Origin of the sequence: Dyella sp. SG609 (genome assembly GCF_012275375.1) — a bacterium.
GTDB lineage: Bacteria > Pseudomonadota > Gammaproteobacteria > Xanthomonadales > Rhodanobacteraceae > Dyella_D > Dyella_D marensis.
In genome coordinates, this window is sequence record NZ_JAAZQJ010000011.1 from 1 (window position 1) to 170,928 (window position 170,928).

The 170,928-nt window shown below is 68.0% G+C and carries 150 protein-coding genes and 1 riboswitch; of the genes, 60 read left to right on the forward strand and 90 right to left on the reverse strand.

From position 1 onward, the window contains the following. Positions 1-1,032: 1,032 nt before the first annotated feature. From FHW85_RS17505 to FHW85_RS17575, 15 genes are all read right to left on the reverse strand, one after another. Positions 1,033-4,200 carry a host specificity protein J gene (locus tag FHW85_RS17505; protein WP_168649108.1) on the reverse strand — a complete coding sequence of 1,056 codons (3,168 nt, stop codon included), beginning with the start codon at positions 4,198-4,200 and terminating at the stop codon, positions 1,033-1,035. A 2-nt stretch (positions 4,201-4,202) separates the two neighbouring features. Next, positions 4,203-4,874 carry a tail assembly protein gene (locus FHW85_RS17510; protein WP_210427853.1) on the reverse strand — a complete coding sequence of 224 codons (672 nt, stop codon included), beginning with the start codon at positions 4,872-4,874 and terminating at the stop codon, positions 4,203-4,205. Positions 4,875-4,941: 67 nt separating this feature from the next. After that, positions 4,942-5,364, reverse strand: a complete 423-nt coding sequence (locus FHW85_RS17515; RefSeq protein ID WP_168649109.1) for a hypothetical protein — start codon at positions 5,362-5,364, stop codon at positions 4,942-4,944. 65 nt (positions 5,365-5,429) lie between these two features. After that, complete coding sequence (locus FHW85_RS17520; RefSeq protein WP_168649110.1) at positions 5,430-6,170, reverse strand: C40 family peptidase; 741 nt, start codon at positions 6,168-6,170, stop codon at positions 5,430-5,432. Beyond that, entirely contained in the window at positions 6,167-6,877 is a 711-nt protein-coding gene (locus tag FHW85_RS17525) for a phage minor tail protein L (RefSeq protein WP_167255115.1), read from the reverse strand. The genes FHW85_RS17520 and FHW85_RS17525 overlap by 4 nt, the downstream gene beginning before the upstream one ends. Beyond that, positions 6,874-7,209 carry a phage tail protein gene (locus FHW85_RS17530; protein ID WP_168649111.1) on the reverse strand — a complete coding sequence of 112 codons (336 nt, stop codon included), beginning with the start codon at positions 7,207-7,209 and terminating at the stop codon, positions 6,874-6,876. Before FHW85_RS17530 ends, FHW85_RS17525 begins: the two co-directional genes overlap by 4 nt. Next, the gene (locus FHW85_RS17535; RefSeq protein ID WP_168649112.1) at positions 7,202-8,467 is read right to left on the reverse strand and encodes a phage tail tape measure protein; all 1,266 of its coding nucleotides are present in this window, start codon (positions 8,465-8,467) and stop codon (positions 7,202-7,204) included. The genes FHW85_RS17530 and FHW85_RS17535 overlap by 8 nt, the downstream gene beginning before the upstream one ends. Beyond that, entirely contained in the window at positions 8,460-8,672 is a 213-nt protein-coding gene (locus tag FHW85_RS17540; protein WP_167255121.1) for a hypothetical protein, read from the reverse strand. Before FHW85_RS17540 ends, FHW85_RS17535 begins: the two co-directional genes overlap by 8 nt. Before the next feature lie 68 nt (positions 8,673-8,740). After that, a complete protein-coding gene (locus FHW85_RS17545; RefSeq protein ID WP_168649113.1) occupies positions 8,741-9,133 on the reverse strand; it encodes a hypothetical protein in 393 nt (130 codons plus the stop codon). Continuing rightward, the gene (locus FHW85_RS17550) at positions 9,130-10,038 is read right to left on the reverse strand and encodes a phage tail tube protein (protein ID WP_168649114.1); all 909 of its coding nucleotides are present in this window, start codon (positions 10,036-10,038) and stop codon (positions 9,130-9,132) included. The genes FHW85_RS17545 and FHW85_RS17550 overlap by 4 nt, the downstream gene beginning before the upstream one ends. Before the next feature lie 92 nt (positions 10,039-10,130). Then, positions 10,131-10,541 carry a phage tail terminator-like protein gene (locus FHW85_RS17555; protein ID WP_167255127.1) on the reverse strand — a complete coding sequence of 137 codons (411 nt, stop codon included), beginning with the start codon at positions 10,539-10,541 and terminating at the stop codon, positions 10,131-10,133. A gap of 118 nt (positions 10,542-10,659) precedes the next feature. Next, the gene (locus FHW85_RS17560) at positions 10,660-11,133 is read right to left on the reverse strand and encodes a lysozyme (RefSeq protein WP_243868059.1); all 474 of its coding nucleotides are present in this window, start codon (positions 11,131-11,133) and stop codon (positions 10,660-10,662) included. Further along, positions 11,130-11,411, reverse strand: coding sequence for a phage holin family protein (locus FHW85_RS17565; RefSeq protein ID WP_167255129.1), 282 nt, complete (start codon positions 11,409-11,411; stop codon positions 11,130-11,132). The genes FHW85_RS17560 and FHW85_RS17565 overlap by 4 nt, the downstream gene beginning before the upstream one ends. Next, positions 11,404-11,754 carry a putative holin gene (locus FHW85_RS17570; protein ID WP_167255131.1) on the reverse strand — a complete coding sequence of 117 codons (351 nt, stop codon included), beginning with the start codon at positions 11,752-11,754 and terminating at the stop codon, positions 11,404-11,406. The genes FHW85_RS17565 and FHW85_RS17570 overlap by 8 nt, the downstream gene beginning before the upstream one ends. A 297-nt stretch (positions 11,755-12,051) precedes the next feature. Further along, positions 12,052-12,738, reverse strand: coding sequence for a zinc finger-like domain-containing protein (locus FHW85_RS17575; protein ID WP_168649115.1), 687 nt, complete (start codon positions 12,736-12,738; stop codon positions 12,052-12,054). Positions 12,739-12,874: 136 nt separating this feature from the next. Here FHW85_RS17575 and FHW85_RS17580 point away from each other — a divergent pair, with 136 nt between their 5' ends. Next, positions 12,875-13,567 (forward strand): XRE family transcriptional regulator, encoded by a 693-nt coding sequence (locus tag FHW85_RS17580; RefSeq protein ID WP_168649116.1) that lies wholly within the window; start codon positions 12,875-12,877, stop codon positions 13,565-13,567. Between the two features lie 235 nt (positions 13,568-13,802). Here the strand turns inward: FHW85_RS17580 and FHW85_RS17585 are convergent, their stop codons facing one another. The 3 genes from FHW85_RS17585 to FHW85_RS17595 form a co-directional block, all read right to left on the reverse strand. After that, positions 13,803-15,785 carry a UvrD-helicase domain-containing protein gene (locus tag FHW85_RS17585; protein ID WP_167255137.1) on the reverse strand — a complete coding sequence of 661 codons (1,983 nt, stop codon included), beginning with the start codon at positions 15,783-15,785 and terminating at the stop codon, positions 13,803-13,805. 65 nt (positions 15,786-15,850) lie between these two features. Beyond that, positions 15,851-16,576, reverse strand: coding sequence for a phosphatase PAP2 family protein (locus tag FHW85_RS17590; RefSeq protein WP_168649117.1), 726 nt, complete (start codon positions 16,574-16,576; stop codon positions 15,851-15,853). Between the two features lie 14 nt (positions 16,577-16,590). Further along, the gene (locus tag FHW85_RS17595; protein ID WP_168649118.1) at positions 16,591-18,876 is read right to left on the reverse strand and encodes a TonB-dependent receptor; all 2,286 of its coding nucleotides are present in this window, start codon (positions 18,874-18,876) and stop codon (positions 16,591-16,593) included. 396 nt (positions 18,877-19,272) lie between these two features. Here FHW85_RS17595 and gltB point away from each other — a divergent pair, with 396 nt between their 5' ends. The 5 genes from gltB to FHW85_RS17620 all read left to right on the forward strand — a co-directional run bounded on the left by gltB (position 19,273) and on the right by FHW85_RS17620 (position 30,264). Then, positions 19,273-23,718 (forward strand): glutamate synthase large subunit, encoded by a 4,446-nt coding sequence (gltB, locus tag FHW85_RS17600; protein ID WP_168649119.1) that lies wholly within the window; start codon positions 19,273-19,275, stop codon positions 23,716-23,718. 169 nt (positions 23,719-23,887) lie between these two features. Next, the gene (locus tag FHW85_RS17605) at positions 23,888-25,300 is read left to right on the forward strand and encodes an FAD-dependent oxidoreductase (RefSeq protein WP_167255146.1); all 1,413 of its coding nucleotides are present in this window, start codon (positions 23,888-23,890) and stop codon (positions 25,298-25,300) included. 383 nt (positions 25,301-25,683) lie between these two features. Further along, positions 25,684-28,464 carry a TonB-dependent receptor gene (locus FHW85_RS17610; RefSeq protein WP_167255148.1) on the forward strand — a complete coding sequence of 927 codons (2,781 nt, stop codon included), beginning with the start codon at positions 25,684-25,686 and terminating at the stop codon, positions 28,462-28,464. Between the two features lie 140 nt (positions 28,465-28,604). Further along, on the forward strand, positions 28,605-29,486 hold the full coding sequence (locus tag FHW85_RS17615; RefSeq protein WP_168649120.1) for a methylglyoxal synthase: 882 nt from the start codon (positions 28,605-28,607) through the stop codon (positions 29,484-29,486). Between the two features lie 4 nt (positions 29,487-29,490). Continuing rightward, positions 29,491-30,264: an NRDE family protein gene (locus FHW85_RS17620; RefSeq protein ID WP_168649121.1), complete on the forward strand. Its 774-nt coding sequence runs from the start codon at positions 29,491-29,493 to the stop codon at positions 30,262-30,264. 80 nt (positions 30,265-30,344) lie between these two features. Here the strand turns inward: FHW85_RS17620 and FHW85_RS17625 are convergent, their stop codons facing one another. The 12 genes from FHW85_RS17625 to FHW85_RS17680 form a co-directional block, all read right to left on the reverse strand. After that, on the reverse strand, positions 30,345-30,779 hold the full coding sequence (locus tag FHW85_RS17625; RefSeq protein WP_210427845.1) for a YchJ family metal-binding protein: 435 nt from the start codon (positions 30,777-30,779) through the stop codon (positions 30,345-30,347). A 46-nt stretch (positions 30,780-30,825) separates the two neighbouring features. After that, positions 30,826-31,416, reverse strand: coding sequence for a DUF938 domain-containing protein (locus FHW85_RS17630; RefSeq protein ID WP_168649122.1), 591 nt, complete (start codon positions 31,414-31,416; stop codon positions 30,826-30,828). A gap of 4 nt (positions 31,417-31,420) precedes the next feature. Further along, positions 31,421-31,618 (reverse strand): hypothetical protein, encoded by a 198-nt coding sequence (locus FHW85_RS17635; protein WP_167255156.1) that lies wholly within the window; start codon positions 31,616-31,618, stop codon positions 31,421-31,423. A gap of 304 nt (positions 31,619-31,922) precedes the next feature. Next, on the reverse strand, positions 31,923-32,501 hold the full coding sequence (locus FHW85_RS17640) for an NnrU family protein (RefSeq protein ID WP_168649123.1): 579 nt from the start codon (positions 32,499-32,501) through the stop codon (positions 31,923-31,925). A 39-nt stretch (positions 32,502-32,540) separates the two neighbouring features. Beyond that, a complete protein-coding gene (locus FHW85_RS17645; protein ID WP_343203713.1) occupies positions 32,541-33,098 on the reverse strand; it encodes a HutD family protein in 558 nt (185 codons plus the stop codon). Further along, positions 33,095-35,197, reverse strand: coding sequence for an ATP-dependent DNA helicase DinG (gene dinG / locus FHW85_RS17650; RefSeq protein ID WP_167255160.1), 2,103 nt, complete (start codon positions 35,195-35,197; stop codon positions 33,095-33,097). Before dinG ends, FHW85_RS17645 begins: the two co-directional genes overlap by 4 nt. Before the next feature lie 958 nt (positions 35,198-36,155). Beyond that, positions 36,156-36,803: a DsbA family oxidoreductase gene (locus FHW85_RS17655; RefSeq protein ID WP_167255162.1), complete on the reverse strand. Its 648-nt coding sequence runs from the start codon at positions 36,801-36,803 to the stop codon at positions 36,156-36,158. Between the two features lie 94 nt (positions 36,804-36,897). Then, positions 36,898-37,404: a DUF1993 domain-containing protein gene (locus FHW85_RS17660; RefSeq protein WP_167255164.1), complete on the reverse strand. Its 507-nt coding sequence runs from the start codon at positions 37,402-37,404 to the stop codon at positions 36,898-36,900. Continuing rightward, positions 37,401-38,765 carry a TCR/Tet family MFS transporter gene (locus tag FHW85_RS17665; protein ID WP_167255166.1) on the reverse strand — a complete coding sequence of 455 codons (1,365 nt, stop codon included), beginning with the start codon at positions 38,763-38,765 and terminating at the stop codon, positions 37,401-37,403. Before FHW85_RS17665 ends, FHW85_RS17660 begins: the two co-directional genes overlap by 4 nt. A gap of 101 nt (positions 38,766-38,866) precedes the next feature. Beyond that, a complete protein-coding gene (locus FHW85_RS17670; RefSeq protein WP_167255168.1) occupies positions 38,867-39,202 on the reverse strand; it encodes an EF-hand domain-containing protein in 336 nt (111 codons plus the stop codon). Next, positions 39,202-39,801: a GTP cyclohydrolase I FolE gene (folE, locus tag FHW85_RS17675; RefSeq protein ID WP_167255170.1), complete on the reverse strand. Its 600-nt coding sequence runs from the start codon at positions 39,799-39,801 to the stop codon at positions 39,202-39,204. Before folE ends, FHW85_RS17670 begins: the two co-directional genes overlap by 1 nt. Positions 39,802-39,860: 59 nt before the next feature. Then, positions 39,861-40,637, reverse strand: coding sequence for a hypothetical protein (locus FHW85_RS17680; RefSeq protein ID WP_168649124.1), 777 nt, complete (start codon positions 40,635-40,637; stop codon positions 39,861-39,863). A gap of 156 nt (positions 40,638-40,793) precedes the next feature. Here FHW85_RS17680 and FHW85_RS17685 point away from each other — a divergent pair, with 156 nt between their 5' ends. Beyond that, positions 40,794-41,609: a shikimate 5-dehydrogenase gene (locus tag FHW85_RS17685; protein ID WP_168649125.1), complete on the forward strand. Its 816-nt coding sequence runs from the start codon at positions 40,794-40,796 to the stop codon at positions 41,607-41,609. 202 nt (positions 41,610-41,811) lie between these two features. Here the strand turns inward: FHW85_RS17685 and rmuC are convergent, their stop codons facing one another. The 6 genes from rmuC to FHW85_RS17715 form a co-directional block, all read right to left on the reverse strand. Next, positions 41,812-43,266, reverse strand: a complete 1,455-nt coding sequence (rmuC, locus tag FHW85_RS17690) for a DNA recombination protein RmuC (protein WP_168649126.1) — start codon at positions 43,264-43,266, stop codon at positions 41,812-41,814. 60 nt (positions 43,267-43,326) lie between these two features. Then, entirely contained in the window at positions 43,327-44,235 is a 909-nt protein-coding gene (locus FHW85_RS17695; RefSeq protein WP_168649127.1) for a hypothetical protein, read from the reverse strand. 47 nt (positions 44,236-44,282) lie between these two features. Then, positions 44,283-45,461, reverse strand: a complete 1,179-nt coding sequence (locus FHW85_RS17700; RefSeq protein ID WP_168649128.1) for a class I SAM-dependent rRNA methyltransferase — start codon at positions 45,459-45,461, stop codon at positions 44,283-44,285. Between the two features lie 106 nt (positions 45,462-45,567). Next, complete coding sequence (locus FHW85_RS17705; RefSeq protein ID WP_167255182.1) at positions 45,568-46,005, reverse strand: hypothetical protein; 438 nt, start codon at positions 46,003-46,005, stop codon at positions 45,568-45,570. A gap of 142 nt (positions 46,006-46,147) precedes the next feature. Next, positions 46,148-47,326 carry a glutathionylspermidine synthase family protein gene (locus tag FHW85_RS17710; RefSeq protein ID WP_168649129.1) on the reverse strand — a complete coding sequence of 393 codons (1,179 nt, stop codon included), beginning with the start codon at positions 47,324-47,326 and terminating at the stop codon, positions 46,148-46,150. After that, positions 47,326-47,886 (reverse strand): DUF1190 domain-containing protein, encoded by a 561-nt coding sequence (locus tag FHW85_RS17715; protein ID WP_168649130.1) that lies wholly within the window; start codon positions 47,884-47,886, stop codon positions 47,326-47,328. The genes FHW85_RS17710 and FHW85_RS17715 overlap by 1 nt, the downstream gene beginning before the upstream one ends. Before the next feature lie 242 nt (positions 47,887-48,128). On the opposite strand from FHW85_RS17715, the gene FHW85_RS17720 reads away from it, so the two are divergent. Continuing rightward, positions 48,129-51,086, forward strand: a complete 2,958-nt coding sequence (locus tag FHW85_RS17720; RefSeq protein WP_168649131.1) for a LysM peptidoglycan-binding domain-containing protein — start codon at positions 48,129-48,131, stop codon at positions 51,084-51,086. Positions 51,087-51,110: 24 nt separating this feature from the next. On the opposite strand, the gene FHW85_RS17725 is transcribed toward FHW85_RS17720, so the two are convergent. Both FHW85_RS17725 and FHW85_RS17730 read right to left on the reverse strand, forming a co-directional pair. Then, on the reverse strand, positions 51,111-52,061 hold the full coding sequence (locus tag FHW85_RS17725; RefSeq protein ID WP_168649132.1) for a serine/threonine protein kinase: 951 nt from the start codon (positions 52,059-52,061) through the stop codon (positions 51,111-51,113). A 64-nt stretch (positions 52,062-52,125) separates the two neighbouring features. After that, positions 52,126-52,569, reverse strand: coding sequence for a hotdog fold thioesterase (locus FHW85_RS17730; RefSeq protein WP_168649133.1), 444 nt, complete (start codon positions 52,567-52,569; stop codon positions 52,126-52,128). 63 nt (positions 52,570-52,632) lie between these two features. Between FHW85_RS17730 and FHW85_RS17735 the strand changes: the two genes are divergently transcribed. After that, entirely contained in the window at positions 52,633-53,691 is a 1,059-nt protein-coding gene (locus FHW85_RS17735; RefSeq protein ID WP_168649134.1) for a 2Fe-2S iron-sulfur cluster-binding protein, read from the forward strand. A gap of 62 nt (positions 53,692-53,753) precedes the next feature. Here the strand turns inward: FHW85_RS17735 and FHW85_RS17740 are convergent, their stop codons facing one another. From FHW85_RS17740 to FHW85_RS17750, 3 genes are all read right to left on the reverse strand, one after another. Next, entirely contained in the window at positions 53,754-54,197 is a 444-nt protein-coding gene (locus tag FHW85_RS17740; RefSeq protein WP_167255196.1) for a rhodanese-like domain-containing protein, read from the reverse strand. Positions 54,198-54,417: 220 nt separating this feature from the next. Continuing rightward, positions 54,418-54,834 carry a hypothetical protein gene (locus tag FHW85_RS17745; protein WP_168649135.1) on the reverse strand — a complete coding sequence of 139 codons (417 nt, stop codon included), beginning with the start codon at positions 54,832-54,834 and terminating at the stop codon, positions 54,418-54,420. 60 nt (positions 54,835-54,894) lie between these two features. Beyond that, entirely contained in the window at positions 54,895-55,362 is a 468-nt protein-coding gene (locus tag FHW85_RS17750; protein ID WP_168649136.1) for a YiiD C-terminal domain-containing protein, read from the reverse strand. A gap of 158 nt (positions 55,363-55,520) precedes the next feature. On the opposite strand from FHW85_RS17750, the gene FHW85_RS17755 reads away from it, so the two are divergent. The 3 genes from FHW85_RS17755 (at position 55,521) to FHW85_RS17765 (ending at position 58,708) form a co-directional block, all read left to right on the forward strand. Beyond that, entirely contained in the window at positions 55,521-56,285 is a 765-nt protein-coding gene (locus FHW85_RS17755; protein WP_168649137.1) for a uroporphyrinogen-III synthase, read from the forward strand. Between the two features lie 75 nt (positions 56,286-56,360). Next, positions 56,361-57,452 carry a uroporphyrinogen-III C-methyltransferase gene (locus FHW85_RS17760; RefSeq protein WP_246866808.1) on the forward strand — a complete coding sequence of 364 codons (1,092 nt, stop codon included), beginning with the start codon at positions 56,361-56,363 and terminating at the stop codon, positions 57,450-57,452. Beyond that, positions 57,449-58,708: a heme biosynthesis HemY N-terminal domain-containing protein gene (locus tag FHW85_RS17765; RefSeq protein WP_168649139.1), complete on the forward strand. Its 1,260-nt coding sequence runs from the start codon at positions 57,449-57,451 to the stop codon at positions 58,706-58,708. The genes FHW85_RS17760 and FHW85_RS17765 overlap by 4 nt, the downstream gene beginning before the upstream one ends. Before the next feature lie 23 nt (positions 58,709-58,731). Here the strand turns inward: FHW85_RS17765 and FHW85_RS17770 are convergent, their stop codons facing one another. After that, the gene (locus FHW85_RS17770) at positions 58,732-59,067 is read right to left on the reverse strand and encodes a hypothetical protein (RefSeq protein WP_026634959.1); all 336 of its coding nucleotides are present in this window, start codon (positions 59,065-59,067) and stop codon (positions 58,732-58,734) included. A 282-nt stretch (positions 59,068-59,349) separates the two neighbouring features. Here FHW85_RS17770 and FHW85_RS17775 point away from each other — a divergent pair, with 282 nt between their 5' ends. Further along, entirely contained in the window at positions 59,350-61,626 is a 2,277-nt protein-coding gene (locus tag FHW85_RS17775) for a 3'-5' exonuclease (RefSeq protein ID WP_168649140.1), read from the forward strand. Positions 61,627-61,736: 110 nt separating this feature from the next. Here FHW85_RS17775 and FHW85_RS17780 read toward each other — a convergent pair whose 3' ends face one another. Next, on the reverse strand, positions 61,737-61,955 hold the full coding sequence (locus FHW85_RS17780) for a hypothetical protein (RefSeq protein ID WP_167255210.1): 219 nt from the start codon (positions 61,953-61,955) through the stop codon (positions 61,737-61,739). A gap of 68 nt (positions 61,956-62,023) precedes the next feature. Then, entirely contained in the window at positions 62,024-63,634 is a 1,611-nt protein-coding gene (locus tag FHW85_RS17785; protein ID WP_167255212.1) for an alpha-glucosidase family protein, read from the reverse strand. A 448-nt stretch (positions 63,635-64,082) separates the two neighbouring features. Here FHW85_RS17785 and FHW85_RS17790 point away from each other — a divergent pair, with 448 nt between their 5' ends. The 6 genes from FHW85_RS17790 to FHW85_RS17815 all read left to right on the forward strand — a co-directional run bounded on the left by FHW85_RS17790 (position 64,083) and on the right by FHW85_RS17815 (position 76,986). Continuing rightward, on the forward strand, positions 64,083-66,977 hold the full coding sequence (locus FHW85_RS17790; RefSeq protein WP_168649141.1) for a TonB-dependent receptor: 2,895 nt from the start codon (positions 64,083-64,085) through the stop codon (positions 66,975-66,977). A gap of 220 nt (positions 66,978-67,197) precedes the next feature. Next, entirely contained in the window at positions 67,198-68,772 is a 1,575-nt protein-coding gene (locus FHW85_RS17795; protein WP_168649142.1) for an alpha-amylase family glycosyl hydrolase, read from the forward strand. Between the two features lie 47 nt (positions 68,773-68,819). Further along, a complete protein-coding gene (locus FHW85_RS17800; protein ID WP_168649143.1) occupies positions 68,820-71,099 on the forward strand; it encodes a TIM-barrel domain-containing protein in 2,280 nt (759 codons plus the stop codon). Positions 71,100-71,248: 149 nt separating this feature from the next. Further along, the gene (locus FHW85_RS17805) at positions 71,249-73,261 is read left to right on the forward strand and encodes a glycoside hydrolase family 13 protein (protein WP_246866809.1); all 2,013 of its coding nucleotides are present in this window, start codon (positions 71,249-71,251) and stop codon (positions 73,259-73,261) included. Between the two features lie 42 nt (positions 73,262-73,303). Further along, the gene (locus FHW85_RS17810) at positions 73,304-75,496 is read left to right on the forward strand and encodes a Six-hairpin glycosidase-like protein (protein WP_168649144.1); all 2,193 of its coding nucleotides are present in this window, start codon (positions 73,304-73,306) and stop codon (positions 75,494-75,496) included. Then, a complete protein-coding gene (locus FHW85_RS17815) occupies positions 75,493-76,986 on the forward strand; it encodes an MFS transporter (protein WP_168649145.1) in 1,494 nt (497 codons plus the stop codon). Before FHW85_RS17810 ends, FHW85_RS17815 begins: the two co-directional genes overlap by 4 nt. A gap of 99 nt (positions 76,987-77,085) precedes the next feature. On the opposite strand, the gene FHW85_RS17820 is transcribed toward FHW85_RS17815, so the two are convergent. Both FHW85_RS17820 and polA read right to left on the reverse strand, forming a co-directional pair. Further along, positions 77,086-78,120, reverse strand: a complete 1,035-nt coding sequence (locus FHW85_RS17820; protein WP_168649146.1) for a LacI family DNA-binding transcriptional regulator — start codon at positions 78,118-78,120, stop codon at positions 77,086-77,088. A 377-nt stretch (positions 78,121-78,497) separates the two neighbouring features. After that, entirely contained in the window at positions 78,498-81,227 is a 2,730-nt protein-coding gene (polA, locus tag FHW85_RS17825) for a DNA polymerase I (protein ID WP_168649147.1), read from the reverse strand. A gap of 163 nt (positions 81,228-81,390) precedes the next feature. Between polA and FHW85_RS17830 the strand changes: the two genes are divergently transcribed. Next, a complete protein-coding gene (locus FHW85_RS17830) occupies positions 81,391-81,849 on the forward strand; it encodes a DUF2782 domain-containing protein (RefSeq protein ID WP_168649148.1) in 459 nt (152 codons plus the stop codon). 7 nt (positions 81,850-81,856) lie between these two features. Next, entirely contained in the window at positions 81,857-82,288 is a 432-nt protein-coding gene (locus FHW85_RS17835) for an EamA family transporter (protein ID WP_167255230.1), read from the forward strand. Positions 82,289-82,477: 189 nt separating this feature from the next. On the opposite strand, the gene FHW85_RS17840 is transcribed toward FHW85_RS17835, so the two are convergent. Continuing rightward, the gene (locus tag FHW85_RS17840) at positions 82,478-83,182 is read right to left on the reverse strand and encodes a glutathione S-transferase (protein WP_168649149.1); all 705 of its coding nucleotides are present in this window, start codon (positions 83,180-83,182) and stop codon (positions 82,478-82,480) included. A gap of 43 nt (positions 83,183-83,225) precedes the next feature. Next, on the reverse strand, positions 83,226-84,140 hold the full coding sequence (locus FHW85_RS17845; protein WP_168649150.1) for a LysR family transcriptional regulator: 915 nt from the start codon (positions 84,138-84,140) through the stop codon (positions 83,226-83,228). 95 nt (positions 84,141-84,235) lie between these two features. Between FHW85_RS17845 and FHW85_RS17850 the strand changes: the two genes are divergently transcribed. Continuing rightward, the gene (locus FHW85_RS17850; protein ID WP_168649151.1) at positions 84,236-85,234 is read left to right on the forward strand and encodes a bile acid:sodium symporter family protein; all 999 of its coding nucleotides are present in this window, start codon (positions 84,236-84,238) and stop codon (positions 85,232-85,234) included. Between the two features lie 107 nt (positions 85,235-85,341). Here FHW85_RS17850 and purH read toward each other — a convergent pair whose 3' ends face one another. From purH to FHW85_RS17910, 12 genes are all read right to left on the reverse strand, one after another. Further along, the gene (gene purH / locus FHW85_RS17855) at positions 85,342-86,952 is read right to left on the reverse strand and encodes a bifunctional phosphoribosylaminoimidazolecarboxamide formyltransferase/IMP cyclohydrolase (protein WP_167255238.1); all 1,611 of its coding nucleotides are present in this window, start codon (positions 86,950-86,952) and stop codon (positions 85,342-85,344) included. A 60-nt stretch (positions 86,953-87,012) separates the two neighbouring features. Continuing rightward, on the reverse strand, positions 87,013-87,459 hold the full coding sequence (locus tag FHW85_RS17860; protein ID WP_167255240.1) for a GNAT family N-acetyltransferase: 447 nt from the start codon (positions 87,457-87,459) through the stop codon (positions 87,013-87,015). Positions 87,460-87,498: 39 nt separating this feature from the next. Further along, positions 87,499-87,786: a helix-turn-helix domain-containing protein gene (locus FHW85_RS17865; RefSeq protein WP_051548587.1), complete on the reverse strand. Its 288-nt coding sequence runs from the start codon at positions 87,784-87,786 to the stop codon at positions 87,499-87,501. A 166-nt stretch (positions 87,787-87,952) separates the two neighbouring features. Beyond that, on the reverse strand, positions 87,953-88,747 hold the full coding sequence (locus FHW85_RS17870) for a zinc-ribbon and DUF3426 domain-containing protein (protein ID WP_168649152.1): 795 nt from the start codon (positions 88,745-88,747) through the stop codon (positions 87,953-87,955). Between the two features lie 93 nt (positions 88,748-88,840). Continuing rightward, positions 88,841-89,794 carry a 50S ribosomal protein L11 methyltransferase gene (gene prmA, locus FHW85_RS17875; RefSeq protein ID WP_167255243.1) on the reverse strand — a complete coding sequence of 318 codons (954 nt, stop codon included), beginning with the start codon at positions 89,792-89,794 and terminating at the stop codon, positions 88,841-88,843. A gap of 211 nt (positions 89,795-90,005) precedes the next feature. Beyond that, positions 90,006-91,364, reverse strand: a complete 1,359-nt coding sequence (gene accC / locus FHW85_RS17880; protein ID WP_168649153.1) for an acetyl-CoA carboxylase biotin carboxylase subunit — start codon at positions 91,362-91,364, stop codon at positions 90,006-90,008. Positions 91,365-91,383: 19 nt separating this feature from the next. After that, on the reverse strand, positions 91,384-91,842 hold the full coding sequence (gene accB, locus FHW85_RS17885; protein WP_168649154.1) for an acetyl-CoA carboxylase biotin carboxyl carrier protein: 459 nt from the start codon (positions 91,840-91,842) through the stop codon (positions 91,384-91,386). A gap of 65 nt (positions 91,843-91,907) precedes the next feature. Continuing rightward, positions 91,908-92,357 carry a type II 3-dehydroquinate dehydratase gene (gene aroQ / locus FHW85_RS17890; RefSeq protein ID WP_168649155.1) on the reverse strand — a complete coding sequence of 150 codons (450 nt, stop codon included), beginning with the start codon at positions 92,355-92,357 and terminating at the stop codon, positions 91,908-91,910. Positions 92,358-92,508: 151 nt separating this feature from the next. After that, a complete protein-coding gene (locus tag FHW85_RS17895; RefSeq protein ID WP_168649156.1) occupies positions 92,509-93,054 on the reverse strand; it encodes a TlpA disulfide reductase family protein in 546 nt (181 codons plus the stop codon). Further along, entirely contained in the window at positions 93,054-95,258 is a 2,205-nt protein-coding gene (locus tag FHW85_RS17900; RefSeq protein ID WP_168649157.1) for a protein-disulfide reductase DsbD, read from the reverse strand. The genes FHW85_RS17895 and FHW85_RS17900 overlap by 1 nt, the downstream gene beginning before the upstream one ends. 103 nt (positions 95,259-95,361) lie before the next feature. Beyond that, entirely contained in the window at positions 95,362-96,261 is a 900-nt protein-coding gene (locus FHW85_RS17905; protein WP_168649158.1) for a DMT family transporter, read from the reverse strand. Between the two features lie 182 nt (positions 96,262-96,443). Further along, complete coding sequence (locus FHW85_RS17910; RefSeq protein ID WP_168649159.1) at positions 96,444-97,145, reverse strand: glutathione S-transferase N-terminal domain-containing protein; 702 nt, start codon at positions 97,143-97,145, stop codon at positions 96,444-96,446. 109 nt (positions 97,146-97,254) lie between these two features. On the opposite strand from FHW85_RS17910, the gene FHW85_RS17915 reads away from it, so the two are divergent. The 3 genes from FHW85_RS17915 (at position 97,255) to FHW85_RS17925 (ending at position 100,256) form a co-directional block, all read left to right on the forward strand. Then, positions 97,255-98,697, forward strand: coding sequence for a PLP-dependent aminotransferase family protein (locus FHW85_RS17915; protein WP_168649160.1), 1,443 nt, complete (start codon positions 97,255-97,257; stop codon positions 98,695-98,697). A gap of 63 nt (positions 98,698-98,760) precedes the next feature. Further along, positions 98,761-99,807: a TlpA disulfide reductase family protein gene (locus FHW85_RS17920; RefSeq protein WP_246866810.1), complete on the forward strand. Its 1,047-nt coding sequence runs from the start codon at positions 98,761-98,763 to the stop codon at positions 99,805-99,807. 11 nt (positions 99,808-99,818) lie between these two features. Continuing rightward, positions 99,819-100,256 (forward strand): cupin domain-containing protein, encoded by a 438-nt coding sequence (locus tag FHW85_RS17925; protein WP_168649161.1) that lies wholly within the window; start codon positions 99,819-99,821, stop codon positions 100,254-100,256. On the opposite strand, the gene cutA is transcribed toward FHW85_RS17925, so the two are convergent. Continuing rightward, entirely contained in the window at positions 100,220-100,543 is a 324-nt protein-coding gene (cutA, locus tag FHW85_RS17930; protein ID WP_168649162.1) for a divalent-cation tolerance protein CutA, read from the reverse strand. The two genes, FHW85_RS17925 and cutA, sit on opposite strands and share 37 nt — an antisense overlap. Positions 100,544-100,771: 228 nt before the next feature. Here cutA and groES point away from each other — a divergent pair, with 228 nt between their 5' ends. The 3 genes from groES to FHW85_RS17945 all read left to right on the forward strand — a co-directional run bounded on the left by groES (position 100,772) and on the right by FHW85_RS17945 (position 104,208). Continuing rightward, positions 100,772-101,065: a co-chaperone GroES gene (groES, locus tag FHW85_RS17935; protein WP_026634928.1), complete on the forward strand. Its 294-nt coding sequence runs from the start codon at positions 100,772-100,774 to the stop codon at positions 101,063-101,065. 59 nt (positions 101,066-101,124) lie between these two features. Next, positions 101,125-102,768 carry a chaperonin GroEL gene (groL, locus tag FHW85_RS17940; RefSeq protein ID WP_167255267.1) on the forward strand — a complete coding sequence of 548 codons (1,644 nt, stop codon included), beginning with the start codon at positions 101,125-101,127 and terminating at the stop codon, positions 102,766-102,768. 360 nt (positions 102,769-103,128) lie between these two features. Continuing rightward, positions 103,129-104,208 (forward strand): Fic family protein, encoded by a 1,080-nt coding sequence (locus FHW85_RS17945; protein WP_210427846.1) that lies wholly within the window; start codon positions 103,129-103,131, stop codon positions 104,206-104,208. Between the two features lie 135 nt (positions 104,209-104,343). Here FHW85_RS17945 and FHW85_RS17950 read toward each other — a convergent pair whose 3' ends face one another. Then, entirely contained in the window at positions 104,344-104,769 is a 426-nt protein-coding gene (locus FHW85_RS17950; protein ID WP_168649164.1) for a hypothetical protein, read from the reverse strand. 217 nt (positions 104,770-104,986) lie between these two features. Continuing rightward, entirely contained in the window at positions 104,987-106,879 is a 1,893-nt protein-coding gene (locus FHW85_RS17955; protein WP_168649165.1) for an LTA synthase family protein, read from the reverse strand. A gap of 238 nt (positions 106,880-107,117) precedes the next feature. On the opposite strand from FHW85_RS17955, the gene glnE reads away from it, so the two are divergent. Next, positions 107,118-109,979 carry a bifunctional [glutamate--ammonia ligase]-adenylyl-L-tyrosine phosphorylase/[glutamate--ammonia-ligase] adenylyltransferase gene (glnE, locus tag FHW85_RS17960; RefSeq protein ID WP_167255277.1) on the forward strand — a complete coding sequence of 954 codons (2,862 nt, stop codon included), beginning with the start codon at positions 107,118-107,120 and terminating at the stop codon, positions 109,977-109,979. Here glnE and FHW85_RS17965 read toward each other — a convergent pair. Further along, complete coding sequence (locus FHW85_RS17965) at positions 109,976-110,959, reverse strand: mitochondrial fission ELM1 family protein (RefSeq protein ID WP_168649166.1); 984 nt, start codon at positions 110,957-110,959, stop codon at positions 109,976-109,978. The genes glnE and FHW85_RS17965 overlap by 4 nt on opposite strands. A 132-nt stretch (positions 110,960-111,091) precedes the next feature. On the opposite strand from FHW85_RS17965, the gene FHW85_RS17970 reads away from it, so the two are divergent. Both FHW85_RS17970 and FHW85_RS17975 read left to right on the forward strand, forming a co-directional pair. Next, on the forward strand, positions 111,092-111,688 hold the full coding sequence (locus FHW85_RS17970) for a malonic semialdehyde reductase (protein WP_167255281.1): 597 nt from the start codon (positions 111,092-111,094) through the stop codon (positions 111,686-111,688). 52 nt (positions 111,689-111,740) lie between these two features. Next, positions 111,741-112,325: a YceI family protein gene (locus FHW85_RS17975; protein ID WP_167255283.1), complete on the forward strand. Its 585-nt coding sequence runs from the start codon at positions 111,741-111,743 to the stop codon at positions 112,323-112,325. A gap of 86 nt (positions 112,326-112,411) precedes the next feature. Here FHW85_RS17975 and FHW85_RS17980 read toward each other — a convergent pair whose 3' ends face one another. Then, positions 112,412-113,662 (reverse strand): Yip1 family protein, encoded by a 1,251-nt coding sequence (locus FHW85_RS17980; protein WP_168649167.1) that lies wholly within the window; start codon positions 113,660-113,662, stop codon positions 112,412-112,414. 186 nt (positions 113,663-113,848) lie between these two features. Here FHW85_RS17980 and FHW85_RS17985 point away from each other — a divergent pair, with 186 nt between their 5' ends. The 4 genes from FHW85_RS17985 to FHW85_RS18000 all read left to right on the forward strand — a co-directional run bounded on the left by FHW85_RS17985 (position 113,849) and on the right by FHW85_RS18000 (position 117,418). Further along, on the forward strand, positions 113,849-114,058 hold the full coding sequence (locus tag FHW85_RS17985) for a zinc-finger domain-containing protein (protein ID WP_167255417.1): 210 nt from the start codon (positions 113,849-113,851) through the stop codon (positions 114,056-114,058). Positions 114,059-114,156: 98 nt separating this feature from the next. Continuing rightward, positions 114,157-115,284 carry a glycosyltransferase gene (locus tag FHW85_RS17990; protein WP_168649168.1) on the forward strand — a complete coding sequence of 376 codons (1,128 nt, stop codon included), beginning with the start codon at positions 114,157-114,159 and terminating at the stop codon, positions 115,282-115,284. Between the two features lie 87 nt (positions 115,285-115,371). Then, the gene (locus tag FHW85_RS17995) at positions 115,372-116,637 is read left to right on the forward strand and encodes an O-antigen ligase family protein (protein ID WP_168649169.1); all 1,266 of its coding nucleotides are present in this window, start codon (positions 115,372-115,374) and stop codon (positions 116,635-116,637) included. Beyond that, positions 116,627-117,418 carry a glycosyltransferase family 2 protein gene (locus FHW85_RS18000; protein WP_167255291.1) on the forward strand — a complete coding sequence of 264 codons (792 nt, stop codon included), beginning with the start codon at positions 116,627-116,629 and terminating at the stop codon, positions 117,416-117,418. The genes FHW85_RS17995 and FHW85_RS18000 overlap by 11 nt, the downstream gene beginning before the upstream one ends. A gap of 12 nt (positions 117,419-117,430) precedes the next feature. On the opposite strand, the gene FHW85_RS18005 is transcribed toward FHW85_RS18000, so the two are convergent. Then, positions 117,431-118,345: a DUF535 family protein gene (locus FHW85_RS18005; protein ID WP_167255293.1), complete on the reverse strand. Its 915-nt coding sequence runs from the start codon at positions 118,343-118,345 to the stop codon at positions 117,431-117,433. A 67-nt stretch (positions 118,346-118,412) separates the two neighbouring features. After that, positions 118,413-119,339 carry an LpxL/LpxP family Kdo(2)-lipid IV(A) lauroyl/palmitoleoyl acyltransferase gene (gene lpxL, locus FHW85_RS18010; protein WP_168649170.1) on the reverse strand — a complete coding sequence of 309 codons (927 nt, stop codon included), beginning with the start codon at positions 119,337-119,339 and terminating at the stop codon, positions 118,413-118,415. A 104-nt stretch (positions 119,340-119,443) separates the two neighbouring features. Between lpxL and waaA the strand changes: the two genes are divergently transcribed. Then, entirely contained in the window at positions 119,444-120,709 is a 1,266-nt protein-coding gene (waaA, locus tag FHW85_RS18015) for a lipid IV(A) 3-deoxy-D-manno-octulosonic acid transferase (protein ID WP_167255297.1), read from the forward strand. Between the two features lie 70 nt (positions 120,710-120,779). On the opposite strand, the gene FHW85_RS18020 is transcribed toward waaA, so the two are convergent. From FHW85_RS18020 to FHW85_RS18030, 3 genes are all read right to left on the reverse strand, one after another. Then, a complete protein-coding gene (locus tag FHW85_RS18020; RefSeq protein WP_168649171.1) occupies positions 120,780-122,096 on the reverse strand; it encodes a TolC family outer membrane protein in 1,317 nt (438 codons plus the stop codon). 35 nt (positions 122,097-122,131) lie between these two features. Further along, positions 122,132-122,791, reverse strand: a complete 660-nt coding sequence (locus FHW85_RS18025) for a protein-L-isoaspartate O-methyltransferase (RefSeq protein ID WP_168649172.1) — start codon at positions 122,789-122,791, stop codon at positions 122,132-122,134. 168 nt (positions 122,792-122,959) lie between these two features. Continuing rightward, positions 122,960-123,295, reverse strand: coding sequence for a hypothetical protein (locus FHW85_RS18030; RefSeq protein ID WP_168649173.1), 336 nt, complete (start codon positions 123,293-123,295; stop codon positions 122,960-122,962). 89 nt (positions 123,296-123,384) lie between these two features. Between FHW85_RS18030 and FHW85_RS18035 the strand changes: the two genes are divergently transcribed. From FHW85_RS18035 to FHW85_RS18045, 3 genes are all read left to right on the forward strand, one after another. Continuing rightward, positions 123,385-124,035 carry a TetR/AcrR family transcriptional regulator gene (locus tag FHW85_RS18035; RefSeq protein ID WP_167255305.1) on the forward strand — a complete coding sequence of 217 codons (651 nt, stop codon included), beginning with the start codon at positions 123,385-123,387 and terminating at the stop codon, positions 124,033-124,035. Positions 124,036-124,095: 60 nt separating this feature from the next. After that, positions 124,096-124,190: riboswitch (TPP riboswitch) on the forward strand. A gap of 80 nt (positions 124,191-124,270) precedes the next feature. Further along, positions 124,271-126,151, forward strand: a complete 1,881-nt coding sequence (gene thiC, locus FHW85_RS18040) for a phosphomethylpyrimidine synthase ThiC (RefSeq protein WP_167255307.1) — start codon at positions 124,271-124,273, stop codon at positions 126,149-126,151. A gap of 141 nt (positions 126,152-126,292) precedes the next feature. Further along, positions 126,293-127,315: a DUF2333 family protein gene (locus FHW85_RS18045; protein WP_167255309.1), complete on the forward strand. Its 1,023-nt coding sequence runs from the start codon at positions 126,293-126,295 to the stop codon at positions 127,313-127,315. A gap of 83 nt (positions 127,316-127,398) precedes the next feature. Here the strand turns inward: FHW85_RS18045 and FHW85_RS18050 are convergent, their stop codons facing one another. Next, the gene (locus FHW85_RS18050; RefSeq protein ID WP_167255311.1) at positions 127,399-128,289 is read right to left on the reverse strand and encodes a LysR family transcriptional regulator; all 891 of its coding nucleotides are present in this window, start codon (positions 128,287-128,289) and stop codon (positions 127,399-127,401) included. Between the two features lie 101 nt (positions 128,290-128,390). On the opposite strand from FHW85_RS18050, the gene FHW85_RS18055 reads away from it, so the two are divergent. Both FHW85_RS18055 and dkgB read left to right on the forward strand, forming a co-directional pair. Beyond that, entirely contained in the window at positions 128,391-129,602 is a 1,212-nt protein-coding gene (locus FHW85_RS18055) for an MFS transporter (protein WP_167255312.1), read from the forward strand. Between the two features lie 28 nt (positions 129,603-129,630). Next, positions 129,631-130,434, forward strand: a complete 804-nt coding sequence (dkgB, locus tag FHW85_RS18060) for a 2,5-didehydrogluconate reductase DkgB (protein ID WP_168649174.1) — start codon at positions 129,631-129,633, stop codon at positions 130,432-130,434. A 156-nt stretch (positions 130,435-130,590) separates the two neighbouring features. On the opposite strand, the gene FHW85_RS18065 is transcribed toward dkgB, so the two are convergent. Together FHW85_RS18065 and FHW85_RS18070 are read right to left on the reverse strand one after the other, a co-directional pair. Next, positions 130,591-131,493, reverse strand: coding sequence for an SDR family oxidoreductase (locus FHW85_RS18065; protein WP_168649175.1), 903 nt, complete (start codon positions 131,491-131,493; stop codon positions 130,591-130,593). Between the two features lie 32 nt (positions 131,494-131,525). After that, positions 131,526-132,263: an SDR family oxidoreductase gene (locus tag FHW85_RS18070; RefSeq protein ID WP_168649176.1), complete on the reverse strand. Its 738-nt coding sequence runs from the start codon at positions 132,261-132,263 to the stop codon at positions 131,526-131,528. 137 nt (positions 132,264-132,400) lie between these two features. On the opposite strand from FHW85_RS18070, the gene FHW85_RS18075 reads away from it, so the two are divergent. The 3 genes from FHW85_RS18075 (at position 132,401) to FHW85_RS18085 (ending at position 135,291) form a co-directional block, all read left to right on the forward strand. Then, entirely contained in the window at positions 132,401-133,309 is a 909-nt protein-coding gene (locus FHW85_RS18075) for a LysR family transcriptional regulator (RefSeq protein WP_168649177.1), read from the forward strand. After that, a complete protein-coding gene (locus FHW85_RS18080; protein WP_168649178.1) occupies positions 133,309-134,133 on the forward strand; it encodes a hypothetical protein in 825 nt (274 codons plus the stop codon). The genes FHW85_RS18075 and FHW85_RS18080 overlap by 1 nt, the downstream gene beginning before the upstream one ends. 261 nt (positions 134,134-134,394) lie before the next feature. After that, positions 134,395-135,291, forward strand: coding sequence for a PD40 domain-containing protein (locus tag FHW85_RS18085; protein WP_167255325.1), 897 nt, complete (start codon positions 134,395-134,397; stop codon positions 135,289-135,291). 3 nt (positions 135,292-135,294) lie between these two features. Here FHW85_RS18085 and FHW85_RS18090 read toward each other — a convergent pair whose 3' ends face one another. After that, positions 135,295-137,061 carry a chloride channel protein gene (locus tag FHW85_RS18090; protein WP_167255419.1) on the reverse strand — a complete coding sequence of 589 codons (1,767 nt, stop codon included), beginning with the start codon at positions 137,059-137,061 and terminating at the stop codon, positions 135,295-135,297. 361 nt (positions 137,062-137,422) lie between these two features. Here FHW85_RS18090 and FHW85_RS18095 point away from each other — a divergent pair, with 361 nt between their 5' ends. Together FHW85_RS18095 and FHW85_RS18100 are read left to right on the forward strand one after the other, a co-directional pair. Further along, positions 137,423-138,193 (forward strand): hypothetical protein, encoded by a 771-nt coding sequence (locus FHW85_RS18095; RefSeq protein ID WP_167255327.1) that lies wholly within the window; start codon positions 137,423-137,425, stop codon positions 138,191-138,193. Between the two features lie 40 nt (positions 138,194-138,233). After that, positions 138,234-138,596, forward strand: coding sequence for a glyoxalase superfamily protein (locus FHW85_RS18100; protein ID WP_167255329.1), 363 nt, complete (start codon positions 138,234-138,236; stop codon positions 138,594-138,596). Positions 138,597-138,600: 4 nt separating this feature from the next. On the opposite strand, the gene FHW85_RS18105 is transcribed toward FHW85_RS18100, so the two are convergent. The 3 genes from FHW85_RS18105 to FHW85_RS18115 all read right to left on the reverse strand — a co-directional run bounded on the left by FHW85_RS18105 (position 138,601) and on the right by FHW85_RS18115 (position 140,849). Then, positions 138,601-139,326, reverse strand: coding sequence for a hypothetical protein (locus FHW85_RS18105; protein ID WP_167255331.1), 726 nt, complete (start codon positions 139,324-139,326; stop codon positions 138,601-138,603). 96 nt (positions 139,327-139,422) lie between these two features. After that, entirely contained in the window at positions 139,423-140,532 is a 1,110-nt protein-coding gene (locus tag FHW85_RS18110) for an S-(hydroxymethyl)glutathione dehydrogenase/class III alcohol dehydrogenase (RefSeq protein WP_167255333.1), read from the reverse strand. Between the two features lie 41 nt (positions 140,533-140,573). After that, positions 140,574-140,849 carry a metal/formaldehyde-sensitive transcriptional repressor gene (locus FHW85_RS18115; protein WP_167255335.1) on the reverse strand — a complete coding sequence of 92 codons (276 nt, stop codon included), beginning with the start codon at positions 140,847-140,849 and terminating at the stop codon, positions 140,574-140,576. Between the two features lie 192 nt (positions 140,850-141,041). On the opposite strand from FHW85_RS18115, the gene FHW85_RS18120 reads away from it, so the two are divergent. Together FHW85_RS18120 and FHW85_RS18125 are read left to right on the forward strand one after the other, a co-directional pair. Beyond that, a complete protein-coding gene (locus FHW85_RS18120) occupies positions 141,042-141,590 on the forward strand; it encodes an ester cyclase (RefSeq protein ID WP_168649179.1) in 549 nt (182 codons plus the stop codon). A 96-nt stretch (positions 141,591-141,686) separates the two neighbouring features. Beyond that, entirely contained in the window at positions 141,687-142,478 is a 792-nt protein-coding gene (locus FHW85_RS18125) for an SDR family oxidoreductase (RefSeq protein ID WP_168649180.1), read from the forward strand. 70 nt (positions 142,479-142,548) lie between these two features. On the opposite strand, the gene ppa is transcribed toward FHW85_RS18125, so the two are convergent. The 6 genes from ppa to FHW85_RS18155 all read right to left on the reverse strand — a co-directional run bounded on the left by ppa (position 142,549) and on the right by FHW85_RS18155 (position 152,693). Continuing rightward, positions 142,549-143,088 (reverse strand): inorganic diphosphatase, encoded by a 540-nt coding sequence (gene ppa, locus FHW85_RS18130; RefSeq protein ID WP_168649181.1) that lies wholly within the window; start codon positions 143,086-143,088, stop codon positions 142,549-142,551. A 115-nt stretch (positions 143,089-143,203) separates the two neighbouring features. Beyond that, positions 143,204-144,040, reverse strand: a complete 837-nt coding sequence (locus tag FHW85_RS18135; RefSeq protein ID WP_168649182.1) for a 2OG-Fe(II) oxygenase — start codon at positions 144,038-144,040, stop codon at positions 143,204-143,206. A gap of 104 nt (positions 144,041-144,144) precedes the next feature. After that, positions 144,145-146,250, reverse strand: a complete 2,106-nt coding sequence (locus FHW85_RS18140; protein ID WP_168649183.1) for a prolyl oligopeptidase family serine peptidase — start codon at positions 146,248-146,250, stop codon at positions 144,145-144,147. 173 nt (positions 146,251-146,423) lie between these two features. Next, a complete protein-coding gene (locus FHW85_RS18145; protein ID WP_210427848.1) occupies positions 146,424-149,549 on the reverse strand; it encodes a TonB-dependent receptor in 3,126 nt (1,041 codons plus the stop codon). Positions 149,550-149,982: 433 nt separating this feature from the next. Then, positions 149,983-152,034 carry a sodium-translocating pyrophosphatase gene (locus FHW85_RS18150; RefSeq protein ID WP_168649184.1) on the reverse strand — a complete coding sequence of 684 codons (2,052 nt, stop codon included), beginning with the start codon at positions 152,032-152,034 and terminating at the stop codon, positions 149,983-149,985. A 188-nt stretch (positions 152,035-152,222) separates the two neighbouring features. After that, the gene (locus FHW85_RS18155; RefSeq protein ID WP_167255349.1) at positions 152,223-152,693 is read right to left on the reverse strand and encodes an RcnB family protein; all 471 of its coding nucleotides are present in this window, start codon (positions 152,691-152,693) and stop codon (positions 152,223-152,225) included. Positions 152,694-153,044: 351 nt separating this feature from the next. Here FHW85_RS18155 and FHW85_RS18160 point away from each other — a divergent pair, with 351 nt between their 5' ends. The 3 genes from FHW85_RS18160 (at position 153,045) to FHW85_RS18170 (ending at position 154,638) form a co-directional block, all read left to right on the forward strand. Continuing rightward, positions 153,045-153,278, forward strand: coding sequence for a hypothetical protein (locus FHW85_RS18160; protein WP_168649185.1), 234 nt, complete (start codon positions 153,045-153,047; stop codon positions 153,276-153,278). A gap of 79 nt (positions 153,279-153,357) precedes the next feature. After that, positions 153,358-153,870, forward strand: a complete 513-nt coding sequence (locus tag FHW85_RS18165; RefSeq protein WP_168649186.1) for a hypothetical protein — start codon at positions 153,358-153,360, stop codon at positions 153,868-153,870. After that, positions 153,871-154,638 (forward strand): alpha/beta hydrolase, encoded by a 768-nt coding sequence (locus tag FHW85_RS18170; RefSeq protein WP_343203714.1) that lies wholly within the window; start codon positions 153,871-153,873, stop codon positions 154,636-154,638. Positions 154,639-154,744: 106 nt separating this feature from the next. Here FHW85_RS18170 and gcvA read toward each other — a convergent pair whose 3' ends face one another. Next, positions 154,745-155,644, reverse strand: a complete 900-nt coding sequence (gene gcvA, locus FHW85_RS18175) for a transcriptional regulator GcvA (protein WP_168649187.1) — start codon at positions 155,642-155,644, stop codon at positions 154,745-154,747. Positions 155,645-155,739: 95 nt separating this feature from the next. On the opposite strand from gcvA, the gene FHW85_RS18180 reads away from it, so the two are divergent. Then, positions 155,740-156,447 (forward strand): NAD(P)H-dependent oxidoreductase, encoded by a 708-nt coding sequence (locus FHW85_RS18180; protein ID WP_168649188.1) that lies wholly within the window; start codon positions 155,740-155,742, stop codon positions 156,445-156,447. Here FHW85_RS18180 and FHW85_RS18185 read toward each other — a convergent pair. Then, positions 156,437-157,708 carry a 6-phosphofructokinase gene (locus FHW85_RS18185; protein WP_168649189.1) on the reverse strand — a complete coding sequence of 424 codons (1,272 nt, stop codon included), beginning with the start codon at positions 157,706-157,708 and terminating at the stop codon, positions 156,437-156,439. The genes FHW85_RS18180 and FHW85_RS18185 overlap by 11 nt on opposite strands. A gap of 196 nt (positions 157,709-157,904) precedes the next feature. Here FHW85_RS18185 and FHW85_RS18190 point away from each other — a divergent pair, with 196 nt between their 5' ends. After that, positions 157,905-158,489 carry an adenylate kinase gene (locus tag FHW85_RS18190; protein ID WP_168649190.1) on the forward strand — a complete coding sequence of 195 codons (585 nt, stop codon included), beginning with the start codon at positions 157,905-157,907 and terminating at the stop codon, positions 158,487-158,489. Between the two features lie 95 nt (positions 158,490-158,584). Then, complete coding sequence (mpl, locus tag FHW85_RS18195) at positions 158,585-159,946, forward strand: UDP-N-acetylmuramate:L-alanyl-gamma-D-glutamyl-meso-diaminopimelate ligase (protein ID WP_168649191.1); 1,362 nt, start codon at positions 158,585-158,587, stop codon at positions 159,944-159,946. Between the two features lie 19 nt (positions 159,947-159,965). On the opposite strand, the gene FHW85_RS18200 is transcribed toward mpl, so the two are convergent. Both FHW85_RS18200 and FHW85_RS18205 read right to left on the reverse strand, forming a co-directional pair. Beyond that, the gene (locus tag FHW85_RS18200; protein WP_167255364.1) at positions 159,966-161,378 is read right to left on the reverse strand and encodes a hypothetical protein; all 1,413 of its coding nucleotides are present in this window, start codon (positions 161,376-161,378) and stop codon (positions 159,966-159,968) included. Continuing rightward, a complete protein-coding gene (locus FHW85_RS18205) occupies positions 161,375-162,298 on the reverse strand; it encodes an ABC transporter ATP-binding protein (RefSeq protein ID WP_168649192.1) in 924 nt (307 codons plus the stop codon). Before FHW85_RS18205 ends, FHW85_RS18200 begins: the two co-directional genes overlap by 4 nt. A gap of 108 nt (positions 162,299-162,406) precedes the next feature. Between FHW85_RS18205 and FHW85_RS18210 the strand changes: the two genes are divergently transcribed. The 5 genes from FHW85_RS18210 (at position 162,407) to FHW85_RS18230 (ending at position 167,748) form a co-directional block, all read left to right on the forward strand. Further along, positions 162,407-163,000: an LON peptidase substrate-binding domain-containing protein gene (locus FHW85_RS18210; RefSeq protein WP_168649202.1), complete on the forward strand. Its 594-nt coding sequence runs from the start codon at positions 162,407-162,409 to the stop codon at positions 162,998-163,000. Positions 163,001-163,103: 103 nt separating this feature from the next. Further along, positions 163,104-163,922, forward strand: a complete 819-nt coding sequence (locus FHW85_RS18215; RefSeq protein ID WP_168649193.1) for an NAD(P)-dependent oxidoreductase — start codon at positions 163,104-163,106, stop codon at positions 163,920-163,922. 12 nt (positions 163,923-163,934) lie between these two features. Continuing rightward, positions 163,935-164,357 carry a VOC family protein gene (locus FHW85_RS18220; RefSeq protein WP_167255370.1) on the forward strand — a complete coding sequence of 141 codons (423 nt, stop codon included), beginning with the start codon at positions 163,935-163,937 and terminating at the stop codon, positions 164,355-164,357. A gap of 213 nt (positions 164,358-164,570) precedes the next feature. After that, entirely contained in the window at positions 164,571-165,908 is a 1,338-nt protein-coding gene (locus FHW85_RS18225; RefSeq protein WP_167255372.1) for a sigma-54 dependent transcriptional regulator, read from the forward strand. Positions 165,909-166,512: 604 nt separating this feature from the next. Continuing rightward, on the forward strand, positions 166,513-167,748 hold the full coding sequence (locus FHW85_RS18230; RefSeq protein ID WP_168649194.1) for an acetylornithine transaminase: 1,236 nt from the start codon (positions 166,513-166,515) through the stop codon (positions 167,746-167,748). 22 nt (positions 167,749-167,770) lie between these two features. Here FHW85_RS18230 and hemL read toward each other — a convergent pair whose 3' ends face one another. Both hemL and thiE read right to left on the reverse strand, forming a co-directional pair. After that, the gene (hemL, locus tag FHW85_RS18235; RefSeq protein WP_168649195.1) at positions 167,771-169,051 is read right to left on the reverse strand and encodes a glutamate-1-semialdehyde 2,1-aminomutase; all 1,281 of its coding nucleotides are present in this window, start codon (positions 169,049-169,051) and stop codon (positions 167,771-167,773) included. Beyond that, the gene (gene thiE / locus FHW85_RS18240; RefSeq protein ID WP_167255377.1) at positions 169,048-169,686 is read right to left on the reverse strand and encodes a thiamine phosphate synthase; all 639 of its coding nucleotides are present in this window, start codon (positions 169,684-169,686) and stop codon (positions 169,048-169,050) included. The genes hemL and thiE overlap by 4 nt, the downstream gene beginning before the upstream one ends. A 95-nt stretch (positions 169,687-169,781) precedes the next feature. Here thiE and FHW85_RS18245 point away from each other — a divergent pair, with 95 nt between their 5' ends. After that, positions 169,782-169,967: a rubredoxin gene (locus FHW85_RS18245; protein ID WP_167255379.1), complete on the forward strand. Its 186-nt coding sequence runs from the start codon at positions 169,782-169,784 to the stop codon at positions 169,965-169,967. Positions 169,968-170,200: 233 nt separating this feature from the next. Here FHW85_RS18245 and FHW85_RS18250 read toward each other — a convergent pair whose 3' ends face one another. Then, complete coding sequence (locus tag FHW85_RS18250) at positions 170,201-170,650, reverse strand: DUF192 domain-containing protein (RefSeq protein ID WP_168649196.1); 450 nt, start codon at positions 170,648-170,650, stop codon at positions 170,201-170,203. Between the last annotated feature and the right edge of the window lie 278 nt (positions 170,651-170,928).

Genomic DNA, 170,928 nt, shown 5'->3' on the forward strand with positions numbered 1-170,928 from the left:
TCAGCCTTGAACTCGTCGGTGAAACGTTTGCTGGTCATAGATCCTCCGATCCTCAATAGACACTATCAGGTGTCTACGGAATCGGGGGCGTACCAAACTCCCGATCCGGGGTTAGCGTTTGTGATGCTCTGACAGGCTGCAATCTCTACGTTTCCCCCATTGATGCGCATGCAAACTGTGGCAGGCGCACGCCAGATAGGCGATCCGACTGGGGTGCCCGTGAGATACTGTCCGTACATGCCAGGGTCCGAGAAGGCGATGGCTGCGGACCCGGGGTTGGCGAGAGCGAATGGGTAAATAGATCCAACGCCTCCCGAGTCGGGCCAGCCGATGCCTTGTCCCGCAGTTATTACTTGCCTGATCCTGAGAGGTCGCTGTGTAGCATCGTAGGTAATCACCCCTTGCGAATCGAAGAGCTGAAGACCTATGTTCCCCAGCGGCTGTATCACAGGAACAAACGCGTAGTAACTGCATGAGGTGACTCCATTCGCGAGGTACCAGCTGAAGCCGTCGTAGGTGCAATTTATGACAGCCGCAAAACCATTCCCCCGTAGGAAAACGATGGATTGTCCCTGCCTTGGGTTGTTCCAGGATGTGCTTCCCCACATGCCGGCCGGCGACGTGTTCGAAGCGACGGAGATCGTTCCTTTCTGGACTAGAACCATGCTTGGCCATTCTGAATCGACGAGTAGCGCACCGTTGTCGGCTATTGCTTGGAATCTCGCGTCCATTAGTAATTTCCATACCAGATGATGGCTGATTGGTTTGGCATGTATTGGCCTTCAAATCGCCAGGAAAGAGTCTTTCCTGCAATGCTCCATGAAATGCTCGTTGCGTAAGGTCCGTAGGGTGTACTTCCTACTGGAGGGATCGTGGGTACGATTATGAAAGGCGTTCCCATGTCCAGAAATGGAAGGTCTACCGAGCCCAGAGATCGATTGAGTGTTGCAGTGCCAAGAAGCCTAGGGGAGGTATAGGACAAATCGAGCATCGTGGCGCCGGCTGCATCAAAGACTTGGAGGCCGTTCGCCATCACCAGATCCCCAGTCGTACTCGCAACGTTCCGGCTGCATCAAATACCTGGATGAGCTGATTGGTTATCTGCAGGCGGCCACCGCCACTACCATTCATCTCAAAGCTATTGCCACTCTTGCTGATCTTCCAGCCCCGCTGATTCGCGACGTAATCCGTCGACTGGATGTAATCCCCAATCATCGCGTTGTTGATCCACCCATCCCCAATCAACGCCTGCCGGATATACGTCTGCCCATTCTGGATAACGAACGGCGCAGTAACGTTATTGTTGGCGGTATTGATCACCGCAAACCGATCCGCCTGAAACAGCGCCTGCGACTGATACGATCCATCCGGCTGCTGCTCCACACCCAGGCCCATGCCCGCACCATAGATGCGCCCATCGGAACTGACCTGGCACTTCACCGTCCACGTGGCACTGACCTTCCCGTTGAGATCGACTACCGCCTGCGACGTCTGCTGTACGGCGGCGCTGGTGTTGTCCACCGTGGCCTGCACCAGATCCACCCGCTTGGCCATCGACCGGTCGCCGTCCTGCACGGCATCCAGCAGCGTCCAGGTGCCGGCGAAATGCCCGCTGTCGCCAGCCCATTCCCCCGCGTCGCCAGCCATGTCCGACGTAGCGAGATCGACGCCCTCGAGAATCTGCTGCCCCAGCTCCGTCTGTCCGATCAGTCCGGCGATCACCGGCTCATAATCGGCCTGGCTGCTGCTCGACTGGGCCGGCAAGCCGGCGCCGTTGGGATAGAACGCACCGATGTTGCCGGTCTTGTCCACCAGCCGCACCCAGAAGTAGAACGACACGCCGGCGGCAAGGCCATCGATGTCGAGCGAGTTCTGCGGATAGGCCAGATCGGCCATCTTGGTGGCGTCCTGCAGATTCGGCGTATTCGAGCGCCATACCTCGGTACGCTGGGTGTCGTCGGTGCCGGCGGGGAAGCTCCATTCCAGATGGATGCCCCACACTTTCGACGTGGCTTTCAGCGTGGCGACCACCGGCGGCGCACCGGTCTTGCCCAGCACGTCGGTGGCTTCCGACAAGGCCGGCAACGACACCACGCCACCCGGGCTGACTGCACGGACGCGCGCGATGTAAGTGCCGGTGTAGATTCCTTCCACATCGACGGACAAGCCGGACGTGCGCCCCGCGCTCACCCACTCGCCATCGTTGCGCCGCCACTCCACCTGGTAGCTGGTGGCGCCGGCCGCCGTATCCCATGCAATCGTCACGACGTTCGTGGCGATGCCCTGCGTGATCACCACATGACCATTGAGCTGCACGTTGGCCGGCGGCGCCTGCGTCGAGGCGGGCAGCGCGCTGATCGGCGGGATCTGGATGATCGCGCCGTTGTCGATCGCCGCGAATTTGCCCGGCACGTGCTGCAAAGCGGTGATGGTGTAGCTGATATCGCTGGAGGACTTGTCCTCGATCACCGACAGCACGCGGTAGGTTTGCGCGGCGAGCGTGTCGCTCTCCACCACCCATACGGCTTCCGCTTCCGGTTGCACCGAGAAGCCCGGAGCCGCCACGGTGAGCTGCACACCATCGATCGCCGTAATGGCCTGCGTCTCCGATACGCCGGTGGACAACATCACCGTCAGCCGATCGCCAACCGTCACCTGCTCCGGCGCCTGGTCCACCGTCACCACGGTCCGCGTGGCCTGATGGATACGCCCGCCCTGGCGCTTGCCGGCACGGGCGGGGTCCGTGATACGGACGATCTGCCCCGGCGCCGCGATGGTGCCATCCAGGCCGACCTTGAACGTCACCGTATCGGTTTCCAACCGCGAGGTAAGCAGCACCCACTGGCCCGCGCGCTGAGCCTGCGCCTGCGACGTGCAGCCGAACGCGGTGAGCGTGGTCTGCTGGATGCCATAGCGTGCCAGGCCCGTGCGGTCTTCCACGTACTCGACCTTGGCGCGATAGAAATCGCTGGGGTCGTTCCAGGTCACTAGCGCGGTTGTGTAGCGCGTCTTGCGCGTGCTCGCCGCATAGGTGAACTGGCCGCCGATCACGTTGGCCGCGCTGTACGCATACACCGGGTCCGCCGGCATATCGGCGGAAGCCGTGATGGCGCCGCCCGTCCAGAACGAGATGCCGCGGAAAACGCTGGCCAGGTCGCTCAGCAGCTTGTACGCATCGCTGGCGGTCTGCAGGAACACGTTGCAGGTAAAGCGCGGCTCGGTGCCGCCCTTGCCGTCGCTCACCGGCTGGTCGCAATACTGCGCGATGCGGTACAGCTCCCACTTGTTCACCTGGGCCGCGGTGATCAGATGGCCCAGGCCGTAGCGCGGGTGCGTCGACAGGTCGTAGTAGATCCACGCCGGATTGTCCGTCCACGCCGGCTTGAAGCTGCCGTCCCATACACCGCTGTAAGTGCGCGCCAGCGGATCGTAGTTGCTCGGCACCTGGATAATGCGGCCCCACAGGTCGTACGCACGGCTGGGGATATTGCTGAACTGCGCGGCGTCGCCGGAAATGCCCAGCAGAGCGCTGTTGGGATAGCGCAGCTTGGCGTCGATCACCTCGGTATAGCTGTCGATGGTGGTGATGTCGGCGATCGACGAGCTGTTGGCATTGGCGGTCATGCGCGTGACGCGCACGTTCCACCCGCTCTGCGCCGCCGGCAGGTCGATGCGGTGGCTGCGCTGGTACTTGCTGGTGGTCTTGCCGGTGATCGCGCCGGTATAGGCCAGCTGCCACGCGCCACTGTCGGTCTGCACCTCGATCTTGTACTGCACCGAGTAGCCGTTGATATCGCCATTGGACGTATTGGCCTTGGACAGGCCCGGCACGCCGATGGTCACGCGCACCGCCGACAGCGAGGTATTGCTCAGCGAACGGACCCACGGCGTGCTCTGCTTGAGCTCCACGCCGACATTGATCTCGTTCTCCACCGCCGGATAGCCAGGCACCTCCTCCTGGTCCTGCGTGCCGGTGCGCGTTTCCACGTGCACGTTCTGGAAGTTGAGCGAGCCGTCCGCGTTGGCCAGCGGCGTCTCGTCCAGGTAGATCGATTGCAGCCCGTTGACCAGGCCGCCGATCTCGCCCTCGCTGACCAGGTCCAGGATGCGGAAGTAGGCGATCGAGCGCAGGCTGTCCGGCGACTCGACGGGCGTGCGCTGGCTGCCGCCGCCCTTGGCGCCTTGAATGGTGGAAGTCATGTCTACCTCTCGTAGAAGTTCTTGAGCACGCGGCCGTTGAGATTTACGCCGCCGCCAACGCCTGCAGTGGCCGGTGCGTAGTCCTCGGCATGGATGCCGGCAGAGACGACGGCGGAGCCGACGACCATGCGGCCATAGAGCACGGGGACAGGGTTGCCTTGGGCCTGCGTGTTGACGGCGCCGTTGAAGACGTAGCTGGGCTGGTTGTCGGGGCGATCTCCGGCTTTCAATCCCCTGGGCTGGGGCGAAAGCATCTGCACGACGCCGCCGAGCATCATTCCGAGGCCGGCCTCCATCATGTAGCCGCCGATACCGGCACCCGCGCCCATGGTCCATCCGGAGATAAAGCCGCCGACCACGAACAGCACCGCGCCTGCGATGATGTTGAACAGGCCGCCGCTCTTACTGCCGAGCAGGATCGGCGCGATGCGGATGTCATCTGTGCCGGACGGCGCGGACAGCTCGTCCTCCTTGAGGTTGCGCTTGCCCACAAACACGGCGAAACCCGTGCCGCGATCCTTCGCCGACGCCAGGTAGGCGCGGAATCCGCGGATCTGCGAACACAGCGCGGCGATTGCCTCGGCCGGGGTGTCGGAATCGAGATGGAGCTGGAATTGACGCCCGAACAGAGCGCCGAGGCGTCCGTACAGGCGAACGGTTCTTGGTTGTTTCATAGATGGAAACCCAGGCATAAAAAAACCCCGCCGTAGCGGGGTTCGGGTGGATGACGATGGATGCGGCTCACTCGATGGTGGTCGGTGCGAGCGAGGGGCCTGCGTTGGGGTCGATAATGATGCGGAACCGGCGCGTTTCGCCTGTCTTCAACGTGACGGCGGTTTCCCGGCGGTCCTTGCCTTCGCGGTAGCCGCACAGGCCTGAGCCGGTGTTCCATGTGCCGAGCACGTGGTAGCCCGACGGGATATGCAGCGTGATGCGTTCACCGGTGGCGACCTTGGCCACCACCTTGCCGTCGACGAAGACGGCGCCGTAGCAGCCGCTGCCCTGGAAACCCACGTCGCGGGTAACGATCACCGTGGCATCGCCGTCGGACGGATCCTGAAATGCCAGCAACCGGTCCGGTGTCGGCGTTCGAAGCTGATCGGGCCTGGGCGGCTTGGTCACGCAACCGGCGAGCGCCATGACCATGGGAACGACCAAATACATCCTGCGCATCCTGCTCTCCTCCTCTAGGTGGCGAGAGGGTAGCGCAAGAAACTTCGGCAGGGGTATCAGCGTTCCGTATGGCGAGCGATCAGCCGAGTGTTTTCTATCCAATAGCCGCCATACACATCGCGGCTGGAAAGCCGTCCGTGCATGTGATGCAGCAACAAGCCATCTCCTAGATATATGCCCGCATGGTTCGGCACCAGGTTACGGCTCCTGATCTGCATCAGCACCAGATCGCCGCGCTCAATGTCCTTGGCATCGACCGGTACGAAACCCGCGGCGGCGAGGTTGTCGGTATAAAGATCGGAGCAACCATCGTCCCACCAGTTGTCATGTCGCACCGGGTCGGGCAGCACCAGCCCCATTTCCCGCGCATACCAATCGCGGCACAAGCTCCAGCAATCCAGCACGCCGTGATGGAACGGCCTTCCGACCAGCGGCGCTTCATAACCGCTGGGTTCGATGCACGAAAGCTCACCCGCTTGCGGATTGCCATCGGCACCGACGACAACCGCCACGATCCACCACGGCAACCCGGACGCCTCGCACGCCACCCGATCACCCTCCGACGCACGCGCCGGCGCATCGGGATGCGAATGCATGACGGCCACGATCTCGCCCAGCTCCTCGGCCGCCGCATAGTCCTCCGCGGCCAGCACGAAATGCTCGCTCGGCGTGGTGGCGAGGTTTCGGCAGGCGATATAGCGCTCGCGCCCCTTGGCCACCACCACCAGCCCGCAGGCTTCGCGCGGATAGTCGGCCGTCGCGTGGGCGCGGAAGGCATCCAGGGTGGCCGGGTTCATGTGCGCAGCAACCCGGCGGCTGGATAGCTGCCGAACGGAATCGGGTTGTTCTGGCCGAAGCGCAGCTTGCACGACGACAGCCGCCCACCGCACACATCCTGTGCCGGATCGCTGGTCGGCGTGTCGTCCGCCTTCGCCACCGGCCCGCCGGTGTAGCCGCAATACGGCCCGCGATAACCGCCACGCTGCAGCCAGCTGCAGCTGTTGGCGATGATCGTGCGCCCGGGCAGCTGCTGCTGGCCGAAGTCCAGCGCGCTGGCGAGTTCGAACTGCACCAGCGTGCTGGTCTCGCTGGCCTTGCGCTCCAGGAACCACTTGTCCGGCGGAAACTCCTGCGTGGCATCGGCGCTGGCATTGCCGTCGGCGAAGTTGCGCGCATCGAGATAGCGGCCGAAGGTGCGATGGCGCACCAGCAGCGCGCCGACCAGGTCCTGGTAGGCCAGGCACAGCGCGGTGATGCGGCCGTCGACATTGCCCACGCTGAGCATCGGCATCGGCGGCTTGTCGGGATTGAGCTCGAAGCCTTCGGCCTGGATCGGCCAGGGCGCGTATTCCAGCCCCTGCCACCAGATCGAACCGACCTGCGTATAGCCGTGGAAACGCAGCACGTCGCCCGTGCCGCCGCCGGTGATCGAGCGCGCATCCAGCTCGAACAGCTCGATCTCCGCGCCGGGTTCCAGCTTCTGGATATCGGCGTAGACGCTCATGGCGCGAACACCTGCTGGAAGGTGGCCGACAACGTGTAGTTGCCGGCCGCGCGCGGCACCAGGGTGTAGCCGGCGCAGCGGAACAGCGACGGCGCGCCCAGCGGCGGGGTCCACTGGAACGAGGCGGCGCCGGCGTGGCGATCGAGGAAGTCCTTGATCGGCGCCATGTAGCTGCCGTCGCCGTCGAACGCGAGCGGCCAGCTGTCCACGCGGTTGTTGATGCCGTCGGTGACGGTCTGGGTGTAGCCGTCGCCGAACTGCGCGCTGCGCACGCGGAAGGTGGTCTGGCCCTGCGGCTCCACCTGCGGAACCCAACTGAATACTTCAGGCATGCTGCATCCTCCACAAAATGCCGCCCTGGCGCTGCTCGCGCGCCATGACTTCCTTGACCTTGCCTTCCACCATCGATGCGAGCTGGCGGCCGGCGTCGTCGCTCTGCGCCTGCGTATCGCTCTGCGCGTTGCCGTTGGCGCCGACGTTGACGGTGATGCTGATGTTGTTATTGACGCCGCTGCCGCCATCGCGGCTGCTGCGCACGCCGAGGCGGCCATCGGCGCCGCGGGTAAGCGGCATGATCGCTTCCGGGCCGGCTTCGCCCATCAGGCCGGTGCCGGTGGCCATGGGGAACAGCGTGGGGCTGTTGACGATGCCGCCGCGGGCGAAGGCGCGCAGCTGCGTGCCGCTTTGCAGGGCCATGCCGTTCGCGGCTACTGGAAAGTCGCCGAAGATCGACGCCGAGTAGCCGCCGGTGCTGCCGCCGAACATGGTGCTGTACTGCGGAAGCATCGAGCTGCCGCCGCCGAACATACCGCCGATCGCGTTACCCACCCAGCCCAGCGCAGCTCCCGCGAGTTTGGATATCTGGGACGCTGCTGCGTCGGCCAGCATCTGCCGCAGCATGTCGCGGAAGCTCTTGCCGACCTTCTTGAAGTTGCCGTCGAGCACGTTGAACAGCATGTCGCCGAGCGAGCCGCGGATCTTCTCGCCGGCTTGGGATGCCAGGTCGACAAGGAAGTCCGTGCTCTTGGCGGCATCTGCCTGCTTGGTCGCCGTAGCGGTGCCGGCCGACGCGTCGGCTTTTGCTCCGGCGCCGGCGGTTGCGTTACCGGCGGCGCCCACTGCTGCCGCGGCGGCAGTTGGTTCCTTGACGAAGCCGCCTACAAAGGCGCCGAGATAGGCGTTCGGCCATAGGCGATCCGTATTGGCGGCGCCCGCGGCTTTGACCAGCTCGTTGGTCGTGGTGTCGGCGAGGCCGCGCTTGAGGTTGTTGTATAGGTCGTCACGCGTCTTCACGCGTGCCTTGGTCGCGTCCTTGCCGTCGGCATTCAATGCGGCGAGTACGTCCTTGGAGAAGTCGTCCTTGATCTTCTTGGTTGCGTCTTCGATCACCTTGGCGGTGGGGGCGACTGCCTTGGTGCTGGTCTTGGCCGCATCCTGCGTGGTCTTGGCGGCTCCATCCGCCGCCTTGCCGGCGCTCTGCGTCGACTTCGTCGCCGCATCCATCGCCTTCTGCATGTCGCCCAGCGACTTGCTTGCCTTGTTCAAGGCGGTTACGAAATTATTGAGGCTGTTGCTGTCGATATCAGCCATCGCTGCGTATCCTGTCGAGCATCACCAGTGCTTCCACCTCCCAGCGATCGAGTCGCCGGGCGGTGAGCTGCGTCCAATGATGGAGTTCCGTATGGGTGAGCGGCGTGGGCAACTGCGCCAGCCACTCGGCCAGATAGGCCAGTTCCGCCGGGCATGCCGGGCGGTCGGCCAGCTCCGCCGGCATGCGGCCGAGCTGGCGTTGCACCGCTTCGAGATGCCGCTGCAGCGGCTGGCCGCCCGCGCCGGTGGGGCGGGCCAGCTGCTGCTGCGCCTTCAGCCAGTCGGCGAGCTGGCGAAGGCGTTGCCGAAAAAAGCCGGATCGTCGGCGCCGGCGCGGTCCACCAGCTCGGCGATCTGCGGCGCTTCGCGCAGGAAGGCCTGCACGTTCGCCGCCACGCAGGGCTCGTCGAAGCTCCACGCCGAGACCAGCGCGGCACGCACCGCCAGCGTGCTCTGCTCCAGCGCCGCTTCCAGCTCCGCCTCGCCGGCCTGCGCCACGCGAGCCACCTGCTGCATCGCTTCGTCGCGCGCCTGGCGGAACGCATCCGACCAGCGGCTGCGGATCTGCAGCCAGTGGTCGGTGGGTGAACCGTCGGGCAGGCTCAGCGCGATCCGGCGGCCGTCGTTGGCGCGCTGGCGGATGCTGAAGTCGTCCATGCCGCTCATGCGCCGCTCCGGGTGATGCGCAGCTGGGTGCCGGTCGCGCTGTCGTACAGGGCCTGGATCGGCAGCGACAGGGTCACCGGGCCATCGTTGGCCACGTCGGCCTGGCCGCCGGTGTACTTGATGCGCGGCAGGTACAGCACATAGCTGTTGGTGCCGTCGGACAGGGTCAGCTCCAGCGAGCTCTCGGTCTCGCCGATGAACTTCGACAGCAGCGAACCGTCCAGGAAATACGCGGTGAGCGTGCCGGTGAGGTTGCTGCGGCCGATGCTCGGCTGCAGGGTCTTGGCGCTGCCGATCACGAAGCGCGGCTCGATGCCGTTGGCCAGGTCCAGCTTCAGCTCCGTCACCACGCCCAGCACCGTGCCGCCTTCCTTGATCGCGCCGCTGAGCGCATCCATCGGGCGGTTGGCCGCGGCGTTGACGTAGGTGGCGCCGGCCACGGCGCTGGCGTCCACGGCTTCGCCCTGGCCGATCACGTCGAAGGTGACGTTGGCGATCGCGCCCGGCTGCACGTCGAAATGCAGGCCGTTGATCTCGCAGCCGGTGTAGCGCAGGTACTGGCCGATGTCGGCGAAGTGGCGCTCGAGGGTGAAGCTGGTGCGCGCGGTGCCGGCGTTGAGCACGTTGGCGTTCCAGCTGCCGCCGAGCGCGGCGGCGAACAGGTCGTCGTAGGCGCCGTAGCTCAGCTCGCCCTGCATGTCGCCGCCCACCTGGACGGTGCCGTGGCGGAGGTCGGCGATCTGGCGGTCGCCGCGCAGTTCTTCGGACTGCAAGGTGTTCTTGGTGAGGGCGAGCGTGGTGCTCTTGTGGCGCAGCTGGCGGAACGCCGGCGTGGCGGGCGTGGCGCCGTAGGTGGCCTCGGCGATGTAGGCGAGGCTGTGGCGGCTGCCGGTGGCGATGGTCATGCGGATGCTCCTTGATGGAAAGAAACGCGCGGCAGGCGGCCGCACGGGTTGGGCTGAGAAGGCCCGGGTCGAACAAGCGGAGAGGTCACGGCTCAGCCGTGGTCGGTCCAGGCGGACCAGGCGACGATCACCGACATGCGCAGCCAGCCGTCCTTGCTGGTGACCACGCTGCGGCTGGTGCTGTTGACCAGCACCGGCAGGCCGTTGCCGTCGAGCTGGCGGCCGGCCTTGAAATAGCCGCGCAGGGTGTCGGCCAGCGACAGCAGGCGGGCGATGCCGCCGCCCGGCGCGTCGTTGAGGTCGATCTGGAAGGTGCCGGTGTGGCGGTCGTTGCCGGCCGCGCCCAGGCTGCCGCCGACAACCGGCAGCGGCAGCACGGATAAGGCGGCCCAGGGCTGGCCGGTGGTCGGCGCGAAGTCGGTGCCTTCGTAGGCGGTGGGCAGGTTGAGCGCGGCGGCCTGGTAGCCGGCGACGAGCGCGGCATTGATGTTGGTGAAACTCATGGCGGGTTCCCGTGGCGGAAAAAGAAAAACCCGCCTTGATGGGCGGGTTCGGATGCGTGGCGCTGCGTTGGATGCGATGTCGCGTTGTAGCCAGATTAGGGGTGAAAGCGCGGAAGCGTCACTTCCGCAGCGCGACGCCGGCCGGATGCGGCGACAGGAACAGCGTGCGCTCGGCGATGCGCCGGCGCAGCAGCCCCGGCAGCACGCGGCCGCCGGCGTAGCGCCAGCGTTCGAACTCGGCGGCGGCGCCTTCCATGTCGCCCTCGTTGAGCTTGCGCAGCAGGGTGGAACCGGCGAACGCGGTGGCGCCGACGTTGAACACGAAGCTCACCAGCGCATCGAACGAAGGCTGGGCGAGCGGCTGCGTGACCCAGGCGCGCACGGCTTCTTCCGCCGTGCCCAGGTCCTTGCGCAGCAGCGCATCCGCCTGCGCGGCATCGATGCGAAAACCGGAGCGCACGTCATCGCCGGTGTGGCCGTAGCCGATGGTCCAGATGCCCGCGGCATCGAGATAAGCGCAGGTGCGCAAGCCTTCGAACTGCTTGATCAGCGCCACGCCGAGCGCGCTGGTGTGCATGCCCATGGCGTTCATGCGTCCAGCCTCAGCACGCGCGCCAGATTGCCGCGCGCCACGTGCAGCAGCGCGGCCAGCACCAGCAGGATGCCGAGCTGCCACGGCGTGGTCTCGCCCGGCGCCGCGTGGCCCAGCGCGATATGGATGGCCTGGCCGCCGCTGCACACGATCAGCAGCCAGGCGCAGGCCGAGACCCAGGGGCGGTAGCGTGCATCCGGCGCGCGCCGGTAGGTGATCAGCCGCAGGCAGATCGAGCTGCAGGCGAACAGGGTGAGCAGTTCGACGGGGTCACGCATGCGGGCCTCCCCGGCTGCGCAGCCAGGCGTCGAGGTCGAAGGTGCGGCCGCGCTCGAGCAGGCCCAGCGTGACGGTGACGCCGAGCGCCGCACCGAGAAACGCAGCGACACCCGACGCCTGCAACGGCAGCCAGCGCATCACCTCCGGCGCGGCCAGGTAACCCAGCGCGATCGACACGCCGAGATAGGCAAGGCGCCGCCAGATCGGCAGCTCCTTAGACGAGACGACAAACAGCGTGGCGCCGGCGAACGCGCCGATCAGCGCGTTGCCGTCCACGCCAGGCAGCGCTGCGGCGAGGCCCAGGCTGGCGGCCGCCGCCATCGCCATGGCGGGTTCGGTCATGAGTGATCTCCATAAAAGCAAAAGGCCGCGCATGGCGGCCTGGGGAGGGGAGGGCGTTGCGTGTCTACGCGTGAGGGGCGCGGCGTGTGCGCCGTTCGCTCGATGGCCCATGCTGCGTATTTTCGTCGGAAAGTGCGGAAGCGTCGATTCCGCAGCGGCGAACCATGAAAAGAAAAAGGCCGCTCGGTGAGCGGCCTTGATGCAAAGATCCGATGCGATGCGTCGTTCGCCGAAACATCCCACGCTATGCATTTTCCTTGGGAAGTGCGGAAGCGTCGATTCCGCATCTGCACGCGATCATGCAGGTGCCAGTGCATGTTCCAGCGCACGAGCGCCGCGTGTTTCCGCGCCTGCGCACAAAGCCAGCGTCCACTCGTACACCGGACGCCACACGCGACGATAACCCGCTTCGTCGCGCTCGATCATCGCCGCGCGCTTGCGGTCGCTCACCGGCGTGCGGCCGTGCCCTTCGCACTGCGGGCAGGCCACCAGCCGGTCCTGCGCGAACACTTCGCCGCGTCCCTCGCAATGCGTGCACAGTTGCGGCGTGGCCAGTTCGGTCAGCACCGCGTTGCGCACGGCGCGGTAGATCGGACCGACCGCGGGCCACTGGCGCGCCTTCACTTCGTCCAGGGTTTCGGTGGCGCGCTGCAAGGCGGCGCGCTGAGCGTTGCGGGTGCCGTGGGTGCCGTCGATATCGTCCTCGGCCACGTGCAGCGCGAGCTTCGCGGCTTCCAGCTCGCGGCGCAGGCGCATCCATTCGCGCAGCTGCGCCTCGCGCACGATGCGGTCCAGCTCGGCGCGCTGCAGCTGGGCGCCATCGGGCCACCACACGGTGCACAGCACTTCGCGGGCGAGGCGGTCCTCGATCATGCCCAAGGCGCCGGCGATGTCCTGGGGAGTGAGTTCGGACTGGCCGCCGTGGTGCACTTCGAAGCGTGCGATCGAAGGATTGAGGCGGGCCAGGAGCTTGCGTACGTTCATCGAATTCCTCCCTGTTCGGCGATGGATGGAGCGTCGGGCGAGGCGTCCGGAGCGGACGATTCCCGTAGGACAATGATAAGTTTACTTGGCACATTTTGTCAATTACACTTAGCAGAACGCCAAGTAGACTTAACGCATGAGTAACTTCGCCGAACGCTTCAAAGCCGCCCGCGAGCACGCGGGCATCTCCCAGCGCGCGCTGGGCCGCCGCATCGGGTATTCCGGGTCGGCCATCAGCCAGTGGGAGGCGGGTGTGATCGAAGCAGACAACATCCGCGTCGCGGCGCTTGAGATGGCCGCCGGCATCATGGGTGTCTCGGTGCGCTACCTGCGCACCGGCAAGGAAGACGACAGCCGCGGCGAGGTGCCCAGCGGCCTGCGCGCCGCCCAGCCGGACGTGCGCCAGCTGCCGGTGATCTCGATGGTGCAGGCCGGCCACGGCCGCGAGGCAGCCGATCCCTATCCGCGCGGCTACGCCGAGCAGAGCGTGAGCGTGGACGCGGAGCTGGCGCAGGACCTGGGCCGGCTGGCCTTTGCGCTGGAAATCACCGGCGAGTCGATGCTGGAGGAATTCCACCCCGGCGACATCGTCATCATCGACCCGGCGGTAAAGCCCCTGCCGGGCGACTTCGTGGTGGCGCGCATCGAAAGCGACGGCAGCGCCACCTTCAAGAAGTACCGCAGCCGCGGCCGCGATGCGGAAGGGCACGAGATCTTCGAACTGGTGCCGCTCAATGCGGACTACCCGACCGTGGTGGTCAATGCGGCGAATCCCGGCAGCATCATCGGCACCATGATGGAACACCGCCGGCGTCGCCGGCGGCATTGAGCGATGGGGCGTCGCAAGAGTGGCCCCTCATCTGCCTGCCGGCATCTTCCTCGCTCCTCAAAGCAGCGCACATCCCTGTGCGCTCCCCGCGTGCTCCCCGGAGGGGAGAAGAGTTCCAACTTGGAGGCTACGCATCCCGATCACCTCATCGTGCCCCCTCTCCCCTCCGGGGAGAGGGCTGGGGTGAGGGGCCGGCCGGAGCGAGAAGCCGAGCGTCGCCTCACCCGCCCGCTCTTCAATTCCCCGCCAGCATCGCCTTGATCTTCGCCATATGCGACTCGGCAGTCTCGCGCACCACTTCCTTGTCCGCCTCCGGATCCTTCCCCTGCCAATGCAGATCGTCCTGCGGCAGCTCATGCAGGAACCGGCTCGGCTGGTTGCTGTGCACCTCGCCGTAGCGCTTGGTCTTGGACGACCACGACAAGGTCAGCATTTCCTTGGCACGCGTGATACCCACGTACATCAGGCGGCGCTCTTCATCGACACGCCCCTCGTCCATCGCACCGTCATGCGGCAGCGTGCCCTCCTCGCAGCCGACGATAAACACGAAGCGAAATTCCAATCCCTTCGCCGCATGCAGCGTCATCATGCGCAGCGCATTGCCGGGTTCGTCGCGATCGGCATGGCTCAGCAATGCCAACTGCGCCGCCAGGTCGCCCGTGGTGCTGTCATTGCGCTGCATCGCGCGGAACCAGTCCGCCAGCTCGCGCAGATTGCCCAGCCGGCGTTCGCGCAAGGCGGTGTCGGTGGTGCTGGCGGCGATCTCGCTGGCATAGCCGGTGCGTTTGAGCACCGTTTCCACCAGATCCGCCGCGCTCGAATGCACCGAGGCGCTGCGCAATTCGTCCATCAGCTGGGTGAAGCCGGCCAGCGCGGCGGCAGGGCGCGGCGAAAGCTGGCGCAGCACGCCATCGCTGCGCGCCGCGTCGAGCAGCGAGGCGTTGCGCGTCTGCGCGATCTGGCCGAGCTTCTCCAGCGTGGTGGCGCCGATCTCGCGCTTGGGCACGTTCACCACGCGCAGGAAAGCCGCGTCGTCGCTGGGGTTGGTCAGCAGGCGCAGATAGCACAGCAGGTCCTTCACCTCGGCGCGGTCGAGGAAGCTCAGCGCGCCGGTCAGGTGATACGGCACGCGCGCCAGGCGCAGCGCTTTTTCCAGCGGACGGGCCTGGAAATTGCCGCGGTAGAGAATGGCCATCTCATGCCAGCGCGCCTTGTGCTTCTCCGCCAGCGTCACGGCCATGGCGGCGATGCGCTCGGCCTCGTGCTCGTTGTCCTTGCACTCCAGCACGCGGATCTGCGCGCCTTCCGGATGCTCGCTCCACAGCTTCTTTTCGTGCAGATGCGGATTGTTGGCGATCAGCTTGTTGGCCGCGCGCAGGATGCGGCGGCCGCAGCGGTAGTTCTGTTCCAGCTTGATCACGCGCAGGGACGGCCAGTCCTTGCTGAGCTGGTCGATGTTTTCAGGATTGGCGCCGCGCCAGGCATAGATGGACTGGTCGTCGTCGCCCACGCAGGTAAAGCCGCCGCGCTCGCCGGCCAGGGCCTTGAGCAGGCGGTACTGCGCGTCGTTGGTGTCCTGGTATTCGTCCACCAGCAGGTAGCGCAGGCGCTCGCGCCAGGCGTTGCGGCACTCCTCGTCGCTTTCCAGGATGCGCAGCGGCAGGCGGATCAGGTCGTCGAAGTCCACTGCGTTGAACGCGGCCAGGCGCGACTGGTAGAGCGTATAGATCATCGCCGCGTCCAGCTCGCGCGGGCTGCGCGCGGCGGCGGTGGCTTCTTCCGGCGACAGGCCGGCGTTCTTGGCGCGGCTGACCAGGTTGCGGATGCCGAACAGCACGTCCGGCTTGGCGCCCTTGGGTGCCAGTTCCTTGATGATCACTTCGCTGTCGTCGGCGTCCAGCACCGAGAAGCCTTTGCGCAAACCGGCGCGCGCATGCTCGATCTGCAGGAACTTCAGGCCCAGCGCGTGAAAGGTGCACACGGTGAGCGCGGCGGCGTCCTCGCTGCTGATCAGCTTGGCCACGCGCTCGCGCATTTCCTTCGCCGCCTTGTTGGTGAAGGTGATCGCGGCGATCTTCGACGGCGCCAGCCGGCGGCGCTGGATCAGGTAGGCAATCTTCTGCGTGATCACGCTGGTCTTGCCGGAACCGGCGCCGGCCAGCACGAGCAGGGGGCTGTCGCAGTGCTCGACTGCGGCCAATTGTTGCGGGTTGAGCATGGACGGGCGGCAGGCGGAAGGCGGTCCGGGATAGTACCAAACCGGACCGCCCTCCCGCCCCCGTCTCAGGGAGCAGTGAATCCTGCCGCAGCCAGTTCCTTCGCAGCGGCGTCCAGGTCGTGCCGTAGCGCCGGATTGGCCAGAAATGCCGCCGCCAGCGCCTGCCCGAACACCCGCCCCGCATAAATGTCCTGCGGCGTATGCACGCCGCGCACCACCCGGCGCCAGCCCACGTCGCGCGCATAGCCGGCGACCGCATCGGCGCGGCCCGGCAGCGCCTGGGCCAGCAGGATGGCAAACACCGTGGCGCGCGTGCTGTGGCCGCTGGGATAGCCATAGCTCTTCTTCTTCAGATCCTTTTCGTCGCCTTCCGGATCCTTGCGGCAGCTGTCCAGCGGACACGGGCGCTCGCGCTCCCAATGGTTCTTGGCCTCCTTCACCGCCTTGCCGGTTTCCTTCTGCACTTCGGCGAACAGCGCCGCGGTGCGCGGCAGCCTGGCGGCATCGAAGCCAGGACCGAGCACGCGGGCGAAGGCGAACACGTCGAAGCTTTCTTCCTGGTGCGAGAGTGCGTTATCGGCATCGCTGCGATGAGCGTAGGCCTGGTCGGTGACGGCGCGGTCGGCCTGGTCTTCCGGCGAACCCGGCACCGAAGGCGGCGCGAGCACCGACTGCAGCTGGTGCAGCCGTGCGTCGTCGAGGTAGCGCGTGGCGCCGTCGGCGTGAGCGGCGCCGGCAAGCAGCAGCAAGCCGCACAGCAGCGCGCGGTGAACGGAGTGGGCGAGGATCATCGATATCTCCCGGATCACAGGGCAAGCGACACGGAGGCGAACCAGCTGCGGCCCGGCAGCACCAGGTAGTAAGGCGTGGTGCCCTTGATCGCGTCGATCACCTGCTTGTGCTGGTCGAACAAGTTGTCCACCTGCAGGCGGATCTTGTAGCTCTTGATCACCGAGCCGGCGAGGTTCTGGCCGTAGCCGAGGCTGAGCGCCGTGGTCCACCAGCCGCTGCTGTGGCCGCTGGCGGTGGCGGAGGCGGCGACGTCGGGATTGAGGTCGCTGTTGTACACGCGCTGCCCGCCGACGAACTTGCCGGTGAGCGAACCGGTGAAGCCGCCGTTGTCGTACAGGAAACCCAGCGCCGCGGTGCCGGACGGCACGGTGGGCATGCGCAGGTTGGAGCGCTTGAACGTCGGGTCGATCACCGAGCCGTTGGCATAGAGGCTGATGCCTTCGCCGACGTAATACGTCGCTTCCGCTTCCGCGCCTTTCATGGTGGCGCCCTTGGCCAGCGCGTAGATCGGGTCGTGGGTGACCGGGTCGGTGCCGATCAGCGGGAAGTTCTGGTAGTCGATATAGAACACGTCCGCATCGGCGTTGAAGCGGTCGGTCTTGTACACCGTGCCGGCCTGGTAGTTCATCGTTTCCTGCGGCCTGGTGCGGCTTTCGCGCGGGTTCGGCACGTAGAACTGGTTGAGGTTGGGCGACAGGAAGCCCTGCGCCGCCTGCGCGTACACGCTCCACTCGCTGCTCAGCAGGTAATTGGCGGTGAGCGAGCCCAGCGTCTTGTCCCAGGTCTGCTGGTAGTTCAGCGGCAGCTTGGTGGTCTGGTTGATCGGCGCGTCGATATAGCGCGTGGCGCGGTCGTACTTCACGCCGGGCGTGAGGGTGAAGGCGTCGGTCACGCGCCATGCGTATTCGGCATACAGCTGGGTGGTGCGCAGGCGATCGACCATCGTGTACTTGTAGGCGCTGCTGTCCGGCTTGCCCTTCTTGACGTCGTGGATGCCGCCCAGGCCGTAGTCCAGCGCCACGCTGTAGCGGGTGTTGTCGATGTATTCGTACCAGCCGCCCAGCTTGAGCTGGCCGTGGTCGTCAGTGTGCGTGGCCTCGAGCGTGTTGCCCCAGGCGCGGTAGTTGTTGATCTTGTTGTAGCCGCCCATGTTGGTCTTCGACGCCGCCGTGCCGACGTACGGGCTTTCGTGGCTGTTGTTGTCGTAGGCGTAGGTGTAGAGCTTGTCGTCCAGGCGCCAGGTGTCGTTGAGCGCGCTGCTCAGGCCCAGGTATTCCAGGTCGGTCTGCTTGGTCTGGTAGTTGTAGCAATAGCAGTCGGTGCTGGCGCGGTTGGTGTTGAGGCCGAAGTCGCGGCCCAGCGTGTCGATCTGCTGCTGGGTGAGGTCGGTCTTGTCCGGGTTGTTGAAGCGGATGTAGTTGTAGTTGCTGAGGAAGGTCAGCTCGGTCGCCTCGCCCAGCGGCTGCACGTATTTGATGTAGCCGGTCTTGCGGCTCATCGGCGAGTGGGTGCGGGCGGTGTCGGTGTCGTTGTACTGCGCGCTGGCGATCAGCTTGGCGCCGCCCAGGCTGTCCAGGCGGCCGCTGTTGAGTTCCAGGTGGGTGAGCGTGGTGTCGTAGCTGCCGTAGCTCAGGGTGGGGATGAACGAGAACTCGTCGCGCGCATCCTTCGAGCGCAGCGCCACCGTGCCGCCGAAGGTGGCCTGGCCGATCTGGCTGGCGCCGCCGGGGCCGCGGTCGACGGTGACCTGGCCGATCATCTTGGCGGGGAAATAGCTGCTGGTGTGGTGGCTGAAGTCGTTGGTGTCGCCGAACGGGATGCCGTCGTAGGTGACGTTGTACTGGTTGTCGTTGAAGCCGCGGATGGTCATCTGCTTGGCTTCGCCCAGCCCCGGGCCGCTGACGCCGATGGTGGACACGCCCGGCGCGATCGCCGCGATGGTGGCGTAGTCGGCGGTGGGCGCCACGTGGTTGGCGATGTAGTCCAGCCCGATCACCGACTGCGGCTGGGTGATGTCGAGCTCGGCCTGGGTCGGCGCCTGCACCAGGGCCGAGCTGGCGGTATTGGCGCGGACTTCCACCTCTTCCAGCTGCCTGGCCGCCGGCTGGGCGGCCGGGCGCGCGAGGTTCTCGGTCGGCGTATCCGTCGCCGCGGCCGTGCCGGCCACGCAGAAACCGGCCGCCAGCAGCCACCACGGCGCCGGCAGCACATGCCGGCGGATACCGGCCACCAGGGCGCTCAGCGCGGGGAGGTCCGCGCGGGCAGCGCGGACGAAGAACTTGCGGTTCGGAATGGGCATGCGAGGCGCCGCTGTGTTGGGAAGGAGTTAAAGCGGCGCATCGTGGGCGGGATATTTGACGATTCCGTTGCGCTGGTGTGACTTGCACAAAGAAACTGGTATGGCCGTTTGGACGCCTAAACGAAGCTCGCCGCGACGCGCGCGCGATGCCAGATCAGCCTTAGCTGGAGCTTAGATGGCGGGGGTTTTTCGCGGCCGGGTCCAGGTCGGTTCGCCAGGACTGGTATGGTCAGATCTAAAACATATCCGAAAGTTGCCCGTCATTTGGCCGTCCGAATCGCTTTGACGCGGCGCACCAACTATGCTTTAGTCGATTCAACACCCACGCGCGGGCAGTGGTGCGTCACGCACCGCTGAGAGTGTGTGTCCCTCACATCCGTCGGCCGGGGAGGCAAGATGGTCCAGGCAGGTGCACCGGCGCTGTACGACGCCGCGTTCGAACACGACAGCTGCGGTTTCGGTCTGGTCGCCCAGATCGACGGCCGCGCCAGCGCATGGGTGGTCGATACCGCCTTCGACGCGCTGGCCAAACTTTCGCACCGCGGCGGCGTCAACGCCGACGGTATCAGCGGCGACGGCTGCGGCGTGCTGGTGCACAAACCGCAGGCCTGGCTGGCGGCGCTGGCGAAAGAAGCGGGCTTGTCGGTGGGCGAGCGTTTCGCGGCGGGGCTGGTGTTTCTTGATCCGGCCGGCGAGGGCGACGAAGCCTGCGCCACCCTGGAAGCCTTCGTGCGCGAGGAAAACCTGCGCGTGGCCGGCTGGCGCGAGGTGGCGGTCAATCCCGACGCCTGCGGCCCGCTTGCCGCCGCCGCGCGGCCGCGCGTGCGGCAGATCTTCGTGGAGGCGCAGGGCCAGGACGACGACGCCTTCGAGCGCGCCCTGTTCCGCGCCCGCCGCCGCGCCGAAACCGCGCTGGCGCAGGATGCGCATTTCTATGTGGTGAGCCTGTCCGCCCAGGTCATCGGCTACAAGGCGATGGCCGCGCCGGGGCGCCTGCGCGAGGTCTATCCGGACCTGGGCCACGCCGCCCTGGTCTCCGACGCGGTGGTGTTCCACCAGCGCTTTTCCACCAACACCACGCCGCAGTGGAGGTTGGCCCAGCCGTTCCGCCTGCTGGCGCACAACGGCGAGATCAACACCATCCGCGCCAACCGGCGCTGGATGCAGGCGCGCGAATCGATCCTGCGCTCGCCGCTGGTGGAGCTGGGCGACCTCGGGCCGCTGGTGCGCCAGACCGGTTCCGATTCCGAAAGCCTCGACAACGCGCTGGAAGTGCTCACCACCGGCGGCCTGGAGCTGATCGCCGCGATGCGCGTGCTGGTGCCGCCGGCTTTTGCCGCGCGCGAAGGCATCGACGAGGACCTCGCCGCCTTCTACGAGTACTACGCCCTGCACAGCGAACCCTGGGACGGCCCCGCCGGCCTGGTGATGTGCGACGGCCACTACGCCGCCTGCACGCTGGACCGCAACGGCCTGCGCCCGGCGCGCTGGGCATTGTCGGACGACAACCACCTGATCGTCGCCTCCGAAGCCGGCCTGTGGGACGTGCCCTCCGCGCGCGTGGTCGCCAAGGGCCGCCTCGCCCCCGGCGAGATGATCGCCGTCGACTTCGCCAACCGGCGCCTGCTGCGCAACGCCGACATCGACGACATCAACCGCCGCCGCGCGCCGTACCGCGACTGGCTGCGCGCGGGCGTCAGCTATCTCGAATCCGACCTGATCGACCCCTCGCTGGCCGCCGAACCGCTGCCGGCCGAGCAGCTGCGCTGCTACCAGAAGCTCTACGGGCTGTCGCGCGAAGAGCGCGAGTCGGTGCTCAAGGCGCTGGCCGAGCTGGAAATGGAAGCCACCGGCTCGATGGGCGACGACACCCCGATCGCGGCGATGTCGCGCCAGGTGCGCCCGCTGTTCGACCGCTTCCGGCAGGCGTTCGCGCAGGTGACCAATCCGCCGATCGATCCATTGCGCGAAAAGCTGGTGATGTCGCTGGTGACGCAGATCGGTCCGGAGGGCAATCCGTTCGAGCTGCAGCCGGAGAACGCGAAGCAGATCCTGATCAACTCGCCGATCCTCTCCCAGCGCAAGCTGCGCCAGCTGCTGGCCCTGCCGCAGTTCGGCGGCACGCCGCGCTTCGACCTGATGTACGCGCCGGAAGAAGGCCTGGAGAACGCGCTGCGCCGGCTCTGCCGCGAAGTGGCGCAGACGGTGCGCGCGGGCGGCGCGCTGGTCTTCCTCAGCGACCGCTACCCGGAGCGCGGCCTGCTGCCGATCCACTCCCTGCTGGCCACCGGCGCGGTGCATGCGCACCTGATCGACGAAGGCCTGCGATGTCAATGCAACATCATCGTGGAGACCGCCGCGCCGCGCGATCCGCACCAGTTCGCCTGCCTGATCGGCTACGGCGCCACTGCCATCTATCCGTGGCTGGCCTACCAGAGCCTGTTCGAGCTGGGCCGCGAAGGGCATATCGCCAGCGACCGCATGGAAGTGGGCCGCAGCTATCGCCGCGGCATCCGCAAGGGCCTGCTCAAGATCCTCTCCAAGATGGGCATCTCCACCGTCGCCGGCTATCGCGGCGCGCAGCTGTTCGAGATCGTCGGCCTGGCGCCGGAAGTGGTGGCGCTGTGCTTCCCCGGCACGCCTTCGCGTATCGGCGGCGCCGGTTTCGCCGAGCTTGAGCAGGACCAGCGCCTGCTCGCCGCCGAAGCCTGGAACGAAGCGCAGTCGCTGCGCGCCGGCGGCTTGTACAAGTACGTGCATGGCGGCGAATACCACATGTACAACCCGGACGTGATCGCCAGCCTGCAGAAGGCGGTGCGCTCCGGCGATGCGTCCGACTACCGCGCCTATGCGGATTTCGTCGACCGCCGCCCGCCGTCGGCGCTGCGCGACCTGCTCAGCCCGCAGCCGCTGGGCGAGGCGGTGCCGCTGGACGAAGTGGAATCGGTGCAGAGCATCCTGTCGCGCTTCGACTCGGCCGGCATGTCGCTGGGCGCGCTGTCGCCGGAAGCGCACGAGGCGCTGGCGATCGGCATGAACCGGCTCGGCGCGCGCAGCAACTCCGGTGAGGGCGGCGAAGATCCGGCGCGCTACGGCACCGAGAAGATGTCCAAGATCAAGCAGGTCGCCTCGGGGCGCTTCGGCGTCACGCCGGCCTACCTGGTCAACGCCGAAGTGCTGCAGATCAAGATCGCCCAGGGCGCCAAGCCGGGCGAGGGCGGCCAGCTGCCGGGCCACAAGGTGGACGCCACCATCGCGCGGCTGCGCTACGCCAAGCCGGGCATCGGCCTGATCTCGCCGCCGCCGCATCACGACATCTATTCGATCGAAGACCTGGCCGAACTGATCCACGACCTCAAGGAGGTCAATCCCGGCGCCCTGGTCTCGGTGAAGCTGGTCAGCCATGCCGGTGTCGGCACCGTCGCCGCGGGCGTGGTGAAGGCCGGCGCGGACCTGATCACCGTCAGCGGCCACGACGGCGGCACCGGCGCCAGCCCGCTCACCTCGATCAAGTACGCCGGCACGCCGTGGGAGCTGGGCCTGGCCGAGACGCAGCAGACCCTGCGCCGCAACGACCTGCGCGGCCGCGTGCGGCTGCAGACCGACGGCGGCCTGAAGACCGGCCTGGACGTGGTGAAGGCCGCGCTGCTGGGCGCGGAAAGCTTCGGCTTCGGCACCGGCCCGATGGTGGCGCTGGGCTGCAAGTACCTGCGCATCTGCCATCTGAACAACTGCGCCACCGGCGTCGCCACCCAGCACGCGGTGCTGCGCAAGGAACACTTCATCGGCCTGCCGGAAATGGTCATGCACTACTTCCGCTTCGTGGCCGAAGACGTGCGCGAACATCTGGCGCGGCTGGGCGCGCGCAGCCTGTCCGAGATCATCGGCCGCAGCGACCTGCTGCAGCAGCTGGAAGGCGCCACGCCGGTGCAGCACAAGCTGGACCTGCGCCCGCTGATCCAGGGCGAGACGCTGGGCGCGGACGTCGACTTCGCCTGCACCCTGCCGCGTAATCCGATGCGCGACGACGCGGCGCTGGCCACGCGCATCGGGCACGACACGCGCGAAGCGGTGGCCAATGGCAGCGGCGGCGAATTCCGCTATGCCATCGCCAACACCGACCGCGCCATCGGCGCGCGGCTGTCCGGCGAGGTGGCGCGCCGCTGGGGCGACCACGGCATGGACCACCAGCCGATCGTGCTGCGCCTGGAAGGCGCGGCCGGGCAAAGTCTTGGCGCGTGGAATGCCGGCGGCGTGCATATCGACCTGGTCGGCGAAGCGAACGACGGCGTGGGCAAGGGCATGGCCGGCGGCCGCATCGTGGTACGTCCGCCGCTGGACTCGCCGTTCGCCAGCCAGGACGCCGCGATCATCGGCAACACCTGCCTGTACGGCGCTACCGACGGCGAGCTGTATGCCGCCGGGCGCGCGGGCGAGCGCTTCGCCGTGCGCAACTCCGGCGCGTTGGCGGTGGTGGAGGGCGCCGGCGACCACTGCTGCGAATACATGACCGGCGGCGTGGTGGCGGTGCTGGGCAAGGTGGGCCTGAACTTCGGCGCGGGCATGACCGGCGGCTTCGCCTACGTGCTCGACCTGGAGCGCGACTTCGTGGATTGCTACAACCACGAGCTGGTCGACATCCTGCGCATCTCGCCGGAAGGCATGGAGCACTACATGCAGCACCTGCGCGGCCTGGTGTCGCGCCATGTGGAGCTGACCGGCAGCGACTGGGGCCGGCAGATCCTGCGCGACTTCCGCGGCCTGCAGTACAAGTTCTGGCTGGTGAAGCCGAAGGCCGCGAGCCTGGATGCGCTGGCGGAAGAATTGAGGAGTGCGGCGTGATGGGGCTGCCGTCAGCGCAAGGGAACAGGGAATGGGGAACAGGGAATAGGCATGAGGTCGCGGTAGCCATGGGCGCCTCGCTTCGTCCCATCGAGCGAAAACCGCCGAATCCCCTCACGCTTTCCTAGTGCACCTATTCCCTATTCTCTATTCCCGACTCCCAGCTCCCATGCCAGATAAGTCATTCCAATTCCTCCACGTCGAACGCCAGACGCCGCGCACCGTGCCGGTCGCCATCCGCGTGCTCGGCTACGGCGAGATCGCCGGCGACTTCGCGGCGCCGCAGGCGGCCGGCCAGGCCGAGCGCTGCATCGACTGCGGTAATCCGTACTGCGAACACGCCTGCCCGGTGCACAACTACATTCCGAACTGGCTGAAGCTGGTGCAGGACGGCCGCATCCTCGAAGCGGCCACGCTGATGCACGAAACCAATCCGCTGCCGGAAATCTGCGGCCGCGTCTGCCCGCAGGACCGCCTGTGCGAAGGCTCCTGCACGCTGGAGCAGACCGATTTCGGCGCGGTCACCATCGGCAGCATCGAGCGCTGGGTCACCGACGAGGCGCTGCGCCAGGGCTGGCGGCCGGATCTCTCGCGCGTGCGCGAAACCGGCAAGCGCGTGGCCATCGTCGGCGCCGGCCCGGCCGGCCTGGCCTGCGCCGACCGCCTGCGCCGCGCCGGCATCGCCGCCGACGTGTACGACAGCCAGAACGAGATCGGCGGCCTGCTCACCTTCGGCATCCCGCCGTTCAAGCTGGACAAGGGCGTGGTGCGCACGCGCCGCGACGTGCTCGAAGGCATGGGCGTGCGTTTCCTGCTTGGCCGCGAAGTGGGCCGCGACGTGGAATTCGGCCAGCTGCTGGACGATTACGACGCCGTCTTCGTCGGCACCGGCGCCTACACCTACGTGGATGCGGAACTGCCGGGCCGCGAACTGCACGGCGTGCACGACGCGCTGCCGTTCCTGATCGCCAACACCGAGCGCCTGCTGCGCGACGAACCGGCGCCGCACGCCTTCGACTTCCGCGGCAAGCACGTGGTGGTACTGGGCGGCGGCGACACCGGCATGGACTGCAACCGCACCGCGATCCGGCTGGGCGCCGCTTCGGTCACCTGCGTCTACCGCCGCGACGAAGCGAACATGCCCGGCTCCGCGCGCGAGGTGAAGTACAGCCGCGAGGAAGGCGTGGAATTCCTGTTCCAGCGCCAGCCGCTGCAGATCCTGGGCGACGCCGAGGGCAAGGTGCGCGCGGTACGCGTGATCGACACCACCCTGGTCAAGGACGGCCACGGCCGCGCACGTCCGCAGAACGTGCCCGGCACCGAGGCCGAGCTTCGCGCCGACGTGGTGATCCAGTCCTTCGGCTTCCTGCCCAGCCCGCCGGACTGGCTGCGCTCGCACGGCGTGGCGCTGGACCGCTCCGGCCGCATCGTCACCGGCGCCGCCGGCCAGCTGCCGCACCAGACCAGCCATCCGCGCATCTTCGCCGGCGGCGACAACGTGCGCGGCGCGGACCTGGTGGTGCGCGCGGTGTATGACGGACGCGAAGCGGGCGGGTCGATCGCGCAGGCTTTGCTGGCCTGAGCCGGTCCCGGCATCGGAAAAAACCTGCGCCGCCCGGAAGGGCGGCGTTTTTTTTTCTTGCCGAATGATTATTCGGGAATTTCCGGATTACCCGACCGGCTTGGAACGTTCCAAATAAGCGGATTAATGGATAAATCCGCTTCCGCCCAATATGTCCTGATTATGTCGGGCTCTTTCAGGCACGCCTTATGCAAACTACATTGCACGCAAAATATTGCGCCATCAAATACTTAGTTTGCGTTGTAATGGACTTGTGAAGCCAACCTTAAAGTGCTTGACTCTCTTTCGAGCCCATTAAGCATGCGCCCGACGCGGCGCGTTCCCCCACCCGGCTGATGGGCTCTCTGGCGCAATGCCTTAACAAACAAAGAGAGGCCATCCCCATGAAGCGCAACCAGCTTGCACTGACCCTGGCCGGTTTATTGTTTGCTCCGGTCGGGGCTGCGTTTGCCCAAGACGCAGCCACTCCAGCTCCACCGCCGCCGCCTCCGCAGGAGCAGGCGAAGCAACTGCAGACCATCACCGTGACCGGTTCGGCCGTGCCGCGCATCGACGTGGAAACGCCGTCGCCGGTCACCGTGCTCACCGCCCAGCAGATCCAGCGCAGCGGCATGACCACGGTCTCGGATGTGGTCCGCTCGATCTCCGCCGACAACAGCGGCTCGATTCCCAATGCCTTCGCCAACGGCTTCGCCGCCGGTTCCTCCGGCGTCGCGCTGCGCGGCCTGACGGTGAACTCCACCCTGGTGCTGGTCGACGGCCATCGCGCCGCCAGCTATCCGGTGGCGGACGACGGCCAGCGTTCCTTCGTCGACCTCAACACCATTCCGCTGGCCGCGGTGGACCGCATCGAAGTGCTGAAGGACGGCGCTTCCTCGCTGTACGGCGCCGATGCCATCGCTGGCGTGGTCAACATCATCCTCAAGCCCAACTACAAGGGCGTGGAGGGCACCGTCGACGTCGGCACCTCGCAGCACGGCGGCGGCTTTACCCGCAAGGCCACCCTGCTGGCCGGCGCGGGGGACCTGGAGAAGGACGGCCACAACGGCTACATCGCCATCCAGTACCAGAAGGACAACCCGATCTGGCTGCGCCAGCGCGGTTTCCCGTTCAACACGCAGGACCTGCGCTCGATCGGCGGCCCCGACCTCAACATCGGCCAGCCTGGGCAGCGCACCGGCTCGGTGTACGGCTCGGTGACGCCCGGCTCGCTGACCCGCCCCGGCGATCTCACCAGCGGCACGCCCAACGCCGGCGCGCTGGCGCAGCCGCTGCGTCCCTGCGGCAGCAATTCGATCGGCGTCACCGACGACACCGGCAGCTACTGCGAGCAGAACTTCCAGTCGCTGTACGGCCAGGTGCAGCCGGCGATGGAGCAGGGCGGCATCTATGGCCGCTTCACCATGAAGATCAACGACACCACGCGGGCCTATCTGTCGGCCAGCTACTTCGAGGCCAAGACCTGGGTGCCGGGCCTGCCGCGGCAGCTGCAGTCCAGCACGCCGCACAACACCAACAGCATCGCCTTGCCGCCGGGCAATCCGAGCAATCCGTTCCCGAACGACTATGCGCTGATCAACTACGCGTTCGGCGACATGGCCAACGGCTTCAATTACGACAACCACAACGCGCGCATCGTCGGCGGCGTGTCCGGCGCGTTCGGCGAGTGGAACTACGACGTCACCGCGGTGATCAACCACGACTGGCTGGACACCAAGCAGTACGGCTATATCAACTACGCCGCGCTGCTCGACGCCGTCACCAACGGCACCTACAACTTCGCCAACCCCGCGGCGAACAGCCCGCGGGTGCGCGCGGCGCTGGCGCCGGGCTACGACAAGACCTCCACCTCGGACCTGGACTCGCTGGACCTGGCCGCCAACCGCTCGCTGTGGGACATGGCCGGCGGTCCGCTCGGCTTCGCCCTCGGCGCGCAGTTCCGCCACGAGTCGATCGACGACCCCACGCTCAATCCGAACTTCGAGTTCCAGGGCCTGGGCAATGCGCAGACCAAGGGCAGCCGCAATGTGTCTGCCGGCTATGTGGAGTTCAACGCGCCACTGCTCGAATCGCTGGAACTGGACGTGTCCGGGCGCCTGGACCATTACTCCGACGTGGGCACGCACTTCACGCCCAAGGTCGGCATCAAGTGGAAGCCGTTCGACTGGATCGCGCTGCGCGGCACCTATTCCAAGGGTTTCCGCGCGCCCAGCTTCTCCGAGAACGGCTCCAGCTCGTCGCAGGGCTTCATCAACCACACGCCGCCGGCGGATTTCATCGCCGCGCACGGCGGCAGCGGCAACGGCTACGTCAATCAGTACGCGCTGTCGCTGGCCACGCTGGCCAACAAGGACATCAAGCCGGAGAAGGCGCGCAACTACACCCTGGGCGTGCTGGTGCAGCCGACGAGTTGGCTGAACGTGTCGGTCGACTACTTCAACATCAAGAAGGAGAACGTGATCGGACCGGCCGACGCCTCCGCCGCGCTGGCCAACTACTACGCGGGCCTGCCGCAGGCGCCGGGCGTGATCGTGATCCCGGATACGCCCGACCCCCTGCATCCGAACGCGCTGCCGCGGCCGGCGGAGATCGACAGCCTGTACATCAATGCCACCTCGCTGAAGACCACCGGCATCGACGTGGACCTGCAGGCCCATTTCGATTTCAACCACGACATGCACTACATCAGCCAGTTCAGCGGCACGCAGATCTTCAACTGGACGCTGACCCTGCCGGACGGCACCAAGCAGCAGTTCGTGGGCACGCACGGGCCGTACCAGCTCTCCTCCGGCGCCGGCACGCCGCGGCGGCGCATGTCCTGGGCCAACACCTTCGAGTGGGGTCCGGCCACGATCACCGGCACGCTGTACCACGTCAGCGGCATGGCCAATTACGCGCTCGATGCCGGCACCGATCCGAGCAACTGCCTGACCGTGATCCCGGTCAGCTGCCGCATCGGCTCGTTCACCTACATGGACCTGACCGGCAGCTACCAGATCAACGACCACATCGCGATCACCGGCTCGGTGATGAACCTGTTCGACCGCAAGGCACCGTTCGATCCGTCCAACTACGCCGGCGGCGGCGCCAACTACAACCCGACCTACGCGCAGGCGGGCCTGGTCGGCCGCTTCTACAACCTGGGCGTGAAACTGAAGCTCTGAACGGGAGGGGAATCCAGGCGGCGCGCCGGTAGCCGGCGCGCCGCTTTTTTTGTGCCGAGGAAGCCGGCGTTTGTCCCCGCCATGCAGCCGCGCGCGGTACGCTCTGCGTTCGATCCATCCACCCGCAGGGGAAACCGCAGATGCGCATCGGCCTGGCCGCCAATCAAGCCCACCACAGCCATGCGGAATCCGCGCTGTTCCATTGGCTGCGCGCCAGCCGGCAAGGCGTCCGCGAACTGGGCATCCGCCTGCATGCGGTGGGCCGCACTTACGATGCGATCGTGCGCGACGGCGTGCTGGGCGACTACGACGGCCTGGTGCGCTATCCCTACGGCCGCGACGGTGGCCTGATGAAGCTGGTGGCGGAGATCGTCGGCCTGCCCGAATCCGGGCGCGTGCTCGATGGCGCGGTGTACCTGATGCATCCGGTCGACCCTTCGTCGATCTTCCCCGAAGCGATTGCGCTGAAGCGCCAGTGCGTGATCCACCAGAAGCCGTTTATCTCCACCGTGGCCTCGGCGCGCGACTGGGTGGAGCAGGAGCGCATCCTGGCCGGCTTCGCGCCGGACCCGGGCGCCGACGCGCTGCACGCGCTGGAGCGCCAGACGCTGGCGCTGATCGCGCACGATGCCATGAAGCCGCAGATGGTGGCCTATGCCGCCGAGCATTTCGACGTGCTGTCGCGTTTCGCGCAACGCATCGCCACCGGCACCACCGGCCAGCGCCTCAACGAACTGGCCTGGAGCCGCGGCTGGCCGCAGGAGCAGGACTGGGTGCAGCGCTACCAGAGCGGCCCGATGGGCGGCGATGCGCAGATCGCCGACCTGGTGCTGGAGCGGCGCTGCCAGCGCGCGCTGTTCTTCGAAGACCCGCACGTGGCGCGCCAGCACGAGGCCGATATCCAGCTGCTGGAGCGCGCCGTCACCACCGTCACCGACGACGCGGTGTGCATGACTTCCCCCGCCGTCGCGCGCCGCTGGGCCGAGGCGGTGCGCCGCCGCGCCGGGCAGCGGCCGTGCTGACGCCATGTGCCTGATCGCGTTCGCCTGGCAGGCCCACCCGCGCTGGCGCCTGCTGCTGGCCGGCAACCGCGACGAGTTCCATGCGCGTCCGAGCGCGCCGCTGGCGCGCTGGAGCGACGGCGTGACGATCGGCGGCCGCGACCTGGAAGCGGGCGGCACCTGGCTGGGCGTGACCGATACCGGCCGCTGCTGCGTGGTGACCAATGTGCGCGACCCGCGCGATCCGCAGCTCGGCGCGTCGCGTGGATTGCTGGCGACGGACTACCTCACCGGCGCGGCCGACGCCGCGTCGCATGCGCAGGCCTTGCAGGCCGCGGCGTCGGGCTACCGGCCGTTCAACCTGCTCACCTTCGATACGGCGGCGGCGTTCTACCTCGGCAACCGTCCCGTGCCGAAGGCGCAGGCGGTGGTGGCGGGCGTGCATGGCCTGTCCAATGCGGACTTCAATACGCCGTGGCCGAAGACGCGCGTCTTGATGGGGCATCTGGAAAGCTGGCTGGCCACGCATGGCGAGGGCGACGACTTCGCGCCGCTGTTCGCCGCGCTGGCCGACGAGCATCGCGCACCGGACGAACAACTACCCGACACCGGCGTGGGCCTGGAACGCGAGCGTTGGCTGTCTTCGGCTTTCATCCGCGGCGAGTTGTACGGCACGCGTGCCAGCACAGTGGTGGCGCTGGGGCACGATGGGCGCGGCGTGATCGTGGAGCGGCGCTTCGGGCCGAATGGGCGCGACGAGGGTGAGACGGCGATGAGCTTCGGCGGTAGGTTGGGGTGAGCCGCAGGCGAACCCCAACGTTCGCCACCTTGGTACCTTGCGCATCGTTGGGGTTCGCCTGTGGCTCACCCCAACCTACGTCACGCGTCAGGGAAGCTGCCGTCGACGTAGTACCAGCGCCCATCCTCGCGCACGAAGCTGCTGATCTCATGCATCCGCTGCGCCTTGCCGCCGCCGTAGCGCAGCCGTGCGATGAATTCGACGATGGCGCGGTCGCCTTCGCTCTCATGCCGCTTCACGGTCAGTCCCAGCCAGGTCGGCGCCGGCTGCTGCGCGCCGAGCTTGAGCGTGGCCGGCCGTGTGCTGGCGTGCCAGGTGGCGAGCAGGTAATCCTCGCGCTTTAGCACGTAGGCGCTGTAGCGCGAACGCATCAGCGCTTCGGCCGTGGCCGCCGCCGCGCCTTCGTGCAGCGGCCCGCAGCAGCGCAGATAGCCGGCGGGATTGCCGCAAGGGCAGGGCGTGAGCGTGTCGATGGCTTGCACGGATAGATGAGCCGGCGCGTGGCGATAGGCCATGATGCCACCCGTGGCGGTGCTTGGCACGGCGAGCCGGCCAAATGGACTAGCCGCGACGCCAGACCAGGCAGCGGTTGTTGGCCGGCATGGCGATATCGGCCACCGCACGGAAGCCCGCACGCGCGGCCAGTGCATTCACCGCCTCGGCATCGCGGATGGCCATATGCGCACCGCGCGCCTTCAGCCACTGATCGAAGACTGCATTGCTGTCACTGCTGTAGTGGCCGCCGTAGTTGAAGGGGCCGTAGATCGCCAGCACCGCATCATCCGTGGTCGCATCGGTCAAGCGCGCGAACAAGGTCTCGACTTCGGGCCAGCTCATGATGTGCAGCGTGTTGGCGCTGAACACCGCGTCGTAGCGGTGCGCCGGCCAGGCGCCGCCGACGTCGAGCTGCAATGGCGCGGGCGTATTGGGCAGCCCGGCTTCGTCCAGCCACAGCTGCATGCCGGGCAGGTTTTCCACGCGGTCCGAGCATTGCCAGCTCAGCCAGGGCATCGCCGCGGCGAAGTACACCGCGTGCTGTCCGGTGCCGCTGCCGATCTCCAGCGCATCGCGCCGGCCGGCGAAGTGTTCGCGCAGCACCGCGAGGATAGGCTCGCGGTTGCGGTCGCAGGAGGGGGCGTTCGGTTTCTCCACCCGCTCAGGCGGGACGGCCGCGCAGGATGCGCGCCGGCAGCATCAGCAAGGCGCCGAGGAAGGAGAACACTGCGTTGACCGTGATGCCCACCAGGCGCAGCGGCAGGGTCAGCAGCCACACGATGGGATACAGCACCAGCGCCAGCAGGGCGATCGGCCAGCAGAACACCAGCAGCAACAGCCAGAGCAGGAAAGCGGCCATGGAGGGTTCCTTACGGGAACGGATAAAAGGTGCGAGCACTCTAGCGCGCTGCGTTGCGATGGGGGAGATGACTCCCTACACCCCTCGACCTACTTTTCAAATCCGACGTAGGTTGGGGTGAGCCGCAGGCGACTGCGAAGGCAGGATGCCGTAGCGAACATCCGCGTAGCGGATGGCCCAAAGGGCTGGCTGCCGATGCAGCCAGTAACCCCAACATCGTCACATTGAGGCGTATCGCATGGTTGGGGTTTGCCTGCAGCTCACCCCAACCTACGCTGAGCCATGGGCGCAAGAACGTGCGGGTTCAGTGCATCGGGTTGACGCCGATCCAGCGCAGATGCAGGTAGAACGCGAAGAAAGCCCAGGCGGCGACGCCGACGGCGATCGTCACCAGGGTTCCGCGCAGCGTACCGGCCGGGTAGACCGTGCCGGCCGCGCGGTCGCGCCGCCGCGAGATCATGAAATCGGTGATCGCCCACAGCAGGAAGGCGCCGAACAGCAGCACGTCGTGCAGCATGCCGGTGGCCAGCAGATGGCCGAACGCCCACACCTTCACGCCGGCCAGCATGGGATGGCCGAGCCGGGCCTTGAAGTGATTGCGCGGCACGTAGGCGGCGACGAACAGCACGAAGGCCACCAGGGTGAACAGCGCATTGAGATGGCGCAGCGCCAGCGGCGGCACGTACAGCAGCACCGGTGCGAGGCGGGCGTCGCGGAAGCCGATCATCAGCACGATCAGGCCGACGATGGAGGCCAGCGAGTACAGGCCTTTCCAGCCCATGTCGCCGAAGCGCGCGATCTGCCGCGTGCGCCAGCCGGGAGTGAGCATGCTGATGGAATGCACGCCCAGGAATAGCAGCAGACCCAGGATCAGCAGTGTCATCGGGAACCCCTTCCGGATGGATGGGGCGAGTATAGAGCGCTAAACGGCGCGCCGATGAAGGCGTACGGCGAGCGCGATGGATTCGCCGTCCAGCGTCAGCGTGCCTTGGGTGCCATCCGGCACATGCCACACGTCGCCGGCCTGCAGGCGGCCTTCCGGCGTGACGATTTCCGCGCGGGTGGCATAGACGAGAACCACGCCAGCCAGTGCATGCGTGCCCGCGCGCCAGGTTTCGATGCGGCCGTCCGCCACGCCACGCCGCAGCATCAGGTTGAAATCGCGCGTGGCGCCTTCGATCAGCGTGACGTCCACCGACGCCTCGCCGGCAAAGGCGAACGGCACGCAGGGTTCATCGAGCCGATGCTCGCTGCCGTCCGCGAAGCGCATGGCGAAACCCGCGCCTTCCAGCAGCGCGATCTGCCGATCCACGCCGGGAAACGCGGAGAACGGCGCCGCGCTGTCCACCTCGGCCACGCTCACGCGCCAATCGAAATCGCTCAGGGCCGCACCCGCCGGATGGACGGCCAATTCGCGCGTGCGCCCCATGCCGTTCTTCCACGGCGTCACCGCGATATCGGCACCGCGCACGATGCTCACGCCGCGCGCTCGATCGCGCGCGCGAACGGCGGCAGCGCATTGAGCATGCGCTCGCCGTAGCGCTTGGTCACCACGCGGCGGTCCAGCAGCACGATGCGGCCGTGGTCGGTCTCTGTGCGGATCAGGCGGCCGCAGTACTGCGTGAGCAGGCGCGTGGCATCGGGCACGGTCACTTCGATGAACGGATTGCGCCCGCGCGATTCCAGCCATTCGGCATAGGTGGCACCAACCGGATCGGTGGGCACGGCGAACGGCAGCTGGGTGATCACCACCGTCTCGCACAGCTTGCCGGGCAGGTCCAGGCCTTCGCCGAACGAGGCCAGGCCGAACAGCGTGCTGCCCTTGCCGGCTTCGACATCCGCAATATGCTCGGCGACCAGTTGCGCCTTGCCCAGCGAGCCCTGCGCGCGCACCTTGCGCACGCATTCGATCGGCAGCTTCTGCAGTACGCGGTCGAGCTTGGCGCGCGAAGTGAACAGCACCAGGTTGCCGGCGGCCCAGTCCAGATTCGCGGCGAGCCAGTCGCTGATCTCCTGCGCGTGTTCCTCGCGCGCATCCGGCATGGCGCGCAGCGCCGGCACTTCCAGCCGCGCCTGCGCGGCGAGATTGAACGGCGAGGGCAGGCTGAGCGTGACCGCGCTGTCGGGCAGGCCCACCGCGTCGGCAAAGGTGCGGAAATTGCCGCCGGCGCTGAGCGTGGCCGAGGTCATCACCACGGCGCTCGCGTTCTCCCACAGCACGCTGCGCAGCAGGCCGCCGGCGGATACCGACGACGCATGGCAGACCAGCTGCTGGTCGCCGGACAGCGTGACCCAGCGCGCCAGCGGCGGGCCGCCTTCGCGGTCCTCGCTGGACCAGGCGCGCCAGGTGCGCAGCTGGCGGTCGATGCGTTCCAGCGCCATGCCCAGCTCGCGCGACAGCGCTTCGTTGGTGGGGCCGCTCTCGGTCATCTCCAGCACAGCGCGGCGCACGGCGCCGACCCAGCGCTCGATCTCGCCGGTGAACACGTACAGCACGCGCGCATGCTCCACCCAGGATTCCGGCAGCTGGCCGAGCGAGCCGCGGTACATCGGCTCGTCGTCGTTGGGCGAGGGCAGCCAGTGCAGGCGGATGTCTTTTTCCAGTTCTTCCAGCGCGTCGCTCAGTTCCTGCAGCTTTTCGTCGCCGGCATCCAGCGCGAGCTTGCCGATCACTTCCTTGTCGGTGAGCGAGTACGCCGCGTGGATCTGCCGGCCCAGCCGGCTGAGCTGGCGCACGGTGGCGCTCATATGCACTTCGGCGGCGCCGCGGTCGATGGCCTTCGAGGGTACGTGGTGGCCTTCGTCGAAGATGTACAGCACTTCGTCGGGCTTGGGCAGGATCACGCCGCCGAAGCCGTCTTCCTCGCGCGGCATGGTGAGGTCGGCCAGCACCAGGTCCTGGTTGGCGACGATGATGTCCGCATCGCCCACCGCGCGGCGCGCGGCGAAGAACGGGCAGGCCATGAACTGCGCGCATTTGCGTCCGGTGCAGCCGCCCGCGCTGGTGGTGATCATGGCGCGCAGCAGGTCGCCGGGGGTTTCCGGCGCGTTGTCCATGTCGCCGTCCCATTCGTGGCGGTCGAATGCGCCGACGAGTTTGTTCAGCACCTGCTTGTCGCGTTCGGCTGGGGGTTTGGACCACAGGGCGAGGTCCGCCTCGAAGCCGAGACCCATCTGCGCGGTGTCCTGCAGGCTGTTGGCGGCCATGGCGAGGTTGCGCGGGCATACGTAGCGGCCGCGGCCTTTGGCGAGGGCGACTTTGGCTTCGCGGCCGTTGAGCTTGAGGTAGAGCGGGATGTCGCGCTGGACGAGCTGTTCCTGCAGGGCGATGGTGGCCGTGGCGATCAGCAGTTTCTTTTTCTGCGCGCGCGCGACTTCGACGCCGGCGATGAGGTAGGCCATCGATTTGCCGGTGCCGGTGGGGGCTTCGATGATGGCGGCGCCACCTTCTACCGACAGGGCTTTGGCGACCTCGGCGATCATCTTTCCTTGTGACGCGCGGGCGCGGAAGCCGGGGAGGCCTTCCTTCAGGCGCGTGTACGCGGTGCGGATGGATTCCTTGGTTTCGTCGGTGAGCATGGGGGGGGGCGGCGGGGCCGCGCCGGGGGGCGGCTTTTTTGGGTGGTTGTTGATTGTAGGGGGTGGGGAGGGGGTTGGGGGGCTTGCCCCTACTCGTCTTCCCGGCGTAGGCCGGGATCCAGTAGCGACTAGGTGGGGTTGTCGCGACTTGGCCGCTTATGCAGCGGGCATTTCGGACGCCTGCCGGCGCCCGAGTCACTTTCTCTTTGCTGGCTCAAAGAGAAAGTAACCAAAGAGAAATAGCCTCAAGTCAAAGGCTCGCGACGCGACTAGAAGGAGCGGTGGGCGGCTGCGGTAACTTGATTAACCTGGGTCTACACGAAACGGCAGTGCGTTTGCGTAGCGGGTGCTTCAACGTGCCGTGGCGAAGAGGATGTTCAATGACCGAGGCCAGCTTTTGGGCTCAGCCCTGTTCGTCGCGTAAGCGCACGGCGTAGGTTGGGGTGAGCCATAGGCGAACCCCAACATGGCGAGGCGCGTGAAGGTGCCGGTGTTGGGGTTCGCCTGCGGCTCACCCCAACCTACGTCACGGAAAGATTTAACGTTACGCTCCGCCCGGCCCCTCACCCTGCCCTCTCCCCGGAGGGGAGAGGGGTGAAGTGGTGAGCAGGCAGGAACGAAGAACAGAAGCTGGCCTCGGTCACTGAACATCCTCTCGGCCACGGCACGTTGAAAAGGCCGTTACGTAAACGCACTGATGTTTCGTGTAGACCCAGGTTAATCCGTTTACCGCAGCCGCCCACTGCTCCTTCTAGTCGCGTCGCGAGCCTTTGACTTGAGGCTATTTCTCTTTGGTTACTTTCTCTTTGAGCCAGCAAAGAGAAAGTGACTCGGGCGCCGGCAGGCGTCCGAAATGCCCGCTGCATAAGCGGCCAAGTCGCGACAACCGCACCTAGTCGCTACTGGATCCCAGCCTACGCCGGGATGACGAGCAAAGAGCCGACGCGCAAGCGCCCAATCACCCCTCAGCAGCGATGCGCCGCAAGCTATCCTCAAACACCTCCGGCGGCTGCCCACCCTGAATCAAATACCGATCATTGACGATCACCGACGGCACCGCCCGCACCCCCTGCGACTGATAGAACGCCTCCTGCGCCCGCACCTCATCCGCATAGCGACCCTCGTCGAGCACCTTGCGCGCCTCGGCCGCATCCAGGCCGACCTTGCTGGCGGCATCCACCAACACCTCGCGGTCGCTCACATTGCGCCCATCGGTGAAATACGCACCCAGCAGCGCGCGCTTGAGCTCACCCTGGCGCCCCAGCGTTTCCGCCCAATGCAGCAAGCGGTGCGCATCGAACGTGTTGTAGATGCGGCTGCGCTTATCCAGGTTGAACGTGAAACCCACATCGGCCCCGCGCTGGCGGATCGCCTCCTGGTTCTGCTTCATCTGCTCCGGCGTGCTGCCGTACTTGCGCGCCAGATGCTCGCCCACGTCCTCGCCCTCCGGCGCCAGCTGCGGATTGAGCTCGAACGGTTGGAAATGGATCTCCACCTCCACCTCACCCTCGAGCCGGCGCAACGCCTCGTCCAGCGAACCCAGGCCCACCGCGCACCAGGGGCAGACCACGTCGGAAACGAAATCGATCTTGAGCTTGTTGGCCATGGCGGGTATCCGATAGGGGAACGGATGGGAGATGCGGCCTGGGCGGGTGCAATCAAGTCAGCGCCGCCCATGCGGACGGCGCTGCAGAGGGGATTTACATCTTCCCCATGAAATCCGACTTCCCCAACTCCGCCCCCGCCGCACGCAAGATCGCGTACGCCGTCGTGCAATGGAAGAACAGATTCGGCAGCACGAAGTGCAGCAGATAGGCCTGGCCTTCGAACTGCTGTTCGCCGGTACGGGTCTTGATGGTGACGGTCCGGCCTTCGCTGCCGTCGAGCTGTTCGGTCTTGAAGCCCTTGATGTATTCCACCGCGCGCTCGATGCGCGCATGCAGCTGCTCGAAGCTGGTTTCGGTGTCTTCGAACTTCAGCGGCTCCACGCCGGCCAGGCGGGCGGTGCCGTTCTTGGCCATGTCGGTGGCGATCTGCACCTGGCGCACCAGCGGGTGCATGTCGGGGATCAGGCGGGTCTGCAGCAGCACGTCGGAAGTGATGCCCTTGGCGTGCGCGTGGGCTTCGCCCTTCTTCAGCACGTGCTGCAGGTTGGCCAGCGCGCGCAGGAATACGGGCACCGAGGCCTGGTACATGGAAAGCGTCATGAGGATGGCTCCGAGGAGTGGACGGGGTCGGCATCGGCCGGCTGCGTGGCGGCAACCGGCGAAAGGTCATGGGGTACGGCGGCGGCGCAGGGCGTGGGTTCCTCGTGGCGGGTCAGCGAGGGATCGGTCACGCGCCGCGCGGTGCGCGCGGCGATCAGCGTGCCGATCACCAGCAGGGCGGCCGCCACCACGAAGGCCAGGCCGGGCAGGTGCAGCGGGGTGCCGGGCATGATCGAGAAGGAGAAGATCTGCGCGAACAAGGTGGGGCCGAAGATGCCGGCAAAGCTGCCCAGGCTGGTGATCGCGCCCTGCAGGCGGCCCTGTTCGCTGGGGTCGACCTGCTGCGTCATGATCGCCTGCACCGGCGGGCCGGACAGGCCCCACAGCGCCAGCAGCGGAATGCCGAGCAGGAACACCCAGCCCACATTGGCCAGGCCCATCAGCAGGAAGGCGCCGATGCCGCACAGCATGCCGGCCACCAGCACGCGCCGCTCGCCCCAGCGCGGGGTGAGCTTGCCGGTGAGGAAGGCCTGCACCGAGCCGTCGCAGGCGCCCACCAGCATCAGCACCAGGCCGACGGCGCGGGTGCCCCAGCCGTAGCGGTAGTCGGCATACAGCACGAAGGTGGTCTGCAGCACGTAGTGCGCCAGATAGACCAGGAACATCACCGTGCCCAGCCCAAGCAGCACCGGGTCGCGGCGCAGCAGCTTCAGCGAGCCCAGCGGATGCGCGCTGTGCAGTTCGAAGCGCGCGGTGCGGTGCTCCTTCGGCAGCGACTCGGGCAGCACGAACAGGCCGTAGAGGAAATTGCACAGCGCCAGGCCCGCGGCCACCCAGAACGGCAGGCGCAGCGAGATCTCGCCCAGCACGCCGCCCACGCCCGGGCCCATGATGAAGCCCAGGCCGAAGGCGCCGCCGAGCATGCCGAACGCGGCGGCGCGTTTTTCCTTCGGCGTGATGTCGGCGATATAGGCATTGGCGGTGGTGAAGCTGGCCGCGGTCATGCCCAGCAGGATGCGTCCCAGCAGCAACAGCCACAGCGTGGGCGCCAGCGCCAGCACGATGAAATCCACGGCCAGGCCGAGGTTGGAGATCAGGATCACCGGGCGCCGGCCGAAGCGGTCCGACAGCGCGCCCTGGATCGGCGCGAAGATGAACTGCACCACGGCGAAGACGGTGCTGAAGATGCCCACCCACGAGGCCGCCGTGGCGATGCCGCCGCCGGCGAGCTGTTCGAGCAGATGCGGCAGCGTGGGGATCACGATGCCGAAGGCCAGCATGTCCAGCAGGACGGTGACGAAGATAAACGCTACCGCCGCGCGGCGCCGCGGCTCGGTGACGGTGGTGACTGGCTGGTCCATGGTCGGCCGGCGGGATGAAAGCGCGAACGATAGCGCAAGGTGCGTGACGCGCGTTGTAGCGCCGCATCATCCTCCGTTCGCGCCCGTCCGGGGTAAAACCCTCAGGCCGGCGGCGCCGCGAGTTCCTTCGCGTCCAGGTAGCCGTCGTGGTTGCGGTCCAGCTTGTGGAACTGGCGGCGCAGATTGTCCTGGTGGCTGCGCAGGGTGATCGGCTTGCCATGGCCGCCGGGCAGTTCCTCCGGCTCCAGCACGCCGTCGCCGTTGGCGTCCATGCGGCGGAAGCCGGCGCTCAGGTAATCCACGTACTCCTGCTCGCTGACCCGGCCGTCGCCGTCGGTATCCATCAGCCTGAGGTATTCGGCCGGCGTGCGCGGATAGCCCTGCGCGGCGGCCAGGCACGGCAGCGCCAGCAGGGCCGCCGCCAGCACGGCGCGCATCAGCGCACGCCGCCGCGGATGCCGATGAACTGCAGGAATTCGGCGCGGGTGCGCGCGTCGTCGCGGAACGAGCCCAGCATCTGGCTGGTGACCATCGACACGCCGCGCTTGTGCACGCCGCGGGTGGTCATGCATTCGTGGCTGGCGTCGATCACCACGGCCACGCCGGCGGGGTGGAGGTTTTCCTGGATGCACTGCGCGATCTGCGCGGTGAGCTTTTCCTGCACCTGGAAGCGGCGCGCATAGGCTTCCACCACGCGCGCCAGCTTGCTGATGCCGACCACGCGGTTGGTCGGCAGGTAGCCGACGTGGGCGCGGCCCACGATCGGCGCCATGTGGTGCTCGCAGTGGCTTTCGAACTCGATGTCGCGCAGCACCACCATCTCGTCGTAGCCGGCCACTTCCTCGAAGGTGCGGCGCAGATACTCGCCCGGATCGGTGAGGTAGCCGGAGAACCAGTCGCGGTAGGCCTTGACCACGCGCTTGGGCGTGTCGAGCAGGCCTTCGCGCGACGGGTCCTCGCCAGCCCAGCGCAGCAGCACGCGTACCGCTTCCTCGGCCTGCTCGGGGGTGACGTCGCTGGGGTGCTGATCGCTCATGGGGGTTCCTTACGTGGCGCAGGCGGTCAAGTGTAGCGCCAGCGTCAAGCCCCGGCGCCTCACGGGTCCGGTACGAAGCGGCCCGGGAAGGGCTCGGGGCGCACCGGGCGCGGCCGTTCGCAGGGGATCACGCATTGCGCGGCGAGGTTGTTCCAGGTGTCGTAGTACAGCGCGACCACTTCGTCCGGCGAGCTGGAGGCGCGTTCGAATTCCGCTTCGGTGACCGAGGAATACTCACGCTCGCCGTGGCCGGTGCCCAGCGGTGCGCTGGCCTTGGCGGCACGCTGCTCCGCGCCGCGCATTGCGGACGGAGCGGCGGCGTCGGCTGCGGCAGGTGCTGCGGGCGAGGCCGCTATCTCGCTCACCATCGGCGGCTCATAGACCGGCTGCGGCTTGCGGCGGAACACCGCCACGCCGATCACGCCGACGTTGTCCGGCCGCCCGGTCTTCGCGGCGTAGCTCTGGCCGATATCGGTGAAGACGAAATCGGCTACCTGGCTGAGGCTCTTGCGCCAGCCCAGCACGTCGGTGCTCGCGCGCGGGTCCAGCACGTAGCCGGCCTGCGACCAGCCGGCGGTCTGGCCGGAGACGGCGTTGACGCCATCCACTGACAGCACCGCGAGCAGGTCCTCGCCGCTGCGGCTGCGCAGCGCGATGCGGTAGCGGTGGCCGGGTTCGCCGGCCACGTAGTAGCGGCCGTGGTGCTGGTAGACGGGCAGGCTGCGCCCGGTGTCGCGGTCGTACACGCTCAGATCCAGCAGGCGGCCTACGGCACTGGCGGGTGCGGCGTGGGCCAGGCCGGCGGCGACGGCCAGCGCGATCAGCAGGGTTTTCATGGGAAGGCTCCGACAGGCATCGCGGCTCGATGCGTGGGATGGAACGCCTTGCCGCGGCCGACGGGGTTGATGGGTCTGCGGTCGATGGATATGGGGTTGATCGATCGCACCCCGGCTCTTTATGGTCCCGCTGACGATTCAAGTAGCGAGTACGCCATGACCCTGCGCATTTCCCGTACCACCCAGCTGTGCATGTCGCTGTCCGGCCGCCCCGGCAATTTCGGTACGCGTTTCCAGAACTACCTGTATGAAGCGCTCGGCCTGGACTACGTCTACAAGGCCTTTACCACGCGCGACCTGCCCGCAGCCATCGGCGGCATCCGCGCGCTGGGCATCCGCGGCTGCGCGGTGTCGATGCCGTTCAAGGAAGCCTGCATTCCGCTGGTCGATGCGATCGATGCCTCGGCCAAGGCGATCGATTCGGTCAACACCATCGTCAACGACGATGGACAGCTGCGCGCGTACAACACCGATTACATCGCGGTGGCGCGCCTGATCGAGCAGCATCGGGTTTCGCCCGATCTCACGCTGGCGCTGCGCGGCAGCGGCGGGATGGCGAAGGCGGTGGCTTGCGCATTGCGCGACAAGGGTTTCAAGCGTGGGCACATCGTGGCGCGCAACGAGGCCACGGGACGGGCGCTGGCGGAGAGTTGCGGTTATGCGTGGGCGCAGGATATGCGCGGTGTCGAGGCGCAGCTGCTGATCAACGTGACGCCGATCGGCATGGAAGGGCCGGAGGTGGATGCGCTGGCGTTCACCGAGGCGGAAGTGGAGCGCGCCAGCGTGGTGTTCGACGTGGTGGCGTTGCCGCCGGAGACGCCGGTGATACGGCTGGCGCGGGCGAAGGGGAAGTTGGTGATCACCGGGGCGGAGGTGATCGTGTTGCAGGCGGTGGAGCAGTTCGTGCTGTACACGGGCGTGCGGCCGGAGGGTCGGCTGATCGCGGAGGCGGCGGCGCACGCGCTGTCGTAGTTCACCTAGTGAATCCTTCTCCCTTCGGGAGAAGGTGGCGGCAGCCGGATGAGGGTTCGGGCGAAGTGGTGCGCCTCGCTCCGGTCGCACCCTCACCCCAGCCCCTCTCCCGGAGGGAGAGGGGCTTACGGTTGAGGCGACCCTCCGCTCACGGCTTCGCCCGGCCCCTCACCCCAGCCCTCTCCCCGGAGGGGAGAGGGGGTCAGTCGGTCGCTTCGTCGTCATCTTCCGTTTCTGCTTCGACGCTCGGCGCCTCCCCCAGCAACTGCTGCACCTGCTCCCCCGGCAGCGTCTCCACGTGCCGCAGCTTCCGCTCGATCGCCCGCGTGCGCACACCCGCCTGATCGATCACATTGCTCGCTTCCGTAAGCTTCTTGCGGGTCTTCTCCAACACGCCGGCGAACTTGCCGAACTCCGTCTTCACCGCTGCCAGCAGCTGCCACACCTCGCTGCTGCGCTTCTCGATCGCCAGCGTGCGAAAGCCCATCTGCAGGCTGTTGAGCAGGGCGGTGAGGGTGGTGGGGCCGGCCAGGGTGATGCGGTAGTCGCGCTGCAGCAGGTCGGACAGGCCGGGGCGGCGGATCACTTCCGCGTACAGGCCTTCGGTGGGCAGGAACAGGATGGCGAAGTCGGTGCTGTGCGGCGGCGCCACGTACTTGCCGTGGATGCGCCTGGCTTCTTCGCGCACGCGCACTTCCAGCGCGCGGCCTGCGGCGAGCGCGGCGTCGGCATCGGCCGCCTCTTGTGCGTCGAGCAGGCGCTGGTAGTCCTCCACCGGGAATTTCGCGTCGATCGGCAGCCACACCGGCTGCTCGTCCTGGCCGCCGGGCAGGCGGATGGCGTACTCCACGCGCTCGGCGGAGCCGGGCACAGTGGCGATATTGGCGGCGTACTGCTCGGGAATCAGGATCTGCTCCAGCAGCGCGCCGAGCTGCACTTCGCCGAAGGTGCCGCGCGTTTTCACGTTGGTCAGCACGCGCTTGAGATCGCCCACGCCGGTGGCCAGGCTCTGCATCTCGCCCAGGCCGCGCTGCACCGCTTCCAGCCGCTCGGAGACCAGCTGGAAGGACTGGCCCAGGCGCGTCTCCAGCGTGTTCTGCAGTTTCTCGTCGACGGTGGCGCGCATCTGTTCGAGCTTGGCGGCGTTGTCGTCCTGGATCGCCTTGAGCTTGCTCTCCAGGGTGGCGCGCACTTCGCCCAGGCGCTTTTCGTTGTCGGCGGTGAGCGCGGCCAGGCGCTGCTGCTGCTGTTCGCCGAAGCGGTTGAGCGCGAGGGTGAGCTCCTGGCGGCTGTGGCGCGCGTCCTCGGCCAAGCGCTGGGCCAGCGCCTGCAGGCCGGCGTCGGTGCGTTCGGTCAGCACGTTCAGGCGCTGGCCGAAGCCGTCGATGCGCTCGGCCTGGTGCTGGCTCATGCCGCCGAGCTGCTCGCCCATGTGCACGCGGAAGCGGTCGAAGCCCTGCTGCAGTTCCTCGCGGCCGGAGCGCTGCTCCTCGCGCAGGCTGCGCTGCAGGCGCTCGCCATCGTCTTTCAGCGCATCCAGCCGCGCGTGCAGGCCCAGGCCGCCGCCGTCGCGCGAACGCAGCAGCACGGCCAGCAAGGCCAGCGCGGCCAGGACGAGCAGGATCAGGATAAGCAGCAGGACTTCGGTAAGCGACATGGCGGTTCCATACGGCAAGGCGCCAAGTGTACGCGCCCGCGTCTCATCCGCCGGGACCGCTCAGTGCGGTACCGGCGTGAGCTGCCAGTAATCGGCCGGGAAATGCAGCCGCAGCACGGCCAGTTCGTCCGAGGCGGCCGGCGGCGCGTAGGGCGTCGAGGTGCAGCCGTTGGCGATCTGGCGCGCGGCGGCGAGGCGCATGCGGCCGAACATGCCGCGGCCGGACTGCAGGTTGGCGACCAGCTCCTTGCCGTTGCTCTCCACGTCTTCCTGGCCGACCGAGATGCTGAAGCCGTCCGCCGAGATGCCGTCCGTATAGCCGGCGGGAGCCGGTACGCCGGGCGGGCGCATGCTGATGCTCATCTGCTTGCCGCAGCTGCCGACGCTCACCACCTGGATCGAGGTCAGCAGCGCGCGCGCCAGCGAGTCTTCGACGGTGAGCAGGTCGCCGCCCTGGCCGGCCGGTACGTCGATGCGCAGCATGTAGGCGTAGATGCCGTGGTGGAACAGATACGTACGCGAGTCGATTTCGCCGTCCCCCGCCTTCAAGCGCAGCGACATGATGCGTCCCGGCCACGCGCTGCCGTCGGGCCGGCGCAGCACAAAGTCGGCGGCGTCGTTCCACTGCGTGACGATGTACTGGCCTTTCGCCTCGGCGACCTCGACGTCGCCGCGGAACTTCGCCTCCATCGAGGCGACGCTGGCGCTGCCGCCGATGGGGTAGATCATCATGTCGGTGCTGAGCGCGGGCGATGCCGAGTCGCTGAAGGTCAAGGCCACGCCGCCGGCGAACTGGCCTTCGTCGCCGTGGTTCACGCTGCGCGCCAGCGTGTACTCCGCCGCGTACTTCGGCACGATGATGTAGGTGTCTTCTATCGGAACGCGCGGCTTGGCGCCAGGATTGCCCTGGGCATGGACGGCGCACAACGGCAGACAAGCGAGCGCGAAGCTGGCGGCGATCCTGCGCATACGGTCGATTCCTCTTCGATCCTTTTGTGTCCGTTGGCTGACGGGCCTTACCAGACCCGGCAGAACACCGCTTTCAGATAACGCCCTTCCGGCACGTCGCTGCGTACCGGATGGTCCGGGCCGGCGCCGCGCGCTTCCAGCACCTGGATCTCGCGGCCGGCGTTGAGCGCCACGCGGCGCAGCATTTCCAGGAAATCCGCCTCGCTCACCAGCCCTGTGCACGAGCAGGTCAGCAGCAGGCCGCCCGGCGGGATCACGTCCAGCGCGAGGCGGTTCATGGCGAAGTATTTCTTCAGCGCATCCACCACGCGGTTGCGGTCGCGGGTGAGCTTGGCCGGGTCCAGCACCACGGCGTCGTACTGCTCGCCGCGCGCGACGGCCGCGCGCAGCCAGTCGAAGATGTCGGCCTGTTCGAACTTCGCGTCCACGCCGTTGGCCGCCGCATTGGCGCGCGCCACCTCCAGGATGCCCGCGTCCATGTCCACGCCGGTGGCCTCGCTGGCGCCGCCGGCCAATGCATGCACCGCGAAGCCGCCGGCGTTGCAGCACAGGTCCAGCATGCGGCGGCCGCGCGCCAGCTCGGCGAAACGGGCGCGGTTGTCGCGCTGGTCGGCGAAGAAGCCGGTCTTGTGGCCCAGGCCCGGCGCGGCATGGAAGCGCAGGCCGTGCTCGTGCACTTCCACCGGCGCGGGCGCCTCGGCGGCGCGGCAGTCGAAGGATTCCTGCTTCTGCACGTGGCTTTCGGCGAACCAGTACAAGCGTGCGCCGGGAAAGTGCTGCAGCAGCGCGGCGTGGATCGCCTCGCGGAATTTCCACATGCCGGCGGCGAAGTATTCGATCACCAGGATGTCGGCGTAGCGATCCACGATCAGGCCGGAGAGCCCGTCGCCTTCGCTGTGCACCACGCGCCAGGCGTCGGTGGCCTGGTCCAGCGCCAGCCAGTCGCGGCGCAGCTGCACGGCGCGGGCGATGCGCGCGGCGATCCAGCCGGCATCGATGGCTTCGTCCGCGTCGGCGGTGAGCAGGCGCAGCGCGATGCGCGCATGGCCGTTCCAGAACGCGCGGCCGACGAAGCGGTCCTTGGCGTCCAGCACCTCCACCACGCTGCCGGGCGGCAGCCGCTCGGCGGGCTTGTGCACCTGCGCGGACCACACCCAGGGGTGGCCGGGCGTGCGGTCGGACTTCAGGCGGATGACGGGCAGGGAGGGGGAAGCGGGGCTGTTCATCGGAGAATGATAACGGAGCGGGGAACGGGGATCGGGGAATGGGGAACAAAGGCGCCGCGCGCTCCCGGCTTTTCCCGTTCCCCGTTCCCCGTTCCCCGTTCCCTGATCAGCGCAACCGCAGCGCCAGCCAGGACAGCAGGGCCAGCAGGTTGATGCCCAGCCGCGACACGGCCGGCCCGGCCACCGCCAGCACGAAGCCCTGCGAACCGATATGCCAGTCCAGGCCCAGGTGCGGCGAGGACTGCAGGGTGGCGTAGATATTCACGAAGGCGCCGCAGTGCAGGCCGTAGCTGAGCACCGGCATGGCGATCAGCGGCAGCTGCAGCAGCTGGGCGATGCGCGAGAAGGTCACGCCGCGCTCGGTATTGCCCAGCAGCTCGAAGCCCGCCACCAGCACGAAGCCGTACAGCGCCAGCCCGATCACCGCCACGATCGAATCGTGCGTGCTGCCCAGCGGCAGCAGGCGGCGCAGCATGGTCACCAGGCCGTAGAAGCCGCCGGCGACTTCGAGGATGCCGATCAGGCGGAAAAGAAAGCTGCGCACGCGAGGGTTCCGTCGGCCAAAGAGCCGCAAGCTTAGCCGGACGGAACGGCAGTGCGTAGGTTGGGGTGAGCGCCAGCGAACCCCAACATGGGCGTCGCTAAGGTGCGGGTGTGTGTTGGGGTTCGCTGGCGCTCACCCCAACCTACGCCATCAGTACGCCGCGCGGTTCATCCACGATCGCATGCGGCACGAAGCGCGCCCCGTCCTGCGTCACCGGCGAGCGGTCCTCGCGGATGCCCATGCCGCAGGCGCGGTCGGCCACCACCCAGCTGCCGATCAGCGGAAAGGCGCCGCCCAGGTCCGGCAGCGGATGCCAGGCCTGGCGGATGCACGGCCCTGTGTAGGGGCCGCCGGTTTCCACGCGGCGCCCGTCCGGCAGGTGCATGGCGACGTTGGCGCCTTCGCGCGAATGCAGCGGCTTGCGCACCCAGCCGGGCTGCAGCGCGGCGCCGTCGTCGAAGGCGGCGGGCAGCAGGTTGGGGTGGCCGCGGTGCTTTTCCCACAGCAGGGGCAGGATGCCCTTGTTGCTGAGCACCGCCTTCCATGGCGGCTCGATCAGCTGCAGGCGCGAGCCGGGCAGATGGCGGCCGAACTCCTCGCGGAACAGATCCTCCAGCGGATACAGCTTGAACAGCGCGCCGATCGCGCGGTTGTCCAGGTCGGTGAAGCGCCCGTCCGCGCTGATGCCGATGTCTTCGATGGCGATCTCGCCGCTGTCGATGCCGGCCTGCAGCGCGCAGTCGCGCAGGTAGCCGACGGTGCCTTGATCCTCCGCCGACTCACGCAAGGCGGCGAACAGGAACGGCCGCGCGATGTCGCGCGCGATCGCGCCGAAGGCTTCGATCAGGGCTTCCTGGATGGAATTGAACTGGTCCGCGCCAGCGGGCAGGCCGTTGCGCGCGAGCTGGTTTTCCAGCCATTCCCACTGGAAGAACGCGGCCTCGAACAGCGAGGTCGGCGTGTCGTAGTTGAACTCGTACAGCTTGGCCGGGCCGCGGCCGTCGTAGGCGAAGTCCATGCGGCCGTAGAGATGCGGCTGGCGTTCGCGCCAGCTGCGCGCGATCCAGTCCCAGTACGGCTCGGGGATCGCCAGCCGGCGCAGCTGCTGCTCGCTGGCGACGATGCCGTCGACCAGGTCCAGCGCCATGGCGTGCAGTTCTTCGGTCGGCGCTTCGATGTCGTCTTCGATCTGGCGCAGCGAGAAGGCGTAGTAGGCCGACTCGTCCCAGTACGGCTCGCCGTCGATGGTGTGGAAGACGAAGCCGCAGTCCTCGGCGCGAGCGCGCCAGTCCGGCCGCTCGCGGATGGCGATGCGGCGCATCAGCTGCCGGCCCGGCCGCGGAAGGAGGAACCGAAGCCGCCGCGGCTGACGGTGACGGCGCGGTCGGGCGTGGCGCTCACCGGCACCATCGCGCGCGAACCGCCGCTGTAGGCGCTGTAGCCGCCCGCGCCGCCGCCTGGGGTGGTGCGGCGGTCGTTCGGATCCGGCTGCTGCCACTGGCCGGCGCTGTTGCGGAAGGCAGGCCCGCCGGTGAAGCCCGGGGTGACGCTGCCGTTGCGCAGCATCTGCGAGACGAAGAAGCCGGCCATCATCGGCCCGAAGAAGGAATGGCCGCCGCTGTCGCGGCGTTCCTCGCAGCGGTCCCAGTCGTAGGTGGCCGCGCATTCCTGGCGGTTGGCGAAGCGTGGGCCGTTCTCGGCGGCGTCGGCCTTGGCCTTGGCGAAGGCCTGTTCGCAGGTGGCGCGGTCGCTGGTCTGCGCCACGCAGGCGTCCACCGAGGTGTACAGGCCCTCGCGGGTGGCCTCGTCGTCGCCGCAGGCGGTGAGGCAGAGCGGCACGCTGCTCATCAGCAGCAGGGCGGCGGTCCTTGAGCGTTTCATCCCGGCTTTCCCTTGGCGTCGGTCGCGGTAGCGAAGCGGCAAGCATGCCCGCGCCGGGGTGCGGAAGGAAGTTCCGCCCGGCAAGTTCTTTCGAGGGCGGGCGACATGGGGCGGTCACAATGCGACGGCGTTCATGACAGGGCGAAGTCCAGTCCCGACCTAGGGTTAGCCCCAGTAGGCGGCTCCCGGTGCGGGGTTCTCCAATAGCGGCTCCCCCGTTTTCTTCGTAAAGGCTTACGACCATGGCGATCCCGCGCGATCTCGGCATCCCCGCCTACACCCCGCCGCCGCCCCCGCCGCCGCCGCCGGAGAAGTACCGGGTGGAGCACGGCGACACGCTCGACGGCATCGCCAGGAAGTTCGGCACCAGCGTGGAAGCGCTGCAGCAGGCCAATCCGGCCGTTGCCGGCGGCCGCATCATGCCCGGCGACGTGCTGAAGATGCCTCCGGCGAACGCGCCGGCCGTGGCGGGCGTGCCGACGCCGGCGCCCACCCCGCAGCAGCAGGTGAACCGCGCGCTCAACAACTACAACGAGGCGGTGGCCGACAACCGCAGCGCGGACCTGCCCGGCCTGCAGGACAAGCTCGACCAGGCCGTCAACGACGAAGTGCAGGCGCGCCTGAAGGAGCCGGTGAACGACGGCCTCACCCCGCAGCAGCGCAAGCAATTGGGCGAACAGCCGCCGAGCCTGGCCGAGCGCGAAAAAGCCGCGCGTACCGACATCCTCGGCCGCTACCAGGGCGATGCCGCGATCCAGCACGCGGTGGACAAGCAGGAGGCCGACAGCCTGGTCGCCGCCAACGACCGCGCCGGCTACACCTCGCCGAAGGACAAGCTGTTGGCGCTGGACACCTCGCTGAAGAACGCCAGCTCCGACCAGGTGCGCAAGCTGGCCGAAGCGAACCCCGGCTTCGCCAGGACCGTGCAGGACGCTGCCAACTGGGCCGCCCAGCCATACAAGGAAGAGCAGCTCACCAACAGCAACCAGATCGAGCCTAAGGCCAGGCAGGCCGACGAATCCGCCGGCCGCTACGCCGAGCTGATGGCGGGCTTGAGTTCGCCCGCCGCGCGCGCCTCCATCGCCGCGCAGGGGCGCACGCAGATGGAGCAGCTCACGCATTTCGCGTTTCTGTACGACAACGAGCAGCGCCACTCCGGCAACATCCTCACCAGCCTGTCCACCGTGGTGGGCACGCTGCGGCGGAGCGATCCGGCCGCGGCGCAATCGCTGGCGGACGATCTCGCCGGCCAGCTGCCCGACCCGCGCATCGTCGCCGGCGGCATGCATACGCAGTCGATGCTTACCTCGATGGCGGCGCAGTCGGACGATCCGACCCTGGCGCTGAGCTTCGTCGACAAGGTCAGCCACGGCGGCTACGAGCGCATCACTGGCCCCTGGGTGGAGCAGACCAAGGCCGAACTGTTCAAGACGGTGGAGAACACGCATTACCGCGTGGACGGCGCGATCGACTCGTACGTCAAGCTCACCGGCGAGTTGAACAGCCTGATCGCCAAGGAAGGCAAGTCGATGACGGCCGACCAGCTGAAGGCGGCGATCGACAAGTACAAGCAGATGAAGGGCCCGGACTGGGAGAAGCAGGTGGCCGAGGCGCAGCAGCTGATCGCCGACGACGGCAAGCTGCTGCTCTCGCAGCAGACCGCGCTGGCGCAGTGGGCGGCCAATCATCCGGGCGACCAGAAGGCGGTGAACGACACCATCGGCAAGCTGCTCGGCAGCGACAACAACGCCGCCGCCATGCGCCTGGCCGTGCAGAACGACCCGACTATCCTCAAGGGCGAACCGGGCCAGGCCCTGCTCAACCAGTGGGCGCAGTACGGCAAGGTCGCCGACCAGGCCGGCCGCAAGCTGACCCAGGAGCTGGGCACCAACTACGTCAAGGGCCGCCTGGACGACCTGCGCGAGCAGCTGTCCAGGAGCAATGACGTGGCGACGCGCACCAAGGTGATCCAGCAGCTCGACGACCTGGGCAACAACAAGTCGCTGGCGGTGGTGCTGGGCCTGGATGGCGACAAGGTCGGCAGCCTGAAAGAAGCCACCGACGTGCTGAAGGGCAATCTTTCCGACTTCGATGCGCTGGCCAAGGATGCCAAGACGCCGGATGCGCTGAACGAGTCGTTGAAGTCGGGCCTCAAGGACACCGACGGCAAGCTCGGCAAGATCAAGGGCTTCGACAACGGCACGGCGGTCAGCACGCTGTTCCGCGCCTTCAGCGTCGGCGCCGCGGGCCTGAGCCTGGCCAATGCCTTCGACAAGGTCGGTACCGGCAAGACCGGCACCGAGGAACTGCGCAACGACATGTCCGCGCTGATCGGCGCCGCCGGCTTCAGCCAGAAGACCGCGGGCCTGGTGACCAGCGTGGGCTGGGCGCCGAAGGAAAGCCTGTGGGGCACGGTGGGCCAGCGCTCGGTGGATCACTGGGTGAACATCTTGTCCGGCGGCATCGACATCTGGAAATCGGTCGACGCCTTCGGCAAGGGCGACGGCACCGAGGGCGCGCTGTACGCCACCACCGGCGTGGGTTCGATCATGTGGGCCGCGGGCAATGCCGCGGTCGGCGGCGAGGGCATGCTCGGCGCGGCGCTGGCCGGCGGGGCGGGCTGGGGCAGCTGGGCCGGCCCGATCGGCATCGGCCTGGTCGCGCTGGGCACGGTGGGCCTGATCGCCTACCAGAGCAAGAAGGACAACGATGCCGCCGTGCCGGGCCGCGAGGCCTTCCTGCAGGGCCTGGGCTACAACCAGAGCGCCGCGCAGGCGCTGGGCGCCTGGCACAGCAAGGACGACCAGCCGGCCGCCAACATGCTGATGCGTTACGGCGAACTGCACGGCATGAATGCGCAGCAGACCATGGCCTGGTTCAACGGCCTGGGCGCCGACCAACAGAAGACCTTCGCCGGCGCGATGGTGTCCTCGCTCGATACGGTGGGCGGCGACCCGGCCAAGTTCCAGCGCACCGACCGCAACGACGGCAACTGGGACGACCTGGCGAACCACAACGGCCTGGTCGCCGGCAACGTCGATCATGGCCTGTTCGGCAGCGGCCCCGGCGTGCTGATGCGCGGCAGCATCATCGCGGGCAACCCGTTCCCGGTGAACAGCGAGGAGAAGCCGGCCTCGGCGCATCAGCTCGACGTGGTGCTGAAGAACGTGCTGGGTGTCGATCCGCCGCCGTATCACTGAAGCCCGGCGACAGCCGGGCGCCGCTCAGGCGCCCAGGCTGTCCGCCAGTTCGTGCAGGTCGTCGACGTGCTGGTCCCACCAGCGCGCTTCGCCCGCAAACGGGAACGCCGCGGGAAATGCCGGATCGTGCCAGCGCGCGGCGATCCAGCCGGCGTAGTGCAGCTGGCGCATCGCGCGCAGCGCGGGCACCAGGGCCAGTTCGATGCGGTCGAATTCGCGGAACTGCTCGTAGCCGGCGAGCAGTGCTTCCATGCCGGCGTCGTCGCTGGCGAGCATCCACAGATCCTGCACCGCGGGGCCCATGCGCGCATCGTCGAGGTCGACGAAGTGCGGGCCGCCATCGGTCCACAGCACGTTGCCCGGATGGCAGTCGCCGTGCAGGCGCAGCTGGCGCACGGGGCCGACGGCTTCCATGCGCAATGCCACTGCTTCGTCCACGCGCTGCGCGGCGACGCGGTAGCGCGACTGCACATGCGCCGGCAGCAGCGGCGAGGCCAGCACGGCCTGCATCGGCTGTTCGATCAACGTGGCGCGGTCGATGCGGCCGCGCTGCGCGAACGGCGCCCGCGCGCCGATCAGATGCATGCGCGCGATCAGCCGCCCCAGCCATTCGAGCTGGTCGGCCGATTCCAGCGACGGCGCGCGGCCGCCGCGGCGCGGCGTCAGCGCATAGCGGAAGCCGGCGTGATGCAGCAGCGTCCGTCCAGCGATGGTGAGCGGCGCGACCAGCGGCAGTTCCGCCTCAGCCAGTTCCTGCGCGAAGGCGTGCTCTTCGAGGATGGCCGCATCGCTCCAGCGCTGCGGGCGGTAGAACTTCGCGATGACCGGCTGCGCATCGTCGATGCCCACCTGCCACACGCGGTTTTCGTAGCTGTTGAGCGCGAGCAGGCGGCCGTCGGGATAGAGGCCGCAGGCGGCGACGGCATCGAGGACGTGGTCCGGGGTGAGGGTGGCGTAGGGGGCGTCTTGGGACATCCGGCGATTATCGCCGCCAAGCCGTAGGTTGGGGTGAGCCCAAGGCGAACCCCAACCTACGCCGCTATTTGAGGTTGACGACGCGCGACGGAATCACCGCCATCGTGATGCGCGAAATGCACACCAGCTCGCCGGCTTCGGTCTCGATGCGGATCTCCCACACCTGCGTGCTGCGTCCGATATGCACCTTGCGCGCGGTACCCACCACGATGCCGCTGCGCACGCCGCGGATGTGGTTGGCATTGATGTCCAGGCCCACCGCGGCCTCTTGAGCCGGGTCCAGGGTAAGCATCGCCGCCGTGCTGCCCAGGGTCTCGGCCAGTACCACCGAGGCGCCGCCGTGCAGCAGGCCGTAGGGCTGGTGGGTGCGACGGTCCACCGGCATGGTGCCCTGCAGCCAGTCGTCGCCGACCGCGGTGAAGCGGATCCCCAGCGCTTCCATCATGGTATCGGGGCTCCAGCCGTTGAGGCGGTCGAGGCTTGTGTCCTGCTTCCAGATGGCTGTCATGGTTGATACTCCGCGGTGAAGACCGCATTGTCGGTCGACCGCTGTCGCCGCGACAATCGATCCGTGTTCACCGTCACCCTCAAGCAGTCCGGCCGCCGCTTCCCGGTCGAGCCCGGCGAAACCGTGCTGGAAGCCGCGCAGCGCGCCGGCATCGCACTGCCGTATTCGTGCCGCGCGGGCGTCTGCGGCAGCTGCAAGGCCACCCTGCTGGAGGGGCGCTGCGAGTATCCGCGTAATCCTCCATTGGCCCTGAGCGGCACCTCGCCGGCCCAGCATGCGGTGCTGCTGTGCCAGGCGGTGCCGTGCGGCGACCTGGTGATCGCCGCGCGCGAAGTGACCTCGGTGGAAGACATCGCACGCCGCCGCCTGGACGTGGTGGTGGCGGAAAAAACCGCGCTGGCGCCGGACGTGGTCGGCCTGCGCCTGGAGCCCGCGCCCGGCGAGGCGCGGCTGAACTGGCTGCCGGGACAATACCTGGACGTGCTGCTGGAAGACGGGCGGCGCCGTCCGTTCTCCATCGCCAGCGGGCCGCGCGCGGACGGTTCGATCGAGATGCACGTGCGTCACGTGGCCGGCGGCGGCTTCACCTCGTGGGTGGCCGACGGTCTGCGCGTGGGCGACAGGCTGCGCATCGAGGCGCCGCTGGGCACCTTCGTGGCGCGCGAGGATTCGGAGCGGCCGATGGTGTTCATGGCCGGCGGCACCGGCTTCGCGCCGGTGAAGGCGATCGTGGAGCACTTCGTCGCACTCGGTACGCGCCGCCGGATCGAGATCTACTGGGGCGCGCGCAACGCCGCCGACCTGTACCTGATGGAGCTGGCGCGCGGCTGGGAACGCACGGCGCATGCGCTGCGCTTCCATCCGGTGCTGTCCGACCCGGAACAGGCCGCCGCCAGCGGCCTGCGCATGGGCCTGGTGCACGAGGCGCTGCTGGAAGACCTGCCGGACCTGTCCGGCCACGACGTCTACATGAGCGGGCCGCCGGCGATGATCGATGCCGGCCGCAAGCTGTTCCTAGACGCCGGCCTGCCGGAAGAGCGGCTGTACTACGACTCCTTCGAGTACGCGCCGGACGTGCTGGCGCAGATCCTGGCCGGCCGCGCCGGCCTGGTCCACGCCTGAGCCAGACGAAAAAGCGCGCCCCGGGGCGCGCTTTCCGCATCGAACGAAGGCGGGGCGGGGCCTTACTTGCCGCCCTTGGCCACCGGCAACTGCGCCTGCTGCCAGGCCAGCACGCCGCCGCCCAGGGTGTAGACCTTGCCGAAACCGGCCTTGATCAGGCGCTGCGCGGCCTTGTCCGTGCTGCGGCCGTCCTTGTCCATCAGCACCACCGGCAGTTCCTTGGCCTTGGCCAGGTCCTTCTGCTCGGGGTCGAACTGGCTCATGGCCACGTGGCGGGCGCCGGGGACGTGGGCTTTCTCGAAGTCCGCATAGGCGGACAGGTCGATCAGCAGCGGGCTCTCGCGGTTGATCAGCAGGGTGAGCCCGGCCGGCGTCAGCTCCTTGTACTTGCGCAGCAGGCGCATGATTTCCAGCACGATGATCGCCACCAGCAGGATCACGAACAGCGCGGCGAGCGCCAGATGGTTGCCGATGAACTGGGGCAGTTTGTGCAGGAAATCGTTCATGCGAATGGGGTCCGCGCGGGCGGTGAGGGAGAGTCAGCCGACGATTATAGGGGGGAAAGCCCCTCTCCCGTCGGGAGAGGGGTTGGGGTGAGGGTTCGGGCGGAGCGAAGCGCCTCGCTTCGGCCGGACCCTCATCCGGCTGCCGCCACCTTCTCTCCCACGGGGACTACCTTCGGGTCGCCGGAGGAAGAAGGTTCAAGCTTGGGAATTGAGGGCAGGCTTATTGGGCTACCGTGATATCCGGCAACCCCGTCATCAGCCACCAATGGTTGGTTTCCGGGTCGTAATGCCAGATCTGCCGGTCGATCACCGTGCGCTCGGCCTGGGTGTTGTTGTTGACCATGCTGATGGCCACCACCTGGCGCACTTCGTTCTCGCCGCTGGGCGAGGGGCCGTTGCCGTCGTCGTAGCCGGTCACGCGGAACTGCTCGAAGCGCGACATCTGCAGCGGGGTCGGCGGGTGCTCGGCGCGCACCTTGGGGTCGACGAACTGCAGCGCATTGCCGAAATCGCCCCAGCGGACCACGCCGGCATAGGCATTGAGCGTATTGGTGAGGGACTGGTTGCGCTTGTCGGAGGCGCAGCCCGAAACCAGCAGGGTGAACAGCAGGACGGCAAGGACGAGCAGGCGGCGCATGGCGCATTCCCCCAAGAAAGACCCGCCCATTCTGCCGCAAGCGGCGGCTCGCCCGCTTCCTCAGTCCCGGCGTTTTGCGACGAAGCGCGCGCTCAGGGTGGCGGCGGGCTTGTCCGGCTGCTCGCCGGGCACCTGGCAGGCCACTTCGATGCGTGCGCGGCCGCGCGTGCGCAAGGTGTGGAAGAACGCGTCCCAGCTGGCGCCGTGGGCCAGGCGCGCCTCGCTGAGGAAGTCCTCCCACACCGGCGCCAGGTAATGCACGTTCGATTCGGCCACGAACACATCGCAGTCGAAGCCGCGGCGGCGCAGTTCCAGCTCCACCAGGCCCCAGCCGCTGAGCGTCATCAGGCTGACCAGGCTGCCGCCGAAGGCGCAGCCCTTGTCGTTGATGTTCGGCGGCAGCGGCGCGAGCACGGCCAGGTGCTCCTCGTCGTGGCTGTGCAGGCGCAGGTCCATGCTGTGCGCGAGGGGAATCGAGTCGCGGATGAAGGCGATCAGGTCCTGGGCGGACGAGGCGGTGATGCTCATACGAAAGATGCCGCGCGGGGAAACGGGGGATGGGGAGCCGCCAAGTCTAGCGTGGTCCCGGTGGCGCGGGATGGGCCGCAAGTCGCGTGGCGGCGCCGCAAGAACGCGCGCCACGCGCGGCCTCGGTACACTCCGGGTGTTTCCTCGTCAGGCAAGCCATGAGCCGAGCCAGCGCCCCTGTTCCCTGTTCGCTCGCCGGCCGCGCGGTGGTGATCACGCGGCCCGCCGGCACCGCTGCCGCGCTGGCGCGCCAGGTGCGCGCGCTCGGCGGCGAGCCGCTGTCACTGCCGGGCCTGTCGCTGCGCGGCGCCGAGGATGCGCGCGGTGCCACCGCGGCGCTGCGCGCGGCGCTGCGCGATGAAGTGCTGGTCTTCACCAGTCCCGCCGCGGTGCGCTTCGCCGCGCGGCTCGCGCCGCTGCGCACGCGTGCCACGGTGCTGGCGGTGGGCCAGGGCACGGCGCGCGCACTGCGCCGGCACGGCATCGCGGCGATCGCGCCACAGCGGCAGGACAGCGAAGGCCTGCTCGATCAGCCCGCGCTGCAGGATCTGCGCGGACGCCGCGTGGCCCTGATCGGCGCGCCCGGCGGCCGCGGCCTGCTGCGCGAACAATTCGCCGCGCGCGGCGCGCAACTGCGCGAACTGCATGTCTATCGCCGCGTGGCGCCGCGGCTGCTGCGCGGGCATGTCGACGCGGTGGCGGCGCTGCCGCGCTCGGCACGCGTATTGCTGTCGAGCGCCGAGGCGCTGGACAACCTGCGCGCCCTGTTGCCGCCCGCCGCCTGGAGCCGCCTGTGCGCCGCCACCGCCATCGCGAGCAGCGAACGGCTGGCCGCGGCGGCGCGGGCCGCGGGTTTCGCGCGCGTGCGCATCGCCGCGTCGGCCATGGCCGCGGATCTGCTGGCCGCCGCGGCGCGGCGCTAGTCCTCGGCGCGGAACGCACGCTTTTCACGCCCGTTTGATGCGAACCGGCGCACGCGGGCTGCTAGCATGGCGCGCATGAGCCAGGACAACGCCATGTCATCGAGCGGCGCGCCCGCGCCCGCCCCTTCCGCCGCGCCGCGCCGCGGCGGCACCGTCGCCCTTGCCACGCTGCTCGCGCTGGTCGCCCTCGGCGGCGCCGGCTACGTGGGCTGGCGCCAGTACGTGCAGGAAACCGGCGTACGCGGCGCCACGCAGACCGCCGCGGGACTGGAGACGCGCGTGGCCAACATGGAGCGCGCGCTCGAAGCGATGGAGAACGAGCGCGGCCTGCTGCGCCAGCGCCTGGGCGACGCCGACCAGGTCAACCGCTCGCTGCGCGAGGAGCTGCTCGGCCAGTCCGAGCGCACGCGCAATCTCGAAGACGCCGTCGCCAAGCTGTCGGACAAGACCTTGTCCGGCCACGACGGCATGCTGCTGGACGAAACCGAAACCCTGCTGCGCATGGGCAAGGAACGCTATGCGCTGTTCCACGACGCGCAGGGCGCCGCCGCGGCCTACGCGCTGGCCGACCAGACCCTCGCCGCGGTGAACGACGGCGCCTTCTCCGGCCTGCGCCAGAGCGTCGGCGCCGAACGCGAAGCGCTGGCCAGGAGCCAGCCGGCCGGCCAGGCCGCCGCGCTCGACGCGCTCATCGGGCTGCGCGCGGCTTCTGCCGCGTGGCCGCTCAAGCCGCTGGATCATGCCGAGGATGCCGCCGCCGCCGACACCGCATGGGCGCGCGTGCGCCGCTCGCTCGGCGACGTGATCCGCGTACAGCGCACCAACACCGCGCCGCTGGCCGTGGCCGATGCGCGCTTTGCGCGCGAACTGGTCGGGCTGGACCTGGCGCAGGCGCAGGCCGCGCTGCTGGCTTATGACGCCGAGGGCTACGCGGATGCGCTCAAGCGCGCCGACGCCAACCTCGCCGCGCAGTTCGACGTCAACGCAGCACCGGTGCAGCAGGCACGCGCGAAGCTGGCCGAGCTGCAGCACCAGCTGCCGGTGGTCGCGCCGGTGCAGCTGGGCGCCGCGCTCAACGAGCTGCGCAATCTGCGCGCGGTGCATGCGCTGCGTCCCGCCGCGGAAACGAAAGCGGAAGCGAAGCCCGAAGCCGGGGCCAGGCCATGAACCTGTGGCGCTGGATCCTGCTGCTGGTGGCCGTGGCCGCGGTCGCCGCGTTCGGCTGGCATTGGGTGGCCGCGGACCCTGGTTATGTGCTCGTGCAATTGCGCGGCTGGCAGGCGGAGATGTCGGTGGTCGCGGCCGTGGTCGCGCTGCTGGTCATCTGGGGCCTGCTCGGGCTGGCCTGGCGGCTGGCGCGCTGGCCGTTCGGCGCGCTGTCGCGCCGCCATCGCCGGATCAGCCGGCAGCGCCTGGGCGACGGCCTGGTCGCGCTGATGGAAGGCCGCCACGGCGACGCCGAGCGCGACCTCAACCGCGCCTCCCGCCTGGACAGCCTGCGCGGTCCCGCGCTGCTCGCCTCGGCGGAAGCGGCGTCGCGCCGCGGCGAACATGGCCGCGCGCTGGAGGCATTGGCCGAGGCCGGCCAGTCCTCGCCGCGCGCGGCGCGCGTGCTGCGCGCCCGCGTGCTGCGCCGCGACGGCAAGGCCGCCGAAGCGCTGGCGCTGCTGGCGCCTGAGGCCGACGCCGGCACGCTCAGCCCCGGCGGCTGGCGCGAGCTGGCCATCGCGGCGCTCGACACCGGCGATTTCCGCCGTGCCCGCGAGGCGCTGGAGCCGCTGCAGAAAAGCGGCGCGCTCGGCTCGAAGAATTACGCCGTGCTGGAAGGCCAGATCCTGTCCGCTTCGCTGCGCGCCGCGCCGGATGGCGCCGCGCTCAACCAGTTGTGGTCGCAGCTGCCGAAGTCGCAGCGCCGCGCGCCGGCCGCGATCGACGCCTATGCGCGCGCCGCGTCCGGCTTCGGCATGGCGCTGGCGGCGATGGACGAAGTGGAATCCGCGCTGCGCCGCGAATGGTCGCCGCTGCTGATCGAAACCTATGGCGTGCTGGGCGATGACAGCCTCGACGCGCGCCTGCGCCGCGCCGAAGGCTGGCTCGACACGCATCCGAACGATCCCTACCTGCTGCTCACCCTGGGCCGCATGTGCGTGCGGCTGAAGCTGTGGAGCAAGGCGCACGCGTACCTGGAGCGCTCGCTCGCGCTCAAGCCCACCGCCGAAGTGTGGGAAGCGCTGGGCGATGCCTATGCCGGCGAAGGCGACGACGCGCTGGCCAGGCAGTGCTACCGCAACGCGCTGGCGTTCCATCGCGGCGCCGCGGTGCTGCCGCTGCCGCAGGACAAGCTGCGCGGCCCGCGCCTGGACACGCGTCCGGTGGCGGTGGAAGAGCGCAGCGAACACGGCGTGCCGCGCCTGCCTCAATAAGGCGCCGTGGCGGCAAGGCAGGTTCAGCCCTTCGACACCGCCCAGGTAAGAAAGCCCGCGTTGACCGTGGTCAAGGTCAGCGCCAGCAGGAACAGCACGTCCGACACGCGCTCCAGCCGGTGATTGCGGCTGAGGCTGCGCGTGCGCAGCGCCCAGTACGAAAGCAGGCAGGCGAGCAGGTAGAGGATGGTGTTGAGCGCCAGCAGGTCGTTGCCGATCAGGTCGATGCGGCGCATCGAGACGGCCACGCGCAGGATGCCGATAACGGTAATGCACACGCCGACCATCGCGGCCGAGGCGGTGAAGATGTGGACGCAGATATCGTGGTCCAGCGGTTTCGTCTTGGGCGACCAGTTCATGGCGGCAGCTTGCGGGTGAGGACATGCTGGAGACCGGCGCTCCGCCGCCTCGGTTCGCGGACAGGTTCTTGCGTTCAGCTGGGGAAGGGAATCGGGAATAGGGAATAGAGAATCGGTGAAAGCAGGTGACCACGAGACTTGTGGCGACCCGCTCTTCCGATTCCCTATTCCCTATTCCCTATTCCCTATTCCCTATTCCCTATTCCCGATTCCCGATTCCCGATTCCCGATTCCCGATTCCCGACTCTCTGCCAAGCCGTCCGGGCCGGCTACAATTGCCCGATGGATGTCTCGCATTTGATCGACAAGCTCAATGACGCGCAGCGCGAAGCCGTCTGTGCGCAACCCGGGCACTATCTGGTGCTGGCCGGCGCGGGTTCCGGCAAGACCCGCGTCCTCACTCATCGCATCGGCTGGCTGACCCAGGTATTGCAGGTGCCGCCGTGGGCGATCCTGGCGGTGACCTTCACCAACAAGGCCGCGGGCGAAATGCGCGGGCGCCTGGATGCGCTGATCGGCGCCGGCACGCAAGGCCTCACCGTCGGCACCTTCCACGGCATCGCGCACCGCCTGTTGCGCCGGCACTGGCGCGAGGCGGGGTTGCCGGAAGGTTTCCAGATCCTCGACGCCGACGACCAGCAGCGCATCGTCAAGCGCGTGGTCGCGGGGCTGGGCCTGGACGAGGCCAAGTTCCCGCCGCGCCAGGCCACCTGGCAGATCAACAGCTGGAAGGACGAAGGCAAGCGGCCAGGCGGCATCGAGCATCGCGACCATCCGGTCACGCGCACCTTCGTGCAGATTTACCAGGCCTACGAAGAAGCCTGCCAGCGCGCCGGCCTGGTCGACTTCGCCGAGCTGCTGCTGCGCGCGCACGAGCTGTGGCTGAAGAACCCCGCGGTGCTGGAGCATTACCAGCAGCGCTGGCGCTACCTGCTGATCGACGAATTCCAGGACACCAACACGCTGCAGTACGCGTGGATCCGCGTGCTCGCCGGCAGCGCGGGCCAAGTATTCGTGGTGGGCGACGACGACCAGGCCATCTACGGCTGGCGCGGCGCCAAGGTGGAGAACGTGCAGCAGTTCCTGCGCGATTTTCCCGGCGCCAAGACCATCAAGCTGGAACAGAACTACCGCTCCACCTCCACCATCCTCAAGGCCGCCAACGCGGTGATCGCGCGCAATGGCAGCCGTCTCGGCAAGCAGCTGTGGACCGACGGCGAGGACGGCGAGCGCATCGCCGTGTATGCCGCGTACAACGAGCAGGACGAGGCGCGCTATGTGGTCGAGCGCATCCGCGAATACATCGCCGAGCATGGCGATGCGCGCGACTGCGCCATCCTGTATCGGTCAAATGCGCAGTCGCGCAACTTCGAGGAACAGCTGATCCAGCGCGACATCCCGTACCGCGTGTACGGCGGCCTGCGCTTCTTCGAGCGCGCGGAAATCAAGGATGCGCTGGCTTATCTGCGCCTGTCCGCCAACCGCCACGACGACGCGGCCTTCGAGCGCGCGGTGAACACGCCGCCGCGCGGCATCGGCGACCGCACGCTCGACGCGCTGCGCAAGCGCGCGCGCGGCGAAGGCACCTCGCTGTGGGAAGCGGCCTTGAACGAGCTGGCCGGCGGCCGCGAACTGGCCGGCCGCGCGAAGAACGCGGTGAAGGCCTTCCTGCAGATGATCGACGAGATGGCGCGCACGTTTAGTGGGGCGGGGAGCGGGGAACGGGGAACAGGGAACAGCGCGGGCGATACGGGTATGGGTGATAGCGCCCAGGTTCCCCGTTCCCCGTTCCCCGTTCCCTCGCTCGCTCTCTCAGAGCAGATGGAGCACGCCATCACCCATACCGGCCTGCGCGACTTCTACGAGAAGGACAGCCGCGGCAATGCCGAATCGCGGGTGGAGAACCTGGACGAGCTGGTCAACGTGGCCAGCCGTTTCGAACCGACCGCGGAAGATATCGAGGCGGGCCTGAGCGAACTGTCGGCGTTCCTCTCGCATGCGGCGCTGGAAGCCGGCGAAGGGCAGGGCGAATCCTGGGACGACTGCGTGCAGCTGATGACCCTGCATTCGGCCAAGGGCCTGGAGTTTCCGGTGGTGTTCCTGGTCGGCATGGAAGAGGGCCTGTTCCCCAGCCAGCGCTCGGTCGAGGACGAAGGGCGCCTGGAAGAAGAGCGCCGCCTGGCCTATGTCGGCATCACCCGTGCGCGCGAGCGGCTGGTGATCACCTATGCCGAATCGCGCCGCATGCACGGCGTGGAAATGCTGGCGCGCCCGTCGCGCTTCCTGGCCGAGGTACCGCCGGACCTGGTCGACGAAGTGCGCCCGCGCGTGCAGGTGACGCGGCCGCTGTATGCCGGCCGTTTCGCCGAATCGGCTTCGTCGTCGCTCCAGGAGGATCTGCCGGTGAAGCTCGGACAGCGCGTGAGCCATCCGAGCTTCGGCGAAGGCGTGGTGGTGAGCGCCGAGGGCAGCGGCGCGCATACGCGGCTGCAGATCAATTTCGAAGGGGCGGGGAGCAAGTGGCTGGTGGCGGCGTACGCCAACCTGACCCCTTTGTAGAAGCGCCGGCGTAGGTTGGGGTGAGCGCAGCGAACCCCAACGTGGCGTTTGCGTGGCGGTGACGTTGGGGTTCGCTGCGCTCACCCCAACCTACGCCTGGCGTTTTTGCTTCAGCCCTTGCGCACGAAGCCGCCGATGGCGAGCAATGCACCGACTACGATGCCGGCAATCCCCATCCACGTCGGCACCGCCTTGTCATGCGTCGCGGTGATCTTCGCCGAGCCCAGCTGCACCAGCGTGTCGGTCTGCTGGTAAAAGGCCTGTCCGGCCAGCACCCAGATGCCGGCGGCGACCAGGATCAGTCCAAGAACGATCAGTACAGCGCGCATGCGGGAACTCCTTTCGACACGGTGCGCCGATCATAGGCGGCCCACCGTGAACGCAAAAGACGCCCCGCTCAGGCCAGCCGGGCGAACAGCAGACCGTGCGGCGGCAGGCGCAGTTCGCCGCCTTCCAGCGTGCCCTCGGCCAGCCCATGGCCGCCGATGCGCTCGCCGGCCGCCGGCAGCGCTATCGTCACGGGCGACGGACTGAGATTGAAGGCCGCCAGCACCGTCTGCCCCGCGTGCGTGCGGGTAAAGGCCAGCACCGGCTCGGGCGCGTCGAGGAAACGGATATCGCCCCAGCGCAGTTCCGCCTGCGCATGCCGCCACTGCATGAAGCCGCGGAAGCCGTGCAGGGCGGAGGCGGGATCGAGCTCCTGTCGCGACACCGCCAAGGCGCGATGAGCGGCGGGCACCGGCAGCCACGGCGCGCCGCTGCTGAAACCCGCGTTCGCCGTTTCGTCCCAGGGCATCGGCGTGCGGCAGCCGTCGCGGCCCTTGAAGGTAGGCCAGAAGGTGATGCCGTAGGGGTCCTGCAAGGCTTCGTACGGAACCTCGGCTTCGGTCAGCGCCAGTTCCTCGCCCTGGTACACGCATACCGAGCCGCGCAGCGAACACACCATCGCGGTGAGCAGGTTGGCCAGGCGCACCGACGCATCGCCGTTACCCCAGCGACTGAGCACGCGCTCCACGTCGTGATTGGAGATGGCCCAGCACGGCCAGCCTTCCGTCATCTGCGTTTCGAGCTGCTCCACCGTGCCGCGGATATGCGCCGCGCTGAAATCGTCGGTGAGCAGTTCGAAGCTGTAGCCCATGTGCAGGCGATGGCCGCTGGTGTATTCGGCCATGGTGGCGAGCGAGTCTTCCGAGGAGATCTCGCCCAGCGCCGCAGCACCGGGATAGCGATCGAGCAAGCCGCGCAGCTCTTCGAGAAACGCGAGGTTCTCCGGCTGCGTGTTGTTGTAGTAGTGATACTGGAAAGCGTAGGGGTTGTCCGGACTGAAGCCGCGGCCCACGCGCATCGCCTGCGGCTTGGGCGGGTTGTCGCGCAGCTGGCGGTCGTGGAAGCAGAAGTTGATCGCGTCCAGGCGCAGCCCGTCCACGCCCTTGTCCAGCCAGAACCGCACGTTGTCCAGCACCGCGCGCTGCACGTCCGGGTGATGGAAGTTGAGATCCGGCTGCGAGGTCAGGAAGTTGTGCAGGTAGTACTGCCCGCGCCGCGGCTCCCACTGCCAGGCCACGCCGCCGAACAGCGACATCCAGTTGTTGGGAGGACTGCCGTCGTCCTTCGCGTCGGCCCACACGTACCAGTCCGCCTTGGCGTTGTCGCGGCTGGCGCGGCTTTCCTTGAACCATTCGTGCTGGTCCGAGGTGTGGCTGAGCACCTGGTCGATCATCACTTTCAGGCCCAGCGCATGCGCTTTCGCCAGCAGGCGGTCGAAGTCCTCGATGCTGCCGAACAGCGGATCCACCGCGCGGTAGTCGGCGATGTCGTAGCCGAAGTCGGCCATCGGGGAACGGAAGAACGGCGCGATCCAGATCGCGTCTACGCCTAAGCCCGCGATGTAGTCCAGGCGGTCGACGATGCCGGGCAGGTCGCCCACGCCGTCGCCGTCGGTATCCAGGAAGCTGCGCGGGTAGATCTGGTAGATGACGGCTCCGCGCCACCAGGGTGTTTCACTCATGTCCCGTAATCCCGAGGCTTTTCGCGCACGCGGCGGCAAGGCGGCGTGCAGGTTGCGGGGCAGCTTAAAGGCAGGCCACGGCGGCAACGGGTTTCATGCATACGTATTCAGGAAACGAGGATTTTGCAGCGCAGCACCATGCGTGCGGCATCTGCGCGGCCTGTGCGCGGACGTGGCTTGGATCGTGGCAAGTAGCGCCAGGCGCGGCATCGGTCGCAGGGGAAGCAGCGCCGGATGCAGGTGATCCGCAACGGCCGCGCCATCGGGTTTTTGTCATGAGTGCACAAAAAAACCCCCGCATGAATACGTATGCATAACTGCATCCCCTCCGGAAAGCCGGTCCTACCATGGCCGCCACGTGAAAACGCGATTCACAAGACAAGCCGGCCGCAGCACCCGCGCGAGCCTGCATTCGTAGTGACGATTCAAGCCCTGGGGAGGGGACAAGGTGATCCTGAAACGCAACGTATTGGCCATGGCGCTGGCGTCGGCCGGCTTGTGCTTCACCGTCGGCATCCAGGCGGCTCCGGCCGGCACCGATAACGGTGCGCCCGCCGCCACGCAGCCCGCCGCATCCGCATCTGCCCAGGACGCGCCGCAGTCGAGCGCCGCGCAGACGTCCGAGCCGCAGGACGGCCGCAAGAAGAGCAACGAAGAGCAGCTCGCCAAGAGCCTCGCCGGCATCACCGTGACCGGCTACAGCAACAGCGTGCAGAAGTCGATCGACTACCAGCGCTACGCCGACACCATCCAGAACGTGATCACCTCGGCCGACATCGGCGGCCTGCCCGACCAGTCGATCGCCGACGCGCTGACCCGCCTGCCGGGCGTCTCGGCCGAGCGCATCGCCGGCCAGGCCTCGCAGGTGAATATCCGCGGCCTGTCGGGCAACTTCATCCAGACCACGCTCAATGGCCGCGAGCAGCCGTCCACCAGCGGCAGCAACTACATCCAGTTCGACCAGTACCCATCCGAACTGATCAACATGGCCACGGTGTACAAGTCGACCCAGGCCTCGCTGATCACCGGCGGCGTGGGCGGCACCATCGGCATGCAGACGGCCAACCCGCTGGAAGCGCCGAAGGAGCAGAACCTCAATATCGATGCGCGCGGCAGCTATAACGATCGCGCCAACGACGTGGCCGGCGCCAGCGCCAAGGGCTATCGCATCAGCGCGGCCTACCAGGGCAAGTTCCTCGACAATACGCTGGGCGTCGGCCTGGGCGTGGCGCAGATGTACCAGCCGCATGTGTCCGAGCAGTTCGTGGGCGAAGCTTCGGACGGCAGCAAGTACACGCTGGCCGACGGCCGCCAGGCCTACCTGACGCAGGGCCTGCAGCTGCAGCAGAACGGCGGCAACGAGCGCCGCACCGGCGAGGTCGCCACCATCGTGTGGAAGCCCACCGACGAGCTCACCGTCAGCGGCGACGCGTTCTACTCGAAGTTCAAGAACACCTCGTTCGGCTACGGCTTCCGCACGCAGAACATCTACCAGAGCGGCGCCACCGTCACCAATGCGGTGCTTGGCCCCTACGGCACGATGACCGGCGGCACCGTGACCGGCAGCGGCGGCAACCAGCAGTTCTCCAACGAGACCACCGCGGACAACTACACGACCAAAACCAGCGTGTTCTCCAGCGGCCTGAACCTGAAGTGGAACCACGGCAACTGGCACGTGGATTCGGACGTGTCGCTGTCGCGCGCTTCCAGCAATCAGATCAATGTCGACACCACCGCCGATCCGTACGTGGGCCTGGGCACCTCCAGCCCGACGCTGGCGGCGCAGTCGGTGACCTACCAGCTGCGTGGCCGGCAGATCGGCAGCGTGTCGTACGGCAATCCGGGCCAATATACCGACCTGAGCACGCTGGGCCTGTCGCGCTACGGCGTGTATCCCTACATCTATCACGACAAGATGAAGGCGTTCCGCACCGACGTGAAGTACGACCTGCCCAACAGCTCGTTCCTGTCGGCGATCGAATTCGGCTTCTACGCGAACAACCACAACTACAACGCCGACCGCGAGGTCTATGTGTACGGCTCGGAGTGGGGCACCGACCAGAGCAAGGGCGTGCCGCTGACCATTCCGGCCGGCGCGGCCAAGCTGACCTGTTGGAAGGGCGACTTCTCCCGCTTCCCCTGCTTCATGCAGCTCAACGGCCCGGCGATCCTTGCCGCCCACGGCATCACCGCCAACCCGGTGAAGAACATCACCGACCAGAGCTGGTCGATGATCCAGAGCGGCCAGGTCGACGAGCAGACGCGCGACCTGTACTTCATGGCCGACATCGCCACGCAGCTGTTCGATCATGACCTGACCGGCAACATCGGCGTGCGCTATTCGCACCAGAACCAGAACAGCTACGGCCTGCAGCAGGTCGGCAACGGCGCCGGCGTGCCGATCACGGACGGCAACGGCAACACCAGCCTCGACTACGCGCCGCTCACCGTCGGCAAGAAGTACTCCGACTGGCTGCCGTCGATGAACCTGATCTATCACTTCACCGACAGCGACCAGGGCCGTTTCTCCGCCGGCAAGGTGCTGGCGCGCCCGCCGATCAACCAGATGATGGCCGGCTCCGGCTCGTGGGTGGACAACGGCCACTACAACGTCTGGGGCGGCACCAGTCCGAAGCTGGACCCGCTGCGCGCCACGCAGTACGACGCCACCTTCGAGCATTACTTCGACGATTCCACCGGCGTGATCAGCGGCGGCGTGTTCTTCAAGAAGATCAAGTCGTTCATCCAGGCCGTCACCTACAACAACTTCGACTTCGCCTCGGCCGGCATCCCGGTGCCGATCGACCCGGCCACCCAGAAGCCCTACCTCAACGGCCAGTACCAGACGGCCTACAACGCCAAGGGCGGCATCGTGCGCGGCGTGGAAGCGTCCTTCTCCAAGACCGGCTTCCTGCCGGGCGTGTGGAAGGGCCTGGGCGTGCAGGCCAATGTGGCCTACACCGACAGCTCGGTCAGCAATCCGACCACGCTGGGCGGCGCCACTTCGTACATCGGCCTGCCTGGCCTGTCCAAGCGCGTGGCCAGCCTGGCGGTGTTCTACGACAACGGTCCGTTCTCGGCCCGCCTGTCCGGCAACTACCGCTCGAAGTTCGCCTCCGATACGCAGATGTCGGTGACCAACCAGATGGTGACCTTCGCCTCGGAGACGGTGTACGACTTCCAGGCTTCGTACGACGTCAACAAGCAGTGGCGCGTCGTGTACCAGATGCTCAACATCAGCGACCAGCCGACCAAGACCTACTTCGGTTCGGATCCGTCGCAGACGGGCACCATCCAGTACTTCGGGCGTACCAGCTATCTGGGCGTGGAGTTCAAGCTGTAAGCAACGATAAGGAGAGTGTGGCGTCCATTGCGCACACTCTCCGAGTGATTCCCTTCTCCCGCTGGGAGAAGGTGCCGGCAGGCGGATGAGGGTGCGGCGAAGCCTCAACGTTGCGCGCTGGCCGAACCCTCACCCGCCTGCCGGCACCCTCTCCCGACGGGAGAGGGATTCCCTAGCCAGGGCGTAGAGGCTCGGCCTGGCGTACTGATTGGAGCAAGTCATGCCGCTGTTTCGCGCATTAAGCCGTTTGACCGCCGCTTTCGTTCTGGCTCTTGGCGTCGCTCACGCCGCCGACTCCACCCCGCCCGCCGCCGCCCCCTCCGCTCCGAAAAGCCAAGGCTCCGGCGTCTGGTACGAGATCTTCGTGCGCGCCTGGTACGACACCAACGGCGACGGCATCGGCGATCTCAACGGCGTCACCGCCAAGCTCGACTATCTGCAGTCGCTGGGCGTCAGCGGCATCTGGCTGATGCCGATCAACCCCTCGCCCAGCTATCACGGCTACGACGTTACCGACTACGAAGGCATCAACCCGCAGTACGGCAGCATGGCCGACTTCGAGCGGCTGGTGAGCGAGGCGCACAAGCGCGGCATCGAGGTGATCCTGGACCTGGTGATCAACCACACCAGCGACCAGCACCCGTGGTTCAAGTCCGCGCTGGATCCGAACAGCGAATACCGCCGCTGGTATACCTGGGCCGGCAAGGGCACCGACCTGAAAGCGATCAGCGCGGTGCTGAGCCCCGCCTGGCATGCCAACGGCAAGCAGCACTACCTGGGCGACTTCACCGGCGCCATGCCCGACCTCAACTACGACGAGCCGGCGGTGCGCCGCGAGATGATCGCGATCGGCAAGTTCTGGCTGGACAAGGGCGCGGACGGTTTCCGCCTGGATGCCGCGCGGCATATCTACGACGACCTCAAGAGCGACAACGGCAAGCCGGAACCGATCCGCAAGAACGCGCAGTGGTGGAGCGAATTCCGCCAGGGACTGCGGCAGACGCATCCGGGCGTGTACCTGGTCGGCGAAGTATCGGCGACGGTGCCCGGCGAACTGGCGCCATATCTGCCGGCGCTGGGTTCAGTCTTCGATTTCCCGCTGGCCGCGCAGATGATCGCCAGTGCGGGACAGGAACGGGCCGGCAAGCTGCCCGCGCTGCTGACCGACACCTACGCCGCGTTCCATGCGGCGGCCGGCGACGACTACGCCGATGCGCCATTCCTCTCCAATCACGACCAGGTGCGCGTGCTGAGCCAGCTCGACGGCAACCAGCAGCACATGCGCACGGCGGCGGCGCTGCTGCTGACGCTGCCTGGCCGGCCGTACATCTACTACGGCGAAGAGCTGGGCATGCTCGGCCGCAAGCCGGACGAGAACCTGCGCGAGCCGATGCGCTGGCAGCGAACGCCGGGGGCGCCGGGGGACAGCCGCTGGAAGGCCTATAGCGCGAAGCAGGGCGGCGACGTGTCGGTGCAGGCCGAGCAGGATCAGCCCGATTCGCTGCTCAATCTGTATCGCACGCTGATCCATTGGCGCGTGGAAGTGCCGGCGCTGCGCGACGGCGGCCTGCGCGTGGTCGCCACCGGCAACCCGGCGCTGGTGGCTTATGAGCGCGCCACCGCGGACAGCCGCGCGCTGGTGGTGCACAACCTGTCGGGCAAAGCCGTGAGCTTCAAGCTCGATGCGGACAGCGCGAAGGCGTTCTCCGCGATCCGCCTGCATACGGCGCCGGGCGCGACGCTGGCGAACGGCCAACTTTCGCTGCCGGCCTATGCGACGGTGGTGTTGCAGTGAGCTTGCGCCGAAGTGCTGTGGTTTTCGCTTTGCTCGGAGCGTTCGCGATGACGGCGGCGGCGGAACCCACGGACGCGGCAGGACAGCCGCTGGCGCCGGCTTCGCTGCAGCTGGCGCAAGGCTCCGTGACCGTGCATTACCTCGCGCCCGATATCGCCAGGATTGCCTTCCTGCCGAACGATGGCGCCAAGCCCACGCCCACGCTGGTGATCGATCCAGCACTCGACGACAAGGCGCCGGCCGGCAGCGATGCCAGCCGGGCCGCGCACTGGGTGCTGCGCGATGGCGCCCTGGTGGCGCTGCGCGATGGCCATGAGCTGCTCAGCGTCGATCTCGCCGCGCTGGGCCGCGGCGAAGTGCAGGCGCGCCATGCCGCGGCCGATCCGTTGTACGGCATCCGCGGCTATGGCGCGTTCGAGCGCGCGGACGGCGGCCTGCAGCGTGCCGGCAAGCAGGTGGCCAAGGCGGGCGAGCAGGGCTTTGCCGGCGCCCCGTTCGTGTGGAGCACGGCCGGTTACGGCCTGCTGGCGGATGCGGAAGGTGCGAACTTCGCGCTCGACGGCGGGGAGCTTCGCGTACGTGGCCGCAAACAGCAGCCGATCCGCACGGTCTACGTGTTCCTTGGCCAACCTAAGGCCTTGTTCGCCGCGCTGGCGCGGGTGAGCGGACCTTCGCCGCTGTTTCCGAAATGGGCGATGGGCTTTACCAACAGCCAGTGGGGCATCGACCAGCAGGAGCTGCTGCAGCTGGTGGATACGTATCGCGACAGGCACATCCCGCTCGACAACTTCACCCTGGACTTCGACTGGAAGGCCTGGGGCGCGGATCAGTACGGCGAGTTCCGCTGGAATCCCGACAAGTTTCCCGGCGGCGCCGACGGCAGCCTGAAGACGGCGCTCGAGGCGAAGGGCATGCACCTGACCGGCATCATGAAGCCGCGCCTGCATGTGGATACGGCCGAAGGCCGCTATGCCACCGAGCACGGCCTGTGGTCGGCGAAGAGCAAGCCGGCGCCGGATTATTTCTCGCACAAGACCGTGCGCGACCTGGACTTCGACCAGCCCGCGGCGCGCACCTGGTTCTTCAACGACACCTTGAAGCACGCCTTCGATACCGGCATGGCCGGCTGGTGGAACGACGAGGCGGACACGCTGGACAGCGACACGCAGTTCCTCAACATGCAGCGCGCGCTGTACGACGGCCAGCGCGCCTACAGCCGGCAGCGCGTGTGGTCGATCAACCGCAACTTCTATCTCGGCGCGCAGCGCTACGCCTATGGGCTGTGGTCCGGCGATATCGCCACCGGCTTCGCCAGCATGAAGGCGCAGCGCCAGCGCATGCTCAGCGCGATCAATGCGGGCGCCATGCAATGGGGCATGGACGGCGGCGGTTTCCAGAAAAGCGGCAAGCAGGCCGATCCGGTAACGGGCGGGCTGACGCCGGAGAACTACGCGCGCTGGATCCAGTTCGGCGCGTTCACGCCGATCTTCCGCGTGCATGGCGAGCTGGGCATCAAGCGCCAGCCCTGGGTCTACGGGCCGGTGGCGGAGCGGGCCGCGGCCGCGGCGATCCGCCTGCGCTATGCGCTGCTGCCCTATATCTACAGCTACGAATACCAGCGCCGCGTTACCGGCGTCGGCCTGGTGCGGCCGCTGCTGTTCGGCTGGCCGGACGATGCGAACGTGCGTGAGGACGTGGACGCGTGGATGTTCGGCGACTATCTGCTGGCCTCGCCGGTGGTGGAGCAGGGCCAGGCATCGAAGGACATCTATCTGCCGGCCGGGCGCTGGTTCGACTACGCCAGCGGCAAGGCCTGTGACGGCGGGCAGAAGATCCATTACGCACTCGATGCGAAGACCTGGTCGGACCTGCCGCTGTTCGTGCGCGAGGGCGCCATCGTGCCGATGCAGGCACCGCAGGATTACGTGGGGCAGCAGCCGCTGCGCGAAGTGGAGCTGGAGGTGTTTCCTTCCGCGCAGCGCACCAGCTTTCCCTACTACGACGATGACGGCGCCACCTATGCCTACGAGCAGGGCGAATACTTCCTGCAGACGCTGGCGGTGCAGCGTGCGGATCGAGGCGTGAGCTTCGAAACCGCCGCGCCGGAAGGAAGCTTCAAGCCCGCGCTGGGCTGGTACGTGGTGAAGGTGCATGGCATCGCCGCCGCCGCGGTGAGCGAAGACGGCCAGCCTTTGCGCGACCTGGGCAGCGAAGCCGCGCTGCGCAAGCACGACGGCGCGGGCTGGGCCCAAGGCAGCGACCGCTTCGGTCCGGTGACCTGGGTGCGCGTGCCGGCGGGGCAGGTCGCGCATATCGCGTTGCGATGAATGCGGCGCAGGTTGGGGTGAGCCGCAGGCGAACCCCAACGCAACGCCACGTTGGGGTTCGCCTGCGGCTCACCCCAACCTACGTCGTGCGGCGCGCGCTGGAGTTCAAGTGAAAGGGGGTTGTTCCATCCACCGATGAGAGGGGCAACATGATGCGTTCGATCGTAGCGATGCACCGTTCCGCACGCGGCCTTGCGCTGTCCGCCCTGGCCAGCGCCATCCTCGCGCTGCCCATGGCAGCGCAGGCGGCCAGCAACGACAACAATGTCGAATGGGCCGGCCTGTTCCACGACCAGGGTCCGCTGTTTATCGACCACCCCGAGCCGACGGCCGCGCAGACCGTCACGCTCAGCTTCCGCACCTACAAGGGCGACATCACCAGCGCCAACATCAAGTACTACGACAGCGCGGACGGCGCCTTCCACTGGGTGGCGATGCACTGGGCATCGAACGATGCCACCGGCACCTTCGACTACTGGCAAGGCACCGTGCCGGCCAGCTCGTCCGAGAAGTACTACCGCTTCCAGCTCAACGACGGCAGTTCCACCGCCTGGTACAACGCGGCCGGCACCAGCAGCAGCGAGCCATCCTCCGGCGACTTCTATCTGATCCCGGGCTTCAAGACGCCGGACTGGATGAAGAACGGCGTGATCTACCAGATCTTCCCGGACCGCTTCTACAACGGCGACACCAGCAACGACGTGCAGACCGGCCAGTACACCTACGGCGGGCAGTCCACGCAGAAAGTGGCCTGGGGCGGCAGCGTGTTCGCCACCGGCAGCGGCTCCAACAACCTGGTGTTCTTCGGCGGCGACCTGGCCGGTGTGGACCAGAAGCTGGGCTATATCAAGCAGACGCTGGGCGCGAACATCGTCTATCTCAACCCGGTGTTCACCTCGCCCACCAATCACAAGTACGACACCGAGGACTACTACCACGTCGATCCGGCCTTCGGCAGCAACACCACCTTGCAGACGCTGATCGCCGACGTGCACTCCAGCAGCAACGGCCCGAAGGGCTATGTGATGCTCGACGGCGTGTTCAACCACACCGGCGATACCAGCCAGTGGTTCGACCGCTACAACTGGTGGAGCACGCAGGGTGCATACGAATCGACGTCGAGCCAGTGGTATGGCTATTACACGTTCCAGCAGTGGCCGAACACCTATTCCAGCTTCTATGGCTACTCGACCATGCCCAAGCTGGATTACGCTGCCAGCGGGTCGGCGGTGCGCAACCAGATCTATGGCAGCTCGACCTCGGTGGTGAAGACCTGGCTCGCTTCGCCCTACGGCATCGACGGCTGGCGCCTGGATGCGCCGCAGTACATCGACGCCGGCGGCAACAACGGCAGCGACGCCACCAACCACCAGATCATGGCCGAACTGCGCACGGCGGTGAAATCGGTGAATGCGAACGCCGAGATCCTGGGCGAGTTCTGGGGCAATGCCAACCCGTGGACCGGCAACGGCAAGGAATGGGACAGCGCACTCAACTACGACGGCTTCACGCAGCCGGTATCGGAGTGGATCACCGGCCAGGATTACAGCGGCAATGCCGCCAGCATTCCGTCGAGCCAGTTCGACAGCTGGCTGCACGGCACGCGCGCCAATTATCCCGGCAACGTGCAGCAGACCATGGCCAACTTCCTCAGCAGCCACGATATCCAGCGCTTCGGCCAGCGCGCCGGCGGCGATATCTGGAAAACCTATCTGGCGCTGATCTTCCAGATGACCTACGTGGGCACGCCGACGATCTACTATGGCGACGAGTACGGCATGCAGGGCGGCAACGATCCGGACAACCGCCGCACCTTCGATTGGACGCAAGGCACGACGACCAATGCGGCGGTGGCGCTGACGCAGAAGCTGATCGCCATCCGCAACCAGTACGCGGCGCTGCGCACGGGGTCGTTCATGAGCCTGCTTACGGACGACGGCAACAAGCTTTATGCCTACGGCCGCTTCGATGCCAGCCATCGCATCGCGGTGGCGCTTAACAATGACAGCAGCGCCCATTCGGTCACCGTTCCGGTTTGGCAGCTCAGCATGGCGAACGGCAGCGCCGTCACCGACCTGCTGAGCGGCAACACGTACACGGTGAGCGGCGGCAACGTAGTGGTGTCCGTCAATGGACACTACGGCGCGATCCTCGTGCAATGACCAGAGGCAGATGACGATGCAGAGCAAGCGCAAGGTGTTCGCGTGCTGACGGTGGCACTCCTGGCCGGCATGCTCGCCGCCGGCCCGGGAGCGGCGGACAGCTGGCGCGACAAGCTGGACTGGCAGGACAAGGAGGCGGTCGTCACGACCGCCTCCGACGGCAGCTACATGCTGCACGGCCCGTTCGGCCAGCGCCGCATCGGCGCACAGAAGCTGGTTTCGCACACTGCCAGTCCGCTGTTCGACGGCCTGTTCGCGATGGCGCAGGACGATCTGCGGCTGGATTCGGTGCAGGCGATCCGCGACGACGCCTTCGACCACGGCCAGGCGATTCCCTGCGCTTGCTTCGAGACCGGCGAGAAGTGGCATTACGTGTGGACGCGCGATCTCTCGTACGCGGTGGATATGTCGCTGTGGCGGCTGGATCCGCAGCGCGCGAAAGCTTCGTTGCGTTTCAAGCTTTCCGACGTGCGCGCGCCAGGCGTGCCGAACGGGCTGTATGCGATGCAGGACACCGGTTCCGGCGGCAGCTGGCCGATCAGCACGGACCGCGTGGTGTGGTTCCTCGGCGCGCGGCATCTGCTGGACGATGCGGCCTTCGCCGACGAAACCTGGCGCGCGCTGCTGGATACGCTGGCGCAGGACCGGCGCTATGCGTTCGATGAATCGTTCGGGCTGTATCGCGGCGAGACGTCCTTTCTCGACTGGCGCGAGCAGACCTATCCGGAGTGGACGAAGAATAACGTGGCCTTTATCGGCCAGTCGTTCTCGCTGTCCACCAATGTGCTGCACTACGAAGCGCTGCGCCTGGCGGCGAAGCTCGCACCGCGGCGCGGCGAATCGGCCGCCGCGTACGAAACCCAGGCGGACGCCTTGAAGCAGGCGATCAATGCGCACTTCTGGCGTGCCGATCGCCGCATGTACATGAGCTACATCGGCGGCGCGGATCATCCGGTGCCGTACGAAGCCTACGATCTGCTGGGTCTTTCGCTGGCGATCACCAGCGGCGTGGCGGACCCCGTGCGTGCGCGCGAGGCGCTGGCTGCCTATCCAACCTGGGAGGCCGGCAGCCCGGTGATCTGGCCGGAGCGCAAGGACCAGCCGATCTATCACAACCGCGCGATCTGGCCCTTCGTCAGCGAGTACGCGCTGCGCGCGGCGCGCCTGGTGAACGATCCGGCGCGCATCGAGCACGAGCTGCGCTCGCTGATGCGTGGTGCGGCGCTGGCCGGATCGAACATGGAAAACTTCGAGCTGGCCACGCAGTCGGTGCACGTCGACGAAGGCCCGCTCAGCGGGCCGGTGGTCGATTCGCCGCGGCAGCTGTGGTCGGTGGGCGCGTATCTGGACATGGTGATCCAGGGCGTGTTCGGCCTGGGCGAGGACGGCAAGGTCACGCCGAAGCTGCCAGTGGCGCTGGTGCCGCTGCTGTTCGGCGACGGGCAGCGCATCAGCCTGGATCTCGGCGGCCGGCGCATCGTGCTGGTGCGGCCCGCGGCGCTGGACGGCAACCTGCTGGTGGCTGGCGGCGAAAAGCGCGAGGGCAACAGCATCGAGGTGGCGCTCAAGGCGATACGCGTGGATGCGCCAGCCTTGCGGCGGGATGCGCCGCTGTATGCGCCTGCCACGCCCGCCGCGCCCAAGGTCACGGCCGATGGCAAGCAATGGCGTATCCAGGCGGATGGCGACCTGGTGCTGTACGTCAACGGCGAGCGGCGCGGCGCCGTGCGCGACGTCACGCTGGAGCGCACGGCTGCGCAGCAGTGCCTCAGCCTGACGCGGGTGGATGGGCACGGCATCGAATCGCTGCACAGCGCCACCGTCTGCAAGGGCGCGGAAGCACGCATCGGCGGCGCCTGGCCGCGCACGTGGACGGCGCCTGCGAGCGGCCGCTTCCAGCTGTCGCTCGACTACGCCAACGACCATGGCCCGATCAACACCGGCATCACCGCCGCCGTGCAGGTCGCCACCGTCAGTTGCGAAGGCGCCCAGGCCCAGCCGGTGGTGCTGGTGCTGCCGCACAGCGCAGGCAGGCAGCGTTCCACCACCGGCGGTTTCGAGGCCAGGCAGGGCCAGCATTGCAGCGTGGAGCTGGCGCCGGGCTTCAACATGTCGTACCTGAGCCACTTCGCCCATTACACCGGCGGGCAGGGCGGCGATGGCGGACCGCTGAACCGGGCCGAGGTCGGCGATATGCTGATCGCTCCTCTGGCGCCCGGAAGCACTGCCCCATGACGAGCAGCCCCACGACGAGCAGAACGAATGCAAAACCCGCGTTGTCGTTCTGGCAGATCTGGAACATGTGCTTCGGCTTTCTCGGCATCCAGTTCGGTTTCGCGCTGCAGAACGCCAACGTCAGCCGCATCTTCCAGACGCTGGGCGCGGACGTGGGCGACATCCCCATGCTGTGGGTGGCGGCACCGCTGTCGGGGCTGATCGTGCAGCCGATCGTCGGCTATCTGTCCGACCGCACCTGGACGCCGCTGGGCCGGCGCCGCCCGTATTTCCTGGTCGGCGCCGTGCTGGCTACGCTGGGCCTGCTGTGGATGCCCAATGCGCCGGCGCTATGGGTGGCGGCGGGGCTGCTGTGGATCCTGGATGCGTCGATCAATGTCTCGATGGAGCCGTTCCGCGCCTTCGTCGGCGACCAGCTGCCGCCGCGCCAGCGTCCGCTGGGCTATGCGATGCAGAGCTTCTTTATCGGGCTGGGCGCGGTGGTGGCCTCGGCGCTGCCGTGGATGCTGGAGCGCCTGGGCGTGAGCAATGCGCCGGGCGCCAGCGGCATTCCGGACACGGTGCGCTATGCGTTCTATGCCGGCGGCGCGGTGCTGCTGGGTTCGGTGCTGTGGACGGTGTGCTCCACGCGCGAATACCCGCCGGAGCAGCTGAGCGCGTTCGGGCACGAGCCGGCCGAGGAGACCGCGGTGGATCGCCGCTCCGCCTCGCGCTGGGGCTTGCGCTGGCTGGCGGCGGGCCTGGCGCTGACCCTGGTGGTGGCGAGCCTGCACCTGGAGAAGGAGCTGTTCCTGCTGACCGGCGGCATGAGCCTGTTCGGCGTCGCCCTGCTGTGGCTGGGCCGTACCGCCAGCCGCGGGCCGGCGGCGCAGGTGCTGGGCGACCTGTTCGGCATGCCCGAGGCGATGCGCCGGCTGGCCTGGGTGCAGCTGTTCTCGTGGTTCGCGCTGTTCGCGATGTGGATCTACACCACGGCGGGCGTCACCCAGGTGCACTACGGCAGCAGCGATCCGCATTCGGCGGCCTATAACGAAGGCGCCAACTGGGTGGGCGTGCTGTTCGCCGCCTACAATGGTTTTGCCGCGATCGCGGCGATCGTGATTCCGTGGATGGTGCGGCGCTGGGGCATCCGCATCAGCCACCTGGTGAACGTGTGGCTGGGCGGCGCGGGATTTTTGTCCTTCCTGCTGATCCACGATCCGCGCTGGCTGCTGCTGTCGATGGTGGGCGTGGGCTTTGCGTGGGCCTCGATCCTGTCGCTGCCGTACGCGCTGCTGTCGGACAACCTGCCGGCGCACAAGATGGGCCTGTACATGGGCATCTTCAATTTCTTCGTGGTGATCCCGCAGCTGCTCGCGGCCAGCGTGCTGGGCTTGCTGCTGCGCGCGTTCTTCCACGGCCAGCCGATCTATGCGCTGGTGCTGGGCGGGGTCAGTCTGTTCGTGTCGGGGTTGTGCGTGCTGCGGGTGCGCGAGCCGAGTGCGGCGTGATGGCGTAGGTTGGGGTGAGCCGCAGGCGAACCCCAACAGTGCGATGAGCTGGCAGGCGGCGATGTTGGGGTTCGCCTGCGGCTCACCCCAACCTACATGTCAGCGCCCGCGCAGACTGGATTTCCGCACCACCAGCTTCACCGGCAGCATCGCGCTCTCCGCCGGCTCGTCGCGAATCAACCGCAGCAGGTTATCCACCAGCGCCTCGCCGGCCTCCCGCGTGTCCTGCCGCACCGTGGTCAGCTGCGGATTGACGAAGCTGGCCATGGGGATGTCGTCGAAGCCGGCCACGGCAACGTCGCCCGGGATGCTCAGCCCCTGGTCGGCCAGCGCACGCATCGCGCCGATGGCGATCAGGTCGCTGGCCGCGAACACCGCATCGAACCGCGCGCCGCGCGCCAGCAGCGTTTCCAGGGCGGTGTAGCCGGACTGCTCGGTGCTTTCCCCGTTCACCTGCAGCGCGGGATCGACGCTGAGGCCGGATTTCTCCAGCACGTCGGCATAGCCGCGGTAGCGGTCGAAGAATTCGGGGTAATGGCTGGAGGCGTCGCCGAGAAAGGCGATGCGCTTGCAGCCCTGGGCCAGCAGATGCGTGGTGACGTCCTGCCCGCCGCGGAAATTGTCGCAGCCGATCGAGACGTCCGGCTGGTCCGGCAGCACCGCGCCCCAGCGCACGCAGTGGGTGCCCTGGGCCACCAGCTTCTCCAGCTTGTCGCGATAGGCCAGGTAATCGCCATAGCCGAGCAGCAGGATGCCGTCGGCCTTGCGGGTGTCGGCGTAGTCGGCGTGCCAGTCGTGCGAGAGCTGCTGGAACGAGACCAGCAGGTCGTAGCCGCGCTGGGCGCAGGCCCGGGTGATCGAGCCGAGCATGGACAGGAAGAACGGGTTGATGTGCGAGTCGTCCGCGGTGGGGTCCTCGAACAGCAGCAGGGCCAGCGTGCCGGAGTGGCGGGTGCGCAGGTTGGAGGCGTTCTTGTCGACCTTGTACTTGAGCTGGTCGGCCGCCTCCTGGATGCGCAGCCGCGTTTCCTCGCTCACCAGCGGGCTGCCGCGCAGGGCGCGCGACACCGTGGACTGGGAGACGCCCGCCAGGTGGGCGATATCGAAGGAAGTGGCTTTGCCTTTCTTCTGCACGTGGCGCGACCTCGCCCGGCGGACGCATGGGCCGGGTCAGGCGGGGATGCTAGCGGTTTTGGCCTTGCGCCGTCTTTTCGCCAGGGGGAAAAGAGGATGGGGAAAAGAGGATGGGGAAAAGACGACGGGGAAAAGACGACGGGGAAAAGACCGCGGGCAAAAGAAAGCCCCGAGGGCCAGGGGGGGACCCTCGGGGCGTGGCTGCGGATCCCAGGGGAAGGTCCGCCTTGCCGATGGCTCATCCAGGGAGGTGGTGAGCCGCGGACGCCGTTGCGTACGTCCGTGTCTATAGAACGTCCGAGGCTGGAAAAGTTGCAGCAAGTTTCCGAAAAAAATTCATTGGCTGTTCATTTGGAAATTCCAAATGCCGCGAAAGCTCAGTGCGCCTCGTCCCAGTTGGCGCCGACGCCAGCCTCCACAAGCAAGGGCACGCGCAATTCGGCCGCACCGGACATGCGCTGCACCACCGCGGCGCGTACCTCGTCAACCGCGTCCGCGCGCACTTCGAATACCAGCTCGTCGTGCACCTGCATGAGCATGTGGGCGTCGTCGCGGCCCTTCAGCCACGCGGCCACCGAGATCATGGCGCGCTTGATGATGTCGGCCGCGCTGCCCTGCATCGGCGCATTCACCGCGGCGCGTTCGGCGCCGGCGCGCAGGGCCTGGTTGCGGTTGCTGAGGTTCTCCAGGTACAGGCGGCGGCCGAAGATGGTTTCGACGTAGCCGTCGCGGTGCGCCTGCTCGCGCGTGGCGTCCATGAAGGCGTGCACGCCGGGATAGCGGGCGAAGTAGCGCGCCATGTAGTCGCTGGCTTCGCCGCGGTCCACGCCGAGCTGGCGCGCCAGGCCGAATGCGCTCATGCCGTACATCAGGCCGAAGTTGATCGCCTTGGCGGCGCGGCGCTGGTTGGCGCTGACTTGTTCCGGCGGCAGGCCGAACACTTCGGCGGCGGTGGCGCGGTGCACGTCGCCGCCTTCCTGGAACGCGCGCAGCAGGCCTTCGTCGCCGGACAGGTGGGCCATGATGCGCAGCTCGATCTGCGAGTAGTCCGCCGCCATCACCTTCCAGCCCGGCGGCGCGATAAAGGCCTGGCGGATGCGCCGCCCTTCCTCGGTGCGCACCGGGATGTTCTGTAGGTTGGGATCGGAAGACGACACGCGCCCCGTCGCCACCGCGCCCTGGTGATAGCTGGTGTGCACGCGGCCGGTGCGCGGGTTGACGATCTCGGCCAGCTTCTCGGTATAGGTGGAGCGCAGCTTGGCCAGGCCGCGGTAGTCCAGGATCAGGCGCGGCAGCGGATGCTCGTCGGCGATCGCTTCCAGCGCTTCCTCGTTGGTCGACGGCTGCCCCGTCGGCGTGCGCAGCTTGGCCGGCAGGCCGAGTTCGTCGAACAGCACGTTCTGCAGCTGCTTGGGCGAGTCCAGGCTGAAATCGTGGCCGGCGGCCTTCCACGCCTGCTGCTGCAGTTCCAGCATGCGCTTGCCCAGCTGCTGGCTTTGCAGGCGCAGGCTCGATACGTCGATCAGCACGCCGCGCTGCTCCATGCCGGCCAGCACCGGCACCAGCGGGATCTCGATGTTCTCGTACACGCCGAGCAGCTTCGGCTCGGTCTGCAGCAGCGGCCACAGCGCGCGGTGCAGGCGCAGGGTGACGTCGGCGTCTTCGGCGGCGTAGCGGCAGGCGGTGTCCACGTCCACCTGCGAGAAGGAAATCTGCTTGGCGCCCTTGCCGGCCACTTCCTCGTACTTCACGGTGTCGTAGCCGAGGTATTTGCGCGCCAGCGAATCCATGTCGTGGCGCGTGGCGGTGGCGTTCCACACGTACGATTCCAGCATCGAATCGTGCTTCAGCCCCTGCAGCACGATGCCGTAGAGCGACAGGATGTTGATGTCGTACTTGGCGTGCTGGCCGAGCTTGGGCCGCGCGGGGTCTTCGAAGATGGGTTTCAGCCTGGCCAGTACTTCGTCGCGCGGCAGCTGCTGCGGTGCGCCGGGATAGTCGTGCGTCAGCGGCACGTAGCAGGCTTCGCCGGTTTCCACCGACAGGCTCAGGCCGACGATTTCCGCGCGCATCGCGTCGATGCTGGTGGTCTCGGTGTCGAAGGCGATCAGTTCGGCCGTGCGCAGCTTGTCCAGCCAGGCGTCGAGCTGCGCTTCGGTGGTGACCAGTTCGTAGCGGCCGGGGCCGCTGAGATCGCCGGTCGGCTGCGCCGATACCGGCGTGGACGCCACGGCTGCAGCGGCGGGTGCGGGCGCGGCGGACTCGCCGCCTTCCATCTCCTTCAGCGCAGCCTTGAATTCGTAGCGGGTGTACAGCTCGCGCAGCTGGTCGGTGTCGCGGTCGCGCAGCTGCAGTTCTTCCACGCCGCGGTCCAGCGGCACGTCCAGCCGGATCGTCACCAGTTCGCGCGACAGCGGCAGCTGCGGCAGCGCCGCGCGCAGGCTCTCGCCGATCTTGCCGCCCACCTTGTCGGCCTGCGCGATCAGGCCGTCGAGCGAGCCGTATTCGGCCAGCCACTTGGCGGCGGTCTTGGGGCCGCACTTGGGCACGCCGGGCACGTTGTCCACCGAGTCGCCCACCAGGGTGAGGTAGTCGATGATCTGCTCCGGCCGCACGCCGAATTTTTCCATGACGCCGGCGTCGTCCATGGTGGTGTTGGTCATGGTGTTGACCAGGGTCACGCCGGGGCGCACCAGCTGGGCGAGGTCCTTGTCGCCGGTGGAGATCTCCACCTCGATGCCGCGCGCATGCGCTTGCACGGCCAGCGTGCCGATCACGTCGTCCGCTTCCACGCCGTCGACGCGCAGGATCGGAAAACCCAGCGCGCCGACGATGGCCAGCATCGGGTCGACCTGGGCGCGCAGTTCGTCCGGCATCGGCGGGCGGTTGGCCTTGTACTGGTCGTATAGCGCGTCGCGGAAGGTGGGGCCCGGCGCGTCGCTGACGAAGGCCACGTAGTCGGGCCTCGCCTTCAAGGTGGCGCGCAGCATGTTGACCACGCCGAACAGCGCGCCGGTGGGCTCGCCCTGCGAATTGGTCAGCGGAGGCAGCGCGTGGAAGGCGCGGTAGAGATACGAAGAGCCGTCGATGAGGATGAGCTTGGACATGGACGCCACGGGAAGCCTGGGAGAAGAAGGCAGGCCGCGCGCCATGCGGGCGGTCGCCGGCCGGAAGGGAAGCGCGAGTGTAGCGCCGATGTGCCGTGTTGCCGCGCTTCACGGTGCGGCGCGGCCCCGCTGCTATGCTCGGGACTTCGCGAGGAGATCCGATATGAAGCCTGCCGCCTTGTTCATTGCCCTGGGTGTTTTCGCCGCCGCGCCGGTGTTCGCGCAGTCGGCCCAGTCGCTGCCGCCGGCGCCGCCGCCGCCGGGCATGAACGACCCGGGCGTCAAGGCCACCCAGCCGCCGAAGCCGGCCACGGCGCAGAGCTCGCCCAAGTCGCCCGCCACGTCCGCGAAGCCGGGTGCCGGGCCGGCCGACGAGCCGCAGGTCACCGAGTGCACCAAGGACGACAACACCATCCAGGAATACCGCCGCAGCGGCTCGCTGTACCAGGTGGTGGTGAAGCCGAAGTTCGGCCCCGAGCAGATCTACCTGGTCGACCCCAAGGGCAACTACAGCCAGGTCAGCCAGAGCGGCCCGCGCGAGCCGGTGAAACCGGTGATGTACAAGGTGCTGGAGTGGGGCAAGAGCCGCCCGGCCGAGGGCGAGCCCTCCTGCGGCTCCTAAGCCCGGCATGAACCTGCGCGAGAGCTGGCTGCTGTTTGCGCTGGGCTCGGCGTTCTTCGCCGCGCTCACCGCACTGTTCGGCAAGCTCGGCGTGGCGGGGATCAATTCCAACCTCGCCACTTTCATCCGCACCGTGGTGATCCTGGTGGTGACGGCCGGCATCCTGAGCCTGCGCAGCGAGTGGGCGCGGCCCGCCGGCCTGTCGTGGCAGGCCTGGCTGTTCCTGGTGCTGTCGGGCATCGCCACCGGCCTGTCGTGGCTGTGCTACTACCGCGCGCTGCAGCTGGGGCCGGTGAGCAAGGTGGCGCCGATCGACAAGCTCAGCGTGGCCTTCGTGATCGTGCTGGGGCTGCTGGTGCTGGGCGAGAAGCCGAGCTGGCCGACCCTGCTGGGCGGCGCGCTGATTCTTGCGGGTGCGCTGGTGATCGCGATCTTCTGAAGCATCGGTCGACGCATGGCGTAGGTTGGGGTGAGCCATCGACGAACCCCAACGATGCGATACGCATCAAGGTGGCGATGTTGGGGTTACTGGCTGCATCAGCAGCCAGCCCTTCGGGCCATCCGCTGCGCGGATGTTCGCTACGGCATCCTGCCTTCGCAGTCGCCTGCGGCTCACCCCAACCTACGGTCAGCCATCGAGTTCGGCGTAATGGCGGAAGATGCCCATCTCGTTGAAGGGAATGCGCCGCGGCGAATCCAGATAGGCGGCGATGCGCGGGCGCTCGGCGACTCTTTCGGCCAGCGCGCTCAGCAGCGGTACTTTCTTGCGCATGCGCTTCATCGCTTCCGGGAACGCATAGGCCAGGCCGCTCATCACCTGGAACAGCGACAGGTCGACGTACGAATGGCGGCCCACTGCGTAGTGGCCGCCGGCCTTGTCGAGCACGTCTTCGAAATAGCCCAGATACTTCGGCATGCGGTGCTTGCGGAAATCCTCCGCGCGCTGCTTCGCGGCCGGGCGCTGGTCTTCGTAGTACAGGCCGCTGGCGATGGGGTGATGCGTGTCGTGCGCTTCCACCACCAGATCGGAAATGGTCAGCTCCAGCTGATGCGCATACAGGCGTCCGGTTTCGCTGTCCGGCACCAGCGCGTGGCGAGGACCGAGCCAGAACAGGATTTCCGCGGTCTGCGCGATGACCAGGCGCCCCGCCTTCAGAAACGGCGGCGCAAACGGCCGCGCACCGGGCCGCTCGCCGCGCAGGAACGGCAGGATGGCGTCGTCGCCCTGCTCGCGTGCGACGTCGGCGTAATCCGCGCCGGCGTCTTCCAGCGCCAGGCGCACGAATTCGCCGCGGCCCTGGATGCCGGTCCAGTAATAGAGCTGATAGCGCATGGCGTTCTCCTGCGGGGAACCGCCGACGCTAGGCGGGCACGGCTCAACGCGGCGTGATCTTCCGGCGTGCGTCGGCGAGGATCGCCGCGGTATCGCGGATGCGTTCCCACACCAGCGCCGCCACCGGCGACAGCGAGCGATGGCGACGGCGGACCAGGGTGACTTCGCGATGCACCACCGGCACCAGCGGCCGCGCCACCAGCGCGCCCGGCGCGGGCAGCGACAGCTGCGGCGCAACGCTCACGCCCAGGCCCGCTTCCACCATGCGGAATGCGGTGAGCGTGTGGCCGGCCTGCTGCGCGACCTGCGGATCGATGCGCTGCGCGGCGAGCTGGCGGTCGATCAGGCGGCGGCTGCCGGAGGTCTGGTCGAGCAGCACCAGTGGCTGGCCCTTGAGCTTCTTCCATGGCACGTCGGCCAGCGCGGCGAAGGGATGATCGGCGCGGCAGACCAGCACGAACGGATCGCGCAGGATGGTTTCCGTATCGAAGGATTCGCGGTCGGCCGGTTCGATGGCCAGGCCGAAATCCACTTCGCCGCTGCGCACGCTGTCCAGCACCAGCGTCTGCGCCTGGTCGTGCAGTTGCACCGTGAGCTGCGGATAGTCGCGTGCGCAGGCGGCGATGCTGGCCGGCATCAGGCCCGCGGAAAGGGTGGGCACCGAGGCCACGCGCACCTTGCCGCGCCGCCGCTCGCTTTCTGAATGCACGTGGGCGAGCACGCCTTCCAGTTCGTCCAGCACGCGCTCCACCGCGCCCTGCAGATAGCGGCCGGCTTCGGTGGGGACGACTTCGCGGGTGTTGCGGTCGAACAGGCGCACGTCCAGCTCGGCCTCAAGCTCCGCGATATGCCGGCTGATCGCCGGCTGGGTCAGGTGCAGGCTCTCGGCGGCGCGCCGGAAGTGCTGCAGGCGGGCCACGGCGAGGAAGGCGCGGAGCTGGCGCAGGCTGACATTCATGCGATGATCGTATCAGTGAATAAGATAAAACGATTTGATTTATCAATGGCCGGACGCTGCAATAGTCCCCGATCCCGCCCGACCAGCCCACGGCCATGTCCCTCCGCCGCTTCCTTCCCGACCGTTTCACCTGCGCGCTGATCCTCACCGTGACGCTGGCCACCGTGCTGCCCTGCCGTGGCGCCGCCGCGAGCGTGTTCGAGGTGCTGACCGACGTGGCCATCGCGCTGCTGTTCTTTCTGCACGGCGCCAAGCTGTCGCGCGAAGCGGTGGTAGCCGGCGCCACGCATTGGCGGCTGCACCTGACCGTGCTGGCCAGCACCTTCGTGCTGTTCCCGCTGCTGGGCTTGCTGCTGCGTCCGCTGCTGGCGCCGCTGGTGACGCCGGAGCTGTACCTGGGCGTGCTGTTCCTGTGCGCGCTGCCGTCGACGGTGCAGTCGTCGATCGCCTTCACCTCGATCGCGCGCGGCAATGTTGCGGCGGCGATCTGCTCGGCTTCGGCCTCCAGCCTGCTGGGCATCGTGATCACGCCGCTGCTGGTGGGCGTGATGCTGGAATCGCACGGGCAGGGCGGCATGTCCTGGGAAGCCATCGGCTCGATCACCTTGCAGCTGTTCGTGCCCTTCGTGGCCGGCCAGGTCGCGCAGCGCTGGATCGGCGGCTGGGTGGCGAAGCATCGCGGCCTGGTGTCCTACGTGGACCAGGGCTCGATCCTGCTGGTGGTGTACACCGCGTTCAGCGCCGCCGTGCTGCAAGGCCTGTGGAAGCAGGTGCCGCTGCCGGTGCTCGGCGGGCTGCTGGTGGTGAACGCGGTGCTGCTGGCGATCGCGCTGCTGGTGACGCGCTATGGCGCACGCGCGCTGGGCTTCGACCGCGCGGACGAGATCACCATCGTGTTCTGCGGCTCCAAGAAGAGCCTCGCCAGCGGCGTGCCGATGGCCAAGGTGCTGTTCGCCGGCCATCCGCTGGGCGCGATCGTGCTGCCGATCATGCTGTTCCACCAGATCCAGCTGATGACCTGCGCGGTGCTGGCGCGGCGGTATGCGGCGCGTTCGACGGAGTGGAAGGGCGCCGCGGAGACGCGCGGCGCCTAGGCGCAGGTTGGGGTGAGCCGAAGGCGAACCCCAACGGTGCGATGCGCTTGAAGGTGGCGATGTTGGGGTTTGCCTTCGGCGCACCCCAACCTACGTCGGTTTACCGATCAGTGCCGGAAGTGGCGCATCCCGGTAAACACCATCGCCATGCCGTGCTCGTCCGCCGCGGCGATCGTTTCCGCGTCGCGCATCGAGCCGCCCGGCTGGATTACCGCCGTGATGCCCGCCTGCGCCGCCGCGTCGATGCCGTCGCGGAACGGGAAGAACGCATCGGAGGCCATGACCGAGCCGCGCACTTCGAGTTTCTCGTCCGCCGCCTTGATGCCGGCGATGCGCGCGCTGTACACGCGGCTCATCTGGCCGGCGCCGATGCCGATGGTCTGGCGGTTGCGCGCGTAGACGATGGCATTGCTCTTGACGTACTTGGCCACCTTCCAGGCGAAGATCAGGTCGTGCACTTCCGCCTCGGTCGGTGCGCGCTTGGTCACCACTTTGAGGTCTTCCGCGGTGACCATGCCGCGGTCCGCGGTCTGGATCAGCAGGCCCGAGCCCACGCGGCGCACGTCGGCGCCCGGATGCGGGCTGCGCAGGTCGCCGTCGGCCGGCGGCGGGATCAGCAGCACGCGCACGTTGCCCTTCCTGGCGAAGGCCAGCAGTGCGTCTTCCGCATAGGCCGGGGCCAGCACCACTTCCACGAACTGGCGCTCCACGATGGCGCGCGCGGTGGCGCCGTCGAGCTCGCGGTTGAAGGCGATGATGCCGCCGAAGGCCGAGGTGGGATCGGTCTGGTAGGCCAGGTCGTAGGCGCGGCCCACGCCCTCGAGGCTCACCGCCACGCCGCACGGGTTGGCGTGCTTGACGATCACGCAGGCCGGCTTGGCGAAGCTGCGCACGCATTCCCATGCGGCGTCGGCGTCGGCGATGTTGTTGAACGAGAGTTCCTTGCCCTGGATCTGGCGGAACGTGGCCAGCGTGCCCGGCGCCGGATACAGGTCGCGGTAGAAGGCGGCGTGCTGGTGCGGGTTCTCGCCGTAGCGCAGGTCCATCAGCTTGACGAAGCGGCCGTTGGCCTGGGCGCCGAACAGGTCCTTGCTGGCGATCGCATCCTGCGTCTCGTTGAGATGGATGGACGAGAGATAGTCGCTGATCGCGCCGTCGTAGTTGGACACGCGGTTGAACGCGGCCACCGCCAGCTTGAAGCGCGTGGCGCGCGACAGGCCGCCGTGCTGCTCGATCTCCTGCAGCGCTGCGTCGTACTGGTCGGGCGAGGTGAGCACGCCCACGTCGTTCCAGTTCTTCGCCGCCGAACGCAGCATGGCCGGGCCGCCGATGTCGATGTTCTCGATGGCCTGTTCCAGCGTGCAGTCCGCGCGCGCCACGGTGGCCTCGAACGGATACAGGTTCAGCACCAGCAGGTCGATCGGCGCGATTTCCAGCTGCGCCATCACCGCGTCGTCGGTGCCGCGGCGGCCGAGCAGGCCGCCATGCACCTTCGGGTGCAGGGTCTTGACGCGGCCGTCCATGATTTCCGGGAAACCGGTCAGGTCGCTCACGTCGCGCACCGGCAGGCCGGCCTCGCGGATCGCCTTGGCGCTGCCGCCGGTGGAGAGCAGCTCGATGCCCTTGGCGGACAGGCGGCGGGCCAGGTCGATCAGCCCGTGTTTGTCGGAGACGCTGAGCAGGGCGCGGCGGATCGGCGCCGTGGAAGCTGCGGACATGAGGCGGGTTCCTGCGGGAAAGGCGCAATTATAGCGCCGCGGCTCCCCGGGTTGGCGCGCTCAGCGGCGCAGCACCAGGTGCAGCAGGGGAAATGGACGTCCGCTTGCATCCAGCTCGGAGCGGCCGATGCGCACGAAGCCGTAGCGCTCGTAGAAATGCGTGGCGCCGGGGTTCTGCTCGTTCACGTCCACCGTCCAGGGGACGCGCGGATCGCTGGAAACCACTGCATCCAGCAGCTGCCGCCCGATGCCGCGCTGGTGCAGCGAAGGGTGCACGAACAGCGCTTCGATATGCCGCTCGGAAATACCGACGAAGCCGGCGACGCGGCCTTCGAGCTCGGCGACCTGGACGTTTAGATGTCCAAAGATGCCGGGCAGGAAGCCGCGGAAGAAGACGATGTCTGCTTCGGTGAGGAAATCATGCGTGGCGCGCACGGCGGCTTCCCACAAGGCGACGATCGCTGCGTGGTCGGCTTCGGTGACGGGGCGGATTACAGCGGTGGACATCCTTGACCCCTCGATGCGGCAGCGCGCCGCGTCGAGTCTTCAGAGCAGGCCGTGGGCGGCGAGCTTCTTGCGCAGCGTGGCGCGGTTGATGCCGAGCGCGGTGGCGGCGCGGCTCTGGTTGCCGTCGTGCCAGGCGAGTACTTCGCGCAGCAGCGGGCCTTCCACTTCGCGGATGACGAGCGCGTGCAGACCTTCCGCGCACTCGGTGTCGCCGATATCGGCGAGATAGCGACGGACGGTGCGGGTAACGCATTCGCTCAACGCGCTCTGCGACGAGGACTCCTTGGCGGCCTCGGCAGCAGGCAGTCTGACGGCGTTCACGGACATCTCCCTCACATGACTTCGCGGCGACTGCATGGGTCGCCACATGTTGCTTTGGCTGGTACCGCGGGCGGCGGCTCGCATGGAACGCCGAACAGCAGTCGAAGGGGTGAGAGTTTACCCCTGTGACCGGAGAATTTTAAGTACTGATTTTCTTAGCGGACGGCCCGGTTCATTCGAAACCGATCTCGAAGGCCACCGCCTTGTTGCCCGGGTCTTCGACTTCCAGCACCAGCGCGGCATTGCCGCCGGCGGACAGGCCCTGCGCGACCGCGGCGCCGTCGCCAAGGTATTCGGACGGGCGCAGGCGGCGCATGGCGAGGCGCTTGCCGTCCACGTCGGACAAGGTCACCACCACCACCGGCCAGGGCTGGTCGAAGCCGGCGTCGTTGTGCACGGTGGCGCTGATCAGCAGTGCGCCGGGCACCGACGGGTGGGCTTGCACGTCGCGCGCCAGCAGGCGCAGCTGCGTGGTGTCCTGCACCAGCGGCAGGTTGCAGCCGACGCCTGCGCAGAGCTGGCGCAGCAAGGGGCCGGTGGTGGGATCGGCGACGAGGTCCTCGCGCTTGGCCCAGGCCAGCTGCGCGCACAGCAGCAACAGCAGGATGAGGCACGCCACCAGCCACGGCCAGCGGCGCGCGCCGCTGCTGCGAGCTTCGCGCGCGAAGCGCGGGGAGAACTTCAGCTGGGCGAAATCTTCGCCGGAGCCCGGCGCGCCGGCGTCGGCCGCGAAGGTCTGCGGCTCCGGGCGCGGCCGGTACACCGCCGTTTCCACCTGCGGCGGCGCGCCGGCGGCGCCGCGCTCAGGCAGGCGCTGGAACGGCTCCGGCGGCAGCTGGCCGCTGAGATTGTCCAGCGCGTTGAACTGGCCATGGCAATGCCCGCACACGACGCGGCCGCGCGCCTGCGCAAGGATTTCCGCATCCATCGAGAACACGGTCAGGCAGTCGGGGCATTGGGCGTACATGCGGCAAGTAGAGTCGGTGGCGCGTCGACCTGTAAAGGGTAGCCGCAAACGCGCCGGCGAATATGCAACCGCATCGGCGCTTTGGCGCCGGCTTCACGCGGCGCGGCGGCGTCCGCTGATGCGCACCCAGTCCTCGCGCACGTCCACGCGCAGATCTGTGAACCATTCGGCGTAGCGCTCGAGCAGTTCTTCTTCCTGGCCCTTGAGGATGCCCGAGATGGCGAACGGGGCACCGTGCTTCGCCGCGGCGGCGAAGGTCGGGGCCAGTTCCGCCAGCGGGCCGGCCAGGATGTTGGCGATGAAGACGTCGGCCGGCGACGCGCATGGATGCGCTAGTGCCGCGGGCGCAGGATGCGCAGGAGCGGCCTCCGGCATGAGGTCTTCGGGGAGGAACAGCGCCAGGCGCTCGGACACTTCGTTGCGTTCGGCATTGTCGGCCGAGGCGGTCAGCGCCTGCGGGTCGTTGTCCACGCCCACCGCGCTGGCGGCGCCGAGCTTGAGCGCGGCGATGGCGAGAATGCCCGAGCCGCAACCGTAGTCGACCACGGTGCGGCCCTGCAGCGCCTGCGCATCCAGCCATTCCAGGCACAGCGCCGTGGTGGGATGGGTGCCGCTGCCGAAGGCCAGGCCGGGATCGAGGCGCACCACCACCGCTTCGTCATCGGCGGGCGGTTCGATGTTCCACGGATAGATCCACAGCCGGCGGCCGAACTGCATCGGCTTGAAGGTATCCATCCACGCGCGCTCCCAGTCCTGGTCGGCGACGTCGCGGTACTGCACCTGGTCCGGTTCCAGCCACGGCAGCAGTTCGCCCAGCGCCTCGGTCAGGCCGCGCCGGTCGGCGTGCTCGTCGAACAGCGCGTTCAAGGTGATGGTCGGCCACAGCGGCAGCTCGCCCACGCCCGGTTCGAAGATGGCCTGCTCGTCCGGCGTTTCCGCATCGGCGTCCTGCAGGGTCACGGACAGCGCGCCGATGTCCTCGAGCGCTTCTTCCACGCGCGGCTGCTGTTCGGAGCGGATGGTGAGGGTGAGTTCGAGGAAGGGCATGGGCGGCAATGCAGTGATGGAGCCGCGAGGCGGCCGGAAGATAAAGCCCCTCTCCCGCCGGCGATCCGAAGGTAGTCCCCGTGGGAGAGAGGGGTTGGGGTGAGGGTGCGGGCGGAGCGTAAGAGTGACGTGCACCGCTCCGCCCGAACCCTCATCCGCCTGCCGGCACCTTCTCCCGGAGGGAGAAGGATTCCAGCATTGGAGGGTCGTGCTAGTGCGCCTGTTCCTTCTGCTCCGCCATGCGCTTTTCCAGGTAGTGGATGTTCTGTCCACCGTGCTGGAAGCCGACGTCGGCCATGATGCGCTGCTGCAGCGGGATGTTGCACTTCACGCCTTCGATCACCGTCTCGGCCAGGGCCAGGCGCATGCGCGCGATGGCGGTCTCGCGGTCGGGGCCGTGCACGATCAGCTTGCCGATCATCGAATCGTAGTTCGGCGGGATCTTGTAGCCGTCGTACAGATGCGTGTCGACGCGCACGCCCGGGCCGCCCGGGGCCTCGAAGCGCTTCACCGTGCCGGGCGAGGGCAGGAAGCTGTCCGGGTCCTCGGCGTTGATGCGGCACTCGATGGCGTGGCCGTGGATCTTGATGTCTTCCTGGCGGATCGACAGCTTCTCGCCGCCGGCGATCAGCAGCTGCTCGCGCACCAGGTCGATGCCGGTGATCAGCTCGGTCACCGGGTGCTCCACCTGGATGCGGGTGTTCATCTCGATGAAGTAGAAGCGGCCGCCCTCGAACAGGAATTCGAAGGTGCCGGCGCCGCGATAGCCGATGCGCAGGCAGGCGTCGACGCAGACCTTGCCGATCTGCTCGCGCAGTTCCGGCGTGATCCCCGGCGCGGGTGCTTCTTCCACCACCTTCTGGTGGCGGCGCTGCATCGAGCAGTCGCGCTCGCCCAGGTGGATGGCATGGCCCTGGCCGTCGGCCAGCACCTGGATTTCCACGTGGCGCGGATTCTCCAGGAACTTCTCCATGTACACCTGATCGTTGCCGAAGGCCGCCTTGGCCTCCTGCTTGGTCATGGTGATGGCGTTGCCCAGGTGCGCCTCGGTGCGCACCACGCGCATGCCGCGGCCGCCGCCGCCGCCGGCGGCCTTGATGATCACCGGGTAGCCGATCTCGCGCGCGATGCGGATGTTCTCGTCCACTTCGTCGCCGAGCGGGCCGCCGGAGCCGGGCACGCAGGGCACGCCCGCGGCCTTCATGGCGCGGATCGCTTCCACCTTGTCGCCCATCAGGCGGATCACGTCCGCGGTCGGGCCGATGAAGATGAAGCCCGACTGCTCCACCTGCTCGGCGAAGTCGGCGCGCTCGGACAGGAAGCCGTAGCCCGGGTGGATGGCCTGGGCGTCGGTGATCTCGGCCGCGGCGATGATGCGCGGGATATTGAGGTAGCTGTCGACCGACGGCGCCGGGCCGATGCAGATCGACTCGTCGGCCAGGCCGACGTGCTTGAGGTTGCGGTCGGCGGTGGAATGCACGGCGACCGTCTTGATGCCGAGGCTATGGCAGGCGCGCAGCACGCGCAGCGCGATCTCCCCCCGGTTGGCGATGACGACTTTTTCCAGCATGGGCATGGTCGTCGGCCGCTCAGGCGATCACGAACATGGGCTGGTCGAACTCCACTGGCTGGCCGTTCTCGACCAGGATGGCCTGCACCGTGCCGCCGACGTCGGCTTCGATCTGGTTGAACATCTTCATGGCTTCGATGATGCCCAGCGTCTCGCCCGCCTTGACCTGCTGGCCGACCTTGACGAAAGCAGCGGCGCCCGGGGTGGCCGAGGCATAGAAGGTGCCGACCATCGGCGCCTTCACCACGTGGCCGGCCGGCAGCGTGCTGGCGGGAGCGGCTTCGGCGGCGGGCGCGGGAGCGGCGGCCGGGGCGGGGGCCTGCATCACCGGCGCCATCACGGGGGCGGCCGCCACGTTGACGGTTCCCTTCGGCACGCGCGACAGGCGCACGACTTCTTCGCCTTCCTTGATCTCGAGCTCGGCGAGGTTGGATTCCTCGAGCAGGTCGATCAGTTTCTTGATCTTGCGCAGGTCCATCGGTCAAACCTTTTCGTTGGTGCCGCCGCGGCGGCAGGGAAGGGAATGCTTGAGGTGGCGGGCGCTCAGGAGGCGGCCCGCTCCAGGCGGCTGAGCGCCGCTTCCAGGGCCAGCCGGTAGCTGTCCGCGCCGAAGCCGCAGATCACGCCCACGGCGACGTCGGCCAGGTAGGAGTGGCGGCGGAACGGTTCGCGCGCATGCACGTTCGAGAGGTGCACTTCCACGAACGGGATCGCCACCCCGGCCAGCGCGTCGCGCAGGGCGATGCTGGTGTGGGTGAAGGCGCCGGGATTGAACAGGATGATCGCCACCTGCTCGTCGCGAGCCTGGTGGATGCGGCCGATCAGCTCGTGCTCCGCATTGGACTGGAACCAGGCCAGCTCGTGGCCGGCGGCCTGGGCGCGCGCGGCGAGGGCAGAGTTGATGTCAGCCAGCGTGGCGCGGCCGTAGATGTCCGGTTCGCGCACGCCCAGCAGATTGAGGTTGGGTCCGTGCAGGACCAGGATCTTCGCCACGCCGAAACCTTCAACGGGACCGGGCAGGACCCGGCGACCGGCGGGAGTGTGCGCGCAGTCGGCAATGTTGTCCAGTTCGGCGCAGATCGGCGATGTTCGGCGGAGAAGTTCGCGTTAAACCGTGCGAGGCCGTATGGCTGCCGGAATGGCCTCAGGGCGCGGCCGGGGCCGCCAGCCAGCGTTCCAGGGTGGCGGCGTCCAGGGCGCCGCGGCGTGCATCGAGGATGCGGCCGTTGCCGTCCAGCAGCACGCTGTACGGCAACACTTCGCCGACGTTGCCCAGCCGCAGCGAGGTGCTGGGACTTTCCAGCTGGCCGAGCAGGATGGGGTAGTTCACCGGATGGGCGGCCAGAAACGCGCGCGCCCGGGCCGGTTCGTCCATGGCGATGCCAATGATGATGGCGCCCTGTTCGCCGAATTTCGCCTGCGTCCTGGCCAGCGCCGGCATCTCGTCCAGGCAGGGGCCGCACCAGCTGGCCCAGAAGTTGAGCAGCACGCGGCGGCCATGGAACTCGGACAGGCGATGTTCCCTGCCGTCCAGCCCCGGCAGGGCCAGGTCCGGACGCATGTCGCCCACCTTCGCCGCCTGCACCCCGCCCGGCGCATGCGCCTGCCGGCTGGCGTGCTGCAGCCAGCCGCCCAGCGCGGCGACCAGCACCGCCGCGCCGAGGATCAGCCAGTTGCCGCGGCTGAGCATTACTTCGCCGCCTCGGTCAGTGCCTGCTCGACCAGGGAAGCGGTCAGCACCGTCGGCAGCTTGCGGCCTTCGCCGCCGTTCTTCGGGAACACCACGTACAGCGGCACGCCGGGCGTGTGGTACTGCTGCAGGAAGGCAGTGATGTCCGGGTCTTCGTTAGTCCAGTCGCCCTTCATATAGACGGCGCCGGTACGCTTGAGCAGGTCGTGGAAGGCGTCCGTGGCAAGCACGGCGTGCTCGTTGGCCTTGCAGGTGATGCACCAGTCGGCGGTCATGTCCACGAATACCGGGGTGCCGGCCTTGCGCAGCTCGGCCAGCTTGGCCGGGGTGAAGGCGACGGTGCCTTCCGCGGCGCTGGCGGCCGCCACCGGCGGCGGCAGATGCGCCAGGTAATACAGCGGCGCGAGCGCAAGCAGCAGCGGCAGCACGGCCAGGACACGCGCGCCGGCGCTGCGATAGCGGGCCCGCTCGAACCACCACAGCGCCATCGCCAGCATCACGCCCGCCACCAGCAGCAGGCCCACGGCGTCGGCGCCGCGCTGGTTGGCCAGCACCCAGGCCAGCCAGGCGGCGGCCAGGTACATCGGGAAGGCCAGCACCTGCTTGAGCGTGTCCATCCATGCGCCGGGCCGCGGCAGCAGGCGCGCCAGCGCCGGCACGTAGCCCACGGCGAGGAAGGGCAGGGCGAGACCCAAGCCCAGCATCACGAACACCAGCATCGCCTGCGCGGTCGGCGCGGCCAGCGCATAAGCCAGCGCGCTGCCCATGAACGGCGCGGTGCAGGGGCTGGCCACCACCACCGCGAGCACGCCGGTGAAGAAATCGCCGGCCAGGCCCGCGCGGCTCGCCAGGCCGCTGCCGGTATTGCCCAGCGAGGCGCCGAACTGCACCACGCCGGACATCGACAGCGCCACCGCCAGCATCACCAGCGACAGCGTGGCCACCACCAGCGGCTTCTGCAGCTGCGCGCCCCAGGCGGCTTTCAGCGACAGGATCACCAGGCCCAGCACCACGAAGCTCACCAGCACGCCGGCGGTATAGGCCAGCGCATGGCGGCGCCGGTGCGCGGGGCTCTCGCCGCTTTCGATCAGGCCGACCGCCTTGATCGACAGCACCGGCAGCACGCACGGCATCAGGTTCAGCACGAGGCCGCCGCCCAGGGCGAGCAGCAGGGCGGCCCACAGGCTCACGTCCAGCGCGGCGGCGGGGCGCGTTTCCGGCGCGGGGCCCGCCACGGTCTCGCCGGTGGCGACGGCGCCGCCGGCCAGGTCCACGGTGACCGCGCGCGACATCATCGGATAGCACAGTCCGCCGTCCTGGCAGCCCTGGAAGCTGGCTTCGACCGCCAGCTGCTTGAGCTTCGAAGTGTCGCCCTCGATCGCCACCGGCAGCTCGACCTGGTCGAAGTACACGGTGACGTTGCCGAAGTGCGGGTCCTGCTTGGTCGTGCCCTGCGGCCACTGCGGCTGGCCCAGCTTCAAGCCTGCGGCATTGAGATGCAGCGAAGTCTGGTCGCGGTACAGGTAATAGCCCTTGGGCATGGTCCAGCGCAGCAGCAGCTGGTTCGGCGAGCGGGCCAGGGCTTCGAAGCGGAACGCCTGCTCGGCCGGCAGCGGCGCGCTGTCGGTGCCGGGTGCGGCGCCCGGCGGCGTGCCGCCGAGTTGGGCGAGCGCGGCGCCCAGGGTCTGCGGCGCGGCGGCGTCGGCCTGCGCGGTGCCGGCGGGCAGCGGCAGGTCCAGCTGTTCGGTATGCGGCGGATAGCAGATCTTCGGCTCCACCTCGTGGCAGCCCTGGTAGCGCACGGCGATCTTCAGCCGCTGCGTGCCGGCGGCCACGGTGTAGGGCACGGTGGCGTCCACTTCGTGGTGGTAGATCTCCACGTCGCCGAGGTATTCGTCGTGATGCCTGGCGCCGTCGGGCAGCTTCGCCTCGCCGGCGGTGATGCCTTCCGCCCCGGTGAACTTCATGCGGCCGCGATAGAGGTAGTAGTCCGGCGCGATGTCCCAGTGCAGCTTCAGCACACCCGGCGTGGAGGCGTCGGCCTTCAGCTTGTAGGCCTCGGTCACCGGCAGGATGCCGTCGTCGTCCTGCGCCAGGGCGTTGCCGATGCCGGACAGCAGCAGGGCCAGGCCAAGCAGGATAAGAGCGGGCCAGGCGAGGGCGGGGAAGCGCGCCGTCGGTCGGATCAGGCGGATCGGTTGCATTGCGGCTCCAGCGAAGGGCGTGCCCGGCGCGGGGACGCGGGCGATCTCGGATTATGGCGCAGCCGGCCTGCGCAGCGCCGGCCGGGGGAGGACAGCGGGGACGTCAGGCTTGTTCCGGCGTGGCCGCGGGAAGGCTGCGCGGGCGGATCAGCCCCGTGGTCAGCGCCACGCCGAGCAGGATCACCACGCAGCCGCCGGCCATCGACAAGGTGACCGGCTCGCCCAGGAACATCAGCCCCCACAGCGCGCCGAACACCGGAATCAGGTACAGCACCGCCAGCGTGCGGGTCGCACCGACGCGCGCCATCAGGCGGTAGAAGAGCACGTAGGCCAGCGAGGTACAGGCGGCGGCCAGGCCGAACATGGCGAACCAGGCCTGCGCGCCCGGCATCTTGGCCGGCCACAGCCACACCGTGAGCGGCAGCAGCGCGATGGCCGCGGCCAGCTGGCTGCCGGTAGCCACCGCCAGCGGCGACACGCCGCGCAGGCGGCGCTGGCCGTAATGCGCGCCGAAGGCATAGCAGACGTTGGCGCCGACGCAGGCCGCCATGGCCCAGGCCGAACCGCCGCCATGGCCGAAACCCACGCTGCCGGCGATCAGCCACACCACACCGGCAAAACCCACGGCCAGGCCGGCGGTGCGCGCGCCGTCCAGCTTCTCGCCCAGCCACAGCCAGCCCGACAGCGCCACCAGCAGCGGCCCGATCGCGTCGGAAATGGCCGACACGCCCGCCGGCAAGCTTATCGCCGCGTAGGAGAACAGCACGAACGGCAGCGCCGAATTGCTCATGCCCACCACCACGATCGGCCGCCAATGCCGGCGCATCTCGGCCAGCCGCTCGCGCGAAGCCAGCAGCGGCAGCGAGCACAGCGCCGCGCCGATCGCGCGCAGCCCGGCCAGCGCCATGCCGCCGAACTGGTCCGCGCCCATGCGCATGAACAGGAACGACGCGCCCCACAGGGCACCCAGCAAGAGCAGCGCGGCGAGATCGGATTTCTTCATGGCGTGAGGGCTCATGGTGAAAGAGGGAAGTTGGAAGCTTGAGCCCCTCTCCCACCGGGAGAGGGGTTGGGGTGAGGGTTCGGCCGGAGCGCAAGAGTGATGTGCATCGCTCCGACCGAACCCTCATCCGGCTGCCGCCACCTTCTCCCGGCGGGAGAAGGATTTCTTCGTGGAGTTTCCTATCAAGGCACGGTCGCTGATTTGCCCTGCCCGAACAGCACCTGCCGCTCCGCTTCCGTCAGCGCATGCTTCGGCGCGTACGCGTTTTCCACGCCTTCGTAGGTACGCAGCGTGGCGGGACGCGCCGCCATCGTGCGGAACCAGCGGAACAGGTTCGGAAACTGCTCCAGGTCCTGCCCATGTGCTTCGTGCGGAACGATCCATGGGTAACAGGCGATGTCGGCGATGGAGAATTCGCCGGCGATGAACTCGCGCCCTTCCAGCCGGCGATCGAGCACGCCGTACAGGCGGTGCACTTCGCGGGTGTAGCGGTCGATCGCGTAGGGCAGCTTCTCCGGCGCGTACACATTGAAGTGCCCGATCTGCCCGGCCATCGGACCCAGGCCGGCCATCTGCCAGAACAGCCACTGCAGCACCTCGGTGCGGCCGCGCAGGTCCGACGGGATCAGGCGGCCGGTCTTCTCGGCGAGGTAAAGCATGATCGCGCCCGATTCGAACATCGTGAGCGGCGCGCCGCCGTCGGCGGGCTCGTGGTCGACGATGGCCGGGATCTTGTTGTTCGGCGAAACGGCCAGGAACGCCGGCTTGAACTGCTCGCCCTTGCTCAGGCTGACCGGGACCAGGCGGTAGGGAATACCGGCCTCTTCCAGGAACAGGCGGGCTTTCAGGCCATTGGGGGTGGCGGCGTAGTAGAGCTCGATCATGGCGGCGGCCTTAAGCGGGAATGGCGACGGGTGCAGGCTAGGTCGTTCGATGGTCTGGCAAAAGGACCACAATGCGACAATTATTGGGGTCCACTTTGCGGGGCAGGCCATGGTTCATCCGTTCGAGTTCCCGCTGGAGCTGCCGGCCAAGGGATCGCGCCAGCGGCAGGCCGCGCTGCATGCGCAACTGCGCGCGGCGATCCTGGACGGCCGCCTGAAACCCGGCCTGCGGCTGCCCGCCACGCGCGAACTGGCCCAGGCGCTGCAGCTGTCGCGCAACACCGTGGTGGCGGCCTACGACCTGCTGCTGAGCGAGGGCTATGTGGTCGCGCGGCGCGGCGCCGGCAACTACGTGGCCGACCTGATGGAACGCCGCGCCCGCGCGCGCTCCACCGCGGCCGAGGCCGGCGGCGACCGCCGACTGGCGCCGTACTGGCGCGAGGCGCGCCCGCCCGCGCCGTCGCCACCGCCGGGCGCGTTCGCCTACGATTTCCGCCTGGGCGTGCCGGATACGCGGCAGTTTCCGTTCGAGGTGTGGCGCCGGCTGTCGGCACGTGCGCTGCGCGGCGTGTCGCGGTTGCCGTCGATGTCGGGGCAGTCGCGCGGGCGGCCGGTGCTGCGCGAGGCGATCGCGCAGCATGTGTCGTTCGCGCGCGCGGTGGCCTGCGACCCGGACGACGTGATGGTGACCAGCGGCGCGCAGCAGGCCTTCGACCTGCTGGCGCGCGTGCTGGTGACGCCGGGACGCACCGTGGTCGCGGTAGAGGATCCTGGCTATACGCCACTGCGCGCGGCGTTTGCCGCGGCGGGCGCCAAGGTGGTGCCGGTGCCGGTGGATGGCGAAGGCATCGTGGTGGAACGGATTCCCGCCGAGGCGCGGGTGATCTACGTGACGCCGTCGCATCAGTTCCCGCTGGGCATGTCGATGTCGCCGCGCCGCCGCGCGGAGCTGCTGGCGCATGCCGCGGCACGCGGCGCCACGGTGATCGAGGACGACTACGACGGCGAATTCCGCTACGGCGGGCGGCCGCTGGATGCGCTGCAGACGCTCGATCGCGAAGGCTCGGTCTGCTACGTCGGCACTTTTTCCAAATGCCTGTTCCCCGCGCTGCGCATCGGCTACGTGGTGGCGCCGCCATGGCTGCTGCCGGCGCTGGCGGCGGCGAAGGAACTGGCCGACTGGCATTGCGACGTGCCCGCGCAGGACACGCTGGCGGCCTTCATTGCCGAGGGACATCTGGCGCGCCATGTGCGGCGCATGCGCAACGTCTATGCGGAGCGGCGCGAGGCCTTGCTCGACGCGCTGGCGCGCCATGGACTGGAAGCCTGGCCTTCCGACGCCGGGCTGCATCTGTCCGCCAGGCTGCCGGCCAAGCTGCGTACGGATGTGCTGGTCGAACAGGCGGCCGGGCAGGGCGTGCGCATCGAAGGCCTGGATGGCTATACGTTCGGGCGCGTCGCCTCCAACGGCCTGGCGCTGGGCTATGGGCTGATGGAGACCCGGCGCATGGAGGAGGCGGTGCGCCGCATCGCGCGGCTGCTGCCGCGCTGAGCGAAGTGGTCCCCAAGCATTGGCCGGAAGTGGTCCTTAAAACCGGACCACCGGAAGCGGAGCATGGCGCCCACTCTCAGCCTGGATCTCCCCGCCATGCATCGCTTCCTCCTTTGCGGTTTCCTCCTGCTGGGCCTGGCCGCCGCGCCGGCCTGGGCGCAATCCGGCCAGCAGCGCGCCGAAGCCGCCGGCAAGAGCCTGGTCGGCCAGCCGGCGCCGCGCGTCACCGTGAAGACCATCGACGGCAAGACCATCGATCTGGCCAGCCTGTACGGCAAGCAGGCGGTGTATCTGAAGTTCTGGGCCACCTGGTGCGTGCCCTGCCGCGAGCAGATGCCGCATCTGAAGAAGACCTACGAGGAAGCCGGCCCCGACCTGGCGGTGATCGCCATCAGCGTCGGCTTCGACGAAACCATCGAAGACGTGCGCAAGTACCGCGACGAGATGGGCCTGAAGATGCCGCTGGTGTTCGACGACGGCTCGCTGGGCGAGGCCTTCCATCTGCGCGTGACGCCGCAGCACGTGGTGATCGGGCGCGACGGCCGCATCCTCTACGTCGGCCACGAGGCGAACGCCAGGCTCGATGCCGCGTTGCAGGCGGCGCGCGGCAGCAGCGGCGTGGCCGCGGCCGGCGCGGCGGCGCCGAAGCAGGAGGCGCATTACGACACCGGCGACCGCGTACCCGCGTTCGACGCCGCCATGCTGGACGGCAAGCATCTGTCGCTGCCGGAAGCAGGCAAGCCGACGGCGCTGGTGTTCCTGTCGCCCTGGTGCGAGTCCTACCTGGCGACCAGCCGGCCCGAGCTTTCCAGGAGCTGCCGCGCGATGCGCGAACAGGTCGGCGCGCTGTCGGCGCATGACACGAAGCTGCGCTGGGTCGGCGTCGCTTCCGGCCTGTGGGCCGCGCACGACGAGCTGGTGAAGTACCGCGACGAGCACCGCATCGGCATGCCGCTGACCTTGGACGATTCGGGCGCGCTGTTCCGCCGCTTCCGCGTGACCCACGTGCCGACGGTGCTGCTGTTCGATGCGCAGGGGCGCATCACCGCCCGCGTCGAGCAGGCCGGGGCGCCGCTGAATCAGGCGCTCAAGACTTTGACCGCGCGTTGAGGGAGGCCGCCATGTCCACCTTGCTTCGCTGTGTTTTCGCGCTTGGGCTCGTCGCCGGCGTCGCTCTGCCGGCGTTGGCGGCCGAGGAACATCCGCTGCTCACCGCGCCACTGACTCAGGCGCCCGGCAAGAAATTGGTCGCGCTGACCGTCACCTTCGCCCCCGGCCAGCAGTCCAAGCCACACCATCACGAGGCCGACGCCTTCGTCTACATGCTGTCCGGCCGCGTGCGCAGCCAGGTCGACCGCGAGCCGGCGCGGGAATACGGCCCCGGCGAGAGCTGGTTCGAGCCGGCCGGGGCGCATCACCTGGGCACGGCGAATGTCAGCGGCACGGAGCCGGCGACTTTCCTGGTGGTGTTCGTGGCCCGGCCGGATGCCCGGCTGACCGTGCCGGAGCAGGCGGCGCCAGATCAGATCAGCACGCCGGCCCGGACCCAGTCCAGATAAGCCTCGTGGCCGCGTTCCACCGGCACCGCGATCAGCTCCGGCAGCTCGTAGGGATGCAGTTCCAGCACGCGCGCCTTGAGGGCCTCGAAGCGCGCCGCGGTGGTCTTGATGAGCAGCAATTCCTCGACGTCGGTGCTGACCTTGCCCTGCCAGCGGTAGGTCGAGCGCACCCCGGGCAGGCGGTTCACGCAGGTGGCCAGCCCTTCTTCCACCAGGGTTCTGGCGAATCCGGCGGACTTGGCGGAGTCGGGATAGGTGCAGTAGCACAGCAGGACGGGGTCGGTCATGGTGGGGGAGCCTAGCGTGGGCTCCCCGCCGCCGCATGCCCGGCCGCCCCTTGAAAGCCCCGCCGGCCTTCCCCATTAGCCCTTGCAGCTTCGGAACAAAGCCTCTTGCGGGGGATTCCTGCGTCGCTAGAATTGGCACTCACCCACCGGGAGTGCTAACAGCGCCGCAGGCGCCGTTCCGGGGACCCCTTTTTCGATCCACTCAAACCCAAGCTGGAGCCCATCACCATGAGCAAGCTGCGTCCGCTGCACGACCGCGTCATCGTCAAGCGCCTCGAAGAAGAGCGCGTTTCCGCCGGTGGCATCGTCATCCCCGACAGCGCCACCGAGAAGCCGACCCGCGGCAAGGTCATCGCCGCCGGCGCCGGCCGCATCCTGGAAGACGGCAAGGTCCGCCCGATGTCGGTGAACGAAGGCGACGTGGTGCTGTTCGGCAAGTACGCCGGCCAGGAAATCAAGATCGACGGCGAAGAGCTGGTCTTCCTGAAGGAAGACGACATCGTTGCGGTGATCGAAGGCTAAGCAGCCTCTCCCGCTTCTCTTCCCATCCCCTCATTCAAGCATTCAAAGGAATACAGATCATGGCTGCAAAAGAAGTCCGCTTTGGCGAAGACGTCCGCGCCCGCATGCTCAAGGGTGTCAACACCCTGGCCAACGCGGTCAAGGTGACCCTGGGTCCCAAGGGCCGCAACGTAGTGCTCGAGAAGAGCTTCGGCGCCCCGACCGTGACCAAGGACGGCGTCTCCGTCGCCAAGGAAATCGAGCTGGCCGACAAGTACGAGAACATCGGCGCGCAGATCGTCAAGGAAGCCGCTTCCAAGACCTCCGACGTGGCCGGCGACGGCACCACCACCGCCACCGTGCTGGCCCAGGCCTTCATCCAGGACGGCCTGAAGGCGGTCGCCGCGGGCATGAACCCGATGGATCTGAAGCGCGGCATCGACAAGGCCGTGGTCGCGGCCGTGGAAGAGCTCAAGAAGCTCTCCAACCCGACCGCCGACGACAAGGCGATCGCCCAGGTCGGCACCATCTCCGCCAACTCCGACTCGGCCATCGGCGAAATCATCGCCACCGCCATGAAGAAGGTCGGCAAGGAAGGCGTGATCACGGTCGAGGAAGGCTCGGGCCTGGACAACGAGCTGGACGTGGTCGAGGGCATGCAGTTCGACCGCGGCTACCTGTCGCCGTACTTCATCAACAACCAGCAGTCGCAGCAGGTCGAACTGGATGACCCCTTCATCCTGCTGTACGACAAGAAGATCTCCAACGTGCGCGAGCTGCTGCCGATCCTCGAGGGCGTGGCCAAGGCCGGCAAGCCGCTGCTGATCGTCGCCGAGGAAGTGGAAGGCGAGGCGCTGGCCACCCTGGTGGTCAACACCATCCGCGGTATCGTCAAGGTGGCCGCCGTGAAGGCTCCGGGCTTCGGCGACCGCCGCAAGGCGATGCTGGAAGACATGGCCATCCTGACCAACGGCCAGGTGATCTCCGAGGAAGTGGGCCTGCAGCTTGAGAAGGCGACCATCGCCGATCTCGGCCGCGCGAAGAAGATCGTGGTCACCAAGGAAAACACCACGATCATCGACGGCGCCGGCGAAGCGGAGAAGATCCAGTCGCGCATCGGCCAGATCAAGGCGCAGATCGAGGAGACCTCCTCCGACTACGACCGCGAGAAGCTGCAGGAGCGCGTGGCGAAGCTGGCCGGCGGCGTGGCCGTGATCAAGGTCGGTGCCGCCACCGAAGTGGAAATGAAGGAAAAGAAGGCCCGCGTCGAAGACGCACTGCACGCCACCCGTGCGGCCGTCGAGGAAGGCGTGGTGCCGGGCGGCGGCGTCGCCCTGATCCGTGCGCTGAAGGCCGTGGTCGGCCTGAAGGGCGCCAACGAAGACCAGAACCACGGCATCAAGATCACCACCGCCGCTCTGGAAGCTCCGCTGCGCGCGATCGTGGCCAATGCCGGCGAAGAGCCCTCCGTCATCGCCAACAAGGTGAAGGAAGGCCAGGGCAACTTCGGCTACAACGCCGCCACCGGCGAGTTCGGCGACATGATCGCCTTCGGCATCCTGGACCCGACCAAGGTCACCCGCTCGGCGCTGCAGTACGCCGCCTCGGTGGCCGGCTCGATCATCACGACCGAAGCGGCCGTGACCGAGCTGCCGAAGAAGGAAGAAGCCCACTCGCACGGTGCGGGCGGCGGCATGGGTGGCATGGGCGGCATGGATTTCTGATCCGCCCCATCTGTTGTCAGCTTCGAGGAGAACCCCGCCTTGTGCGGGGTTTTCTTTTTGGGGCCGCGGGGGCGAGAGCAGAGGGATGTCGTCTGATATTGGCCATCCAGCGAGGGGCAGGATCGGCCGTACTCCATATCATTGGTCGCCTTGTACATGGCGCCAAAGCGCCTCTATATTGTAGGTAGACTTTAATATGGAAAGAGAATCCATCCTTATGCAAGTTTGCCTTGCATGAACAGGCCGAGGGCCCGTTCTCCGGCCGGGGACCGTAACCAGCGTGCCGGGCGCTATATCGCCCAGCCCAGTGGTTACCGCGCTTTTCATCCGAACCCCCTGCCACCGAAGCCCGCGTTGCGGATGGACGACGAGCTGCAGGCGTTGCTGTCGCTTGCCGATCGTGCGCTGGGCCGCCTCGACGGTTCGATTCAAACCCTGCCCAATCCCGATCTGTTCGTCTTCATGTACGTACGCAAGGAGGCCGTGCTTTCCAGCCAGATCGAAGGCACGCAGAGTTCATTGCAGGACCTGCTGGCCGCCGAAGCGCACATCCTGACCCCGGACCGGCCGCGCGACGTCGACGAGGTGGTCAATTACGTCAGTGCCATGAACTATGGCCTGGGCCGGCTGCAGGAACTGCCGGTGTCGGTGCGCCTGATTCGCGAAATCCACGAGCGCTTGTTGCAAGGCGTGCGCGGCATGCGCCTCACGCCCGGCGAACTGCGCCATTCGCAGAACTGGATCGGTGCTTCGGGTTGCACCTTGAGCGAAGCCAGCTTCGTTCCACCACCGCCGCACGAGGTGCCGAACGCGCTTGGCGCGCTGGAAACCTTCCTGCACGCGCAGAGCGCGCTGCCGGCGTTGATTCAAATAGGGCTGGCGCATGCGCAGTTCGAAACCATCCATCCCTTTCTCGATGGCAATGGACGCGTCGGCCGTCTGCTGATCACCTTTCTGCTGTGCCAGCGGGACATTCTTGGGAAACCGGTCCTCTACCTGTCGCATTTCTTCAAGCAGCACCGCGCCGAGTACTACGAGCGACTGCAGGCCGTGCGCGACAAGGGCGATTGGGAAGGCTGGCTGGCGTTCTTCCTGCGTGGCGTGGTGAGCGTCAGCCGCGAAGCTACGGAGACCGCGCGACGCATCCTTCTGCTGCGCGAAGACCATCGCGCCAGAGTCACCGAAGGATTGGGGCGCGCCGCGGGCAATGGGCACAAGCTCCTGGAATACCTGTATCGACGCCCGATCGTTGCGGTGGCCGACGTGCAGGCGCTGACCACTACGACCTATACCGCGGCCAACAACCTGGTGTCGCGGCTGGTCGCCTTGGGCATCCTTGCCGAAGCCACCGGCTATCGGCGCAACCGGTTGTTCCGTTATCAGGCTTACATCGACTTGTTCGGCGAATCCGCGGATGCGGGGCAAGCGGCGGTGAAGTGATCGGGCGACATGCTTGATCCGTGAGAAGGGCCCCGCTACGGCGGGGTTTTTCTTTGCCCAAAAGAAAACCCCGGGAGTCCACCTCCCGGGGTTGCTCGATGCGGGCGCGCCCTTGGCGCCGCGTCGGTTGATCGCTTACTTGCCGCCGGCTTCCGCCTTGGCGTCGGTCTTCGCGCCGACCGCGGCGCCGGCGACCGGCGTCTCGACCTTCGCGCCGGCCTTCACCGAGGTGGCGGCTTCGGCGCCGCCGGTGGCATCGCTCGCGGCCGACTCGGTGGTCTTGGCCGCCTTGTGGCCGGCGTGCTTGGCCTTGTGCGTCGCCTTCTTCACGGTGTCGGTCGCGCCGTCGGCGGTCTTGGTGGCAACCTGGTCCGTCGTCTTGGTGACGTCCTGCACCGCGGCGCCGGCGTTGAGGTTCGCGCTCGCCTTGGTGGCGTCCTGCACCGAGGTGCCGGCATTGACGCTCGCGCCGGCCTTGGCGGCCGCCTGGGCCTGGGCGAAGGCAGGGGCGGTCAGCACGGTGGCCGAGAGGACGAGAGCAGCAAGCAGGGTCTTACGCATGGGGTAAACCTCCGATGTGAGTGCCGCGACGCAACGTGCCGCGGTGGAATCACGCTAGAGGCGGTTTGCCTGCTGAATCCTGAATTTTTTCGGGCTGCTCCGGTTTGCTTAAGCCGGCGGACATGTCGCTGAATCGCTGGTGCGTGCCGATGAAAAACGCGTTCCGCGCACTCTTGTTTTCTTTCGCGCAGCTAGTGGGAATGCGCCTTGCGCGGCATCACTGATGCGCGCCTTCGGTGGCGGCGGCGGGTGCGATGCCTTCCTGCGCGAAGCCGGTATGTTCCGAAAGCGCATCGGCGCGCGGCAGCATGCGGTCGAGTTTTCCTTTCAGCCGCAGCAGCGCCACGCTCTCCATCGCCGCATCGATGCGCTGCTCGCTGCCGTCCTCGGCCTGTGGCGGCGCGCCCGGTGCGCGGGTGAGCGCGGCCAGCTGCGGCGCCAGTACCTGGGTCAGCGCGAAGTACGCATCGTCGTGGATGCCGGCCTGCTCCAGCACCTTGCCCGGCAGCATCCATGAGGCGAGATCCTCGCGCTGCGGCTGCACCTGGTTGCGCGGATCGACCAGCAGCCAGGTGCCCGGCTCGCTCAGCATGTCCTTGCCGTCGACGAAGCCCAGCGTTTCGAAGCTGCCGCTCAAGCCCGGCAGGTGGTCGCCGTAGAACAGCAGCAGGGTGGGGCGCTCGCGTTGCGCCAGCAGGCTGGCCAGGCGGCCCAGTTCTTCGTCGGCGTGCTGCATGTGATAGAGGTAGTTGCGCAGTTCGGTCTTGTCCTCGGCGGCAAGGCCGTCCGGCACGGGGATCGCATCGCGCTTGACCGCATCGGCCGGCGTCACGTCGTAGGGGCCGTGCGCTTCGATGCTGATCGCGAACAGGAATTGCGGCGGGCCGGCATCTTTGAGCTGCGCCATGATTTCGTCGGTCATGGCGCGGTCGGCCATGTACTGGCCGTCCAGGTCCTTGGCGTTGACGAAGCCGCCCTGCGACACGAAACGGTCGAAGCCGATCGCGCGGAACGCCGTGCTGCGGTTCCAGAAGGCGGGGTTGTTGCCGTGGATCGCCATCGTGCGATACCCGTGCGAGCGCAGCGTGCGCACCATGCCCGGCACCACCTTGGTGTTGAGCTGCAGGTACGGGAACTGCAGGTCGTCGAAGTAGCGCAGCGACAGGCCGGTCAACACCTCGAACTCGGTGCGGATGGTGCCGCCGCCGAAGGTCGGTACGTGCAGCGCGCCGCTGTAGCCCTGCTGCGCCAGGCGGTGCAGGTTCGGCGTGAGGTCGTGGTGCTCGAAGCCCTTGAGGATGGCCGGATCGAAGAACGATTCGCTCTGCACCACCACGATGTCGGGCATGGCGCCGGTATCGCCCGACGCGCCGCGCATGCGTTCGCGCAGCGCGCCGTCGGCCTGGCCGATCAGCTGCATCGCCGCATTGGGGTCGGCCTTCTTGCGCTGCTGGCCGAAATGCAGATGGAACATCATCAGCGAGCTGACCAGCCCCGAATGCTGCGCGGTGGACGAGGCCGACCACGGCTCCATCCACAGCGTCTCGCCGTCGTAGAAGCGGCCCCATGCCGGCGCGCCGCCCAGCAGCGAGCCGAGCACCACCAGCACCGAGGCGCCGGCGAGCAGGCGCTTGCCGCGGGTGCGGCGCGGGAACAGCGGCAGCTCCTTGCGCCAGGCCAGCACCACCAGGGCGATGCCGGCGGCCAGCGCCAGGTATGGCCAGGGTGTGGTCGGCAGATAACCGCCGAGCAGATGCAGGCCGCCCTTGCGCAGCTGGCCGAGCATGCGGAAATCGGCCGGCATCAGCGGCGTGCCCAGCTGCCTCACCTTCAGCGCATTGACGCCGTACAGCACGCCCTGCAGCAGGAAGGCCAGGCCGAACGAGAGCAGCGGACGCCGGCTCAGCACCATCAGCAGCAGGGCCAGCAGCAGCCCCGGCAGCGCATTGGCCAGCAGGTACAGCGGCTGCTGGAACAGCTGCTGCGGCGCAACGCCTTCGCCGCCGTCGAGCCAGCCGGTGAACAGCACGAAGGCCACCGCCAGCATCAAGGGGAGGGCGACGCGGCGGGCCAGGCCGGACCTGGTGGCTGGATTGAGGGTCTTGGTCATGGCAGTCCTAGGGGGATTGCGCTGTCATGGCTCGGACATCGGAATGTAACGATGCCGGCATGAACCAGGTGTTCGGCGTTCGTGGTGCTTGCGTACTTTTCGAGCAGTGCCAACGTGATGGCGAAGCGGTGCGTGCACGCGCCCCTGCCGTGCAGGATCTCGCGGTCATCTGCCGGTCATCTTGGCATCGCGCGGGCGGGCGCAGACGGCACACCGGCGCGGAAGGCACAATGTCCGGATGCAGCCCAAGGAATCCCCGGCGCTACGCGCCCTGATCGACGACCGCTACGCCGAACTGGCCGCGCGCTGCCGCCTGGCCGGTGTTGCGCTGCACGACGACGCCGGCGTGGCCGAGCGCATCCGCCGCGCCCTGCTGGCCAGCGATTTCGCCTACGACATCTGGTTCCGCCAGCCGCAGCTGCTGGCGCCGCAGGGGCTGGAACGCCTGCGCGCCGGTGGCGACGCCAGCACGCGCATCGAGACGCTCAGGCTCGATCCGGACGAAGCCGCCTGCATGGCCACGCTGCGCCGCTTCCGCCACGCCGAGGCGCTGCGCCTGGTGTTCCGCGACGTCAACGGGTTGGACGAATTGCCCGAGACGCTGTCCGCCACCAGCGTGCTCTACGAGGCGCTGCTGGGCGCCGCGCTGGGCTGGTCCGAGCGCGCGTTGGCCGCGCGCTATGGCCACGGCCGCGACCACGAGGGCGTCCTGCAGCGCATGGTGGTGGTCGGCTTCGGCAAGCTCGGCGGCAGCGAGCTGAATTTCTCCTCCGATATCGACCTGGTGCTGGCCTATCCGCACAGCGGCCAGAGCGACGGCCCGCGGCCGCTCGACAACAGCGAATACTTCGTGCGCATGGGCCGCCAGCTGGTGCGCCTGCTGGCCGAGCCCACCGTCGACGGCATCTGCGCGCGCGTCGATCTGCGCCTGCGCCCGTTCGGCAATGCGGGTCGCCTCGCGCTGCCGTTCAGCGCGATGGAGCAGTACTACCAGAGCGAAGGCCGCGACTGGGAGCGCTATGCCTGGATCAAAGCGCGCCCCGTGGCCGGCGACCGCAATGCGGGCAAGCAGCTGCAGGAACTGCTGCGGCCGTTCGTGTTCCGCAAATACCTGGACTACACCGCCTTCGCCGGCCTGCGCGAAATGAAGGCGCTGATCGACGCCGAGGTGGCGCGCAAGGACCTGGCCGACAATCTCAAGCTCGGCCCCGGCGGCATCCGCGAAGTCGAATTCATCGTGCAGCTCACCCAGCTGATCCGCGGCGGCCGCGAACCGAGCCTGCGCGTCCGCGGCCTGCTGCCGGCGCTGACCGCCTGCGAGGCGCGCGGCCATATCGCCGCCTCGCGCGCCAAGGCGCTGCGCGAGGCCTATGTGTTCCTGCGCCGGGTGGAAAACCGCGTGCAGATGCTGCGCGACGCGCAGACGCACGACATCCCGGAGGACGCACTAAGCCGCGAGCGCATCGCGCTCGGCCTGGGCCATGCCTCGTGGGAAGCGCTGGCGGCGGAACTGGCGCGCCATCGCGCCGTGGTCAGCGAGGAATTCGCCGAGGTGCTGGTGCCGCAGGGCGGCCGCACCGCGAGCGTGCCGGTGGAAGACGTGGCGCTGTGGCGGCGCGTCTGCGCGGAAGAGATCGATCCCGGCCTGCTCGAGGCGGCAGGTTTCCAGCCCGGCGCCGAAGCCGCCGAGGCGCTGCTCAAGCTGCCGCAGGCCGCAACGGTGCGCGCCATGCCGCCGCGTTCGCGCGAACAGCTCGACCGCCTGATGCCGCAGCTGCTGGCGCTGGCGCGCGACAGCGCGGCGCCGGTGCCGGGCCTGCTGCGCCTGTGCCGGCTGGTGCAGGCGGTGGCGCGGCGCTCCTCGTATCTGGCCTTGCTGGAAGAACAGCCGGCGGCGCGGCGACGCCTGGCCGACCTGTTCGCACGCAGCGCCTTCCTCGCCGAACGCGTGATCGCGCAGCCGCTGCTGCTGGACGACGTGCTCGATCCGCGCATCGACCAACTGCCGCTCAAGCGCGCCGACATCAGCGCGGAAATCAGCCGCGTGCTGGGCACGCTGGACGAGCGCGAGGCCGAAGCGGAGCTGGAGCGCATCAACGAATTCAAGGCCAGCACGGCGTTCCGCCTCGGCCTGGCCTTCAACGACGGCCGCGCCGACGCGGTCGCCACGGCGCGCCGCCTCGGTGCGCTGGCGGAGTCGGTGGTAATCGCGGTGATGGCCCTGGCGGAACGCGAACTCACCGAACAGCACGGCCGCCTGCCGGGCGAAGGCAGCGGCTTCGCCGTGCTCGGCTACGGCAGCCTCGGCGGCGAGGAGCTGGGCTTCGCCTCCGACCTGGACCTGGTCTTCGTCTACGACACCCGCCGCGCCCATGCGATGAGCGATGGCGCGCGCCCGATCGAAGGCTCGCGCTGGTACCAGCGCCTGGCGCAGCGCGTGATGAACTGGCTGACCGTGCTGACCCGCGCCGGGCGTCTGTACGAAGTGGATACGCGGCTGCGTCCCGACGGTTCCAAGGGCCTGCTCGTCAGCAGCCTGGAAGCCTTCGCCGAATACCAGCGCAGCCGTGCATGGACGTGGGAACACCAGGCGTTGCTGCGCGCCCGCCCGGTGGCCGGCGATGCCGCGTTGAATGCGGAGTTGCTCGACGTGCGCCGCGAGATCCTCGCCGTGCCGCGCGAGCGTGCCCGCGTGCTGGCCGACGTCAGCGACATGCGCCGGCGCTGGCGCGCCGAGCGCGACCGTTCCGACGAGCGCCTGTTCGATCTGAAGCAAGGCCACGGCGGCCTGCTCGATATTGAGTTCGCCCTGCAGGGCCTGGTGCTGGCGCACGCGGCGGAGCGGCCGCTGCTGCTGCTGTCCACCGCGAACGCGGCGCTGATCGAAGCCTGCCGCACCAGCGGCCTGCTCGACGATGCGCAAGCCGAGGTGTTCGCGCGCGCGCATGGCGATCTGCTGCGCCGTGCGCTGGCCTGCACGCTGGACCTGCGTTCGCGCATCGCGCCGCGCGAGCCGGCGCTGGATGCATTGAGCGAAGAAGTGCGGCGGGTGACGGCGGAGCTCGGCTTCGCGTTCGCCGCGAAGGCGACGACGGTCTAGGTGCGGCTGGCGTTGCGCGCCGCAATGCGCTGGCGCACCGTCTCGGCGATGGCGCGGGTTTCGCGCAGCGGCGCCTGCCGTGCGGGCGGCGTGTCGTCCAGCCCGTGCAGCAGCCCCGCTTCGCGCAGCGCCTGGTGGAACCGCGCGAATTTGCCGGGCAGCGGTGCGCGCACCAGGGTCTGCACCGCGCAGCCGATGGCGCAGGCTTCGGAAAGCATGTTGATCGAGTCCGGCGTCACCACCAGCCGGTCGGCCCAGCCCATGGCGGCGGGGTAGGGATTGGCGCCGTCTTCCTCGCTGCTCCACACCACGCCGGGAATGCCGGCGAGGCGTTCGCGCAGCACCGCGACCACGCCGGCCGGCGTGCGGCGCGAGGCCAGCACCAGCAGGCTGCCGCCGTCGTGCTGTTGCTGCGCCACCAGCCGCTCGGCCAGGGCGTGGGCGTAGGCCGCATCGATCGGAATCCCCTTGCGCGGCCCGCCCACCAGCACCGCGACGCGCGGCTGCGGCAGATCGCCGAAGGCGGGGCAGACGTCGCGGCCTTCGGCCAGCCAGGCGTCGTCGACCGGATTGAGCGAGCCCAGCGGATGCAGCACGTTCGGTCCGTCCAGGCCGTCATGGCGTGGCGCGATCACCGTGTCCCAATGCCGCGGATCGATACGCGGATCGAGAATCTGCACCGCATAGCTGCCGCCTTCGGACAGTTCGCGCACCAGCCGCGTGTAATACGCCGCCGCGCGGCCGCAGCCGACGATCACCGCCGGCCACGGCGGCACCACGATGCCGCGGCGCTGCGGCGCGGGCAGGGCGAAGCGGCCGCCGGGCAGCAGGCGCGGCGCGAACCAGGACCAGGGCGCGCGCAGTCCCAGCACCAGATGGCGGAACGGCAGGCCCAGCGCTTCGGCCAGGGCCAGGGCCTGGCGGTCGTTGCCGGCGCGGCCGTCGGTGACCACCCAGCATTCGCCGTGCAGCCTGGTCATGCGGGGTGCTGGCCCGGGATTGTTTCGATTCTCGCCACAGTACGTTCTGTCCGGCCCAGTCCTGTTCGCCCTTGCGTGCCCGTACACTTCGGGGCCACGGCGCCGCCCGGCGCGTTCTATCGAAGGATACCCATGAGCGAGTTGCTTTCCGAGGCCGCCCTCGACCAGCTGTTCCGCGAGGCCCGCACCTACAACGCCTTCCTGGACAAGCCGGTGAGCGACGAGGTGCTGCGCCAGGTCTACGAGCTGGCCAAGTTCGGCCCCACCAGCGCCAACTCCTCGCCGGCGCGCATCGTGTTCGTGAAGTCGGCCGAGGCCAAGGCCAAGCTGGAGCCGTTCCTGTCCGAAGGCAACCGCGCCAAGACCATGAAGGCGCCGGTCACCGCCATCGTCGGCGTCGACCACGAGTTCTACGAGCACCTGCCGCGCCTGTTCCCGCATGCCGATGCGCGCAGCTGGTTCGTCGGCAACCAGCCGATGATCGACACCACCGCATTCCGCAACGCCACCCTGCAGGGCGCCTACCTGATCATCGCGGCGCGCGCGGTGGGCCTGGACTGCGGCCCGATGTCCGGCTTCGACAACGCCGGCGTGGACAAGGCGTTCTTCGCCGATACGCCCAGCGTGAAGTCCAACTTCCTGATCAATCTCGGTTACGGCGATGCCAGCCGCGACCTGTTCCCGCGCAACCCGCGCCTGTCGTTCGAGGAGGCGTGCCGCATCGCCTGAGCGCGATGCGTCCGCCTTTAACCGCAGCCCCCTCTTCCACGGAGAACTACCCATGCGTGCACTTCGTTACCTCGTTCTCGCCGGCCTGATCGGCGCCGCCGTCACCGCGCAGGCCGACCCGGTCACCTACAAGCTCGACCCGGGCCACACCAATGTGCTGTTCAGCTGGAACCACTTCGGCTTCTCCAACCCGACCGCGAACCTGGGCTTGGGCGAAGGCACCCTGGTGTTCGACGAGAAGGACGCAGCCAAGTCCTCGGTCGAAGTGACCCTGCCGCTGGCCAACCTGGACACCCACGTGTCCAAGCTGGACGAGCACCTGAAGAAGCCGGATTTCTTCGACGCCGACAAGTTCGCCAACATCACCTTCAAGAGCACCAAGGTGCAGTCGCTCGGCGGCGGCAAGTACAAGGTGACCGGTGACCTGACCGTGCACGGCGTGACCAAGCCGGTGGTGCTGGACGCCAAGCTCAACAAGAGCGGCGTGCACCCGATGCTGAAGGTGCAGACCGTGGGTTTCGACGCCAGCACCACGGTGAAGCGCTCGGATTTCGGCATGGGCGCCTACGTGCCGAACGTCAGCGACGAGATCAAGATCCACATCACCACCGAGGCTTCGGTGCCGAAGGCGGATTGATGCATGCCGGCGCCGTTCGCGGCGCCGCATGAAAAAAGCCCGCGCCGTGATGGCGCGGGCTTTTTCTTGGTGCCGCTGGCGGAAGTTCAGTTCTTGCTGACGCCTTCGTTCTTCAGCGACTCCAGCTTGCTCAGGTCCACGCTGTTGACGGCGTCCTTGAGCTGGTCGATCTCCGCGTTGCCGCTGGCCTTCACCGAGAAGCGCTGGCCGACCACCACGGTGTAGTCGCCGGTCTTGTTGACCTTGTCCCAGGACTCGTGCACCAGGCGGCCGTCCTTGCTGTAGGTCTTCTCGTAGCCGTTGTCGGTCTGCTGCTCGGACTCGGCGGCGAAGGCATTGGCCACCGCCATCATGCCCTTCATGCTACCGGTGTCGGAGATTTCCAGCTCGATGTTGCGGCTGCCGTCCCCGTACTGGCCGTGCGCGACGGTGATCTGCACGCCCACGCCGGCGCTGCGCTCGGCCGACAGGCTCTGGCGCTTGAGGCCCCCGGCGCTGTCGGGCAGGAAGGCCTTGATCTGGTCGGCCGACAGCGACTGCACGTTGCCGTCGTTGCCCATCATCTTGCTCATCGCGGCCTGCTGGGCGGAGGTGTCGCCGGACTTCTGCGCGGCCTCCAGCTCCTTGCTGGCCTGCTCGGCGCGCGCACCCATCTCGGCCAGCTTGCCGGCCGCGCTGTCCTTGTCGACGGTGGCGCTGCCGTTGTCGCCGCTGAAGGTGACGTGGCCGCCGCTCATGGCGGCGCCGGTCAGTGCCGCGGTGCCGACCACGCCGGCCACGATCATGCTGACGATCCAGCCCAGCACGATGCCGATGATGATGCTCACGGCCGTATAGCCGGCCGTCTTCTCCACCGGGCTTTGCATGGTGGCCGACAGGCCCAGGTAGAGCAGGTAGATCGAGTAGATGCCGCCGGCGATGGCGATCAGCCAGCCGATCCAGGGCAGGATCACGGCGGCGCCGGCGACCCAGCTGGCGGTCCAGGCATAGGCCACGGCTTTCAGCGCCTGCACCGGCTCTTTCTGGCCGCCGAAGCTCGGCGCCAGCGCGTTGACGATCAGCGACATCACATAGACCAGCACCAGCGACAGCACGTACTGCAGCACCATGCCGGCCAGGCCGGAGCCGAACGGCGCGCGCCAGGTCATGCCCATCAGGCTGACGCCGATCAGGCTGTTCTTGATGAAGCCGGCGACGGCCGGCAGCGCGGCCAGCACCAGGATGTAGCTGGTATAGAGGCCCTGCACGGTGGCCGGCTCCGCGGCGATGACCGGCCATTCGGTTTTGGGCGTGGTGAGGATCGCCCGCGCGCGGGCCATGATCTTTCCGAAATCCATTGGATGTTCCCCTTCAAGCTGGATGGTGCGGCGGTGGTCCGCCGGGGCAGCCGATGATGCAGCCGCCCGATGACAATCGGCCCGGAGCCGGTTCACAGCATGTTTCTTCCCTGTGCCCGCCGCGCCGGCCGGGCGGTGCAGCCTGCTACCATTGTCGGCCCGATGTCCAGTCTGGAGCTTGATCCCATGCCCGCTTCCCCCGCCGAGCCCGCACGGCAGATTTTGGCCAATGCCGAAAATCGTTATGAAGTGACGCGCAAGGACCTTCCCTTGTCCTGCCCGCTGCCCGGCATGGCGCTGTGGAACTCGCACCCGAAGGTGTACCTGCCGATCGTCGAGGACGGCGGCGAATCCAGCTGTCCCTACTGCGGCGCGCGTTACGTCCTGAACGACTGAACCGGCCGGGGCCAGGCAAGGCACCGCATCGAACTTCAGGCGGCAATCGGCACGATTGCTGCTTGTCCCCAAGGATGAAGGCTTTACTCGAACCGTCCATGTCCGCCGTTGCCGCGCCAGCCCGGTCGCTGACCGTGGTCCAGCTGATCCCGGCCCTGCAGTCCGGTGGGGCCGAGCGGTCGGCGCTGGAAGTCGCGCGCGCGCTGGTGCAGGCCGGTCACCGTTCGGTGGTGATCTCCGCCGGCGGTCGCCTGGCCGGCCAGCTGGAAGCCGAGGGCAGCGAGCACATCAGCCTGGACATCGGCCGCAAGTCGCTGCGCACCCTGCTGCGGGTGGGCGCCCTGCGCCGCGTGCTGGCGCAGCTGAAGCCGGACATCGTGCACGCCCGCTCGCGCCTGCCGGCCTGGCTGGGCTGGTGGGCGATCCGCGGGCTGCAGCCGCGCCCGCATTTCGTCACCACCGTGCACGGCTTGAATACGCCCGGGCGCTACAGCTCCATCATGCTGCGCGGCGAGCGGGTGATCGCCGTCTCGCAGACCCTGCGCGACTACGTGCTGAGCCACTACCGCTGGCTGGAGCCCTCGCGCGTGCGGGTGATTCCCCGCGGCATCGACCCTGAGGCATTTCCGTACGGTCATCGCCCCGACGATGCCTGGCAGAAGGCCTTCTTCACCGAATTCCCGCGCCTGGCCGGTGCGCCGCTGCTGACCCTGCCGGGCCGCGGCACGCGGCTGAAGGGCCATCACGACGCCGTGGAGCTGATCGCGGAACTCAAGCGCCGCGGCATCGACGCGCGCCTGCTGCTGCTGGGCGTGATCGAGCCGGGCCGCGAAGCCTACGTGGCCGAGCTGCGCGAGCTGATCAGTGCGCGCGGCATCGAGTCCCAGGTGGTGCTGACCCCGCCGCGCAACGACGTGCGCGACATCTACGCCGTGTCGGCGCTGGTGCTGCAGCTGTCGAACAAGCCCGAATCCTTCGGCCGCACCGTGGTCGAGGCGCTGTCGCTGTGCCGCCCCGTGCTGGGCTATGCCCACGGCGGCGTCGGCGAGCTGCTGGCCGAGCTGTATCCGGCCGGCCGCGTGCCGGTCGGCGACCGCGAACGCCTGGTGGAGCGCGCGGCCGAGCTGCTGCGCGTGGCGCCGCCGATCCCGATGCTGCAGAGCTACCGCCTGTCGGACATGCAGCAGGCCACGCTGGCGCTGTACGAGGAAGTGGTCGCCGGCTGACTCGCTCGTCATTCCGGCCTGCGCCGGAATGACGAGCAGGGTGGCGGCTCGCCTACAATGCCCCGGCTTTTCCTACCGGGTTCCCGCATGCCTGTTCTCCCTGCGCTCAAGGCCGCCCTGCGCTCGCCGCTGTTGCCGTTCTGGCTGGTGATCGCGCTGCTGCCGTTCGGGCGCAGCTCGGAGCTGGGCACCTTTCTGTGCCTGCTCGGCGTCGTGCTGCTGTTCGCGCGGCATCCGCGCGCGCTGGGCGAGCATGCCGGCGCACGGCTGCTGCTGTGGCTGCTGGGCGCGTATATCGGCGCGGCGCTGCTGTCGTGCTTCGGGGCGGTGGCGCCGGGCAAGAGCTGGTCGACCGTGGCGGCGCTGCTGCGCTACGTGCCGCTGGGGCTGTATGCGTGCTTCGCCATCCGCCGCGCCGGCAAGCTCGATGCGCTTTATGTCGCCGTCGCCGCCGTGCTCGCCGTGTGGGTGCTGGATGCCTGGGTGCAGGCGCTGACCGGCTGGAGCCTGGGCGGGCATGCGGAGCAGGAGCGCGTGTCCGGCATCTTCGGCGCCGACAATCTCAAGCTCGGCCCCTCGCTCGCCGTGCTGGCGCCGTTCGCGCTGTGGGCCGCGCGCTGGTGCTGGGGGCGGCTGGGGCTGGTGCTGGCCGCGCTGGCCTTGCTCGGGCCGGTGCTGCTCTCAGGATCGCGTGCATCGTGGCTTACCTACGCGCTGGTGGTGCTGGCCTTCGCCTGGCGCGAGGCCGGCTCGGCCAGGCGCTTCGTGCTGATCTGCTGCGCCGGCACCCTGGTCGCCGCGGCCGCCGGCGGACTGGCATGGAAAACCTCGGAGCGTTTCCACGCGCGCATGGAAAAGACCTTGCTCGCCTTCCGGGCGTCGGACCACGCGGTGGATACGGCGCTCAGCGGACGGCTGGATATCTGGCGCACCAGCTGGTGGATGTTCGAAGCGCATCCGCTCAACGGCGTCGGCGTGCGCGGCTATCGCTACGCCTATCGCCAGGTGGCGCCGCCGGACGACCACTTCGTGGCCACCGGCGAGAACTGCGGCGCGGGCGAGGGCGCCTGCCATGCGCACCAGGTGGTGCTGGAAGTGCTGAGCGAAACCGGCCTGGCCGGCCTCGCGCTGTGGCTGGCCGGCGCGGTGCTGGCGATACGCCGCTGGCATGCGGCGGGAGCGGCGGCGCGCGCCCGCGCATTTCCCGCCACGGTGGCGCTGGGCGTGATGCTGTTCCCGCTCAATACCCATCTGGCTTTCTATTCGGCGTGGTGGGGCCTGCTGTTCGCCTGGGTGCTGGGCCTGTGGTGCGCCAGCCTGTACGTGGCCGCGGAGGACGCCGATGGCGCGTGAGCCCCTGTCGGTGGTGCTGACCAGCTACAACAGCGCCGCCACGCTCGACGCCTGCCTGGCCAGCGTGCGCTGGGCCGACGAGGTGGTGGTGCTGGATTCGGGCTCCACCGACGCTACGCTCGCCATCGCCGCGCACTACGGCGCGCGCGTCGAGAGCCAGCCCTTCGCCGGCTACAGCGCGCAGAAGCAGGCGGCCATCGACCTGGCGCGGCACGACTGGGTGCTGCTGCTCGACTCCGACGAAGCCATGCCGGCGAACGCCGCGCAGATCATCCAGCACGTGCTCGCGCAGCCGGCGCATGCCGGCTACCTGCTGTGGCGCCGCGAATGGATCTTCTGGCAATGGCAGTCGCCGCGCAGCCGCCTCAATCACTATGTGCGCCTGTTCGACCGCCGTCGCGCGCGCATGAGCGGCCACCGCGTGCACGAGGAAGTCACCGTCGACGGCAGCGTCGGCGTGCTGGACCTGGTGATGGACCACTACGGCGAGCGCGATATCGCCGGCCGCGTGGACAAGGCCAACCGCTATTCCAGCCTGCAGGTGGCGGACCTGGCCGGCCGCCGCGCCAGCGGCCTGCGCCTGCGCATGCTCACCAATGCCTGGGCCGCGTTCTTCCGCTACTACCTGCTGCGCGGGCATTACCGCTCGGGCTGGGCGGGCTTTATCGCCGCGCGCATCCACGCGTTCTATGCGTTCCTGAAGTACGCCAAGCTTTACGAGGCGACGCGGGCGGAGCAGAGGGAAACACGTATCCCTGCGCCGGAGCGCAAGGACGTTTAGCCGTCCATTGGCTTATGCCGCCCGGTCCAGCGGCCACACCTGGCCGCGCAGCGCCGTGATCAGCAGCCCGCAGGCCTCGCGCCGCAGCGCCTCGCGCTTGCGGAAGGCGGAGCGGTGCTTGCTCTCCACCTGGGTCTCGTCGCGCAGCGGCTCCTGCGCGGGCAGGGCGTAGAAGCCGTCGGTGAGCGGCTCGCCCTGGCATTCCTGCCAGAAGGCGTCGTAGTCGGCCTTGATCTTGTCCGCCTCGCCGGCGAACGGATGCGCCAGATTGGCGACGCCGCGCACGCGTTCGATGCCGTATTCGGCGGCGAAAGCCAGCAGCAGCGAGAACAGCAGATTCTTCGGGCGCAGGCCATGGCACTGCCTGGTCAGCTCGCGCACCGCTTCGCGGCCCAGCTCCGCCGACGCGCCCTGCATGCAGCCGATCAGCAGGCTGCTGCCTTCGTCGGCCACGGTGAACACCGCGGACGACAGCACCTGGTCATGGCTGTTGGTCAGGCACAGCGCCAGCTCGCCTTCGCGGCTGCGGCCGGTGGGGCGGCGCAGTTCGATGCGCAGCTCGCTGTTGTCCTTCAGCGTCAGCGCGCCAATGCGGTAGCCGCCGTGCAGATAGACGCCGTCGGCCATGTCTTCGGGCAACTGCACGAAGGCGAAGCGGAAATGATCGGCGACGATCTCCATCCGGCGCGCGCGGCCGAACCGGCGATTGATGTAATGGTGATGCCAACGCTCCAGCAGCCGCGGATCCTGCGCGAGGATCGCGCTGAGCCGCGGCGAGCCGTACACGAACTGCAGCCACGCGGATTGCCGCCGCGCCATGCGGGCGCAGCGCAGCAGGTATTTCAGCCCGGAGGCGATGCGTTTTGGCGCGGCGCCGCGCCAGTCATGACGATGGCGTAGCGAGCGCAAGAACAAACGAATGGACATGGCGCGCAAGAATGGGGAAACCGCGCATGCCTTGTACTTGAGCAGTCTGTCGCCTGCCTGTCGCGGCTCAATAAACTTCCGGGCTGTGCGGCGGGCGCGTCTTGAAGCGCTTGTGCACCCACAGGTATTGCTCGGGCGCTTCGCGCACCATCTGCTCGATGCTCGCATTCACGCGCGCGGTGTCGAACGCGGCGTCACCGCTGGGAAAGTCCTGCAGCGGCGCACCCAGGCGCAATGCATAGCCGCGGCCGTCGGGCAGGCGGCGATGGAAGAACGGAACGACCAGCGCACCGGACAGGCGCGCCAGGTGATGCGTCGCGGTGATGGTCGCCGCCGGCACGCCGAAGAACGGCACGAAGACATTGTCCTTGCTGCGCATGTCCTGGTCGGGCGCGTACCACAGCGTGCCGCCGCTGCGCAGGTACTTCACCGTGCCGCGGATGTCGTCCTTGTCGAACATGGCGGCGGCGTAGTCCAGGCGCGCGCGCAGCACGGCCCATTCGAACACCGCCGAATCCATGCGCCGGTACATGCCGGCGATGCGGATATGCCGCGATACCAGCCGCGCGCACAGCTCCAGATGCGAGAAATGCCCGCCGACCAGCAGCACGCCCTTGCCCTGCGCCCGCGCGGCTTCGAGATGCTCCAGGCCTTCCAGCGTCACCGGCACGCGCTCGATCGCGCGCTCGGTGCCCATCCAGCCCAGCGCGAACTCCATCATCATCAGGCCGATGTCGCGCAGGTGCGCGTCCACCAGGGCGGCCCGCTCCGCCGCGGACAGCTCCGGAAAGCACAGCGCGATGTTCACTTCGGCGATGTGCCGGCGGCGCGAGGGGAAATGCTGGATCAGCACGCCCAGCCCGCGGCCCACGGCCATGAGCGCGCGGCGCGGCAGGCGCGCGACCAGTTTCAGGATGCCCACGCCCAGCCACGCCGGCCATTGGACCGGGGAAAGCAGCTTGGCTTGGAAGGAGGGACGAGGTGCACCGGGCATGAGGGCCGCGATTGTAGCAAGAGCGGGGGCCGCGGCCGGGTGTTTGCCTGCCCCGCGCGGAGGCACTGGCTATACTGCCGCGCCTGCCCTTTCGAGCCCCGCCGTTGCGCTATCTCTACACCCTCGCGATGTACCTGGTGACGCCGATCATCGTGATGCGGCTGCTGGCGCGCGGCGTGCGCTACCGCGACTACCACCGGCGCTGGCGCGAGCGCTTCGGCTTCTACCGCGGCCCGACCCTGCGCGGCAGCATCTGGGTGCATGCGGTGTCGGTGGGCGAGGTGAATGCGGCCGAGCCCCTGATCAAGTCGCTGCGCGAGGCCTACGTCAATGCGCCGCTGGTGGTGACCACGGTGACGCCGACCGGCTCCGAGCGCGTGCGCCAGCTGTTCGGCGACAGCGTGTACCACGTGTACCTGCCGTACGACCTGCCGTTCGCGGTGTCGCGCTTCATGCAGCGGGTGCGGCCGCGGCTGGCGATCATCGTGGAGACCGAAATCTGGCCGAACCTCTACTTCGCCTGCAAGAAGCGCGGCATTCCGCTGATGATCGTCAATGCGCGCCTGTCCGAGCGCTCGCTGCGCGGCTACCGCCCGCTGCAGGGGCTGGTGCGCTCGGCGCTGAGCTGCGTGCGGCAGATCGCGGCGCAGTCGCGCACCGACGCGGCGCGCTACCGGCTGCTGGGGGTGGAGCCGGCGCGCATCGTGGTCAGCGGCAATCTGAAATTCGACATGCCGGTGCCGTATGCCGCGGTGCAGGCCGGCGAGGAGCTGCGCCGGCAATGGGGCCATCTGCGGCCGGTGTGGATCGCCGGCAGCACGCACGAGGGCGAGGAGCTGCCCGTGCTGGAAGCGCACCTGCAGGTGCTCAAGCGCTTGCCGGACGCCTTGCTGCTGATCGCGCCGCGCCATCCGGAGCGTTTCAAGCTGGTGGAAAGCGCGGTGCGCAGCCTGGGTTTCAGCATGGCCACGCGCAGCGCCGACCGCGTGCCGACCGCCGCGCACCAGGTGTTCGTGATCGACGCCATGGGTGAGCTGATGCAGTTCTACGCCGCGGCGGACCTCGCCTTCGTCGGCGGCAGCCTGGTGCCGATCGGCGGGCACAACGTGCTGGAGCCGGCGGCGCTGTCGCGGCCGGTGCTGGTGGGGCCGCACACCTTCAATTTCGAGGAAATCACCCTGACCCTGATCGGCGAAGGCGCCGCGGTGCGCCTCAACGACGCCAGCGAGCTGGGCACCGCCGTGCTGCAGCTGCTGCGCGACGCGGAGCGGCGCAAGAGCATGGGCCTGCATGCGCAGGTGGTGTTCGACCGCGAGCGCGGCGCGGTGCAGCGGGTGATGGAGCTGATCGACAAGCAGCTGCAGGAATGAGCGGCTCGTTCAGGGCATGAAAAAAGGCCGGGCAATGCCCGGCCTTTTCGTTTGCGCGTGCTGAACCTGCTTACTGCAGCAGCGCGTTGACCGCTTCCAGGTCGGGCATGTCGATGGTGCCCGCCGACTGCTTCAGCTGCAGCTTGTTGAGGATGAAGGCGTGGCGCGCCTGCGAGTAGCTGCTCTGCGCCTGGGTCAGGGTCTGAATCGCGTTGAGCACGTTCAGCATGGTCTGGGTGCCCACGTCGAAGCCGGCGCGGGTGGCTTCCAGCGCCTTCTGGCCGGATTCGACCGAAGCGCGATTTGCCTGCACCTGCAGGATGCCGGCGCCGACCGAGCGGTAGTAGTTGAGCGTGTCGCGCGAGACCTGGCGGCGGGTGGATTCCAGCGAATCCTGCGCCGCGTCGCGGTTGTAGATCGACTGGCGCACGCGCGACTGGGTGCCGAAGCCTTCGAAGATCGGCACCGACAGGGTCAGGCCGGCGGTGGTGCCCCAGCGGCCGTTGCCGGGGGTGACCAGGCCGCCGTTCTCGGCCCAGGCATTGGTCTGGCCGCGGGTGACCGTGGCGTTGATGGTCGGCAGGTGGCCGGCGCGCGCCGTGTCGATGCTGTGCTCGGCCGCTTCCACGCTGTACTGCTGCGAGAGCACATTCGGGTTGTGCTTGAGCGCCTCTTCCACCCAGGTGTTCGGGTCGGCCGGCGAAGGCGCGTCCATCGGCAGGTCGTCGCGCAGCTTCTTCAGCTCGGTGACCGGCTGGCCGGTGATCTGGCGCAGCGCTTCCTTGGCGTCGTTGAGCGAATTCTCGGCGGAGATGGTCTGCGCCTTGGCCAGCTCGTAGTACGACTTGGCCTGGTACACGTCGGTGATCGCGGCCAGGCCGACCTTGAAGCGCTGGTCCGCCTGCTCGTAGGCCTGGCGGTAGGCTTCTTCGTTGGCCTTGTTGAAGGTCAGCGTGTCCTGCGCGGTGAGCACGCCGAAGTAGGCCTGCGTGACGCGCACGTACAGGTTCTGCAGCGCGGCCTGGTAGAGCTGTTCCTGCGCGTCGGACTGCGAGCGGGCGGTTTTCAGGCCCGTCCACTTGCTGATGTCCAGCACGCTCTGGCTCAGGGTGGCGTTCTCGGTGCGCGAGCGCGAATGGCCGCCGGCGGAGTCCTGGCTGTTGTTGCCGCTGTACTGGTTGAAGGTCAACCCCGCGCTCAGCTGCGGCAGCATCAGTGCGCGCGCCTGCGTGATGCCCTCGCCGGTGGCCTGGCGGTTGGCGTCGGACTGCGCCAGCACCGGATCGTTAGCGCGGGCTTCTCGGTATGCATCCAGCAAATCCTCGCTGTGGCCGGACAACGGAAGCGCCGTCAGGGCCAGGGCAAGGGTCAGAAGCTTCAAACGCATGGGTTGCCTCTTGGGGAATGGGAAATCGGGTCAGGTCAGAAAACGAATTTGCGCGGCGGCTCGGCGTGCACCAGGTAGGGCAGGTCGGTCTCGAGGATGCTCTCCTCGCGATAGCGGCCTTCGCCCTCGTGGGTCAGCAGCACCATCTGCTGCACCGGCGACTCGCCGCGCACCGCCAGCAGGCGGCCGCCCGGCTTGAGCCAGCCGAGGAAACGCTGGGGAATTTCATACACGGCGCCGGTGACCACCACCGCATCGAACTGGCCGGCAGGCTGCCAGGCCTTGACCGCCTCGCCCGTGGCGAGCGTCACGTTGTCGATGCCCGCCTGCGCGATGCGCTGCGCCGCGGCGGCGATGAAGTCGGCATGGATGTCGACGCTGGTGACATGGCCGGACAGGCTCGCCATGCAGGCGGTGAGGAAGCCCGAGCCCGTGCCGATTTCCAGCACGTGTTCCGCTTCCTTCAGCTCCAGCGCCTGCAGCACGCGGCCTTCCAGCACCGGCTTGAGCATGCTCTCGCCATGGCCGATCGGCAGGCCGACGTCGGCATAGGCCAGCGCACGATGCTCCGGGGCGACGAACTGGTCGCGGTGCAGGCGGCCGAGCACGTCGAGCACGCGCGCGTCCAGCACCTCCCAGGGGCGCACCTGGTTTTCCACCATGTTCTGCCGCGCCTGTTCGAAGTTCATCGCCATGGTCAGCCTACGTCCCGTGCAAAGTCGAAAAAAGGTCAGAAAGGATAAGCGCTTAGACCAGTCCCGACAATGTTCAAAAGCCTGGAGCTTGCCTGCTTCCCCACGAAGTGCCGGAAGTCACCGCGACGAGCTGACGGAAGTCATGCGCAGCGCGGTGTCCGCGGACACTCAAGCCGTCAGGCGACGGTTATCCGCCCGCTTGGCGGCGATGTCCATCGGCAGGCGTGCGAACGCATCTTCGGTTGCTTGTCCGAGCGCCGCATCCAGCAGCCGGATGCGCGGCAGCAGGGCCGGCTGCCGGCGGCTTTCCGCCGCGACCGCCAGCCAGGCCAGCCAGCGCGCGATGCGGTGGCGCTCGGGCGCATTCAGCGCGGCCAGCGCCACGCGCACGGCGAAAGCGCGGCGGCGGGCAAGCGCCTGGCCATGCTCCAGCCACGCGGCAAGCATGCGCTGGGCATGGCGATAAGGGCCGCTGAGAGTGAGTTCTGCGATAGTAGAGGTCATGGGTCGGCCGTTCAGGACGGCGGTGGAAAATAAGTAAACCGGCGCGTATACTAAACCCCGGTTATCCCTTTGTGAAGGTGTAGAACGGCATGAACACGATCGCGCAAACCAAGCCCCAGGGTCCTGGCCGCCCTAAGGACATGGAGAAGCGCGCCGCGATCCTGGAGGCCGCCAAGGGCCTGTTCGTGCGCAACGCCTTCGCCGGCACCAGCATGGACGCCGTGGCCGCCGAGGCGGGCGTGTCCAAGCTCACCGTCTACAGCCACTTCGGCGACAAGGACAACCTGTTCCGCGAGGTGATCCGCGCGCACATCCAGGACCTGCTGCCGGAAGACACCTACCTGTACGACCCGGCCACGGAGATCAGCGACCTGCTCATGCGCGTCGCCATGACCCACGCCCACATCGACTGCGACCCGAAGAACGTCGGCACCTTCCGCGCCATCCTCAGCGACTGCCGCCAGGGCAATCCGCGCTACGGCAAGCTGCTGTGGGAAGAAGGCCCCACCCGCACGCACAAGCTGATGGAACGCCTGCTGGAACAGGCGGTTGACGACGGCAAGCTGGAGATCGAGAACGTCGCCCAGGCCAGCGTGCAGTTCCTGGCCCTGATCAAGGGCGACCTCGTGCTGCGCCGCATGTTCGGCTGCGACGGCTGCCAGGACGCCTTCGCCAGCGAGGTGGAATCGAACGCCCGCGCCGGCGTGTCCACCTTCCTGCGCGCCTACCTGCCGCGCTGAATCCCCCTCTTCACGCCGCGTACTCGCCCGTATCCGGCGATTCGTGCTTGAATATCAGCCTTCTGGAAGCGGGGGTGCCGACCACGGTCGGCTGAGAGAGTCCCTTCGAACCTGATCCGGTTAGCACCGGTGTAGGGAGCTTCGCCGCACGATCCCAAGCCTGCTGAACCCAGGCAGTTCGTGCCTCCGGCGCCGCCGCTTCGTGTTTCCCCGCCTCACGAAGGACGCCACGCCGATGAATGCCCAGCCCAACGATCTCGCGCGCGCCGCGCAGGAACTCTCCGAGGCCGTTACCCGGCCGATCCCCGGTTCGCGGAAGATCCACGTGCAGGGCAGCCGCCCCGACCTCCGCGTGCCGCTGCGCGAAATCTGCCAGGCCAGGACGCCCACCCTGTTCGGCGGCGAAGACAACCCGCCCGTCACCGTCTACGACACCTCCGGCCCGTACACCGACCCGAGCTACCAGGTCGACCTGGCCGCCGGCCTGCCCACCCTGCGCGCGGCCTGGATCGAAGAGCGCGGCGACGTCGAGCGCCTCACCGGCCTCAGCTCCGACTTCGGCCGCCAGCGCGCCGCCGACGCCAAGCTGGACCCGATCCGCTTCCGCCATCACCTGCGCCAGCCGCTGCGCGCCAAGGCCGGCGCCAACGTCACGCAGATGCACTACGCGCGCCAGGGCATCGTCACGCCGGAGATGGAATACATCGCCATCCGCGAGAACCAGAAGCTCGAGGCGCTGGCCGAGAGCGCGCTGCGCAACCAGCATCCGGGCCAGTCCTTCGGCGCCTCGCTGCCGCGCCTGATCACGCCGGAATTCGTGCGCGACGAAGTGGCCCGCGGCCGGGCGATCATCCCCGCCAACATCAACCATCCGGAAAGCGAGCCGATGATCATCGGCCGCAATTTCCTTACCAAGATCAACGCCAACATCGGCAACAGCGCCGTGTCCTCCGGCATCGCCGAGGAAGTGGAGAAGCTGGTGTGGTCGATCCGCTGGGGCGGCGACACGGTGATGGACCTGAGCACCGGCAAGAACATCCACGAAACCCGCGAGTGGATCATCCGCAACTCGCCGGTGCCGATCGGCACCGTGCCGATCTACCAGGCGCTGGAGAAAGTGGGCGGCGTGGCCGAGGAACTCACCTGGGAGCTGTTCCGCGACACCCTCGTCGAACAGGCCGAACAAGGCGTGGACTACTTCACCATCCACGCCGGCGTGCTGCTGCGCTTCGTGCCGCTCACGGCCCGGCGCGTCACCGGCATCGTCTCGCGCGGCGGCTCGATCATGGCCAAGTGGTGCCTGGCCCATCACCGTGAGAATTTCCTCTATACGCACTTCGAGGAAATCTGCGAAATCATGAAGGCGTACGACGTGTCCTTCAGCCTCGGCGACGGCCTGCGCCCGGGCTGCGTGGCCGACGCCAACGATGCCGCCCAGTTCGGCGAGCTGGACACCCTGGGCGAGCTCACCCAGATCGCCTGGAAGCACGACGTGCAGACCATGATCGAAGGCCCCGGCCACGTGCCGATGCAGCTGATCAAGGAAAACATGGAGCGCCAGCTGGAGAAGTGCCACGAGGCGCCGTTCTACACCCTGGGGCCGCTGACCACCGACATCGCGCCGGGCTACGACCACATCACCTCGGCCATCGGCGCGGCGATGATCGGCTGGTTCGGCACCGCCATGCTCTGCTACGTCACGCCGAAGGAACACCTCGGCCTGCCGAACAAGCAGGACGTGCGCGACGGCATCATCGCCTACAAGATCGCCGCGCACGCGGCGGATCTCGCCAAGGGCCACCCCGGCGCGCAGGTGCGCGACAACGCGCTGTCCAAGGCGCGCTTCGAGTTCCGCTGGGACGACCAGTTCAACCTGGGTCTCGATCCGGAAAAGGCCAAGGAATTCCACGACGAGACGCTGCCCAAGGACGCGCACAAGTCCGCGCACTTCTGCTCGATGTGCGGGCCGAAATTCTGCTCGATGAAGATCACCCAGGACGTGCGCGACTACGCCGCCGAGCACGGCGTCGACGAGACCGCCGCGCTGGACGAGGGCATGGCGGAGAAGGCCGCCGAGTTCCGCGAGCAGGGTTCGGAGGTCTACCACCGCGCCTGAGCCGCGAGGCGCTGGCCCGGCCGAAGCCGCGCGTCCCTGCGACGCGCGGCTTTTTTCTGAAGCGCCGCGCTGTCTCGCCGCGTCATCCCGCGCTACCTTTAGCGCGTTCATGCCCCGACCGGAGCCCGAGGAAATCCACCGATGCAAGCGACGGACCCGACCGCCAGGCCGAACCACGCCGTCTTGCGCGTGGCCTTGGTCGCGCTGGCCCTGCCCCTGCTGATCGCCTGCATCGCGCTGTGGTGGTGGGACCGCGAGCCGAACCTGGTCAACCCATCGACGCCGCCGCGCACCGAACAGGTGGCGATGAAGCGGCCGATGACCCCGGGAGCCGCCACCACCATCAGCGTGATACGCGCGGTGCAGGGCCTGGCCGGCCGGCATGCGCATCCGCTGCGCGGCCACCATCATCCACAGGGCGCGGACATGCAGGACACGCCCGGCTGGGAGCGCGGTTCGCTGATGGCCTCGCGCGATCTGCTGCACGCCCTGCGCGAAGACTTCGCGCGGCCGCAGGCGCCGCTGATGGAAGACAAGGACCTGGCCGCCGCCGACGCGCTGCTCGCCAGCCGTCCCGGCCACCTGCCGCTGCGCAGCGCCGAAAGCCAGTACCGCAAGGTGGCCGACCATCTGCTCGATTATCTCGACCGCCTGACCGACGACGACCCGGACAACGCGCATTTCTATCTCAGCGCCGCCGCGCTGGCCGACTACCTGGAAGTGGTCAGCGACCGCCTCGACACGCTGCAGGAGCGCCTGGCCGCCGGCATGATCCCGCCGCATCCCGGCGAATTCACGCCGCCGCGCTGGCCCATCGTCGCCTCCGCCCTGGCCATGCGCCGCGGCGGCCTGCCGTGGCGCCATGCCGACGAGACCTTGTACGAAGCGCGCGGCTACACCACCACCCTGCTGACGCAGATGAAGGCGTTCCAGCACGACTTCGGCCCCACCCTGAAGAGCGAGCAGGCGAAGCAAGACCTGCGCGAAGCCATTCACGAGCTGGAAGCGCTGCAGTCCGGCCCCGCCAATCCGCTGGCGCTGGACGGTGCGCCGATGGTGCGCCTGCCCGAGCACGCGCTGGCGCTGGCCGACGCGGTCGAACGCATCGACGATGCGGTGTTCGATCTGTGCGAAGAGCTGCGTAAAGCCCCGAATCCGGCGTAGGCGTAGGTTGGGGTGAGCGCAGCGAACCCCAACAAACCTGCAGGTGTCCGCGCCGTTGGGGTTCGCCTTTGGCTCACCCCAACCTACGCCGGTGTCATTGCCTCGGCGACGTAATCCAGAAAGCAGCGGATGCGCGATGCCAATTGCGTATTGCGGTAGTACACCGCGTTGATCGGCTGGCGCACGTCCAGCGTGTCGCGCGCCAGCACCTGCACCAGCCGTCCCTCGGCCTGGTCCTGCGCGGTGAGGTAGTCGGCCAGGCAGGCGATGCCGTCGCCGGCCAGCGCGAGCTGGCGCAGCGTTTCGCCGCTGGAGGCGAGCAGGGTGGGCGCGATGCGCAGGCTGTCGCCCTGGGCGTGTCGCAGCGGCCAGTCGTTCAAGGTTTCGGTAAAGGTGAAGCCCAGCAGGCTGTGGCGCGACAGATCGCGCACATGGCGCGGCTGGCCGCGCTGCTTCAAATAAGCCGGGCTGGCCAGGATGCGCAGGCGGCTCAGGCCCAGCGGCCGCGCATGCAGGGTGGAATCGCGCAGCGCGCCGATGCGGATCGCCACGTCGGTGCGCTGTTCCAGCAGGTCGATGATCTGGTCGCTGGTGTTGAGTTCCAGCTCGATCTCCGGAAAGCGCGCGCGGAAGCCGCCGACCAGCGGCACGATCACGTGCAGCATGAAGGGCGAGGCCGCGTTGACGCGCAGGCGTCCGGCCGGCTTCTGCCGGCGCGCGGTCATCTCGTCTTCGGCGTCTTCCACCGCGGCCACGATCTGCCGCGCGCGGTCCAGAAAGAAGCGGCCTTCCTCGGTCAGCTCCAGCCGCCGCGTGGTGCGGCGGAGCAGGGTGGTGTCCAGCTTGCCCTCCAGCCGGCTCAGCGAGCGGCTGATGCCGGAGACGGTCTGGCCCAGCTGCTCGGCCGCGGCGGTGATGGAGCCGGTGTCCACCACGGTCGCAAAGGTCTGCAACTCGTCCAAGCTGGTCTTCATTATTGCTTCCTGGGCAAGACTCTTTCGCTGTTTAGCAGGTTTTTCTGAAAGAGTCGCGTGCCGAAACTAGGCGCATCCTTTCAAAGATCCGGAGCGCAACCATGCCGCTTGCCCTGCTGGCGCTGACCATCAGCGCCTTCGCCATCGGCACGACGGAGTTCGTCATCGTCGGCCTCATCCCCACCATCGCGGGCGACCTCGGCGTCGGCCTGCCGTCCGCCGGGCTGCTGGTCAGCCTGTACGCGCTGGGCGTCGCGCTCGGCGCGCCGCTGCTTACCGCGCTCACCGGCCGCGTGCCGCGCAAGGCGCTGCTGCTGTCGCTGATGGTGCTGTTCACCATCGGCAACCTGCTGGCGTGGCAGGCGCCGGGCTACGAGGCGCTGGTGATCGCGCGCGTGCTCACCGGCCTGGCCCATGGCGTGTTCTTCTCGATCGGCTCGACCATCGCCACCAGCCTGGTGCCGAAGGAAAAGGCCGCCAGCGCCATCGCCATCATGTTCACCGGCCTGACCGTGGCGCTGGTGACCGGCGTGCCGCTGGGCACCTTCATCGGCCAGCACCTGGGCTGGCAGTCCACCTTCCTGGCGGTGTCGGCGCTGGGCGTGATCGCCTTTCTCGGCAGCCTGGCCTTCGTGCCGCGCGATATCCCGCACCAGGCGCCGGCCTCGCTGCTGCAACAGGCCGCCGTGCTGCGCCAGCCGCGGCTGCTGCTGGTGTATGCGATGACCGCGGTGGGCTATGGCGGCTCCTTCGTCGCCTTCACCTTTCTCTCGCCGATCCTGCAGAACGTCACCGGTTTCAGCGAAGGCGCGGTGAGCCTGGTGCTGCTGGTCTACGGTGTGTCGGTGGCGGTGGGCAATCTGTGGGGCGGCAGGCTGGCCGACCGGCGCGGCCCGATCGGCGCGCTGAAAGTGATCTTCCTCGGCCTGGCCGCCGTGCTCGGCGTGCTCACCTTCACCGCGCACGTGCCGTGGCTGGCGCTGCTCACGGTGCTGGCCTGGGGCGCGGTGGCGTTCGGCAATGTGCCGGGCCTGCAGGTGTACGTGGTGCAGCAGGCGGAGCGTTATGCGCCGCAGGCGGTGGACGTGGCCTCGGGCCTGAACATCGCCGCGTTCAATCTCGGCATCGCCGGCGGCGCCTGGGGCGGCGGCTTGATCGTCGCCCACGTCGGCCTCATCCACACCGCGTGGATCGGCGCGCTGGTGGTATTGGGCGCGCTGGCGCTCACCGCCTGGAGCGGACGCCTGGACCGCCGCGACCCGCAGTTCGCCGCCATCGCAAGCCGCGCTTCGGCCTACGCGGGCGGCCATTGATTTCCTTTCCCTGTTACGGAGTCTCCCCATGAGCATCCCCGCCTTTGGCCTCGGCACGTTCCGCCTCAAGGGCCAGACCGTCATCGACTCGGTGCGCGACGCGCTCGATGTCGGCTACCGCGCCATCGACACCGCGCAGATCTACGACAACGAGGCCGATATCGGCCAGGCGCTGGCCGACAGCCGGCTGCCGCGCAGCGAGCTGTTCATCACCACCAAGATCTGGACCGATAACCTCGCGCCCGGGCGCCTGATCCCCAGCCTGCGCGAAAGCCTGCAGCGCCTGCGCACGGATCACGTCGAGCTCACCCTGATCCACTGGCCTTCGCCCAAGGGTGCGGTGCCGTTGAACGAATCGCTGGATGCGCTGCGCGAAGCGCAGGCGGCGGGGCTGACGAAGCAGTTCGGCGTGTCCAACTTCACCGTCGACCTGCTGCGCCAGAGCATCGATCTGGCTGGCGCCGCGAACATCGCCACCAATCAGGTGGAAATCCATCCTTATCTGCAGAACCGCAAGCTGGCGGAATTCGCCAAGGCGCAGGGTGTCCATCTCACGTCGTACATGACGCTGGCCTACGGCAAGGTGCTGCAGGATCCGGTGATCGTGGATATCGCCAGGCGCCATGGCGCCACGCCGGCGCAGGTGGCCTTGGCCTGGGCGCTGCGGCTGGGATATTCGGTGATTCCGTCGTCGACCAAGCGGGCGAACCTCGCCAGTAATCTCGAAGCGGAAAAGCTGAAGCTGGACGATGAGGATATGGCGCGCATTGCGACGCTGGATCGCGGTGAGCGTCTTGCCAATCCTGCCAGTTTGGCGCCAGCCTGGGATTGAAGCGAGCTTGAGCCCCTCTCCCATCGGGAGAGGGGTTGGGGTGAGGGTATGGGCGGAGCGCAAGAATGATGTGCATCGCTCCGGCCGAACCCTCATCCGGCTGCCGCCACCTTCTCCCGAAGGGAGAAGGGTTCAAGCTTGAGGAACTGAGTCCAGTTACTGCACCACCACCCGCGGCGACAGCAGCGCTTCCTGCCCGATCCTCCGCAGAAAATCCACGCGGATCCGATCCGCCACCGCCGCCACCACGGCCGCGCCGTCATCCGCCGGATCCACATGCACGCGGAACGGACGCTTGCCGAACGGCAGGTTGACGATGTCGACCATCGCATCCGCCACCGTAGCCACATCCGCATCCGCCGGTTCGCACGCGGCCAGGCCATGCAGGATTTCCTCTTCGAAACCCTTGTACGGACCTTCCGTGTATTGCGCCGCGCGCGCCTTGTCCGCCGGCGTGCCGGAATGCGCGAAGTGGTTGGTGCCCTTGGTGAACGCGCCCGGCACCATGATCGAGGTCTCGATGCCCCAGCGCGCCAGTTCGCCCGCATAGCTCACCGCTACCGAATCCATCGCCGCCTTGGCGGCGAAGTAGGGCGCGAGATACGGCGGCGTGCCGCCGCGCGTGCTGCTGCTGGACACCCACAGCAGCAAGCCCCGGCCCTGCCTGCGCAGCTGCGGCAGCGCGGCGCGGTTGACCCGCTGCGTGCCCAGCACGTTCACGTCGTAGAGCTGGGCGAACTGTTCCGGCGTAAAGGCTTCGGCGGGGCCGAACACCATATGGCCGGCGTTGTGCACCACCACGTCGAGGCGGCCGTGCGCGGTCACGATGTGCGCGATGGCGGCGTCGGCGGAGTCCTGCGACTGCACGTCCAGCTCGACCGTGCGCAAGTCCACGCCATGCTCTTTCGCATAAGTCTTTACGGCTTCCACCTGCGCTGCATTGCGCCCTTGCGTATCGCGCATGCTGGCGTAGACGGTATGGCCGGCGCGGGCCATGGCGCGGGCGGCGAGGGCGCCGAAACCGCTGGAGGCGCCGGTGATCAGGATGATCTGCTGCATGGGGTTTGTCCTCGAATCGGGCTGTGGGGGTTTCAGACCATGCCGCCATTCACGCGCAGCACCTGCGCGTTGACCCAGGCGCCATCGGGGCCGGCCAGGAAGGCCACGGCGCGGGCGATGTCGTCCGGCGTGCCCAGGCGCTCCATCGGCGCGAGGTTGGCGATCTGGGCGATCTGCTGTTCGCTCTTGCCCTGGTAGAACAGCTCGGTGCCGACCGGGCCCGGGGCGATGGCATTCACCGCGACGTTGCGGCCGCGCAGCTCGTTGGCCAGCACGTGCACCAGCCCTTCCACGCCCGCCTTGGAGGCGATGTAGGGGCCGTAGGTGGGGAAGGCCTTGCCGATCACGCTGGTGGACAGCGCAATGATCCGGCCGCCCGGCGGCACCCGTTGCGCCGCCTCGCCCAGCACCACGAAGGCGCCGCGCAGGTTGGTGCGGATCAGGCGGTCGAACTGCGCCAGGTCGCCGCCGGCGATCGGCAAGTTGCTCATGATGCCGGCGCTGTGCACCACCACGTCGACCGCGCCGGTGAGCTGGGCGGCGGCGTCGAAGACGCGGCGCATGTCTTCCGGCTCGGCCACGTCGCCCTGCATGGCGGCGGCGCGGCCGCCGGCCTGTTCGATCTCCTTCACCACCTTGCCGGCGGTGGCCGGGTTGCCGGCGAAATGCACGGCGACGGCAAAGCCGTCCGCGGCGAGGCGCAAGGCGATCGCGCGGCCGATGCCGCCCGAGGCGCCGGTGACCAGGGCTGTCTTCTGCTGCTGACTCATGGGGATGCTCTCCGAGGGTGATGGGTGGCCCGGGACCGGGCCTTGGGTTGGTGTGGGAGCATTCTTTTGTTTTATCTGGAGCGGATAAATCGCCTGAAACTGGCATATCTATTCATCTCTATTGAATAATCGGCCCCATGGACCGCCTGGACGCCATGCGCCTGTTCACCCGCATCGTCGAGCTCGGCAGCTTTTCCCGCGCCGCCGACGAGCGCGGCCTGCCGCGCGCCACGGCCACCTACGCCATCAAGGACATGGAAGCCCGCCTCGGCACCCGCCTGCTGGAACGCACCACCCGCCAGGTGCGCCCCACCCTGGACGGGCAGGCCTATTACGAGCGCTGCGTGCACCTGCTGGCGGAACTGGAAGACGCCGAAGCCGCGCTGGGCCACACCGCCGCCAACCCGCGCGGCACCCTGCGGCTGGACCTGCACGGCGCGCACGCCACGCATATCGTGCTGCCGCGGATCAACGAATTCCGCCAGCGCTATCCGCACGTGGAGCTGAAGATCAGCAGCGGCGACCGCCTGGTCGACCTGGTGCGCGAAGGCATCGACTGCGTGATCCGCGCCGGCACGCCGAAGGATTCCAGCCTGGTCGCGCGGCGGCTGGCGGTGATGCCGGAAGCGATCTGCGCGAGCCCGGACTATCTGGCGCGGCATGGCGTGCCGGCAAATCCGGAAGACCTGCTGCGCCATCAGGCCGTGGGTTTCTTCGCCAGCGGGCGTGAGCACACGTATCCGTTCGAGCTGCTGGTGGACGGGCAACTGCGCGAGTACGAGCTGGCCGGGTGGCTGTCGGTCAACGATGCTTCGAGCTATCTGGTCGCCGCACAGCAAGGCTGCGGCCTGATCCAGCTGCCGCGCTATCGCGTGCAGGAGCACCTGGATGACGGCAGCCTGGTCGAGGTGCTTTCCGGCTGGCGCTCGCCCGGCTTGCCGGTGTCGGCGATGTATCCGTACCACCGCCAGCTGTCGCCGCGCGTGCGCGTGTTCGTCGATTGGGCGGCGACGCTGTATCGCGAGAAGTTCGGGGAGATGGGCTGATGCCGGCGGGGCTGCGGGAGTGGATCGCATACGCCGAAGGCGAAGTTTCCTTGCGCGAGCCGATGCGTTTGCGCGAACGGCTCGACGTGCTGGATCGCCTGGAGCTGCATGCGGAAAGCAGCGGCGACGCGGAACTGCTCATGCGCGCCGAGGCGTTGCGCGCAAACTTCGAAGAGATCAACCGCGGCCTCTATGCCGCGCTTCGCCAGGACATCCGCGACGGAAAGAACGCGCTGGCGCCGTGGATCGATGCGCTGGAAGTCGCGCCCGAGGGCGATGGCTACGACGATCGTGACGATCTGGTCAGCGGCGTGCTGGGGCTCGACGAGCCGGACGACGTCGCGCCATTGCCGCCGGAAATGGTGTTCTACCAACCCACGCCGGCGCGGCATATCTTCGAACTGATTCGCCGCGCGGGGCTGAGCGAGCACGAGGTGGTGATGGACCTGGGTTCCGGCCTGGGCATCGTACCCATGCTGGTCGCCATGACCACCGCGGCACGCGCTATCGGCGTCGAGCGCGAGCAAGCGTACGTGGATGCGGCGCAGCGGTGTGCGCAGAGCCTCGGTGTTGGACGTGTTGCGTTCGAGTGCGGCGATGCGCGCGAAGCGGATTTCTCGAAAGCGACGCTGTTCTATCTGTACACGCCGTTTACTGGCGAGGTGATGCGTAGCGTGCTGGGTGCGATCAGGCGTGAAGCGGCGCACCGCCCCGTGCGCGTCGCGAGCTTTGGTCCATGCACCAAGGTGATTGCAGCCGAATCGTGGCTGCGCGCGGACGGCAAGGTCAGCACCGAAAGCCTCGCACTGTTCCAGTCGGCCTGAGCACCACCACGCCGTCATTCCGGCGCAGGCCGGAATCCAGTGGCGTCACAGCTCGGTTGTCGCGAAATCGCGGAAGGTTCTGACCCAGCGGCGGCGCGATAACCGAACGCCGCCGCTACTGGATTCCGGCCTGCGCCGGAATGACGGTGTAGGAAGTGCCGCGGCACCGCCCGGCCGTTGCCTATGTGCCAGAAGTACCAAGGCAGGCGGCAGCGTCAGCGCATACCATCCTCGCACTCCAGGGAACTCACGGTACTTGCCATGAAGCGTCCGCTGTCCGCCTTGCTCGCCATGCTGATACCGGTCTGCGCCGCGGCAAAAGAAGCACCATCGACGGTGCACCCATGGACTCCCGCCGGCGTCTCCAGCGACCTGTTCGAATCCCACCCCGCCTTCGACCCGCGCACCGGCGATCTCTACTTCGTGCGCAGTTCCAAGGAATTCAAAGGCTGGCGCATCCTCACCTCGCATTGCGATGGCAGGCAATGGTCGACGCCGGTGGATGCGCCGTTCGCGGCGCCGGGTGCGGAAGCCGATCCTTGGTTTACGCCGGATGGGCGCAGCATTTACTTCATCTCGACCCGCGCCACCGGACGCCAGAACAGCAAGGACCTGGATATCTGGCGCGCCGACCGCAACGCCGACGGCAGCTGGCAGAAGCCGGTGCGTTTGCCGGAACCGGTGAATTCCGGCGAGGCCGAGTGGTTCCCGCGCATGGCGCCGGATGGCTGGCTCTATTTCGGTTCGAACCGCGCCGGCGGACTGGGCAAGAACGATATCTGGCGCGCGAAGGAAACCAGCCCCGGCCAGTGGACGGTGGAGAACGCCGGCCCCGCCATCAACACCGCGGGCGACGAATACGAGCCGCTGCCGTCGCCGGACGGCAAGCGCCTGATCGTGATGGCCGACGGCGGCTTGTACCAGTCGCACTGGGATGGCCACCGGTGGACGAAGAAGGAAAAGCTCGGCCCCGAGGTGAACGTCAACGGCAGCGAGATCGGCGCGGCGTTCTCGCCCAGCGGCAAGTCGCTGCTGTTCGCGCGCGACACGGGCGAGCCGGAGTCGGGCGAGTTCTTCGTGTGGCAGCCGCAGGGGGCAGAAGCCTGGCCGCCGATGTGCGGCCAGGCGAAGACTTCCGGCGCGGCGCGCCGGAAGTAAGCCTCAGGGCGTAGCGGGGCGGCGGCCCAGCGTCTGGCTGGTGACGTGGGTTTCGCGCAGGCGCCGTGCATGCGCCGCCAGCAGGTCGCCGCGGGTGATGATGCCGACCATGCGGTGGCCGCCATCCGCGCCCAGCACGATCAGGCGGCCCACATTCGCCTCGACCATGTGGTCGGCGGCTTCGCGCAGGCTGTGGTCCTCGCGCACCACCAGCGCGGGGCGCTTCACCAGCTCGCCCACCGTGCGGTCGCCGGCGATCTGCCGGTCGAGCAGGTCGCGGCGCGTGACCACGCCGCGCAGCGCGCCGTTGGCATCCACGACCGGGAAGCCCTGGTGCTGCGCCTGGACACCGCCGATCTCCAGCCATGCGCGCGTCGCCTCCAGCGTCTGCTCCGCCGGCAGCATCACCACCTCGCGCGAGCAGGCGTCGCGCACCAGGATGCGGTCGAGGTAATCGGCCGCGTAGTCGGCCGGCACGCGCACGCCGCGGCGCGCGATCTTCTCGGTCATGATGGTGTTGCGCATCAGCAGGCCGGAGATCAGATACGCGGCGGCGCAGCCGATCAGCAGCGGCAGCAGGCCGTGCGGTTCCTGCGTGGTCTCGAACGCGAACACCACCGAAGTGAGGAAGGCGCGCGAAGCGCCGGCGAAGATCGCCGCCATGCACACCAGCGCGGCCATGCGCGGATCCACGTGCAGCCAGGGCAGATAGGTGACGGCCAGCGTGCCGAACACGCCGCCGAGCGCACCGCCGATGGTGAACAGCGGCGCCAGCGTGCCGCCGGAGGTACCGCTGCCCAGCGAGATCGACCACGACACGAACTTGAGCAGGCATAGCGCCAGCATCGCGCCCAGGCCGAGCTGGCCGCCGAGCACCGCGCTGATATTGGTGTAGCCCACGCCCAGCGTGGTGGGCAGGACATAGCCGACGATGCCGGTGACCACGGCGCCGAGTGCCGGCCACCACATCCAGTGGATCGGCAGCTTCTCGAAGCCGTCCTCGATCGCATAGACCACGCGCGTGATGCCGACACTGAGTGCGCCGATGATCAGCCCCAGCACCAGATAGGCCAGCAGCGCCCGCATATCGGGCGCGGCCAGCGCGGGCATGGCGAACATCGCCTCGCTGCCTTCCAGCGCGAAGCGCACGCCGGTGCCCACCGCGGCGCCGAGCGCCACCGGAATCAGCGAGCGCGCGCGGCGTTCGAACAACAGCAGCTCCAGCGCCAGCAGCACCGCCGATACCGGCGCATTGAACACCGCCGCCATGCCGGCGGCCGCGCCCGCGGCAAGCAGGGTCTTGCGCTCTTCCGCGGTGACATGCAGCAGCTGGCCGACCAGGGAACCCAGCGCGCCGCCGGTGGCGATGATCGGGCCTTCCGCGCCGAACGGGCCGCCGGTGCCGATGGCGATGGCGGAGGACACGGGCTTGAGCCAGGTGATGCGCGGCGGAATGCGGCTCTCGTTGAGCAGCACCTGTTCCATCGCCTCGGGAATGCCGTGGCCGCGGATGGCGCGAGAACCGAAGCGCGCCATCACGCCCACGATCAGGCCGCCGATCACCGGAATGGCGATGACCCACAGGCCGAGATGGTTATCCGCGGGGCTGGAGAACTCGAAGCTCCAGCGGCCGTAGAAGGCGAGATTGGTGACCAGCCCGATCAGCCCGGTGAGCGCGCGCGCCACCAGGGCGACGAGCGCGCCCAGCAGCATGGCCAGCGCACCGATCCACACCACGCGGGTGCTGAGCGGCCGGAACCGGCGCGGCATATGGGCATCGGCGAGCGACGGGTCCAGCGAAGGGGCGAGCGGAAGCGCCGCACGCGAGTGCGGTTCTTGAGGCGTATACATGGGAAGGAACCCTGAGGAAGGCATGCAGCCGCGCAAGGTTACGCAAAACGGCGGCGCGTAGCTGGCTGGAAAATGAACAGCGCCATCCGGTGGTCGCGGTGGTGCCTTGAGTGTGGGGCAGGCTGCGCAGGCGGCAGGGATTAGCCCCTCTCCCGACGGGAGAGCGTCGGTGTGAGGGTCGGGGCGGAGTGGGGCGTTGTACTCCGGCCGAACCCTCATCCGGCTGCCGCCACCTTCTCCCGAAAGGAGAAGGATTCGCTCTTGAGGATTGAGGGTCGCCATGCCAGATGAAATGCAGCAAGGCCGCCGCAACTTTCTGCGCACGGCTTCATTCGCGTCATTTGCACTCTATGCCCTGCTGCGCGAAGCACACGCGACGGAAGCGATTCCGCGTCGCGGCCTCTCGGCCCGCTACTGGATCGATCGCCAGGACGAGCTGGCCCACGCCCTGCGCGCCGGCACGGTCGCGCACATGGCCTGGCATGACGAGGTCAACCGCCTGGCGCGCGAAGTGGACGTGGCCGAACTGATGGCCGAAGCGATGCGCGCCCATGCCACCCGCAACGTGCCTTTCATGCGCGACCCGGTGAAACGCAGCCTGCGCTTCCTCGACGCGCAGGGCGAGCCGCGCCATCTCGCCTACGCCGCGGCGCTGTTCGAGTTCGGTCCGTCCAGCGTGATCACGCCGCACGCGCACCGGCACATGGCTTCGGCGCATATGGTGGTGGAAGGCAAGGTGCGCATCCGCACCTTCGACCGCATCGGCGAGGAAGAAGGCGCGCTGCGCATCCGTCCCACCGGCGATCACGTCGGCGGCATCGGCGACGCCGCCGCGATGACCACCGAGAAGGACAACATCCACTGGTTTACGCCGGCATCATCACGCGCGACGACGTTCGATGTGATCGTCGATGGCCTCGATCCCGGCCAGGACGCCTACCTGATCGAGCCGATCGACCCGCTGGGCGGCAAGCTGCAGCCCGATGGCAGCATCGTGGCGCCGCGGCTGAGCTTCGAGGAGTCGATGCGGCGCTACACGGCGCAGCGCTGAGCGTACGATGGCGCCTCCGCCCTCCCGCGAGACGCCGTCCATGAAGCTCGGCCCCGTGATTCCCGTCCTGCGCATGTTCGATATCGCCAAGGCGCGCGAGTTCTATCTCGACTTCCTCGGCTTCGCGGTGGATTGGGAACACCGCTTCGAGCCGGGCACGCCGCTGTACATGCAGGTATCGCGCGGCGATTGCGCGCTGCATCTGTCGGAGCACCACGGCGACGCCAGCCCCGGCGCGGTAGTGCGCATCGCGATCGACGATATCGACGCCCTGCATGCCGAGCTGAGCGCGAAGCAGTACCGCTATGGCCGCCCCGGCGTGGAAACCATGCCGTGGGGCCTGCGCGAGCTGGCGGCGCACGATCCGTTCGGCAACCGCCTGATCTTCTACGCGCAGCCGTAGCGCCTCAGTGCGCTGCGGCGACGGGCAACTCGCCGGTGACCTTGCCGTGCTCGTCCAGCGTCTGCACCTTGGGCGTGCCATCCGCCGCCACCATCAGCAGCAGGCGTGGGCGGCCCTGTGTGTCCATCATGCCCAGCCCGACGGTGCCGTCCTGGCCGCGGCCCATCGACAGGCGCGTCTTCGGCTTGCCGCCGTGCGAGGCGTAGAACGCCTCGATGCGTTTGGTCTGCTCTTCCGGCGGCAGGTTCTTGATCTGGTCCAGCAGCTGGATCAGCTCCAGGATGGGGAAGGGCGGCTGGTCGATCAGGGTGATGCGGTTGCTGTGCGCGTCGCCGTCCTGGCTCGCGTCCAGGGTCATGGTCTGGTCCTGCTCGTAGGCGTCGAACGATAGATGGCCGTAGCTCTGCCTGGTGCCATCGGCGCTCTTTTCGCCGCCGAAGATCAGGCCGCCGTTCTCGGTGCCTTCGTCATTGAGGAAGATCATGCCCGCGGTCTTGCGGCTGGGGTGCGGGTATTCCTTGTTCCTGATGTAGATACCCGGCGCCTTGTCGGTATTGGACACAACCAGCCGCAGCGTGCCGTCCGGTTCGCGGATATTGATGCGTTGCACGTCGAGCTGCTCGAGCGAAAGCTTTTTCGGTGCGTCGATGAAACCGCTCAGCACGGTGACGGCGAACACGGCGGTAAGCACGCCGGAATAGACGGTCAGGAAACGCTGGCTGCCGGACATCGCGGGACTCCTGAACTAAAAAGGCGGGGCCACGATGCTGTGGTCCCGCCCGCAAGAGAAACGTGATGGCTGCCGCGTCAGAAGACGCTGGTGGTCTCAGAAATGGATCACGGTGCGGATCGACTTGCCTTCGTGCATCAGGTCGAACGCCTCGTTGATGCGCTCCAGCGGCAAGTTGTGCGTAATGAACGGATCGAGCCGGATCTCGCCGTTCATCGCCTGCTCCACCATGCCCGGCAACTGCGTGCGGCCCTTGACGCCGCCGAACGCGCTGCCGCGCCACACGCGGCCGGTCACCAGCTGGAACGGACGCGTGCGGATTTCCTGGCCCGCGCCGGCCACGCCGATGATGACGCTCTCGCCCCAGCCCTTGTGGCAGGACTCCAGCGCGGCGCGCATCACGTCCACGTTGCCGATGCATTCGAAGCTGAAGTCGACGCCACCGTCGGTCAGTTCGACGATCACTTCCTGGATCGGCTTGGCGTGATCTTTCGGATTCACGCAGTCGGTGGCGCCCATCGCGCGCGCCAGTTCGAACTTGCCCGGATTGGTGTCGATGCCGATGATGCGCCCGGCCTTGGCCTGCACCGCGCCCTGGATCACCGCCAGGCCGATGCCGCCCAGGCCGAACACGGCCACGGTGTCGCCGGGTTTCACCTTGGCGGTGTTGTGCACGGCGCCGATGCCGGTGGTGACGCCGCAGCCGAGCAGGCAGACCTTTTCCAGCGGCGCCTGCGGATTCACCACGGCCAGCGAGATTTCCGGCACCACGGTGTATTCGCTGAAGGTGCTGGTGCCCATGTAGTGGTAGACCGGCTCGCCGTTGTAGGAGAAGCGCGTGCTGCCGTCCGGCATCAGGCCCTTGCCCTGGGTGGCGCGCACGGCCTGGCACAGGTTGGTCTTGCCGGAGAGGCAGAATTTGCACTGGCGGCATTCGGCCGTGTACAGCGGAATGACGTGGTCGCCCGGCTTCACGCTGGTGACGCCTTCGCCCACTTCCACCACGATGCCGCCGCCTTCATGGCCGAGCACCGCGGGAAAGAGGCCTTCCGGATCGTCGCCGGAGAGCGTGAAGGCGTCGGTATGGCAGACGCCCGTATGAGTGATGCGGACCAGGACTTCGCCCTTGCGCGGCGGGGCGACGTCGATCTCGACGATCTGCAGCGGCTGGCCCGGTCCGAAGGCGACGGCGGCGCGTGATTTCATGGTGTGTGTCTCCAGCAAACGGCAACAAAAAAGGGCGGGGCTTATTTCAGATAAGAGCGGACCAGCTCGGTCATTTCGCGCACGCGTTCGGCGCGGCGTTCGTCGGAGGCGGCGGGCGCGCCGAATTCCTCGCGGATATGCGCCTCCATCACCTCGGCCATCAGGCCGTTGACCGCGCCGCGCACGGCGGCGATCTGCTGCATCACCGGGGCGCAGTCGGCGCCGGCTTCCAGCGCGCGCTCCAGCGCTTCGAGCTGGCCGCGGATACGGCGCACGCGGCCGAGGACGCGCTTTTTTTCGGGGAGGGAGTGGGGCATGCCCAGGGTCCGGTATCTATACTGGGGTAGAGTATCTGGGCGGACGCGGCGGGGGTCAAACACGGGGCCGATCTTTTCCGTTTTGGAAAAGCTGTCTACGCCTCGGGCTGCTATGTCGTCGCAAATCGAAAAGCTAGCATCTCCCTCATCGGCCGGCCGCGTCCCGCGGCGGCGACTATCGAGGTTGATCCCATGCTCCGCTCGCTCTGTGCGCTTTCGGCCGTCGCCGCCGTTTCGCTCGCCGCCGCTGCACCTGCCGAACCTGCGCTGCTGCAGCCGCGCGCCCTGATCGTCGACGGCAGCCTGCCGAAGGCGCAGGCCGAGGCGCAGATGCTGGCCGCGCGCCGCTACGACACGTTCTGGAACACCGGCGACGAAGCGCTGGCCAAGGCCGCGCTGGCGCCGGGCTTCACCGACCGCACGCCACCGCCGGGCCGTGCGCAAGGGCTGGCCGGTCCGCTGGCGGCGTCGAAGACCATGCGCGCGGCGATCCCGGACCTGAGCTGCGAGATCGAGCAGATGCTGGTGGCCGGCGACCGCGTGGTGACGCACCTGCATTTCCGCGGGCATTTCACCGGGCGCTTCAAGGACACGCAGGGCCGCGGCCAGGCGATCGATTTCATCGCCACCGACATCTACCGCGTGGCCGGCGGCCGCATCACCGACAACTGGCATCTGGAAGACAACCTCACCGCGCTGCAGCAGCTGGGGCAGCTGCCGGCGCCGGGCAAGTCTTCCTGAGCGTTCCATGCACCTTTTTGCAACACCCTCTGCGACAGCATGGTCCGTTGCCGCGCAGCTTCCATCACCCGCTGATTTCCTTTCCGAGGTAAGCCCATGCACATCGATCTTTCCGGCAAGAACGCCCTGGTCACCGCCTCCACCGCCGGCATCGGGCTGGCCATCGCCACCGGCCTGGCGCAGGCGGGCGCCAATGTGATCATCAACGGCCGCCACCCCGGCACCGTGCAGGAGGTGGTCGACAAGCTGCGCAAGCAATTGCACGGCGCGAACATCGAAGGCGCGGCAGCGGACCTGTCCACTGCCGAGGGCGCGAAGGCGCTGACCGATGCGGTGCCCAGCGTCGACATCCTGGTCAACAACGCCGGCATCTTCGGGCTCGTTCCGTTCTTCGATATCGACGACGCGGAATGGGAGCGCTACTTCCAGACCAATGTGATGTCCGGCGTGCGCCTGTCGCGCCACTACATGCGCGGCATGCTGGAGCGCAACTGGGGCCGCGTGGTGTTCATCTCCTCGGAGTCGGGCCTGAACATTCCGGTGGAGATGGTGCATTACGGCTTCACCAAGACCGCGCAGCTCTCGATCGCACGCGGCCTGGCCAAGGTGGCCGCGGGCAGCGGCGTCACCGTGAACAGCGTGCTGCCGGGACCGACCTTGTCCGACGGTTTCAAGGACCTGGTGCGCGAGCAGGCCGAGCGCGAAGGCAAGAGCTACGAACAGATCGGCGACGAGTTCGTCAAGGCGCACCGTTCCAGCTCGATCATCCAGCGCATCGCCAGCACGGAAGAAGTGGCGAACATGGTGGTGTACACCTGCTCGCCGCAGGCCTCGGCGACGACGGGCGCGTCGCTGCGCGTGGATGGCGGCGTGGTCGATACGATCTGAGTTCCTGCGGACGTCCAAACAAAAACGCCCCGCGATGCGGGGCGTTTTTTTAAACGGCGGAAGCGGCGGATCAGCCGTTCTTCTCGGCCTTGTAGCGCTCGATGCCGCTCAGGATCTCCGCCTTGGCGTCGTCCGCATTGGCCCAGCCCTCGACCTTCACCCACTTGCCCTTCTCCAGGTCCTTGTAGTGCTCGAAGAAGTGGCCGATGCGCTCCAGCCAGTGGCCGGAGACTTCCTTGATGTCCTTGATGTGCGAGTAGCCGTTGAAGATCTTGGCCACCGGCACCACCACCAGCTTCTCGTCGGCGCCGGCTTCGTCGGTCATCTTCAGCATGCCGACCGGATGGCAGCGGATCACCGAGCCCGGCACCAGCGGCAGCGGCAGGATCACCAGCGCGTCCAGCGGGTCGCCATCGCCGCCGAGCGTGCCCGGCACGTAGCCGTAGTTGCAGGGGTAGCGCATCGGCGTGGACAGGATGCGGTCGACGAAGATCGCGCCGCTTTCCTTCTCCACCTCGTACTTGACCGGCTCGGAATCCTTGGGGATTTCGATGATGACGTTGATTTCGTTCGGCACGTCGCGGCCGGCGGAGACGAGATGCAGACCCATGGTGATTCCTTGACTGGATAAGGCTTGGGGAGAGCTCGCAAGCATACGGCAAAGGCTGCTGCGTCGCAGCAGGCCGGGCCGGCGGGTTCAGGGCGGCGTCAGTGCCGCGGCGCGCTCAGCGCTGGTAGGGGCGTTCGCGCAACCACTTGGTGGCAATCCATTTTTCGCCCTTGAGCACCGGCAGGCCGGCGTGCAGCGAGCTCTGGTCGCCGGTGTCGTAAGCGAAATAGACGGCCGAACCGCGCAGGGCCGTGACGGTGAGGCCGGCCGCCGGGAAGCCGGTGCCGCCGCCTTCCTCGGGCGTGTTGAGGTACATCACGATGCTGGCGATGCGCTGGCCGCCGCGTGCGGTCACCGCGGTAAAGCCCGGCTGGGTGGGATCGAACCAGTCGAAATGCGGCTCGTATTCCTGGCCGGGCCGGTAGTGCAGCACCTGCAGGCCTTCGCCGTGATCCACCGGCAGATCGACCAGTTCCGCGATGCGCCGCTCGATGCGTTCGATCAGCGGCGTCTCGCCGAGGCTGAAGAACATGCCGTTGCTGGTGCGGCGCTCGTCGGTCTGGTGGCGGCCGGCTTCGTCCACGGTCAGCGAGCGGGCCAGGCGCGGCGAAGCGAGGCCGATCAGTGCTTCGCATTCGCCGTCGGTGAGCAGGCCGTCGAGCACGCGCACCACGGGGCTGTCCAGGCTGGTGCTGACGCGCACCGGATGGCCGTCCGCGATGCTGCAAGGCGCGGCCGGATGCGTGGTGCGCTTCGCCCCGGCCCGCGGGATGGTGGCGTTCAATGCGGCCAGCGGCACGCCCAGCACTTCGGCCACCGCGCGGTGGCATTGCTGCTGGTCGTAGCCGGCTTCCTGCATCAGCTTGACCACTTCCAGCGGCGTGTGGCCGCCGCGGGCCGTGGCCAGGATCCAGTCGCGCAGTTCGGGGCGGGTCTTGTGGAAGGATTTCATGCGATATCGACTGGACGGGGCGGTGAGTAAGTTGGGGTGAGCACAGCGAACCCCAACGCAGCAATGACCATGCCAGACCCGTTGGGGTTCGCCTTCGGCTCACCCTACTTCAGATGCTCCCACAAGTACGTATAGCCCAGCGCATTCATGAAGGCCGACTGCTTGTTGTCCGCCGCCGCGCCATGGCCGCCTTCGACGTTCTCGTAGAAGGCGGCGTCGTAGCCCAGCCCCGCCAGCTTCGCGTACATCTTGCGGGCATGCACGGGACCGACGCGGTCGTCGCGCGTCGAGGTGGTGAACAGCACCGGCGGATACTTCTGTCCGGCCTTGGCATTGGTGTAGGGCGAGAAGGCCTTGATCCAGGCCCATTCCTCCGGCTTGTCCGGATCGCCGTATTCGGCCATCCACGAAGCGCCGGCGGACAGATGCGTGTAGCGCTGCATGTCCAGCAGCGCCACCTGGCTGACGATGGCGCCGTACAGCTGCGGATACAGCGTGAGCATGTTGCCCATCAGCAGGCCGCCGTTGCTGCCGCCCATCGCACCCAGGTGCGCCGGTGAAGTAATGCCGCGCTTGATCAGGTCCTGCGAGACCGCGGCGAAATCCTCGTAGGCGCGCAGGCGGTTGGCCTTGAGTGCCGCCTTGTGCCAGCGCGGGCCGTATTCGCCGCCGCCGCGGATATTGGCGATCACGTACACGCCGCCCTTGTCCAGCCAGGCGCGGCCCACGCTGCCGCTGTAGGCCGGCTGCAGCGAGATCTCGAAGCCGCCATAGCCGTACTGCAGGGTGGGGTTCTTGCCGTCGGCCTTCAGGTCCTTGGAGGCGATCTCGAAGTAGGGCACGCGCGTGCCGTCCTTCGACGCGACGAAATGCTGGCTGACGCGGTACCTGGAGGCGTCGAAGAACGCCGGACTGTGCTTGATCGCCTGCGGCTCGCCGCTGCCGAGCGTCCCGGCGTACAGCGTGGTCGGTTGCAGGAAGCCGCTGACGGTGAGGAAGTAATCGTCGCTGTCGTCCGCGTCGATGCCGGTCGCGGCGATGGTGGAGAGCTCCGGCGCGCCGCCCAGGCTTTCGCGCTTCCACGCGCCATCCTGCGGCGTGAGCACCTCCAGGCGGTTCACCACGTTGTCCATCACGTTGAGGATCAGGTGATGGCGCGTCCACGAGTGGGCGTCCAGCGCGGTGCTTTCGGTGGGTTCGAACAGCACGGTGAGCGGCAGCTTGCCGTCCCGGTACTTGCCGGCCATGTAGTCGTCGAACTTCGCCGCCAGCAGCGAGCCGGATTTGTAGGTCTTGCCGCCCAGCGTCCAGTCGCTGCGCGGCGTGACCAGCAGCCATTCGCGCTGCACGTCGGTGCTGGCGTCGCTGGGCACGTCGATCTTGACGAGCTTGCCGTCCTTGCCGCGCAGGAACGTCTCGCTGTCGTAGAAGGCGATCTGGCGGTGCACGAAGTCGCGCTCGAAACCGGGCGTGTGATCGCGCTCGGCGGAGATGCTCATGTCCTCGTGCTTGCCTTCGTATACGGTGGCGGCCGACGACAGCGGCGTGCCGCGCTTCCATTCCTTGACGATGCGCGGATAGCTGGAGGCGGTCATCGAGCCGGGGCCGAAATCGGTGGCCACGTACAAGGTGTCCTGGTCTTTCCAGGTGACCTGGGTCTTGGCCTCGGGCAGGGCGAAGCCGTCCTTGACGAACTGCTTCGAGGCCAGGTCGAACTCGCGTACCACGTCGGCGTCGGCGCCGCCGCGCGAGAGCATCAGCAGGCAGCGCTTATTGGCCGGCTTCAGGCAGTCGGCGCCGTGCCACACCCAGTTTTCTTGCTCCGCCTTGGACAGCGCGTCGAGATCGAGCACCGTCTCCCAGGCAGGCTGTTCTTTTGCGTACTCGGTGGGCGAGGTGCGCCGCCACAGGCCGCGCGGGTGTTCCTTGTCGCGCCAGAAGTTGTAGTAGTGGTCGCCGATCTTCGCCACGAACGGAATGCGCGCGTTGGAGTCGAGCACTTCCAGGATGCGCGCGTCGAGCTGCTTGAACTCGGGCGTGTCGGCGTATTTCTTTACCGTCTCGGCATTGTGTTGGCGCACCCAGTCGAGCTGTTTCGCGCCGTCGATGTCTTCCAGCCACAGGTTGGCGTCGGTGGCGGGAGGCGTGGCGGCGTGGGCGATGCCGGTCATGGAAAAGGCCATCAGGAGGGAAAGGGCGAGCTTGTTCACCGTGATTCCTTGCGGGGGAGGCGGTCGGACCATTCAAGCAGTTCGCCATGGAACACGAAACCGGCCCGCGACGCAAAAAAAAGCCGCCGGGAGAACCGGCGGCACTCGGGGAGACCCGAAGACCTCGGCGCCATGCCTGGCGCCGGGCTCGGTTGTTGTGTAATGCCTTTCGCTTAGAAGTCGTAGCGCGCGGTGATGCGGAAGTAGCGCGGGTCCGACACGTTCAGTTCACGCAGGTAGAGCTGGTTCGGCGTGTTGCGCGAGCTGGTCTCGTAGCGATAGTTGTAGGCCGTGGCCACCTGGCGGTTGAGCACGTTGATCACGTCCAGCTGCAGGGTCAGCTCCTTCAGCCAGGCCGGCGAATAGGCCACGTTGAGGTTCAGCTGGTAGGTCCACGGCGCCGAGCCGTGCGAGCCGCGCGGCGAGAAGGCGTAGTCCGCGGCCGCCGGCTTGTAGCCCGCGCTGCCCGGAGCCGTACCCGAACCGGACAGGCCGCAGAACCAGTAGGCCGCACCGCTGTACAGGCCCTTGTCGGCCGTCGGGTAGTGGCTGGTGCAGTTCTTCGGACGGCCCGAGGCGGCGATCAGCGACGCGCCGAAACGCCATTCCTCGGTGGCCTGGAAGTAGCCGAACGCCTTGATCTGGTGCTTGCGGTTGTTCGGCAGCAGGCCGTTGGAGCCGACCATCAGCTGCGGCAGGTCCCAGTCCTGGGTGGTCGACACGTCGGCCTGGCCGCCGTTGCCGGTATCCAGGTCGGAGGCCAGCTGGCCTTCGGTGTTGCCGTAGTTGCGCGAGTAGGTGTAGTCGACGCGGCCGTACCACTTGTCGGCGAACGGATGCTCCAGGAACAGGTCGAGCGCGTAGTACTTGCGCTTGAGTTCGGGCAGGCCCAGCTGCTCGCGGGTGTAGGTGACGGCCTTGAAGCTGCCGTCGGCCTGTTCCTGCAGGAAGGTGTTGGTGGTGCCCGGGTTGAACAGGAAGCAGGCGCCGCCCAGCGCCGGGGCGCAGGTGTCGTCGATCGCGCTGCGCAGCTTGCGGTAGGTCAGCTTGGCGCCCCAGTTGTAGGTCGGGGAGAGCTGCTGCTCCATGCCGGCGATGTACTCGTCCTGGTAATGCGACTTCAGGCCCTTCGCCGCCACGGTGCGCGGATCCGGCGCCGTGCCGCATTCCAGGTTGCTGGAGATGGCATTGGTGTTGCCGCAGGTGTAGCCCTTGCTGCGGTCCACCGCGACCGGGGTGAGGCCGGTCGGCGCGCCGGTCTTCGGGTCGACGCCGGTGTAGGTGTAGTACTCGTTGGTGATCAGCGAGCCGGAGGCGCCGCGCACCGCCACGTTATTGGGCATGGCCAGGTGATAGCGGCCGGCGTTGGCGAACAGCTTCAGCGAGGAATCGCCGTAGACGTCCCAGGCCGCGCCGATGCGCGGGGCGAGCTGGTGGCGCTGGCGCGCATAGGCCTCGCCGTTGCCGTTGTAGTTGGTGAACTGCTCGTTGCGCAGGCCCAGCGAGAGCAGCCAGCGGTCGGAGATCTGCCAGCGGTCCTCGATGAACTGGGCCTGCTGCTCGGTCTTCACCTTGGCGTTCTGCGTGTTGTAGGCGCGCGAGACGAAATAGCCCTGCGTGCCCAGGCCGCCGGCCGAGGCCGGCGAGGCGACGCCGTGGCTGGCATCGATGCCGATGGTCGGGTCCTTCTGCCAGCCGTACACCCAGGCGTAGCCGCCCGGATAGGACGAGCCGGTGAGCGATTCGGCCGTCTGCGCGTCGTAGCCGGCACGCAGGGTGTGGTCGCCGAGGCGGTACTCGACGTCCAGGCGCCAGCCGTGGGTCTTGTCGTTGGCGCCCGGGATCAGCAGCGAGGTCACCGCGCCCTGCTGGCAGGCGTTGTAGGTCAGGCCCGGGGCCTGCACCGTCGCCGAGGACGAGATGTACGGGCAGTTCGGGTCATAGCCGAACGGCTGCTGCAGATGCTCGAGGTTCTGCTTGCCGACCAGCGCCGACACGGTCAGGTCGTCGGTGACGTAGCTGGTGTACTTGGCGATGTACAGGCGGCTGCTGTCCTTCTGGTGCACGCCGCCGTTCTTGACGTTGCCGTGCGAGGAGTCGCCGTAGTTGAACGCGTAGCGGCTGGAGTCGTAGACGATGTTGTCCTGGACGCCGGTGAATTCCAGGATGTTGCTGTCGGTGATGTTCCAGTCGATCTTCGCCGTCCAGCGCGGCAACTTGTAGGTGTAGTCGTTCCAGCCGGTCTTGGCGGTGGTGCTGGACGAGTTGGAGAACGAAGCGACGGCGTTGCCGCTCTGCTTGGTCATCTCGCCGTCGACGTAGAAGAACAGCTTGTCCTTGATCAGCGGGCCGCTGAAGTAGGCGCCGTAGGTGTTGTACGAGTACTGGTTCTTGTTGCGGTACCAGTACAGCGTGCCATCGGTGGGCGTGGCGCTGCCGGGGCCGTAGTAGCCGGTCTTCGGGAAGTAGTTGTTGCGCGGGTTGGCGCGCAGCGCTTCCGGACGCAGGATGGCGTAGACGCCGCCCTTCCACTGGTTGGAGCCGCGCTTGGTGACGATGTTGATCACGCCGCCGGTGGAGCGGCCGAACTCGGCGCCGTAGCCGCCGGTGAGCACCTGCTCCTGGTCGATCGCGTCGAACGGCAGGGTGGTGGCGCCCAGCGACTGCAGCGGGTTGGTCACGGCATAGCCGTTGATGTAGTACGCGTTCTCCGACGAAGCCGCGCCGCCGAAGCTCGGGATGTTGCCGAAGCCGGTGGTGCTGTAGCTGGAGTTCTCCACCACGCCCGGCGCGAGCAGGGCGGCGGCGCCGACGCTGCGCGCGATCGGCAGCTTGTTGAGCTGCTCGGAAGTGAGCACGGTGCGCGTGTCCACCGAGGACACGTCGATCGCCGGCAGCGCGGAGGCCACCACCGACACGCCCTCGAGGTTCTTCGCGTCGCCGCCGGCCGCGGCCGCCGCGCCGAAGGACACCTCGGTACCGCTGGAGATGGCGACCACGATGTTGTCGCGGGTGCTGACGGAGGCGCCATTGTTCTGCAGCGTCACCTTGTACTTGCCCACCGGCAGGGTGGAGAAGCGGTAGCGGCCGCTGTCGTCCACGGTAGCGGTGCGGCTGAAGCCGGTCTCGGTGTTTTCGGCGACGACCGTGGTGCCCTGCTTGGCGGCGATCTGGCCGAAGATCGAGCCGGTGGTGTTGGACTGCGCGAGCGCGCCGGTGCTGGCGAACGCGAGGCCCATGGCGAGCGTCAGTGCGGAATAGCGCAGCGAACGCGCCGCCGTGAAGGTGGTGATGGTCATTACAACAGACTCCCCCAGAGATGAATTCGAAAGGCGCGGGTGCGGGCCCGCGCGGTCAAAAGGGGACGCACTCCGGCGGCAGCAGGCCGCAAGAACCTGCTCCGGTTCCTCCCCAGGAACCAGAAATGCGCGTCGGATTGCGTTTCCCCCGTGGCCGGATGACTTCCGGCCTAGATCGGTTCTAGCGAAGACTTACGAATGGGTCAACACGTTCGTAACAAAAAACGTATAGGTATTTTTCACATTGCTGCGACGTCAATGATTTACAGAGACATGCGCGGCCGTAGGGCCTTGCGCGACGATCGCTGAAACTTACGCCGGACTTGCTGCCTGCTTGCGTGAACGTGACGGGCAAAGAAAAAGCGGCCCTTGCGGGCCGCTTTTTTCTGTATGGACGTCCGAAGTTTAGACGTCTAAATGGATGGCGCCGGATTCAGAGCAGCGGGATCAGCAGCAGCGCCACGATGTTGATGATCTTGATCAGCGGATTCACCGCCGGACCCGCCGTGTCCTTGTAGGGATCGCCCACGGTGTCGCCGGTGACGGCCGCCTTGTGCGCGTCCGAGCCCTTGCCGCCGTGGTGGCCGTCCTCGATGTACTTCTTGGCGTTGTCCCAGGCGCCGCCGCCGGTGGTCATCGAGATGGCCACGAACAGGCCGGTGACGATGGTGCCGATCAGCACGCCGCCCAGCGCCTGCGCGCCGGCCTCGGCGCCGCCCAGCCACTTGAAGCCGAACACCACCAGCACCGGCACCAGCACCGGCAGCAGCGAGGGCACCAGCATTTCCTTGATCGCGGACCTGGTCAGCATGTCCACCGCGCGCGAGTAATCCGGCTTGGTGGTGCCTTCCATGATGCCCTTGATCTCGCGGAACTGGCGGCGCACCTCTTCCACCACCGAACCCGCCGCGCGGCCCACGGCTTCCATTGCCATCGCGCCGAACAGGTAGGGGATCAGGCCGCCGATCAGCAGGCCGATGATCACGTAGTGGTTGGAGAGGTCGAAGCGGAAGTCGCTCACGCCCAGGTGCTGGCTGAGGTTGTGCGTGTAGTCGGCGAACAGCACCAGCGCGGCCAGGCCGGCCGAGCCGATGGCGTAGCCCTTGGTCACCGCCTTGGTGGTGTTGCCCACGGCGTCGAGCGGGTCGGTGACGCCGCGCACTTCCGGCGGCAGTTCGGCCATCTCGGCGATGCCGCCGGCGTTGTCGGTGATCGGGCCGTAGGCGTCCAGCGCCACCACCATGCCGGTCATGCTCAGCATGGCCGTGGCCGCGATGGCGATGCCGTACAGGCCGGCCAGCGCGAACGCGCCCCAGATCGCCGCGCATACCGCCAGCACCGGCAGCGCGGTGGACTTCATCGACACGCCGATGCCCGCGATGATGTTGGTGGCATGGCCGGTGGTGGACGCCTGCGCCACGTGGCGCACGGGGCCGTATTCGGTGGCGGTGTAGTACTCGGTGATCACCACCATGGCGCCGGTGAGGGCCAGGCCGATCAGCGCGCAGCCGTAGAGCTTGCCCACGCCGTAGGCGGAATCGGACATCAGCTGGCTGGTGATCGGCCAGAACGCGATCGCCGCCAGCACGGCGGACACCGCCACGCCGGCGTACAGCGCATTCATGATCTTGCCGCCCGGCCGCGAGCGCACGAAGAAGGTGCCGATCACCGAGGCGATGATCGAGGCACCGCCCAGCAGCAGCGGAAACAGCACGCCGTTGGCGCCGGTCTGCTCAGCCATCACTCCGCCCAGCAGCATGGTGGCGATCAGGGTCACCGCGTAGGTCTCGAACAGGTCGGCCGCCATGCCGGCGCAGTCGCCGACGTTGTCGCCCACGTTGTCCGCGATCACCGCCGGATTGCGCGGGTCGTCCTCGGGAATGCCCGCCTCGACCTTGCCGACCAGGTCGGCGCCGACGTCCGCGCCCTTGGTGAAGATGCCGCCGCCCAGGCGCGCGAAGATCGAGATCAGCGAAGAGCCGAAGGCCAGGCCGACCAGGGCGTGCAGGGCGCGCATGCCCTCGTAGCCCAGGTGGCGCAGCACCGCGTAGTACGCCGCCACGCCCAGCAGCGCCAGGCCGACCACCAGCATGCCGGTGATCGCGCCGCCGCGGAACGCGACGTTGAGCGCCGCGGCCAGGCCGCCGCGCGCCGCCTCGGCCGTGCGCACGTTCGCGCGCACCGAGACATTCATGCCGATATAGCCGGTGGCGCCCGACAGCACCGCGCCGATGGCGAAGCCGATGCCCGTGCCCCAGTCCAGGGCCAGGCCGATGACGATGAAGAGCACCACGCCGACGGCGCCGATGGTGGCGTACTGCCGGTTGAGGTAGGCCCGCGCACCTTGCTGGATCGCCGCGGCGATCTCCTGCATGCGCTCGTTGCCCGGTGATTTCGCCAAGATCCAGCGCACCGAGAGCGCGCCATACAGAACTGCCACGACCGCACATGCAAGCACGATCCACAAGCCATACTGCTGCAGCATCGAAGCCTCCCCATCCCGGTTGTAGTGACCGCCCTTTGCGGGCGGGTCCGGCGAGTATAGGCAGAGGTCGGCGAGGCTTTTGTTGTGCGACGCAACGCGCAGGCCATGGCGATTGCATCGGCGCAAGAAAAAGGCGGTGTCCGTAGACACCGCCTTCACCAAATTCCTTCCCTGGCCGCGTGTGCCGCTTAGTTGAGCACCATGTCCAGGATGATGCCGGTACCGATGGCGACCAGCAGATAGCCGCCATCGTCGCGCACCCAGTGATAGCCGTACGGCGGCGGGCGCAGGCGGTAGTAGCGGTAGTCGTTCACCACGTAGACCGGGCCGTAATAGCGCTCGCCGCGCGCCCAGCGATGGTGCGGGCGGTAGTAGCCGCCATGGTAGTAGCGGCGGTCGTCGTGCCAGCCGCGGTCGGGGCCGCGCCAATGGTCGTGGCGGTCCCAGTCCCGGCGGCCCCAATCCCGATGACCGTCCCTGCGTTCCCAGTTGCCATGGCCGCGGTCGCGGTCGTAGTGGCCATGGCGGTCGCCGCGGTCGTGCCCGCGGCCATGGTCGTTGTCGGCCAGCGCGGCGCCGCTGCCGAGCAGCAGGCCGGCGGCGAGGAACAGGCTGCCGAGGAACTGTTTGCCGAAGAACTGTTTGCTTGGCGTCTTCATATGCGCTCCTCCCGACGGACTGCCGTCGTTAGGAAAGATCGTAGAAAGCTGCGTCTGAACGCCGGGGCTTATTCGTCACAGGATCTTCATCTGGCGGTCAGCCGTGTCACCGCCACGACACCGTTGTTCTATCGAATTGAAATGATTGATTTGAAATAAGATTTCTTCTGAGCTGCGGCAGTGGGACGGCCGCTGCCGTGGTCGCCGGCGAGTGCGCCGGCTGGCCCGGCGCCGCGCCGACGCGGCACGCGACTTCCGCCACCGGATCGAGGACAGCCGCGGCATGGTCGAAGCCGGCATGGGACATGGGGGCATGGGGCATGGCCCTGGCCGCAGGCACTGCAGCGCATCGTGGAAGGCGCCGTCCAGGTGTCGCTCGGTGACGGGAATCAGCGCGAACAGTCGCGGCAGTCCGACCGCAGCGGTGAGATCGGCGTTGCCGTGCGCCATGTGATCGAGACGATCCGCCGGAACGCGGTCCTGGTGAAGGGAGCCGGCACGGCCCCGCGGGAGCGGATGGACAACCTGTGCCGGCCGGTCGGCTTGTTCCATGTCGCTGGCGAAATGGCCGATGCGGAAGCGTGACGCGGCTCGCGCGCCCTTGCCGAAAGGCGTACAGGCGCTCGCAAGACCTTGTGGCAAGCTGCGCCCCATGAAGCGGCCAGTGAAAAGCTTTGCGCACAGGTGGCCGGGGCGGCTCGCGCTGTCCTGCCTGCTGCTGCCGTGGGCGGCACAGGCGTTTTCCCCGCCGGAACGCCTGGAGTGGCATGGCCGCACCTATGACGTGCTGGGCGATCCGCTGGCCCAGCACTACGCCGGCCGCGAGCGGCCGCGCTTCATGCCGGCGCCGTTGCGCAGCGCCACCGACGACGAGCGCGGCTATACCGGCCGCTGGCGCCTGGAAGACGACCGCCTCTACCTGGTGGACATCGATACCTGGCTTTGCATCGACGCGGCCGTGTATGCCGGCGAATGCCATCGCGCCACGCTGCCGGAACTGTTCGGCGTGGCGCCGGGCAAGCCGGTGTTCGCCGAGTGGTATAGCGGCGAGCTGGTGCTGCCGGATGCGGTATCGTCGCGCGCCATGGAGCGGACCATCCGCATCACATTGAAGGCGGGCAGGGTGACGCGTATCGAGACGGTCGACGAGAAGCAGTCGGCGGGCAGGGATCGCTGAGTGTTCCTGCGCGTTATCGGCGTGATGGCCGTATTGGCTGGATTGCTCTACATCGCTTTCGCGGCCGCGCTGTACTTCAACCAGCGCGGCATGATCTACCACCCCGAGTTCAGCTGGCGCGTGGCGCATGCGCCGGACTTGGTGCTGGTCAACCAGGGCGTGACCTTGCGCGGCTGGGTGGTGAATCCCGGCAAGCCGCGTGCGCTGCTGTATTTCGGCGGCAATGGCGAACGGGTCGAGGATGCGCGCGAGGAGCTGGCGCGGTGGTTTCCCGAGCGCACCGTTTATCTGCTGCCCTATCGCGGCTATGCGGCCAGCGAGGGCGAGCCCACGGAGCAGGCGCTCGTGGCCGATGCGCTTGCCTGGTTCGACCGGGTGGCGAAGGACCACGTTTCGGTGGCCGTGCTGGGGCGCAGCCTGGGCAGTGGGGTTGCGGTGCAGCTGGCGGCGCGGCGGCCTGTCGAGCGGCTGGCGCTGGTGACGCCGTTCGACAGCCTGGTGCGTGTGGCGCAGGGCTTCTATCCGTGGTTTCCGGTCGACTGGCTGGCACGCGATCGCTTCGATTCCTGGCGTTATGCGCCGCAGGTGCGTTGCCCGGTGCTGATCGTGCGTGCTGGCGAGGATCAGCTGATGCCGGCCGAGCGCACAGCTGCGCTGGCGGCGAGCTTCGCCACGCCGCCGCTGCTGCAGGTGGTGCCGGAGGCGGGGCATAACGATATCCAGGACTATCTGGCGTACCGCGCCAGCCTCACGCGTTTCTTTCCGTAGCGTGCGGACACTTCAAATCAAATTGATTTGAAGAACCCGTTCAATTCAATTTGATGTGATTAAGCGGAATGGAAGCACTCAACTCCATTTGAGTTGAAGAAGGGGCTCAACTCAAATGGAGTAGCCACTCGCGCAGCGCCGCGAGCGCCGGGTCGCTTTCCGCGGCCGGCGGATACACCAGCTGGTAATCCATCCCATCCAGCGCCGGCCCGAACGGCCGCACCAGCGTGCCACGCGCCAGTTCGTCGGCCACCAGCGCGGTGTTCAGCAGCGCCACGCCCTGGCCGGCGATCGCCGCATCGATCGCATGAGTCTCGTCACTGAACGTAACGCCGCGCGCAACATCGAGCGTGCGCAACCCCGCCGCCCGCTGCCACGCCGCCCAGTCCGGCGGTTCCCGAAAACTCGGCTGCCATTGGAAATGCAGCAGCGGATGGCGCGCGAGATCCTTCGGCGTGCGCAGCTTCAGCGCAGGGCTGCACATCGGCGCGAACTGCGTATGCAGCAGCGGTTCGTTGCGCAGGTCCCGATAAGGACCCTTGCCGTAGCGGATCGCCGCATCGATCTGCTGCGCGGCGAAATCCACCGGCTGCGTCGACGCATGCAGGCGCAAGTCCAGCTCCGGATGGCTGGCCTGGAACGCCGCCAAGCGCGGCACCAGCAGCCGCGCAACAAAAGCCGGCGTGGCGGAAACCGTAAGCATCCGCCGCCGCCTCGGCCGCAGCAGCGGCGCCACCGCTGCCGCCATCAGGTCGAAGCTCTCGCGCAAGGCCGGAAACAACAGCCGGCCTTCCGCCGTGAGCGTCACCTTGCGCACCTGCCGTTCGAACAGCGCCACGCCGAGCAGGCGTTCGAGCTGGCGGATCTGATGGCTCACCGCCGTGGCGGTAACGGAAAGCTCTTCCGCCGCCATCCGGAAACTCTGGTGGCGCGCGGCCGCCTCGAATGCCCTCAGCGCGCCCAGGGGCGGCAGGCGGCGGGCCAAAGATGAATTCAGCTCATCCATCGGGTGAGAAACCATCGTTTTTCAGGGTAAGAAAGGCTGCCTAGCATGCGCCTCATTCTCCATTCCGTGAATGGAGTTCATGCATAGGAAACCTTATGACCACCGTGCTGCATCTCGACGCCAGCGCCCGCGTCGGCCGTTCCGACCTCCACGCCTACGGTTCCCACACCCGCCGCCTCAGCGCCCGCTTCGCCGCCCGCTGGCACGCCGCCCGCGCGTCGGACCCGGTGCTCTACCGCGATATCGGCCAATCCCCACCCGCCTCGGTCGACAGCGCCTGGATCCATGCCGCCTTCACCCCGGAGGCCAAGCGCGCCCCATGGATGCAGCAGCGCCTCGCCGAAAGCGACGCACTGGTCGACGAACTGATCGGCGCCGACCTGATCGTCGCCGGCGTGCCGATGTACAACTTCGGCGTGCCCAGCGGCTTCAAGGCGTATATCGACAACATCGTGCGCGTGGGCCGCAGCTTCGGCTTCGACCGCGCGCGCGCCGGCGAACCCTATTGGCCATTGCTGGACGAACGGCCCCGCACCCTGGTGCTGCTGGGTTCGCGCGGCGACTACGGCTACGGCCCGGGCGGCCGCATCGAAGCCATGAATCACGTCGAACCCGCGGTACGCACGGCCTTCGGCTACATCGGCATCACCGACGTGCGCAGCGTTGCCGTCGAGTACGACGAATTCGCCGGCGACCGCCTGGCGGCCTCGCTGAGCGCAGCCGAGGCGGCCGTGGACGAACTGGTCGACACCCTGCTGGCCGAGCGCGCGCAGCACGCCGGCCAGCACGCGGTCATGGCTTGAACGCGGGCAACTGCCTGGCCACCGCCAGGTTCTTCAGCTGCACATACTTCGGCAACCCATCCTTGCCATACGGAAGCGGCGCCTCGCCCTGGATCAACGGGGCGAGGTAGCGCCGCGCCGCGGCCGTAATGCCGAAGCCGTCGCGCGTAAGGAAAGAAGCCGGCATCTTCTTCTCGCGGTTGGCGATCTTCGAAAGCGGCGCGGATTCGATCTTCCAGCGATACGGCGCATCCGCGGTGCGCACGATCACCGGCATCACCGCATTCTGGCCGGCCAGCGCGTACTCCACCGCCGCCTTGCCCACCGCGTAAGCCTGGTCGGCATCGGTCTTCGAAGCGAGATGGCGGGCGGAGCGCTGCAGATAATCCGGCAACGCCCAGTGGTACTTGTAACCGAGCTTCTCCTTCACCAGTGCCGCCAGCACCGGCGCCACGCCGCCCAGCTGCGCATGGCCGAAGGCATCGCGCCCGCCCGCTTCGGCAAGGAACTGGCCTTCCGCATTGCGGATGCCTTCCGAAGCCACCACCGTGCACCAGCCCACGCGCTCGACCGTCGCTTTCACCTTGGCCAGGAACGCGGCTTCGTCGAATACCCGCTCGGGAAACAGGATCAGATGCGGCGGCGCATCTGCATTGTCGCCGGCCAGGCCCGCGGCCGCGGCGATCCAGCCCGCATGGCGCCCCATCACTTCCAGGATGAACACCTTGGTCGAGGTGTCCGCCATCGAGGCCACGTCCAGGCTCGCCTCCAGCGTGGAGACGGCGGTGTACTTCGCCACCGAGCCGAAGCCGGGGCAGCAGTCGGTCACCGCCAGGTCGTTGTCCACCGTCTTGGGCACGCCGATGCAGCGGATGTCGTAGCCCATCGCCTTGCCCAGCTGCGAGATCTTCAGCGCGGTGTCGGCCGAATCGTTGCCGCCGTTGTAGAGGAACCAGCGGATGTCGTGCGCGCGCAGCACTTCGATCAGGCGCTCGTACTCGGCGCGGTTCGCCTCCAGCGACTTGAGCTTGTAGCGGCAGGAGCCGAACGCGCCGCCCGGCGTGTGGCGCAGGGCCGCGATGGCGGCCGCGGTTTCCTTCGACGTGTCGATCAGTTCCTCGCGCAGCGCACCCAGGATGCCGTTGCGCGCGGCGTACACCTGCACGCCCTTGGCCCGGGCGGCCTCGATCACGCCGGCGGCGGTGGCATTGATCACCGCGGTCACGCCGCCGGACTGGGCATACAAAAGGCGGCCGGCAGGGGATCGAGACGAACGCTTCATGGGCTATCTCCTAGGATGATCGTTGCAGTGCGGCAATCGTACGCGGTGGGGAGAACGCTTTTGCAACAGTGACTTGGCGCAAATGAGCGCGCCATCTCGTTTGACGGCACCCCCCACAGACGTTAACGTGACTGTCAATTTTCTTTTCCTGCGGCCAGCGGCAGCGTGCCGCGGCGACACGGAACCTCGGAGCATTATGCGACTCGTCCTTCTTGGCCCGCCCGGCTCGGGCAAAGGTACCCAGGCTGCGCGCCTCAAGGCTGAACTCGGCGTGCCGCATATTTCCACCGGCGACATGCTGCGCGCGGCCGTGGCCGCGGGCACGCCTACCGGCCTGAAAGCCAAGGCGGTGATGGATGCGGGCAAGCTGGTGTCCGACGACATCCTGCTGGCCATGCTGGAAGAACGCCTGTCGCAGGAAGACGTCAAGAACGGTTTCATCCTCGACGGCTATCCGCGCAACGTCGCCCAGGCCGAAGCGCTCGGCCACCTGCTGGCCAAGATCGGCCAGCCACTGGACGCGGTGGTGAAGCTGGACGTGCCGGACGAAGCCATCATCGGCCGCGTCGAGATCCGCTTCAAAGCCGAGCACCGCAAGGACGACGATCCGGCCGTGGTGCGCGACCGCCTGAAGGTCTATGCCGAGCAGACCGCGCCGGTGGCGGATTTCTTTGCCAAGCGCGGCCAGCTGCAGGTGGTCGACGGCGTGGGCGAGCTCGACGAAGTCACCGCACGCGTCAAGCGCGCGCTCGCGCAGGAATCGGCAGCCGCCAACGGCTGATCCGGACACGGGCCGCCACGCGCGGCCCGTTCTTCATCCGGCATCTCTCTTTTCGTGACGGCCACGCGCCGCGCCACGCGTTCGACAGGTTCTCCATGCGTCTGCACATCCTCGGCATCTGCGGCACCTTCATGGGCGGCGTCGCCGCGCTGGCGCGCGAACTCGGCCTGCCGGTCGAAGGTTCCGACGCCAACGTCTACCCGCCGATGAGCGACCAGCTGCAGGCGCTCGGCATCACCTTGATGCAGGGCTACACCGCCGAGCATCTGCAGGGGCGCGAAAAGCCCGATCTGATCGTGGTGGGCAATGCGATGACGCGCGGCAACCCCGCCATCGAGTACATGCTCGACCAGCAGCTGCGCTATGTCTCCGGCCCGCAGTGGCTGGGCGAAACGCTGCTGGCCGGGCGCGAAGTGCTGGCCGTCGCCGGCACCCACGGCAAGACCACCACCACCAGCCTGCTGGCGCACCTGCTGGAAAGCGCGGGGCTGGCGCCGGGCTTCCTGGTCGGCGGCGTGCCGGGCAATTTCGGTATCTCCGCGCGGCTCGGCAGCGGCAAGTCGTTCGTGCTCGAGGCGGACGAATACGACAGCGCGTTCTTCGACAAGCGCTCCAAGTTCGTGCACTACCGCCCGCGCATCGCCATCCTCAACAACCTCGAATACGACCACGCCGACATCTTCCCCGACGTCGCCGCGATCCAGCGCCAGTTCCATCATCTGGTGCGCACCGTGCCCGGCAACGGCCGCCTGATCGTCAACGCGCACGACGAGCGCCTCGCCGAAGTACTGGCCATGGGCTGCTGGACGCCGGTGGAAACCTTCGGTATCGGCCAGGGCGACTGGCAGGCGCGGCTGCTCGAAGCGGACGGCTCGGCCTTTGCCGTGCACCGCAACGGCGAGCTGCTGGGCGAAGTGCGCTGGCCGCTGCTCGGCAACCACAGCGTGATGAATGCGCTGGCCGCACTCGCCGCCGCCACCGCGGCCGGCGCCGATCCGCGCGCACTGCTGCCGGCCTTCGCCACCTTCGAAAGCGTCAAGCGCCGCATGGAACTGGTCGGCGAAGTAGCCGGTGTGCGCGTGTACGACGACTTCGCCCACCACCCCACCGCCATCGCCACCACCCTGGCCGGCCTGCGTGCCAAGGTGGGCCAGGCGCGCATCCTGGTGGCGCTGGAGCCGCGTTCGAATTCGATGCGCCTGGGCGCGCATGCCGAAGGGCTGGCGCCGTCGCTGGCCGATGCGGACGGCGTGGTGTTCCTGCATCGCCCCGAGCTGCCGTGGGATGCCAAGCGCGTCACCGACGCGCTGCAAGGCCGCGGCGCCACGGTGCCGTCGGTGGATGCGCTGGTGTCCTCGCTGCGCACGCAGGCGCGCGAGGGCGACCACGTGGTGTTCATGTCCAACGGCGGTTTTGAAAACGCACCGCGCCGCTTCGTCGAAGCGCTGCGCGGCTAAAGCCTCAGCCTGCGGTGCGTCAGCCCAGCGGCGCGTCGAAGCGCGGCGCCCGCCGCTGGTATTCGCGCTGCGCGGCGTACCACACGCCACCGCCGAAACTGATCGTCACCGTGCCCAGCGCCAGCGCGCCCCAGGCCAGGCCCAGCGCGCCGAGCAGCCAGTAGCCGCCCCAGTAGGTGGCCATCGCGCCGAAGATCAGCACCAGGTTGATCGCGCCGCGCCCGAAACTGCCTTCCGGTCCGATCAGATGCACCGCCAGCGCCACCAGGCTGGCGGAAGTGGCGACGATGGCCGCGGTCAGCAGCATCCGCAGCGGCTCCGCCGCATGCGCCAGCACGCTGCCCAGCAGCGTGTACGCCAGCGCGGTCAGCACGCTTACCGGCACCAGCAGTATCAGCGCGTCGACCATGATCTTCTGGTATTCGCCGCGCGTGGCCGGCGCCAGGGTCAGATACAGGTCGGCCAGGTTCGGCCGCATGCGCAGCATGCCGCGGCCCAGCTGCGGGAAGCGCGCCATGGTGAGCAGCACCGCGTAGGCGCCGATCACCGCCGCATCGAAATGCTGGCGATGCATCACCGCCAGGAAATAGATCGCCACCATGCCGGCGACCAGCACCAGGCGCAGCGCGATCGCCTGCGGGTTGTCGTGCGGCAGCAGCAGGCGCCGCACCAGGGCGAGGCGGCCCGCGGCGCTGGGCCGCTGGCGATACGTCTGCAGGCTGCGCTCCAGCGCGCGCTGCGCGGCGCGGTCGAACAATTCGCCCAGCCAGCGATTCCACGCACCGCGCCGCGAAGGCGTGTCGTCGAGCGCGGACTGGCTGTTGCGGCCGATGCTGGCGTTCTCCAGCGGCGAGGTGGGCGTTTCGACGTCCTGGATGCGCAGCAGCGGCGCCAGCGCATAGCGGATCAGCAAGGCCGCGCACAGGAACAGCAAGGGCGCGGTCCACGGCGAAGCCAGCGCAACCGTCGTCACCTGCGCGGCAAGCCGCGGCATCCAGCCCGCCGCGATAAACACCGCCCAGATCGCCAGGCTCACGCGGCGTCCGCAGCCCAGCGCCAGGCCCAGCGACGCGACCACGAACAGGCCGGCGATGATCAGCGCGCCATGCGGCGGCCCCGCCAGCACCAGCAGCGCGCCCGGCAGCAGCACCCACTGCACCACGCCGGCCACGCCCAGCCAGGCCAGCCGCGAGCGGAAGCCCGGCAACAGGAAACTTTCCGGCCGGCACACGCCGCGCAGCACCTGGCCCAGGCCGATATGCCAGAACCACGAGGCGAAGGCGACGAAGCCCATGCCCAGGTAGGCCACGCGCGCATCCAGCATCGCGATCAGCGCCAGCACCAGGCCGGTCAGGCACATCAGCATCGACAGCACGGCCAGCACCGGCATGCGCTTCCACAGCTGCAGCCACAGTTGCCAGACCGCTTTCATGCGAGTTCCACGAACAGGTCTTCGAGCGACGGCGTTTCGATGCGCAGCGCCGCGCCGCTGTCCTCGGCCAGCGCGCGCAGCGCGGATGGGTCGGCGTCTTCGAGCAGCATCTGCAATTCCGCGCCGGATGCATGGGCTTTCAACAGTCCTGCCACGGTCGGTGTCTGCGGCCAGCCTTCCGCCCGTGTCAGCACCGCGCGCACGAAGCGCTCGCGCAGTTCCGCCAGCGGACGGGTGAACTGGATGCGGCCATCGCGCAGCAGCGCGATATCGGCGCCGGCGCGTTCCAGGTCGGCGGTGATGTGGGTGGAGAAGATCACCGTCTTGCCCGGGTGGCGCATCAGCTCCAGCAGTTCCGTCATGAAGGCGCGGCGCGCCTGCGGGTCGAGGCTGGCGACGGGTTCGTCCAGCACCAGCAGGTCCGGCTGCGGCGCGATCGCGCGCACGATCGCCAGCTTCTGCCGCTGGCCCTGCGAGAGCTGGCCGATCTTCTGCTTCGGATCCAGCTCCCAGCTTTCCAGCAGGCGCGCGGCCAGCGCGTGGTCCCAGCGCGCGTAGAACGCGGCGGTGAAATCCAGATACGCGCGCACCTTCATCCACGGAAACAGATCGAAGGTCTGCGGCACGAAGCCGATGCGATGCATGCGCTCGCCGCCCGGTTCGATCATCGGCGCGCCGAGCAGCTGCACTTCGCCGCCGTCGATCGGCGACAGCCCGAGCAGGCAGCGCAGCAAGGTGGTCTTGCCGGCGCCGTTGCGGCCGAGCAGGCCGATCACGCGCCCGGCCGGCACCGTCCAGTCCACGCCACGCAGCACTTCGCGCTTGTCGAAGGCTTTGACCAGGCCCCGCACCTGCAACACGGGCGCGGCGGGCAGGGCGACAGGGTCGAGCAGGGTGAGCGGCAGTTCGGCGGCGGACATCCGGCGGGGCTCCTGCGGGGAAACGGCACGATGGCGTCGGAACACTGTGCGGTGCCGGGCCGGTCGCCGTCCAGTGATGCCGACTGGCTACACTGCCACCCCATGGCCATGCCGCTGCCCGACGAACTGCCGCTGTTTCCGCTCTCGACCGTGCTGTATCCCGGCGGGCATCTGTCATTGCGCGTGTTCGAGCGGCGCTACCTGGACATGGTGCGCGACTGCTCGCGACGCGGCACCGGTTTCGGCGTATGCCTGATCCTCAAGGGCCAGGAAGTGGGCGAGCCGGCCATGCCGGCCGCGGTCGGCACGCTGGCGCGCATCATCGACTTCAGCCATGGCGACGACGGCCTGCTCGGCATCGTCGCGCAGGGCGAGGAACGTTTCCGCGTGGCGCGCACGCGCGTGCGCTCCGACGGCCTGGTCACCGGCCAGGTGGAGCACTGGCCCGCCGAGCGCAGCGACACGGTGCCGGTCGAGTTCGCCCTGCTGCAGACCATCCTGGGCCGCCTGCTCGAGCACATGGCGCCGCAATGGCGCCACGCCACCACGGCCGATTACGACGACGCCAGCTGGCTCGGCTTCCGCCTGGCCGAACTGCTGCCGCTGGAACTGGAAGAACACCAGCGCCTGCTGGAACTGACCGACCCGGTGCGCCGCCTGGCCGAGCTGCAGCACATCCTGCCGCGCTTCCAGAAAGCCTGATCGAAAGACGGCGTGAACGTTTAAAACTTGCCCGATCCTCCATGCGCTTTGCGCATGCCCTGGCCGCTCCTACACTTGGCGTTTTCCAGCGGGAAGCAAGGCCATGGCGAGTCTCCAGGGCAAGACCTTGTTCATCACCGGCGCCTCGCGCGGCATCGGCCTGGCGATCGCGCTGCGCGCCGCGCGCGACGGCGCCAACGTCGCCATCGCGGCCAAGAGCAGCGTGCCGAATCCGAAACTGCCCGGCACCATCCACACCGCCGCGGCGGAAGTGGACGCCGCCGGCGGCAAGGGCCTGGCGATCAAGTGCGACATCCGCGAAGAGGACGAAGTGAAAGCGGCGGTCGCCGCCACCGTCGAAGCCTTCGGCGGCATCGACATCCTGGTCAACAACGCCAGCGCGATCTGGCTGGCCGGCGCGCTCGACACGCCGATGAAGCGCTTCGACCTGATGCAGCAGGTGAATGCGCGCGGTTCGTTCCTGTGCGCGCAGGCCTGCCTGCCGCATCTGCTGAAGTCCGCCAATCCGCACATCCTCACGCTGGCGCCGCCGCCTTCGCTCGATCCCAAATGGTGGGCGCCGCATACCGGCTACACGCTGGCCAAGATGGGCATGAGCTTCGTCACCCTGGGCCTGGCCGGCGAATTCGGCCTGCGGGGCGTGGCGGTGAATGCGCTGTGGCCGCGCACCATCGTGGCCACCGATGCGCTGAACATGATTCCCGGCGTCGACGTGCCCCGCTGCCGCAAGCCGGAGATCGTCGCCGACGCCGCGCATGCGGTACTGGTGCGGCCGGCCCAGGGGTTCCATGGGCAGTTCCTGATCGACGAGGAGGTGCTGCGCGAGGCGGGCGTCACCGACTTCGCCCCGTACGCCGTCGATCCGTCGAAGCCGCTGCTGCCCGATCTGTTTCTGGATTGAAGAGGACAACCCATGAAGTACCTGCACAGCATGGTCCGCGTGCGCGACGTCGACGCCAGCCTGCGTTTCTTCTGCGAAGGCCTGGGGCTGAAGGAAACGCGGCGGATGGAAAGCGCCGCCGGCAAGTTCACCCTGATCTACCTCGCCGCGCCGGCCTCGCCGGAAGCCGAGGTGGAGCTCACCTACAACTGGGGCTCCGACGAGGATTACGGCAGCGCGCGCAATTTCGGCCACCTCGCCTTCGAGGTCGACGACATCTACCGCACCTGCCAGCACCTGCAGGACCTGGGCTACACCATCAACCGCCCGCCGCGTGACGGCCACATGGCCTTCGTGCGCTCGCCGGACCTGATCTCGATCGAGCTGCTGCAGCGCGACGGCCATCTGCCGCCGCAGGAACCGTGGGCCTCGATGGCCAATACCGGCGTCTGGTGAGTGCCGTTCAGCGGGCGCACCGCGCGCCCGCTCCCCCATCTGGCTGACCCTGCGCCGTCCATTCGGCCGGTGCCCATGACACCCGTGAACCTATAACGTGTGAGGCATATCACACTTCTGTAGCAACCCCGGGGGAAGGGACTGCGGAACGTGACCGCAGGGTGCGGCTGGGAGACCGCGCCACGTCCGAGACCGGCGACGGGGGAAAGGCCCATGGCTGTGAGCAAGGCAGACGCCAAGCGCTGCGTCGTGTGGTTCGGCCAGCCCAGCGCCACCGAGCGCATGCGTCTTAACCGGGCCGGCTGGTATGTCCGCGTCGCCGACGCTTCCGCCGTGGGCGGCATCGGCACGCGCGGCGGCAATACCGTGGTGGCGGTGGCGGATCTGCGCGAAGCCGAGGCCGCGAGCATGACCGCGATGGCACTGGTGATGGACGCCCACCCGGGCCTGCCGTGGCTGGCGCTGATGCCGGCGGAGATGCCGGCCGGCGAGCCGGCCCTGGGCGGCATGATCGACACCTGCGTCGATGTCTTCACCGCACCGGTCGACGTCGACCGCCTGCTCGATTCCCTGGGTTATCTCGGCGGCGACATCGTCGCGGCGGAGCCGGACGACTTGGGCATCACCGGACACAGCAAGGCCACCCGCGCGGTGATCGCCAGCGTGCGCAAGTACGCGCCGGTGGACCTGCCGGTGCTGATCACCGGCGAAACCGGCACCGGCAAGGAAGTGGCGGCGCGCGCGCTGCACAGCCTGTCGCGGCGCGCCGGGCGCCCGTTCGCGGCGATCAACTGCGGCGCGCTGCCGCCGAACCTGGTGCAGTCCGAACTGTTCGGCCACGAGCGCGGCGCCTTCACCGGCGCCAATGCGCGGCGCCTGGGCCATTTCGAGACCGCGGCCGGCGGCACGGTCTTTCTCGACGAGGTGGGCGACCTGCCGGCCGACGCGCAGACCAGCCTGCTGCGCTTTCTGCAGGAAGGCACGCTGGAGCGCGTGGGCAGCAGCCAGTCGATCACCCTGGACGTGCGCGTGCTGGCGGCCACGCACGTGGACCTGGAGCGCGCGGTGGAGCAGGGCCGCTTCCGCGAAGACCTGTACTACCGCCTCAACGTGCTGCGCCTGCATATGCCGGCGCTGCGCGAGCGCGAGGACGACGTGGTGCTGCTGGCCCAGCATTTCCTCGACGCGTTCCGCGAACACCACGGCAGCCACGCGCGCACCTTCAGCAGCGCCGCGCGCCAGGCGATGCGCCATTTCGGCTGGCCGGGCAATGTGCGCGAGCTGCTCAACCGCGTGCAGCGCGCGGCGGTGGTGGCGGAGGATGCGCTGATCACGCCGGAAGACCTGGACCTGGCCCATGTGTCGCAGATGCCCTCGGGCCGCGCCACGCTGGGCAGCGCGCGCGTGGCCGCGGAGCGCGAGGCGGTGATCAGCTGCCTGCGCGAATGCCATTTCAACGTGAGCGAGTGCGCGCGGCGGCTGAAGGTCTCGCGCGTCACCATCTATCGCCTGTGCAAGAAGCATGGGCTGGCGCTGGAACAGCTGCGCTGATCGCAGTTCGTCATTCCGGCGCAGCGCCGTAGGTTGGGGTGAGCGCAGCGAACCCCAACATGGCCGCATCCTGACGTCTCGCACTGTTGGGGTTCGCCTTTGGCTCACCCCAACCTACGTCCAGGTCCGGAATGCGGGCAAGGAAGAGACGGAGGGCCCCCGGCCTACAGGGGTCAGCCGGGGGCCTCCGTTGGTGCCCGGCCACAGGGATCGCCGGGTTACCGCCCGCGTCGCCATCGGAGGGGATGGCTTTGAACTGGGTCGCTGATTCATAGGGCAAGTGGCGTGCCAGCCTCCCGGCACGGGCTGTGCCGAGCAATTTCAACGGCTTGCGAAAACGCCTCCAGGGCTGCTGTAACAGCGGTGTTGCACCGATGGCTGGGCGCGGCGTAGCGCGATGGCGCCCCGCAAGGCGCGGAACCTCCGTGAAGAGATGTAACACCGGCGTGCCGCTGTAACGCCCGGGCGGACAACGCCCGCGCATGGCGCGTGGAAATGCGCGGGCGCTGGTTCTACGATGCGGGACGCCCCGCTCCCAAGCAGGCGTTTTCCCCACTCAACCATTCAGCGGTGTTGCCGCATGGCAATGCCCGGAGCCCTTTACATGCACGCGCAGGATTCCTCGTCGTCCCTGATCGAACTCGGCAAGCGCTACTGGCTGCCGGTGTACCGACCCCGCGAGGTCGTACTGGATCACGGCAAAGGCGCGCGCGTGTGGGATACCGAAGGGCGCGACTACGTGGACCTCGGCGCCGGCATCGCGGTGAACGCGCTGGGCCACCAGGACCCGGACCTGCTCGACGCGCTGGTGACCCAGGCGCACAAGCTCTGGCACAGCAGCAACGTGTTCTACACCGAGCCGCCGCTGCGCCTGGCCGAGGAGCTGGTGCAGGCGTCGGGCTTCGCCGAGCGCGTGTTCCTGTGCAATTCCGGCACCGAGGCGAACGAGGCCGCGATCAAGCTGGTGCGCAAGTGGGCCGCCTCCAAGGGCCGCGCGCCGGAACAGCGCGTGATCCTGACCTTCCGCGGCTCCTTCCACGGCCGCACCCTGGCTGCGGTGACCGCCACCGCGCAGCCGAAGTACCAGGAACAGTACGAGCCGCTGCCGGGCGGCTTCCGCTATCTCGATTTCAACGACGTCGCCGGCCTGGAAGCGGCGTTCGCCCAGGGCGACGTAGCCGCGGTGATGCTGGAGCCGGTGCAGGGCGAAGGCGGCGTGGTGCCCGCGTCGCCGGCCTTTATCCGCCGCGCGCGCGAACTGTGCGACGCGCACGAGGCGCTGCTGGTGCTGGACGAGATCCAGTGCGGCATGGGCCGCACCGGCACGCTGTTCGCGCATGCGCAGGACGGTGTGACGCCGGACATCGTCACCCTGGCCAAGGCGCTGGGTTGCGGTTTCCCGGTCGGGGCCATGCTGGCCGGCCCCAAGGTGGCCGAAGTGATGCAGTACGGCGCGCACGGCACCACCTTCGGCGGCAACCCGATGGCCGCGGCGGTGGCGCGGGTGGCGCTGCGCAAGCTGGGTTCCCCGGAGCTGATGGCGAATGTCGCGCGGCAGGCGCAGGCGTTGCGCGACGGGCTGGCGGCGATCGATGCGGAACTGCACCTGTTCGAGGGCGTGCGCGGCCGCGGCCTGATGATCGGCGCGGTGCTGGCGGAGGCATACAAGGGGCGCGCGGGCGAAGTGCTCGATCACGCCGCGGCGCACGGCTTGCTGGTGCTGCAGGCCGGCCCCGATGTGCTGCGCTTCGTGCCGCCGCTGAACATCACCGATGCGGATCTGGCCGAAGGCCTGTCGCGCCTGCGCGCGGCGCTGACCGATTTCGTCGGCAAGCGCTGATCCACTTCGTACCGGTTTCGTTTCAGGCGCGGGTGGCGCGCAGGGTCTGGCGGGCCGCTTCCAGCGTCGCGGCGATGTCTTCGTCGCTGTGCGCGCTGGACAGGAAGCCGGCTTCGAACGCCGACGGCGCCAGATACACGCCGCGCTCCAGCATGCCGTGGAAGAAGCGGTTGAACGCGGCAGTGTCGGCCGCGGTGGCCTGGGCGTAGCTTTCGACCTTCTCCGAGGTGAAGAACAGGCCGAACATGCCGCCCACGCGGTTGGTGCTGAACGGCACGCCTTCGCCGTCGGCCACCGCCTGGAAGCCATCGGCCAGCAGGCGCGTGCGCGCGGCGAGGCGGTCGTAGAAGCCCGGCTCCTGGATCAGCTCCAGCATGGCCAGGCCCGCCGCCATCGCCACCGGATTGCCGCTGAGCGTGCCGGCCTGGTAGATCGGGCCGGCCGGCGCGATCTGTTCCATCAGCTCGCGGCGGCCGCCATAGGCGCCCACCGGCATGCCGCCGCCGATGATCTTGCCGAAGGTGCTCAAATCCGGCGTGATGCCGTAATGCGCCTGCGCGCCGCCCAGCGCCACGCGGAAGCCGGTCATCACCTCGTCGAAGATCAGCAGCGCGCCGTGGCGCGTGCATAGATCGCGCAGGCCCTGCAGATAGCCGTCCTTCGGCGCGATGCAGTTCATGTTGCCGGCGACCGGCTCGATGATCAGGCCGGCGATATCGCTGCCGTGCTCGGCGAACAGCGCCTCGGCCGCGGCCAGGTCGTTATAGGCGAGGGTGAGCGTGAGATCCGCCGCCGCCTTCGGCACGCCGGGCGAGGTGGGCACGCCGAAGGTGAGCGCGCCGGAGCCGGCCTTCACCAGGAAGCTGTCGCCGTGGCCGTGGTAGCAGCCTTCGAACTTCACGATCTTGCTGCGGCCGGTGGCGCCGCGGGCCAGGCGGATCGCCGACATGGTGGCTTCGGTGCCGGAATTGACCATGCGCACCATCTCCACCGACGGCACCAGGCGGGTGATGGTCTCGGCCATGGTGACTTCGGCGGGGCAGGGCGTGCCAAACGAAAGACCGTCCTTGATCGCCCGCTCCACCGCTTCGCGCACGCGCGGATGGTTGTGGCCGACGATCATCGGGCCCCACGAGCCCACGTAGTCGATATAGCGCTTGCCTTCCACGTCCCACAGATAGGCGCCGTCCGCGCGCGCGGTGAAGAACGGCTCGCCGCCGACCGACTTGAAGGCGCGCACGGGCGAATTCACGCCGCCCGGCATCAGTTGCTTGGCGCGCTGGAAGAGTTCGTGGTTGGTCATCGCGGGGTTCCGGAAGCAGTGGTGTACAGGGCGGAGAAGGTTTGCGCGGCGGCGCGCACGTCGGCGGCGCCGAACAGGGCGGAAATCACCGCCAGATAATCCGCGCCGGCGTCCACCAGGGAGCCGGCATTGTCCGGCGTGATGCCGCCGATCGCCACACGGGGCAGGCCCAGCGCGGCGCTCTGCCGCAGCAGTTCCGGCGCGGCGCGGCGGGCCAGCGGCTTGGTCGGCGACGGGAAAAAGGCCCCGAAGGCGAGGTAGTCGGCGCCGGCGGCCGCCAGCTCCTGCGCGCGTTCGAGCGAGTCGTAGCAGGACACGCCGATGATCGCCTGCGCGCCCAGCGCCGCGCGGGCGGCCGCGAGCGCGGGATCGTGCTCGCCCAGATGCACGCCGTCGGCCTGGATGGCGGCGGCGAGCCGGACGTCGTCATTGACGATCAGCGGCACGCCATGGCCGGCGCAGAGCTGCCGCAGCGCGGCGGCTTCGGCATGGCGGCGGGCCGGGTCGGTACTTTTGTCGCGGTACTGGACCAGGCGGGCGCCGCCTTCCAGCGCCTGGGCCACGGCGGCCAGCAGGCCGTCGCGGGGGCCGTCGGTAATGGCGTAGAGGCCGGGGTTTCTAAGCTTCGGATGCATGGAATCTGGTGGCGAATGGTCGCCGTACGCTTCCGCACGGCCGGCCGAGTTGCGAGAATGCGCCTCTTGTTCCCTTTTCAAGCAGCGCAATAACGATGAGTCAGGGCTCTCCCAACAAGAAGTGGATGTGCGTGGTCTGCGGCTTTATCTATGACGAAGCCGAGGGCGTGCCCGACGAAGGCATCGACCCCGGTACCCGCTGGGAAGACGTGCCCGATACCTGGACCTGCCCGGACTGCGGCGCGACCAAGGCCGACTTCGAAATGGTCGAGGTCGACTGAAGGCGCTCCCGCTTCTGTCAGCACGCGGCCCGAATTTGCCATCGCATTGACCGGGCCGCATGTTCTGATGCTCCCGCGTCCCTCGCAGAGGGACGCTTCAGCAGGGAGCCTCATATGCAACAGTTCGTACCGTTCGAAGACGATTGGGATGCCCTGGAAAAGCTGCTTCCCGAATCGCTGATTCCGTTCCGCATCGGCGTCCCCATCGCACACGATCAGGCCGCAACGGCCGATCACTCCACCTTGCCGACGTTTCCTTCCACCGTCAGTTCGTCGCCCGGCGTCGCATAGATGCGGCCGGCGGTACCCGCGGGCAGCTCCAGTACGTAGCGGGCCGGGGCATTGCTCGGATAGGTGGCGCACGGGTCCGCCTTGCACGGCGGCACGTCGAGCTGCATCGAGACCAGCTTGCGGTCGGCATCGAAGTACAGGATGTCGAGCGGGATGAGCGTGTTCTTCATCCAGAACGAGCGCTGATCGGTGTCGGGAAACACGAACAGCATGCTGTGATCGGGCGCGAGCGAGGTGCGCATCATCAGGCCGCGCGCACGCGTGGCATCGGTAGTGGCGAACTCGGTGATGAAACGCTTGCCGTGCAGCGTCACGCTGGGCTGTGACGACGGCGCCGCGGCGGCGCATGCGGTGATGGCGAACAACAGGGGCGCTACTAGCAGGCTTTTCATCGCTACCTCGAGTCCTTCTCTATAGGTGAGTGGATGCGCGCGAGTGTAGCGGGGCGCGGATTGTCATCTGATGGAAAAATTTTCCGCGCAACCCCTTCACAGATTCCTGGATGGACGATATGATTCTCGCCCCTTCGACGAAACGCCTTCGACGAAGGGTTCCACGGCAACACGGCACGATGAAAATTCTTCGCTGCAGGTGTTGACGGACCGGAAAGACGATGTAGAATGGGCGGCTCACCCGGGACGAAACGTCTCGGGGCGATTCGAAGAACGGA

Excerpts from the sequence above, each read along its gene's own strand:
- FHW85_RS18205 (WP_168649192.1), bottom strand. The coding sequence starts at position 162,298 with ATGTCCGCCGCCGAACTGCCGCTCACCCTGCTCGACCCTGTCGCCCTG.
- FHW85_RS17730 (WP_168649133.1), bottom strand. The coding sequence starts at position 52,569 with ATGACAGCCATCTGGAAGCAGGACACAAGCCTCGACCGCCTCAACGGC.
- FHW85_RS18100 (WP_167255329.1), top strand. The coding sequence starts at position 138,234 with ATGAAGCTCGGCCCCGTGATTCCCGTCCTGCGCATGTTCGATATCGCC.
- FHW85_RS17695 (WP_168649127.1), bottom strand. The coding sequence starts at position 44,235 with ATGCGCAGGATCGCCGCCAGCTTCGCGCTCGCTTGTCTGCCGTTGTGC.
- dkgB (WP_168649174.1), top strand. The coding sequence starts at position 129,631 with ATGAGCATCCCCGCCTTTGGCCTCGGCACGTTCCGCCTCAAGGGCCAG.
- FHW85_RS17635 (WP_167255156.1), bottom strand. The coding sequence starts at position 31,618 with ATGGCCGCTTTCCTGCTCTGGCTGTTGCTGCTGGTGTTCTGCTGGCCG.
- FHW85_RS17685 (WP_168649125.1), top strand. The coding sequence starts at position 40,794 with ATGACCCTGCGCATTTCCCGTACCACCCAGCTGTGCATGTCGCTGTCC.
- FHW85_RS18095 (WP_167255327.1), top strand. The coding sequence starts at position 137,423 with ATGCCAGATGAAATGCAGCAAGGCCGCCGCAACTTTCTGCGCACGGCT.
- FHW85_RS17615 (WP_168649120.1), top strand. The coding sequence starts at position 28,605 with ATGCGCATCGGCCTGGCCGCCAATCAAGCCCACCACAGCCATGCGGAA.
- cutA (WP_168649162.1), bottom strand. The coding sequence starts at position 100,543 with ATGACCGACCCCGTCCTGCTGTGCTACTGCACCTATCCCGACTCCGCC.
- FHW85_RS18105 (WP_167255331.1), bottom strand. The coding sequence starts at position 139,326 with ATGTCCGGCAGCCAGCGTTTCCTGACCGTCTATTCCGGCGTGCTTACC.
- gcvA (WP_168649187.1), bottom strand. The coding sequence starts at position 155,644 with ATGGATGAGCTGAATTCATCTTTGGCCCGCCGCCTGCCGCCCCTGGGC.
- FHW85_RS17865 (WP_051548587.1), bottom strand. The coding sequence starts at position 87,786 with ATGTCCGTGAACGCCGTCAGACTGCCTGCTGCCGAGGCCGCCAAGGAG.
- FHW85_RS17710 (WP_168649129.1), bottom strand. The coding sequence starts at position 47,326 with ATGCGCCGCATCGCCATCCGCGAGCGGCCGGACTGGCGCGCTCGCGCC.
- purH (WP_167255238.1), bottom strand. The coding sequence starts at position 86,952 with ATGTCCGCAGCTTCCACGGCGCCGATCCGCCGCGCCCTGCTCAGCGTC.
- FHW85_RS17525 (WP_167255115.1), bottom strand. The coding sequence starts at position 6,877 with ATGAGCGTCTACGCCGATATCCAGAAGCTGGAACCCGGCGCGGAGATC.
- FHW85_RS17770 (WP_026634959.1), bottom strand. The coding sequence starts at position 59,067 with ATGAACTGGTCGCCCAAGACGAAACCGCTGGACCACGATATCTGCGTC.
- folE (WP_167255170.1), bottom strand. The coding sequence starts at position 39,801 with ATGAGCGATCAGCACCCCAGCGACGTCACCCCCGAGCAGGCCGAGGAA.
- FHW85_RS18075 (WP_168649177.1), top strand. The coding sequence starts at position 132,401 with ATGGACCGCCTGGACGCCATGCGCCTGTTCACCCGCATCGTCGAGCTC.
- accC (WP_168649153.1), bottom strand. The coding sequence starts at position 91,364 with ATGCTGGAAAAAGTCGTCATCGCCAACCGGGGGGAGATCGCGCTGCGC.
- FHW85_RS17660 (WP_167255164.1), bottom strand. The coding sequence starts at position 37,404 with ATGACGCTTTCCATGTACCAGGCCTCGGTGCCCGTATTCCTGCGCGCG.
- FHW85_RS17610 (WP_167255148.1), top strand. The coding sequence starts at position 25,684 with ATGAAGCGCAACCAGCTTGCACTGACCCTGGCCGGTTTATTGTTTGCT.
- FHW85_RS17965 (WP_168649166.1), bottom strand. The coding sequence starts at position 110,959 with ATGACCAGGCTGCACGGCGAATGCTGGGTGGTCACCGACGGCCGCGCC.
- FHW85_RS18180 (WP_168649188.1), top strand. The coding sequence starts at position 155,740 with ATGACCACCGTGCTGCATCTCGACGCCAGCGCCCGCGTCGGCCGTTCC.
- FHW85_RS18185 (WP_168649189.1), bottom strand. The coding sequence starts at position 157,708 with ATGAAGCGTTCGTCTCGATCCCCTGCCGGCCGCCTTTTGTATGCCCAG.
- FHW85_RS18220 (WP_167255370.1), top strand. The coding sequence starts at position 163,935 with ATGAAGTACCTGCACAGCATGGTCCGCGTGCGCGACGTCGACGCCAGC.
- gltB (WP_168649119.1), top strand. The coding sequence starts at position 19,273 with ATGGTCCAGGCAGGTGCACCGGCGCTGTACGACGCCGCGTTCGAACAC.
- FHW85_RS17970 (WP_167255281.1), top strand. The coding sequence starts at position 111,092 with ATGAGCGAGTTGCTTTCCGAGGCCGCCCTCGACCAGCTGTTCCGCGAG.
- FHW85_RS17585 (WP_167255137.1), bottom strand. The coding sequence starts at position 15,785 with ATGCTCAACCCGCAACAATTGGCCGCAGTCGAGCACTGCGACAGCCCC.
- FHW85_RS18200 (WP_167255364.1), bottom strand. The coding sequence starts at position 161,378 with ATGAAAGCGGTCTGGCAACTGTGGCTGCAGCTGTGGAAGCGCATGCCG.
- FHW85_RS17580 (WP_168649116.1), top strand. The coding sequence starts at position 12,875 with ATGAGTAACTTCGCCGAACGCTTCAAAGCCGCCCGCGAGCACGCGGGC.
- FHW85_RS18055 (WP_167255312.1), top strand. The coding sequence starts at position 128,391 with ATGCCGCTTGCCCTGCTGGCGCTGACCATCAGCGCCTTCGCCATCGGC.
- FHW85_RS17740 (WP_167255196.1), bottom strand. The coding sequence starts at position 54,197 with ATGAACGATTTCCTGCACAAACTGCCCCAGTTCATCGGCAACCATCTG.
- accB (WP_168649154.1), bottom strand. The coding sequence starts at position 91,842 with ATGGACCTGCGCAAGATCAAGAAACTGATCGACCTGCTCGAGGAATCC.
- thiE (WP_167255377.1), bottom strand. The coding sequence starts at position 169,686 with ATGCATCCGAAGCTTAGAAACCCCGGCCTCTACGCCATTACCGACGGC.
- FHW85_RS18115 (WP_167255335.1), bottom strand. The coding sequence starts at position 140,849 with ATGCCCCACTCCCTCCCCGAAAAAAAGCGCGTCCTCGGCCGCGTGCGC.
- FHW85_RS17955 (WP_168649165.1), bottom strand. The coding sequence starts at position 106,879 with ATGACCAAGACCCTCAATCCAGCCACCAGGTCCGGCCTGGCCCGCCGC.
- FHW85_RS17625 (WP_210427845.1), bottom strand. The coding sequence starts at position 30,779 with ATGGCCTATCGCCACGCGCCGGCTCATCTATCCGTGCAAGCCATCGAC.
- FHW85_RS18000 (WP_167255291.1), top strand. The coding sequence starts at position 116,627 with ATGGCGCGTGAGCCCCTGTCGGTGGTGCTGACCAGCTACAACAGCGCC.
- FHW85_RS17570 (WP_167255131.1), bottom strand. The coding sequence starts at position 11,754 with ATGACCGAACCCGCCATGGCGATGGCGGCGGCCGCCAGCCTGGGCCTC.
- FHW85_RS18020 (WP_168649171.1), bottom strand. The coding sequence starts at position 122,096 with ATGCGTTTGAAGCTTCTGACCCTTGCCCTGGCCCTGACGGCGCTTCCG.
- FHW85_RS17910 (WP_168649159.1), bottom strand. The coding sequence starts at position 97,145 with ATGATCGAGCTCTACTACGCCGCCACCCCCAATGGCCTGAAAGCCCGC.
- FHW85_RS18125 (WP_168649180.1), top strand. The coding sequence starts at position 141,687 with ATGCACATCGATCTTTCCGGCAAGAACGCCCTGGTCACCGCCTCCACC.
- FHW85_RS17925 (WP_168649161.1), top strand. The coding sequence starts at position 99,819 with ATGTCCACCTTGCTTCGCTGTGTTTTCGCGCTTGGGCTCGTCGCCGGC.
- mpl (WP_168649191.1), top strand. The coding sequence starts at position 158,585 with ATGCGTCTGCACATCCTCGGCATCTGCGGCACCTTCATGGGCGGCGTC.
- FHW85_RS17595 (WP_168649118.1), bottom strand. The coding sequence starts at position 18,876 with ATGCCCATTCCGAACCGCAAGTTCTTCGTCCGCGCTGCCCGCGCGGAC.
- lpxL (WP_168649170.1), bottom strand. The coding sequence starts at position 119,339 with ATGCCCGGTGCACCTCGTCCCTCCTTCCAAGCCAAGCTGCTTTCCCCG.
- FHW85_RS18145 (WP_210427848.1), bottom strand. The coding sequence starts at position 149,549 with ATGACCATCACCACCTTCACGGCGGCGCGTTCGCTGCGCTATTCCGCA.
- FHW85_RS18035 (WP_167255305.1), top strand. The coding sequence starts at position 123,385 with ATGAACACGATCGCGCAAACCAAGCCCCAGGGTCCTGGCCGCCCTAAG.
- FHW85_RS17670 (WP_167255168.1), bottom strand. The coding sequence starts at position 39,202 with ATGCGCGCCGTGCTGGCGGCGGCCCTGCTGGCGCTGCCGTGCCTGGCC.
- FHW85_RS17760 (WP_246866808.1), top strand. The coding sequence starts at position 56,361 with ATGAGCCAGGACAACGCCATGTCATCGAGCGGCGCGCCCGCGCCCGCC.
- FHW85_RS18155 (WP_167255349.1), bottom strand. The coding sequence starts at position 152,693 with ATGAAGACGCCAAGCAAACAGTTCTTCGGCAAACAGTTCCTCGGCAGC.
- FHW85_RS18070 (WP_168649176.1), bottom strand. The coding sequence starts at position 132,263 with ATGAGTCAGCAGCAGAAGACAGCCCTGGTCACCGGCGCCTCGGGCGGC.
- FHW85_RS17680 (WP_168649124.1), bottom strand. The coding sequence starts at position 40,637 with ATGAAAACCCTGCTGATCGCGCTGGCCGTCGCCGCCGGCCTGGCCCAC.
- FHW85_RS17945 (WP_210427846.1), top strand. The coding sequence starts at position 103,129 with ATGGACGACGAGCTGCAGGCGTTGCTGTCGCTTGCCGATCGTGCGCTG.
- FHW85_RS18110 (WP_167255333.1), bottom strand. The coding sequence starts at position 140,532 with ATGAAATCACGCGCCGCCGTCGCCTTCGGACCGGGCCAGCCGCTGCAG.
- FHW85_RS17990 (WP_168649168.1), top strand. The coding sequence starts at position 114,157 with ATGTCCGCCGTTGCCGCGCCAGCCCGGTCGCTGACCGTGGTCCAGCTG.
- FHW85_RS17640 (WP_168649123.1), bottom strand. The coding sequence starts at position 32,501 with ATGACACTGCTGATCCTGGGTCTGCTGCTATTCCTGGGCGTGCATTCC.
- FHW85_RS18030 (WP_168649173.1), bottom strand. The coding sequence starts at position 123,295 with ATGACCTCTACTATCGCAGAACTCACTCTCAGCGGCCCTTATCGCCAT.
- dinG (WP_167255160.1), bottom strand. The coding sequence starts at position 35,197 with ATGCTCACCGACGAAACCAAGGAATCCATCCGCACCGCGTACACGCGC.
- FHW85_RS17795 (WP_168649142.1), top strand. The coding sequence starts at position 67,198 with ATGCCGCTGTTTCGCGCATTAAGCCGTTTGACCGCCGCTTTCGTTCTG.
- FHW85_RS18005 (WP_167255293.1), bottom strand. The coding sequence starts at position 118,345 with ATGTCCATTCGTTTGTTCTTGCGCTCGCTACGCCATCGTCATGACTGG.
- FHW85_RS17980 (WP_168649167.1), bottom strand. The coding sequence starts at position 113,662 with ATGGATTTCGGAAAGATCATGGCCCGCGCGCGGGCGATCCTCACCACG.
- FHW85_RS17590 (WP_168649117.1), bottom strand. The coding sequence starts at position 16,576 with ATGATCCTCGCCCACTCCGTTCACCGCGCGCTGCTGTGCGGCTTGCTG.
- FHW85_RS18150 (WP_168649184.1), bottom strand. The coding sequence starts at position 152,034 with ATGCTGCAGCAGTATGGCTTGTGGATCGTGCTTGCATGTGCGGTCGTG.
- FHW85_RS18135 (WP_168649182.1), bottom strand. The coding sequence starts at position 144,040 with ATGAAATCCTTCCACAAGACCCGCCCCGAACTGCGCGACTGGATCCTG.
- FHW85_RS17995 (WP_168649169.1), top strand. The coding sequence starts at position 115,372 with ATGCCTGTTCTCCCTGCGCTCAAGGCCGCCCTGCGCTCGCCGCTGTTG.
- FHW85_RS17900 (WP_168649157.1), bottom strand. The coding sequence starts at position 95,258 with ATGCAACCGATCCGCCTGATCCGACCGACGGCGCGCTTCCCCGCCCTC.
- FHW85_RS17920 (WP_246866810.1), top strand. The coding sequence starts at position 98,761 with ATGGCGCCCACTCTCAGCCTGGATCTCCCCGCCATGCATCGCTTCCTC.
- FHW85_RS17575 (WP_168649115.1), bottom strand. The coding sequence starts at position 12,738 with ATGAACGTACGCAAGCTCCTGGCCCGCCTCAATCCTTCGATCGCACGC.
- FHW85_RS17505 (WP_168649108.1), bottom strand. The coding sequence starts at position 4,200 with ATGACTTCCACCATTCAAGGCGCCAAGGGCGGCGGCAGCCAGCGCACG.
- FHW85_RS17860 (WP_167255240.1), bottom strand. The coding sequence starts at position 87,459 with ATGTCCACCGCTGTAATCCGCCCCGTCACCGAAGCCGACCACGCAGCG.
- FHW85_RS18190 (WP_168649190.1), top strand. The coding sequence starts at position 157,905 with ATGCGACTCGTCCTTCTTGGCCCGCCCGGCTCGGGCAAAGGTACCCAG.
- FHW85_RS17700 (WP_168649128.1), bottom strand. The coding sequence starts at position 45,461 with ATGAACAGCCCCGCTTCCCCCTCCCTGCCCGTCATCCGCCTGAAGTCC.
- groL (WP_167255267.1), top strand. The coding sequence starts at position 101,125 with ATGGCTGCAAAAGAAGTCCGCTTTGGCGAAGACGTCCGCGCCCGCATG.
- FHW85_RS17755 (WP_168649137.1), top strand. The coding sequence starts at position 55,521 with ATGAGCCGAGCCAGCGCCCCTGTTCCCTGTTCGCTCGCCGGCCGCGCG.
- FHW85_RS17895 (WP_168649156.1), bottom strand. The coding sequence starts at position 93,054 with ATGCTCAGCCGCGGCAACTGGCTGATCCTCGGCGCGGCGGTGCTGGTC.
- FHW85_RS17915 (WP_168649160.1), top strand. The coding sequence starts at position 97,255 with ATGGTTCATCCGTTCGAGTTCCCGCTGGAGCTGCCGGCCAAGGGATCG.
- FHW85_RS18120 (WP_168649179.1), top strand. The coding sequence starts at position 141,042 with ATGCTCCGCTCGCTCTGTGCGCTTTCGGCCGTCGCCGCCGTTTCGCTC.
- FHW85_RS18085 (WP_167255325.1), top strand. The coding sequence starts at position 134,395 with ATGAAGCGTCCGCTGTCCGCCTTGCTCGCCATGCTGATACCGGTCTGC.
- FHW85_RS17785 (WP_167255212.1), bottom strand. The coding sequence starts at position 63,634 with ATGAGTGAAACACCCTGGTGGCGCGGAGCCGTCATCTACCAGATCTAC.
- FHW85_RS17815 (WP_168649145.1), top strand. The coding sequence starts at position 75,493 with ATGACGAGCAGCCCCACGACGAGCAGAACGAATGCAAAACCCGCGTTG.
- FHW85_RS17665 (WP_167255166.1), bottom strand. The coding sequence starts at position 38,765 with ATGGACCAGCCAGTCACCACCGTCACCGAGCCGCGGCGCCGCGCGGCG.
- FHW85_RS17520 (WP_168649110.1), bottom strand. The coding sequence starts at position 6,170 with ATGAACCCGGCCACCCTGGATGCCTTCCGCGCCCACGCGACGGCCGAC.
- FHW85_RS17725 (WP_168649132.1), bottom strand. The coding sequence starts at position 52,061 with ATGTCCCAAGACGCCCCCTACGCCACCCTCACCCCGGACCACGTCCTC.
- FHW85_RS18025 (WP_168649172.1), bottom strand. The coding sequence starts at position 122,791 with ATGGCGATGAACTTCGAACAGGCGCGGCAGAACATGGTGGAAAACCAG.
- groES (WP_026634928.1), top strand. The coding sequence starts at position 100,772 with ATGAGCAAGCTGCGTCCGCTGCACGACCGCGTCATCGTCAAGCGCCTC.
- FHW85_RS18230 (WP_168649194.1), top strand. The coding sequence starts at position 166,513 with ATGCACGCGCAGGATTCCTCGTCGTCCCTGATCGAACTCGGCAAGCGC.
- FHW85_RS17775 (WP_168649140.1), top strand. The coding sequence starts at position 59,350 with ATGGATGTCTCGCATTTGATCGACAAGCTCAATGACGCGCAGCGCGAA.
- FHW85_RS17950 (WP_168649164.1), bottom strand. The coding sequence starts at position 104,769 with ATGCGTAAGACCCTGCTTGCTGCTCTCGTCCTCTCGGCCACCGTGCTG.
- rmuC (WP_168649126.1), bottom strand. The coding sequence starts at position 43,266 with ATGTCGCTTACCGAAGTCCTGCTGCTTATCCTGATCCTGCTCGTCCTG.
- FHW85_RS17545 (WP_168649113.1), bottom strand. The coding sequence starts at position 9,133 with ATGAGCGGCATGGACGACTTCAGCATCCGCCAGCGCGCCAACGACGGC.
- FHW85_RS18090 (WP_167255419.1), bottom strand. The coding sequence starts at position 137,061 with ATGCCGCGCCGGTTCCGGCCGCTCAGCACCCGCGTGGTGTGGATCGGT.
- FHW85_RS17750 (WP_168649136.1), bottom strand. The coding sequence starts at position 55,362 with ATGAGCATCACCGCCTCGTCCGCCCAGGACCTGATCGCCTTCATCCGC.
- FHW85_RS17845 (WP_168649150.1), bottom strand. The coding sequence starts at position 84,140 with ATGAATGTCAGCCTGCGCCAGCTCCGCGCCTTCCTCGCCGTGGCCCGC.
- ppa (WP_168649181.1), bottom strand. The coding sequence starts at position 143,088 with ATGGGTCTGCATCTCGTCTCCGCCGGCCGCGACGTGCCGAACGAAATC.
- FHW85_RS17830 (WP_168649148.1), top strand. The coding sequence starts at position 81,391 with ATGAAGCCTGCCGCCTTGTTCATTGCCCTGGGTGTTTTCGCCGCCGCG.
- FHW85_RS17620 (WP_168649121.1), top strand. The coding sequence starts at position 29,491 with ATGTGCCTGATCGCGTTCGCCTGGCAGGCCCACCCGCGCTGGCGCCTG.
- glnE (WP_167255277.1), top strand. The coding sequence starts at position 107,118 with ATGCAGCCCAAGGAATCCCCGGCGCTACGCGCCCTGATCGACGACCGC.
- FHW85_RS18065 (WP_168649175.1), bottom strand. The coding sequence starts at position 131,493 with ATGCAGCAGATCATCCTGATCACCGGCGCCTCCAGCGGTTTCGGCGCC.
- FHW85_RS17805 (WP_246866809.1), top strand. The coding sequence starts at position 71,249 with ATGATGCGTTCGATCGTAGCGATGCACCGTTCCGCACGCGGCCTTGCG.
- thiC (WP_167255307.1), top strand. The coding sequence starts at position 124,271 with ATGAATGCCCAGCCCAACGATCTCGCGCGCGCCGCGCAGGAACTCTCC.
- FHW85_RS17515 (WP_168649109.1), bottom strand. The coding sequence starts at position 5,364 with ATGTATTTGGTCGTTCCCATGGTCATGGCGCTCGCCGGTTGCGTGACC.
- FHW85_RS17715 (WP_168649130.1), bottom strand. The coding sequence starts at position 47,886 with ATGAAACGCTCAAGGACCGCCGCCCTGCTGCTGATGAGCAGCGTGCCG.
- FHW85_RS17745 (WP_168649135.1), bottom strand. The coding sequence starts at position 54,834 with ATGCGCCGCCTGCTCGTCCTTGCCGTCCTGCTGTTCACCCTGCTGGTT.
- FHW85_RS17550 (WP_168649114.1), bottom strand. The coding sequence starts at position 10,038 with ATGACCATCGCCACCGGCAGCCGCCACAGCCTCGCCTACATCGCCGAG.
- FHW85_RS18045 (WP_167255309.1), top strand. The coding sequence starts at position 126,293 with ATGCAAGCGACGGACCCGACCGCCAGGCCGAACCACGCCGTCTTGCGC.
- FHW85_RS18245 (WP_167255379.1), top strand. The coding sequence starts at position 169,782 with ATGAGTCAGGGCTCTCCCAACAAGAAGTGGATGTGCGTGGTCTGCGGC.
- FHW85_RS17985 (WP_167255417.1), top strand. The coding sequence starts at position 113,849 with ATGCCCGCTTCCCCCGCCGAGCCCGCACGGCAGATTTTGGCCAATGCC.
- FHW85_RS17975 (WP_167255283.1), top strand. The coding sequence starts at position 111,741 with ATGCGTGCACTTCGTTACCTCGTTCTCGCCGGCCTGATCGGCGCCGCC.
- FHW85_RS17510 (WP_210427853.1), bottom strand. The coding sequence starts at position 4,874 with ATGAAACAACCAAGAACCGTTCGCCTGTACGGACGCCTCGGCGCTCTG.
- FHW85_RS17565 (WP_167255129.1), bottom strand. The coding sequence starts at position 11,411 with ATGCGTGACCCCGTCGAACTGCTCACCCTGTTCGCCTGCAGCTCGATC.
- FHW85_RS17765 (WP_168649139.1), top strand. The coding sequence starts at position 57,449 with ATGAACCTGTGGCGCTGGATCCTGCTGCTGGTGGCCGTGGCCGCGGTC.
- FHW85_RS17530 (WP_168649111.1), bottom strand. The coding sequence starts at position 7,209 with ATGCCTGAAGTATTCAGTTGGGTTCCGCAGGTGGAGCCGCAGGGCCAG.
- FHW85_RS17605 (WP_167255146.1), top strand. The coding sequence starts at position 23,888 with ATGCCAGATAAGTCATTCCAATTCCTCCACGTCGAACGCCAGACGCCG.
- FHW85_RS17850 (WP_168649151.1), top strand. The coding sequence starts at position 84,236 with ATGTCCCTCCGCCGCTTCCTTCCCGACCGTTTCACCTGCGCGCTGATC.
- FHW85_RS17870 (WP_168649152.1), bottom strand. The coding sequence starts at position 88,747 with ATGTACGCCCAATGCCCCGACTGCCTGACCGTGTTCTCGATGGATGCG.
- FHW85_RS18210 (WP_168649202.1), top strand. The coding sequence starts at position 162,407 with ATGCCGCTGCCCGACGAACTGCCGCTGTTTCCGCTCTCGACCGTGCTG.
- FHW85_RS17560 (WP_243868059.1), bottom strand. The coding sequence starts at position 11,133 with ATGAACGCCATGGGCATGCACACCAGCGCGCTCGGCGTGGCGCTGATC.
- FHW85_RS17535 (WP_168649112.1), bottom strand. The coding sequence starts at position 8,467 with ATGGCTGATATCGACAGCAACAGCCTCAATAATTTCGTAACCGCCTTG.
- FHW85_RS18215 (WP_168649193.1), top strand. The coding sequence starts at position 163,104 with ATGGCGAGTCTCCAGGGCAAGACCTTGTTCATCACCGGCGCCTCGCGC.
- FHW85_RS17840 (WP_168649149.1), bottom strand. The coding sequence starts at position 83,182 with ATGCGCTATCAGCTCTATTACTGGACCGGCATCCAGGGCCGCGGCGAA.
- FHW85_RS17555 (WP_167255127.1), bottom strand. The coding sequence starts at position 10,541 with ATGAGTTTCACCAACATCAATGCCGCGCTCGTCGCCGGCTACCAGGCC.
- hemL (WP_168649195.1), bottom strand. The coding sequence starts at position 169,051 with ATGACCAACCACGAACTCTTCCAGCGCGCCAAGCAACTGATGCCGGGC.
- FHW85_RS17720 (WP_168649131.1), top strand. The coding sequence starts at position 48,129 with ATGGCGATCCCGCGCGATCTCGGCATCCCCGCCTACACCCCGCCGCCG.
- FHW85_RS17905 (WP_168649158.1), bottom strand. The coding sequence starts at position 96,261 with ATGAAGAAATCCGATCTCGCCGCGCTGCTCTTGCTGGGTGCCCTGTGG.
- FHW85_RS18080 (WP_168649178.1), top strand. The coding sequence starts at position 133,309 with ATGCCGGCGGGGCTGCGGGAGTGGATCGCATACGCCGAAGGCGAAGTT.
- FHW85_RS17835 (WP_167255230.1), top strand. The coding sequence starts at position 81,857 with ATGAACCTGCGCGAGAGCTGGCTGCTGTTTGCGCTGGGCTCGGCGTTC.
- prmA (WP_167255243.1), bottom strand. The coding sequence starts at position 89,794 with ATGCCCTTCCTCGAACTCACCCTCACCATCCGCTCCGAACAGCAGCCG.
- polA (WP_168649147.1), bottom strand. The coding sequence starts at position 81,227 with ATGTCCAAGCTCATCCTCATCGACGGCTCTTCGTATCTCTACCGCGCC.
- FHW85_RS17655 (WP_167255162.1), bottom strand. The coding sequence starts at position 36,803 with ATGGCCAACAAGCTCAAGATCGATTTCGTTTCCGACGTGGTCTGCCCC.
- FHW85_RS17800 (WP_168649143.1), top strand. The coding sequence starts at position 68,820 with ATGACGGCGGCGGCGGAACCCACGGACGCGGCAGGACAGCCGCTGGCG.
- FHW85_RS18225 (WP_167255372.1), top strand. The coding sequence starts at position 164,571 with ATGGCTGTGAGCAAGGCAGACGCCAAGCGCTGCGTCGTGTGGTTCGGC.
- FHW85_RS18250 (WP_168649196.1), bottom strand. The coding sequence starts at position 170,650 with ATGAAAAGCCTGCTAGTAGCGCCCCTGTTGTTCGCCATCACCGCATGC.
- FHW85_RS17780 (WP_167255210.1), bottom strand. The coding sequence starts at position 61,955 with ATGCGCGCTGTACTGATCGTTCTTGGACTGATCCTGGTCGCCGCCGGC.
- FHW85_RS18050 (WP_167255311.1), bottom strand. The coding sequence starts at position 128,289 with ATGAAGACCAGCTTGGACGAGTTGCAGACCTTTGCGACCGTGGTGGAC.